200 protein-coding genes, 6 rRNA genes, 1 pseudogene and 1 riboswitch (1 of these 208 only partly in view) are annotated in these 230,686 nt (G+C 40.6%); of the genes and pseudogenes, 121 read left to right on the top strand and 86 right to left on the bottom strand.

What is annotated here, in order from left to right; all coding sequences use genetic code 11:
* The first annotated feature begins 203 nt into the window (after positions 1 to 203).
* Positions 204 to 755, top strand: coding sequence for a gamma carbonic anhydrase family protein (locus FPK91_RS13725; RefSeq protein ID WP_144211777.1), 552 nt, complete (start codon positions 204 to 206; stop codon positions 753 to 755).
* A gap of 110 nt (positions 756 to 865) precedes the next feature.
* Here FPK91_RS13725 and FPK91_RS13720 read toward each other — a convergent pair whose 3' ends face one another.
* The 4 genes from FPK91_RS13720 to FPK91_RS13705 are packed head-to-tail and all read right to left on the bottom strand — an operon-like array spanning position 866 to position 4,698.
* Positions 866 to 1,141 carry a DUF1488 family protein gene (locus FPK91_RS13720; protein ID WP_144211776.1) on the bottom strand — a complete coding sequence of 92 codons (276 nt, stop codon included), beginning with the start codon at positions 1,139 to 1,141 and terminating at the stop codon, positions 866 to 868.
* A gap of 36 nt (positions 1,142 to 1,177) precedes the next feature.
* Positions 1,178 to 1,993: a shikimate dehydrogenase gene (gene aroE / locus FPK91_RS13715; protein ID WP_144211775.1), complete on the bottom strand. Its 816-nt coding sequence runs from the start codon at positions 1,991 to 1,993 to the stop codon at positions 1,178 to 1,180.
* A 51-nt stretch (positions 1,994 to 2,044) separates the two neighbouring features.
* Positions 2,045 to 3,301, bottom strand: a complete 1,257-nt coding sequence (locus FPK91_RS13710) for an amidohydrolase family protein (protein WP_144211774.1) — start codon at positions 3,299 to 3,301, stop codon at positions 2,045 to 2,047.
* A gap of 11 nt (positions 3,302 to 3,312) precedes the next feature.
* Positions 3,313 to 4,698, bottom strand: a complete 1,386-nt coding sequence (locus FPK91_RS13705; protein ID WP_144211773.1) for an amidohydrolase — start codon at positions 4,696 to 4,698, stop codon at positions 3,313 to 3,315.
* Positions 4,699 to 4,906: 208 nt separating this feature from the next.
* Between FPK91_RS13705 and FPK91_RS13700 the strand changes: the two genes are divergently transcribed.
* Complete coding sequence (locus tag FPK91_RS13700; protein WP_144211772.1) at positions 4,907 to 5,344, top strand: group II truncated hemoglobin; 438 nt, start codon at positions 4,907 to 4,909, stop codon at positions 5,342 to 5,344.
* A 37-nt stretch (positions 5,345 to 5,381) separates the two neighbouring features.
* Here the strand turns inward: FPK91_RS13700 and FPK91_RS13695 are convergent.
* From FPK91_RS13695 to FPK91_RS13665, 7 genes and pseudogenes are all read right to left on the bottom strand, one after another.
* A pseudogene (locus FPK91_RS13695) lies at positions 5,382 to 5,552 on the bottom strand (coproporphyrinogen III oxidase); the annotation flags it as partial.
* A 14-nt stretch (positions 5,553 to 5,566) separates the two neighbouring features.
* Positions 5,567 to 6,487 (bottom strand): oxygen-dependent coproporphyrinogen oxidase, encoded by a 921-nt coding sequence (hemF, locus tag FPK91_RS13690; RefSeq protein WP_144211770.1) that lies wholly within the window; start codon positions 6,485 to 6,487, stop codon positions 5,567 to 5,569.
* Positions 6,488 to 6,542: 55 nt separating this feature from the next.
* A complete protein-coding gene (locus FPK91_RS13685) occupies positions 6,543 to 7,109 on the bottom strand; it encodes an L-threonylcarbamoyladenylate synthase (protein ID WP_144211769.1) in 567 nt (188 codons plus the stop codon).
* A gap of 93 nt (positions 7,110 to 7,202) precedes the next feature.
* Positions 7,203 to 7,766, bottom strand: coding sequence for a DNA topoisomerase family protein (locus FPK91_RS13680; protein WP_144211768.1), 564 nt, complete (start codon positions 7,764 to 7,766; stop codon positions 7,203 to 7,205).
* Positions 7,767 to 7,899: 133 nt separating this feature from the next.
* Entirely contained in the window at positions 7,900 to 8,373 is a 474-nt protein-coding gene (locus FPK91_RS13675) for a DUF494 family protein (RefSeq protein ID WP_144211767.1), read from the bottom strand.
* A 2-nt stretch (positions 8,374 to 8,375) separates the two neighbouring features.
* Positions 8,376 to 9,389, bottom strand: a complete 1,014-nt coding sequence (gene dprA / locus FPK91_RS13670; RefSeq protein ID WP_144211766.1) for a DNA-processing protein DprA — start codon at positions 9,387 to 9,389, stop codon at positions 8,376 to 8,378.
* Between the two features lie 83 nt (positions 9,390 to 9,472).
* On the bottom strand, positions 9,473 to 10,567 hold the full coding sequence (locus tag FPK91_RS13665; protein WP_144211765.1) for a LysM peptidoglycan-binding domain-containing protein: 1,095 nt from the start codon (positions 10,565 to 10,567) through the stop codon (positions 9,473 to 9,475).
* 136 nt (positions 10,568 to 10,703) lie between these two features.
* Here FPK91_RS13665 and def point away from each other — a divergent pair, with 136 nt between their 5' ends.
* From def to FPK91_RS13640, 5 genes are read left to right on the top strand one after another with little or no spacing between them, the layout of a single operon-like run.
* The gene (def, locus tag FPK91_RS13660) at positions 10,704 to 11,216 is read left to right on the top strand and encodes a peptide deformylase (RefSeq protein WP_144211764.1); all 513 of its coding nucleotides are present in this window, start codon (positions 10,704 to 10,706) and stop codon (positions 11,214 to 11,216) included.
* A gap of 8 nt (positions 11,217 to 11,224) precedes the next feature.
* A complete protein-coding gene (gene fmt, locus FPK91_RS13655; protein WP_144211763.1) occupies positions 11,225 to 12,223 on the top strand; it encodes a methionyl-tRNA formyltransferase in 999 nt (332 codons plus the stop codon).
* A complete protein-coding gene (gene rsmB / locus FPK91_RS13650) occupies positions 12,223 to 13,506 on the top strand; it encodes a 16S rRNA (cytosine(967)-C(5))-methyltransferase RsmB (RefSeq protein ID WP_144211762.1) in 1,284 nt (427 codons plus the stop codon). The genes fmt and rsmB overlap by 1 nt, the downstream gene beginning before the upstream one ends.
* 30 nt (positions 13,507 to 13,536) lie before the next feature.
* On the top strand, positions 13,537 to 14,946 hold the full coding sequence (gene trkA, locus FPK91_RS13645) for a Trk system potassium transporter TrkA (RefSeq protein ID WP_144211761.1): 1,410 nt from the start codon (positions 13,537 to 13,539) through the stop codon (positions 14,944 to 14,946).
* A 7-nt stretch (positions 14,947 to 14,953) separates the two neighbouring features.
* The gene (locus tag FPK91_RS13640) at positions 14,954 to 16,396 is read left to right on the top strand and encodes a TrkH family potassium uptake protein (protein ID WP_144211760.1); all 1,443 of its coding nucleotides are present in this window, start codon (positions 14,954 to 14,956) and stop codon (positions 16,394 to 16,396) included.
* Positions 16,397 to 16,538: 142 nt separating this feature from the next.
* Here FPK91_RS13640 and hemG (FPK91_RS13635) read toward each other — a convergent pair whose 3' ends face one another.
* Positions 16,539 to 17,093, bottom strand: coding sequence for a menaquinone-dependent protoporphyrinogen IX dehydrogenase (gene hemG, locus FPK91_RS13635; protein WP_144211759.1), 555 nt, complete (start codon positions 17,091 to 17,093; stop codon positions 16,539 to 16,541).
* Between the two features lie 171 nt (positions 17,094 to 17,264).
* On the opposite strand from hemG (FPK91_RS13635), the gene FPK91_RS13630 reads away from it, so the two are divergent.
* Complete coding sequence (locus tag FPK91_RS13630) at positions 17,265 to 17,573, top strand: ArsR/SmtB family transcription factor (protein ID WP_144211758.1); 309 nt, start codon at positions 17,265 to 17,267, stop codon at positions 17,571 to 17,573.
* A 56-nt stretch (positions 17,574 to 17,629) separates the two neighbouring features.
* On the opposite strand, the gene hemG (FPK91_RS13625) is transcribed toward FPK91_RS13630, so the two are convergent.
* The 4 genes from hemG (FPK91_RS13625) to pepQ all read right to left on the bottom strand — a co-directional run bounded on the left by hemG (FPK91_RS13625) (position 17,630) and on the right by pepQ (position 21,771).
* A complete protein-coding gene (hemG, locus tag FPK91_RS13625) occupies positions 17,630 to 18,157 on the bottom strand; it encodes a menaquinone-dependent protoporphyrinogen IX dehydrogenase (protein WP_144211757.1) in 528 nt (175 codons plus the stop codon).
* A 73-nt stretch (positions 18,158 to 18,230) separates the two neighbouring features.
* Complete coding sequence (locus FPK91_RS13620) at positions 18,231 to 19,688, bottom strand: TrkH family potassium uptake protein (RefSeq protein ID WP_144211756.1); 1,458 nt, start codon at positions 19,686 to 19,688, stop codon at positions 18,231 to 18,233.
* A gap of 153 nt (positions 19,689 to 19,841) precedes the next feature.
* Positions 19,842 to 20,456 carry a YigZ family protein gene (locus tag FPK91_RS13615; protein ID WP_144211755.1) on the bottom strand — a complete coding sequence of 205 codons (615 nt, stop codon included), beginning with the start codon at positions 20,454 to 20,456 and terminating at the stop codon, positions 19,842 to 19,844.
* Positions 20,449 to 21,771, bottom strand: a complete 1,323-nt coding sequence (pepQ, locus tag FPK91_RS13610; RefSeq protein ID WP_144211754.1) for a Xaa-Pro dipeptidase — start codon at positions 21,769 to 21,771, stop codon at positions 20,449 to 20,451. The genes FPK91_RS13615 and pepQ overlap by 8 nt, the downstream gene beginning before the upstream one ends.
* Before the next feature lie 245 nt (positions 21,772 to 22,016).
* On the opposite strand from pepQ, the gene fadB reads away from it, so the two are divergent.
* The 5 genes from fadB (at position 22,017) to FPK91_RS13585 (ending at position 29,749) form a co-directional block, all read left to right on the top strand.
* The gene (gene fadB / locus FPK91_RS13605; protein ID WP_144211753.1) at positions 22,017 to 24,167 is read left to right on the top strand and encodes a fatty acid oxidation complex subunit alpha FadB; all 2,151 of its coding nucleotides are present in this window, start codon (positions 22,017 to 22,019) and stop codon (positions 24,165 to 24,167) included.
* Positions 24,168 to 24,189: 22 nt separating this feature from the next.
* Positions 24,190 to 25,359, top strand: coding sequence for an acetyl-CoA C-acyltransferase FadA (gene fadA / locus FPK91_RS13600; RefSeq protein ID WP_144211752.1), 1,170 nt, complete (start codon positions 24,190 to 24,192; stop codon positions 25,357 to 25,359).
* 215 nt (positions 25,360 to 25,574) lie between these two features.
* Positions 25,575 to 25,820, top strand: a complete 246-nt coding sequence (tusA, locus tag FPK91_RS13595; protein ID WP_144211751.1) for a sulfurtransferase TusA — start codon at positions 25,575 to 25,577, stop codon at positions 25,818 to 25,820.
* Between the two features lie 2 nt (positions 25,821 to 25,822).
* Positions 25,823 to 26,269, top strand: a complete 447-nt coding sequence (locus FPK91_RS13590) for an MOSC domain-containing protein (RefSeq protein ID WP_144211750.1) — start codon at positions 25,823 to 25,825, stop codon at positions 26,267 to 26,269.
* Positions 26,270 to 26,548: 279 nt separating this feature from the next.
* A complete protein-coding gene (locus tag FPK91_RS13585) occupies positions 26,549 to 29,749 on the top strand; it encodes an amidohydrolase family protein (protein WP_144211749.1) in 3,201 nt (1,066 codons plus the stop codon).
* A 101-nt stretch (positions 29,750 to 29,850) separates the two neighbouring features.
* Here FPK91_RS13585 and FPK91_RS13580 read toward each other — a convergent pair whose 3' ends face one another.
* Positions 29,851 to 30,411 carry a DNA-3-methyladenine glycosylase I gene (locus FPK91_RS13580; RefSeq protein ID WP_144211748.1) on the bottom strand — a complete coding sequence of 187 codons (561 nt, stop codon included), beginning with the start codon at positions 30,409 to 30,411 and terminating at the stop codon, positions 29,851 to 29,853.
* Positions 30,412 to 30,529: 118 nt separating this feature from the next.
* Between FPK91_RS13580 and glyQ the strand changes: the two genes are divergently transcribed.
* Complete coding sequence (gene glyQ / locus FPK91_RS13575; protein ID WP_144211747.1) at positions 30,530 to 31,435, top strand: glycine--tRNA ligase subunit alpha; 906 nt, start codon at positions 30,530 to 30,532, stop codon at positions 31,433 to 31,435.
* An 11-nt stretch (positions 31,436 to 31,446) separates the two neighbouring features.
* A complete protein-coding gene (glyS, locus tag FPK91_RS13570) occupies positions 31,447 to 33,516 on the top strand; it encodes a glycine--tRNA ligase subunit beta (RefSeq protein WP_144211746.1) in 2,070 nt (689 codons plus the stop codon).
* 114 nt (positions 33,517 to 33,630) lie between these two features.
* Here glyS and FPK91_RS13565 read toward each other — a convergent pair whose 3' ends face one another.
* The 5 genes from FPK91_RS13565 to dnaA form a co-directional block, all read right to left on the bottom strand.
* Entirely contained in the window at positions 33,631 to 34,710 is a 1,080-nt protein-coding gene (locus FPK91_RS13565; protein WP_405127312.1) for an HDOD domain-containing protein, read from the bottom strand.
* A gap of 115 nt (positions 34,711 to 34,825) precedes the next feature.
* Complete coding sequence (gene gyrB / locus FPK91_RS13560) at positions 34,826 to 37,243, bottom strand: DNA topoisomerase (ATP-hydrolyzing) subunit B (protein ID WP_144211745.1); 2,418 nt, start codon at positions 37,241 to 37,243, stop codon at positions 34,826 to 34,828.
* Positions 37,244 to 37,258: 15 nt separating this feature from the next.
* A complete protein-coding gene (gene recF / locus FPK91_RS13555; RefSeq protein WP_144211744.1) occupies positions 37,259 to 38,341 on the bottom strand; it encodes a DNA replication/repair protein RecF in 1,083 nt (360 codons plus the stop codon).
* A 121-nt stretch (positions 38,342 to 38,462) separates the two neighbouring features.
* Positions 38,463 to 39,563: a DNA polymerase III subunit beta gene (gene dnaN / locus FPK91_RS13550; RefSeq protein ID WP_144211743.1), complete on the bottom strand. Its 1,101-nt coding sequence runs from the start codon at positions 39,561 to 39,563 to the stop codon at positions 38,463 to 38,465.
* Between the two features lie 19 nt (positions 39,564 to 39,582).
* A complete protein-coding gene (gene dnaA, locus FPK91_RS13545; protein WP_144211742.1) occupies positions 39,583 to 40,971 on the bottom strand; it encodes a chromosomal replication initiator protein DnaA in 1,389 nt (462 codons plus the stop codon).
* Positions 40,972 to 41,419: 448 nt separating this feature from the next.
* On the opposite strand from dnaA, the gene rpmH reads away from it, so the two are divergent.
* From rpmH to FPK91_RS13515, 6 genes are all read left to right on the top strand, one after another.
* Positions 41,420 to 41,557: a 50S ribosomal protein L34 gene (rpmH, locus tag FPK91_RS13540; RefSeq protein ID WP_101089165.1), complete on the top strand. Its 138-nt coding sequence runs from the start codon at positions 41,420 to 41,422 to the stop codon at positions 41,555 to 41,557.
* Positions 41,558 to 41,570: 13 nt separating this feature from the next.
* Positions 41,571 to 41,927, top strand: a complete 357-nt coding sequence (gene rnpA, locus FPK91_RS13535; RefSeq protein WP_144211741.1) for a ribonuclease P protein component — start codon at positions 41,571 to 41,573, stop codon at positions 41,925 to 41,927.
* Positions 41,894 to 42,148: a membrane protein insertion efficiency factor YidD gene (yidD, locus tag FPK91_RS13530; protein WP_076541774.1), complete on the top strand. Its 255-nt coding sequence runs from the start codon at positions 41,894 to 41,896 to the stop codon at positions 42,146 to 42,148. Before rnpA ends, yidD begins: the two co-directional genes overlap by 34 nt.
* A 3-nt stretch (positions 42,149 to 42,151) precedes the next feature.
* Positions 42,152 to 43,780 (top strand): membrane protein insertase YidC, encoded by a 1,629-nt coding sequence (gene yidC, locus FPK91_RS13525; RefSeq protein WP_144211740.1) that lies wholly within the window; start codon positions 42,152 to 42,154, stop codon positions 43,778 to 43,780.
* Positions 43,781 to 43,861: 81 nt separating this feature from the next.
* The gene (mnmE, locus tag FPK91_RS13520) at positions 43,862 to 45,220 is read left to right on the top strand and encodes a tRNA uridine-5-carboxymethylaminomethyl(34) synthesis GTPase MnmE (protein ID WP_144211739.1); all 1,359 of its coding nucleotides are present in this window, start codon (positions 43,862 to 43,864) and stop codon (positions 45,218 to 45,220) included.
* 8 nt (positions 45,221 to 45,228) lie between these two features.
* The gene (locus FPK91_RS13515) at positions 45,229 to 45,840 is read left to right on the top strand and encodes a 3'-5' exonuclease (protein WP_144211738.1); all 612 of its coding nucleotides are present in this window, start codon (positions 45,229 to 45,231) and stop codon (positions 45,838 to 45,840) included.
* A gap of 36 nt (positions 45,841 to 45,876) precedes the next feature.
* On the opposite strand, the gene FPK91_RS13510 is transcribed toward FPK91_RS13515, so the two are convergent.
* Positions 45,877 to 46,746: a LysR substrate-binding domain-containing protein gene (locus FPK91_RS13510; protein ID WP_144211737.1), complete on the bottom strand. Its 870-nt coding sequence runs from the start codon at positions 46,744 to 46,746 to the stop codon at positions 45,877 to 45,879.
* 144 nt (positions 46,747 to 46,890) lie between these two features.
* Between FPK91_RS13510 and FPK91_RS13505 the strand changes: the two genes are divergently transcribed.
* Positions 46,891 to 48,021, top strand: coding sequence for an S-(hydroxymethyl)glutathione dehydrogenase/class III alcohol dehydrogenase (locus tag FPK91_RS13505; RefSeq protein WP_144211736.1), 1,131 nt, complete (start codon positions 46,891 to 46,893; stop codon positions 48,019 to 48,021).
* A gap of 88 nt (positions 48,022 to 48,109) precedes the next feature.
* Positions 48,110 to 48,952 (top strand): S-formylglutathione hydrolase, encoded by an 843-nt coding sequence (gene fghA, locus FPK91_RS13500; protein ID WP_144211735.1) that lies wholly within the window; start codon positions 48,110 to 48,112, stop codon positions 48,950 to 48,952.
* A gap of 105 nt (positions 48,953 to 49,057) precedes the next feature.
* Here fghA and FPK91_RS13495 read toward each other — a convergent pair whose 3' ends face one another.
* On the bottom strand, positions 49,058 to 50,374 hold the full coding sequence (locus FPK91_RS13495) for an alanine/glycine:cation symporter family protein (protein WP_227006575.1): 1,317 nt from the start codon (positions 50,372 to 50,374) through the stop codon (positions 49,058 to 49,060).
* Between the two features lie 180 nt (positions 50,375 to 50,554).
* Between FPK91_RS13495 and mioC the strand changes: the two genes are divergently transcribed.
* From mioC to glmS, 17 genes are all read left to right on the top strand, one after another.
* Positions 50,555 to 50,995 (top strand): FMN-binding protein MioC, encoded by a 441-nt coding sequence (gene mioC / locus FPK91_RS13490; RefSeq protein WP_144211733.1) that lies wholly within the window; start codon positions 50,555 to 50,557, stop codon positions 50,993 to 50,995.
* Positions 50,996 to 51,484: 489 nt separating this feature from the next.
* Positions 51,485 to 53,374, top strand: coding sequence for a tRNA uridine-5-carboxymethylaminomethyl(34) synthesis enzyme MnmG (mnmG, locus tag FPK91_RS13485; RefSeq protein WP_144211732.1), 1,890 nt, complete (start codon positions 51,485 to 51,487; stop codon positions 53,372 to 53,374).
* Positions 53,375 to 53,495: 121 nt separating this feature from the next.
* A complete protein-coding gene (gene rsmG, locus FPK91_RS13480; protein WP_144211731.1) occupies positions 53,496 to 54,119 on the top strand; it encodes a 16S rRNA (guanine(527)-N(7))-methyltransferase RsmG in 624 nt (207 codons plus the stop codon).
* Positions 54,120 to 54,175: 56 nt separating this feature from the next.
* Positions 54,176 to 54,958 carry a ParA family protein gene (locus FPK91_RS13475; RefSeq protein WP_144211730.1) on the top strand — a complete coding sequence of 261 codons (783 nt, stop codon included), beginning with the start codon at positions 54,176 to 54,178 and terminating at the stop codon, positions 54,956 to 54,958.
* A 22-nt stretch (positions 54,959 to 54,980) separates the two neighbouring features.
* Positions 54,981 to 55,877, top strand: a complete 897-nt coding sequence (locus FPK91_RS13470; protein WP_144211729.1) for a ParB/RepB/Spo0J family partition protein — start codon at positions 54,981 to 54,983, stop codon at positions 55,875 to 55,877.
* Between the two features lie 225 nt (positions 55,878 to 56,102).
* The gene (locus tag FPK91_RS13465; RefSeq protein ID WP_144211728.1) at positions 56,103 to 56,486 is read left to right on the top strand and encodes an ATP synthase subunit I; all 384 of its coding nucleotides are present in this window, start codon (positions 56,103 to 56,105) and stop codon (positions 56,484 to 56,486) included.
* A gap of 12 nt (positions 56,487 to 56,498) precedes the next feature.
* Positions 56,499 to 57,320: a F0F1 ATP synthase subunit A gene (gene atpB, locus FPK91_RS13460; RefSeq protein ID WP_144211727.1), complete on the top strand. Its 822-nt coding sequence runs from the start codon at positions 56,499 to 56,501 to the stop codon at positions 57,318 to 57,320.
* Between the two features lie 33 nt (positions 57,321 to 57,353).
* On the top strand, positions 57,354 to 57,617 hold the full coding sequence (atpE, locus tag FPK91_RS13455; protein ID WP_076541802.1) for a F0F1 ATP synthase subunit C: 264 nt from the start codon (positions 57,354 to 57,356) through the stop codon (positions 57,615 to 57,617).
* A gap of 28 nt (positions 57,618 to 57,645) precedes the next feature.
* Positions 57,646 to 58,116, top strand: coding sequence for a F0F1 ATP synthase subunit B (gene atpF, locus FPK91_RS13450; protein WP_144211726.1), 471 nt, complete (start codon positions 57,646 to 57,648; stop codon positions 58,114 to 58,116).
* 16 nt (positions 58,117 to 58,132) lie between these two features.
* Positions 58,133 to 58,666, top strand: a complete 534-nt coding sequence (gene atpH / locus FPK91_RS13445) for a F0F1 ATP synthase subunit delta (RefSeq protein WP_144211725.1) — start codon at positions 58,133 to 58,135, stop codon at positions 58,664 to 58,666.
* Positions 58,667 to 58,680: 14 nt separating this feature from the next.
* The gene (gene atpA, locus FPK91_RS13440; RefSeq protein ID WP_144211724.1) at positions 58,681 to 60,222 is read left to right on the top strand and encodes a F0F1 ATP synthase subunit alpha; all 1,542 of its coding nucleotides are present in this window, start codon (positions 58,681 to 58,683) and stop codon (positions 60,220 to 60,222) included.
* A gap of 49 nt (positions 60,223 to 60,271) precedes the next feature.
* Positions 60,272 to 61,132, top strand: coding sequence for a F0F1 ATP synthase subunit gamma (gene atpG / locus FPK91_RS13435; protein WP_144211723.1), 861 nt, complete (start codon positions 60,272 to 60,274; stop codon positions 61,130 to 61,132).
* A 34-nt stretch (positions 61,133 to 61,166) separates the two neighbouring features.
* Positions 61,167 to 62,558, top strand: coding sequence for a F0F1 ATP synthase subunit beta (atpD, locus tag FPK91_RS13430; RefSeq protein WP_144211722.1), 1,392 nt, complete (start codon positions 61,167 to 61,169; stop codon positions 62,556 to 62,558).
* A 33-nt stretch (positions 62,559 to 62,591) separates the two neighbouring features.
* On the top strand, positions 62,592 to 63,020 hold the full coding sequence (locus FPK91_RS13425; protein ID WP_144211721.1) for a F0F1 ATP synthase subunit epsilon: 429 nt from the start codon (positions 62,592 to 62,594) through the stop codon (positions 63,018 to 63,020).
* Between the two features lie 195 nt (positions 63,021 to 63,215).
* Complete coding sequence (glmU, locus tag FPK91_RS13420) at positions 63,216 to 64,580, top strand: bifunctional UDP-N-acetylglucosamine diphosphorylase/glucosamine-1-phosphate N-acetyltransferase GlmU (protein ID WP_144211720.1); 1,365 nt, start codon at positions 63,216 to 63,218, stop codon at positions 64,578 to 64,580.
* A gap of 154 nt (positions 64,581 to 64,734) precedes the next feature.
* Positions 64,735 to 65,505 (top strand): DeoR/GlpR family DNA-binding transcription regulator, encoded by a 771-nt coding sequence (locus tag FPK91_RS13415; protein ID WP_144211719.1) that lies wholly within the window; start codon positions 64,735 to 64,737, stop codon positions 65,503 to 65,505.
* Positions 65,506 to 65,544: 39 nt separating this feature from the next.
* The gene (gene glmS, locus FPK91_RS13410; RefSeq protein WP_144211718.1) at positions 65,545 to 67,374 is read left to right on the top strand and encodes a glutamine--fructose-6-phosphate transaminase (isomerizing); all 1,830 of its coding nucleotides are present in this window, start codon (positions 65,545 to 65,547) and stop codon (positions 67,372 to 67,374) included.
* Between the two features lie 49 nt (positions 67,375 to 67,423).
* Here the strand turns inward: glmS and FPK91_RS13405 are convergent, their stop codons facing one another.
* On the bottom strand, positions 67,424 to 68,203 hold the full coding sequence (locus FPK91_RS13405) for a TetR/AcrR family transcriptional regulator (protein WP_144211717.1): 780 nt from the start codon (positions 68,201 to 68,203) through the stop codon (positions 67,424 to 67,426).
* Between the two features lie 417 nt (positions 68,204 to 68,620).
* Between FPK91_RS13405 and FPK91_RS13400 the strand changes: the two genes are divergently transcribed.
* From FPK91_RS13400 to FPK91_RS13385, 4 genes are all read left to right on the top strand, one after another.
* Entirely contained in the window at positions 68,621 to 69,613 is a 993-nt protein-coding gene (locus tag FPK91_RS13400) for a porin (RefSeq protein ID WP_144211716.1), read from the top strand.
* Positions 69,614 to 69,635: 22 nt separating this feature from the next.
* Positions 69,636 to 71,144, top strand: coding sequence for a flavocytochrome c (locus FPK91_RS13395; protein ID WP_144211715.1), 1,509 nt, complete (start codon positions 69,636 to 69,638; stop codon positions 71,142 to 71,144).
* Positions 71,145 to 71,158: 14 nt separating this feature from the next.
* Positions 71,159 to 71,527: a cytochrome c3 family protein gene (locus FPK91_RS13390; RefSeq protein WP_144211714.1), complete on the top strand. Its 369-nt coding sequence runs from the start codon at positions 71,159 to 71,161 to the stop codon at positions 71,525 to 71,527.
* Between the two features lie 232 nt (positions 71,528 to 71,759).
* The gene (locus tag FPK91_RS13385) at positions 71,760 to 73,094 is read left to right on the top strand and encodes an MFS transporter (RefSeq protein ID WP_144211713.1); all 1,335 of its coding nucleotides are present in this window, start codon (positions 71,760 to 71,762) and stop codon (positions 73,092 to 73,094) included.
* A gap of 73 nt (positions 73,095 to 73,167) precedes the next feature.
* Here the strand turns inward: FPK91_RS13385 and FPK91_RS13380 are convergent, their stop codons facing one another.
* Entirely contained in the window at positions 73,168 to 73,821 is a 654-nt protein-coding gene (locus FPK91_RS13380) for a class I SAM-dependent methyltransferase (RefSeq protein WP_144211712.1), read from the bottom strand.
* Between the two features lie 299 nt (positions 73,822 to 74,120).
* Here FPK91_RS13380 and FPK91_RS13375 point away from each other — a divergent pair, with 299 nt between their 5' ends.
* The 6 genes from FPK91_RS13375 to arsJ all read left to right on the top strand — a co-directional run bounded on the left by FPK91_RS13375 (position 74,121) and on the right by arsJ (position 82,116).
* Positions 74,121 to 74,816 (top strand): aspartate/glutamate racemase family protein, encoded by a 696-nt coding sequence (locus FPK91_RS13375; protein ID WP_144211711.1) that lies wholly within the window; start codon positions 74,121 to 74,123, stop codon positions 74,814 to 74,816.
* Positions 74,817 to 75,216: 400 nt separating this feature from the next.
* Positions 75,217 to 76,260, top strand: coding sequence for a polyamine ABC transporter substrate-binding protein (locus FPK91_RS13370; protein WP_144211710.1), 1,044 nt, complete (start codon positions 75,217 to 75,219; stop codon positions 76,258 to 76,260).
* A 3-nt stretch (positions 76,261 to 76,263) separates the two neighbouring features.
* The gene (locus FPK91_RS13365; RefSeq protein WP_144211709.1) at positions 76,264 to 78,678 is read left to right on the top strand and encodes a bifunctional diguanylate cyclase/phosphodiesterase; all 2,415 of its coding nucleotides are present in this window, start codon (positions 76,264 to 76,266) and stop codon (positions 78,676 to 78,678) included.
* A 297-nt stretch (positions 78,679 to 78,975) separates the two neighbouring features.
* A complete protein-coding gene (locus tag FPK91_RS13360; protein ID WP_144211708.1) occupies positions 78,976 to 79,785 on the top strand; it encodes a metalloregulator ArsR/SmtB family transcription factor in 810 nt (269 codons plus the stop codon).
* Positions 79,786 to 79,846: 61 nt separating this feature from the next.
* Positions 79,847 to 80,869, top strand: a complete 1,023-nt coding sequence (locus FPK91_RS13355; protein WP_144211707.1) for an ArsJ-associated glyceraldehyde-3-phosphate dehydrogenase — start codon at positions 79,847 to 79,849, stop codon at positions 80,867 to 80,869.
* Positions 80,870 to 80,886: 17 nt separating this feature from the next.
* Entirely contained in the window at positions 80,887 to 82,116 is a 1,230-nt protein-coding gene (arsJ, locus tag FPK91_RS13350; protein ID WP_144211706.1) for an organoarsenical effux MFS transporter ArsJ, read from the top strand.
* Between the two features lie 112 nt (positions 82,117 to 82,228).
* Here arsJ and FPK91_RS13345 read toward each other — a convergent pair whose 3' ends face one another.
* The 8 genes from FPK91_RS13345 to FPK91_RS13310 form a co-directional block, all read right to left on the bottom strand.
* Positions 82,229 to 83,104 (bottom strand): nuclear transport factor 2 family protein, encoded by an 876-nt coding sequence (locus FPK91_RS13345; protein ID WP_144211705.1) that lies wholly within the window; start codon positions 83,102 to 83,104, stop codon positions 82,229 to 82,231.
* A gap of 112 nt (positions 83,105 to 83,216) precedes the next feature.
* Positions 83,217 to 84,083: an AraC family transcriptional regulator gene (locus FPK91_RS13340; RefSeq protein ID WP_144211704.1), complete on the bottom strand. Its 867-nt coding sequence runs from the start codon at positions 84,081 to 84,083 to the stop codon at positions 83,217 to 83,219.
* Positions 84,084 to 84,227: 144 nt separating this feature from the next.
* Complete coding sequence (locus FPK91_RS13335) at positions 84,228 to 84,479, bottom strand: hypothetical protein (RefSeq protein WP_144214414.1); 252 nt, start codon at positions 84,477 to 84,479, stop codon at positions 84,228 to 84,230.
* Positions 84,480 to 84,550: 71 nt separating this feature from the next.
* Positions 84,551 to 85,105: a porin family protein gene (locus FPK91_RS13330; RefSeq protein WP_158638092.1), complete on the bottom strand. Its 555-nt coding sequence runs from the start codon at positions 85,103 to 85,105 to the stop codon at positions 84,551 to 84,553.
* 72 nt (positions 85,106 to 85,177) lie between these two features.
* On the bottom strand, positions 85,178 to 85,927 hold the full coding sequence (gene pstB, locus FPK91_RS13325; RefSeq protein WP_144211702.1) for a phosphate ABC transporter ATP-binding protein PstB: 750 nt from the start codon (positions 85,925 to 85,927) through the stop codon (positions 85,178 to 85,180).
* Between the two features lie 113 nt (positions 85,928 to 86,040).
* Entirely contained in the window at positions 86,041 to 86,910 is an 870-nt protein-coding gene (gene pstA, locus FPK91_RS13320; protein WP_144211701.1) for a phosphate ABC transporter permease PstA, read from the bottom strand.
* A gap of 2 nt (positions 86,911 to 86,912) precedes the next feature.
* Positions 86,913 to 87,818 carry a phosphate ABC transporter permease subunit PstC gene (gene pstC, locus FPK91_RS13315; RefSeq protein ID WP_144214412.1) on the bottom strand — a complete coding sequence of 302 codons (906 nt, stop codon included), beginning with the start codon at positions 87,816 to 87,818 and terminating at the stop codon, positions 86,913 to 86,915.
* Positions 87,819 to 87,915: 97 nt separating this feature from the next.
* Complete coding sequence (locus tag FPK91_RS13310) at positions 87,916 to 88,725, bottom strand: phosphate ABC transporter substrate-binding protein (RefSeq protein ID WP_144211700.1); 810 nt, start codon at positions 88,723 to 88,725, stop codon at positions 87,916 to 87,918.
* Between the two features lie 623 nt (positions 88,726 to 89,348).
* On the opposite strand from FPK91_RS13310, the gene FPK91_RS13305 reads away from it, so the two are divergent.
* The gene (locus FPK91_RS13305; protein WP_144211699.1) at positions 89,349 to 90,551 is read left to right on the top strand and encodes a potassium/proton antiporter; all 1,203 of its coding nucleotides are present in this window, start codon (positions 89,349 to 89,351) and stop codon (positions 90,549 to 90,551) included.
* 13 nt (positions 90,552 to 90,564) lie between these two features.
* Here FPK91_RS13305 and FPK91_RS13300 read toward each other — a convergent pair whose 3' ends face one another.
* The 3 genes from FPK91_RS13300 to FPK91_RS13290 form a co-directional block, all read right to left on the bottom strand.
* The gene (locus tag FPK91_RS13300; RefSeq protein WP_144211698.1) at positions 90,565 to 90,777 is read right to left on the bottom strand and encodes a DUF2061 domain-containing protein; all 213 of its coding nucleotides are present in this window, start codon (positions 90,775 to 90,777) and stop codon (positions 90,565 to 90,567) included.
* A gap of 421 nt (positions 90,778 to 91,198) precedes the next feature.
* A complete protein-coding gene (locus FPK91_RS13295; protein WP_144211697.1) occupies positions 91,199 to 92,101 on the bottom strand; it encodes a 1,4-dihydroxy-2-naphthoyl-CoA synthase in 903 nt (300 codons plus the stop codon).
* 85 nt (positions 92,102 to 92,186) lie between these two features.
* Positions 92,187 to 92,537 (bottom strand): hypothetical protein, encoded by a 351-nt coding sequence (locus FPK91_RS13290; RefSeq protein ID WP_227006574.1) that lies wholly within the window; start codon positions 92,535 to 92,537, stop codon positions 92,187 to 92,189.
* Positions 92,538 to 92,705: 168 nt separating this feature from the next.
* On the opposite strand from FPK91_RS13290, the gene ccoG (FPK91_RS13285) reads away from it, so the two are divergent.
* The 9 genes from ccoG (FPK91_RS13285) to FPK91_RS13250 all read left to right on the top strand — a co-directional run bounded on the left by ccoG (FPK91_RS13285) (position 92,706) and on the right by FPK91_RS13250 (position 109,443).
* Positions 92,706 to 94,133: a cytochrome c oxidase accessory protein CcoG gene (gene ccoG, locus FPK91_RS13285; protein WP_144211696.1), complete on the top strand. Its 1,428-nt coding sequence runs from the start codon at positions 92,706 to 92,708 to the stop codon at positions 94,131 to 94,133.
* Positions 94,134 to 94,554: 421 nt separating this feature from the next.
* Positions 94,555 to 96,097: ribosomal RNA gene (locus tag FPK91_RS13280) — 16S ribosomal RNA — on the top strand.
* Between the two features lie 379 nt (positions 96,098 to 96,476).
* A 23S ribosomal RNA gene (locus tag FPK91_RS13275) occupies positions 96,477 to 99,370 on the top strand.
* Between the two features lie 181 nt (positions 99,371 to 99,551).
* Positions 99,552 to 99,667: ribosomal RNA gene (rrf, locus tag FPK91_RS13270) — 5S ribosomal RNA — on the top strand.
* Between the two features lie 634 nt (positions 99,668 to 100,301).
* Positions 100,302 to 100,430, top strand: a complete 129-nt coding sequence (locus FPK91_RS21170; RefSeq protein ID WP_264371764.1) for a hypothetical protein — start codon at positions 100,302 to 100,304, stop codon at positions 100,428 to 100,430.
* Positions 100,431 to 101,055: 625 nt separating this feature from the next.
* Positions 101,056 to 102,598, top strand: a 16S ribosomal RNA gene (locus tag FPK91_RS13265).
* A 379-nt stretch (positions 102,599 to 102,977) separates the two neighbouring features.
* Positions 102,978 to 105,871, top strand: a 23S ribosomal RNA gene (locus FPK91_RS13260).
* 181 nt (positions 105,872 to 106,052) lie between these two features.
* Positions 106,053 to 106,168, top strand: a 5S ribosomal RNA gene (rrf, locus tag FPK91_RS13255).
* The 16S, 23S and 5S rRNA genes sit together here, the layout of an rRNA operon.
* Positions 106,169 to 107,103: 935 nt before the next feature.
* On the top strand, positions 107,104 to 109,443 hold the full coding sequence (locus FPK91_RS13250; protein ID WP_227006573.1) for an EAL domain-containing protein: 2,340 nt from the start codon (positions 107,104 to 107,106) through the stop codon (positions 109,441 to 109,443).
* Between the two features lie 21 nt (positions 109,444 to 109,464).
* Here the strand turns inward: FPK91_RS13250 and FPK91_RS13245 are convergent, their stop codons facing one another.
* Together FPK91_RS13245 and FPK91_RS13240 are read right to left on the bottom strand one after the other, a co-directional pair.
* Positions 109,465 to 110,346: an alpha/beta fold hydrolase gene (locus FPK91_RS13245; protein ID WP_144214407.1), complete on the bottom strand. Its 882-nt coding sequence runs from the start codon at positions 110,344 to 110,346 to the stop codon at positions 109,465 to 109,467.
* A gap of 205 nt (positions 110,347 to 110,551) precedes the next feature.
* Positions 110,552 to 112,381, bottom strand: coding sequence for a DUF885 domain-containing protein (locus FPK91_RS13240; RefSeq protein WP_144211694.1), 1,830 nt, complete (start codon positions 112,379 to 112,381; stop codon positions 110,552 to 110,554).
* Positions 112,382 to 112,609: 228 nt separating this feature from the next.
* Between FPK91_RS13240 and add the strand changes: the two genes are divergently transcribed.
* Complete coding sequence (gene add / locus FPK91_RS13235) at positions 112,610 to 113,605, top strand: adenosine deaminase (RefSeq protein ID WP_144211693.1); 996 nt, start codon at positions 112,610 to 112,612, stop codon at positions 113,603 to 113,605.
* A gap of 81 nt (positions 113,606 to 113,686) precedes the next feature.
* On the opposite strand, the gene hemN is transcribed toward add, so the two are convergent.
* The 5 genes from hemN to FPK91_RS13210 all read right to left on the bottom strand — a co-directional run bounded on the left by hemN (position 113,687) and on the right by FPK91_RS13210 (position 118,587).
* Positions 113,687 to 115,027: an oxygen-independent coproporphyrinogen III oxidase gene (gene hemN / locus FPK91_RS13230; protein ID WP_227006571.1), complete on the bottom strand. Its 1,341-nt coding sequence runs from the start codon at positions 115,025 to 115,027 to the stop codon at positions 113,687 to 113,689.
* 261 nt (positions 115,028 to 115,288) lie between these two features.
* Positions 115,289 to 115,750 carry a DUF2489 domain-containing protein gene (locus FPK91_RS13225; RefSeq protein WP_144211691.1) on the bottom strand — a complete coding sequence of 154 codons (462 nt, stop codon included), beginning with the start codon at positions 115,748 to 115,750 and terminating at the stop codon, positions 115,289 to 115,291.
* A gap of 102 nt (positions 115,751 to 115,852) precedes the next feature.
* On the bottom strand, positions 115,853 to 116,419 hold the full coding sequence (yihI, locus tag FPK91_RS13220; RefSeq protein WP_144211690.1) for a Der GTPase-activating protein YihI: 567 nt from the start codon (positions 116,417 to 116,419) through the stop codon (positions 115,853 to 115,855).
* A gap of 55 nt (positions 116,420 to 116,474) precedes the next feature.
* Complete coding sequence (locus FPK91_RS13215) at positions 116,475 to 117,137, bottom strand: methyltransferase domain-containing protein (protein ID WP_144211689.1); 663 nt, start codon at positions 117,135 to 117,137, stop codon at positions 116,475 to 116,477.
* Positions 117,138 to 117,966: 829 nt separating this feature from the next.
* Entirely contained in the window at positions 117,967 to 118,587 is a 621-nt protein-coding gene (locus FPK91_RS13210) for a c-type cytochrome (protein WP_144211688.1), read from the bottom strand.
* A gap of 167 nt (positions 118,588 to 118,754) precedes the next feature.
* On the opposite strand from FPK91_RS13210, the gene yihA reads away from it, so the two are divergent.
* Positions 118,755 to 119,423, top strand: coding sequence for a ribosome biogenesis GTP-binding protein YihA/YsxC (yihA, locus tag FPK91_RS13205; RefSeq protein WP_144211687.1), 669 nt, complete (start codon positions 118,755 to 118,757; stop codon positions 119,421 to 119,423).
* A 603-nt stretch (positions 119,424 to 120,026) separates the two neighbouring features.
* Here the strand turns inward: yihA and polA are convergent.
* Positions 120,027 to 122,789, bottom strand: coding sequence for a DNA polymerase I (polA, locus tag FPK91_RS13200; protein ID WP_144211686.1), 2,763 nt, complete (start codon positions 122,787 to 122,789; stop codon positions 120,027 to 120,029).
* A gap of 385 nt (positions 122,790 to 123,174) precedes the next feature.
* Between polA and elbB the strand changes: the two genes are divergently transcribed.
* Positions 123,175 to 123,828, top strand: coding sequence for an isoprenoid biosynthesis glyoxalase ElbB (elbB, locus tag FPK91_RS13195; protein WP_144211685.1), 654 nt, complete (start codon positions 123,175 to 123,177; stop codon positions 123,826 to 123,828).
* Positions 123,829 to 123,883: 55 nt separating this feature from the next.
* Here the strand turns inward: elbB and glpG are convergent, their stop codons facing one another.
* From glpG to FPK91_RS13170, 5 genes are all read right to left on the bottom strand, one after another.
* Positions 123,884 to 124,723, bottom strand: coding sequence for a rhomboid family intramembrane serine protease GlpG (gene glpG, locus FPK91_RS13190; RefSeq protein ID WP_144211684.1), 840 nt, complete (start codon positions 124,721 to 124,723; stop codon positions 123,884 to 123,886).
* Positions 124,720 to 125,028 (bottom strand): thiosulfate sulfurtransferase GlpE, encoded by a 309-nt coding sequence (gene glpE / locus FPK91_RS13185; RefSeq protein ID WP_144211683.1) that lies wholly within the window; start codon positions 125,026 to 125,028, stop codon positions 124,720 to 124,722. The genes glpG and glpE overlap by 4 nt, the downstream gene beginning before the upstream one ends.
* A gap of 117 nt (positions 125,029 to 125,145) precedes the next feature.
* The gene (tdh, locus tag FPK91_RS13180) at positions 125,146 to 126,171 is read right to left on the bottom strand and encodes an L-threonine 3-dehydrogenase (protein WP_144211682.1); all 1,026 of its coding nucleotides are present in this window, start codon (positions 126,169 to 126,171) and stop codon (positions 125,146 to 125,148) included.
* Positions 126,172 to 126,183: 12 nt separating this feature from the next.
* Positions 126,184 to 127,377 carry a glycine C-acetyltransferase gene (locus tag FPK91_RS13175; RefSeq protein WP_144211681.1) on the bottom strand — a complete coding sequence of 398 codons (1,194 nt, stop codon included), beginning with the start codon at positions 127,375 to 127,377 and terminating at the stop codon, positions 126,184 to 126,186.
* Positions 127,378 to 127,654: 277 nt separating this feature from the next.
* The gene (locus FPK91_RS13170; RefSeq protein WP_144211680.1) at positions 127,655 to 128,311 is read right to left on the bottom strand and encodes a TetR/AcrR family transcriptional regulator; all 657 of its coding nucleotides are present in this window, start codon (positions 128,309 to 128,311) and stop codon (positions 127,655 to 127,657) included.
* Positions 128,312 to 128,443: 132 nt separating this feature from the next.
* On the opposite strand from FPK91_RS13170, the gene waaA reads away from it, so the two are divergent.
* A complete protein-coding gene (gene waaA / locus FPK91_RS13165) occupies positions 128,444 to 129,724 on the top strand; it encodes a lipid IV(A) 3-deoxy-D-manno-octulosonic acid transferase (RefSeq protein WP_144211679.1) in 1,281 nt (426 codons plus the stop codon).
* 188 nt (positions 129,725 to 129,912) lie between these two features.
* On the opposite strand, the gene FPK91_RS13160 is transcribed toward waaA, so the two are convergent.
* Positions 129,913 to 130,626 (bottom strand): 3-deoxy-D-manno-octulosonic acid kinase, encoded by a 714-nt coding sequence (locus tag FPK91_RS13160; RefSeq protein WP_144211678.1) that lies wholly within the window; start codon positions 130,624 to 130,626, stop codon positions 129,913 to 129,915.
* A 103-nt stretch (positions 130,627 to 130,729) separates the two neighbouring features.
* On the opposite strand from FPK91_RS13160, the gene FPK91_RS13155 reads away from it, so the two are divergent.
* Complete coding sequence (locus tag FPK91_RS13155; protein WP_144211677.1) at positions 130,730 to 131,761, top strand: glycosyltransferase family 9 protein; 1,032 nt, start codon at positions 130,730 to 130,732, stop codon at positions 131,759 to 131,761.
* Positions 131,762 to 131,822: 61 nt separating this feature from the next.
* Here FPK91_RS13155 and FPK91_RS13150 read toward each other — a convergent pair whose 3' ends face one another.
* From FPK91_RS13150 to FPK91_RS13135, 4 genes are all read right to left on the bottom strand, one after another.
* Entirely contained in the window at positions 131,823 to 132,671 is an 849-nt protein-coding gene (locus FPK91_RS13150; protein WP_144211676.1) for a glycosyltransferase, read from the bottom strand.
* A 30-nt stretch (positions 132,672 to 132,701) separates the two neighbouring features.
* Positions 132,702 to 133,811, bottom strand: coding sequence for a glycosyltransferase family 9 protein (locus FPK91_RS13145; RefSeq protein WP_144211675.1), 1,110 nt, complete (start codon positions 133,809 to 133,811; stop codon positions 132,702 to 132,704).
* Positions 133,812 to 134,022: 211 nt separating this feature from the next.
* Positions 134,023 to 134,628: an SDR family NAD(P)-dependent oxidoreductase gene (locus FPK91_RS13140; protein ID WP_144211674.1), complete on the bottom strand. Its 606-nt coding sequence runs from the start codon at positions 134,626 to 134,628 to the stop codon at positions 134,023 to 134,025.
* 14 nt (positions 134,629 to 134,642) lie between these two features.
* Positions 134,643 to 135,089, bottom strand: a complete 447-nt coding sequence (locus FPK91_RS13135; protein WP_144211673.1) for an adenylyltransferase/cytidyltransferase family protein — start codon at positions 135,087 to 135,089, stop codon at positions 134,643 to 134,645.
* Between the two features lie 396 nt (positions 135,090 to 135,485).
* On the opposite strand from FPK91_RS13135, the gene FPK91_RS13130 reads away from it, so the two are divergent.
* A complete protein-coding gene (locus FPK91_RS13130; protein WP_144211672.1) occupies positions 135,486 to 136,550 on the top strand; it encodes a CDP-glycerol glycerophosphotransferase family protein in 1,065 nt (354 codons plus the stop codon).
* Positions 136,551 to 136,616: 66 nt separating this feature from the next.
* Here the strand turns inward: FPK91_RS13130 and FPK91_RS13125 are convergent, their stop codons facing one another.
* Positions 136,617 to 137,387, bottom strand: a complete 771-nt coding sequence (locus FPK91_RS13125; protein ID WP_144211671.1) for a glycosyltransferase family 2 protein — start codon at positions 137,385 to 137,387, stop codon at positions 136,617 to 136,619.
* Positions 137,388 to 137,426: 39 nt separating this feature from the next.
* On the opposite strand from FPK91_RS13125, the gene FPK91_RS13120 reads away from it, so the two are divergent.
* From FPK91_RS13120 to FPK91_RS13110, 3 genes are read left to right on the top strand one after another with little or no spacing between them, the layout of a single operon-like run.
* The gene (locus tag FPK91_RS13120) at positions 137,427 to 138,293 is read left to right on the top strand and encodes a glycosyltransferase family 25 protein (protein ID WP_227006570.1); all 867 of its coding nucleotides are present in this window, start codon (positions 137,427 to 137,429) and stop codon (positions 138,291 to 138,293) included.
* A gap of 23 nt (positions 138,294 to 138,316) precedes the next feature.
* Positions 138,317 to 138,820 (top strand): pantetheine-phosphate adenylyltransferase, encoded by a 504-nt coding sequence (coaD, locus tag FPK91_RS13115; RefSeq protein WP_144211670.1) that lies wholly within the window; start codon positions 138,317 to 138,319, stop codon positions 138,818 to 138,820.
* Positions 138,821 to 138,834: 14 nt separating this feature from the next.
* Positions 138,835 to 140,382: a capsule assembly Wzi family protein gene (locus FPK91_RS13110; RefSeq protein WP_227006569.1), complete on the top strand. Its 1,548-nt coding sequence runs from the start codon at positions 138,835 to 138,837 to the stop codon at positions 140,380 to 140,382.
* Positions 140,383 to 140,471: 89 nt separating this feature from the next.
* On the opposite strand, the gene mutM is transcribed toward FPK91_RS13110, so the two are convergent.
* The 8 genes from mutM to FPK91_RS13070 form a co-directional block, all read right to left on the bottom strand.
* Positions 140,472 to 141,284: a bifunctional DNA-formamidopyrimidine glycosylase/DNA-(apurinic or apyrimidinic site) lyase gene (gene mutM, locus FPK91_RS13105; protein ID WP_144211669.1), complete on the bottom strand. Its 813-nt coding sequence runs from the start codon at positions 141,282 to 141,284 to the stop codon at positions 140,472 to 140,474.
* Positions 141,285 to 141,292: 8 nt separating this feature from the next.
* Positions 141,293 to 141,760 carry a hypothetical protein gene (locus tag FPK91_RS13100; protein WP_144211668.1) on the bottom strand — a complete coding sequence of 156 codons (468 nt, stop codon included), beginning with the start codon at positions 141,758 to 141,760 and terminating at the stop codon, positions 141,293 to 141,295.
* Positions 141,761 to 141,898: 138 nt separating this feature from the next.
* Complete coding sequence (gene moaA / locus FPK91_RS13095; RefSeq protein ID WP_144211667.1) at positions 141,899 to 142,885, bottom strand: GTP 3',8-cyclase MoaA; 987 nt, start codon at positions 142,883 to 142,885, stop codon at positions 141,899 to 141,901.
* 39 nt (positions 142,886 to 142,924) lie between these two features.
* On the bottom strand, positions 142,925 to 144,739 hold the full coding sequence (locus FPK91_RS13090; RefSeq protein WP_144211666.1) for a bifunctional molybdopterin-guanine dinucleotide biosynthesis adaptor protein MobB/molybdopterin molybdotransferase MoeA: 1,815 nt from the start codon (positions 144,737 to 144,739) through the stop codon (positions 142,925 to 142,927).
* Positions 144,740 to 144,778: 39 nt separating this feature from the next.
* Entirely contained in the window at positions 144,779 to 145,363 is a 585-nt protein-coding gene (mobA, locus tag FPK91_RS13085) for a molybdenum cofactor guanylyltransferase MobA (protein ID WP_144211665.1), read from the bottom strand.
* On the bottom strand, positions 145,347 to 146,051 hold the full coding sequence (locus FPK91_RS13080; RefSeq protein WP_456320447.1) for an ABC transporter ATP-binding protein: 705 nt from the start codon (positions 146,049 to 146,051) through the stop codon (positions 145,347 to 145,349). Before FPK91_RS13080 ends, mobA begins: the two co-directional genes overlap by 17 nt.
* A gap of 2 nt (positions 146,052 to 146,053) precedes the next feature.
* Positions 146,054 to 146,761 carry an ABC transporter permease gene (locus FPK91_RS13075; RefSeq protein WP_144211663.1) on the bottom strand — a complete coding sequence of 236 codons (708 nt, stop codon included), beginning with the start codon at positions 146,759 to 146,761 and terminating at the stop codon, positions 146,054 to 146,056.
* Positions 146,761 to 147,582 (bottom strand): substrate-binding domain-containing protein, encoded by an 822-nt coding sequence (locus tag FPK91_RS13070; RefSeq protein WP_144211662.1) that lies wholly within the window; start codon positions 147,580 to 147,582, stop codon positions 146,761 to 146,763. Before FPK91_RS13070 ends, FPK91_RS13075 begins: the two co-directional genes overlap by 1 nt.
* Positions 147,583 to 147,882: 300 nt before the next feature.
* Between FPK91_RS13070 and FPK91_RS13065 the strand changes: the two genes are divergently transcribed.
* Positions 147,883 to 149,265, top strand: a complete 1,383-nt coding sequence (locus FPK91_RS13065) for a sigma-54-dependent transcriptional regulator (RefSeq protein ID WP_144211661.1) — start codon at positions 147,883 to 147,885, stop codon at positions 149,263 to 149,265.
* Positions 149,266 to 149,285: 20 nt separating this feature from the next.
* The gene (locus tag FPK91_RS13060; protein ID WP_144214401.1) at positions 149,286 to 151,409 is read left to right on the top strand and encodes a sensor histidine kinase; all 2,124 of its coding nucleotides are present in this window, start codon (positions 149,286 to 149,288) and stop codon (positions 151,407 to 151,409) included.
* Positions 151,410 to 152,429: 1,020 nt separating this feature from the next.
* On the opposite strand, the gene FPK91_RS13055 is transcribed toward FPK91_RS13060, so the two are convergent.
* The 3 genes from FPK91_RS13055 to FPK91_RS13045 form a co-directional block, all read right to left on the bottom strand.
* Entirely contained in the window at positions 152,430 to 152,888 is a 459-nt protein-coding gene (locus tag FPK91_RS13055) for a GNAT family N-acetyltransferase (RefSeq protein WP_144211660.1), read from the bottom strand.
* Positions 152,889 to 153,060: 172 nt separating this feature from the next.
* The gene (locus tag FPK91_RS13050) at positions 153,061 to 153,726 is read right to left on the bottom strand and encodes a 7-cyano-7-deazaguanine/7-aminomethyl-7-deazaguanine transporter (protein ID WP_144211659.1); all 666 of its coding nucleotides are present in this window, start codon (positions 153,724 to 153,726) and stop codon (positions 153,061 to 153,063) included.
* A 314-nt stretch (positions 153,727 to 154,040) separates the two neighbouring features.
* Positions 154,041 to 155,399 carry an isochorismate synthase gene (locus tag FPK91_RS13045; protein ID WP_405127311.1) on the bottom strand — a complete coding sequence of 453 codons (1,359 nt, stop codon included), beginning with the start codon at positions 155,397 to 155,399 and terminating at the stop codon, positions 154,041 to 154,043.
* Between the two features lie 322 nt (positions 155,400 to 155,721).
* Here FPK91_RS13045 and FPK91_RS13040 point away from each other — a divergent pair, with 322 nt between their 5' ends.
* The 3 genes from FPK91_RS13040 (at position 155,722) to FPK91_RS13030 (ending at position 158,037) form a co-directional block, all read left to right on the top strand.
* Positions 155,722 to 156,918, top strand: a complete 1,197-nt coding sequence (locus FPK91_RS13040; protein WP_144211658.1) for an HD-GYP domain-containing protein — start codon at positions 155,722 to 155,724, stop codon at positions 156,916 to 156,918.
* A 148-nt stretch (positions 156,919 to 157,066) separates the two neighbouring features.
* On the top strand, positions 157,067 to 157,711 hold the full coding sequence (locus FPK91_RS13035) for a paraquat-inducible protein A (RefSeq protein ID WP_144211657.1): 645 nt from the start codon (positions 157,067 to 157,069) through the stop codon (positions 157,709 to 157,711).
* Between the two features lie 131 nt (positions 157,712 to 157,842).
* A complete protein-coding gene (locus FPK91_RS13030; RefSeq protein WP_144211656.1) occupies positions 157,843 to 158,037 on the top strand; it encodes a hypothetical protein in 195 nt (64 codons plus the stop codon).
* A 66-nt stretch (positions 158,038 to 158,103) separates the two neighbouring features.
* Here the strand turns inward: FPK91_RS13030 and FPK91_RS13025 are convergent, their stop codons facing one another.
* A complete protein-coding gene (locus tag FPK91_RS13025) occupies positions 158,104 to 159,045 on the bottom strand; it encodes a YeiH family protein (RefSeq protein WP_144211655.1) in 942 nt (313 codons plus the stop codon).
* Positions 159,046 to 159,344: 299 nt separating this feature from the next.
* On the opposite strand from FPK91_RS13025, the gene FPK91_RS13020 reads away from it, so the two are divergent.
* Together FPK91_RS13020 and ccoG (FPK91_RS13015) are read left to right on the top strand one after the other, a co-directional pair.
* Complete coding sequence (locus FPK91_RS13020; RefSeq protein ID WP_144211654.1) at positions 159,345 to 160,895, top strand: sigma-54 interaction domain-containing protein; 1,551 nt, start codon at positions 159,345 to 159,347, stop codon at positions 160,893 to 160,895.
* A gap of 212 nt (positions 160,896 to 161,107) precedes the next feature.
* On the top strand, positions 161,108 to 162,676 hold the full coding sequence (ccoG, locus tag FPK91_RS13015) for a cytochrome c oxidase accessory protein CcoG (protein WP_144211653.1): 1,569 nt from the start codon (positions 161,108 to 161,110) through the stop codon (positions 162,674 to 162,676).
* A gap of 96 nt (positions 162,677 to 162,772) precedes the next feature.
* Here the strand turns inward: ccoG (FPK91_RS13015) and FPK91_RS13010 are convergent, their stop codons facing one another.
* The gene (locus FPK91_RS13010; protein ID WP_144211652.1) at positions 162,773 to 163,327 is read right to left on the bottom strand and encodes a TMEM165/GDT1 family protein; all 555 of its coding nucleotides are present in this window, start codon (positions 163,325 to 163,327) and stop codon (positions 162,773 to 162,775) included.
* Positions 163,328 to 163,753: 426 nt separating this feature from the next.
* Between FPK91_RS13010 and dmeF the strand changes: the two genes are divergently transcribed.
* Positions 163,754 to 164,767, top strand: coding sequence for a CDF family Co(II)/Ni(II) efflux transporter DmeF (gene dmeF / locus FPK91_RS13005; RefSeq protein ID WP_144211651.1), 1,014 nt, complete (start codon positions 163,754 to 163,756; stop codon positions 164,765 to 164,767).
* Positions 164,767 to 165,183 (top strand): MarR family winged helix-turn-helix transcriptional regulator, encoded by a 417-nt coding sequence (locus FPK91_RS13000; RefSeq protein ID WP_144211650.1) that lies wholly within the window; start codon positions 164,767 to 164,769, stop codon positions 165,181 to 165,183. Before dmeF ends, FPK91_RS13000 begins: the two co-directional genes overlap by 1 nt.
* Before the next feature lie 110 nt (positions 165,184 to 165,293).
* On the opposite strand, the gene FPK91_RS12995 is transcribed toward FPK91_RS13000, so the two are convergent.
* Entirely contained in the window at positions 165,294 to 165,812 is a 519-nt protein-coding gene (locus FPK91_RS12995) for an aldolase/citrate lyase/malate synthase family protein (protein ID WP_144211649.1), read from the bottom strand.
* Between the two features lie 195 nt (positions 165,813 to 166,007).
* Here FPK91_RS12995 and FPK91_RS12990 point away from each other — a divergent pair, with 195 nt between their 5' ends.
* From FPK91_RS12990 to FPK91_RS12980, 3 genes are all read left to right on the top strand, one after another.
* On the top strand, positions 166,008 to 167,537 hold the full coding sequence (locus FPK91_RS12990; RefSeq protein WP_144211648.1) for a DUF3612 domain-containing protein: 1,530 nt from the start codon (positions 166,008 to 166,010) through the stop codon (positions 167,535 to 167,537).
* Positions 167,538 to 167,820: 283 nt separating this feature from the next.
* Positions 167,821 to 168,465, top strand: a complete 645-nt coding sequence (locus FPK91_RS12985; RefSeq protein WP_144211647.1) for a YqiJ family protein — start codon at positions 167,821 to 167,823, stop codon at positions 168,463 to 168,465.
* Between the two features lie 87 nt (positions 168,466 to 168,552).
* Entirely contained in the window at positions 168,553 to 170,331 is a 1,779-nt protein-coding gene (locus tag FPK91_RS12980; RefSeq protein ID WP_144211646.1) for a flotillin family protein, read from the top strand.
* 110 nt (positions 170,332 to 170,441) lie between these two features.
* Here FPK91_RS12980 and FPK91_RS12975 read toward each other — a convergent pair whose 3' ends face one another.
* Positions 170,442 to 170,903, bottom strand: a complete 462-nt coding sequence (locus FPK91_RS12975; RefSeq protein ID WP_144211645.1) for a hypothetical protein — start codon at positions 170,901 to 170,903, stop codon at positions 170,442 to 170,444.
* A 417-nt stretch (positions 170,904 to 171,320) separates the two neighbouring features.
* Here FPK91_RS12975 and FPK91_RS12970 point away from each other — a divergent pair, with 417 nt between their 5' ends.
* Positions 171,321 to 173,003 carry a diguanylate cyclase gene (locus tag FPK91_RS12970; RefSeq protein ID WP_227006568.1) on the top strand — a complete coding sequence of 561 codons (1,683 nt, stop codon included), beginning with the start codon at positions 171,321 to 171,323 and terminating at the stop codon, positions 173,001 to 173,003.
* Positions 173,004 to 173,005: 2 nt separating this feature from the next.
* On the opposite strand, the gene FPK91_RS12965 is transcribed toward FPK91_RS12970, so the two are convergent.
* Together FPK91_RS12965 and FPK91_RS12960 are read right to left on the bottom strand one after the other, a co-directional pair.
* Positions 173,006 to 173,719 (bottom strand): type 1 glutamine amidotransferase, encoded by a 714-nt coding sequence (locus FPK91_RS12965; protein WP_144211643.1) that lies wholly within the window; start codon positions 173,717 to 173,719, stop codon positions 173,006 to 173,008.
* The gene (locus FPK91_RS12960) at positions 173,719 to 174,486 is read right to left on the bottom strand and encodes a hypothetical protein (protein WP_144211642.1); all 768 of its coding nucleotides are present in this window, start codon (positions 174,484 to 174,486) and stop codon (positions 173,719 to 173,721) included. Before FPK91_RS12960 ends, FPK91_RS12965 begins: the two co-directional genes overlap by 1 nt.
* Positions 174,487 to 174,942: 456 nt before the next feature.
* Here FPK91_RS12960 and FPK91_RS21120 point away from each other — a divergent pair, with 456 nt between their 5' ends.
* Complete coding sequence (locus FPK91_RS21120) at positions 174,943 to 175,386, top strand: hypothetical protein (RefSeq protein ID WP_227006567.1); 444 nt, start codon at positions 174,943 to 174,945, stop codon at positions 175,384 to 175,386.
* Positions 175,352 to 176,827 carry an alpha/beta hydrolase family protein gene (locus FPK91_RS12955; protein ID WP_227006772.1) on the top strand — a complete coding sequence of 492 codons (1,476 nt, stop codon included), beginning with the start codon at positions 175,352 to 175,354 and terminating at the stop codon, positions 176,825 to 176,827. The genes FPK91_RS21120 and FPK91_RS12955 overlap by 35 nt, the downstream gene beginning before the upstream one ends.
* Before the next feature lie 74 nt (positions 176,828 to 176,901).
* On the opposite strand, the gene FPK91_RS12950 is transcribed toward FPK91_RS12955, so the two are convergent.
* The gene (locus FPK91_RS12950) at positions 176,902 to 177,834 is read right to left on the bottom strand and encodes a helix-turn-helix transcriptional regulator (RefSeq protein ID WP_144211641.1); all 933 of its coding nucleotides are present in this window, start codon (positions 177,832 to 177,834) and stop codon (positions 176,902 to 176,904) included.
* Between the two features lie 477 nt (positions 177,835 to 178,311).
* On the opposite strand from FPK91_RS12950, the gene FPK91_RS12945 reads away from it, so the two are divergent.
* From FPK91_RS12945 to FPK91_RS12900, 10 genes are all read left to right on the top strand, one after another.
* Complete coding sequence (locus tag FPK91_RS12945; protein WP_144211640.1) at positions 178,312 to 180,351, top strand: TonB-dependent receptor plug domain-containing protein; 2,040 nt, start codon at positions 178,312 to 178,314, stop codon at positions 180,349 to 180,351.
* Positions 180,352 to 180,368: 17 nt separating this feature from the next.
* Positions 180,369 to 181,757, top strand: a complete 1,389-nt coding sequence (locus FPK91_RS12940) for an ATP-binding cassette domain-containing protein (RefSeq protein WP_144211639.1) — start codon at positions 180,369 to 180,371, stop codon at positions 181,755 to 181,757.
* Complete coding sequence (locus FPK91_RS12935) at positions 181,747 to 182,433, top strand: energy-coupling factor transporter transmembrane component T (RefSeq protein ID WP_144211638.1); 687 nt, start codon at positions 181,747 to 181,749, stop codon at positions 182,431 to 182,433. Before FPK91_RS12940 ends, FPK91_RS12935 begins: the two co-directional genes overlap by 11 nt.
* The gene (locus FPK91_RS12930; RefSeq protein WP_144211637.1) at positions 182,430 to 182,975 is read left to right on the top strand and encodes a core component of ECF transporter; all 546 of its coding nucleotides are present in this window, start codon (positions 182,430 to 182,432) and stop codon (positions 182,973 to 182,975) included. The genes FPK91_RS12935 and FPK91_RS12930 overlap by 4 nt, the downstream gene beginning before the upstream one ends.
* 45 nt (positions 182,976 to 183,020) lie before the next feature.
* Positions 183,021 to 183,779, top strand: a complete 759-nt coding sequence (locus FPK91_RS12925) for a DNA-binding protein (protein ID WP_144211636.1) — start codon at positions 183,021 to 183,023, stop codon at positions 183,777 to 183,779.
* 49 nt (positions 183,780 to 183,828) lie between these two features.
* The gene (locus tag FPK91_RS12920; protein ID WP_144211635.1) at positions 183,829 to 184,047 is read left to right on the top strand and encodes a hypothetical protein; all 219 of its coding nucleotides are present in this window, start codon (positions 183,829 to 183,831) and stop codon (positions 184,045 to 184,047) included.
* 261 nt (positions 184,048 to 184,308) lie between these two features.
* Positions 184,309 to 185,829 (top strand): flavocytochrome c, encoded by a 1,521-nt coding sequence (locus tag FPK91_RS12915; protein WP_144211634.1) that lies wholly within the window; start codon positions 184,309 to 184,311, stop codon positions 185,827 to 185,829.
* A 28-nt stretch (positions 185,830 to 185,857) separates the two neighbouring features.
* The gene (locus FPK91_RS12910) at positions 185,858 to 186,211 is read left to right on the top strand and encodes a cytochrome c3 family protein (protein WP_144211633.1); all 354 of its coding nucleotides are present in this window, start codon (positions 185,858 to 185,860) and stop codon (positions 186,209 to 186,211) included.
* A gap of 356 nt (positions 186,212 to 186,567) precedes the next feature.
* Positions 186,568 to 187,812, top strand: a complete 1,245-nt coding sequence (locus FPK91_RS12905) for a cupin domain-containing protein (RefSeq protein ID WP_144211632.1) — start codon at positions 186,568 to 186,570, stop codon at positions 187,810 to 187,812.
* 203 nt (positions 187,813 to 188,015) lie between these two features.
* On the top strand, positions 188,016 to 189,125 hold the full coding sequence (locus FPK91_RS12900) for a hypothetical protein (RefSeq protein ID WP_144211631.1): 1,110 nt from the start codon (positions 188,016 to 188,018) through the stop codon (positions 189,123 to 189,125).
* A gap of 249 nt (positions 189,126 to 189,374) precedes the next feature.
* Here the strand turns inward: FPK91_RS12900 and FPK91_RS12895 are convergent, their stop codons facing one another.
* Complete coding sequence (locus FPK91_RS12895) at positions 189,375 to 190,241, bottom strand: LysR family transcriptional regulator (protein ID WP_144211630.1); 867 nt, start codon at positions 190,239 to 190,241, stop codon at positions 189,375 to 189,377.
* Positions 190,242 to 190,362: 121 nt separating this feature from the next.
* On the opposite strand from FPK91_RS12895, the gene FPK91_RS12890 reads away from it, so the two are divergent.
* Positions 190,363 to 191,004, top strand: a complete 642-nt coding sequence (locus FPK91_RS12890; protein WP_144211629.1) for a TetR/AcrR family transcriptional regulator — start codon at positions 190,363 to 190,365, stop codon at positions 191,002 to 191,004.
* 98 nt (positions 191,005 to 191,102) lie between these two features.
* Here the strand turns inward: FPK91_RS12890 and gorA are convergent, their stop codons facing one another.
* The 3 genes from gorA to FPK91_RS12875 all read right to left on the bottom strand — a co-directional run bounded on the left by gorA (position 191,103) and on the right by FPK91_RS12875 (position 193,998).
* Positions 191,103 to 192,458, bottom strand: a complete 1,356-nt coding sequence (gene gorA / locus FPK91_RS12885) for a glutathione-disulfide reductase (protein ID WP_144211628.1) — start codon at positions 192,456 to 192,458, stop codon at positions 191,103 to 191,105.
* Between the two features lie 167 nt (positions 192,459 to 192,625).
* On the bottom strand, positions 192,626 to 193,153 hold the full coding sequence (locus tag FPK91_RS12880) for a hypothetical protein (RefSeq protein ID WP_144211627.1): 528 nt from the start codon (positions 193,151 to 193,153) through the stop codon (positions 192,626 to 192,628).
* A gap of 119 nt (positions 193,154 to 193,272) precedes the next feature.
* A complete protein-coding gene (locus tag FPK91_RS12875; protein ID WP_144211626.1) occupies positions 193,273 to 193,998 on the bottom strand; it encodes a hypothetical protein in 726 nt (241 codons plus the stop codon).
* A 355-nt stretch (positions 193,999 to 194,353) separates the two neighbouring features.
* On the opposite strand from FPK91_RS12875, the gene prlC reads away from it, so the two are divergent.
* The 5 genes from prlC to FPK91_RS12850 all read left to right on the top strand — a co-directional run bounded on the left by prlC (position 194,354) and on the right by FPK91_RS12850 (position 199,074).
* On the top strand, positions 194,354 to 196,393 hold the full coding sequence (gene prlC, locus FPK91_RS12870; RefSeq protein WP_144211625.1) for an oligopeptidase A: 2,040 nt from the start codon (positions 194,354 to 194,356) through the stop codon (positions 196,391 to 196,393).
* A 145-nt stretch (positions 196,394 to 196,538) separates the two neighbouring features.
* Positions 196,539 to 197,219: a PilZ domain-containing protein gene (locus FPK91_RS12865; protein ID WP_227006565.1), complete on the top strand. Its 681-nt coding sequence runs from the start codon at positions 196,539 to 196,541 to the stop codon at positions 197,217 to 197,219.
* A gap of 185 nt (positions 197,220 to 197,404) precedes the next feature.
* A complete protein-coding gene (locus FPK91_RS12860; RefSeq protein WP_144211623.1) occupies positions 197,405 to 197,980 on the top strand; it encodes a DUF2975 domain-containing protein in 576 nt (191 codons plus the stop codon).
* Positions 197,980 to 198,189: a helix-turn-helix domain-containing protein gene (locus tag FPK91_RS12855; protein ID WP_144211622.1), complete on the top strand. Its 210-nt coding sequence runs from the start codon at positions 197,980 to 197,982 to the stop codon at positions 198,187 to 198,189. The genes FPK91_RS12860 and FPK91_RS12855 overlap by 1 nt, the downstream gene beginning before the upstream one ends.
* A 24-nt stretch (positions 198,190 to 198,213) precedes the next feature.
* The gene (locus FPK91_RS12850) at positions 198,214 to 199,074 is read left to right on the top strand and encodes an alpha/beta hydrolase (protein WP_144211621.1); all 861 of its coding nucleotides are present in this window, start codon (positions 198,214 to 198,216) and stop codon (positions 199,072 to 199,074) included.
* Positions 199,075 to 199,149: 75 nt separating this feature from the next.
* On the opposite strand, the gene FPK91_RS12845 is transcribed toward FPK91_RS12850, so the two are convergent.
* On the bottom strand, positions 199,150 to 199,611 hold the full coding sequence (locus FPK91_RS12845) for a GNAT family N-acetyltransferase (RefSeq protein ID WP_144211620.1): 462 nt from the start codon (positions 199,609 to 199,611) through the stop codon (positions 199,150 to 199,152).
* 182 nt (positions 199,612 to 199,793) lie between these two features.
* A complete protein-coding gene (gene ribB, locus FPK91_RS12840; RefSeq protein ID WP_144211619.1) occupies positions 199,794 to 200,450 on the bottom strand; it encodes a 3,4-dihydroxy-2-butanone-4-phosphate synthase in 657 nt (218 codons plus the stop codon).
* A 91-nt stretch (positions 200,451 to 200,541) separates the two neighbouring features.
* Positions 200,542 to 200,731: riboswitch (FMN riboswitch) on the bottom strand.
* A 200-nt stretch (positions 200,732 to 200,931) separates the two neighbouring features.
* On the opposite strand from ribB, the gene FPK91_RS12835 reads away from it, so the two are divergent.
* On the top strand, positions 200,932 to 201,486 hold the full coding sequence (locus tag FPK91_RS12835; RefSeq protein WP_144211618.1) for a thioesterase family protein: 555 nt from the start codon (positions 200,932 to 200,934) through the stop codon (positions 201,484 to 201,486).
* A 74-nt stretch (positions 201,487 to 201,560) separates the two neighbouring features.
* Positions 201,561 to 202,250 carry a DNA-3-methyladenine glycosylase I gene (locus FPK91_RS12830; RefSeq protein WP_144211617.1) on the top strand — a complete coding sequence of 230 codons (690 nt, stop codon included), beginning with the start codon at positions 201,561 to 201,563 and terminating at the stop codon, positions 202,248 to 202,250.
* Here FPK91_RS12830 and FPK91_RS12825 read toward each other — a convergent pair.
* Positions 202,247 to 202,867 (bottom strand): TetR/AcrR family transcriptional regulator, encoded by a 621-nt coding sequence (locus tag FPK91_RS12825; protein WP_144211616.1) that lies wholly within the window; start codon positions 202,865 to 202,867, stop codon positions 202,247 to 202,249. The genes FPK91_RS12830 and FPK91_RS12825 overlap by 4 nt on opposite strands.
* 141 nt (positions 202,868 to 203,008) lie before the next feature.
* On the opposite strand from FPK91_RS12825, the gene FPK91_RS12820 reads away from it, so the two are divergent.
* The 3 genes from FPK91_RS12820 to FPK91_RS12810 all read left to right on the top strand — a co-directional run bounded on the left by FPK91_RS12820 (position 203,009) and on the right by FPK91_RS12810 (position 208,743).
* Positions 203,009 to 204,073, top strand: a complete 1,065-nt coding sequence (locus tag FPK91_RS12820) for an MBL fold metallo-hydrolase (RefSeq protein ID WP_227006564.1) — start codon at positions 203,009 to 203,011, stop codon at positions 204,071 to 204,073.
* A 365-nt stretch (positions 204,074 to 204,438) separates the two neighbouring features.
* The gene (locus FPK91_RS12815; protein WP_144211614.1) at positions 204,439 to 205,584 is read left to right on the top strand and encodes an efflux RND transporter periplasmic adaptor subunit; all 1,146 of its coding nucleotides are present in this window, start codon (positions 204,439 to 204,441) and stop codon (positions 205,582 to 205,584) included.
* Between the two features lie 9 nt (positions 205,585 to 205,593).
* A complete protein-coding gene (locus FPK91_RS12810; RefSeq protein ID WP_144211613.1) occupies positions 205,594 to 208,743 on the top strand; it encodes an efflux RND transporter permease subunit in 3,150 nt (1,049 codons plus the stop codon).
* Positions 208,744 to 209,162: 419 nt separating this feature from the next.
* Here FPK91_RS12810 and FPK91_RS12805 read toward each other — a convergent pair whose 3' ends face one another.
* The gene (locus FPK91_RS12805; RefSeq protein ID WP_144211612.1) at positions 209,163 to 210,773 is read right to left on the bottom strand and encodes an AbgT family transporter; all 1,611 of its coding nucleotides are present in this window, start codon (positions 210,771 to 210,773) and stop codon (positions 209,163 to 209,165) included.
* A 513-nt stretch (positions 210,774 to 211,286) separates the two neighbouring features.
* On the opposite strand from FPK91_RS12805, the gene FPK91_RS21115 reads away from it, so the two are divergent.
* From FPK91_RS21115 to FPK91_RS12780, 5 genes are all read left to right on the top strand, one after another.
* Complete coding sequence (locus FPK91_RS21115) at positions 211,287 to 212,645, top strand: lytic transglycosylase domain-containing protein (RefSeq protein WP_227006563.1); 1,359 nt, start codon at positions 211,287 to 211,289, stop codon at positions 212,643 to 212,645.
* Between the two features lie 235 nt (positions 212,646 to 212,880).
* Positions 212,881 to 214,176, top strand: coding sequence for a M28 family peptidase (locus FPK91_RS12795; RefSeq protein WP_405127365.1), 1,296 nt, complete (start codon positions 212,881 to 212,883; stop codon positions 214,174 to 214,176).
* A gap of 29 nt (positions 214,177 to 214,205) precedes the next feature.
* Positions 214,206 to 214,466, top strand: coding sequence for a hypothetical protein (locus FPK91_RS12790; RefSeq protein WP_144211610.1), 261 nt, complete (start codon positions 214,206 to 214,208; stop codon positions 214,464 to 214,466).
* A gap of 18 nt (positions 214,467 to 214,484) precedes the next feature.
* Positions 214,485 to 214,709, top strand: coding sequence for a hypothetical protein (locus FPK91_RS12785; protein WP_144211609.1), 225 nt, complete (start codon positions 214,485 to 214,487; stop codon positions 214,707 to 214,709).
* Between the two features lie 128 nt (positions 214,710 to 214,837).
* Complete coding sequence (locus FPK91_RS12780) at positions 214,838 to 215,119, top strand: hypothetical protein (protein ID WP_227006562.1); 282 nt, start codon at positions 214,838 to 214,840, stop codon at positions 215,117 to 215,119.
* A gap of 158 nt (positions 215,120 to 215,277) precedes the next feature.
* Here FPK91_RS12780 and FPK91_RS12775 read toward each other — a convergent pair whose 3' ends face one another.
* Positions 215,278 to 216,120, bottom strand: a complete 843-nt coding sequence (locus tag FPK91_RS12775; RefSeq protein WP_144211608.1) for a 23S rRNA (adenine(2030)-N(6))-methyltransferase RlmJ — start codon at positions 216,118 to 216,120, stop codon at positions 215,278 to 215,280.
* Between the two features lie 151 nt (positions 216,121 to 216,271).
* On the opposite strand from FPK91_RS12775, the gene FPK91_RS12770 reads away from it, so the two are divergent.
* From FPK91_RS12770 to FPK91_RS12745, 6 genes are all read left to right on the top strand, one after another.
* Complete coding sequence (locus FPK91_RS12770) at positions 216,272 to 217,021, top strand: class I SAM-dependent methyltransferase (protein WP_168926956.1); 750 nt, start codon at positions 216,272 to 216,274, stop codon at positions 217,019 to 217,021.
* A 143-nt stretch (positions 217,022 to 217,164) separates the two neighbouring features.
* Complete coding sequence (locus FPK91_RS12765) at positions 217,165 to 217,674, top strand: VF530 family protein (RefSeq protein WP_144211606.1); 510 nt, start codon at positions 217,165 to 217,167, stop codon at positions 217,672 to 217,674.
* Positions 217,675 to 217,887: 213 nt separating this feature from the next.
* Positions 217,888 to 219,042 carry a BamA/TamA family outer membrane protein gene (locus tag FPK91_RS12760; RefSeq protein WP_144211605.1) on the top strand — a complete coding sequence of 385 codons (1,155 nt, stop codon included), beginning with the start codon at positions 217,888 to 217,890 and terminating at the stop codon, positions 219,040 to 219,042.
* A 40-nt stretch (positions 219,043 to 219,082) separates the two neighbouring features.
* Positions 219,083 to 219,949 (top strand): hypothetical protein, encoded by an 867-nt coding sequence (locus tag FPK91_RS12755; protein ID WP_227006561.1) that lies wholly within the window; start codon positions 219,083 to 219,085, stop codon positions 219,947 to 219,949.
* 247 nt (positions 219,950 to 220,196) lie between these two features.
* Positions 220,197 to 220,487: an ASPIC/UnbV domain-containing protein gene (locus FPK91_RS12750; RefSeq protein ID WP_144211604.1), complete on the top strand. Its 291-nt coding sequence runs from the start codon at positions 220,197 to 220,199 to the stop codon at positions 220,485 to 220,487.
* 249 nt (positions 220,488 to 220,736) lie between these two features.
* Positions 220,737 to 222,617, top strand: coding sequence for a tetratricopeptide repeat-containing diguanylate cyclase (locus FPK91_RS12745; protein ID WP_144211603.1), 1,881 nt, complete (start codon positions 220,737 to 220,739; stop codon positions 222,615 to 222,617).
* A 7-nt stretch (positions 222,618 to 222,624) separates the two neighbouring features.
* Here FPK91_RS12745 and FPK91_RS12740 read toward each other — a convergent pair whose 3' ends face one another.
* Positions 222,625 to 223,083, bottom strand: a complete 459-nt coding sequence (locus FPK91_RS12740) for a hypothetical protein (RefSeq protein ID WP_144211602.1) — start codon at positions 223,081 to 223,083, stop codon at positions 222,625 to 222,627.
* A gap of 293 nt (positions 223,084 to 223,376) precedes the next feature.
* Here FPK91_RS12740 and FPK91_RS12735 point away from each other — a divergent pair, with 293 nt between their 5' ends.
* From FPK91_RS12735 to FPK91_RS12725, 3 genes are read left to right on the top strand one after another with little or no spacing between them, the layout of a single operon-like run.
* Positions 223,377 to 224,228, top strand: a complete 852-nt coding sequence (locus tag FPK91_RS12735; RefSeq protein ID WP_144211601.1) for an HAD-IIB family hydrolase — start codon at positions 223,377 to 223,379, stop codon at positions 224,226 to 224,228.
* Between the two features lies 1 nt (position 224,229).
* On the top strand, positions 224,230 to 225,450 hold the full coding sequence (locus tag FPK91_RS12730; protein WP_144211600.1) for a glycosyltransferase family protein: 1,221 nt from the start codon (positions 224,230 to 224,232) through the stop codon (positions 225,448 to 225,450).
* 42 nt (positions 225,451 to 225,492) lie between these two features.
* The gene (locus FPK91_RS12725; protein ID WP_144211599.1) at positions 225,493 to 227,235 is read left to right on the top strand and encodes a sugar phosphorylase; all 1,743 of its coding nucleotides are present in this window, start codon (positions 225,493 to 225,495) and stop codon (positions 227,233 to 227,235) included.
* Positions 227,236 to 227,341: 106 nt separating this feature from the next.
* Here FPK91_RS12725 and FPK91_RS12720 read toward each other — a convergent pair whose 3' ends face one another.
* Positions 227,342 to 228,793: a methyl-accepting chemotaxis protein gene (locus FPK91_RS12720; protein ID WP_144211598.1), complete on the bottom strand. Its 1,452-nt coding sequence runs from the start codon at positions 228,791 to 228,793 to the stop codon at positions 227,342 to 227,344.
* A gap of 515 nt (positions 228,794 to 229,308) precedes the next feature.
* Between FPK91_RS12720 and FPK91_RS12715 the strand changes: the two genes are divergently transcribed.
* Positions 229,309 to 229,659 carry a DUF4870 domain-containing protein gene (locus FPK91_RS12715; protein WP_144211597.1) on the top strand — a complete coding sequence of 117 codons (351 nt, stop codon included), beginning with the start codon at positions 229,309 to 229,311 and terminating at the stop codon, positions 229,657 to 229,659.
* 203 nt (positions 229,660 to 229,862) lie between these two features.
* Positions 229,863 to 230,465, top strand: coding sequence for a GNAT family N-acetyltransferase (locus FPK91_RS12710; protein WP_144211596.1), 603 nt, complete (start codon positions 229,863 to 229,865; stop codon positions 230,463 to 230,465).
* On the opposite strand, the gene FPK91_RS12705 is transcribed toward FPK91_RS12710, so the two are convergent.
* Positions 230,466 to 230,686, bottom strand: partial view of an NADPH-dependent FMN reductase gene (locus FPK91_RS12705; protein ID WP_144211595.1) — the final stretch only. The gene runs 307 nt beyond the window's last position; only the last 221 of its 528 coding nucleotides appear in the window; its start codon lies beyond the right edge, outside the window; its stop codon occupies positions 230,466 to 230,468. It lies immediately after the preceding gene.

Below are 230,686 nucleotides of genomic sequence, written 5' to 3'. Positions count from 1 at the left end.
AGCCTATTGGCCTGTCGCCGTGTCAGTGGATGCGCATTATAGGCAAATCAGGATTTCGTGCAAGGGCTTTTTTAAAGAAAAATGCCTTTTATGGTTCGCTTGCTGGGATTTTAAACTAATCAGCTAGTTTTTATGCATTTTTTGCCACAAACCCATGCTTTTTAGCTTTATACTGGGTTAATTAAACAAATTAGGGATTTTATATGTTTAGCTCAATTCGTTCTTATCAAGGTATTCATCCTCAATTGGCTGATAATGTCTATGTAGACAGTGCAGCTGTATTAGTGGGCGACATTGCATTAGACCGCGACGCCAGTATTTGGCCTATGGTTGCAGCTCGTGGTGATGTAAACATTATCCGTATAGGTAAACGCAGCAATGTACAGGATGGGTCAGTACTTCATGTTACCCGTAAGTCTCCTTCAAACCCTGATGGTAATCCACTGATCATTGGTGATGATGTCACTATTGGACATAAAGCCATGCTACACGGTTGCAAAGTAGGTAATCGAGTTTTAGTTGGCATGGGAGCAATCTTATTAGATGGCGCTATTGTTGAAGATGATGTGATTATTGGTGCAGGTTCATTAGTGCCACCAGGGAAAGTATTACAAAGTGGTTTCCTTTATGTCGGTAGTCCTTGCAAACAGGTTCGCCCTTTAACTGATAAAGAAATGGCTTTCTTGCCACAATCGGCTGATAACTATGTCAGATTGAAAAATGAATACTTAGTAGATTTGCAGACTTCTAGCTAATACTAATAACGCCCTACACTAATATAATAGAAAATATTGTAGGGTGATTTTTAGAAAGTTAATCTCGATAGGGCTTTATTCTTTCGGAGAATATCACTGTTAGCACTTTTTTATAGAAGAATGTTTCCCTGCTCATCAAACTCTTCCGCCTCTATCAGTTCTTCAGCTAGATCTTCAAAATCAAAACGCACCCTCTCAAACAAAGCGAGTACGTGTTCTTGCTGCATCTGAACAACATCAGATGCCTTATCTTGAGTTTTCTCCAGCAGTTTAGCGATAGGGATAATGCAATTAACGTTCATACCTTGCACTTGGGCAATGAATATTACTGTTTGCTGTAGCTCATCCCATTCAACTAAGTCGGTAAATATTACACTTTGATTCATCTCATTCACTCAGCTTTTTTAATATTGTTTAGAGCATTACTTCAACTGTGCTCTCAAAGTGTCATGCAATGTTTGCGTGGCTGGCATAACGCCGCGCCAGATATAAAAGCTTTGAGCAGCTTGTCCCACCAACATCCCCAAACCATCAACCACTGACTTAGCGCCATTGTTTACAGCCCATTGATTAAATAAGGTTGTGCTTGCCCCATATGACATGTCATAACAGCAAGTATTAGCGCCAATAATCTGTTTGGGAAGCTTAATCAGCTCACCCGCTAATCCTGCAGACGTTGAGTTGATGACAATATCAAATGCTTCATTTAAGTCATCAATAGATTTAGCATTAACCTTTCCATATCCAGTAGAGATTGCTTGTAAGGTTTGCGCCTTAGCATAAGTCCGATTACATATGGTGACTTCAGCCTGAGATTCTAGCAATGGTTTAAGGCAGCCCCTTGCTGCGCCACCAGCACCTATCAACAGTATTCGCTTATTTTTAATATCGCCAAAATGCTGCATGACATCGTTTACTAAGCCAATACCATCAGTATTGTCACCACGAATACGTCCATCAGATAAATAGATAAGCGTGTTAACGGCACCGGCTAGTTTTGCTAGATCACTCAACTCATCACAAGCAGCAAAAGCTTGTTCTTTAAAAGGTGCGGTGACATTGGCACCTTTACCACCAGCCTTAAAAAAAGCCATTAGGGATTGAGAAAACTGATCCACTGGTGCAAGAATCGCTTCATAACTCACATCTTGCTGGGTTTGACGAGCAAACTCCGTATGAATGAACGGAGATTTACTTTGCGCAATTGGATTACCAAATACAGCATACTTGTCAGTCATTAACTTCTCTTATTCCCTAATGATTAATTTAATACCACCAATGGCATTGGCTTATTTAGTATAAGCCTGTGGCATAGACGATTTCTGCATGTAGCGGTCACGTAATTTATCTTGGCGACTTTCCATGTTTTGCTCTTCACCATTAATCCACATTCTTTGGATTGTACTACTGTACTCAAATGGATCGCCGCTCCACAATACCATGTCTGCAGGCTTACCAACTGCAATGCGACCAGCATCAAGATTGAAAGTATCTGCAACATTAGATGTTATAGCAGCCATTGCTTCAGTATATTCCATTCCATTAGCAACAGCATTGCCTGCTGTATATCTTAAACCATATATAGCATGGGCATCACCTGGCGTAGCTAGCACAACTTTAACGCCTGCCTTAGCTAACTTACCAGCGTTATCCAGAGAATTATGTAAAGAATCAAAACTTTCAGGAAGATTGCGCATGGCATTCATTACCACCGGAATGTTAGCGCCAGCCAATTGCTTTGCTACCACTACTGCGTCAGCGGCACCAAGTAATACCAAATCCAGATTAAAGCGAGATTTTAGCTTTATAAGCTGCAATATATCGCTGGCTCTTTCGGCATAAACCACCATGGTCATATCACCACTAACCACAGCATTAAAGATCTTCTGCTCTTTAGTAGGCGGCTTTGCTTCTTCCTCTTTCTTGGCTGTATCACTCGTTTGAGTAGAATCTAATGCTGTTTGAGTTTCTTCAAGTTTATTGATCAACTGTTGCATCCCAATAATACGAGAGCCCTCATGGACTGCACCTAACTCTACTAGCACCGCTTTTTGAGTGGCAACAATACTATCCCAATCTCCCGTAAGTTCGACCTCGATAGCTTGTCCTGAAAAAATTGATTCCCCGCCTCCTGGCACGACAATATTTCGAGTAATACCGCCTTTGCGTGCAAACGCAATCGCGGTACTTTTGGGATTGAAAGCTAAGCTTGGATCGAAAGTTACATCAGCCTCTTTGGCATTAGTATCACGTGTGATTTTCTCTTGACCAACTTCAACCAAACCCAAGTAATTCATTGAGCCAATAAAACCCGGGGTTAACACACTACCTTGAGCATCAATCGTATTGTCTGCTGTTACTGTGTCAGGGTTTACGGAAATAATTTTGCCATCTTCAATAATGACTGTGGCACCATCAAGTACACCTTGTTCTGTTGATGTATAGACCTTAACGTTGGTTATTGCTGTCGTAGCGGCGAAAGAAAATGCAGGCGTCAAACTCGCAAGCATAGATACAACGACCAGTGATTTTTTAAACTTTTCCATTGTATTGCTCCTTATTGTTGACCTAGCATGAAATCACTTTTAGCGCGGTAAGCATCATCTTGACGATCAAACACTTTTGCACCATCGATAAAGACTTGTTCCGCTTGGGCATAAACACTAAACGGATTGCTGTTCCAAACGACAACATCGGCGTTTTTACCCACTTCAAGAGAACCGGTTTTATCTTCAATACCTAATGATTTAGCGGCGTTTGAGGTAATCCAACCAATCACATGCTCTTCTTTTAAATCAAAGCCATTTTGATTAGCACTGTGCATGATTTTTGCAGTTTCTTGGTTAAGACGTTGAATGGTGACGCTTGAATCAGAATGCACAATCGCACATGACTTCTTCACGGCATCGACCATAGCCACGTTCTCTACTACCATGTCGTAGGCTTCCATTTTAAAGCCCCACCAATCTGGCCACATTGCTGCGCAGTTGCCATTTTCAGCTAACAGATCAGCAATCTTATAGCCTTCAATTGCATGATGGAATGTGCCAGAGTGGTAATTAAACTCTTTGCCTAAATCCACCATCATCGCCATTTCTTCCGCTTTATAACAATGATTATGAATTAAAATATCACCCTCTATCACACCACGAAGCGTGTCTTTAGTGAGATCGCGCTCTGGTGCGGTCGGGTTTAAGCCTGCAGCATAATCTGCATCGTATTTATCCCAAGCTCGTTTATATTCAGTAGCTTCAATAAAGGCTTGTCGATAACCAGCCATATTGCCCATACGGGTCATTGGTGCTTCTTTACGCTTTCTACCATAAGCTCCTTTCGGGTTTTCACCACAGGCCATTTTCAACCCATACGGCGCTTGTGGGAACTTCATCGCTTGCATGGTCGTTGCTGGAGTATTTTTTAAGGTAACCCCGCGCCCACCAATTAAATTGGCAGAGCCAGGTAAGATTTGTAAGGTGGTAATCCCGCCTTCTCGAGCGCGATTAAAGCCGGGATCTTGCGGCCAAACACTATGTTCAGCCCAAACTTCTGCGGTGTTAGGTGACGTGACTTCATTGCCGTCACCATGAGCATCGGCACTGGGACTTGGATATACACCTAAATGAGAGTGAACATCAACAATACCAGGGGTAATCCATTTGCCTTTGGCATCAATGACGGTCACATTGTCTTGGCTTAATTGCGTACCAACCGCTTTAATTTTTCCATCAACCATCAATACATCGGCATTATCGATTCTTTTGCCTGTACCTGTTAACACCGTTGCATTAGTCAGTAGGGTCGATGTTCTTGGTAATGTTTGATAAGTACTTGGGTAGGGGTTTTTATTAATACTTACTTTGGGATCTTGTTGCTCGGATTGATTACATCCAAACAATGCAGTAGATATTGCCACTACCACAAGTGTCGGTGCCAACTTGGTCATGCCCTTTGCTCCTATTATTATTTTTGTTTGACCCGCCTAATTTATACGTGACTTATCTATAGGACAACAAAATCTTGTAGCAAAATATTAACAAATTATGTTTTTACGAACGTTGATGAGTTATACAGAAAATAAAGCCAAGGTACTGTGGGTCATTAATCGTTATAATCAAGAAAGTTATGATGAATAATACTGGTTATAGATAACAATGAATTGGCTAAAGAAACTGTTTAATAAAAGCCCTCAACAAGATGATCGTGATACAGCTCAATCGAATGCCTATGACTTGATTGGGGGAGAGAGAACAATTCGTTTAATCGCTCAGTATTTTTACCAACAAATGCGTAATCGCGAAGATACCCAAGAATTACTCGCCATTCATCGAGCACCACTGGCCGATTCAGAACAAAAACTATTCGAGTTTTTAAGTGGTTGGTTAGGCGGGCCGCAACTGTATCAGCAGAAACATGGCCACCCAGCATTGCGCGCAAGACATATGCCGTTTGATATAGACCAAACCATGGTTGATCAATGGCTAACTTGCATGGAACAAGCCATTGCTAAGGCAATAAAAAAGCCTGAACATCAACAAGTGATATTTCAGGCTGTTTCGCAACTGGCTAATAATATGCGTAATAAAGATTAGCTTTCGATCTGCCACCAATCTGTAGACTCAACAAAAACTAACTTTCTAGCTTTAACCAATCTTGCGGTTTCAGATAACGCTCGTAAAGCTCTGCCTCTTGCGAGCCTTCTTCTGGGGTAAAGCCATACTCCCAACGTACTAAAGGCGGTGATAACATAGGCATCAAAATAGATTCTGTACTGCCACCAATCTGTAGACTAAATTGCGTAGACTCAACAAAAACTAACTTTCTAACTTTAACCAATCTTGTGGTTTCAGATAACGCTCATATAACTCTGCCTCTTGCGAGCCTTCTTCAGGTGTAAAACCATACTCCCAACGTACTAAAGGCGGCATAGACATCAAAATAGACTCGGTACGTCCACCTGTTTGTAAGCCAAATAAAGTGCCACGGTCATAAACAAGATTAAACTCGACATATCGGCCACGACGATATAATTGGAACTGACGTTCGTCATCGTTATATTCAAGATCTTTGTTACGTTCAACAATTGGCGAGTAAGCACTTAAGAAACCGTTACCGACAGCTTGCATAAATTCAAAGCTCTTTTCAAAACCTGGTTCATTCAGATCATCAAAGAATAAGCCGCCAACACCACGAGTTTCATTTCGATGTGGTAAGAAGAAGTAATCATCACACCACTTTTTATATTTTGGGTATACATCATCACCAAATGGGGCGCAAATATCGGCTGAAGTTTGATGCCAAGAGACAACATCCTCTTCAAACGGATAGTAAGGGGTTAAATCAAAGCCGCCACCAAACCACCATACGGGATCAGCGCCATCTTTATGGGCGATAAAAAAGCGCACATTGGCGTGAGTAGTAGGGATAAAAGGATTTTTAGGATGGATGACCAATGATACGCCCATTGCTTCAAAACTGCGTCCGGCTAATTCTGGTCGATGCGCTGTCGCAGATGCTGGCATTGCAGCGCCCATAACATGGGAAAAGTTAACCCCTGCTTGTTCAAAAACATGACCAGCAGTCATGACTTTACTGGTACCGCCACCACCTTCTGCTCGTTCCCATGATTCAGCTTGAAATTCGGCTTTTCCATCTAATGCTTCTAAACCAGCACAAATATTCGCTTGAAGAGATAACAGGTACTGCTTTACCACTGCGGCATCAGGCATTGCCATATCAAATTCCTTATTGTTTATTTAATTACAAACTACTGCATGTTTGTTCATTGGACTAGAGTCCCTTGCGTAATATTTTTCCACTACGGGCATCAATGATTGTTGAAGGCTGACGTTGAGAGCCAAGCTCACCTGAAATAACAGCTGCAACCGTTGTGGAAAATACTTGTTGAATTTGTTCGATGGTCATTGCAGGTTCGTGCCCTGCAAGATTAGCACTACTTGAAACAATCGCTTTATTGGTCGTTTCGCACAGTGTTCTTACCACTGGGTGTGCTGAAACACGGACGGCTATGGAATCAAACTCACCACATAGTAATTGGCTAACACCAGGCTTAATTGGCATAACAAAAGTAAATGGCCCAGGCCACTTACTAAAGGCAAAGTCGAGTTGTTCTTTTGTTAGCTTGGTTTCATCAATATAAGGCCGTAACTGCTTATAATCACTGGCAACGAGGATCACGCCCTTCTGCCAAGGACGTTGTTTTATTTCAAGGAGTTTTTGAATAGCAGAAAGGTTATCAGGATCACAGCCGAGGCCGTAAACGGCTTCTGTCGGATAGGCAATGACTTCGCCTTGTTTAAACATCTCAGTGACATCTTTAGGATGTAACAACTGCATGAATGACCCTTTAATCTTCTAAATTAATGGCAAATTATACAGACAATAAAGATATGAACAAACACTGATATACGCTTGATAGCCGAAACAGACTTAAATTGGACGCTTATATTTACATGATTTTTGCGGACATTCTAAACGACTTCCAGCAGCACCTTTACGTTCAACTAAAATACCAAAATCACACTCGGGACAAGATTCATTATGCGGTGGGAAGTTAACCAAGTACTTACACTTAGGATAACTATTACAAGCGAAAAACGTTTTACCGAAACGACTGGTACGTGACTCTAAGTGACCCTTTTTGCAATGAGGACAGTTAATAATTTCGGCATTATCATCATGGTCATGTTTTTCTATATGCGTACACTCAGGATAGTGAGTACAACCGATAAAAATGCCAAAGCGACCTGACTTAACAGCCAGCTCGTTACCGCATTCAGGGCACTCTGAGCCTTCAATAACTTGAGTTTCAATTGATTCATGTTGAACCAAAGGGCGAGTAAAATCACATTTTGGGTAGTTATTACATCCCACAAATCCACCATGTTTACTATTTTTAACTGATAGCTCACAGCCACACTTAGGACAGAGTTCGAACTCTTTTTCTAAAGCATGTTCATGCACAGTAAACAATTGCGAATCGATTTTAGACATTTTACTCTCAATAAGACATATAAGGTGCCACCTTATTAGGTTGCACAATGACACGCCCAAATAACAACGGTGGCGATCAAAAAAGGAGGCATGGCCTCCTTTTTCGTTTATCTATCACAACAAATAGGCGTTCTTATGAATGCAAATGGCCATCAGGCTGCTCAAAAATAAGATCTTCCATTTGTTCATAAGCAGATTCATTGCCTGGTACATTAAATAACACCATCAATACAACCCACTTCAGATCTTCTAGAATCAAACTGGTTTCATCTAAGGCCATCACCCGTTCGATGACCATTTCACGGGTCTCCACACTGAGCACTTGAATTTGTTCAAGGAACAATATGAAGCCACGACACTCAACATCCAATTTATCCATTTCATCTTTAGTATAAATCCGAAATGAGTGTTGAGCATGATTACACAAGTATGGCTTATCGCCTTCTTGTAAATCCGCTAATCGTTCTAGCCATGATAAGGCTTTTAAAATGTCAGCTTGATGAAAGCCAGCACGGGTTAATTCTTTTGTAAGCTCATCTTCGTCAACTAATAGCTCAACTTCACTGTGAACATAGTTCTCAAAAAGGTACATGAGGATATCAAACATGGTTATCTCCTCTCTAGTCTGACGTAACCACCAGGCACTTGTGCCACCTGGCCCTGTAATTCAAGTTCAAGCATTTCAACTAACACCAGATCTATCGATTTTCCACTATGCTCGACTACGGAATCTACACTCGTAGTCTCATAACCTACACTAGCTAACAGCGCAGAAAATGGCAAACTTGTTGTATTATCTTCTATATGGTGACGATTAGCGACATCTTCAAGGTGATAGCTTGTCATTGTGGACAATTCTTCAACAACATCAGTAGCACATTCCACCAATTTAGCGCCATTTTTTAACAAATCATGACAACCTTGGTTATAACCACCAATAACAGAACCTGGTACAGCAAACACCTCTCGGTTTTGCTCCATAGCTAATCGTGCACTAATGAGCGAACCGCTTTTGCGTGTTGCTTCTACAACGATAGTGCCAAGAGACAAGCCACTTATTATACGATTACGCTTGGGGAAGTTGCCAGAATATGGGCCAATCTGGGGCCAAAACTCGCTAATAACACAACCTTGTTGCTGAATTTGATGATACAAATTGCTATGTCGTTTAGGGTAAATACAATCAACACCTGTGCCTAATACCGCGATTGTGACACCGTTATTCCCCAAGGCAGCCTTATGTGCTGCACCATCAATACCTGCAGCCATTCCACTAGTAATAGAAAATCCAAGTTCAACTAACTCAGCGGCTAAAAGATTCGCCATATTTAAGCCGCCCATAGAAGCATTGCGGCTACCGACCATGCCAATGGAAGGGAGCAATAAGGTTTCAAGTTGCCCTTTGATAAATAATACTGGCGGAGGATCGGATATTTGTTTCAATAAGGTAGGATATTCAGGGTCTGACAAAGTCACAATATGATGTTGCGGGGATTGGTTGAGCCACTCAATGGCCAAATCAACTTTATCAAAATCAATTTGGCATTGAGACAGCAGCTTTGCCGACAAGGGCAAAGACTGCTTTTCAAACTCTAGACGTTGTCGTAACTCCTCAACATCCATGTGAGTTAATAATTGTTGAATCCGAGCGGGTCCTAGCCCGGATACTGCACAAACAACTAGCCAGTCGACCAGTTTGTTACAAATTACTCGCCTCTTAAATCTGTCGTTTTAGGTGTCACTAATTTATCGTCTAGTCTTACCGGACGTTCATTAGCAATAATGATACCCATACTAGTTTTATCGAAAACTTTGAATACCATTAATTTACCTTTATAAATATCAGGCATCTTCAGTGCTTCATCATCTGAAATCGTCGCTTTCAATCTATCATAGGCGTTACGGTCAATGGTCGATACAGGCTTTCCGTCGCTATTAATGACAATGGTTTCACCATCGCGATAAATAGCAAATACATGTCCGGTTTCAATACCGTCTTGAGCACCTTTATCTAGATAAACAATATCCAACTTGCCCACTTCGCGAACATCTTTCTCGATTGCTATAACGTTTGCTATTGTAGTTTCTGGTGATGCTTTAGGGATAAAGTAAGCTGACATCAATGCTTCATCTTCCACTGGCGCAACTCTATAACCCGCTTTTGACTCACGAAGACTACTTAGCAATTCAACTTTAGAAATTTCACCTGACTCAGTAACGCGGCCACTGGCTGTCAAAATAATCTCTTGGCCAAGCACTTCGCTATTTTCTTTATCAATGAACTCACGACCTTCTAAGTACACTGCGAGTTTTTCACCGACGGGTAAATTAGCATTAATGTAAACCACATTACCAACTACATGATGTCGGGATGTACTTTCACCAGCAAGAATCATTGGTAAGCTTTCAACCCATTCAGGATCGACAATTCTATTATGTACCAAATAAGGTTGGATGAGTGAAAGGTCAATGGCCGGGATCGGTCCACCTTTGTCACTAATACGCCCCTCTGGGCCTTTCTTGATATGTTGTTTTAGCACCAAGCGCGGTTGCCCATCGATAAACACCAATGTCAGTCTATCGCCTGGATAAATAAGGTGTGGATTCGCAATCTGAGGATTAGCCCCCCATAATTTAGGCCAACGCCACGGATCCTTTAAGAAGAATGCAGAGATATCCCATAAGGTATCCCCTTTCTTAACAATGTAAGAATCAGGGTGGCCAGACTTTAATGTTAATGTATCAGCATTAATAAAAGTGGTAGTAAGTGTCAAAAACGCGAGTAAAAGTATCCGTTTCATGGTTCATTCCATGTGTTTAGCTCTTTAATTAGAGCTTTTGCTGTTATTGATAGTCAGTAAGGATTAAAATTAACCTATTGAGAATGCCAGTATAGCTAACTGGCTGAAATTTGACAGAGTTGTTAAGAGTTTATATATGCCATTACTAAAAGTTTTACGTTTCCCAGATGAAAGATTACGCACAGTAGCTAAGCCTGTCACCGATTTCGGCGAGGTTTTGCAAAAACAAATTGATAACATGATTGAAACAATGCGCGAAGAAAATGGCATTGGATTGGCTGCTACTCAGGTAGATTTCCACCAGCAGTTAATTGTGTTGGATTTACAAGATGAAGTAGAAAGACCGATTATTTTCATTAACCCTGAGATTGTCACTAAAAGTGGCGAATTCACTAATGAAGAAGGTTGCCTATCAGTTCCGGGCGTTTACGCTAAAGTTGATAGAGCTGAATTTGTTACCCTTAAAGCGCTAGATCGTGATGGTAAAGAGTTCACTGTCGAAGCTGATGAGTTATTCGCTATCTGTCTTCAACACGAAATGGATCATTTACAAGGCAAGCTATTCGTCGATTACTTGTCAAAAATGAAACGTGACCGTATCAAGAAAAAGCTTGAGAAAGAAGCCCGTTTAGAAGCAAAAGAAGCATAGGACTCCATTTGAAACCGTTAAATATTATCTTTGCTGGCACGCCAGACTTTGCCGCTTTGCATCTGCAAGCTCTTATTCACTCAGACCACAACGTGGTTGCTGTTTACTCGCAACCAGACAGACCTGCAGGTCGTGGTAAAAAGCTTCAAGCAAGTCCGGTAAAACAACTCGCTGTTGCTAACGATATTCCTGTATATCAACCACCATCATTGCGTAAAGAAGATGCTCAAGCTGAACTTGCAGCACTAGATGCCGATATTATGGTGGTTGTGGCTTACGGGTTAATCCTGCCAAAGATAGTATTAGACACGCCTAAGCTTGGTTGTATTAATGTCCACGGTTCCATTTTGCCTCGTTGGCGTGGTGCAGCACCAATCCAACGTGCACTTTGGGCTGGTGATTCTGAAACGGGCGTTACCATTATGCAAATGGATATCGGTTTAGATACCGGAGACATGTTGCTTAAAACAGCGCTTAAAATTGAAGATACCGATACTTCAGCGACGCTTTATTCCAAACTAGCCGAACAAGGGCCTCCTGCGTTAATCGAAGCACTAGAAGGGTTAAGTAACGGTACTTTGGCGGCAGAAAAACAAGATGAGTCTTTAGCTAATTATGCTGAGAAGTTATCAAAAGAAGAAGCAAAAATCGATTGGACTAAACCTGCTAAACAATTATGGCAAGAAATTCGTGCTTTTAATCCCTGGCCAGCAAGTCACTTTGAGCTCCAAGGTAATACCATCAAAGTATGGCAAGCCAGCTACAGTGATGATATTGAAGCGAGTGATGTAAATAGCACCAATACAGAACCTGGTACCGTGTTAGAAAGCAATAAGCAGGGCATAACTGTCGCCACTGGAGCTGGTCAATTGCAACTGCAAGCCATGCAACTACCTGGAAAGAAACAAATGCCTGTCGCTGATATTCTCAATTCACGCGCAGACTGGTTTGCCCAAGGGGTGAACTTTAACCCAGTCGCTAAAGAAGATAATGAGGCACAGTCATAATGAATGTTAGAGCCCTAGCAGCAAAAGCGATTTTCAATGTACTTGAAAAAGGCGTGTCGCTTTCAGTTGCCCTACCGGATCAGCAACAACATCTCGAAAATGGTAAAGATAAAGCCCTCTTAGCAGAGCTTTGTTATGGCGTAATGCGCCAACTACCACAATTAGATAAATGTGTCAGCGACTGCCTAAGCAAACCTTTTAAAAGCAAGCAGCGTATATTGCACCAATTATTATTGGTAGGTTGTTACCAACTGTATTTCACTCGAATTCCTGCACATGCAGCCATTTCAGAAACCGCAGAAGCTTGCAGACAAATGAAGTTTGATGGTTTGGTTAAAGTGGTTAATGGTGTATTGCGTACCATTCAACGTAAAGATGCAGCGCTCAATACCGATAGCGACACGCTTAAATACAATACGCCAGCATGGTTTATTAAACGCCTCAAATCGGCCTACCCAGCTCAATGGCAACAGGTTATTGAGCAAAGCCACGAACGCCCTCCTATGTGGCTGCGCAACAATCAAATATCACAAAACCGTGATCAGTACTTAGCACAGCTTGCTGAACAAGACGTTGAAGCCAGTGCCGGCGAGAGTGATGATGCGATTTTACTAGCCAGTCCAACAGATGTGATGCGATTGCCCGGTTTTGCTGAAGGCGCTTCCTCAGTACAAGATGGCGCAGCGCAATGGGCTGCGACACTATTGGCACCTGAAGGTAACGAACTCGTTCTTGATGCGTGTGCGGCTCCCGGCGGAAAGACTTGTCATTTAATTGAAAGTGCGCCGAACATCAATGTAGTAGCGGTTGATTTTGATGAAAAACGCTTAGAGCGTGTGCAACAAAATCTAGACAGATTGCAATTAAAAGCGCAAGTTATTCATGGAGATGCTGCCGATATTGATAGCTGGTGGCAAGGCGAAAAATTTGACCGTATTTTATTAGATGCTCCTTGTTCAGCAACTGGCGTTATTCGTCGTCACCCTGATATTAAATGGTTACGTAAAAATAGCGATATTGATGAACTGGCTTTACTGCAACAACAAATAATTGATCATTGTTGGAAATGGCTAAAACCCGGCGGCACGATACTTTACGCAACCTGTTCTATTTTGCCAGAAGAAAATAGCCAACAAATCGAGCAATTTTTACAAAGAACAAGCGATGCGACATTAGTCCCTATTGCACAGCAATCATCACCCGAGGATATAGGTTGGCAATTGCTACCTGGTCAAAACAATTGTGATGGCTTTTATTACGCTCGTTTAGTTAAAGCGCTTTAAGCGCTTTATAGCAGGGATATCCGCACAGCAATGAAAATTATTATTTTAGGCGCAGGACAAGTTGGTGGCACACTCGCCGAGAACCTCGTCGGTGAAAATAACGATATTACTCTTGTCGATAATGATCGAGCCCGCGTTAAGTACTTACAAGATAAGTTCGATTTACAAACGGTTATCGGCCATGGTGCGCACCCAAGTACCTTGAAAAAGGCGGGTGCCGAAGATGCTGACATGTTGATTGCGGTAACCAATAGTGATGAATGTAATATGGCAGCTTGTCATATTGCGTACAGCTTATTTGGTACCCCGACCAAAATTGCGCGTATCCGCTCTGAAGCTTACCTTGAGCAACAAGACAAATTATTCATCAATACCGAAGTAAAAAACAGTGACACCAAATTACGTGGTGGCTTTGTTATTGATGAATTAATTGCACCAGAACAACTGGTTACAGCTTATATTGAACGCTTAGTACAATATCCTGGCGCACTGCAAGTATTAGAGTTCGCCAAAGGTAAATTAAGCTTAGTAGCCATTAAAGCCTATTATGGCGGTCCATTAGTGGGTAATGCATTAGCAACGCTACGTGAACACATGCCCAATATTGATACCCGGGTCGCTGCAATTTTCCGCAAAGGTAAAGCTATCATGCCTCGCGGTACCACTATTATCGAAGCGGATGACGAAGTCTTTTTCGTCGCCGATACTCGTCACGTTCGCGCTGTTATGAGTGAAATGCAAAAGCTTGATAATTCATACCGTAATATCATGATTGCTGGTGGCGGTAACATTGGTTATGGCTTAGCAAAAAGATTACAAAAAAAGCACTCGGTTAAATTGATTGAACACAATTTAGAGCGAGCAGAAAGCCTTTCTGAAAAACTTGAAAACTGCACCGTCTTTAACGGTGATGCATCAGATCAAGAATTACTCTTAGAAGAACACATCGACCAAACAGATGTGTTTATTGCTGTTACTAATGATGACGAAGCCAACATTATGTCGGCATTGCTTGCAAAAAGAATGGGCGCCAAGAAAGTGATGGTGCTGATTCAACGTGAAGCCTATGTCGATATTGTTCAAGAAGCCAATATTGATATCGCCATTTCGCCACAGCAAACCACCATTTCAGCATTGTTAACCCATATTCGCCAAGGCGATATCTGTAATGTTTATTCATTACGTCGTGGGGCGGCTGAAGCGATTGAAGCGATTGCTCATGGAAGTTCTTCGACCTCGAAAGTGGTTGGCAAGAAAATTAGTGATATCAAGTTACCACCTGGCACAACCATTGGTGCCATTGTCAGAAATGACGAAGTTATTATGGGACACGACAAAACAGTCATCGAAGAAGGAGATCATGTGATTCTATTCTTGGTAAATAAAAAGTTCATTGGCGATGTAGAAAAGTTGTTCCAACCGAGCGCGTTTTTCTTCTAATCCTCATATGCTTAATTTAAAGCAGCTGTTATTTGTCGTTGGCATCTTTTTGTCAATTCTCACAGGCTTCATGCTTGTGCCAATGGCTTTTGCGCTGTTTTATCAAGAAGAAACTATTGGCGACTTTATGATGTCCGGGTTATTTAGTGGCTTAGTCGCCATTCTATGTATCCAAGCCGGCCACAGTAAAAACGTCAGCCTTAATACCCGCGATATGTTCTTTTTAACCAGCATTACTTGGTTAATTGTCAGCTTATTTGCCGCCCTGCCTTTCACCCTTTATCACGGCATCGATTACACTGATGCATTCTTTGAAACCATGTCTGGCATTACGACCACAGGTTCAACTGTCCTTTCTGGTTTAGATGACATGGACCACAGCATATTAATCTGGCGTTCGTTATTACAGTGGTTAGGTGGTATTGGCTTTATTGTTATGGCTGTAGCTATTCTGCCTTTTCTCAATGTCGGTGGTATGAGACTGTTTCGCACCGAGTCATCAGACTGGAGTGATAAAACAACTCCTAGAACTCAACACATGGCCAAATATTTATTTGAGGTCTATGTTGCTCTCACCGTGTTATGTGGCCTTGCCTATCACCTTTCAGGAATGCATTGGTTTGAAGCCATCAACCATGCTATGACCACTATTTCAACGGGCGGTTACTCTACGTCAGACAGTTCTATGTCAGCTTTTACACCTGCTGCCCATTGGGTTGGTATCGTCTTTATGGCAGCTGGTGGATTACCACTATTAATGTTTGTTCAAAGTATTCAACAAAAAAACATACAGGTTTGGAATGATGAGCAAGTAAAAGGCTTTATCAAATTCATTATTTTTGTTTCAGTAAGCCTTGGGATCTGGTTATGGCTCAAGTCAGATATGGCCTTTTTAGATGCGATTCGCCTATCTAGCTTTAATGTCATTTCGGTGGTCACTACCACAGGCTATGGATTAACGGATTATCAAGCTTGGGGCGCTTTCGCGAGTTTGAGCTTCTTATTTTTAATGTTTGTAGGCAGTTGCTCTGGCTCAACTTCTGGCGGGATTAAAATATTTCGATTTCAAATTTCTCTGAAAGTCATGCATCAGCAATTGACTCAGCAAATTCACCCACAGGCTATGGTGAGCAAGCGTTATAATAATCGCATCATTGATGATGGCATTATTCGCTCAATAATGGCCTTCATCATGCTATTTCTTATTGTGATTTTATTACTCGCTGTGACCTTAGTATTAACAGGGCTAGATCCTGTTACCAGTATTACTGGCGCTATCACCGCAGTCACAAATGTAGGGCCAGGACTTGGGCCGATTATTGGTCCAGCAGGAAACTTCTCAAGCTTACCGGATACAGCAAAGTGGGCATTAGCATTTGGGATGCTACTAGGACGATTAGAGATCATAACTGTCGCAGTACTGTTCGCTCCAAGATTCTGGAAGTACTAACTTTGAGATACTCGTTTTGAAGTATTAGCTTTAAAAAGTACTGGGGCGGGGAATATTTAGATAGGCAAGTGTTAGCATTGAAAATGATAGTTCTTCGAAAGCATCATTAATATTTGCTTTCGAAGACACAAGTGATAGCAGATTACTTAGCTACTGGCAGCTCAGTCAGACTCGCAATATGATCAGCATATACTTTCACATCATCCCAATCAGTGTAATCAATAACACTCTTAGGATCTGTTGGACCATCTGTCATTTTCATAATAAAGCGAATGGCTAAGCTGTCATACCAAGTCCAAGAAGGATAATTAACCTTACCAGGAATGATCTTTACATCCTTTGGTTTCCAAGGTGAAAGTTCAAGAAACTTCTGCAAGTATTTATTATTTTCAGGAATGCGTTTTTCAGGCTTACGAGCAACAACGTTGACACAGAAAAAGCTATTTGGCTTACTGCTAAGTTGCTGCTGATAGCGGGTCACAAATTCAAAAACTGACTTATGGTAAGAACCATATAAAACACATGCACCTAATGCGACAGCGTCATAGCTATCCCAGTCAATGTCGGCATGATTATTATCAAGAATATTTACTACATCACATTGATGACCACTGTGAACAATTTGTTCAGCAATAGCACGACTGATCTGCGCGGTATGTCCGCCTCTTGAATAATAAATAACTAATGTTTTGGCCATTTCAATACCGATTGTAGCTCGAATTAACAGTCATTGTGGCAAAAAAACCTACGACAATCGTGTTCTTTGATCACAAATTAGAAATGACTCATATAATTCAATGATAAAATTGAGATCTGAGTAAGCCAGCAGTATGATGAAATAGAGTTTTAAGTCTTAATAGGTAAATAGATGTCTGAAAATATTGATGTAGAATCGATGCTAGGTAATGCTGAAATGGCTGCAAAGTGGCTAAAAGCCATTGCGAATCCATATCGATTAATGATTTTATGTTTGCTACTTGAAAAAGAGCGCAGCGTAACTGAGTTGAATGAAACGGTTCCATTGAGTCAATCCGCATTATCTCAGCACCTTGCTGTGATACGCGCTCAAGACTTGGTAAATACCCGAAAAAGCTCACAAAACGTTTATTACACGTTAAAAAATGCAGAAGTGACCGAGGTAATTTCTATTCTGCATCGTTTGTATTGTGCTGACTAGCATTCTGAAGCTGACTTTATTCGATGTCTATATTCATTAACTCTATTATTGGTTAACTATATTTGACTAAAATCGTTGGCAAATTCATCGACTCTATCCCAGTCGGTAAATTCATAAGTTCCAGTGATATCTGTCGGGCCTTTAGTCATCCACATAATAAAGCGGATCATGACCCGATCTAGGGTACGGTATTTAGGGTAATCAATCTTCCCTGCAAATACGCCTAATAAGTTAGGCTGCCATTGAGATAATTGCAAAAACTTTTGCATATACGGATTGGTTTCTGGGGTATTTTTAAGGGGCTTTCGAGCGACCACATTAACAGTAAAAAATGCACTCTTCATCGAGGATAATACTGTCATATTCTCTTTTATAAATTTATATAACTCAGGGCGGTGTTTGCCATAACGAATGCTGGCACCAATGAGTACTTTATCAAAGTCAGTGAGTGGTAGCGACTTCGCTTCAACTATAGAAACCAAAGTAACAAGTTCCCCAGACTCTTCTAGCGCAAGCTTAAGCTTGTTGCAAATAGACAAAGTTTGGCCATCTACTGTTGAATATATCATGATGCTTTTAAGCATTAATCTTCCTTTGATTTTATTCACTCATCAGCATGCTATGAGAACTCAAGGCTCACTAGAATTAACGAATGAGTTAGTTTTTCCAAAACGTTGGCGTAAATAGAACTAACAAGGTAAACACTTCTAAGCGACCAAATAGCATGGCTAATACCAACACCCATTTAGCACCGTCTGTGATGCTAGCATAATTGCTGGCGACATCACCCAGTCCTGGACCAAGGTTATTAATGCTTGCCGCAGTGGCACTAAAGGCCGTTATCGCATCCATTTCCATCGCCATTAATAACACCATACAAACCACAAACACTAGTGCATAAGCCGAGAAAAACCCCCACACAGCATCAATGACACGGTCAGGTAAAGCAGACTTACCTATTCGAATAGAATACATGGCCTTAGGATGGATCAATCGTTTCATTTCACGTGAGCCCTGCAGCAGTAATAACACAAAACGAATCACTTTCATGCCGCCACCCGTAGAACCTGCGCAGCCACCAATGAAACTTGAAAAAATCAGTAATATAGGTAAAAACAACGGCCATGAATGGAAGCTTTCAGTACCAAAACCTGCTGTTGTTGAAATCGATACCACTTGGAAAAAGGCATAGTCCAAGGTTTGCTCAGGCGAGTCATACAAGCCGGCATTATATAAAGTAGCGAAACAAATAGCCGTTAATGCCACCTGAATACCAATTAAGGCTTTAAATTCAGCATCACGAAAATAGACTTTAAAGTTAATACCACGCCAACTAAACGCCGCGAAATGGAGACTAAAATTAACCGCGGCTATAAGTAAGAATACCGCACAAATAACATTGATTAACGGGCTATCAAAATAACCAATACTGGCATCATGAGTAGAGAAGCCGCCAATGGCAATAGTCGAGAAAGAATGACAAATGGCGTCAAAGGCATTCATCCCTGCGGCATAAAATGCAGTTGCACAGGCCACAGTCAACAATAGATAAATATACCAAAGCGCCTTAGCCGTTTCGGCTATTCGGGGTTTCATCTTACTGTCTTTAACTGGCCCAGGGATTTCAGCCTTATAAAGTTGCATCCCACCAATACCTAGCAAGGGTAAAATGGCTACCGCTAGAACAATGATCCCCATTCCGCCCATCCACTGGAGTAGATGGCGATAAAACAATATTGCTTTGGGTAAATCATCTAGGCCAACAATCACTGTTGCCCCGGTGGTGGTTAATGCTGAAAAGGATTCGAAGAAACTATCAGTCCAACTTAAGTCGGGTGCGGTTGAAAAAATGAATGGCAGCGCACCAATAGAGCCCAGTACAGTCCAAAACATGACAACAATGAGGAAACCTTCGCGGGTACGCAACTCGCCTTTTTGATGACGGTTAGGATACCAAAGCAAAAAGCCTAAAAATAAGCTGACACAAAACGCCTGAATAAATGCCGTACCACCACCATCTTTATAAAAAATGGCAACTAATGCAGGTGGCAACATAGTGATCGAAAATAATCCCATCAGTAGGCCAGTGATTCTAATTATTGTTTTATATTGCACTGTTTATATTTCGCATAGGTTTTAGATTGCACTGACGTTAAATGGCACGAATGCTATAGATCTCATCCAGTAACAACATCATCAAAAATGCGTTATTAACAAATGAGCTTTAAATAGTTATGAGTTTGTATTTTGGCACACTTTGTTAACGCATCAAACGTTAAACTTTGCCTTAAGTTGACCTTGGGTTTGGCTCGCAAGTTCTCGATTAAAATCATCGTGGAAAGCTTTCGCTATTTCAAACTCTATTTGGATAACATCTGTAAATACTTTATTGATGATCACTCCATCAAATTTATTTATCCAATGTTCAATATCATTGAGCTGAGCATAACTGCATTCAAGCTGAGTAGAATAGCGAATATATTTGGTTTTAGTTTCAAGCTCCATTAATCCAGACTTTATACCTGAAGAATAAGCGCGAACTAAACCACCCACTCCTAGCTTAGTGCCGCCGAAATAGCGCACCACAATCGCGGCAATTTCGCCGATATTAGCCCCTTGTAAAGTCGCTAGCATCGGCCGACCAGCACTTCCTGCAGGTTCACCATCATCACTGCTACCAATAGCAATACTATTTTGAGGATCGGACGCCACAAAAGCATAACAATAATGGTTAGCGCCTGGGTATTCTGCCTTTATGTTAGTAAGCGCACACTTCAGCTGTGTTTCACTACTGCAATGAAAAAGCACAGTCGTAAAACGACTATGCTTAATTTCTTCTTCAATCGTTAGTGTTTGATTGGGTATTTCATATTGTTCAGTCAATGAGGCCTAATTCTCGAGTCATGTTTTCATTTCTATCTTGGTGAACAATAACATTATCTTCGATTCGAATACCGCCGAAAGGTCTTAATTCATCTACCTTATCCCAGTTTATTTGTGACTGTCTGTTATCAGCTTTAAGTCCAGCCAATAATGAATCAATAATATAAATACCAGGTTCAATGGTAAAAACTTGATTCGCCGCTATTTCACGGGTGCAACGTAAAAATGGGTGCCCATCAGGTGTTGGGATATGAGTACCACGTTCATCTCGAGAAAAACCGCCCATATCGTGTACTTGTAAACCCAACATGTGACCTAAACCATGAGGGAAGAACACACTGGTAATGCCCTGTTCCACAAGCCCTTGCGCATCACCGGTCACCAAGTTGAAATCCAGCATTAAATTAGCCAATTTGGCATGACAACTTAAATGTAAATCAGTGTATTTAACACCAGGCTTCATCATATCGATGAGTGACAGTTGCAACTTGTTCATTTCAACAATCAGTTCATAGAAGACATTTTTTTCAAATGAATACGTACGCGTAATGTCTGATGCATAACCATTATAGTTTGCCCCAGCATCGATCAAGAAAGATAAACGCGGTGACGGGATTTGATGCTCTAACGCAGTGTAATGCAAAATGGCGGCATTTTGATTAAGCGCAACAATATTGCCATAAGGTACTTCGTTTTCAGTTTGCCCTATCGCGGATAAATATTGCTGCTGGATTTCAAACTCGCTACCACCGTTATAAAAAGCATTTTTAGCCGCTAAATGGCCTTTTACGGCAGTTTGATTAGCGCGGCGTAAACACTCAAGTTCATACAGCGTTTTGTCAGCACGATGATAATGTAGGTAATTCATTACCGACTCTGGATTTCTTCGACTAATACCTAATACTTCGGCAACATCAATATGTTCACCTATATAAGCCCAGTCAGTTAAATTAGAGGGTAATAACTCAGCAACTTGGTCTGCTTTGGTGAGTAATTTAATCTCAAAGTGTTCAGCCCAAAAATCATTCGGCTCATCACTGACTTTGTGCCAGAAATCAACTGGTCGATAAAAAATGAGTTGCGGCTTATCAATACCATTCGCGACAACCCAACAGTTTGGGTTATCAAGTACAGGTAACCAGGCTTTAAACTGCGGGTTTACTTTAAATGGGTAACTTAAATCATCAAGGAATTGACGATGAGCCTGCCCAGAATGAATCACCAGCCCTGCAAGTTGTTCACGCTGAGTAATCTCGGCAACACGACGATTTAATTCTGTAATGTGTGCATGATAAAAATTAGCAAGCTGATCCATTTTCAGTCCCTATGATGATTTTTTTGTTATGAAAGAACCTGTGAAGTGTATCACAAAGGGCAAAATTGACTCTACCAGCTAAATATTTAAACGGACGTTTAAATTGGGTGTTGTAATTTATTTCATTTCGTCGCACACTGTTTGGTAACTGGTCAAATGATGGCCGTCGCTGCTGTGAAACAGAGCTAGATAACAACACAGTAATTGTGATGTAGAAGTCGCTTTTAGCAAAAAGGAAGCAAGCAATGATCTACCAAAGTCCTACGATTCAAGTTGAGTTATTAGAGGATAATATTGCCAAGCTGTGCTTTAACGCACCAGGCTCGGTAAACAAATTCGATAAAGAAACTCTTTCTTCATTAGATGCTGCACTAGAAAGCATTAAACAAAACACCAATATCCAAGGCCTACTTGTTACCTCAGGTAAAAGTACCTTTATTGTTGGCGCTGATATTACAGAATTTTTAGGTTTGTTTGAAAAAGATGATGCCACCTTATTATCTTGGGTCGAAGAAGCCAGCGCAGTATTTGATAAACTTGAAGACCTACCATTCCCTACTGCATCAGCAGTAAACGGGTTTGCATTGGGTGGCGGTTGTGAAGCAATCCTTGCTACTGATTTACGTATAGCAGACACCAATGCACGTATCGGCTTACCAGAAACAAAGCTTGGTTTAATTCCAGGTTTTGGCGGTACTGTTCGTTTACCTCGTATTATTGGTGCAGATAACGCACTTGAGTGGATTACCACAGGTAAAGATCAACGCCCTGAAGCAGCTTTAAAAGTCGGCGCTATTGATGCGGTTGTTGCTCCAGAAAACTTAGAAGCTGCTGCACTGCAAATGCTAAAAGATGCCATTGCAGAAAAGTTAGATTGGCAAGCTCGTCGTGCACGCAAGCTTAATCCGCTTACATTGCCAAAGCTTGAAGCTATGATGTCATTCGCAACAGCGAAAGGCATGGTCTATAAAGTAGCAGGTAAACATTACCCTGCACCGATGATGGCTGTTAGCGTGATCGAACAAGCTGCGACACTTGGTCGAACTGAAGCACTTAAAGTTGAAAACAAAGCTTTCATCAAACTAGCTAAAACTGAAGTTGCCACGGCATTAATTGGCATTTTCTTAAACGACCAGTTTGTTAAAGGAAAAGCTAAGAAAGCCGGTAAATTGGCTAGGAAAGTGGAAACAGCAGCTGTACTCGGCGCTGGCATCATGGGCGGCGGTATCGCTTACCAAAGTGCAAGTAAAGGTACACCGATTGTCATGAAAGACATTGCTCAACCTGCATTAGATTTAGGTCTTGGCGAAGCCGCTAAATTATTGACCGCGCAAGTTAAGCGTGGACGCTCTACTCCAGCTAAAATGGCTGCAGTTTTAAACAACATCACTCCAGCGTTAGATTATGCACCAATTAAAGATGCTGACGTTATCGTTGAAGCTGTAGTTGAGCACCCTAAAGTTAAAGCATCAGTTTTAGCTGAAGTTGAGAATTATGTTGCAGATGATGCCATCATCGCATCAAACACATCGACAATCTCAATCAACTTATTAGCGAAGAGCATGAAGAAACCTGAACGTTTCTGTGGCATGCACTTCTTTAACCCTGTACATAAAATGCCATTAGTTGAAGTCATTCGTGGCGAAAACAGTTCAGAAGAAACCATTGCTTCTGTTGTGGCATATGCCAGCAAAATGGGCAAAACCCCAATCGTTGTTAATGATTGTCCAGGCTTCTTTGTTAACCGCGTATTGTTCCCTTACTTTGCAGGTTTCAGTGGTTTACTTGCTGACGGTGCTGATTTTGCCAAAGTCGATAAGGTAATGGAAAAACAATTCGGTTGGCCAATGGGCCCAGCATACTTACTTGACGTTGTTGGTCTAGATACAGGCCATCACGCACAAGCTGTTATGGCTGAAGGTTTCCCAGACCGCATGGGTAAGAATGGCAAAGATGCTATCGACATCATGTTTGAAAGCGAACGCTTTGGTCAAAAGAATACCAAAGGTTTCTACTCTTACTCTGTTGACCGTCGCGGTAAGCCAAAGAAAGATTTAGATCCAACAAGCTATGAATTGTTAGGTAAAGAATTTGGTGAGCTAAAAGAATTCGAAGCTGATGAAGTTATCGCTCGTTGTATGATCCCGATGATTATTGAAACGGTTCGTTGTTTAGAAGAAGGCATTATTGCTTCTCCTGCTGAAGGCGATATGGGTCTGGTTTACGGTATTGGTTTCCCACCATTTAGAGGCGGCGTATTCCGTTATCTAGATACAATGGGTGTTGCTAACTTTGTTGCACTTGCTGACAAGTTTGCTCACTTAGGTGGTTTATATCAAGTGACTGATGCAATGCGTGAGCTTGCAGCCAATAACGGTACTTACTACCCAGCCTAATTAGCAGTAAAGGAATAACATCATGAAAAACGCTGTAATCGTCGACTGCATTCGTACTCCGATGGGCCGCTCTAAGGCTGGAGTATTTAGAAATGTACGTGCAGAAACTTTATCTGCAGAACTAATGAAATCATTACTATCACGTAACCCAAAGCTAAATCCAAATGACATTGAAGATGTTATCTGGGGTTGTGTGCAACAAACACTTGAGCAAGGTTTCAATATTGCTCGTAATGCTGCACTACTTGCTGGTATTCCAAAATCAGCTGGTGCTGTAACGGTTAACCGCTTATGTGGTTCATCAATGGATGCACTACATCAAGCTACTCGCGCTATTATGACTGGCCAAGGCGATACGTTTATCGTTGGCGGTGTTGAGCACATGGGTCATGTACCAATGAACCACGGTGTAGACTTCCACCCAGGTCTTGCAACAAACGTAGCAAAAGCGTCAGGCATGATGGGCTTAACGGCTGAAATGCTGGGTAAAATGCACGGTATTACTCGTGAACAACAAGATGCTTTCGCTGTACGTTCTCATCAACGTGCCCACGCAGCTACTGTTGAAGGTCGCTTTGATAACGAAATTGTAGCTATCGAAGGCCATGATGCCAATGGCGCACTGATTAAAGTGACTCACGATGAAGTTATCCGTCCAGAAACCTCTTTAGAGTCTTTATCTGGTTTACGTCCAGCATTTGATCCTGCTAACGGAACAGTGACTGCAGGTACCTCTTCAGCACTCTCTGATGGCGCTTCTGCAATGTTAGTCATGGAAGAAGAAAAAGCTAAAGCATTAGGTTTACCTATTCGTGCTCGTATCCGTTCTATGGCGGTTGCTGGTTGTGATGCGGCAATTATGGGTTATGGTCCAGTTCCTGCCACGAAGAAAGCCTTAGCTCGCGCTGGATTAAATATAGATGATATGGACGTGATTGAATTGAATGAAGCATTCGCAGCTCAATCATTACCTTGTGTTAAAGATCTAGGTTTAACCGATGTCGTTGACGAAAAAGTTAACTTGAATGGTGGCGCGATTGCATTAGGTCATCCATTAGGTTGTTCAGGTACCCGTATCTCAACAACACTGATTAACTTGATGGAAGCAAAAGATGCTAAGTATGGCTTAGCCACTATGTGTATTGGTTTAGGCCAAGGCATTGCAACTATCTTTGAGCGCGTTGATAGCTAAATCTAATTTACTATCACAGCTACATTAGTAGAATCTAAATAAAAACCGAGCTATCTAGCTCGGTTTTTTTATCCCTGCTTTAAAGGAATGTTTCACGTGGAACATCTAATATCAATAGCGAATACATCACGCTTTACTAATAAAGCCTACATCAGTATTGCATCAAAGATTAACCAGAGTAAAATTAGCGAAATTGTTGAGTAAGAAGAATTGATATGACTAAAGATTTTACTGCCGCAGACCACCACTTAGATGCGCTTGGTTTACGCTGTCCAGAACCAGTAATGATGATCCGTAAAACCGTGCGTAAAATGGCAGAAGGTGAAAGCCTATTAATTACTGCTGATGACCCGGCAACAACCCGTGATATCCCAAGCTTTTGTGAATTTATGGATCATACTCTTATTGCCAGTGATACCACCAAAACACCCTATCAATATTTGATTAAAAAAGGACTGTAATCATGATTTCGTTACGTGCAATTGCCTATAAGACCGCTAAAAAAGGGCTAATGAAGCCAGTATTCTGTGCCAACGTAACGTTATTAAAAGGTGTTGAAAACGATATTTTTGGTCGTCCAGGTAAACGCCAAGTAACAGTAATGACTGAGCTACAATGGAAATTAGCCTGTAATGAAATCAGCGCTGACTTAGACTGGTTAACTCGAAGAGCGAATATCTTAATTGATGATTATCAATTTAGTGCTGCAGATGTAGGTAAAGTAATTACAATCGGTAATGATGTCAGCTTACTCATTACCGGTGAAACAGACCCTTGCAAGAAAATGGAAATATCACATCCAGGTCTTGAACAGGCATTAACCCCTGATTGGCGCGGCGGCGTCACTTGCAAAGTACTCAGTGAAGGCCTTATCCAAATAGAGGATCTGGTCACTATTTCAAATAAATAGTTATTTTCAAAAATTAAATGTGGCTTACCTTTATTATTAATATGTGAGTCACTATTAATCTCGCTTTCGTACACATTACTCCGAAGTCAGTAAACCTCTCTTTCTACATAGGCACATTCATACATTATCATTCCTCATTGTCATCATTTGAAACAGAATATCTATTTCGTTATTGGCTAAAGTATGCGATAAATATTATCAGTTTTATAACTCGTAAATAACACTGATTAATAAAAAGTGTAACGCGACCAATAACGATAATGACAAAATGGACTGTGCATGTTTACTTCAAAAATAAAACCTCTCTACACCGCTATAGCACTTAGCCTAGCAAGTGTTTCACTTGCAGCTAATGCATCTGATGATGCGTCTAAAGAAACTGAAAAATGGCAAGTTAACGCGCCTGCGAATGCGCCACTAGAAAAACTCTCTATTGATGTCACTGAAGGCACATGGATGAACGTTAGTGTTTCACCAAATGGCGAACATATTATTTTCGATTTACTTGGTGATATATACCAAATACCAATGAAAGGTGGTGATGCCAAAAAACTCGCGTCAGGTATCGCTTGGCAAATGCAGCCGGTCTATAGCCCTGATGGAAAGTATATCGCCTTCACATCAGATGAAGATGGTGGTGATAATATTTGGGTGATGGATGCTGATGGTTCTAACCCTCATCCAGTCACTAGCGAAACCTTCCGTTTGCTCAATAGCCCAGCTTGGAGCCCTGATTCGCAATACCTGGTGGCTCGTAAGCATTTTACTGGTAGCCGTAGTTTAGGCGCTGGTGAAGTTTGGATGTATCACGTTGCAGGTGGTGATGGCGTAAAATTAACAGAGCGACCTAATGAACAAAAAGATCTAGGTGAACCAGCTTATTCACCCGATGGACGCTACATCTATTTCAGTCAAGATTCGACACCGGGTAAGACATTTCATTACTCAAAAGATTCAGTAAAAGGTATTTATAAAATTAAACGCTACGATACACAAACTGGTGATATTGAAGTATTAATTGAAGGTACGGGTGGTGCAATTCGTCCTACGCCTAGCCCTGATGGCACTAAGTTAGCCTATATTAAGCGTGATGGTTTCCAATCTTCATTGTACTTACTGGATTTAAAGTCTGGTTCACAAACGAAACTCTACGGCGATTTAGATCGTGATATGCAAGAAACCTGGGCTATTCATGGTGTATATCCAACCATGTCTTGGACACAAGATAATGAAGAAATCGTTTTTTGGGCCAAAGGTAAAATTAATAAATTAACCCTTGAAGACAAGTCAGTTGAGAATATTCCTTTCAGCGTTAAAACTGAATTGGATGTTCAGCCTTCAGTTAGATTTACACAAAATCTAGATAAAGATATTTTTGATGTAAAAATGCTACGTATGGCTCAGGTTTCACCAAATGGTGAAAAAGTTGTTTTTGAAGCCTTAGGTAAACTTTGGGTTCGAGATATTGAAGATGGCAAACAAAAACGACTAACTCGTCTTGATGATGATATTAATGAGCTATTCCCACAATGGTCTCGGGATGGTAAAAATATCGTCTTTACTACTTGGAATGATCAAGACCAAGGTACTGTAAGTATCGTCAGCGGCAAAGGTGGACGCAGTAAAACATTAACTACTGAACCCGGTAAGTATGTCGAGCCGACCTTCTCTCCTAATGGTAAAACAGTCGTCTACCGTAAAGCAAAAGGCGGTTATGTCACCCCAAGAACTTGGTCACAAGAACCAGGCTTATACAAAGTTGATTTGAAGAGTAAGAGTAACGCCAAGGTTTCTGCTTCTGGTTATCAACCCCAGTTTGGTGCGGACTCATCGCGGGTATTCTTTATGGATCACGGTGAAACTCCAGAGTTATCATCAATAAGCTTGGACGGTTTTGAAAAGCGTACTCATTATACCAGCGAACATGCGACAGAGTTTAGAGTCTCACCTGATGGCGAACAACTGGCTTTTGCAGAAAGATTTAGAGTTTATGTCACCCCTTTTGCTAAACACGGTGAAACAATTAAAATCAGCCCAAAAGCTAAAAACTTACCGGTAACTCAACTAAGTACTCATGCCGGTGAGAGCATTAGCTGGAATAGTAACAATGAAGAACTGTACTGGACTTTAGGTCCTGATCTTTATCAAGCCAAAGTAGACACTAGTTACGGTGAAGCAAATGAAGCAGCTAAACCACAAATAACATCCATTGGTTTCACTAAAAAAGCAGATGTTCCACGTGGAACAGTGGCGTTTGTTGGTGGTAAAATTATTACCATGGAAAATGATAAAGTTATCGATAATGGTGTTGTCATCGTCAAAGATAATAAAATTGTCAGTGTTGGTGATGCAAGCTTAGAAATCCCAAGTGATGCACAAGTTATCGATATTAAAGGTAAAACATTAATGCCTGGCTTATTTGATGCCCATGCTCATGGTAGTCAGGCTGATAGTGAGATAATACCTCAGCAAAACTGGCAGCTATATTCTGGCTTGTCATTAGGTGTTACCGCAATACATGACCCATCAAATGACACCACTGAAATTTTTGCAGCATCAGAACAACAGAAAGCAGGTAATATTGTTGGTCCGCGTATATTCTCAACCGGAACTATTTTATACGGCGCTAATGCACCGGGATATACTTCTCATGTTGATTCACTAGATGATGCAAAGTTTCATTTAGAACGCCTTAAAAAAGTAGGTGCTTTCAGTGTTAAAAGTTATAACCAACCACGTCGTAATCAACGTCAACAAGTGATTCAAGCAGCACGTGAATTGGAAATGATGGTGGTTCCTGAAGGCGGCAGTTTACTGCAACATAACTTGTCGATGATTGCTGATGGACATACAACCATCGAACATTCTTTACCTGCTGGGTCTATCTATAGTGATATCAAACAATTCTGGAGCCAGACCAAAGTTGGTTATACTCCAACACTGGTTGTCGCTTATGGCGGTATCTCGGGTGAGCATTATTGGTACGATAAAACTGACGTATGGGCACATCCTCGTCTATCTATGTACGTCCCTTCAGATATTCTCAATGCGCGCTCAATGAGAAGAACGACTGCACCGGATGAACATTACAATCACTTCAATGTGGCACGGGTTGCCAATGAGCTAAATGATATTGGCATCAAACCCAATATTGGAGCTCATGGTCAACGTGAAGGTTTAGCAGCACATTGGGAAATGTGGATGTTTGCCCAAGGTGGCATGAGTAATATGGATGTGCTTAAAACAGCAACCATAAATCCAGCGACAACTTTTGGCATGGACCATCAACTAGGATCAATTAAAGCCGGCAAATTAGCTGATATTATTGTTATCGATGGTGACCCATTAACTGATATTCGAGTAACTGATAAAATTACTTATACCATGGTCAATGGTAAGTTGTTTAATTCAGAAACCATGAACCAACTTAATAGCGAAGAAATTAAGCGAAAACCATTCTTCTTTGAAAAGATAAAATAACTACAAACTAAGAAAATTTGTTAAGTTTTACTACAAAGTAAGCTAGATAATAAAAAGGGATGTTCCACGTGGAACATCCCTTTTTTAATTTTTGGAATAATTTACTTTCCATAACAAAAACAATCCGTTGTATGGTCATTAATCATCCCAACGGCTTGCATGAATGCATAACAAATTGTCGGGCCAACAAAATTAAACCCAAGCTTTTTAAGTGCTTTAGACATGGCTTCTGATGCTGCTGTTTGTGCTGGTAAATCACCCTTGCTAGAAAAATGATTTACTACAGGCTTACCGCCGACAAAATCCCAAAGAAATACGGAAAAATCATTCCCCTGCTCAACAAAGGCTAGATAGGCTTTGGCATTACGAATGATAGAATTGACCTTCAAACGATTCCTGACTATACCCGGGTTTAATAGTAATTCTTCTACTTTAGCGTCATCGAATGTAGCGATTATCTTAGGATCAAAATCAGCGAACAAAGCTTGGTAATTATGTTGTTTCTTTAAAATGGTAATCCAGGATAAACCTGCCTGTTGGCCATCCAAGCAAAGCTTTTCGAATAACTCTATAGGATCATAAACAGGTCGCCCCCAAACGTTGTCATGATAATCTTGATATATTGGGTCATCACTTACCCAGCCACAGCGTTTATAAACCATTTGATCAGTCCATTAAATTTTTTAATCTCTACGTTAAAAAATAACCTACATAAGCCTTTATCTACAAGGTATAATCAAAACAATTTTCCTATTTAGCCTAACCAGTAGATAAGCGGACATGACGACGAAACACGACGTAAAAACATTCCAGGGCTTTATTATGACCCTACAGGAATTCTGGGCGCAACAAGGTTGCGCAATAGTACAACCATTAGATATGGAAGTGGGTGCTGGTACATTCCACCCGATGACATTCTTGCGCTCATTAGGCCCAGAGCCAATGAGCAGTGCTTATGTTCAGCCATGTCGCCGCCCTACCGATGGCCGTTATGGTGAAAACCCTAACCGTCTTCAACATTACTACCAATTTCAAGTAGTGCTTAAGCCTTCTCCTAGCAACATTCAAGAGCTATACCTTGGTTCTTTAGAAGCACTAGGTGTCGACATGGGTGTTCATGATGTTCGCTTCGTAGAAGATAACTGGGAATCACCAACATTAGGTGCCTGGGGTCTTGGTTGGGAAGTCTGGTTAAACGGCATGGAAGTATCGCAATTTACTTACTTCCAACAAGTCGGTGGTATTGAGTGTAAACCCGTTACTGGTGAAATCACTTACGGCCTAGAACGTCTTGCAATGTACATTCAAGAAGTTGATAGCGTTTATGACCTAGTATGGACAGATGGTCCAATGGGTAAAGTGATGTATGGTGATATTTTTCATCAGAACGAAGTTGAGCAATCAACCTATAACTTTGAACACGCCAATGTAGAAGTACTATTCAAGCAGTTTGATGATTGTGAAGTCGCTTGTCAGCATTTACTTGGCCTTGAAAAGCCACTGCCTCTTCCTGCATACGAGCAAGTAATGAAAGCATCTCATGCCTTTAACTTACTTGATGCTCGCCACGCAATTTCGGTTACTGAACGTCAACGTTATATTTTACGTGTACGTACAATGGCTAAAGGCGTTGCAGAATCTTACTACCAAGCACGTGAAGCGCTTGGTTTCCCAATGTGTAAGTAGAGGTAATTATAATGAATGTTGAAAACTTACTCATTGAAGTGGGTACTGAAGAGTTACCACCAAAAGCATTACGTAAATTAGCTGAATCATTTTTAGCTAACTTCACTGAAGAGTTAACCAAAGCTGAGCTTGCCTTTGAAAAAGCAACTTGGTTTGCCGCGCCTCGTCGTCTTGCGATAAACATTGAGCAATTAGTTGTTGCGCAAGCTGACAAAGTCGTTGAAAAACGTGGCCCTGCTGTTGCACAAGCATTTGATGCTGATGGCAATGCAACGAAAGCAGCAATGGGCTGGGCTCGTGGTAATGGGATTACTGTGGAACAAGCAGAACGCTTGAAAACAGATAAAGGCGAATGGTTATTACATCAGGCTAAAGTGGTTGGTGTAGAAACTAAATCGCTGATTGCTGCCATGGCGCAAAAATCATTAGATAAGTTACCCATTCCAAAGCCAATGCGCTGGGGTAGTAACACCACACAATTTATCCGTCCAGTTCATACCGTCACCATGTTGTTAGGTGATGAGTTGGTTGAGGGTGAATTGTTAGGTATTAAATCTGCACGCACGATTCGTGGTCACCGCTTCATGGGCGTTGATACCTTTGAATTAGATCATGCCGACAATTACTTAACTGCACTTGAACAGCAAGGTAAAGTATTAGCCGATTACGATCGTCGTAAAGCGATTATCAAAACTAATGCTGAAGCTGCAGCAAAAGAAATTGGTGGTATTGCAGAACTTGAAGATGACTTACTTGAAGAAGTGACGTCTTTGGTTGAGTGGCCTGTCGTCTTAACTGCTAGTTTTGAAGAAAAATTTTTAGACGTACCTGCAGAAGCCTTGGTTTACACCATGAAAGGCGATCAAAAATACTTCCCTGTATTTGATAAAGCCGGCCAGTTGCTACCAAACTTTATCTTCGTCACTAATATCGAATCTAAAGATCCACAGCAGATTATTTCAGGTAACGAAAAAGTAGTGCGCCCTCGTTTAGCTGATGCTGAGTTCTTCTTTGAAACAGATAAGAAAGAGTCATTAGAAGCGCGCCTTGCGAGCTTAGAAACTGTTGTATTCCAAAAGCAATTAGGCACGATTAAACAACGTGTTGAACGTATCTCTACAATAGCCGGTTTTATTGCCACCAGCATTAATGCAAACAGTGAAGAAGCGAGCCGTGCAGGTTTACTTTCTAAGTCTGACTTAATGACCAATATGGTGATGGAATTTACAGATCTTCAAGGCACTATGGGTATGCACTATGCACGCTTAAATGGTGAAACTGAAGCGGTTGCCGTGGCCTTAGCTGAGCAATACAAACCTAAGTTCTCTGGCGATACAGTACCGACTGCACCAATATCAATCTGTGTTGCGTTAGCTGAAAAGCTTGATACCTTAGTGGGTATTTTTGGTATTGGCCAAGCACCAAAAGGCGCAGCTGATCCATTTGCACTACGTCGTGCTGCTATTGGTATTATACGTATCTGCTTAGAGAATAACTTACCATTAGACTTAGTTGATTTAATTGCTAAATCAAAAGAATTACACGGTGAAAACCTGACTAATGACAATGTGTCTGAGCAAGTGCTTGAATTCTTCATGGGTCGTTTCCGCTCTTGGTATCAAGATCAAGGCGTAAGCGTTGACGTTATTCTTGCAGTCCTTGCACGTAAGCCTACCGCACCTGCTGACTTTGAAAGCCGAATAAAAGCAGTGGCACACTTCAGAACGTTAGAACAAGCGTCAGCTTTAGCTGCAGCCAACAAGCGTGTATCTAATATTCTAGCGAAAGTTGAAGGCAAGATTGCCACCAGCATTGATGCAAGTTTATTGGTTGAGCCTGCAGAAAAAGATTTAGCTGATAAGTTAGCTGAACTGCAACCGCAACTTGCACCATTATTTGCTGCGGCAAACTACCAAGAAGCGTTAGCATTACTGGCGAATCTGCGTGAAAGCGTTGATGCCTTCTTTGAAGGTGTCATGGTTATGGCAGATGATGAAGCCCTTAAGAATAACCGCTTGGCATTACTAAATAGCCTGCGTGAGCAATTCTTACATGCTGCTGATATCTCACTACTACAATAATCGTTAACGCTATTATTAGTCGTAAAAAAACGCGCCTTAACATCTGTTAGGTGCGTTTTTTATTAGCTCAATTTTACACTGACAATGCTGAGTAACAGTGTTTAACACTAGAAATTAATAATTAATCAGCTGTTGATGGACAATATCAAACTCAGATTGATTAAGACCGACTTGTTGTAATAACTGGTTTAACTCATCATCTTTGAGTTTATTTTTTTGTTTCAACATAGAGCATTCACTAATGATATTTGCCCGCCATACAGCCAATGCCATAGCGTCAGTTGGACGATAATCAGAATTAGCTAATTGTGCTAGCTGAAACTCAAACTGCTCAGGTAATTGCCAATGCTTCGCTAATAGTGCACTGAGTCCCAATGACTTTGTGGTCATCACTTGTTTAAATAACCTTGAGCTTGGTTGCTCACCCGGTTCTGCTTTTTGAAAAGCATCGAGCAACATTTTAAAAATGGCTATTTTTCCAACATCATGAAGTAATCCCAGTAAAAATACCGTATCTACATCTTCTTCAGCTAAATCACTGGCAATAAAAGCGACTTGCATTGAATGACGCCAAATTTCAGCACCAAAACGTCTAAAATAAATAGGTTTGATATTAATCATTTCTTTTACTAAACAACTGCGCACAAATTGACGTAGTTGCCCTCGCCCTAATTGGACGATAGCTTGCTGTAAATTAGTAATATCTTTATCTGAACGTTTAAAAGCACTGGAATTGCAAAGTGTTAATACTTCAACACTCAATACTGGATCTTGTTCAATCAAGGCTAACAATTCTTTAGTATCAAAACTGTCCTGAGCAAGTTTATTATCTAGTTCTGAGATTCTTGTCGGCAGTTTTAATACCTTTTCTGCAATATCTTTTGGTGCACTAAAAGCCACTTCAATGTCAGTGAGTATACTGCGCTCAAGGTTGTTAGCCATTCCACCACTATCATGACTGCTGGCAGGGAAAAGTAAGCTATAAAACAGCGCAGACAAATCAATGCTTTCTGACAATTCAGGTAACTTTTCTGTAGTTTGACTTGGCTGGTTCACCTTTCTATCAGAAAAATTTGAAATACTTTTTGAAGACGATGTAATAAGCATAGATGTATTCGCATCCAGTGCTTTAGCAGCCTGTACTTCTTTAGCGGGTCTTACATTAAATATTTTATTAAATAGTTTCCTGAACACAACAACTTACCTATATTTCAGATAAACAAACATTATTAATCTTTGGCTAATTTAAAAAGCTATAAACAAAAATGGGCACCCTATTAAGGCGCCCATTTCATTGAAAAACGATTAACTATACGTCTAAGTTAGCAACGTTAAGTGCATTCGTTTCAATAAATTCACGACGAGGCTCAACTTGATCACCCATCAAACAAGTAAACAACTGATCAGCACCAACAGCATCATCAATCGTTACCTGTAACATACGACGAGTCTCAGGATCCATTGTAGTTTCCCACAATTGCTCAGGGTTCATTTCACCCAATCCTTTGTAGCGTTGAATGTACAAGCCGCGTTTTGCTTCAGTCATCATCCAATCAAGCGCTTCTAAGAAGGTATCTACTTCTTTCATACGCTCGCCACGTTTAACATAACCGCCTTCTTCAATCATGCCTTCTAACGCTGCGCCTAATTTACCAATACGATGGTAATCATTAGACTGGAAGAAATCATAACTGAATATATAGTTAGTATCGATACCGTGCTTACGAATCGTCAAGCTAGGAAGATATACCTGACGCTCAGGATCTAACATTGGTTCAATCTTATATATCACGCCGTCTTTTTCAATTTCGACAAGATCAGCGACAAATTCATCACACCACTGCTTCATCTGTGATTCATCAGCTAACATGTCATTGTTAACTTCTGGATGATAAAGCATACGATCGCAAATCACGCTTGGATAACGTTTAGTTAAGCGCTCGATAATGGCTTCAACTTCACGATACTGACTCACTAAACGTTCTAGTGGCTCACCTGTCATACCTGGCGCACCAACAGTAGGATAGACATGAGTACCATCGAGTGCTTGGGTGGTTAAATAATCCGTTAACGCAGGCTCATCTTTTAAGTACTGCTCTTGCTTACCTTTTTTAACTTTAAACAAAGGTGGCTGAGCAATATAGATATAACCGCGTTCAATCAACTCTGGCATTTGACGGAAGAAGAAGGTCAACAGCAGCGTACGAATGTGCGAGCCATCGACATCGGCATCGGTCATGATGATGATGTTATGGTAACGGGTTTTCTCAGGATCGTAATCTTCACGGCCAATACCACAACCTAATGCAGTAATCAGGGTGGCAACTTCTTGAGAAGACAACATTTTATCAAAACGTGCTTTTTCAACGTTTAGAATTTTACCTTTAAGCGGAAGAATAGCTTGGTTTTTACGGTTACGTCCCTGCTTGGCTGATCCGCCAGCAGAGTCCCCTTCCACTATGTATATTTCAGAAAGACCAGGGTCTTTCTCTTGGCAATCTGCAAGCTTACCTGGCAAACCACCTAAATCTAATGCGCCTTTACGACGAGTCATTTCACGGGCTTTCCGCGCCGCTTCACGAGCTCGTGCTGCATCTACAATCTTGCCAACAATTAATTTGGCATAAACAGGATTCTCAAGTAAGTAGTCATTTAACTGCTCACCCATTGTTTGTTCAACGGCACTTTTCACTTCACTCGACACTAACTTGTCTTTGGTTTGTGAACTGAACTTTGGATCCGGTACTTTAACAGAAATAACGGCAGTTAACCCTTCACGAGCATCGTCACCCGTAGCATTGGTTTTACCTTTCTTATTGTAGCCTTCGCGTTCCATGTAGTTATTCAGGTTACGCGTTAACGCACCACGGAAACCCGCTAAGTGAGTACCACCATCGCGCTGTGGGATGTTATTGGTAAAACAGAAAATCTTTTCTTGATAACCATCATTCCACTGCATTGCCACTTCAACAGTAATGCCATCTTCACGCTCTTGGGTAAAGTGGAAAACCTCTTTGTTCACAGGGGTTTTATTTAAGTTGAGGTAATCGACAAAAGCGCTGATGCCACCTTCGTATTTAAAGAATTCATCACGACCATCACGCTCATCAACTAAACGGATACCGACACCTGAGTTCAAGAATGATAATTCACGAACACGCTTAGCTAAGATGTCAAAGTGAAACAGCACATCGGTGAATGTTTCTGTACTTGGCCAGAAACGAATTGCTGTACCGGTCTTATCTGAGTCACCGACTGGTATAATAGGAGTATCTGGTACACCCATTGTATAGAACTGTTCATAAACTTTACCATTACGACGAATGGTCATCTGTAGTTTTTGAGATAATGCGTTTACAACAGAAACACCAACACCGTGTAAGCCACCCGATACTTTATAAGAGTTATCATCGAACTTACCACCAGCATGCAGTACCGTCATAATAACTTCAGCAGCTGATACGCCTTCTTCCTCATGCACTTCAACAGGAATACCACGACCATCATCTTGCACTGATACAGAACCATCAGAGTGGATGGTAATAGTAATGTCACTACAGTGGCCTGCTAAGGCTTCATCGATAGAGTTATCGACCACTTCGAATACCATGTGATGAAGACCTGTACCATCGTCTGTGTCACCGATGTACATCCCTGGTCTCTTACGAACAGCATCAAGGCCTTTTAAAACCTTAATACTCGAAGAATCATAACTATTCTCTGACATATTTCTCTCTCGTTTTTATTCAACTACCGTGACTTGTCCGTGTTCCACATGAAACATTTTACTTGGCGGACTAGCCAGCGAATCGACTATTGCAACAGGATCAATCGCTGTGACAAAAATTTGTGCACCGGTTTCGGTTAACTGTTTTAGTAATAGTTGCCTATGTTGAGCATCCAACTCAGATGGAAGATCATCCACAAGGTAAATACTATGCTTGTTTTGTTGTTTTTGAAGCAACTTACCCTGTGCAAGGCGTAGTGCACAGACTAATAATTTTAACTGTCCTCGGGATAAAGCATCTTGTACCGGTAAGCTACCAACCCGTAATCTTAAATCGGCTTTATGCGGTCCGCTACCTGTATTTCCTGATGCTAAATCTCGGTTATATTGAGCTTCTAAAAGCTCGGCAAAATCAGTTTTGCTATCCCAACCACGCGTAAAGGAAATTTTAATATCAACACGTGGTAAAAACTCTTCGATTATACCCTTAAGTAGCTCATTTAACGAGTCTACATATTGATTTCGTATCGAAGTCACTTGCTCAGCATAGCGCACCAATTCTTTATCCCAAAATTGTATATTGGAGTAAGGTGCACCATTTCTAAGAAGTTGATTTCTTTGCTTTAAAATCCTTCGAGTATTCACCCAAGCAGTATGAAATTGACTATCAGCATGAAAAGCGCCCCAGTCGATAAATTGCCTACGTGCTTTGGGTCCTTCAAATAACAAAGAAAAACTCTCAGGAGTGATAACTTGAATCGGTAACGTTTCAGCAAGTACCGATAATCGCTTCACATTATCGCCATCCAATTTAACATCAATGTCGCCATTTCGAAACCGTCTAAGACCTAATTTTGATTCACCTTTGGGGAGATTAAGCAGAGCAAACACAGTTAACTTATCTTGCTCTATATTTATCACTCGCTGAGATAGATGACTTCGAAAAGAGCGTCCCATGCCGAGAAAATAAATCGCTTCCAAAATACTGGTTTTACCGCTGCCATTTTCGCCATAAATCAAATTTAGACCACTACTGGGTTGTAATGTCGCAGACAAAATATTACGGAAATGTTCGATGTTGAGGCGGGTTAAACTCATGGAAGATAAACAGACCCTAATCAGGTAATAGTAAAACGAAAGAAGGTGCCTTAATGTAGCACCTTCTAGGTATAAAACGTCAAAGTTAAACTGAGTTTAATCAGTTTAAACCAATATCAACTTAAAGACGCATTGGCATAACAACGTACATTGAATCTTCTTCTGCATGATTTTCAATAAGTGCACTTGAATTACCATCAATTAAGGTAATTCTAACGTCATCGCTGCCGAGGTTGTTCAAAACATCTAACAGGTAGCTTACGTTAAAGCCAATCTCTAAATTTTCAGAATTATACTCAACATCGATAATCTCTTCCGCTTCTTCTTGTTCAGGGTTATTGGCAGTAATACGCAATAAACCTTGTTCGAGCTGAATACGAACGCCTCTGAATTTCTCGTTTGATAAAATCGAGGCGCGAGTTAACGCTTGCTTTAGTTGATTACGACTAGCAACAACAATTTTGTCACCGCCTTTTGGCAGAACGCGGCGATAATCAGGGAAACGGCCATCAACTAGCTTACTCGTAAATACCGCATTAGCTGTAATTGCACGAATGGCATTATCACCAATCGCAATTGAGATATCGCTATCTTCACTTTCAAGTAAGCGCGCCATTTCAACTACACCCTTACGTGGAACAATAACTTGCTTATCAGGTAATGTAGTTTCGATTTGGCGATGACTTAACGCTAAACGATGTCCATCAGTCGCAATAGCTTTTAACGTGTTACCTGTAGTTTCGAATAACAAACCGTTAAGGTAATAGCGTACGTCTTGGTTAGCCATTGAGAATTGAGTTGAGTCAATAATCGACTTTAAAGTGCCTTGTTTTAAGCTGAATTCAATTTCTGCTTGGAATGCTTCAACATTCGGATAATCAGACGCTGGCAAGGTGGCTAACGAAAAGCGACTACGTCCAGAACGCAGTAGCCACTTGTTATCTTGTTGCTCAATTTTAATTTCAACTTGCTCAGGAAGTGATTTTACAATATCTAATAACTTTTTAGCAGGAACAGTCGTACGACCAACTTCAACCTCACCTTGAATGGGAGCTTGACCAACAAGCTCAACCTCTAAATCCGTACCAGTGAGCTTAAGTGAGTCCTCACTAACTTCAACAAGTAGATTAGATAAAATAGGCAAGTTATGACGTCTTTCTACAGCGCCACACACCAATTGAAGTGGTTTTAATAGGGCATCCCTATCAATTGAAAATTTCATTCGTCTCAATTTCCCGATATTAAGAAGATAAAGTACGTATCAAGTTAGCATAATCTTCTTTAATGTCATGACTTTCTTCACGCAATTGTGCAATTCTTCTGCATGCATGTAATACGGTAGTATGATCACGACCACCAAATGCATCGCCAATTTCAGGCAAGCTATGATTGGTTAATTCTTTTGATAATGCCATTGCAACTTGACGAGGTCTAGCCACACTGCGCGAGCGACGCTTAGACAACATGTCAGCCATTTTTATTTTGTAATATTCAGCCACGGTTTTTTGGATATTATCAACAGTGACTAATTTTTCTTGTAAGGCTAATAAATCTCGTAATGCTTCACGAACAAAATCAATGGTAATTGGACGTCCGGTAAAGTTAGCATTCGCAATAACGCGATTTAATGCCCCTTCTAATTCACGTACATTCGAACGTAAACGTTTAGCAATAAAGAAAGCCACTTCATCAGGTAGGTTGATGCCACTTTCTTGTGCTTTACGCATCAAAATAGCCACACGGGTTTCAAGTTCTGGTGGCTCAATAGCCACTGTCAGACCCCAACCAAAGCGAGATTTCAATCTGTCTTCAACACCATCTATTTCTTTTGGATATTTATCCGACGTTAAGATGACTTGATGATTACCTTCTAATAACGCATTAAAGGTATGGAAGAATTCTTCTTGTGAGCGATCTTTATTGGCAAAGAATTGAATATCATCGATGAATAGAGCGTCAACACTACGGTAGTATCGCTTAAAATCTTCGATAGCATTATTTTGCAGGGCTTTAACCATATCCTGAACAAAGCGCTCAGAATGCATGTAAACCACTTTAGCATTAGGATTATTTTTGATAATCCCATTGCCGACAGCATGCAATAAATGCGTTTTACCTAAACCTGTGCCGCCATATAAAAATAATGGGTTATATGCCCCACCTGGATTTTCAGCCACTTGCAGAGCAGCCGCTTTACCCAATTGGTTTGATTTACCTTCAACAAAGTTATCAAATTGGTAAGTAGGATTAATATTACTGCGGTGATTAGCATGTTCAATTGGCTCAGCTTGAGTATTAAACGAGGTGCTTACACGCGCTTTAGTATGCGTAGCTTGTGGTTTTTTAATTTCAGCAATAATCGGTGCTGCAGGTTTAGGTGCAGACGGACGGCTACCAATATCAAAACGCAGCTTAGGGGCATCACCACCTAACTGTTCAGTAAAAAATTGATTAATGATATTGATGTACTTATCTCGAACCCAATCAAGCACAAAACGATTCGGCGCATAAAGTACCAAAGTATCACCATCCATTTCAGCCTGTAATGGACGGATCCACATACTGAATTGCTGCGCAGATAATTCATCTTGCAGTCTGCCGATACATTGTTGCCAAAGTGAAACCGCCACTTAATAATCCTTAAATATCGTTTGTTGAAGGAGGGGTATTCTATCGTTAGATCACTATGATCGCTATCGATAAAAAAAATTTTATCCCCAGCCTGATCATTCTATGTGGATATCTGTGATCTTTGAAGATCAAAAACGATCCATTAATTGTGAATAGTTCATAGATCCAGCTTTATTAACCGATCAAGATTGATCTATAATAGCCCCGCATTGATCTAGTAAAACAACCTTAGATCCACTACATATTGTGTTGGTACACAGAGTTATCCACATCCTGTTGTAGTTTTTTAAGGTACTAATCAAAGTAAATGTGCTAAAAATTGTGCATATAGTCATTTTCCTAGTTGACGGTAGTGATTAAAGTGATTACAATTCGGCCTCTTTTTTGCCCTTACCTCTAATTTTAGAATGTAAGGTTTATTAACTACTAAATATACGGATTGCCAAAATGAGTAAACGTACTTTTCAACCAAGCAACCTGAAGCGTAAGCGTTCTCACGGCTTCCGCGCACGTATGGCCACTGTAGGCGGCCGTAAAGTGATTGCACGTCGTCGTGCAAAAGGTCGCACTCGTTTATCTGCTTAAGTAGATATTCATAGTGACTAGCTATGCTTTTACGCGGGAGTTACGTTTGTTAACTCCCGCGCAATTTAAATCTGTTTTTTCAAATCCCATCAAAGCATCTTCTGCTGAAATAACTCTGCTTGCTATTCCTAACTCAGAGAAACATCCTCGTATTGGATTAACTGTCGCAAAACGTTTTGTAAAAAATGCTAGTGACCGAAATCGCATCAAGCGAGTGATAAGAACAAATTTTCGTTTACATCAGCATGATATTCCAGACATCGATATTGTTGTCTTGGTAAGAAATGGTGTTGTGGATATGGAAAATGCAGACTTACACAAGTTAATAGAGAAGTTATGGCGCAAACTCAGTCGCCGTTACAATGGTTAGCCACAAAGGCTATTCGTGGCTACCAACTCTTTATCAGCCCTATGCTGGGACCCCGCTGTAGATTCAATCCAACATGCTCATATTATGCAATTGATGCAATTAAAACGCACGGAACTGCGAAAGGTTGTTGGCTTGCAGCGAAACGCATACTAAAATGTCATCCTTTACATCCCGGCGGAAGTGATCCCGTCCCCCCTAAAAACGACAGGTGTAACAAATAGGCTATGGAATCTCAACGCAATTTAATGCTTATCGCTCTACTTTTTGTCAGCTTTTTGATGTGGCAAGCATGGCAAGACGATCAAGCTCCGCAACCAGTAGCGGCACAAACAACATCGCAGACTTCTAACGCTGCATCACCAATCGCAAGTGATGTACCTGATGCAGATGCAGGCATGCCTGTTCAATTACCGGCAACTCAAAATCTAATTTCAGTTAAAACTGATCAGCTAGATATTAAAATCGACCCAGTCGGTGGTGATATTGTTTATGCTGCATTGGTTGAACATAAAGTTGAAATTGACAGTACTGAGTCATTTGTTCTGTTAGAGCAAACGGGTTCATACAACTATATTTCACAAAGTGGCTTAATCGGACGTGATGGTATTGATAGCAGTACTCACGGACGTGCACATTTTTCTAGTGAATCTGAATCTTACGAATTAGCCGCTGGCCAAGATTCTTTATCTGTACCACTAAGCTATGTAGATGCTAATGGCGCAAGCTATACCAAAGTATTTACCTTCACACGTGGTCAATATGACGTAACTGTTGATTATAACGTAAACAACACCACTTCAGCGCCACTGCAAATGCAAATGTACGGACAGATTAAACAATCTGTACAAGAGTCTGAAAGCAGCATGATGATGCCGACTTACCGTGGTGCAGCATTCTCTACTGCTGATGTGCGTTATGAAAAGTATGACTTTGGTGATATTGCTAAAAGTAACCTAAATCAACAAACACTTGGTGGTTGGGCAGCTATGCTTCAACACTACTACGTGTCAGCTTGGGTTCCACCAGCAACAGATTCGAACACTATTTTCAGTAGTATGAGTACTGGTGGCCAAGCAAATATTGGTTTCCGTGGTGCTGTACATGATATTGCTCCAGGTACTCAACAAACCATTAGTGCGCAGTTCTTCGTTGGTCCTAAAGATCAAAAAGCATTATCTAGCATCTCTGAAACCTTAAACCTTGTGGTTGATTATGGTTTCCTTTGGTGGTTGGCAATCCCTATTTACAAGTTACTGATGTTCTTCCAGTCACTCGTCACTAACTGGGGTTTAGCAATTATCCTTATTACGCTAACCGTTCGTGGTATTTTATACCCACTAACTAAAGCGCAATACACTTCAATGGCTAAGATGCGTAACTTGCAGCCTAAACTTGCTGAACTGAAAGAACGTTTTGGTGATGACCGTCAGAAGATGGGTCAAGCAATGATGGAACTGTACAAGAAAGAAAAAGTTAACCCTATGGGTGGCTGTTTACCTATCTTGTTACAAATGCCAATCTTCATCGCATTATATTGGGTACTACTAGAAAGTTATGAATTGCGTCATGCGCCATTCATTTTATGGATTGACGATTTATCGGTTCAAGATCCTTACTACGTATTACCATTATTAATGGGTGTGTCTATGTGGTTAATGCAGAAAATGCAGCCAATGGCGCCAACGATGGATCCTATGCAAGTTAAGATGATGCAGTGGATGCCAGTTATCTTTACCGTGTTCTTCTTATGGTTCCCATCTGGACTGGTTCTTTACTGGTTAGTGGGTAACTTAGTCGCAATCACACAGCAGAAGATTATTTATGCCGGTTTAGAGAAAAAAGGCTTAAAATAAGTCAAAGCTCAAACTGATATAATCTAGAAAGGCGGCTTATTAGCCGCCTTTTCCTTTACTAATTTCAACAAGGTTTCCTCAATGACAGACACTATCGTGGCACAAGCAACCGCTCCGGGACGTGGCGGCGTAGGTATTATTCGTGTATCTGGTGATAAAGCATCTGATGTTGCTCACAGCATTTTAGGGCATTTACCTAAAACACGTTATGCAGACTACTGTGACTTTAAAAGTGAATCTGGTGAGGTTATTGACCAAGGTATTGCACTGTATTTTAAAGGCCCTAATTCTTTTACTGGCGAAGATGTATTAGAGCTTCAAGGCCATGGCGGACAAATCGTTCTTGATATGCTGATTAAGCGTGTAATGGAAGTTGATGGTATTCGCATTGCAAAACCTGGTGAGTTTAGTGAACAAGCCTTTTTAAATGACAAGCTTGATTTAACGCAAGCAGAAGCTATTGCAGACCTTATTGATGCTACCAGTGAACAAGCCGCTAAGAGCGCGCTAAACTCACTCCAAGGCGAGTTTTCTAATGAAGTACATCAGTTAGTAGAGCAAGTCACTAATCTGCGCTTATACGTTGAAGCAGCTATTGATTTCCCTGATGAAGAAGTGGACTTTTTATCCGACGGTAAAATTGCCAATTCACTGTATAAAATAATTGATAAATTAAATGTGGTTCAAGCTAGCGCTAAGCAAGGTTCAATTATTCGTGAAGGTATGAAAGTGGTGATTGCTGGCCGTCCAAATGCCGGTAAATCGAGCTTACTGAATGCGTTAGCAGGTAAAGAATCCGCTATTGTGACTGAAATTGCAGGTACCACACGCGATGTACTACGTGAACATATTCACCTTGATGGTATGCCACTGCATATTATTGATACCGCAGGCCTGCGTGATACCGCCGATACTGTTGAGAAAATAGGTATTGAACGCGCCTGGGAAGAAATAGCCTCTGCCGACAGAGTATTATTTATGGTTGATGGCACCACAACAACCGATGTAAATCCTCACGATATTTGGCCTGATTTCATTGACCGTTTACCGAAAAAACTTGGTGTCACGGTTATTCGTAACAAAGCCGACTTAACCGGTGAGCCAGTAATGACCACCGATGAACATGGATACAGCGTTTATCGCATATCAGCTAAAACCGGATTAGGCATTGAAGAGCTTAAACAGCATCTTAAATCACTTATGGGTTATCAAAGTAATCTTGAAGGTGGATTTATTGCCCGCCGACGTCATTTAGAAGCCTTAGATTTAGCATCAAGTCACCTGCAGTTAGGTAAAGAACAATTAGAAGTTTACTTAGCCGGTGAACTTTTAGCTGAAGAATTACGTATGTGCCAAATGGCGTTATCTGAAATTACCGGTAAGTTCACCTCAGATGATCTACTGGGTAAAATCTTTAGTTCATTCTGTATTGGTAAATAGGATCATTCATGACATTGGCAAATAAAGTCATCGTTCTCGATTTTGAAACCACGGGTTTATCACCTAATAATGCTGATCGCGCCATTGAAATTGGCGCAGTTAAACTGATTGATGGTGAGATCGTCGATAGCTTTCAAGAATTAATGAATCCTGGCCGTTCGGTTAATAGTTTCATTGAAAACTATACCGGTATTACCAATGCGATGCTCAAGGATGCTGATTCTTGTGAATCTGTCATGACCCGCTTTGCCGCGTTCATAGGTGACTTTAATTTAGTCGCCCATAACGCCAGCTTTGATAAAAAGTTTTTAGACGCCGAATTCGATAACTGTCAGCAACAGTATTCAGGTCAATTTGCCTGTTCATTGCTACTGTCGCGCCGCATTAGCCAAGATGCCCCTAATCATAAGCTGGGCACCTTAGTTAATTATCATCAGTTACCTAATGACGGCGTATTTCACCGCGCATTAGCCGATGCGACGATGACAGCACATTTATGGAACTATCAATTGGAATTGTTGCAACAACAATTACCAGATAGAGCGATTACTTTTGAATTGATCAACGAAATATCTAAACGACCAAAAGCACAAGTCAGTCGCTATCTGCAGTCTTTATAACGATAAAAAATCATCATTAAAACGTAAGTAAACCGGCTAAGGTAATTCTGCAGCCAGTTTATCAACCAGTAATCTTACTTTAGGTGATAAATGCCTATTGTGAGGATACAAAGCCCAAATTCCTTCTTGTTGCTGCTTATAAGATTCGAGAATAACCGATAACCTCCCTTCACTAATAGCATCAGCCACGTAATAACCCGGTAGTTGAACAATCCCCAATCCTTTAATCGCGGCATTAAGTAAACTAATGCCGCTACTGCACTGCAAATTTCCCTGCACTTTAATACTTCTTTGCTTACCGCCTTCGTTAAAATGCCAATGAGGTTGTGATCCAACTAAACAATTATGCTGACTTAGCTCTGATAATGAATACGGCGCGCCAAAACGATTAATATAGTCAGGAGCAGCACAAACAAATTGCTCGCGGCTAGTTAAGCGTTTAGCCATCATGCTCGAATCAGGTAAATGGCCTAATCGAATAGCCAAATCATAACCACCATCAACAAGATCTAACTGGCTGTTAGTTAACTCACAAATAACTTCCACATCGGGATATTGCTGCATATAGTCAGTGACAATTGGCATAATAAATGACTCACCATAAGTCACTGGTGTAGTTAATTTGATTAATCCTTGCGGTTTGTTCTGCAAACTACTAATTGCACGTTCAGCTTCTTCAAGACCATCAATTACTTGTCTACAATGACGATAGAATATTTGCCCTTCTTCGGTTAACGAAACTTTTCGAGTGGTGCGATAAAAAAGCTTAGTGGTTAACCTATTTTCTATTTGGCTAATTTGGCGACTCACTTGGGCGGTTGAAATAGATAAACGCTTACCTGCAGCCGTGAAGCTATCGGTTTCAGCCACCGCAACAAACTCATAAACCCCTTCCCACGGTAACATTGTTACTGCCTCGTAAAAGTAAATTGTATTTATAGCCTATTATCAACTGACAGAAAATAAATACAATAGACTTATCATCTACACTGTATGACCTACACTATGTAGATCCAAATATTTATGGTTAACGCTAAAAGGACAAATACGATGTCAGCACAATATATAAAATCTAAAGCCGCTATTGCATGGGGACCAGGACAGCCATTATCTGTTGAAGAAGTTGATGTAATGTACCCGAAAGCGGGTGAAGTAATGGTTAAAATTATTGCTTCTGGTGTTTGTCACACTGATGCGTTTACCTTATCCGGTGATGATCCAGAGGGTCTTTTCCCTGTTATTTTAGGACATGAAGGTGGCGGTATAGTAGAAATGATTGGTGAGGGTGTTACCAGTGTTCAAGTTGGTGACCACGTCATTCCGCTATACACTGCCGAGTGTGGAAAATGTAAGTTCTGTACCTCTGGAAAAACCAATCTATGTAGCGCAGTACGTGAAACCCAAGGTAAAGGTTTAATGCCAGACGGTACTACCCGTTTTTATAAAGATGGCCAACCAATTTTCCACTATATGGGCTGTTCAACATTCTCAGAATATACCGTGCTTCCAGAAATTTCTTTAGCAAAAGTGAACCCTGAAGCCCCACTTGAAGAAGTATGCCTATTAGGTTGTGGTGTTACTACCGGTATGGGCGCCGTATTTAATACTGCTAAAGTTCAAAAAGGCGATACTGTTGCTATTTTCGGACTAGGTGGCATTGGTTTATCAGCCATTATTGGTGCAACCATGGCTGGAGCAAGTCGTATTATTGGTGTTGATTTAAACGAGTCAAAATTTGAATTAGCCACCAAACTGGGTGCGACTGATTGTATCAATCCCAAAAATTATGACAAACCAATTCAAGATGTGATTGTTGAAATGACCGATGGCGGTGTAGATTTCTCGTTTGAATGTATTGGTAATGTCAATGTCATGCGCAGCGCGTTAGAGTGTTGTCATAAAGGTTGGGGCGAATCAGTTGTTATTGGCGTTGCCGGTGCAGGCCAAGAAATTTCAACCCGTCCATTCCAACTGGTTACAGGTCGAGTTTGGAGAGGTAGTGCATTTGGTGGTGTTAAAGGGCGTAGTCAATTACCAGGTATTGTTGAGCAATACTTAAATGGCGAATTTAAACTAGACCATTTCATTACCCACACCATGGGTCTTGAAGGAATCAATGATGCTTTTGACCTAATGCATAGCGGTGAAAGTATCCGTTCTGTCATTCATTTCGATAAGTAACTTTTACTGTAATAACTTCTTGTGATAGTTAGGCTAAATTTAATGCTCTTATCATTGATAAGAGCATTTTTAAATAAGTGATTAAGCAATGACTTTAGAAAATGTTAGTAGTAATAAAGTATTTGGAGGCTGGTTAAAACAATATAGCCATCATTCAGATACGGTAAATTGCCAAATGCGTTTTGCTATTTACCTGCCACCTCAAGCGGCTTTGAAAAAAGTGCCCGTTTTATATTGGTTATCAGGCTTAACTTGTACCGATGAAAACGTCATGCAAAAATCGGGGATTCAGCGAATTGCTGCAGAGTTAGGTATTGCTATTGTCGCCCCGGATACCAGTCCACGTGGTGAGAATGTCGCTGATGATGAATCAGCAGCCTATGATTTTGGATTAGGAGCAGGGTTTTATCTCAATGCTACTCGAGCGCCTTTTAATACTCATTACCAAATGTATGATTATGTGGTGAAAGAACTGCCTGCATTGATAGAACAACACTTTCCTGTCAGCACAATGCGCAGTATTAGTGGTCACTCTATGGGTGGACATGGCGCTATTTCTATTGGCCTTAAAAATCCACAACGTTATCAATCTATATCAGCATTTAGTCCAATTTGTAATCCAATCAATTGTGCATGGGGCCAAAAAGCCTTTAATGGCTATTTAGGGCCAGATCAAAAGACTTGGGCAGAATACGATAGCAGTGAATTAATGAAAAAATCGACGGTTAAGCTCCCTATGCTGGTGGATCAAGGTACTGAAGATAATTTCTTAATTGAACAACTAAAGCCTGATACTTTAGTTGATGCAGCAAAAGCTCAACAGTACCCTCTGACATTGCGAATGCAAGAAGGCTATGATCATAGTTACTTCTTTATTGGTAGCTTTATAGAAGATCATCTTCGTTTTCATGCAAAGTACTTGATAAAGTAACGCATAAAATAAGTAACTTTATATTATGTACGTACATAAAAATGGAGTGAATTATCACTCCATTTTTGATCATTAATAAATAATATATTTAAGAAATAACGAAAATTATGAATGATTTTTCGCCAATTTTGCAAAGTACTTCTTAGAAGCCTCTCTGACTTTAGGGGCTAATAAAATAGCAGAGGTCATGGTTGGAATCGCCATTAAGGCATAAGCAGCATCAATAATATTAACGATTTCTTGAATAGTTGCTGTTGCAGCAAATAATATCGCGAGTAAGAAAAAGAATTGATATAAACGTAATCTTTTACGGCCAAACAAAAATGCAAAACATTGCCCACCATAAAAAGCTTGAGTAAAAATAGTACTAATACTGAAAAACACCACACAAACAATCAGTAAATAAGGACCAACTCCAGGCATAGTCACTTCAAACGCTTGAGCTGATAAGTTCACACCTTGAGCTTCGCCGCCTTGCCAAACACCCGATATTAAAATGATCATAGCTGTTGCGGTGCACACAATTAATGTATCAATAGCAGGCCCGAGCATGGCGACTAATCCTTCTTTTACAGGTTCGTTAGTTTTAGCACTACCGTGAGCCATCACTTCGGTACCAATACCCGCTTCATTCGAAAAAGCCGCCCGCCTGATACCAATCAACATAGTCCCTAATATGCCCCCACCAACAGAATTCAGTGAAAATGCTTCAGTTATGATCAACTTAAAATAGCCTGGTATATCGCCAATATTGGCAGCTATGACATAAAATGCGCAGCTCATATAAATCAAAATCATCAAGGGTACGACTTTAGAAGCAACAGAGGCGATGCGTTTAATGCCCCCTAATATGACACTAGCAACAATCAGCATCACCACAATACCCAATGACAAATCGACCCAAAATGTCGATTGATCACTGGGGAAATAACCCGGTTTTACAATTAACCATTCACGAATAATCTGTACCAATTGATTCGAATTAAATAATGGGAAATTACCAACCAGTCCCACAACACAAAAAAAGACCGCTAGAAAATGCCATTTTTTACTCAACCCTTGGGTAATAATGTACATAGGACCACCCTGTACATCACCATTTTCGTCTTTACCCCTGTACATTATAGCTAATGTACAGGTAAAGAATTTAGTCGCCATACCAACAATAGCACTGATCCACATCCAAAAAATGGCACCTGGACCACCCACCATAATAGCAACAGCAACACTACCTATATTGCCCATTCCCACAGTGCCAGCCATTGCACTGGATAATGCACCAGCATGACTAATATGGCCCTCCGCGCCTTCGTCGGGGTGTTTTCCACGGACAATATTAATGGCATGGCCTATATAACGAAAAGGAATAAAACGAGAGTAAATGAGAAAGAATAAACCGCCACCGACCAGTAAAACCAGCATGTGAGGACCCCATGCTAAATCCGCCATTTGAGCTGTAATTGAAACAAGAGACATAATAAAAGTTAATTTTTTGTTAATTGTTATTACCGAAAATACGGACAAAAACCGCTTTGTGCAATGCTAAATAAGCGTAAACTACACCTATTAGTAGCGATCAATTGCAATAATTTAGGATAAAACATGGCAAAAATAGATATTTTAGTCGGTACAACTCAGGGAGGAACTGAGTATGTGGCAGATGATATGGCAGCCCAGCTCAATGAAATAGGTCACGAATCAGTGGTTCATTTAAGTCCAAACTTAGATGATCTTGACCATAAATCCCTATGGATAATTGTCTGTTCAACACATGGCGCAGGTGATCTCCCAGACAATTTAGCGCCCTTTTATCAGCAATTATTGGCCAAAAGTGAGGATCTAAACGATCTAAAATATGCCTTATGTGCAATTGGTGACTCAAGTTACGATACTTTTTGTCTTGGACCTGAAAAATTAATTTCCAGACTCGATCAACTCAATGCAAAAGCGATTGTGAATAAGATCCAAATTGATGTTCAAAAGGATCCTGTACCAGAAGATCCAGCACTAGCTTGGCTTTCACAATGGCAAATTACGATTTAGATCATAATAAAAGATGATCTTTAGTTAATATCTTCAATTATACTCACAGTAACCACCTATCTTATCCACAATAAGTAAAACACGATCATAACTTTGTGGATAAGCTATTATTTTCACAGATCATAACTTTGTACAGATCATAAGGTGATCTGGTCAAAAATTACCCCTGTGGATAAGTAGCCGATCTATCCCCAAGTTATATTGAGTTTGATCCATAATAGATCACAGGTTAGTTTGTTCGTTAACTACTGAAATAAAACAATTAAATGGGTTACCCACAGAAAAGTGCGATCCTAATAGTAATAGTAATAAAAAGATCTATTTAAAGATCTTAAGATCTATTAAGCGAAGCGCCTCTGATCAAAATGAGAAAATTGATCATTCCCGAAAAGCAAACCAAGTGCTAAAATACTCGGCTCAAGCAAGCCCTAGATTTAAAATCTAGTTTTAATTAGCAAAATCGAATTTACTTTTATCCAAGGTTACAAAATGCATTTTCATGAACGGTTTGATGTAATTGTTGTTGGTGGTGGTCATGCCGGAACTGAAGCCGCCCTCGCAGCGGCAAGAATGGGCTCAAAAACATTATTGTTAACACATAACATTGATACTTTAGGTCAAATGTCATGTAACCCAGCAATTGGTGGTATTGGTAAAGGCCATTTAGTGAAAGAAATTGATGCCCTTGGCGGTGCAATGGCCACAGCCACAGATTTTGCAGGTATTCAATTTAGAACATTAAATTCAAGTAAGGGGCCAGCAGTTCGTGCAACACGAGCACAAGCTGACAGAGCGCTTTATCGACAAAAAATACAACAAATTTTGCAACACCAACCCAATTTACGTATTTTTCAACAAGCCGTAGATGACTTAGTTGTTGAAAATAATAGAGTTCTTGGTGTAGTCACACAAATGGGTCTAGCGTTTGAAGCGCCAAGTGTTGTATTGACAACAGGAACTTTCCTTAGCGGAAAAATTCATATTGGTTTAGAAAATTACAGCGGTGGTCGAGCAGGTGATCCACCAGCAATTGCCCTTGCTAATCGCTTAAAAGAATTGCCTATTCGTGTTGGTCGTTTGAAAACAGGTACCCCACCAAGAATAGATGCTAATACCATTGATTTTTCAAAGATGGTTGAGCAAAAAGGTGACACGCCATTACCAGTTATGTCGTTTATTGGGAATGTAGATCAACACCCTGAGCAGGTTTCTTGTTACATCACTCATACCAATGAACGCACCCACGATATTATTCGTGGAGGACTTGATCGCAGTCCTATGTATTCTGGTGTGATCGAAGGCATCGGACCACGCTATTGTCCATCGATCGAAGATAAAATAAATCGCTTTGCAGATAAAAGTTCTCATCAGATCTTTATTGAACCTGAAGGATTAACAACCAATGAGATCTATCCAAATGGTATTTCAACAAGCTTGCCATTTGATGTGCAGTTAAACTTGGTTCGATCAATCGAAGGCATGGAGAATGCTGAAATAATTCGACCTGGTTATGCCATTGAATATGATTACTTTGATCCAAGAGATCTGAAAAACTCTTTAGAGACCAAGAATATTGATGGTTTGTTCTTTGCTGGACAAATTAACGGTACTACAGGTTATGAAGAAGCAGGTGCTCAAGGTTTACTTGCTGGCATGAATGCTTCATTGCAAGTTCAAGGCAAAGAAACATGGTGCCCACGACGTGATCAAGCATATCTAGGCGTTCTCGTTGATGATTTATCAACATTAGGTACTAAAGAACCATACCGAATGTTCACTAGCCGTGCCGAATATCGTTTACTTTTACGCGAAGATAATGCTGATTTACGTCTTACTGAAAAAGGTCGCGAGCTTGGTTTAGTTGATGACAAACGTTGGGCATTGTTTAGTGAAAAAAGAGAAGCTATCGAAACAGAGCTTCAGCGTTTACGTGGTCAGTGGGTTCATAAAAACTCACCGCTACTTGATGTGCTTAATCCTGAATTAAATAGCCCTATTTCACGTGAAGCTTCATTTGAAGATCTATTACGTCGACCCGAAATGGATTACAAAAAGTTGATGGGCTTAGAAGGTTTTGGACCTGGAATAGAAGATCCACGTGCTGCAGAGCAAGTCCAAATTCAAGTTAAGTATTCTGGTTATATCCAAAGACAGCAAGATGAAATTGATAAAGCGGTTCGTCACGAAACGACGATGTTGCCATTAGATCTTGATTATCAGGAAGTACCAGGCCTTTCAAATGAAGTGATTGCTAAGATGAATGAGCATAAGCCTGAGACCATTGGTCAAGCTTCTAGAATCTCAGGAATGACGCCAGCTGCGATCTCTATTTTACTTGTTCACCTTAAAAAGCGTGGTTTATTGCGTAAAAGCGCATAAATCCCAGTAAAAAGTCTGCTTTTGACCAATAAGGGAAGCCACAAAGCTTCCCTTAGTCATTTTCGCCATTCATAATACCCGATGATTCTATTATTCCCTTTGCTTTTCGAGGTCATTCAGCGTGCTAGCAACTCAACTTAAAACCTATTTAGCTGAAACAAATATTTCAGCCACTGAGACACAGCAAAAACAACTTATTGATTTTGTGGCCATGCTGAATAAATGGAATAAAGCGTATAACCTGACTTCAGTGAGAGATCCTGAACAGATGTTAATCCGTCATGTTATGGACAGTTTGGTGGTTTCTCCTTATCTTAAGGGACAACTATTTATTGATGTTGGCACTGGACCTGGATTACCGGGTATTCCATTAGCTATTTTAAATCCTGATAAAGAATTTGTATTACTTGATAGTTTAGGGAAACGGATCCGTTTTCAAAAACAAGTTCAGTTTGAATTAAAAATTAATAATATAACTTCGATTGAGAGCCGTGTTGAGGCTTATGAACCTGAGCAAAAGTTTGATGGTGTTATAAGCCGTGCTTTTGCTTCAATTGAAGATATGCTCGGTTGGTGTCATCACTTACCGGCAGAAAATGGTGTTTTTTATGCACTTAAAGGTCAACTAGGTGAAAATGAGCTCGCCACGATTCCAACAGGTTTCGAAATAGCAGAAACGATAGTGCTTAATGTGCCAAAGTTAGATGAGCAAAGACATCTATTAAAGCTGGTTAATATTAAATAACCATTGCGATTAATAAATATTATCGGACATCGTAAAACAGTTATTAGGGTGAACTTGTGGGTAAAGTAATTGCCGTTGCCAATCAAAAAGGCGGCGTAGGAAAAACAACAACTTGTGTAAATTTAGCAGCATCACTTGCAGCAACTAAGCGCAAAGTGTTGTTAATCGATCTTGATCCACAAGGTAATGCCACCATGGGTAGTGGTGTCGATAAATATGAAGTTGAAAATACCGCATATGAATTATTGGTTGATGAAAAACCTTTTGAAGAAATTGTCATAAGAGATACCACTGGTAAATATGATCTAATCGCTGGTAATGGTGACGTTACTGCCGCAGAAATCAAACTTATGGAATTTTATGCGCGAGAAATTCGCCTTAAAAATGCCATTGCCGCAGTGAAAGATGATTACGATTATATTTTCATTGATTGTCCACCATCATTAAATATGTTGACGGTTAACGCCATGTCAGCAGCAGATTCGGTGTTAGTACCAATGCAATGTGAGTATTACGCATTGGAAGGACTGACAGCGTTAATTGATACCATTACCAAGCTAGGTGCGATGGTTAACCCTACGCTAAGTATCGAAGGGATCTTACGCACTATGTACGATCCAAGAAATCGATTATCAAATGATGTGTCAGATCAATTAAAACAGCATTTTGGTGAAAAAGTTTACCGTACGGTTATTCCAAGAAATATCCGTCTCGCGGAAGCACCAAGTTTTGGTGCTCCAGCCATGTATTACGATAAATCAAGTGCGGGTGCCAAAGCCTATTTAGCCCTTGCCGGTGAAATAATTCGCCGTGCAGAGCAGCAAACAGAATCTAAGTAAGTTTTAAGTGTAAGGGAATAAAATGACGTTAAAGAAACGCGGTTTAGGTAAAGGCTTGGATGCATTATTAAGTAACAGCAGTGCAGCGAGTCGCAAGGCTGAACTTACACAAGCAGAAACTGAAGTAACACCAAAGCAAACAGCTGAAGATGGCTTATTGATGCTTGATTTAGATTTACTGCAGTCTGGCAAATACCAACCACGTAAAGATATGTCACCTGAAGCACTCGATGAGCTAGCTGAATCAATTCGTTCACAAGGCGTTATTCAGCCAATCGTTGTTCGTAAGGTTGATGATGTTAAGTATGAGATTATTGCCGGTGAGCGTCGTTGGAGAGCTTCTCAAATAGCGCAATTAGACAAAGTCCCTTGTATTGTTAAGCAAGTACCAGATGAAGCCGCTGTCGCCATTGCATTGATTGAGAATATTCAGCGTGAAGACTTAAATGCCATGGAAGAAGCCATTGCATTACAACGTTTATTGGAAGAATTTGAATTAACTCACCAGCAAACCGCAGATGCAGTCGGAAAATCTAGAGCATCTGTGTCTAACTTATTACGATTAAATAGTTTAAATGAACCTGTTAAACGTTTATTAGAGAATGGTGATATCGACATGGGTCATGCCAGAGCCTTGCTTGCAATTGAGGGTGAAGAGCAAACTAATTTGGCTAGATTAGTAGCTTCTAAAGAAATGACAGTTCGTGAAACGGAACGATTAGTAAATAAAGCATTAAATCCAGTTAAAGAGCCTGAAAAACAATATAAAGATCATGATGTTAGTCGTTTAGAACAACAGCTAATTGAAAAGTTAGGGGCTAAAGTTGCTATTAATCATGGTGCTAAAGGTAAAGGTAAGATTGTAATAAACTATCAAGATCTTGCTGAATTAGATGGAATTCTAAGTAAAATACATTAATTTCCTCAACAAACTCATTTCAAAGGTAACTTAGTAACAAGGCGTAATTTTAACTTTTAAATAATTTAACGTTAATTATCGCCTTATATCACTGTTTACCTCCTCTCAAAGTTGCAAACAAGGTGTGAAAAGGTATACTTTGCATGCTTTTTTTTACCAGCTGATTTATTAATGAACAGATTAATATATTAGGTAAAAGTAAAGTGTCAATGCGGAGATAAAAAATTGAGTAAGGTTTTAGCGCGTCGTGGCCGATGGTCAGCCTATAGAATAGTTTTACTGCAGGCGGCGATAGCTGGGGGAACTTCAATTTTCTTTTTCGCTTTTTGGGGAGCTCAGTATGGATTTTCTGCTTTGGTAGGAGGTCTTATTGCTGTACTCCCTAATTTTGTATTCGCAACCCTAGCTTTCTCTCATGCGGGAGCTAAAGCATCAGGAAAAGTCGTTTGGTCGTTTTTCTTGGGGGAAGCGGTAAAGTTGCTGCTAACCATTGTGTTATTCGCTTGTGCATTTGGACTACTGAAAACGCCATTTATGCCGTTATTCAGCAGTTATTTGTTGGCATTATTAATACCTTGGACGGCCCCTTTATACTTCAAGCAAAATTAAGTGAGATTAATCATGGCGACAACTGGTGAAGCATTAAATGCTTCCGAGTATATCCAGCATCACCTGACTAATGCGAAAATGTGTTCTGCTGATGGTGGAATTGCTTTTAATCATGCATGTCAAGATGCCGGGTTTTGGACTTGGCACATTGACTCACTTTTGTTTTCAGTAGGTCTTGGGGTTCTATTTTTGTGGGCATTCCGCAAAGTAGGACAAAAAGCAACAACTGGCGTTCCAGGTAAATTTCAATGTTTCGTTGAAATGTGCGTGGAAGGTGTTGATAAAATCGTTAAAGACTCATTTCAGGGTCGTAACGCAGTTATCGCACCATTAGGTCTGACTATTTTTGTCTGGGTTTTCCTGATGAATTTAATGGACTTAATTCCGGTTGACTTTGTACCTGAAGCCGCAAACAGATTATTAGGTGTTCCTTACCTTAAAATTGTACCAACAACTGATTTGAACGTTACTTTAGGTATGGCCTTAAGTGTGTTTGTATTGATTGTTTTTTACAGTATTAAAGTAAAAGGATTTGGTGGTTTCGCTAAAGAAATGACCTTACAACCTTTCAATCATTGGGCACTAATTCCAGTTAACTTAGTATTGGAAACAGTAACCTTGATTGCGAAACCGATTTCATTATCGCTTCGTCTGTTTGGTAACCTGTATGCAGGTGAGTTGATCTTTATTCTGATAGCACTGATGCCTTGGTGGGCTCAGTTTGCACTATCAGTGCCTTGGGCTATTTTCCATATTTTGGTTATTGTGCTGCAGGCGTTTATCTTCATGATGCTTACGATTGTATATCTAAGCATGGCACATGAAGAACATTAATTTATTTAAAATTAGTTATTTATCGGAGATAAAATGGAAACTGTAATTAGCTTTACAGCAATAGCTGTTGCGATCATGATTGGCTTAGCAGCGCTAGGTACTGGTATTGGTTTTGCGATCTTAGGTGGTAAGTTTTTAGAAGCTTCAGCTCGTCAACCAGAACTAGCTCCAGCATTACAAACTAAAATGTTCATCGTAGCTGGTCTACTTGATGCAATCTCTATGATTGCAGTTGGTGTTGCATTATTCTTCGTATTCGCTAACCCATTCGTAGGTCAGTTACAGGCTGTTGGTTAATCGTCCCTCTTAGTAAGGAGTTGTCGTTATGAGTATTAACGCTACCCTGCTAGGCCAAGCGATTTCTTTTGCTCTCTTCGTGTGGTTTTGCATGAAGTTTGTATGGCCGCCATTGATGAACGCTATCGAAGAACGCCAGAAGAAAATTGCCGATGGACTAGCTGATGCAGGACGTGCTGCAAAAGATCTAGAGTTGGCTCAAGCGAAAGCAAATGAGCAACTAAAAGAAGCGAAGGCGACTGCTAATGAAATTATTGAGCAAGCTAATAAGCGCAAAGCTCAAATAGTTGAAGAAGCAAAAATGGAAGCTGATACAGAGCGTGCGAAAATCATTGCTCAAGGTCAAGCTGAAATTGAAAACGAACGTAATCGCGTTAAAGATGACTTGCGTAAGCAAGTTGCTGCTCTTGCCATAACTGGTGCAGAGAAAATTCTTCAACGTTCGATTGACCCAGAAGCTCACAGTGACATAGTTAATAAACTTGTTGCTGAAATTTAATTAGGGAAGCGGAGTTATGGCTGAAATAAGCACCATTGCTCGTCCTTATGCAAAGGCAGCTTTTGATTTTGCTGTTGAACATAAAGCAATTGAAGCTTGGGCAGAAATGCTTAACTTCGCGGCATTGGTAAGTGAAAACGAATCAATAAAGCCGTTGCTAGGTGGTTCATTGGCTAGTGCAAAACTGGCATCATTATTCATAGAAATATGTGGTGATCAAGTTAATGCGCAAGGTCAAAACCTGATAAAGGTTATGGCCGAAAACGGTCGTTTAGAGATACTACCTTCAGTATCTCTACTTTTTGCAGAGTATCGCAATGAGTGGGCAAAAGAAGTTGAAGCAACAGTTGTTTCAGCTACTGAGCTAAGCTCTGAGCAACAAACGCAAATTAGTGTTTCTCTCGAGAAACGTCTCGCACGCAAAGTAAAGCTGAATTGTAGCGTAGATGCATCACTTATTGGTGGTGTAATTATTAAATCAGGCGACTTGGTCATTGATGGCTCGGTAAGCGGTAATCTATCGCGTTTGTCTGATAAGCTACAATCGTAATTGGGAGTTTGAGCATGCAACTGAATTCCACTGAAATCAGCGATCTGATTAAGCAGCGGATCGAGCAGTTCGACGTCGTCAGTGAAGCTCGCAACGAAGGTACAATCGTTGCAGTAAGTGACGGCATCATTCGTATTCACGGCCTTGCAGATGTAATGCAAGGTGAAATGATCGAATTGCCTGGTGGCCGTTTTGCAATCGCGTTGAACTTAGAACGTGATTCTGTCGGTGCCGTAGTAATGGGCCCTTATGCTAATTTAGCTGAAGGCGCAAAAGTTAAGACAACTGGTCGTATTCTTGAAGTACCAGTTGGTCGTGGTTTATTAGGCCGCGTTGTTAACACTCTTGGTGAGCCAATTGACGGAAAAGGACCTATCGAAAACGATGGTTTCTCTCCTGTTGAAGTAATTGCTCCAGGTGTTATTGAACGTCAGTCAGTAGATCAACCTATTCAAACTGGTTATAAAGCCGTTGATGCCATGATCCCAATCGGTCGTGGACAACGTGAACTAGTTATTGGTGACCGTCAAACTGGTAAAACAGCTTTGGCCATCGATGCTATTATCAACCAGAAAGATTCAGGCATTAAATGTGTATACGTAGCAGTAGGCCAAAAGGCTTCTACAATTGCTAACGTAGTACGCAAGCTTGAAGAGCACGGTGCATTAGCTAACACTATTGTTGTAGTTGCAACAGCTTCTGAAGCTGCAGCATTACAATACTTAGCACCTTACTCTGGTTGTTCTATGGGTGAATACTTCCGTGACCGCGGTGAAGATTCTTTAATCGTATTTGATGATCTGTCTAAGCAAGCAGTTGCTTACCGTCAGATTTCATTACTATTGAAGCGTCCACCAGGACGTGAAGCATACCCAGGTGATGTATTCTATCTACATTCTCGTTTATTAGAACGTGCTTCACGTGTAAACGAAACATATGTAGAAAAATTCACTAACGGTGAAGTAAAAGGTAAGACAGGTTCTTTAACTGCGCTACCTATTATTGAAACCCAAGCGGGTGATGTATCTGCATTCGTACCGACCAACGTAATTTCGATTACAGATGGTCAAATCTTCCTTGAAACTGACTTGTTTAACTCAGGACTACGTCCTGCTGTTAACCCTGGTATTTCAGTTTCTCGTGTTGGTGGTGCGGCTCAGACTAAAATCATCAAGAAACTGTCAGGTGGTATTCGTACCGCACTTGCACAGTATCGAGAGCTTGCAGCGTTCTCACAGTTTGCATCTGATTTAGATGATGCAACTCGTGCTCAACTTGAGCATGGTGAGCGTGTTACCGAACTTATGAAGCAAAAGCAATACGCTCCTATGAGCGTTGCTGATCAAGCTATCTCAATCTTCTCAGCTGAAAAAGGCTATTTGAAGGCTGTAGAATTAAGTAAAATCGGTAGCTTTGAAGCCGCTTTGCTTTCATATATGAACAGCGAACATGCTGAGCTTGTTAAAACTATCAATGCTACTGGCAACTACAATGCAGACATTGAAAGTCAATTAAAAGCTGGCATGGACAAGTTCATTGAAACCCAAACCTGGTAATGAATAGAGGTGTCGTAAGACACCTCCGGTCCAGAATTGGAGAGTAAAGATGGCCAACGCTAAAGAGATTAAAACCAAGATCGCGAGTGTTAAAAACACTCAGAAGATCACTTCTGCTATGGAAATGGTTGCAGCCAGCAAAATGCGTAAAGCGCAGGAACGCATGGCTTCAAGTCGTCCATATGCAGAGCATATGCGTCAGGTGATCGGTCATGTTGCGCAAGGTACTCTCGAGTATAAACACCCCTATTTAGAGGTGAGAGATGCCAAGCGGGTTGGTTACATTGTAGTGTCAACCGACCGTGGCCTTTGTGGTGGTTTGAACGTTAACCTTTTCAAAAAGGTTGTGTCAGACGTGAAGAGCTGGAAAGACCAAGGGGCAGAAGTTCAATTTTGTCCTATTGGTGCACGAAGTGTGCAGTTCTTCAAAAGCTTTGGTGGTGAAATATCTGCCCATGCATCTGGTTTAGGCGATGCGCCTAAATTAGCCGATTTAATCGGTACTGTACGTGTGATGCTAGAAGCTTACAACGAAGGTAAATTGGATCGTTTGTTTATTGTGTTTAACAAATTTGTGAACACAATGACTCAGACTCCAGTGATCGAGCAGCTGCTACCTTTGCCTAAGTCAGAAGAAGAAGTTGCTAAGTATCCTTGGGATTATATTTACGAGCCAGACCCAAAAGAAATTTTGGAAGTATTACTGACTCGCTATGTTGAATCACAAGTTTATCAAGGTGTTGTTGAAAATATTGCCTCTGAACAAGCTGCCCGTATGGTAGCTATGAAAGCGGCAACAGACAACGCTGGCGAACTAATCACTGATCTGCAATTAGTCTACAACAAGGCTCGACAAGCTGCGATTACGCAAGAATTGTCGGAAATTGTTGCAGGTGCTGCAGCGGTTTAGGTTAGGTAACGAAAACAAGTTTAGAGGATTAATCATGAGCACAGGTACTGTTGTCCAAGTAATTGGCGCGGTTGTGGACGTAGAGTTTCCACAAGATTCTGTACCTAAGGTATATGACGCTCTGAAGATCACCGGTGAAGGCGACTGTAATGGTTTGGTGCTGGAAGTTCAGCAACAACTAGGTGGTGGTGTAGTTCGTGCCATCGCTATGGGTTCTTCTGATGGTCTGCGTCGTGGTCTAGAGGTATCAAACTCGGGTTCACCGATTTCTGTTCCGGTAGGGGTTGCAACCCTTGGCCGTATCATGAACGTATTGGGTGAGCCTATTGATGAATGTGGCGAAATTGGTGAAGAAGAGCGTTATGAAATTCACCGTGAAGCCCCTTCATACGAAGATCAATCAAGCTCAACTGAACTTTTAGAGACTGGTATCAAGGTTATTGACCTTGTATGTCCATTCGCTAAGGGTGGTAAAGTTGGTTTATTTGGTGGTGCTGGTGTTGGTAAAACCGTCAACATGATGGAATTAATCAACAATATTGCAAAAGCACACTCAGGTCTTTCTGTATTCGCTGGTGTTGGTGAGCGTACCCGTGAGGGTAACGACTTCTACTACGAAATGAAAGATTCTGGCGTACTCGACAAAGTAGCCATGGTATATGGTCAAATGAACGAGCCTCCAGGTAACCGTTTACGTGTTGCATTGTCTGGTTTGACAATGGCTGAGAAATTCCGTGACGAAGGTCGTGACGTACTGTTATTTGTTGATAACATCTACCGTTACACCTTGGCTGGTACTGAAGTATCTGCATTGTTAGGTCGTATGCCTTCTGCAGTAGGTTACCAACCGACTCTAGCTGAAGAAATGGGCGTTCTACAAGAACGTATTACTTCAACTAAGTCTGGTTCAATTACCTCTGTTCAAGCGGTATATGTACCTGCGGATGATTTGACCGATCCGTCACCAGCAACAACCTTCGCTCACTTAGATGCGACTGTTGTACTGTCTCGTAACATTGCTTCGCTAGGTATTTACCCAGCGGTTGACCCATTGGATTCGACTTCACGTCAATTAGATCCATTAGTAGTTGGTCAAGAGCATTATGATGTTGCGAACGGCGTTCAAACTGTACTTCAGCGTTATAAAGAGCTGAAAGATATTATTGCGATCCTAGGTATGGATGAATTATCTGATGAAGATAAAACAACTGTATTCCGTGCTCGTAAGATTGAAAAATATCTTTCACAGCCTTTCTTCGTTGCTGAAGTATTTACAGGTTCTCCAGGTACGTACGTTTCTCTTAAAGACACAATTCGTGGCTTCAAGGGCATCTTGAATGGTGAGTTCGATCACATTCCTGAGCAAGCGTTCTACATGGTTGGTTCTATCGAAGAAGCAGTCGAGAAAGCTAACAAAGCAAAATAACTGAGCATTAGCTTAGTATTTTAGGAGAACTTGATGGCGGCCATGACAGTCCAACTTGATATAGTAAGTGCTGAAAACAGCATGTTTAGCGGTGCAATTAGCTTCTTAGAAGTGAGTGGCACCGAGGGTGAGTTAGGTATTATGCCTAACCATGCTCCATTACTTACTAGAATCAAACCTGGCATGGCGCGCATGATCAAGCAAGATGGCAGCGAAGAAGTGATGTATCTTTCAGGTGGAATCCTGGAAGTACAACCTACTTCAATCTCTGTACTTGCTGACGTCGCAATGCGTGCCGATGATATTGATGAGCAAGCTGCACTTGAAGCTAAGCAACATGCTGAAGCGAATATCGCTAACGCCGGTGCTGACTTTGATTATGAAGCTGCAACAATTGAATTAGCTAAATCTTTAGCTCAACTTCGTGTTGTTGAAACCATCAAAAAGAACCTTGCCAGATAAAGGTTATTGTTTTGAAAAGGCGACCCTCGGGTCGCCTTTTTTGTCTCTAAAATTTGAATAAAACGCATTATTACTGGCATTTTTAAACCTTACTTTGTGATGCTTAGTGTCATAATTCACAGGCTGATTTCCTGTCATCAATAAACTAGGTTAAAATCAGCCCAATAAATTGAATAGTTGTATAAAGGAATCCTGATGTCATTAAATGTTGTTATTTTAGCTGCTGGTAAAGGAACACGGATGCGTTCAGACTTGCCAAAGGTACTGCACCCTATTGCCCACAAAACCATGGTGCAACATGTTATTGATACAGCAAACTCATTAGGCTCAAAGGCTATTCAATTGGTTTATGGCTATGGCGCAGACAAGCTGCAAGCCTCTTTAGGTGAGCAAGCTGTTAACTGGGTATTGCAAGCTGAGCAATTGGGTACAGGCCACGCAGTCGCGCAAGCTAATCCAAATATTAACGATGATGACACCGTACTTATTTTATATGGTGATGTGCCGTTAATTCAGCAATCAACTTTAGAAAGTTTACTTGCTGCTCGCCCTGAAAATGGTTTAGCGATATTAACCGTTAACTTGGAAAATCCAACAGGTTATGGCCGTATAGTCCGTGAGGATGGCAAGGTTGTTGGTATTATCGAGCAAAAAGATGCTAATGCAGAAGAGCTGCTCATTAATGAAGTGAATACCGGCATTATGGCAGTACCTGGCAAACAGTTAAAAGCATGGCTTAGCCGTCTTTCTAACAGTAATGCCCAAGGTGAGTATTACCTAACAGATATTATTGCTATGGCCCATAAAGATGGGGTAGCAATTGATACCGCACAGCCGCAATCAGCCGTTGAAGTTGAAGGGGCTAATAACCGAGTTCAGTTAGCGCAATTAGAACGTGCTTATCAAGCCCGTGAAGCTGAAGTGTTAATGCTAGCTGGTGCAAACTTGCGTGACCCTAGTCGTATCGATATTCGTGGTGATGTGATTGTGGGTATGGATGTGATGATTGACGTTAATGTTATCTTTAATGGCAAAGTGACTTTGGGTAACAATGTCACCATTGGCGCTGGCGCGATATTAACTGACTGCATTATTGCTGATAACGCTGAAATTAAGCCTTACTCAATCGTTGAAGGGGCAAAATTGGGTGTTGCAGCCAGTGCGGGACCATTTGCTCGTTTACGAACTGGTGCAGTACTTAAAGATAATGCCCATGTTGGTAACTTTGTCGAAATGAAAAAGGCGGTATTAGGCGAAGGCTCTAAAGCGGGTCACTTAAGCTATTTAGGGGATGCCCAAATTGGCGCTGGCGTGAATATTGGCGCTGGCACGATTACCTGCAACTATGATGGGGTTAATAAATTCTTAACCACCATTGAAGACGGTGTCTTTGTGGGTAGCGATACTCAGCTAATTGCGCCCGTGACCATTGGCAAAAATGCTACTTTGGGTGCCGGTTCTACCATAGCTAAAGATGTCGCTGCTGATGAATTAGTTATCACCCGGGTCAAACAGCGTCATATAGCAGGTTGGAAAAGACCGGTTAAAATCGCTAAATAGTATAAACTAACACCACCCAAGCGGCTTACTTTAACGAGTAAGCCGTTTTTGTATCTGCGACATAAAAATTAAATAAACTGTTGATTAGTATTTGGCAAATAAGTTTCGAAAGCTTATAATTATCTTTCGAACCGAAACTTATAAATAAGAATTTATGAACAAACGTAATACTCAACAACGTAGACACAGTATAATTAGCCTATTGAATAGCCAAGGTGAAGTAAGTGTTGATGAGTTATCCTTACGGTTCGAAACTTCTGAAGTCACCATTCGTAAAGACTTAGCCACCTTAGAGAAAACCGGACTATTATTACGCCGCTATGGTGGCGCAGTTGCCATACCTGATGAAGTCACTCAGGCATTTAGCAGCAAAATAGCCCCTAATAAGCTTTCAATAGCCAAAGCCGCCGCTGAATTAATTACCGATCACAACCGCATTATCATTGATAGCGGCAGTACCACCTCAGGGTTAATTCAACAACTCAATCATAAGCGTGGCTTGCTAGTGATGACGAATTCATTGCAACTGGCGAATGCCATTCATGAGTTAGAAAATGAGCCAACATTATTGATGACCGGTGGTACTTGGGATCCGCATTCTGAGTCGTTTCAAGGTCAAATTGCTGAACAGGTACTACGCTCATATAACTTCGACCAGCTGTTTATTGGCGCTGATGGTATTGATTTAGCGAGAGGCACCACCACCTTTAACGAATTAACTGGCTTAAGCAAAGTGATGGCAGAGGTCTCAAGAGACGTCATTGTGATGCTTGAATCGGACAAGTTTGGCCGCCGAATCCCCAATCTAGAATTACCTTGGAGCAATATCAGCGTATTAGTCACTGATGACAAGCTACCAGCAGAGACGGTGGCCACAATTACAGAATATGGTGTGAGAGTCATTTTGGCTCCTCACAAAGAATAGTTTTTCATTTTTACTAAATTAAATAATTGGACATAAATTATGTGTGGAATCGTTGGCGCAGTAGCGCAAAGAGATGTGGCTGAAATTCTAGTCGAAGGCCTTAAGCGCCTTGAATACCGTGGTTATGACTCTGCAGGTGTTGCCATCATCAATAATGATGAACTTGGCCGTACTCGCCGTGTAGGTAAAGTACAAGAGTTATCAGATGCGTTAGCCGCAGCGCCACTGGCTGGCGGTACTGGTATTGCTCACACCCGCTGGGCTACCCATGGTGAGCCAAGTGAGCGTAACGCTCATCCACATGTATCAGAAGGCGATATTGCCGTAGTGCATAACGGTATTATTGAAAACCACAATAAACTACGCGAAATGCTAAAAGGCTTGGGCTATACCTTTGCATCAGATACAGATACTGAAGTGATTTGTCACCTTGTTCATCACGAGTTGAAAACACATGACACCCTAGTAGCCGCAGTACAAACAGCTGTTAAACAACTTGAAGGTGCTTACGGAACTGTAGTTGTCGATCGCCGTGATAATTCTCGCATGGTTGTTGCCCGTAGTGGTAGCCCGTTAGTTGTGGGTTACGGTTTAGGTGAAAACTTTATCGCTTCAGATCAGCTTGCTTTATTACCTGTTACCCGTTCATTCGCCTTTTTAGAAGAAGGTGATGTAGCAGAAGTGACTCGCCGTGAAGTCAACATTTTTGATGTTGATGGTAATGCGGTTGAGCGTGAAATCAAAGAATCAGAAGTGACTCATGACGCAGGTGATAAAGGTGAATATCGTCACTACATGCTTAAAGAAATTTATGAGCAACCAACGGCAATAGCACACACTCTTGAAGGTCGTATTGCTGGTGGTAAAGTATTGGATTCCGCTTTTGGTGACAACGCCGCAGAGTTCTTAAAAGACATCAAACACGTACAAATCATTGCCTGTGGTACCAGTTACCATGCGGGTATGGCGGCGCGTTACTGGTTAGAAGACTGGGCTGGCGTATCATGTAATGTCGAAATAGCATCAGAGTTTCGCTACCGTAAGTCGCACCTGTTTCCGAACAGCTTGCTAGTTACCATCTCTCAATCAGGTGAAACTGCAGATACCTTAGCGGCAATGCGTCTAGCAAAAGAAATGGGCTATAAAGCCACCTTAACCATCTGTAATGCACCTGGTTCATCATTAGTACGTGAATCTGATATGGCTTACATGATGAAAGCCGGTGTTGAAATTGGTGTGGCTTCAACTAAAGCCTTTACCGTGCAATTGGCTGGTTTATTAATGTTAACTACAGCCATAGGTCGTCATAATGGCATGACCGAAGTGAAGGAAGCAGAAATTACACAAAGCTTACAATCTATGCCAGCTAAAGTTGAGCAAGCTCTTAGCTTAGATGATGCCATTGCTGAACTTGCAGAAGATTTTGCTGACAAGCACCATGCATTATTCCTAGGCCGCGGCGATCAATACCCAATCGCAATGGAAGGCGCACTAAAGCTTAAAGAAATCTCTTACATCCATGCTGAAGCTTATGCTTCTGGGGAGCTAAAACATGGCCCATTAGCGTTAATTGATGCTGATATGCCAGTGATTGTAGTCGCACCTAACAACGAACTTCTTGAAAAGCTTAAATCAAACGTTGAAGAAGTCCGTGCTCGTGGCGGGTTAATGTATGTGTTTGCTGATAAAGATGCCGAGTTTGAGTCTGACGACACTATGAAGGTGATTCCTGTACCACATTGTGATGAGTTTATGGCTCCGCTGATTTACACCATTCCATTACAGTTATTGTCATACCATGTGGCACTAATTAAAGGTACAGACGTGGATCAACCACGTAACTTAGCTAAGTCCGTTACCGTAGAGTAGTTGGTATAAATATAAAAAAGCGACTAACTCATTGAGTTGTCGCTTTTTTTTATTTTAAACTGTTTTGAGCCATTTTATCACCTATGTATTTCTGCTGTTGTAGCTGACAGCGCTGGCAGCTATTCCTGTCTGATTGATTTTTATGGTAATAAATGTGTACCTTCATACCTATCCGTTCAAACTGACTGAAAGTAAGAGGGGTTATCCAGTTATAGTGATCAAATAATAACTCTAAATGACGAAACATCGTTAAGCGTGCTTCTTTTAAAAACTCCCCTTGGATCAATTGAGACTGGAAAGCATTAAGCGCCCCTGTAAGGTAAAAGGTGATTCCTTGGGTCATCTCAAATATTTGGCTTTCATTAGCGACCAAATCTTTATTAGCAACCGCGTCTTCAATGAATTTGTGGATCCACTGCCAAAAAAGATTAACTCTGTTCTCGATGAGTTTACCTTTTTCTGGACTTGCCAATGCCCATACTAAACGGTTTACAGCAACTTGCCTGATAATGTTAAACACTGGTGAAAAATAAAGAGTCTCAAAGGTGAACATTATAGGTAATAAGACTTTATCTAGGCTGGAAAGATTAGGATTAGCGACCATAAAATCTTGAAAATGATTACTGGTAGCATTGCGTAAAAAGCAACAAACAATTAAATCTTCTTTGCTTTCAAATAACTTGTAGAAACTGGCATTAGCGCAACCTGACTCATTAATAACTTGAGATACTTTGAAGGAAACAATGCCCTGATCTTCTACTAGGCGTTCAGTAGCATCTAAGATGAGGTTTGTTCGCATTAAAGCGCTATCGTTCTGCGGACACTGCATAAATTTTACCTAGAAATAATATTAAGATAATAAAAACAGAATCTTATTTAACAATTGTACCATTGGAGTCTTTACTGTGTTGTGACCTAGTAGTGAATTTCTACTTATGTGTAACAAGTGAAAAAACTTTCTAGATCTTCGTCTCGTACTTTAGTTCAATAATATTGGTCTAATTGTGAACTTACTCATTAATTATCGCTTTAAGCGCTAAAAAAAATTGGTGTTTATTTTGTGAGTTAATTTAGACGCTCTTTATAAAAAACATTTTCTTTACTCCCTTCAACGTTATAAAAAATCAGGCTTGATAAATTACCAATCACAGGGCGAACCATATTCAAATGGGTGCACAAATCATCGATTGCTCCGCCTTTTTAGTTTTAGTGAACTAATCAAATTTAAGTCTTTAGGGAGTGTGAAATGTTTAAAATTTCTATTATTGCGGCTAGCTTGTCAGTGGCGATGGTTTCAACAGCTTTTGCAGAAGAGTCTCCTGCTACTTGGGATATTTACGGTGATATTCAAGGTCAGGGTATTTGGCAGTCAGGCGAAGGTAGTACCTTTAATGCAGAAGCAAAACAGGTCAATTTAGGGGCTAAAGGTAAGTATGCCGTCGATAAAATTACCACTTATTACAACGTTTCTGCTCAATACAGCGATAATTTCGATGATATAGAAGTACGTAACGCCAGCTTGTATTTTGCCACTGAATACGGTGGATTGTATGTTGGTAAAGGTGCTTCTGGTAGCTATGCAAACGTATATGCTCGTACCGATATTCACGCCAACAATACCAATGACCCATCTGGTAAGAACAAAATGCTGTATGAGCAAGGCCAATACACAGATAACGTGTTGTGCTATGTATCGCCTAAATGGGCGACAGATCTTGGTACTTGGCAGATGAAGACCGCCATCGTGACTTATAACGAAGCTAATGAAGCGAGTGATGATGCGTTAATGGGCCGTTTATTGTATTCAAACGGTAACTTTAATGCCGTCTTTAACTACCTACGTTTTGATGAATATGCTGGCCCTGATGGAACAGTGGATGCCTATGACCGTTTTTCATTCGGTACAGATTACACAGTGGGTAATTTAAAGCTGGCGGCAACCGCAGAAGTTACCGAAAACAGCTTTAACGGCGCTGATAATACTTACGTCGGTGCTGCTTCATATAGCCTAGATAAGATCGACTTTGGTGTGAGTTATCAACATAAAACTTTCGAGAGTGATTTTGAAGATCTTGGGTTAATTATAGCTAGCGTTAAATATCATTACGGTAAGCAACTTACTTTTTATGTTGAAGCTGCAAAATACACTGAAGATACAGCTGATTACGCTGACTTTGCTGGAGACCGTTTTGCAAACAGTGATGACAACTTTTCAATTGGTGGCATTTTCAAATTCTAGTATTAGTTAGGGGAAATAAACGATGTCTGATAGACGCTCATTTTTAAAGAAAACTGCAGGTTTTGCTGCAGCTGCGGCGGGGTTGACTACGTGTTTACCTGCTCAAGCAAATGGCCAGAGTTCCATTAAATGGGATGAAGAAGTGGATTTGCTAGTTATTGGTTCTGGCTTTGCTGGTCAATCAGTGGCTGTAAACTCAATCCGTGCTGGTATTAAAGTTACTGTACTAGAAAAAATGCAGGTTATTGGTGGAAACTCTGCCATTAATGGTGGTTGGTTTGCCGTACCACGTAACCCTGTTCAATTGGCTCAAGGCGTTACAGATGACAGCCCTGCTGAGTTGGTTAAAGATCAGATGATTGCTGCGCGCGGTATGGGTAATGAAGCAATGCTGACTCGCTTGGCTGAGATGGCGCTTCCTGCATATAACATGTGTCTTGATGCAGGAGTCAAGTTTAAGAAAGACTTCAATATACAAGTTGGTGGTCATAATAAAGCCCGTGCAGTTCGATTAGAGTCAGGTACTGGTGGTGGTATTATCACTAAATTGTATGAAGCAGGCCTAAGTGAAGGTGTTGATTATCGTTTACAACATAAAGTTGAAGACTTCATTATGGATGGAGATGAAGTTATAGGCGTGGTAGTACGTAAAGGTTACCGCTTCCCAGATGAAGGTACAGGGCATTTGGTAAAAATCCGCGCACGTAAAGGTGTTGTACTCGCAACGGGTGGTTTTACTCGTAACATGAAGCTACGTTCAATAGTTGATCCATCTTTAGACCCTTCTTTAGATTGTACTAACCACCTTGGTGCAACGGGTGAAGCAACTTTAGCCGCGATGACTCATGGTGCATTACCTGTTCATATGAACATGATCCAAACGGGTCATTGGGGGTCTCCTGATGAAGGTGGTTTTGGTTGGTCTAATGCCTTGCTATCTATTGGTTGGCATAAAGGAATCGCCGTTAATCCAACGACTGGCACACGAATCATGGATGAACGTGCTGATAGGCTGACTTGTTCTACGGCTATTATGGCTTGTCGTCATAAAGATGGTTCTCCTGCTTATCCTCTGGTCTTTTTTAATAAAAATGACCACCTAGGTGATAGCCGCGTTACGCGTGCTGTTCGCGATGAAATGGCTTGGGAATTTGATTCTCTTGAACTAATGGCGAAAAAGTTTGATGTGCCATTAAAGCAATTAGAGGCCACTGTTGAGCAATGGAATAGTTATGTTGCTGATAAAAATGACCCTGATTTTAACCGTAAAATGGATACAGCCGTTAAGTTAGCTGCACCTTTTGTTGTATCAAGAGTTTGGCCTAAAGTTCACTACTGTATGGGTGGTTTAAAAACTGACCTTGATGGTCGAGTAATCAATGCCAAGACGCTAGCACCAATGAAGAAGTTTTATGCTGCAGGTGAAGCTACTGGTGGTGTTCATGGCCATGCTCGTTTGAGTTCGTGTGCATGTCTTGAAGGCTTAGCTATCGGTTTTATCATTCCAAATACCATTAAAGCAGACGCTTAAGAGGAGAATATCCAATGAAAAAGATTATTTTTATCATCAGTATTGCTCTGATTATGGCAGGTAGTGCCACTGCGGGTGATTTGACTGAGATGAACAAAGGCATGAAAGGCCGAGTTAATCACGAAGCTTTATATGACGACAGTTGTAATGCATGTCATACCGGTTCAGCTAAACAATTTGTAGATGATAGTGCCTGTCAGGACTGTCATGGCTCAATTAATGAAATTGAAATTGATGAATCTCAATTGAAAATGGCTGAAGCTAACCCGCATAAGAGTGTTCATTATGATCAAGGTGCGAGTTGTCTAGCATGTCACGCTGAGCATCAAACCAAAAAGCCAGTATGTTCAGAGTGTCATCGTACTTGGTTCGAAGAAATGTAGCCTTTGTTTTAATTGTATTGTCAGTTGTTGAGCCTTTTTAGATGCTGGTGGCTTAAATAAAGTAAATAGGCGTGGCGGTTTACAACCGCTACGCCTTTTTTCGTTTAGCGTTGTAATTATGAGTTGCAATAAAAATCCCCTATTTATGAGAAAGCTGTCATCAATTATCTGGCTTACTCTGCGGTGCTGAATAGTCTTTATTGTGCGCATAGTCTCTATTAACGAGAGCGCTTTGCTATATATTTCTGTTTCATCAATTTTAGCGTTCGGTAAACGTGTCTCGGCTTCAAAAGCTTTGAGAAATATAGGGCTTGCTCTATTCGACAATAGATTTTTTATTGAGGGAAAGACTATGAGTTGTGAGGTCAAAATACCTATTCGTGGTTGGTCTATTTTATTGATCGCTTGGTTAGCATTTATGGTCGCCAATATCACGAATTTTGCATTTGGTATTATCTTGCCTGACATGAGGGCCGATATTGGTTTTGATCTAGAAACGGCTGGATTTCTGAGTTCGATAGCATGGATTGGTCGAGGACTGTTTACCATCCCAATTATCTGCTTAATTAGTAAAGGAAAACCCAAAACGGTTTTATTAAGCATGCTTGTTCTTCTTGCTGTGGGGATGCTTTTACAAGGCTTTGCAACAAATACGTTGATGCTGTTTATAGGTCGCTTGTTTGTTATGGGCGTTGCTGCAGGTATTATTTCAGTATTAGTGGTATTTAAGATTCAATGGGTACCAAGAGAAAAAGTGGGCATGGTGAATGGCATAGAGATGTTTACTGGTCCCGCGGGGCAGCTTTTAGGTACCGCATTTTTCCCTATTTTTTTGGCAATGATGCTTGGTTGGCGTGAAGTTATGATTGTTATGGGCTCTTTTACGCTTCTACTTGCGTTCGTTTGGTTTTTTGTAGCAAAAGATAATAATCATTCCTCGGTATTAATAACGGGTTATGAAAAGGTTGCCGTATTTCAGCCGCTCAAAGAAGCATTAGCTTATAGGAACACCTGGCTACTCGCGCTCGCTTGGCCTGCTACCTCGCTAACTTGGATCGCAATATATACATTTTGGGTTACCTATGCTGTTGAAACACTGATGTTTTCAGTTTATGAGGCGGGTATCGTTCTCGGTTTTTTACCCATTGGCTCAGCGGTAGCTTGTCTTGTGTCACCTTTAATGGCTCAAAATTTAGGTTACGATAAACCCTTTATTGTTGCTTCAGGAGTCGTTTTGCCTTTCGCTTATTATGGTTTGATCTTGTTTGATAACATGCTAATACTCTCCTTCATCTCTTTTATCGCTGGGTATGCAGCGTATAGCTTTGTGCCTCTCGCTTTTACAACTCTCTATAAAACAGGGATGTCTCCTCGTGCTGTATCTATGGCGACAGGCTTTATTCTTTCATTGGTGGGTTTTGGAGGTGCTATTGGTGCAGCTTTAACAGGTTGGTTAGGTTCTCAATATAGTTTAAAAACGGCTTTGTCATTAACCTGTATATCCCCTTTTATTTTTGCAGTTTTAACTCTATTTTTAACAGAAACTGGATGGAAAATAAAAAAGTGATTTTTAGGTCATCTAATAGTGCTATCTAAAAAGGCTTCCTCGGAAGCCTTTTTATTGATTAAATTAAGAAAATCTAACGTTCAAAGCGCAGAATAAAGCCTTTAAAATGTTCTTGTAAATAATCAGTGTTGGCTGGTTTAATATGGTTATTAGTAAAACCATATTCAGTCATTTTGGTAGTCAGTTTATTCTTACGTCCTCTACCAGGATCCACAAGAATGACTTCGCACTTTTCATTAGCATGATTTTGGATAAACGTTGCTAATAAGGCGATATGTTCATCTTCATATAATAAATCACTACCCATTATGATATCAAACTTACCTAGTTCACTCTTATCATCAGCCCAGTCAGCTCGTTCAAATGGGATAGTTCGGCCATGATTAAGTTCGGTATTTCTTATTAAGAAATGCTCAACTTCTGGGTGGTAATCCGTTGCAGTAACATCTGCTTGTCGCTTATTGAGAACATGACTAGATAAAGCCATACCGCAACCCACTTCAAGAATACGCTTACCTGTAATATTAAAATCCAACATATGGTTAGCCATTATGACACTTGAAGGCCAAACTACCCCAAAAATAGGCCAGGATGCAGAAGAAATACCTAAGTTTTCGGCCACGTTTTCAGGATCGCTAAACTGCTGTTTGTCACGCAGAGTACATAAATGAATATCGTGTTGAGCTACATCAATTGTTTGATATCGAACGCGTAGGGAAGGTGTCATTTTTACATCCTAGTGTGGGGTAGCTAAGCTAAGCCACGTATCTAGAGATATAAATGACAAAACACATTAAGAATTAGGGTATAGCAATTTTGGTATAGCGCAACAATTTTGTCAGTATTAACGGCTTTCTGAGAGGTTATTATTTAGCTGTTTTAATGCCGTTGTTATTAGTATTGATATTTATGTCCTATCTTATAAAGTGATCTTTGGGAGTATTGATCTGTAAGTTTATTTAGTTACTGACGACTTAAAATTACAGATTAATTTGTCATTCTAAACATCTAAAAAATGGAGTGTAGATGAAAACGATAGGTTTACTGGGTGGCATGAGCTGGGAGTCTACAGCCAGCTATTACAAAGCGATTAATCTCGGTGTAAAACAAGCCTTGGGTGGATTACACTCTGCCAAAGTGTGTTTATACAGTGTGGATTTTGATGAAATAGAAAAGCTTCAACACCAAAATCGTTGGTCTGATACGGCTGCTATTCTATCTCGCGCCGCCCAAGCAGTAGAAGCGGGTGGGGCAGACTTTATATTGATTTGTACTAATACCATGCATAAGGTTGCTGATGAAATCCAGTCCTCAATTTCTATTCCATTAGTGCATATTGCCGATACAACGGCCCAGCAACTGGTTGCTGACGGTGTTAAGCGTGTGGGGCTATTAGGAACAAAATTCACCATGGAACAAGACTTTTATAAGCGCCGTCTCTCTGATCAATATGGTATTGAAGTACTGGTGCCAAATTCAGCAGAGCAAAATATTATCCATGAGGTTATCTATACTGAACTGTGCCTTGGCAATATCAATGACAACTCTCGTGTTGCGTATTTGGATATTATTAATAAGCTTTACGAACAAGGTGTTGAAGCCGTTATATTAGGCTGCACTGAAATCGCCTTGTTAGTTGAGCCACAACATACTCAGGTACCGTTATATGATTCCACTCAAATTCATGCTGCTAAGGCAGTGGACTTAGCCATTAATAGTTAATCCAATATTGAAATCTAAAGTAGATCAGTAACCTGATGTTAGATCAACCAAAAAACAGCAAAATATGTGACAGTAGAATTATTGCTTTAAAAGGCTTCTTCGGAAGCATTTTTATCGGGAATTAAAGCCGTCATCAATGTTAGATAAAAATATTTCACCCTCGTTAATATTCTAAAAATGTGGGGTGTATTTATTTTTGGTGGTCATTGGGTATGTATACTTATTGCTATAGCTAGCAATCACCTACGACCATTCATTTATCTGTTGCTTTGTAAGTTTTCTACTACAATATTAGAGCGTGTTTTAATCAATTACATTTTGTCGTGATACATGGATGCTATCTTTGATGAATATTAAGTTTCAACAAACAGATTGAAGAGACCTAATTGAAGAGATCAATATGTACAAATCAAGTATAAAAAAAATATCAATCATGCTGTCACTATTGACACTTTTTCCGGCTGTATGTGCCGATGAAATTAATATTTATACTTGGGAAGATTATTTCTCTGAAGATGCTATCGCTAAATTCGAACAACAAAGTGGGCACAAGGTAAATCTGACTTACTATGATAATGAGCCAACTAGAGATGCACTGCTGCTTAGTGAGAAAGCTGCAAACTATAATATTATTCTGATAGATAGCATGATGTTAAATATTTATTCGAATAAACAATCAATGTATATTTTTTCAAAGGAAAATACTCCGTCTATTATTAATCATGATGAAAAATGGCGTGAGGCATGCGGTGATGTTGGCATCCCTTATGCAAAAGGAACTATTGGCATAGCATATCGAGAAAGTGTAAGTCAGACTCCTATAACCTCCTGGACTCAGTTATTTAATCCTCCCATAGAGCATCAAAACCGGGTATCAATGATCAAAGACAATATTGATACCGCCGCAATTGCTCTAATTGTTAATAATCTACTTCCATTTTCGGAAAACCAAGAAGACTTAAAAGTTGCCTTTAACACGTTGAAGCAACAACAGAGCAAGTTATTAACTTATCAGTACTTACTAACTCATACATCCATTAATCAAGATCAAAGCATGCTTAGTTTAGCAATGGCATACAGTGGTGATGTCGCGACCGCAATTCGCAATACTGGTCAACAAGATTGGCGCTACGTGGTACCTGATGAGGGAACACTATTTTGGGTCGATTGCTTAGCGGTTCCTTTCCCAGAAAATGCCACAGCAGCCACTATGTTATTTTTGAGTTATATCAACGACCCTAAGGTTGCGATTACAACAGCAGAAGAGCTCTTATTTTCAACGACTAACAATGAGGCTATTAAACTTGGTAGTGAAAGCTATTTATCGAATTCTGATTTGTTTATCACTCCAGAGATTCAAGCGCGTAGTAGTTACTATGAAGAAATAGATTATAAATCTATTGAGTTGCGCGCCCGTATGAATGCTTTATTGAAAGAAAATTAGATTATGAAATTAAGAAGGCGTATAGATTTAATTCTACTCCCTGCAATAACTGTGGTGTTTTTTACGTTTTCATTTTTATTTTATCAAACAGCAAAAAATTATCATATTGATGCAATTTTGAGTTCTCTTACTTATCAATTTGAACAGGTAGCTAACAGTAATAAGACTAATATCGCAGCAATTGAAAATATGCTTAATTATCAGCTGCAAAGTCAAGAAGCTGTCGATTTGTTCAACGATGCGAAAGATGAAAATATAGATATTAGGATTAGTACTCAGTTTTTAAATCGTTTAACACGATCAACTGAAAATGAGTTTATTCAAGATATAGTTATCTATAACATTAAAAAGCAACCAATAAGTTATATCAATTTTGATGACCCTTTTGTCGATGTTTCAATGACCGCCTCTACTGAATTGTTGATAAATCAAATAAATACTTCTATTCAAAGTAAAAGTCGTAAGCGAATTTTTGCTAATCACATCCAAATATCGACAACAAAAAGCGGTCATTCCCAAATTCAGCTTTACCGTGTATTTTCACCTTTTTTGTTGGTATCAGAACCTCTGTATAGTTACACAGATGATTTAGTTATTATTCAAACTCGATTGAAAGATTATTATTTAACTCATGTGTTCAGGGATATTACCAATAAATATACAGATAATATTACCTTAGATATGTTCCAACTCCCACTCACCGAGAATGGGAATGGGAATGAGAGGGATGTTTCTGTGGATATAACCGAGAAAGATGATTCATATCATTTCGGTGTTTTGTTATTTAATGGGCGAATCAATGCTATTTTGGATAAAGATTTTTTTACTCCAGCCTTAACTGACTTAAAATTCAATATCATCCTAAGTGCGCTTGCATTATCGTTATTTTGCTTCTTAGTTTTACATTTACTCATTTATAAAAACCTTATTCGACCAGTAACTATGTTAGCTAACAGCGTTAATGGAATGCAAAAGGGTGACAATATGGCTTTAAAGCCTTTGAGTCGTAACGATGAAGTCTCCGACTTAAATAATAGCTACATTGCTCTCATTGAACGTATCCAACAGTTAGCCAATAATGATGAGTTAACGGGATTATCAAACCGTGCTTATTTCAATCGAATATTAGAACAAAAAATCGATTCATCATCTGATTGTGATGGCTTGTTAGGGTTATTGTTTATTGATTTAGATAACTTTAAATCGATTAATGATAATTTTGGTCATAAAGCAGGTGATAGCGTATTAGTTAATTTTGCTCAAAGGTTGACTAGCACATTAAGAAAATCTAGCCGTAATAGTGATGAGCAAGAAAACCAGTTTATTGCTCGGTTAGGAGGTGATGAGTTTGTTGTTTTGATTGAAGGGATTTCAGATGTTAAAGAGATAGAAGCAATAGCCCAACGTATTGTAGATATATTTGAATTTGGCCTTAAAGTTAATGATAAAAATTATGATGTTCATGCCAGTATTGGTATCGCCTTTCAATCAGGAACCAAAATACAGGCAGAAGCTTTTTTACAGCAAGCTGACACTGCAATGTATGCAGCAAAGCATGGAGGTAAAAATAACTTCTGTACCTACAATGAGTCTTTAGATAATCAATTAAAAGAATATAAGTATATAGAGTCGGAAGTCATTAAAGCCCTGCGGGATAAGTCGTTATATTTAGTTTTTTTACCTGTTTACAATACCAACTCGATGGAGGTCATTAGTTTCGACGTTTTACTTCGGGCTCCGGAGTTAGACAAAAAAGGCATTGGTCCTGACACGTTTATTTCAATCGCAGAGAAAACAGATTTAATCACCAAAATTGATTTATGGGTAATTGAAGAGTCATTTATAAAGTTGAATAATCTCATCGATTTACATGAATTTGATGGCACTTTATCTATAAATATCTCATCAAGAGAACTCTTCAATGATAATTTTGTGGAAGATGTATCATCATTAATGCAAAAATATCATATTCCTCCCTATAGAGTTATTTTTGAGATAGCAGAAACCCCATTGCTGGCATCAAATGAGAAAGTGTTAGTTAATCTGGCAAAATTAAAAGCTTTAGGGATCAAGCTAGCCATTGACGGTTTTGGAGGAAGCTATACCGCCTTCACTTATTTACGTCATTATCCTATGGACTCATTAAAAATAGACCGCTCATTCCTTGCACAGATGAATGATGTCCAGGCTGGGGATAAGCCACTGATTGATATAATTTATGACTTGGCAAAAATCCACAGTATAGATGTCGTTATCGAAGGCGTTCAAAGTGAACAGGAGCTTAATTACGTCAAAAAACTCGGCTGTAATACAGTACAAGGTTTTTACTTATCAAAGCCATTGGAATGGCATCAAGCTCAAGCCTTGGTTAATAAAACTAATATAAGTTATTTTCCTTCCAACAAAAATAGATCGTAATAAGTCACGATTTCTTGGAACTACTGTCCACCAGGACTTGGTCAACTTATACCAGTGTTTAAATAATCGGTATTTGTAGCGTTAACTCTCAAGAACCTAATTACGTCGATAGTCTTTCTTTCCCTCTATACGCTTCATTATATGAATTTATAACTATTTCTATTTGGCCATAATAGGTGTATTTGCCTTGCTCAGTTGAAATTGCGGCTACTTCATTATTAGATTTAGTATATTCTTAACTTTACATATGGAATTCCATATATATAATATTTTGCATGTTAGTTTTGGGTGTAAGATATGAATATCGAAAAAAAGACCGTGTTATTCCTGTGTACGGGTAACTCAGCGAGATCCCAAATGGCTGAAGCTTTATTAAAGCATCGCGCGGGTGATCGGTTTGATGTTTATAGTGCAGGTACACATCCTGAAAAAGTGGATGATCGTGCTATTGATGCGCTGAGTCGTTTTGGTATTGATAGTCAAAATTTAGTGTCTAATCATATAACTGACTTTAAGCAAAGTTTTGATTACGTCATCACCTTATGTAATCGAGCGAGTAATGAATGCCGAAGTTACCCTGGAGCAAGTAAGCAGTTAGCATGGGATTTTACCGATCCTAAAATGCGTGCAGACAGCAACGCTTTTTCAGCGACACTTACTGAAATCAATAATCGTATATCGATGTTTATTTTAGTTGAAGGTGAGTCTACTCAATCTACTACAGAATCTGCTTTCGTAGAGCCAGTAAGCAGTCTTGATCTTGAACCAACCGCTTTTTATAAGTGCCTTACCGATGACATTCGCATAAAAACCTTAATGATGACGCATTACCATGGAGAATTATGCGTGTGTGAGTTAATGGAAGCATTGGCAGAAGATAGCCAACCTAAGGTTTCTCGCAACTTAGCGGTACTAAAAAAATCCAACATCATCACCGATAGAAAACACGGCCAATGGGTGTTTTACCGTATTAATCCAAACCTACCTATGTGGGCTAAGTTGGTTATTGCACAAACCACTGAGAATAACATTCCGTTGATTGCAGAGCCCTTAAAAAGGTTGGCGTTGATGCAATGTCGTCCAAATAAGGCCAGCTTTTGTAAGTAATATTCACCTATTCCAAAATAACCTTAAAATTAATTGATTAGTAATAGCAGAGGATTTTCACGTGACAATTAGAATTGGTATTAACGGCTTTGGCCGTATGGGACGTTTATCAATGCGTGCAGCATTTGATTGGGACGATATTGAAATCGTTCATATTAACGATCCCGCTGGTGATGCTGCAACATTAGCGCACTTAATGACATTCGATTCAGTACACGGACGTTGGCATCATGAAGCAACGCATACTTCTGAAAATGGCGTTGAGTCTATCGTGGTAAATGGCAAAGCGATTAGCTGTACGCAAAATGTGGCCACCCAAGATACCGATTGGTCACAGTGTGATGTCGTTATTGAAGCTTCGGGTAAAATTAAAACCAAAGCATTGTTACAAGCCTATTTAGATCAAGGCGTTAAACGCGTTGTGGTGACCGCCCCTATAAAAGAAGATGGCGTGTTGAACATCGTTATGGGCGTTAATGAAAGCTTATATGATAAAGCTATTCATCCCATTGTGACCGCAGCATCTTGTACCACGAACTGTTTAGCACCGGTGGTGAAGGTTATTCATGAAAAAATAGGTATCAAACATGGGTCAATGACCACCATTCATGACATTACCAACACTCAAACCATTATTGATGCGCCACACAAAGATTTACGTCGTGCCCGTGCTTGCGGTACCAGTCTAATTCCGACCACAACCGGTTCGGCAACGGCAATCACTCATATTTTTCCAGAGTTAACAGGCAAGCTTAATGGCCATGCTATTCGAGTGCCACTCACTAACGCCTCGTTAACTGATTGCGTATTTGAGCTTGAGCGTAAAACGGATATCGCTGAAGTTAATCAGCTATTAAAGCAAGCCGCAGATAATGAACTTAAAGATATTTTAGGCTATGAAGAACGTCCGCTAGTATCAATTGATTATAAGACCGATCCACGCTCAAGCATTATTGATGCCTTATCAACAATGGTCGTTAATGACACGCAAGTAAAATTGTATGTGTGGTATGACAATGAGTGGGGTTATGCCAACCGCACCGCAGAATTAGCACGTATGGTTGGTTTGGCTGACAAACACTAGATAAAGGTTATGAGCTAATGGGACTTTTATCATTAAACAAATTATCACCGCAGATTAAACAATACCTGGTGATAACGGGTAACTATTGGGCATTTACCTTAACGGATGGTGCCCTGCGGATGCTGGTGGTGCTGTACTTTCATCACCTAGGTTATAGTCCGCTTAATATTGCCATGTTGTTTTTATTTTATGAAATCTTTGGTGTGGTGACTAATTTGGTCGGTGGCTGGTTAGGTGCGCGGCTTGGGTTAAACAAAACCATGAACATTGGTCTAGGGCTGCAAATTGTGGCTTTGGCTATGTTGGCCGTTCCTGCTGAAATGCTAACAGTTTTATATGTCATGTTTGCCCAAGCCCTGTCTGGTATTGCCAAAGATCTGAATAAAATGAGTGCTAAAAGTGCCATTAAGTTATTAGTACCTGCAGGTGCTGAAGGTAAATTATACCAATGGGTAGCGATTCTTACAGGATCTAAAAACACCTTGAAAGGGGTCGGCTTCTTTCTTGGTGGATTACTGCTGACATTATTAGACTTTAAAGGTGCGATTATTCTAATGGCATCGCTATTGGCGATAGTTTGGTTATTTAGTTTATTTACACTTAAAGAAGATTTGGGTAAAACCAAGCATAAACCCAAGTTTAAAGAGGTGTTTTCTAAAAGCTCGGCAATTAACATTCTATCAGCGGCTCGAATGTTCCTATTCGGCGCTCGTGATGTATGGTTTGTTGTTGCGCTGCCTGTATTTTTGGCGGTGACCTTTGACTGGGATCATTGGTGGGTTGGTGGTTTTATGGCTAGCTGGGTGATTGGCTACGGTATTGTTCAATCACTAGCACCTTATTTTACTGGTAAGCAACAGGGGAAAGTACCTACTGGTCGCGCTGCTTTTTTATGGGCGAGTTACTTAACCTTTATTCCTGCCGCGATTGCTTTGGCTTTGCATTTTGATTTCTATGTTCAAACGTCCATTATTGTTGGTTTACTGATATTTGGCGCTGTGTTTGCGATTAATTCATCATTACACAGTTATTTGATCGTCAGTTATGCCGATGGTGAAAGCGTTTCGTTAGATGTCGGTTTTTACTATATGGCCAATGCCATGGGCAGACTAATTGGCACAGTATTGTCTGGTGTTGTGTTCCAATTCTATGGTCTTGAAGCTTGTTTATGGATATCAGCTGCATTTGTCGCTATTGCCGCATTGTTATCGATAAAACTCCCGACAAACACGTCTTATAACGCATAGATTGTTAATGATTAAAAAGACAAATAATGCCGTTTGAGTGTCAAACGGCGTTATTTTTTAATCACTAGATTGGTATAAATACCCCAATTGATGTGAACGATTCTGCAGCGACCTAAAAGCCAAACTTGCCGTTAGTATTTTTCCATTCGCTTTGTGCAGGGATGGCTTCGATGGTATCCCAATGTTCCACAATCTTGCCATTGTCTAAGCGAAACAAGTCATAGAAAGAAACATGCTTATTCATAAAGGTGCCTTCGCTAATGGATAGCACAAAATTACCTTCGCCTAAAATTTTATGGTTCTTACTGACGACCATAGGCACGTTGGCTGCAGCAAGTTCACCTAATGCTTTACCCAATCCACTAAGTCCATCTGCAATTGCTGGGTTGTGCTGTAAATAGGCATAGTCTTCGTTATCAATAAATTGGTTAATCTTAGACATATCGCCGTTCATCAGAATTGTTTGCACAAAATCAGCCACAATCGCTTTATTTGCGTCAGTTTTATCTAAATCTGTTATTTCTGTTGCGCCATCAAGTTGGGTTCTACCGCTTGGGTTTACAGGCGCTATCTCTTGTAAGTTATCCCAATGTTCCACAATTTTCCCTTGTTCAAAGCGGAATACATCAAAGCCAACTTTAGGACCAAAGAAGTTATATTCAGTGTGAGTCACAGTGTAATCACCATCTTGAAATGAACGCTTTACTCTGGCTTTCGCACTACCTTCTGGAAGTTGTTGTAGCACAGCGCTAAAGCCTGCTAAACCATCGGCTACTGCTAAGTTATGTTGGATGTATTTCTCAGGGTTGATGTATCCAATGGCTGATTGGTCGCCTGTTTCAATACTTGAAATGACAGCAATGGCTTTTTCTTTGTTAGAGGCTTCGTTAGACATTGTAGATATCTCCTGGGTAGATGAACATGCAATTAAGCTCAATACGCTTGCAGTGATAAGGGTACGTTTGAATAAGGTTGAAATTGTTTTCATTATTTTGTCCTCTGTTTGCTTGAGAACAATATTAGATAAATGAGGAGACTATTAGCAGAGTGTATTTGAGTGTAAAAATGGTGAATATCGAACCTTGGAAGACTTTTTAAAGTTATGCGCGCTGTTTTAAAAACTGGCTTGGCGTAATACTTGTTTGATTTTTGAAATATTTAACGAAGTTGCTGGCATCTTCAAAACCAAAATCATAAGCGATTTGTTGGGATGGCTTTTGGCTAATGACGATATGGCGTTTGATTTCTATCACGGTAAAAGCATCAATCATTTGCTTCGCTGTTAAGCCCGTTGCGAGTTTGCAGATTTGATTTAGGGTTTTATAAGTGACATTAATTCGGTTTGAATACCAGTTGGCATCACGGGTTTTACGGGCATATTGCTGCATTAGTTCGAAAAAATGCGCCAGTTTTATACTTTGATCTTGGGATAATTTGTCGTGTCTCGCTTCTGGTCTAAGTCGATGAAGTATTAAGGCTAATGCTGAGAATAAATACATCACCACCAGTTGCTCTGTTTGTGGCTGATTCATTTCTGTGATCATTTCATTGATTAAGGTTTCGGTCCTATGACGGGTCTGTGTATCTAATATGAGTTGAGGCGAGTGTTGTTGGTTTAAATGGGTGGGAGTGTATTTAGGTAAGCGCATATTGGCGTGTACATGATCAAGAAAGGCTTGGGTAAAAATGAGTACCTTACCTTGCGGCTCTGATGAAAAATCAAAAGCATGAACTTGCTCGCGCTGGACGAATAACAATGAACCTGCTGCAAATGGGTAGTTTTTGAAATCAACCATATGAGTTCCTTCACCCTGCTCAATATAAATGAGCATAAAAAAATTAACTCGATGGGGATGCTGCGGATTATGATCAATATTGGCTCTTTGGTATATCGAGGTTAAGTCGATAATTTCCAGCTCTTCATCATCAGATTGTTGATGATTAAAACCAATATCGGGAATATTCAAGGGGGTCACTCCACTAACTTTAATCATAAAAGTGTAGTGGGTATTGTCAGTGCATAGCAACTTATTAAATCTTCTTAGTTACTTCTTGGCAAATGTCTCTTGGTAAATGCTTTTTGGTTAATGCCTCTTAAATAAGTAAGCTAATTACTTCATTGTAACTTTGCCGCCAACCATTTTATAAGCTGGAGTACCGCGAACTAAGGTCTCTCTGGCGAAAGTAATTCCGCATTGGGGGCACTCGCAAGGCGTGGTTGTATAATCATCTACAATACGTTCCTTAAAGCATTTTACTAATGCGCCTTTTCCCCCTTTGCGATATTTAAAAAGCTGGGTTTTACATTTAGCGCAAAAAATATCGACAGTTCTTTTCGGGCCTTTGGCGTTGGGTTTTACCACAATTAACTCATTCAAAGTTGGAAGAGTTGCACTAACAACTCTTAGGTTCATTTTTTACTGTTTGATTTGTCTTAAAAACGATAACCTAAACTCGTGGTATAGGAATGTGTTTCAATGATATCTAAATCTTGATACGAGTATATTACAGCAAGCTCAAGTCCCATATTAAAATCAAAACGCCATCCGACAGAGGCTAACAAACCATTTCCATCGACAGTTTCATTAATTCCTGAACTATCTTCTCTATAGTCAGTCGCATCGATTGAGTAATCAGTGACGCCAAGCTTGAGCACTAAGCGATTTCTAAGTGATAGTGGGTAAGAGTAGACTGCAGCAATACGGAAACTTTTAGCATCATTTAAGGAGTATCTATCAAATGCAGAGTCAAACCAATTGGTAAAAGTAACATCCTGGTGTCTATAGCCTACTTCAGCGCCCCAATTATTATTAAACTGATATCGATATGCAAAGTCATAATTAAGCTCAAAATCATTATTATCTTGATCCATTTCTCCACTTAAAAATCCCATACCAGCCCCAGCACTGATGACATGGTGCGCTTCATCTGTAGTTGCTTGAACTAAAGGGGATGTGAGTAAGGCTGCTGTAATAAATATGTACTTCATTTTAAAATCCATTTTAAATTGTCCTTTTATTATCAATATACTAAAACATAATATAGATATAAATGATTAATATTAACCAAACTCACCGCTTACATAACCTTGAGTACGAGGATCTATTGGGTTATTGAATACTTGATGAGTTTCACCATGTTCTACTAATTCACCCATCCAGAAAAAGGCTGTTTTATCAGAAATACGCTTAGCTTGATTCATTGAATGCGTCACAATGACAATGGTGAACTTTTTACGTAGCTCATCCATTAACTCTTCAATTTTGTGGGTCGCGATAGGGTCTAATGCGCTGGTGGGTTCATCCATCAGGATAACTTCAGGTTCCATAGCAATAGCGCGAGCAATACAAAGTCGTTGTTGTTGACCACCTGAAAGACCAAATGCTGGCGTATTAAGGCGTTCTTTCACTTCTTCCCAAAGTGCTGCACTTCTCAGCGAGTCTTCTACAACTTTATCCAGTACTTTTTTGTCTTTCACACCTTGGGCCTTTAAACCAAAAGCGATGTTTTCATAAATGCTCATTGGGAAAGGGTTTGGCTTTTGAAAAACCATACCGACACGCATTCTTAAGTTCTTTACATCAACATCTGCATAGATATCTTCGCCTTCAAAGGCCACTCTTCCTGTGATTTTTACGCCTGCGACTAAATCATTCATTCTATTCAGTGTACGTAATAAGGTTGATTTACCACATCCTGAAGGACCAATAAGCGCGGTAACTTGGCGAGAAGGTATGTTCATTGAAATACCTTTAAGTGCATGGTTTTCGCCGTAATATAAATCTAAGTTGCTTACTTCAAGTTTGTTCATTATCTGGCCTATGTCTAACACGATGTTTTACGTGTTATCTCTAATAATTAAGTGTCTATGCGTTCATTAGCCACTGGTTAACGCGCAGCGCGTTACCAATGATCATCCAAGTTCTACAATGCTTTATTCAGTTTATTAGCAATGATTTTGGTTGCTAAATTTAAAACCAACACCAATACAATCAGCACGGTGGCGGTGGCGTAGGCTTGATCCCATTCATGTTGGGTAAATAATTCTTGGGTTAATTTATAAAGGTGAACTGTCAGTGTTCTGCCTGAATCAAGTACCGACTCAGGTATTTGAGTGACCATACCAGCAGTAAGAAATACAGGTGCTGATTCGCCAATCACACGACCAGTACTTAAAATCACTGAGGTAACAATACCGGGTAATGCACTCGGCAGAATTAATCGCCAGATGGTGTAAATCTTACTGCTACCTAATGCGTAACCGCCTTCACGGTAGCTCATCGGTACTGACATGAGCGCTTCTTCGGTGGTACGAATAATCACTGGCAGAATGAGCATCGCTAAGGTTAATGAGCCCGATAGGATTGAAAAACCTAATCCAAGCGTGGTAACAAAAAAGGTCATGCCAAATAGGCCATAAACAATTGATGGAATACCGGCTAATGATTCAGTACAAAAGCGAATAACCTGCACGAACTTGCTGCCTGGGGCTGCATATTCGGTTAAGTAAATGGCCGTCATTATGCCAATTGGTGCAGCAATGGCTAATGAAAGTAGCACCATATAAACAGTGGAAACAATCATGGCCCAAATGCCCGAAGCTTCACCAATGCGGGTGTAAGAGCCGGTAATGAATTCCCAGCTTACATAGCTAAGACCGTTAGACAGAATGTGCCAAACAACCCAAAGTAAAAAGAAAATGGTGATTGCTGCAGCGCCCCAGATACAAGCATGTAATAGCTTGTCTTGGTTCTCTCTCGAAAGCAGTGATGGTGTAGGAGTAAACTTAGACATAATTAGTATGCTCTCTTACGGTTTAAATAAAGCAGTGAACCATTCAGTAAAACGATAAAACCAAGTAGCACAATGCCTGTTGCATATAGTGCGCTTGAATGAATGCCTGTTGCGTAAGACATTTCCATGGCGATGTTAGCGGTTAATGTTCTGGCGGGTTCAAGTATTGACCCCGGCATGGCTGGTGCGTTACCCATTACCATGATAATGGCCATCGTTTCACCCACTGCGCGAGCAATACCCAGTGCTACACCGGTAAAGATGCCACTTTTTGCTGCTGGGATAAGCACTTTGAAAATACTGTAAATATGCGATGCACCAAGTGCTAATGCACCTTCTTTATAAACTGATGGCAGTGCTCGAAGTGATGTTTCTGAAATAGTAATAACTGTAGGCAATATCATAATTGCCAACACAATTATTCCCGCAAGTATTGTGTTACCTGCAGGAATATTAAAAATGGATTCGATGGCTGGAACAATAATAACCAAGCCGAAAAAGCCATAAACAACTGACGGGATGCCCGCGAGAAGTTCTACAGCAGGTCTGACTATATCTGCTAACCATTTAGGCGCTAACTCAGCAAGAAAAACAGCGGTAAAAATAGCAATTGGCACCCCAATAATAACTGCACCAGCAGTTGATATTAATGAGGCAATAATCATTGGGAAGATGCCGTACAGTGCTGGTGGCAACCATTCTTTCCCAAAAAGAAACTCAGTTACACCTGCTTCTTTAAATGCAGGTAATCCTTCGTTAAATACAAACCATCCAATGGTGGAAACAGATAAAACGCCGACCATAGCGCTACAAAAGAATAGGATATGAAAGAACTTTTCTGTTATATCAATGGCTTTCTTTGGTGCAAGTTGTAGGCCCTGTGTTGGGGCTTTAGTTGCTGTGTTCATCATGGTGCCTCAAGGTGGTGCTGATGATTAATGTTTCTGAGTAAAATGAAAACTGAAAAAGAGAAGCATAGGCTCCTCTCATCCAATTAATTTAGTATTAGTTAATGCGGATATAACCTTCTTCAGCAACAATGTTTTGACCATCATTCGACATGATAAAATCAATAAAGCTTTGTGCATTCGGATGTGGCTTATCATTCATCAATACAATGAAAGGGCGTGCGATTTGGTAATCACCAGCAGCAATATTGCTATCTGTTGCTTCAACGCCGTTGATGCTTAAAGCATTTAAAGACTCATCAACACTACCTAGTGAGATAAAACCAATCGCATATGGGTTATTTGCAACGATGGTTTTGATCATGCCGTTACCATTACCCACTTGTGCAGTAGGGGTAATTGCTGTGACCTTATGGCCATTAACAGTTCGTTGAAGTTTCATTATTTCTTCAAATGCACCGCGAGTACCTGAACCATTTTCACGGGTAACGACAACGATTGGGCGTGACTCACCGCCAACTTCGCTCCAGTTTTTAATTTCGCCACGATAGATTTGAGAGACTTGTTCTTGTGTAAGGTTTTTAACTGAATTTGCATTGTTTACTGCAGCTGCAATACCGTCACGAGCAATGACAATTTCTTGTGTGTCATCATTTAGCTCATTGGGTTTAATGTTACGTGAAGACATACCAATCATACTGGTACCATCTTTTGCTGCACGAATACCTGCAGATGAACCAGTGCTTTGCACTTCGATATTTTTACCAGATGTTTTTTGGTAGTTCTCTGCGAGCACTTCCATAACGTGTGCTACTGAGGTTGAACCAGACACTGTAACTGTACCAGCTTGAACAAGAGGTGCCGTCATTAAACCAACAGCAGTTAGTAAACCAATCACTTTTTTCATCACAAGTTCCACTTATATATTTAGTTCGTTTTATCCATTTGGATATCGACGTTAGGGTGCTTCTTTTCAAATGTGTTTTGGAAGCCCGTGCATTAAGACAGATCAATATGACAGTTAAGTTACAGTCTTAGGACGGCTTAATTAGTAAAGTGGAGATGGCCAAGATAATGTTTTTATAAAGTAAATGGGCTGTTAAATCCTGTGCTGTCGCTGATTTCTAGAACGTTGAGTAGATTATGTTTTCTTAAATAAGCTAGTTCATTGGTATTATTGATGTTGCGATGAGATTTATGACATAGGGAGTACTAGTTATTGACTGTTATTAAGCTTTGTTTAATTTTATTTTAAGGTTTTGTTTCACAATTGGTCTGAAATAATAGCTATTTTTTTAATTATAAGATTTTTATTAAACTTTTATTACACAAAGCAATATGAACTAAATCTGTAAAAGTAAGTTAAAATCATTTAGTGCTTCATTCGGTTAGATTTTTCTATGTATTTCCTGTGTATGTCTTTAAATGCCATTTATATACACATATGAATCCCGAAATGATGCTTTTTAGTTCAGTAGTTAGTTCAACTGACAAAATCCATATTCAAATAACTTCTTTATAGGCGGGTGTATGACAACAGAGATGATCATGATTGGAATTTCAGTATTAATTGTCATTGGCATTTTACTGCATCATCCATCTCGAACATTGGGTATTCCGTCTTTACTGATCTTTATGGGTGTCGGACTCATGTTAGGTAATGGGGAATTCAACTTTGTTTATGACAACCTTAGTCAAACTGCATGGATCGGTGGCTTAGCGTTAAATGTGATTGTTTTTGTTGGTGGTTTAAATACATCAACAGATAAAATTAAGGTGGCATATAAAGAAGGGGGAATACTTGCATCATTTGGGGTGGTCTTCACTACTATTATTTTTGCTGCCATTCTCTACTTTCTGTTAGATTTTGATTTTATTATCTGTCTGCTATTCGCCGCGATTGTGTCATCAACAGACGCTGCAGCCGTGTTTTCTATTTTGGAGTCAAAAAAGCTCAAACTAAAAGAACAAACAGATACCGTCCTCGAATTCGAGTCCGCGACCAATGATCCCGTGGCAATGTTGATGGTTATTGTATTAACTGACATGGCGCTATCTTCTAATCAATCGATTGCAATTTCAACACTAGCAATGAGTTTAGTTACGCAAATTTTGGTGGCTATTGTCGTAGGATTATTAATCGGGAAAATAGCGGTAACATTATTAAACAAGATTAGTTTGTCAGAATTTGGACTGATCCCGGTGTTTGTTCTAGCGACCTTCATTATTGCCACTTATGGCGCAGAAATGCTTGGTGGCAATATTTTACTTGCGTCGTACATTGCAGGTGTGGTGATTGGAAATGGAATTAAGCGTGGTCAATTAGTTAATTTGCACTTTTTTAATAGCGTTTCTTGGCTAGCTCAGGCATTGATGTTTATTGTGCTTGGTTTGCAGATTTTTCCACAAACCTTGATGACGGTATTCTGGATATCTATCATTCCTGGCTTGTTGCTTATTTTTGTTGCAAGGCCATTAGCAGTACAACTGTGTTACTTGCCTTTTGCTAAAGCCACTTGGAAGAAACGTTTGTTTATTTCAATGATCGGATTAAAAGGGGCAACCCCAATTGTATTTGCGCTAATCCCCGCTGCTGCAGGTGTTCCTGGTGCTATTGATATTGTGCATATGGTGTTCTTCTTTGTATTGATGTCGGTATTCATCCAAGGTGGTGCTATAGCGCCACTGGCAAGTAAGCTTGGCTTAGAAAAAGATAAAGTAGATGAGAAGTAACAAAGTCTAAGGTTTAGCTTGCTGTAAGTTGTAGTGTCACGTCAGCAGCAGCCTTTGTTGCTTCAATTTTTTTCCAGACTTTGTCATGAAAATAAAAGACCACGGTATTTACAGCAGGTTCAATTAATGCGATAGCACCACCAATGACAATACTACCTGTTAATAAATAGGTGATAGTGAAAGCTACGCTGAAATGCAGCATTGCGAATGTGATAGTTTTTTTCATTTTTGAACCCTTATTTAAATACTTGCCTTTCAATAGTTAAATGATAACAGTTCTCATTCTCTTTTGTGAGTTTATTTATAAATTAAGCCAAACGACTGACTCGATTAAGCCATAGATTGAAAGTTAAGCCAATGATAGCTATCTACAGCTTTCTACTAGTGAGCTTAATAAGCACGATTTATTGATAAAGTAATTTTGATGTTTGGTGGGCAAAGTTGGCTGCTGGTGAAATAAAAGATGAAGGGTTTAATTTTTGTCGTTTGTTCACCGTGTATAGATAAAGATATGCCCGATGGATTGCCTATTAACGTTAAGTGCCTTTTTTGATGAATAAAAAAACCTACTTATTATGAGTAGGTTTTTATTGGTAAGGCAGCAATACTTCGTTGTAAATATCTAGCTACGCATATTTAGCGGGTTATCAGTAGTGCCAAGGAAACTTAGAAAAGTCTTGGTCACGTTTTTCAAGAAATGCATCACGACCTTCTTGGGCTTCTTCGGTACCATAAGCTAAACGAGTCGCTTCACCAGCAAATAATTGCTGCCCAACTAAGCCATCATCTGGCAAGTTAAAACCATATTTGAGCATACGCATTGCAGTGGGTGATTTACTGTTGATTTCTTTAGCCCAAGATAACGCTTCTGTTTCCAGATCAGCATGAGGAATAGAGCGGTTTACCATACCCATATCAAAGGCTTCATCTGCGGTATAGTTGAATCCGAGGAAGAAAATTTCACGAGCACGCTTTTGGCCTATCATTTTAGCTAAATAAGCACTGCCGTACCCAGAGTCAAAACTGCCTACATCGGGATCCGTTTGTTTGAATACCGCATGTTCTTTAGACGCTAAAGTCAGATCACAGACAACGTGTAAACTATGACCGCCGCCAACAGCCCAGCCAGGTACGACAGCAATAACCACTTTAGGCATAAAACGGATAAGACGTTGTACTTCTAATATATGAAGACGTCCCATGCGTGCGACATCAGGCTTACCTTCTTCAGCACCTTCGTACTTATAGCCATCTTTACCACGAATACGTTGATCGCCGCCCGCGCAGAAGGAGTGTTGTCCTTTAGCTGAGGGGCCGTTACCTGTGATGAGTACACAGCCAACATCAGACCATCTGCGAGCATGATCTAAAGCCGTGTAAAGTTCATCAACTGTTTTTGGGCGGAAGGAATTTAGGCAGTCGGGGCGATTAATCGCTATTCGCACCGTACCTTGATCTTTTGCTCGATGGTAAGTGATATCTTCAAAGTTGAAGTCACTTACCGTGTCCCAAAGTGTTGGGTCGAATATATCGGAAACCTGCTGAGTCATTTTTCTAGCCTTTTTCAATAGATTATCCAAAGGCTAGGCTTAAATAATTCTCAGGTCAATTGGCTGATGGCAGGAAAACAGAAAATTATATTTTATCGCAGATAAATTGTAGGTTTTCTTTACTTATAACGGGGTTAGATAACCCAAAACCACAGTAATCATCTTTAAATTCGGCAAGTGACTCATGCGTTGTGAATGAGCTCTGCAATTCCGACAGTTCACTACTGGTTAATCTTTCAATGACACTGCTCGGTATTTTAGGAACATTATTTTCCTTTCGGGTTATTTTAGTCCCTGTCATTGAGTCTAGTTTTGTTTCAGCCCCATTTATGACAGATTGAATTTCCGCAATAGGCTTATCAAGTTTGTCAGTTTCAGTGGCAAAGTAATAAATACCGCCGCCAATCAGTGCTATAAGGATCCAGCCTCTCATCATTTAGTCCAATTAAAGTGAATAAGTGTAAATATTACGAGTATAATATACACAATTAACTTCTATATGCGAGTGTGAAGCAGTTGTAAGGGATTATTATCTGAAATCGATAAGGTTTTTCTGCAACCATCACTAACTTTTGCCCCGAATTTTAAGTAGTAAGGCATTAAGATGACACAAGAATCACAACCCAAAGATTATTCTAAACAGGCTCGAATCAAGATCCATCAACCTGATGCAAGTAAAGCCGATAGGTTTAATCCAAGTAATAGCATCTACGTTCGAGCTGTAAATGGATTATGGACAACAGTAAGACGCCGTATTGGTTGGGCAACAATGTTGTTCTTTCTTATACTGCCTTGGCTTCCTTGGGGTGATAGACAAGCTGTATGGTTCAATTTGGGTGAACAGAAGTTCCATATCTTTAATCTCACTATTTGGCCTCAAGATTTAACTTTGTTAGCAGCCCTATTTACTATTGCTGCCTTTGGACTCTTTTTTGTGACGACCTATCTCGGACGAGTATGGTGTGGCTACACTTGCCCCCAAACTGTTTGGACTTTTATATTTATATGGTTTGAAGAAAAATTTGAAGGGGCCCGTAATAAAAGAATAAAGCTCGACCAGATGCCGTGGAGCTTTAATAAGTTGTGGCGCAAAACAGCCAAACATACCTCTTGGATTTTAATCTCCTTACTTACCGCAATGACCTTTGTATCGTATTTTGTGCCAAGCCGTGAGGTCTATATTGATGTATTTACCTTAAATGCTGATGTTGGTATTTACTTCTGGGTGGTCTTTTTTACATTAGCAACTTACGGTAATGCAGGTTGGATGCGCGAGATCATGTGTATTCATATGTGCCCCTATGCACGTTTCCAAGCCGCTATGTTTGATAAGAACACCTATATAGTCGGCTATGATACTAAAAGAGGTGAAACCAGAGGCCCACGTTCACGCAAAGCAGACCATAAAGAAATGGGATTGGGTGACTGCATCGATTGTGATCTGTGTGTACAGGTATGTCCAACCGGTATTGATATCCGTAATGGTCTTCAATATGAGTGTATTAACTGTGGTGCTTGTATCGATGCTTGCGATACCACGATGGAACGCATGGGTTATGACAAAGGTTTAATCAGTTATACCACTGAAAACAAATTAGAGGAGGTTAAAGAAAGTATCTTAAGACCGAAATTAGTGGGTTACGGTGTTGCCTTGACTGTGATGATTTTGGTGTTTATATATGCCAGCGCGACAATCGCCCCAGTGAGAATGGATGTAATCCGAGATCGTAATGCTTTATATAGAGTGACTAATGATGGCTTAATTGAGAATACATACACATTAAAGCTATTAAATAAGACAGAGCAAGCGCAAGAATACCATCTTTCTATGGATGGCTTAGAGGGTTACGAGTGGAGTGGACCACAACAAGTCTCGGTTCAGGCTGGTGAAGTATTGACGCTTCCTATTAGTATTGCCGTTGATTCTGATCAAATTGAACGAACAGTCACTAAAATTAACTTAATCGTGTCCGCAAATATCGATGATAAGGAGATTGTCATTAAACAAGAGTCACGCTTCTTTGGTGAATAAAGCTTAATTTGACTGATAAAAAGGGACTGTTAGTCCCTTTTTTGTGCGTTTCGTACAAAATCACACCTGTTAGTCCTATTATTGCAATTTTATTACTAAAACTACTTGCGCAGATTAAGAGTTTGTCTATAATACGGACCTCAAGCCAACGACCTAGCGTCTAACGGCGGTATCTGAAAGATTGATACCAACGCTCTTTAACAATCAAACAAGAAATCTGTGTGGACACTCACAGGTGTTGAGTTAATCGAAATTGCTACTTAGGTAGCAATCAAAATTATTTACTCAATGTAACGATGAGTGTTCATAGCAATATGTAACAAACGTTTTAGAGATTCTTCCGAGTCTTTAAATCGAAATCAGAATTCATTGAGCCGAAGCGACGTTCTTATTTATAAGAATGACTGCTTTAACAAAACTTTAATTGAAGAGTTTGATCATGGCTCAGATTGAACGCTGGCGGCAGGCCTAACACATGCAAGTCGAGCGGTAACACAAGGGAGCTTGCTCCTGAGGTGACGAGCGGCGGACGGGTGAGTAATGCCTAGGGATCTGCCCAGTCGAGGGGGATAACAGTTGGAAACGACTGCTAATACCGCATACGCCCTACGGGGGAAAGGAGGGGACCTTCGGGCCTTTCGCGATTGGATGAACCTAGGTGGGATTAGCTAGTTGGTGAGGTAATGGCTCACCAAGGCGACGATCCCTAGCTGTTCTGAGAGGATGATCAGCCACACTGGGACTGAGACACGGCCCAGACTCCTACGGGAGGCAGCAGTGGGGAATATTGCACAATGGGCGAAAGCCTGATGCAGCCATGCCGCGTGTGTGAAGAAGGCCTTAGGGTTGTAAAGCACTTTCAGTAGGGAGGAAAGGTTAACGGTTAATAACCGTTAGCTGTGACGTTACCTACAGAAGAAGGACCGGCTAACTTCGTGCCAGCAGCCGCGGTAATACGAGGGGTCCAAGCGTTAATCGGAATTACTGGGCGTAAAGCGTACGCAGGCGGTTCATTAAGCTAGATGTGAAATCCCCGGGCTCAACCTGGGAATTGCATTTAGAACTGGTGAACTAGAGTCTTGTAGAGGGGGGTAGAATTTCAGGTGTAGCGGTGAAATGCGTAGAGATCTGAAGGAATACCGGTGGCGAAGGCGGCCCCCTGGACAAAGACTGACGCTCATGTACGAAAGCGTGGGGAGCAAACAGGATTAGATACCCTGGTAGTCCACGCCGTAAACGATGTCTACTCGGAGTTTGGTGCCTTGAGCACTGGGCTCCCAAGCTAACGCATTAAGTAGACCGCCTGGGGAGTACGGCCGCAAGGTTAAAACTCAAATGAATTGACGGGGGCCCGCACAAGCGGTGGAGCATGTGGTTTAATTCGATGCAACGCGAAGAACCTTACCTACTCTTGACATCCACAGAACTTACCAGAGATGGTTTGGTGCCTTCGGGAACTGTGAGACAGGTGCTGCATGGCTGTCGTCAGCTCGTGTTGTGAAATGTTGGGTTAAGTCCCGCAACGAGCGCAACCCCTATCCTTATTTGCCAGCGCGTAATGGCGGGAACTCTAGGGAGACTGCCGGTGATAAACCGGAGGAAGGTGGGGACGACGTCAAGTCATCATGGCCCTTACGAGTAGGGCTACACACGTGCTACAATGGCGTATACAGAGGGTTGCAAAGCCGCAAGGTCTAGCTAATCTCACAAAGTACGTCGTAGTCCGGATCGGAGTCTGCAACTCGACTCCGTGAAGTCGGAATCGCTAGTAATCGTAGATCAGAATGCTACGGTGAATACGTTCCCGGGCCTTGTACACACCGCCCGTCACACCATGGGAGTGGGCTGCACCAGAAGTAGATAGTCTAACCTTCGGGAGGACGTTTACCACGGTGTGGTTCATGACTGGGGTGAAGTCGTAACAAGGTAGCCCTAGGGGAACCTGGGGCTGGATCACCTCCTTACCTATACGACTAACTTAATGTTTGTTGAGTGTTCACACAGATTGCTTGTTAACTTCTTCGGAAGTTGAGCGAAATGCGCCGCGAGCCGGTTAGCATTGTTCTTTAACAATTTGGAAAGCTGATAGTATTTAACATGATGATGTCTGTCGTTGTGTTATTTACAAAATCGTATTATTGGGAAATTAATCCTTTTTCAATAATACATTGAGTTCTCAAAACACTTTATTAAGTGTCTTGAATATTCTAAAAATCTAAGGCGAATTTGTGTACTCGAAAGAGATGCAAATTATGTAATAAACCAGCTAGTTACGATATAACTGTTAAGGCTACCCGCTTTAACAACACTTGTTTTCATTTATGAAACTGATGTGGGTTGTATGGTTAAGTGACTAAGCGTATACGGTGGATGCCTTGGCAGTCAGAGGCGATGAAGGACGTAATAACTTGCGAAAAGCGTTGGCGAGCTAGTAATAAGCACTTGAGCTAACGATATCCGAATGGGGAAACCCGGCCACATAAGTGGTCATCATACAGTGAATACATAGCTGTATGAGGCGAACTCGGGGAACTGAAACATCTAAGTACCCGAAGGAAAAGAAATCAACCGAGATTCCCCTAGTAGCGGCGAGCGAACGGGGATTAGCCCTTAAGTCTATGGGGTGTTAGTGGAATAAGTTGGAAAGCTTAACGGTACAGGGTGATAGTCCCGTACATGAAAACTAACCATAGATGAAAACGAGTAAGGCGGGACACGTGACATCCTGTTTGAATATGGGGGGACCATCCTCCAAGGCTAAATACTCCTGACTGACCGATAGTGAACCAGTACCGTGAGGGAAAGGCGAAAAGAACCCCTGTGAGGGGAGTGAAATAGAACCTGAAACCGTGTACGTACAAGCAGTGGGAGCGGTTCTTGAGACCGTGACTGCGTACCTTTTGTATAATGGGTCAGCGACTTACGTTTTGTAGCGAGGTTAAGCGAATAGCGGAGCCGTAGGGAAACCGAGTGTTAACTGCGCGTTTAGTTGCAAGGCGTAGACCCGAAACCGAGTGATCTAGCCATGGGCAGGTTGAAGGTTGAGTAACATCAACTGGAGGACCGAACCGACTAATGTTGAAAAATTAGCGGATGACTTGTGGCTGGGGGTGAAAGGCCAATCAAACTCGGAGATATCTGGTTCTCCTCGAAAGCTATTTAGGTAGCGCCTCGAGCGAATACCACTGGGGGTAGAGCACTGTTAAGGCTAGGGGGTCATCCCGACTTACCAACCCTTTGCAAACTCCGAATACCAGTGAGTACTACTCGGGAGACAGACGGCGGGTGCTAACGTCCGTCGTCAAAAGGGAAACAACCCAGACCATCAGCTAAGGTCCCAAAGTTATTGCTAAGTGGGAAACGATGTGGGAAGGCTTAGACAGCTAGGATGTTGGCTTAGAAGCAGCCATCATTTAAAGAAAGCGTAATAGCTCACTAGTCGAGTCGGCCTGCGCGGAAGATTTAACGGGGCTAAGCAATACACCGAAGCTATGGGTTTGCTAGTTTACTAGCAAGCGGTAGAGGAGCGTTCTGTAAGCGGTTGAAGGTGAAGGGGTAACCCACACTGGACGTATCAGAAGTGCGAATGCTGACATGAGTAACGATAAAGGGAGTGAAAAACTCCCTCGCCGAAAGACCAAGGGTTCCTGTCCAACGTTAATCGGGGCAGGGTGAGTCGACCCCTAAGGCGAGGCCGAAAGGCGTAGTCGATGGGAAACAGGTCAATATTCCTGTACTTCTGCTAACTGCGATGGAGAGACGGAGAAGGCTAGGCTAGCGCGGCGTTGGTAGTCCGCGTTTAAGGTTGTAGGCTGTAAACTTAGGCAAATCCGGGTTTACTTAAGGCTGAGAACTGATGACGAGTCACTAAGGTGATGAAGTAGTTGATGCCATGCTTCCAGGAAAATCTTCTAAGCTTCAGGTTAGTAGGAATCGTACCCCAAACCGACACAGGTGGTCGGGTAGAGAATACCAAGGCGCTTGAGAGAACTCGGCTGAAGGAACTAGGCAAAATGGTACCGTAACTTCGGGAGAAGGTACGCTCCTGACGGTGATGAGACTTGCTCTCTAAGCTGTTGGGAGTCGCAGATACCAGGTGGCTGCAACTGTTTATCAAAAACACAGTACTGTGCAAAATCGCAAGATGACGTATACGGTATGACGCCTGCCCGGTGCTTGAAGGTTAATTGATTGGGTTATCTTCGGAGAAGCTCATGATCGAAGCCCAAGTAAACGGCGGCCGTAACTATAACGGTCCTAAGGTAGCGAAATTCCTTGTCGGGTAAGTTCCGACCTGCACGAATGGCGTAATGATGGCCACGCTGTCTCCAGCCGAGACTCAGTGAAGTTGAAATTGCGGTGAAGATGCCGTATACCCGCGGCTAGACGGAAAGACCCCGTGAACCTTTACTATAGCTTGGCACTGAACATTGAACCTACATGTGTAGGATAGGTGGGAGACTTTGAAACTTCGTCGCTAGATGGAGTGGAGTCAATCTTGAAATACCACCCTTGTAGTTTTGATGTTCTAACCGCGGCCCCTTATCGGGGTTCGGGACAGTGCCTGGTGGGTAGTTTGACTGGGGCGGTCTCCTCCCAAAGAGTAACGGAGGAGCACGAAGGTTGGCTAAGTACGGTCGGACATCGTACGGTTAGTGCAATGGCATAAGCCAGCTTAACTGCGAGACATACACGTCGAGCAGGTACGAAAGTAGGTCATAGTGATCCGGTGGTTCTGTATGGAAGGGCCATCGCTCAACGGATAAAAGGTACTCCGGGGATAACAGGCTGATACCGCCCAAGAGTTCATATCGACGGCGGTGTTTGGCACCTCGATGTCGGCTCATCACATCCTGGGGCTGAAGTCGGTCCCAAGGGTATGGCTGTTCGCCATTTAAAGTGGTACGCGAGCTGGGTTCAGAACGTCGTGAGACAGTTCGGTCCCTATCTGCCGTGGGCGTTGGATGATTGAAGGAAGCTGCTCCTAGTACGAGAGGACCGGAGTGGACGAACCGCTGGTGTTCGGGTTGTTATGCCAATAGCATTGCCCGGTAGCTACGTTCGGAATCGATAACCGCTGAAAGCATCTAAGCGGGAAGCGAGTCCTAAGATGAGTCATCCCTAGAGATTTAATCTCTCTAAAGAGCCGTTCGAGACTAGGACGTTGATAGGCAGGGTGTGTAAGCGTTGTGAGGCGTTGAGCTAACCTGTACTAATGACTCGTGAGGCTTAACCATACAACCCAGATGAGTTTTATCTGAGTGTGTTGTGGTAACTAGATTTATTACAGACTGAAAAGTCGAACTTAGATACGAATATAAAGCGCTTAATGAAGTGCGAACTCAAAAAATCTCGAAAGAGTTATCAGATTTCCGAATTATTATTTACTGCGTTTGCGGTAAATGAAGCAAGAATTTGCTTGGTGACAATAGCATTGTGGTACCACCTGATCCCATCCCGAACTCAGCAGTGAAACGCAATAGCGCCGATGATAGTGTGGGGTCTCCCCATGTGAAAGTAGGTCATCGCCAAGCGCCTAATAAGTATTAAGCCCGCTACTATGTAGCGGGCTTTTTGCGTTTTACGGCTTTTAACGAATGAACAGGTGAAAGTAGGGTGCAATGTGTGTGTTGATAACGCAACGCTTTATACAGATATGGAACGCGAAGGATGTATCCGCAGCTGAACATCGCCAAGGGCCTAATTTCTCGAGCTGTTAAAGTAAGAACGAGAGCAGATAGCCCGTTACTAACGTAGCGGGCTTTTTTGTGTTTTATCGATATTTTTAATATAAACACACTTAAGCTGATTGATAAATACGCAGTACTTATTCCTTTGTACAGTTGGAGCCTTGAGTGTCACAAATAATTTAAGTTAAGAGCTAAGTTAGGTGTAGAAAAATTGGGAGGGTTTGGTTTTATAGACTGAATGACTCTTCGACTTATTGATTGAATAGCGCTCTATGAGCGTCACTTTATGTTTCTGCTATATTAGGCCTTAAGTAACAACGTCGGTGTTGATTGGCCACAAACTACAACAATGTGTCAATTCTTGAGCCTGGTAAGGAATGTTCTTTCTATATAAGGGCGCTGCACATTAAATAATGTTGTTCTTTTTTTCGATTATTGCTCCATGTTGAACTAAAATTAAAGGCCGCATCTGATAAATGTGTCGTTAGATTACCGCTTTTTAACGCTGAAACAATTTATCAAACCGAAAAATGTGGATAGTTTTATCGCAGTCATCATTGTGCTGCTACGAGTGAATAGCAGAAATGACGGTGATGATGGCCGTTAACCCTTTGTATCATTGACGTTGGGGAATAAAAGGTTGTTACGGCTCTGCGGTAATTAACGGCAACTGCCCCTTAAAATGTGGATAACTTTGGGGGTAACAAGTGGGTATCCTGTACTTAAGCATTTAATGCTAAAAAACTTCATTTTTATGCAAAAAAGCCCTTGCGCGAAATCCTGATTTGCCTATAATGCGCATCCACTGACACGGCGACAGGCCAATAGGCTCAACGTGTTAGCGTTAATTAAGACGGTTTTACATCATCATAATTAACGGGTTGAAAAGCATTTTGAATTAACGTTAAAAATGACTTGACGCCCACAACGGGAAGTGTAGAATACGCATCCCTAAGCCAACGACCTAGCGTCTAACGGCGGTATCTGAAAGATTGATACCAACGCTCTTTAACAATCAAACAAGAAATCTGTGTGGACACTCACAGGTGTTGAGTTAATCGAAATTGCTACTTAGGTAGCAATCAAAATTATTTACTCAATGTAACGATGAGTGTTCATAGCAATATGTAACAAACGTTTTAGAGATTCTTCCGAGTCTTTAAATCGAAATCAGAATTCATTGAGCCGAAGCGATGTTCTTATTTATAAGAATGGCTGCTTTAACAAAACTTTAATTGAAGAGTTTGATCATGGCTCAGATTGAACGCTGGCGGCAGGCCTAACACATGCAAGTCGAGCGGTAACACAAGGGAGCTTGCTCCTGAGGTGACGAGCGGCGGACGGGTGAGTAATGCCTAGGGATCTGCCCAGTCGAGGGGGATAACAGTTGGAAACGACTGCTAATACCGCATACGCCCTACGGGGGAAAGGAGGGGACCTTCGGGCCTTTCGCGATTGGATGAACCTAGGTGGGATTAGCTAGTTGGTGAGGTAATGGCTCACCAAGGCGACGATCCCTAGCTGTTCTGAGAGGATGATCAGCCACACTGGGACTGAGACACGGCCCAGACTCCTACGGGAGGCAGCAGTGGGGAATATTGCACAATGGGCGAAAGCCTGATGCAGCCATGCCGCGTGTGTGAAGAAGGCCTTAGGGTTGTAAAGCACTTTCAGTAGGGAGGAAAGGTTAACGGTTAATAACCGTTAGCTGTGACGTTACCTACAGAAGAAGGACCGGCTAACTTCGTGCCAGCAGCCGCGGTAATACGAGGGGTCCAAGCGTTAATCGGAATTACTGGGCGTAAAGCGTACGCAGGCGGTTCATTAAGCTAGATGTGAAATCCCCGGGCTCAACCTGGGAATTGCATTTAGAACTGGTGAACTAGAGTCTTGTAGAGGGGGGTAGAATTTCAGGTGTAGCGGTGAAATGCGTAGAGATCTGAAGGAATACCGGTGGCGAAGGCGGCCCCCTGGACAAAGACTGACGCTCATGTACGAAAGCGTGGGGAGCAAACAGGATTAGATACCCTGGTAGTCCACGCCGTAAACGATGTCTACTCGGAGTTTGGTGCCTTGAGCACTGGGCTCCCAAGCTAACGCATTAAGTAGACCGCCTGGGGAGTACGGCCGCAAGGTTAAAACTCAAATGAATTGACGGGGGCCCGCACAAGCGGTGGAGCATGTGGTTTAATTCGATGCAACGCGAAGAACCTTACCTACTCTTGACATCCACAGAACTTACCAGAGATGGTTTGGTGCCTTCGGGAACTGTGAGACAGGTGCTGCATGGCTGTCGTCAGCTCGTGTTGTGAAATGTTGGGTTAAGTCCCGCAACGAGCGCAACCCCTATCCTTATTTGCCAGCGCATAATGGCGGGAACTCTAGGGAGACTGCCGGTGATAAACCGGAGGAAGGTGGGGACGACGTCAAGTCATCATGGCCCTTACGAGTAGGGCTACACACGTGCTACAATGGCGTATACAGAGGGTTGCAAAGCCGCAAGGTCTAGCTAATCTCACAAAGTACGTCGTAGTCCGGATCGGAGTCTGCAACTCGACTCCGTGAAGTCGGAATCGCTAGTAATCGTAGATCAGAATGCTACGGTGAATACGTTCCCGGGCCTTGTACACACCGCCCGTCACACCATGGGAGTGGGCTGCACCAGAAGTAGATAGTCTAACCTTCGGGAGGACGTTTACCACGGTGTGGTTCATGACTGGGGTGAAGTCGTAACAAGGTAGCCCTAGGGGAACCTGGGGCTGGATCACCTCCTTACCTATACGACTAACTTAATGTTTGTTGAGTGTTCACACAGATTGCTTGTTAACTTCTTCGGAAGTTGAGCGAAATGCGCCGCGAGCCGGTTAGCATTGTTCTTTAACAATTTGGAAAGCTGATAGTATTTAACATGATGATGTCTGTCGTTGTGTTATTTACAAAATCGTATTATTGGGAAATTAATCCTTTTTCAATAATACATTGAGTTCTCAAAACACTTTATTAAGTGTCTTGAATATTCTAAAAATCTAAGGCGAATTTGTGTACTCGAAAGAGATGCAAATTATGTAATAAACCAGCTAGTTACGATATAACTGTTAAGGCTACCCGCTTTAACAACACTTGTTTTCATTTATGAAACTGATGTGGGTTGTATGGTTAAGTGACTAAGCGTATACGGTGGATGCCTTGGCAGTCAGAGGCGATGAAGGACGTAATAACTTGCGAAAAGCGTTGGCGAGCTAGTAATAAGCACTTGAGCTAACGATATCCGAATGGGGAAACCCGGCCACATAAGTGGTCATCATACAGTGAATACATAGCTGTATGAGGCGAACTCGGGGAACTGAAACATCTAAGTACCCGAAGGAAAAGAAATCAACCGAGATTCCCCTAGTAGCGGCGAGCGAACGGGGATTAGCCCTTAAGTCTATGGGGTGTTAGTGGAATAAGTTGGAAAGCTTAACGGTACAGGGTGATAGTCCCGTACATGAAAACTAACCATAGATGAAAACGAGTAAGGCGGGACACGTGACATCCTGTTTGAATATGGGGGGACCATCCTCCAAGGCTAAATACTCCTGACTGACCGATAGTGAACCAGTACCGTGAGGGAAAGGCGAAAAGAACCCCTGTGAGGGGAGTGAAATAGAACCTGAAACCGTGTACGTACAAGCAGTGGGAGCGGTTCTTGAGACCGTGACTGCGTACCTTTTGTATAATGGGTCAGCGACTTACGTTTTGTAGCGAGGTTAAGCGAATAGCGGAGCCGTAGGGAAACCGAGTGTTAACTGCGCGTTTAGTTGCAAGGCGTAGACCCGAAACCGAGTGATCTAGCCATGGGCAGGTTGAAGGTTGAGTAACATCAACTGGAGGACCGAACCGACTAATGTTGAAAAATTAGCGGATGACTTGTGGCTGGGGGTGAAAGGCCAATCAAACTCGGAGATATCTGGTTCTCCTCGAAAGCTATTTAGGTAGCGCCTCGAGCGAATACCACTGGGGGTAGAGCACTGTTAAGGCTAGGGGGTCATCCCGACTTACCAACCCTTTGCAAACTCCGAATACCAGTGAGTACTACTCGGGAGACAGACGGCGGGTGCTAACGTCCGTCGTCAAAAGGGAAACAACCCAGACCATCAGCTAAGGTCCCAAAGTTATTGCTAAGTGGGAAACGATGTGGGAAGGCTTAGACAGCTAGGATGTTGGCTTAGAAGCAGCCATCATTTAAAGAAAGCGTAATAGCTCACTAGTCGAGTCGGCCTGCGCGGAAGATTTAACGGGGCTAAGCAATACACCGAAGCTATGGGTTTGCTAGTTTACTAGCAAGCGGTAGAGGAGCGTTCTGTAAGCGGTTGAAGGTGAAGGGGTAACCCACACTGGACGTATCAGAAGTGCGAATGCTGACATGAGTAACGATAAAGGGAGTGAAAAACTCCCTCGCCGAAAGACCAAGGGTTCCTGTCCAACGTTAATCGGGGCAGGGTGAGTCGACCCCTAAGGCGAGGCCGAAAGGCGTAGTCGATGGGAAACAGGTCAATATTCCTGTACTTCTGCTAACTGCGATGGAGAGACGGAGAAGGCTAGGCTAGCGCGGCGTTGGTAGTCCGCGTTTAAGGTTGTAGGCTGTAAACTTAGGCAAATCCGGGTTTACTTAAGGCTGAGAACTGATGACGAGTCACTAAGGTGATGAAGTAGTTGATGCCATGCTTCCAGGAAAATCTTCTAAGCTTCAGGTTAGTAGGAATCGTACCCCAAACCGACACAGGTGGTCGGGTAGAGAATACCAAGGCGCTTGAGAGAACTCGGCTGAAGGAACTAGGCAAAATGGTACCGTAACTTCGGGAGAAGGTACGCTCCTGACGGTGATGAGACTTGCTCTCTAAGCTGTTGGGAGTCGCAGATACCAGGTGGCTGCAACTGTTTATCAAAAACACAGTACTGTGCAAAATCGCAAGATGACGTATACGGTATGACGCCTGCCCGGTGCTTGAAGGTTAATTGATTGGGTTATCTTCGGAGAAGCTCATGATCGAAGCCCAAGTAAACGGCGGCCGTAACTATAACGGTCCTAAGGTAGCGAAATTCCTTGTCGGGTAAGTTCCGACCTGCACGAATGGCGTAATGATGGCCACGCTGTCTCCAGCCGAGACTCAGTGAAGTTGAAATTGCGGTGAAGATGCCGTATACCCGCGGCTAGACGGAAAGACCCCGTGAACCTTTACTATAGCTTGGCACTGAACATTGAACCTACATGTGTAGGATAGGTGGGAGACTTTGAAACTTCGTCGCTAGATGGAGTGGAGTCAATCTTGAAATACCACCCTTGTAGTTTTGATGTTCTAACCGCGGCCCCTTATCGGGGTTCGGGACAGTGCCTGGTGGGTAGTTTGACTGGGGCGGTCTCCTCCCAAAGAGTAACGGAGGAGCACGAAGGTTGGCTAAGTACGGTCGGACATCGTACGGTTAGTGCAATGGCATAAGCCAGCTTAACTGCGAGACATACACGTCGAGCAGGTACGAAAGTAGGTCATAGTGATCCGGTGGTTCTGTATGGAAGGGCCATCGCTCAACGGATAAAAGGTACTCCGGGGATAACAGGCTGATACCGCCCAAGAGTTCATATCGACGGCGGTGTTTGGCACCTCGATGTCGGCTCATCACATCCTGGGGCTGAAGTCGGTCCCAAGGGTATGGCTGTTCGCCATTTAAAGTGGTACGCGAGCTGGGTTCAGAACGTCGTGAGACAGTTCGGTCCCTATCTGCCGTGGGCGTTGGATGATTGAAGGAAGCTGCTCCTAGTACGAGAGGACCGGAGTGGACGAACCGCTGGTGTTCGGGTTGTTATGCCAATAGCATTGCCCGGTAGCTACGTTCGGAATCGATAACCGCTGAAAGCATCTAAGCGGGAAGCGAGTCCTAAGATGAGTCATCCCTAGAGATTTAATCTCTCTAAAGAGCCGTTCGAGACTAGGACGTTGATAGGCAGGGTGTGTAAGCGTTGTGAGGCGTTGAGCTAACCTGTACTAATGACTCGTGAGGCTTAACCATACAACCCAGATGAGTTTTATCTGAGTGAGTTGTGGTAACTAGATTTATTACAGACTGAAAAGTCGAACTTAGATACGAATATAAAGCGCTTAATGAAGTGCGAACTCAAAAAATCTCGAAAGAGTTATCAGATTTCCGAATTATTATTTACTGCGTTTGCGGTAAATGAAGCAAGAATTTGCTTGGTGACAATAGCATTGTGGTACCACCTGATCCCATCCCGAACTCAGCAGTGAAACGCAATAGCGCCGATGATAGTGTGGGGTCTCCCCATGTGAAAGTAGGTCATCGCCAAGCGCCTAATAAGTATTAAGCCCGCTACTATGTAGCGGGCTTTTTGCGTTTTACGGCTTTTAACGAATGAACAGGTGAAAGTAGGGTGAAATGTCTGTGTTTATAACGCAACGCTTTATACAGGCATGGAACGCGAAGGATGTATCTGCAGCTGAACATCGCCAAGCGCCCTATATCTTTTAAATTAGAGCATCTTAAATGAGAGCAGATAGCCCGTTACTAACGTAGCGGGCTTTTTTGTGTTTGTAATTTGGGCGTCATATACCATGTGAAAGTAGGGTGTAATGTATCGCTTTATATAGATGGGCTCCGTGAAGAGCTTTTATAAAACAGGATGATTAAAAGAGCCTAATTTATGTTACTTTTAATATTAAAAAATACGAATAATACCTGACTCTACAAGCCAAATATTTTTTATCGATGAACTTTGATAATTGGTGAAGTGATAGCTCATATAGGCCTTATCATTGTTTGGAAGAATTGAAGAGTTCTTCTTACTCCAGTTAGTCAATTTGTGTGTATTTATCACTACAGACGTTACATGAATTTTCGCAGTTTCAATATCGAATACATAATTTGAGTGTTGAAAAATATACTTTTCAGTATGGAACCGTTAAGCTGTAATTCATTGAAATCAATTAATAAGTACAGTTTCGTTTTTTATGATTTTTTAGGTATAAGTCAATTCAATCATTAAACTTACTATTGTTGGAATATACTGTCTCTAGTATGTTATTTACGAGATCCACTATTAATCAATAATCAGCGGTGTAACTTTGTCAAAGCGACCTTTATTTTCACTTTCTTTTTTAGTACCTTTTTTAATAAGTTCATTGTACTTATTATTAATTAGTAGTGAGTTTTATTACGAAAGAGATGAGCTGAGATCGCAATTAGCTACAAATGAATCTAAGCACATTGAACAAGAACTATTCAGAATGACACATATCGTTGAATCAGCATTAGCTATTCAAGATATTACAAGGATTGAGCAAGAAGTATCCCTAACCTCTACAGACAGTAACATGATGGTCTACATAATTTTAGATGCATCAAGTCAAATTAGGTTCGCTAATCATGTTATATGGCGTGAAAGTAATGCTAATAATGTAATTGATGGCTATTCAAACCAAACTCATCAAGAAGTCGTCTCTAGCAAAAAACCAACAATACGCACTAATTTAGACAGAAGATCAATACAAGCCTACTACCCCATAAACACCTCTGATAAATATAGTTATTCTAACGCGGTTGATGTTATCTATATTGAATATAATATTTCGTCACTAATGGCTGAAGCTTCAGAAAGACTTCAAAAACGTTTTATTTTAATTTGGTCGATGGGTGGCCTCATTGTTGTTTTATTCTGTTTAGGTCTGCACTTAGTATTAATCAGACCCATGAAAATGCTAGCGCGACGAACACAGAATGTCATCGATGGGAAAAGTACCAATATTAAAGTGAACGGTTTAGTTGATGAGGTGCATCGCTTAGGTCATTCAGTTTTCCTAGTAGAAAATTTATTAGTCGAAAGTAACCAAAGGCTATATGACGCCGAACAACGTTGGTTATATTCAATTAATGCTGATTTTAAGGGTATTTGGGACTGGAATAGTCAGAATGGCGAGCTTTTTTTATCTGATAATTGGAAAGATATTTTAGGTTATAAAGCTGATGAATTGATCGACTCTTATGATACTTGGGAATCACGCTTACATGCTGATGATAAAAAGGGCGTCTTATCTGCATTAAATAATTATCTTAAAGGAAGGACTCAACATTATGAATGTGTCTATAGGATGCTTCATAAGTCGAGCAATTATGTTTGGGTGCTAGACCGAGGTCAAATTATCCAATGGGATGAGTTTGGTCATCCTATTCGCTTAATCGGCTCAATTTACGATGTATCTTCTGAACTAAAACATCAGCGAATAACAGTAGAAAGGCAAAGCCACGTTGGTGTATCTGACATTATTGATCGTAACGAATTAGCTAACGAACTCTTCGATCTTCAGGCTTACGCAAGAAAAACTAACCAGTACTGCACAATGATGTTGATTAATTTAAGTAATATTAAATTAGTTAATGAGTCATTAGGTGAGCAATTATCCGATCGACTTATGATGCAGATTTCAGCCCGTCTTGCAGGTAGCTTTTCGAGTAGCTGTGTTTTAAGTCGATTAGGTGAAGATGAATTTTTCATAGCAGCGAAAGATTTAGGAAACAATTTAGAACACGCGAATAAGCGTGCACTAGCACTGGCTAGTGAAGTTCGACAAGTGGTTGGTCGAAGTTTCAGTGTCTCTGGTCAGGATCTTTCTGTTTTCACTCAAATAGGAATGGTGGTTTTTGATGGTAATGAATCATTAGAGCCAAGCCAATTATTAGAGCGCGCAGATAAGGCATTAGGTAAAGCGATTGAGAGCAAGGTAAATAGTTGTGTTTTACATAGTTTACAACTTGATGGCAGCCATAATGAGCCCCAAAAGTTGCAACGAGATTTAAAGTTAGCATTAAAGAATCAACAGATTTCATTAGTCTATCAACCTGTTGTGGATATAGATGGTAACACCGAAAGTGTCGAAGTGTTGATGCGTTGGTATCATCCGAAGTTTGGTTTTATTAGCCCAAAGCAGTTTATTCCTGTTGCAGAGCTTTCAAATTCCATATTTGAACTTGAGCTATGGATGTTAGATCAGATTTGTATATTTATAAAAAGCCTGCAGCAATCTAATTTAGACTGTCCTTGTTTTTCACTCAATATTTCATCAAGACACTTTCATCAAGACATATTTACCCAACAACTGCTTGATAAGATAAAACATCGTGGTATTGCCCCCGACTTGATTCAACTTGAGCTATCTGAGGATATTTTTTCGATAAATCCGATAACAGCAAAGAATAAAATTTTGAAGTTACGACGTGCGGGAATACGTGTGGCGTTGGATGATTTTGGTTCAGGACTATGTCCGCTTCACCGATTAAATGGGATACATTTTTCCCAAGTGAAATTTTCAGCGAGTTATATTAAAGATATTACCATTTCTGAAGAATCACGAAATGTATTTACCTCGCTAATACAACTGACAAAGCAGTTAAATTACCCTGTAGTCGTGAAGCAAATAGAAGAACGACAACAACTCACAATTTTGAGTGAACTAAACAGCAATTTATTTCAAGGCTTCGTCATTAGTCGTCCATTATCACAACAGGACATCAAGCAGTTACTTGAATCTGACATTTCATTGAGTGTTGTATGGAAAGTGCCATTTAGTTAATTATAACTAAAACGGTTACTATTAAGCATGTTGCTCAAAGAATCCCGTTAAGCTGGTTAGCGCCTGGTTGCGCACTTCATCAGTTTCCATGAATATTTCATGGCGGCTATTATTGATTCTCTTAAGCTGGCACAGATTATTTTCCGCTCTATCTTGTGCGTTGTTATCAACGATAGTGTCATCGGTGGCCTGTAAAACCAATATGGGTTTGATACTGACCGCAGCTGCTTGTGTGGCTTTGTCTGCAGCATCCAGCGCTTCTAATAGCCAATTGTTGGTTGGTGAACCAAGTTGAATGTCTTTATTCTCTCGATAGATCATCAAGATTTGTTGATAACGCTCTTGGCTATTAGTGAGTTCGTTATCAGCAAAGTCAGTGATATTATAGTCTTTCCCGCCAATAATATAATTAGGTTCTTTTAGAGGACTATAGGTGTTTAGCAAAGATGCCAATGAACGAACTAAAGCTCGATTAAAGGGTAACTGTATTCCATACATAGGGGCTGAAAATACCGCGGCTTTGAAGGTTGTTGGGTTCTGACTCATATACAGTGTCCCGATGGTGCCCCCCATAGAATGACCAACTAGGTATAAGTCTTCATGGTCGTTTGGCTTGACGACTTGTTCTACGAAATTGTTTAAATCATCAATGTACGTCTGGAATGTGTCAATATGACCTTGATGCGGGTTTTTGGTTGTTCTTGATGATAAACCTTGGCCTCGATGGTCAAGAATATAAAGACTATAGCCATGCTGATATAAGTCGAACATTAACTCTTTATATTTAAGGTAGCTTTCAACTCTGCCACTACTAATGACGATAGCTTTATTGCTTCGTGAATTGTGGATGTAGGCATAAGCGAGTTCGATATTATCTTTGCAAAGTTTTGCTTGTGTGACCATTTGCCAAAACTGTTGTTGCTCATCATTATTTAATTGCTTTACAGACGAAAAAGACAAATTGTTCACCTTAAACTTTCTAAAGAAGGGTCATGTATTAGTAGGGTATTAAGTTAGAGAGTGTACCAAACAATGGTTGGAAGTTTTAGCAGAGGAAAGATAATTAGAGAGCTAAGGTACTTTTAGCTCTCTACATTTATGGCTAATGCTATTTACCTTTTTGTTCGGCGATAAACTCATCAACCATTTGTTCCAAAATACTCATCGTAATAGAGCCATTTTGTAACACAGCATCATGGAATAAGCGTATATCAAAATCTTCACCTAAAGCGGTTTCAGCTTTTGTGCGTAGGCGTTTAATTGTTAATTCGCCTATTTTGTATGATAGTGCTTGACCAGGCCATGAGATATAACGGTCTATTTCAGTGGTGACATTGTGTAGAGACAAAGCTGTGTTTCCTGCCATAAACTCAATGGCTTGCTCACGACTCCAACCCTTTGAGTGCATACCTGTATCAACAACGAGTCGTGCAGCACGCCACATTTCATAGGTTAATCGGCCAAAATTGCTATAAGGGTCTTGATAGAAACCCGCTTCGAGACCTAAATACTCTGAATATAATCCCCAACCTTCTCCAAACGCAGAAATATAACTGTAACGTCTAAAGTTGGGCAGGTTTGTTAATTCTTTATTGAGTGAGATCTGAAGGTGATGACCTGGAACCGCTTCGTGCAAGGTCAGTGCTTCCATTTCATATAGTGGACGTTTATCTAAAGCATAGGTATTAACCCAATAATAGCCTGGCTCATCATCTCTGTTTGATCCTGAATATCGCCCCGTTGTGTATTTGGGTGCAATCTCTGCGGGTACAGGTTTAATACCGTAGGGTGTTCTTGGTAGTGTTGCGAAAAACTTTGGCAATACAGCATCCGCTTTTTTAGCGATATACGCAGCTTCCTTTAGTAACTCTTCAGCTGTCTTTGGGTAAAACTGCGGGTCTGTACGTAAAAAATGTAAGAATTCAGCAAAACTTCCTTCAAATTTTACATCCGCAATTACCTGCTCCATCTCAGCTTTAATTCTTGCGACTTCAGATAAACCAAGTTGATGAACTTCATCAGGTGTCATATCCAGAGTTGTGTAGTAATTGACTCTATTTTGGTAAAAGGCATCGCCATTGGGCATTTCTTTTGCTGCAATGGCAATACGCGCATTAGGGATATATTCAGAGGTCATGAAGTCATAAAAATCTTGATATAAAGGCAGTACAGTTTGTTCTACAGTACTCTTACCTTGGGTCATTAACTGTTGTTTTTCTGCTTCAGTAAAATGTTCAGGGAGTTGGGTAAAAGGTTTGTAATAACCACTATCTTCAGTTGGCACAATATAGGCACTAATACTCTGTTCAAACCCTTTAAGTGTTACTTTTGCTGGCGTGATACCACTACTTAAGCCTTGCTTCAGCCAAAATGTTTGTTGTGAAAAATACTTTGGTAATGCATCTAATTTTGCTAAGTAATCTTGGTAGTCCTCAACGGTATTGAAGCGTCCGTTGGCAATTGATGCTATGTAAGCATGAAAACCACTTTCTGCGGTAATAGGTAAATAATGATCCTTGAAGGCATACATATCTACACTGTTTTGCAGTTGATAGCTTAATAGCTGGGCATTGATTTTATCATTGCGAGAGAGTGAATCCATGTCGATTCGATTTAGGGATGCCAGTAACTTTTTCTGTCGAATATTTTTCTCTGCCAAAGATTCTGGCGATAAATCTGTGAGCTTATCGGCTTTTGATTTATCGCCAAGGGTATAGGCTAATTGGGGGGAGTAATCTAAATTTACTTGCCAAGCGCTATCAATAATCGATTTTAAACTCATGTTTTCTACCACTTCAGGTTTGGCAGTTTCTTTAATCTGAATAGGGGTTTCAACTTTTTTTGTGTCGCCTAAATAGTACTGAGATTTAGACCCTGAGGTCATTTTACAGCCAGTCATAGCGAGCATTATCAACGCTGGCAGAATGAGCTTTCGCATGGGAATAGTTCCTTTAATCGATAATAATGTATTATTTAAGATAGCCAGTTACAACATAGCAATTCAATGAGTATCCCGCTAGCAAATACCGTTGTAATTATTGTTACTGAGTATGCATTTAAGACGATAAAATCGTCACCTTTTTGTTGATGCATGGTAAACTTTGCCGTGCTAGGTGTTCATATAATAAAAAACACATTTAGCTCAGAAAATTAATAGGGGTCATAAATGATTAATACATCCATACCATTAGTTGATTTACATCGTCATTTAGATGGCAATGTACGTGTAAATACCATCTGGGAACTAGGGCATCAGCATGGTATACAACTGCCTGCAAACTCAATTGCAGAGTTGGCACCTTTTGTTCAAATCCAAGGTAAAGAAAATAGTTTAGTCGCATTCTTGACTAAGCTGGATTGGATGGTGGGCGTATTAGCTGATTTAGATGCTGTAAAACGCGTAGCATATGAAAATGTTGAAGACGCGGCAGTATCAGGACTTGATTACACTGAACTGCGCTTTAGCCCTTATTACATGGCGATGAATCATAACTTACCGATTGAAGGCGTGGTTGAGGCTGTTATTGATGGCGTCAAAGCTGGCATGAAAGATTATGATGTTAAGGTTAACTTAATCGGTATTATGTCTCGCTCATTTGGGCAAGAAAAATGTCGTTTAGAATTAGAGGGCTTATTAGCTCATCGTGATAGTTTAGTCGGAATGGATCTTGCCGGTGACGAGTTAGGTTTCCCTGGTGAGTTATTCAATGAACACTTTAAACGAGTGAGAGATGCTGGGTTACATGTTACTGCTCATGCTGGTGAAGCGGCTGGTGCAGAAAGTATGTGGCAAGCTATTCAAGACTTAGGCGCGACTCGTATTGGCCATGGCGTAAATGCAATCCACGATCCCAAGTTAATGGAGTATTTAGTTAAGCATTCCATTGGAATCGAGTCGTGTCCTACCAGTAATTTACATACTTCGACAGTGGCTGATTATGATGCTCATCCATTTACTCAATTTCTTGATGCTGGTGTCTTAATTGGTCTTAATACAGATGATCCTGGTGTGAGCGCAATTGATATCAAACATGAATATCGTATTGCTAAGTCAGAACTGGGTTTAACTGATGCTCAGTTGACTCAAGTACAACGTAATGGCGTTGAGATGGCATTTTTATCAGACAGCGAGCGTAAGGCGTTATATGCCTCTAAGCTGTAGTTAGTTTTTATCTGTTAAATTACGAAAAAACATAAAAAAACCGCTGATAATCAGCGGTTTTTTATTGCGTAAGACTAACGCTTAAATCACACGAGAGAACTGTTGCTGACGTGCTTTTTGACGATAGTAAACGTCAAAACACATACAAATATTACGAATTAACAAACGACCTGTTGGGCTAATCGTTAACTTGCGGTCAGTAATATCAACTAACTTGTCATCAATGAAAGTTTGCAGAAGTTTTAAGTCTTCGACAAAGTATTCTTCAAAGTTGATATCAAACTGTTGTTCAATCTTGTTTAAGTCTAAATCGAAATGACAAATCATTTGTTTAATCACTACACGACGAATTTCATCGTCACGATTTAAACTACAGCCTTTCCATAATGCGTGACCGCTTTCGTCAATCGACTCATAGTATGGGCGAATATCTTTTTGGTTTTGGGCATAACAATCGCCAATTTGGCTAATTGAAGACACACCTAAACCTAGTAAGTCACATTCTTCCTGGGTGGTATAACCTTGGAAGTTACGATGAAGCTTACCGGCATTTTGTAGTTTTGATAGCTCATCATCAGGCTTAGCAAAATGATCCATACCAATGAACTGATAACCCGCACTGGTTAATGCTTCAATCGTTTGATGCAGCATATCTAGCTTTTGCTGAGGCGAAGCCATATCTTCATCTTTAATTTTACGTTGTGCTGCAAAGCGAGATGGCAAGTGCGCGTAGTTAAAGATAGATAAGCGATCAGGAGACAGTTCAATGACACGCTGAATAGTTTCTGCAAATGTCTCAGGCGTCTGATGTGGTAGACCATAAATTAAATCGGCATTCGTTGAAACAAATCCCAAGTCTTTCGCTCTAGCCATTAAGTCAAAGATAAACTGTTCATCTTGTTCACGGTTTACGGCAATTTGTACTTTCTTGTTGAAATCTTGAACACCAATAGAAATACGGTTAAAGCCGGCTTCTTTTAACGTGTCAAGCATGCTTAATTCGATTTCACGAGGATCAACCTCAATTGAAAACTCACCAACATCAGCAAAATTAAAATGACTTTTAATCAGCTTTGATAACGTTAAGATTTGTTCTGGATTTAAGAACGTCGGTGTACCGCCACCCCAATGCATTTGGGTAACAGTGTAATTTTTGAATAATGGTGCACGCTTAATAATTTCACTTGCAAGATATTCGATGTACTGGTCAGCCTTATGTGCATGACGAGTAATGACTTTATTACATCCGCAGTAATAGCAAAGCTTGGCACAAAATGGGATGTGAATGTATAAAGACAGTTTGTCACTTTTACTGGTTTCAATCGCTGAAAGTAGGTTTTGCTCAGTAAAAGAATCGTCAAACTCTAAAGCCGTTGGATACGACGTATAGCGTGGACCACTGTAGTTATACTTTTCGATCATTGACTGATCCCAACTTATTTGTGTGGGCTGCTTCAAGGCGTGTCCTCCGGGTAAATTAGCAATAGACGAAGTATGCAAGGATCTTTAACAAATAACCTTGATCTACGTTGTAAATTTGAAATTTGCCGTGGGTATTTGGGCGCTATTTAGCCTAGTAATTAAGCGTATTGTTAGATTTGTGCAGTGGCTCACAGCCTCAAGGTTAAAATTGAGTTGGTTATCTGCTTTATAATTAAGAGGTTTGTTAACTACTGGGCGTGTTTAATGCATGAAATGGAATTGTTTCAATTTCTCTGCGTCTGCAAGCAAGCTTTGTTCTAATTTTGCTTCTGACTTCATTCTGGCTAAGTCTAATCTCATTCGCTGCTGTTTAGGTAACGCGCTGCGTGCATCTTTTATCGGGTGATCTTTGATGCAGCCATAATGTTCAAAAATATGTGGGAACTCTATTACCATGGCTTCAGACATCGATAATGTCTCAAATAACTTAGCGATTCGCATGACCCCTTCAGAGGGCTCACAGCGGTCTTCAAGCATTGCTGTTGCGATATACTTGATATCATCTAACACTTGCTGTTTCTTCGCTCTAGCTTCTACTGTGCGCTGCTTATCCGCTTCTAATGATGCTTTTTGTTGTTTCTTTACTTGTAATAACAAGTAGGCTGCATAACAAGCGAGAAGTAACACAATGATGATAGCGGCAACAATAACAATGCTAGACACAAATTATCCTTAAAGTGACGATAGTTTCAAATAACAATATAGGGTTTAAAAAGCAATAAAAATGGCATACCTAATGAGGTATGCCATTTGTCATAACTGTGATTATGGCTGGTAGTCTTTTAAAAGGTCAGCGCCAGATTCAAAGCGTTCATATAAGTCATCATCAGAAACGGACTTTTTACTCTTACTTGGAGCTGGCGATACAGGTAATTCTTCTGCATCTGAAATTCCAAGTTTTTCCATTAATGATTCAATTTTAGATAATTGAGCATCTAACCATTTTTGATCGTCAGCAGAGAGGTCTTTGCCTTCTTCTAACAAATCAAGCAGGCTATTAAATCTTGGGTCTTCTTCAAGCTTCAATAGTTTTTCTTCGTCGGTTAGCTTTGGTTGTTTAACTTTAGCGACCGCTGCAGCAACTTTTACTTCTTTAGCTGGTGCAATTGATAGAGCAACCGGCTTCTTACTGCCATGACGAGGGTCATTGTTCTTTTGGGTTTTCACATGAGGCGATTCTTTTTCAATTAAGGCCTCGTTGTGGCGACTACCAGATTTACGACCAGAATCCTTTTTCTTACCGCTAACAACACTGCGATCGGCCTTTTTAACTCTTGGTGCTTGTTTAGGGCCTGTTTCGCCGCCCTTGCGCGATTTTTTACTACGAGCCATCGGTGATCTCATTAGGTTGAAAAATTTGGCTAGATAGATTCTCATCCACCTTGCACTAAATAAGGATGCGCTTTATACCAGACTTTGATGATTTTTGCATCAATACGAGCTCTTTTGCTGCAAATAATAGCTTAAATTCGCTGTGTTGTGCCAAATACTCGAAAGTTTGTTGTCGATAAAAGCTCACGTGTGTCGGGTTGTTTTTAAAATGCCATTTAGAAAAGTTATTTAAATCAGTTAATAAGGAGGTGTTTATCGCTAACCAACCATCTGGTTTTAGTAACTTTGATAATAATTGCCATTCTTTAGCGGGTTGCTGGAAATGTTCAAGTACTCGATAGCAACAAATGAAATCATATTGCTGTTTAAATAACTGTTGATCTGTTTTTGCAAATGGGTCGTATTGATATAAATGATGACCAGCAAGCTCGATTTTATCTAAACTTACTCTGTCCATTACTCTGCCGAAATTGAGCCCGACTAATGAACCACTTTGCTGAGCAGATATTTGAGATAGCAAAGGTTCAATGAATTGCACTAACTGTTTTTGCTTTGCTGCTTTATTTGCTCGTCCATATCGCTGAAGTTGAGCCGCTGGCATTAAATGAGATTGAGGATTCGCAAAAACAAGGCTACATTGACTACAGCTATAGAAGGCTCTTTTCTTATCTTGTATAAAAAATTCAGCAGTTTGACTGCACAACGGACATTTTATCATTGAAGTAAGAGGATACCTGAACAAAGATGATGTATATCAATGAATAGCAGAAATTAGTGGAATATGAAAGTGATTAAAAATAGAAATAAAAAAAGGTGGCAGTAAACTGCCACCTTACAAAATAGTGTTTATCACACCAAATTTTTATTCCAAGTATCCGTACTTGCTATGTGACTATCCCGGTCAATATCCATCTTGTTTTTAGAGCTTTCCATGCATTTTTTATTGTTATCGGTCATCAATGACACTTTTTCTTAATCCTGTTGCCGTCCTGACCACAGCTTCCGTAGATGGTCTAATATGACACATCAAAACTTTAGTTTGTCTTCAATGACAATAGTTAACAATCCGTGTTTAAAGTACCTTCCAGTGATAACAAGCCTCCGCAAGTGCATCCTAAGCAATTAGCTTCCTTTGCCGCTACTTTAATCCTTAAAGTAGTTTTCCTTATGGGGTTTTATCTCTGTTGCGTAAGGGAGTGCTATAAAAGCTAATCGACCAATCGGTCTGTTCCTTACAAATTCTTTATGACCTGGACTTCAAGCTGAAATCACGACTCTTATTATTATTAGTGAGTGGTCTTATTTATATTATTGTTATTAAGTAATTTTATTCTTATATCTTAAATGTAAACGTAGCCGAAATCTGTGAGATGGAATTAATATTTTTGTTCTTACAGTTGGGTTCATCTCGGTACGGGGCTATTTAACCCTAAAACCGTGATCTCTGTCAAGCACGATTCTTGGTAAGTTTACGTAAACGTCAAGTTAGGGGCGTAAAAAAGGGTGAATAATCACCCTTTTATAAAAACGTCTTAATGTATAAAAAGTTACTTAAGGCTTGAAATGTATTGAGATAATACTTCAATATCACTGTCAGATAGCTTTTTAGCAACATCTTGCATCATGCCGTTTAAATCGTTGTTACGATTTGTATCGCGGAATTTATTCAGTTGGATTTTCACGTAATCAGCGTGTTGTCCACCAATAGATGGGAAGCCAGCAAGTTCGCCGCCTTTACCATCTGGTCCATGACAAGCCATGCACGAGGTAATGCCACGATCCATGTCGCCACCTTTATAAAGGGCTTCGCCTTCACTAGGAACATTAGCAACATCTGCTACATTTAATGTTTGGCTGGCATAATAAGCAGAAACATCCTTAATATCTTGTTCAGATAAGGATATTGACATACCGATCATGGTAGGATCATTACGACCTTCTTTGCCGCCGCTTTTAGCCGCCGCTTGGAAATCATGTAATTGTTTTTCTAGATAAGATGCGTGCTGTCCGGCCAGTTTAGGCCAAATTGGAGCAATGCTGTTACCGTCAACACCGTGACAGGCAGAACACATAACTGATTTAGTTTTACCCGCTTCCACATCACCTTCAGCGAAGGCAGGTGTTGATATAGCGGCAAATACAGACAGCGCAAGGGCTAACTTTTTCATGGCGTTCCAACTTCTTGTTTAATTTATTGTCCTGAGCTTACTAGGAAGACCCGCAAGCGTGGTAAAATCTACAAACTGTGATCAGGCTTATATTTTACACGAAAATGTGGAAAAGTAAGCAAATCTTACATAATTAAGGTTTTACCTAAAAATTATTGGAGTAAATCGTGTCAGAAACGCGTATAGATTTTCGAAAAACCAAGTTTTTAATTAGTGCACCAGACATTGCGCACTTAAATGAGTATTTACCTGGTGATACCGGAGTAGAAATAGCGTTTGCTGGCCGCTCCAATGCAGGTAAATCAAGTGCACTGAATGCATTAACAGATCAAAAAGGCTTAGCAAGAACCAGTAAAACCCCTGGTCGTACTCAACTTATTAACGTTTTTGAGCTTGAAGAAAACCGTCGTTTAGTTGATTTACCTGGCTACGGTTTTGCGAAAGTGCCATTAGCATTGAAAAACAAATGGCAAAAGGCGTTGGGCGAATACTTGCAAGAACGCGCCTGTTTAAGCGGCGTTGTTGTGTTGATGGATATTCGTCATCCACTTAAAGATCTCGATTTACAAATGATTGAGTGGGCTGTTATGAGTGAAATTCCAGTTTTAGCTTTGCTCACTAAGTCAGATAAACTCGCGCAAAACGTGAAAATGAAGACCGTTAACGCTGTGCGTAAAGAGCTTGCTGAGTATGGTGATTGGGTTAAAGTTGAACCTTTCTCTTCTACCAAAGGCACTGGAAAACCTAAAGTATTGGGTATCTTAAATGAATGGTGTAACCCAAGCTGGTTAGTTGAAGCTGAGAAAGCGGCACTAGAGTCGTCCGAAGAAGAGTAAATTCGGCGATTAAAATCGATCTTTTTAGGGTGTTAAGTTTATAAACTTAATACCCTTTTTTGTCTCTGAAATTCTATTTTATTAATAATAGGCAAAAAAAAACCGATAACTAAAATGTTATCGGTTAAAAAAGTTAGCTCTTTTGGGGAGAAGCTAAATTCAACAAGACTCAAGTGCCATTTACTCATCAATGGCGCTCAATGGAGACATAATACCTGTTTCTTAGATTTAATTAAAGTATTTACTCTAAATTTACTTTTGGGCAAAAAAAAGCTCCAACATATAAATGCTGGAGCGCCATAATTCGGCTTGTCACTATTTCTAGTGAAATAAAAGGTCTGAAAGATGGAACATCTTAACCTCTGTACCCTACGCAGAGAATAATACGCCATTAGCCTTAAAATGAAAAACTGTTTTTTAAATATGTGAGCAATAATGTGAACTTAAACACAATATTTGTGTGTTATTTCATCATTTGTATCAAAAGGGAATGGATACGAGCGCAAAAATATAAATGATGCAGATAAAAAAATACCTATAATGTTGCCATTATAGGTATCTAATCCAGATAAGCCTTTATGCTAAGGCTGTATTGGTACTGTCTTAGTGAGCTTCATCCCAGTTGTCGCCCATACCAGCTTCAGCGAGTAACATGACGTCGATTGAAGCGGCTTCAGCCATGAGTGCACAGACTTTTAATTTCAGTTGTTCTGCTTTATCTGCATCAACTTCGAAAACTAATTCATCGTGTACCTGCATGATCATGGTGATTTCACCTTGAGTGTCAGTACTAATCCAATTTGCTATTTTAATCATCGCTTTTTTGATGATGTCAGCAGCAGTACCTTGCATTGGTGCATTAATCGCTGCTCGTTCAGCTGCTTGACGACGCATAGCGTTTCTATCTTTGATATCAGGTAAATACAGTCTTCTGCCATATAAGGTTTCAACATAACCCACATCAGCGGCTAGCGCTCGGGTGTCTTCCATATACTTCAGCACACCTGGGTAGCGTGCAAAGTAAGTGTCAATATAGGTTTGAGCTTCTTTACGTGGGATATCAAGCTGTTTGGCTAAACCAAATGCTGACATGCCATAAATCAAACCAAAGTTAACGGCTTTAGCCCGGCGTCTTTGCTCGGTAGTGACTTCTTCAAAGTGAACCCCAAAAACTTCAGCTGCTGTGGCTTTATGAATATCTTTATTCTCAGCAAAAGCAGTAAGTAGACCTTTATCTTGTGATAAATGGGCCATGATGCGTAATTCAATTTGCGAATAATCGGCAGCAAGTACCTTTCGGCCTTCTGGGGCTATAAAGGCTTGTCTTATACGGCGACCTTCTTCGGTTCTAATAGGGATATTCTGCAAGTTAGGTTCACTTGAAGATAAACGACCGGTGGCAGCATTCGCTTGATGATAGCTGGTATGAACTCGACCGGTTTCAGCATTAACCATCAGAGGTAACTTATCGGTATAGGTGCTTTTTAATTTTGACAGGCTGCGGTGTTGTAAAATAATTTTTGGTAAAGGGTAGTCTAAAGCAAGTTCGACTAAGACATCTTCAGCTGTTGAAGGTGCACCTTTTGGCGTTTTTTTGATGATCGGGTATCCGAGCTTTTCAAAGAATAGCACTTGTAACTGCTTGGGAGAGCTTAAGTTAAACTTCTCATCAGCGATTTCATAGGCTTTCGTTTCTAGATCATCAATCTTCTTTGCTAACTCGTCACTTTGCTGACTGAGTAGCATACTATCGATTAATACACCTTGGCGTTCGATATCAGATAATACTTGAATCAGTGGTAATTCAAGCTCATTAAAGACAGACTTAAGTCCAGCTTCTTTTTCGACTCTTGGCCATAAATGCTGATGTAAACGTAAGGTTATATCGGCATCTTCAGCCGCATACGGTGAAGCGGTTTCTAAATCGATTTGGTTGAAGGTCAGTTGTTTAGCGCCTTTGCCGGCAATTTCTTCAAAGCTAATATTTTTATGACCAAGATACTTAAGTGCTAAACCATCCATATCATGACGTGATGCTACCGAGTTAAATACGTAAGACTCAAGCATAGTATCAAAGCGCACGCCCTTTAAAGTAATACCGGCGTTGGCAAAGATGCTGATATCGTATTTTAGGTTCTGACCTACTTTCTCAAGTTGGTCATTTTCTAAAATAGGTTTTAATTGCTCAAGCGCATATTCCATTGATAGCTGATCTGGTGCATCTAAATAGTCGTGGGCAAGTGGCAGATAAGCCGCTTTTCCTGATTCAATAGCGAATGAAATGCCAACTAGCTTAGCTTCCATGTAATTTAGGCTGGTGGTTTCAGTATCAACAGCAATCAGCTCTGCTTGTGATAATTTATCAATCCATTGGCTTAACTGCGCTTCTGTTAAGATTGTTTCATATTCAACATCAATTGCAGCAGATGCGATAACTTCTTCAGTTGCTTCTGCTGTTTTACCTGATACCGCAAAGCCTGATTTATTATCCAGCACTTCACCTAACCAGCGTTTGAACTCCATTTCACCGAATAGCTTAACCAGTTCATCATGATTTTGGGGTTTAGTCGCTAAAGACTCAAAGTTATCTTCCCATTCAACATCCGTTTTAATGGTGGCGAGATCATAAGATAACTGGAGCATGTCTTTATTTTCAATGATCTTTTTAGGCATGGTTTTAGAACCACGGAAAGTCACATCTAATACGCTTTCTGGGTTGGCAATAAGCTTATCAACACCGCCCACTCCCGTTAGCATTGCTAAAGCCGTTTTTTCGCCAACACCCGGTAAGCCAGGAATGTTATCGGCTTTATCGCCCATCATGGCCAATAAATCGATAATAAGTTCAGGGCCTACACCAAATTTAGTGGTGACTTCTTCTGGGCCCATAATGGTATCGGTCATGGTATTAATGAGTGTGACATGTTCGTCTACAAGTTGCGCCATATCCTTATCACCAGTGCTAATAAGTGTTGCACGGCCTTCTTTACTTGCTTTAAGTGCAATGGTGCCGATGACATCATCAGCTTCAACACCAGGAATACAAATGAGTGGCAGACCTAAAGCGTGGATAATGGCATGAAGTGGTGCGATTTGTGTGCGTAGGTCATCAGGCATAGCTGGGCGCTGTGCTTTATATTCGCTATACATGTCATTTCGGAAAGTTTTGCCTTTTGCATCGAATACCACGGCAATATGACTTGGGCTATAGCGGCTCATTAAACTACGCAGCATATTCACTACACCGTAAACAGCACCCGTAGCTTCACCTTTAGAATTGGTTAAATGAGGCGGTGAATAATAAGCGCGATAAAGGTAAGAAGAACCATCCACAAGGACGAGTGGGTTATTGGGGATTGTTGGCATAGTTTAGTTTCATATTCAGTAATCTGAGATGGCTCTAGAATGCCACATACGCGGCTTTTCGGCCATGAGAAATTAACTCGCAGCCTGTGGATAAGTCTGTGAGTGAAATAATTGTTCATCTTAAGGAGTTTTAATTACGACTTGAAATAAAACCAGTAAGCTATTGATTATTATTGTTTATTATAATTTTTGTGAGATCAATTGTAGTTTTAAAAAATATTCCTAATTTGTGGACTTTTTTAATATTCTGCTTGAAATAGTTCTTTACTTGGTACAGCTTTTAAACCAAGGGATAAAATTCAGAAACTAAGTTAGCATGTTTTTTAATCAGATCAATAGATTTGTTGAAAAAAAGTTAAATTAATAAGACAACAAGGAATATGTAATGAAAAATATTGCTGTTTTACTTAGCGGTTGTGGTGTTTATGATGGCGCAGAAATTCAGGAGTCAGTATTAACCTTATTAGCACTATCCAAGGCTGACGTAAATTATCATTGTTTTGCACCGAATATTAATCAACTGCATGTGGTGAATCATTTGACCGGTGAAGTGGAGGTGGATGCTAAACGTAATGTGTTAGAGGAATCTGCCCGTATTGCCCGTGGTGACATCAGTGATGTTACTGCTCTCGATATTGAAGAATATGATGGATTGATTGTTCCTGGTGGTTTTGGCGCCGCGAAAAACTTATGTGATTTTGCGATTGCAGGAAGTGATAGCGTGATTCAGGCTGATGTAGCCAGATTTCTTCAAGAATTTGCGCTGACGAACAAACCTGTTGGCTTTATGTGTATAGCGCCGATAATGCTACCGCTTATTTATAAAAATCGACCTAAAGGGACGATGGGTAATGATGTGGGTACGGCTCAGGCTTTTAATGAAATGGGCGGTGAACATATTGAGGCAGCATGCGAAGATATTGTGATTGATATAGGAAATCGAGTTGTTACCACGCCCGCCTATATGTTGGCGACCTCAATAGTTGAGGCTAATATAGGCATTGAAAAGCTTGTTGCTGAAGTTATTGCTATGAGCTAATTACTGTTTAAAGTGAGCACCTCAAACGATATGCCATAACATTTGATGGCGTAGGCTATTTATTAGTTTTGCGGCTATCGAACATGCCTTGCGCTAAGCCAACCAGTAAGCCACCTATATGGGCTCCATTAGCGATAGGCATCCCAAGTATGTCAGTGAAGCCCAACACCAACCAGACCATCATAAAGCCCATGTAACTGTTTGGTAAGCCGATGCCAGCTTGTGGTTGGCGTTGCCCCATAATCCAGGTGTAGCCCACTACGGCATAAACTACGCCAGATAATCCACCAAAGTTAGGTCCTGTCATCATATATTGCACGATGCTGGGTAAACAGCCTGCGACTATCAGTATTATTATTAACGGCTTACTACCAAGCTTAGTTTCTATTTTTCCACCTAAGTACCACCACCACAATAAATTGAAGGCGACATGCATTAATGAAAAATGCATTAAACTGGGGGTGAATACTCGCCAAATTTGGCTTATATCACTTTGTGGCACAGCACCGAAAAAGGATAATTGGCTAAAAATTTCATTGGCAAAACCCAGATTCATCCCTGCATATACGGCAACACAAACGAAAAATGTGATTAGCGTTAGTGGTCCTGCTCCAGTGATAAACTGTTGAATAAGCCCTAGTGAAGATGAACCATAGTCTAACTTCGCTTGAGTGGTACCATTATCCCAAGAGGCTTCTAAATATTTTTTCTGATAAGGGTTTTGTCTAAACTGTTCGAATTCATATTTGGCTTGCTCTGCCTGAGATTGCTGATAAATGACCAAAGATACGCCCGATTCTATAACAACGGGGTAGCATTCAATATCAAGACCTTTTAAATAATCTATGAATGCTTGTGCTGCGCGAGCGTTAGGTAATTGGCCGATTTCTATCATGCGTGAGCAGAACTCCAAGCGGTATAACCACCATCAAGACTATAAACGTCATCAAAACCTTGTTCAATAAGGTAACCAGCAGCACCTTGACTACTCACGCCATGATAGCAAACAACAACCAATGCTTTGTCCATATCGGCATCAGCAATAAAGTGAGAGATATTTTCATTGGTAAGATGCACTGAGCCTTCAATATTACCCGTTGCAAAACTCGCTGCATCACGTATATCGACAATTTGAACATCACTCGTGTCTTCTTGCATGTGAATAAGTTCGTTAATCGATAAGTGCTTAAACGCTGACATGGTTAATCCTTTAAAAAATGACGGTAGTGAACATTGAAATTCGAGGCTTTATTATGTGACAAGGGGTTGTACGTATACAACCCCTTTTTAGGTGAGAATAAATCCGTTCTACGGTGATTAATCCCAATTCAGTATCACTTTACCTGATTGGCCTGAGCGCATGGCATCAAAGCCTTGTTGGAAATCATCAACGCTGAAGTGATGAGTGATAATTGGCGACAAGTCTAATCCAGATTGAATTAAGCTGGCCATTTTATACCAGGTTTCAAACATTTCGCGTCCGTAAATGCCTTTTAAGATAAGGCCTTTAAAGATGACTTTGCTCCAATCAATCGCCATTTCACCGCCAGGAATACCTAGCATGGCAATTTTGCCGCCGTGATTCATGGTATCAAGCATTGAATGGAATGCTGATGGTACGCCTGACATTTCTAATCCAACATCAAAACCTTCAGTCATGCCTAATTCGGTCATCACATCTTGTAAGCTTTCAGTAGCGACGTTTACTGCGCGAGTCGCGCCCATTTTACGGGCTAGATCAAGACGGTATTCATTCACATCAGTGATCACCACATGGCGGGCGCCAACGTGCTTACATACAGCAGCAGCCATAATACCAATAGGGCCTGCGCCTGTAATCAGTACATCTTCACCGACTACATCAAAAGATAATGCCGTGTGCACAGCGTTACCAAATGGATCAAAAATAGACGCTAGGTCATCTGAAATATCGTTAGGAATTTTGAATGCATTAAATGCTGGGATAACTAAGTACTCAGCAAAGGCACCTTCGCGATTTACCCCAACACCTGAGGTATTACGACATAAATGCGTACGACCACCACGACAGTTTCGGCAATGACCACAAGTGATGTGTCCTTCACCTGAAACGCGGTCGCCGATAGTAAAGCCGCGAACTTCTTGACCTATATCGACAACTTCACCGACATATTCATGTCCAACAACCATAGGCACAGGAATGGTATTTTGTGACCATTCATCCCAGTTGTAGATATGCACATCTGTACCGCAAATCGCGGTTTTACGGATTTTAATTAATAGATCGTTATGGCCCATTGTTGGCTTAGGCGCATCAACCATCCAAATGCCTTCTTCAGGCTTTAATTTACTTAGAGCTTTCATGTGTCATGAGTCCTAGATGATGCCCATTTCTTTACCTATACGGGTAAAGGCTTCGATTGCTTTATCAATTTGCGCTTTGGTGTGAGCCGCTGACATCTGGGTACGAATACGGGCTTGCCCTTTTGGCACCACAGGGAATGAGAAACCGACAACATAGATGTTTTCAGCTAATAGACGGTTTGAGAAATCACCTGCTAATTTCGCATCACCAATCATTACTGGGATGATTGCGTGATCCGCTCCACCTAAAGTAAAGCCAGCTTCAGTCATTTTCTCTCGGAAGTAACGGCTATTTTCCCAAACGGCTTCACGCAGTGCTTGACCTGTTTTTAGCATTTCTAATACGTGTATTGATGCACTCACGATTGAAGGTGCTAAAGAGTTTGAAAATAAGTAAGGACGTGAACGCTGACGCAACCAGTCAACAACTTCTTTTTTAGCTGAAGTGAAACCACCTGAAGCGCCGCCTAAGGCTTTGCCTAACGTACCGGTGATAATATCAACGCGATCCATGACTTGGCAGAACTCATGGGTACCGCGGCCATTCTCGCCGACAAAACCCACAGCGTGAGAGTCATCAACCATCACGAGTGCGCCATACTTGTCAGCTAAATCACATACGCCAGCTAAGTTGGCAATAACGCCATCCATTGAGAACACGCCATCTGTGGCGATAAGGATATTACGTGCGCCCGCAGCTTGTGCAGCAATCAGCTGTGTTTCAAGATCGGCCATATCATTGTTGGCATAGCGAAAACGTTTTGCTTTACATAAACGCACACCGTCAATGATTGAGGCATGGTTTAGTGCATCTGACACGATAGCGTCTTCGGCACCTAATAAGGTTTCGAATAAACCTGCATTGGCATCAAAACATGAAGAGTAAAGAATGGTATCTTCCATACCTAAAAATGAACTTAGGCTGTTCTCTAATTGTTTATGAATGTTTTGAGTACCACAGATAAAACGAACTGATGCCATACCAAAACCATGGCTGTTTAAACCATTCTTGGCGGCATTAATTAATTCAGGGTGATTGGCTAAACCTAAATAGTTATTAGCACAGAAGTTAATGACTTCTTCACTATTTACATTGATCGAGGTTTGCTGAGCAGAAGTAATGATACGTTCACTCTTATACAAGCCTTCAGCTTTAACATCGACAAGTTGTTGATTTATGCGGTCGTAAAATGAGGTAGAGGCCACCTGATTTCTCCTAAGTATAGTTTTAATATGGAAACGGCGTTGGCCGCATTCTAACCTTAATTTTAGTGGCTCTACAGTGTTTTTTTTAACCTGAATAGCGACATAAAAAGGATTAGGGCTACGGCTGTTTTCACATTAGATAAACTAATCAACAACAAGTTTTTAGGAAAGACTGTTTTTTGAATGGCTTAGCATGTTAACAGAAGTGGCGTCCGCCTTTTTATGACTCTATTTTAGTCATAAAAAGGCAGTTTGTATGTGTGTGGTGATTGGCTATTTACGCTGCAGCGTCTCGTTCTTGTGAAGCAACATCAAGGTAATGCTGTTCTAAGCGGGTGAACGTGGCTTGTGAGTCTGGAGTTGAGTAGGCTTTAAAAATCATCAACACTCTGAGTAGACCTTCATACAAAGTCGCTTTAGTGATGGTCGACGTGCTTGATTGGGTTAACTGATAGCTAATCCAAAAACTCACCATCATTTTAATGGTATCTGCCAGTGCAGTAACTTTGTCATCATCGATTTCAAGGAAACCGTCGCTCTTCAGTTTTCTTAACACGTTACTTGAGCGTGATAAAACTTGTTCCTGTGCTTTTAAATAACGCGTCTTTAATGCATCGTCGCGGCTGAGAATATCGGCAAGGTTGGCGTACATAAATCGAAATTGCCACAAGGTATAAAACATCGCATCGAAATATCCCATCAACAGTTCAATATCAACGGTAGTATCTTCGTAAGGTTTGAAACCGGATTCTAAATGGCTTTCATACAAAGCAAAGATGGAATTAATAATGTCTTCTTTATTACGGAAATGGTAATAAAGGTTCCCTGGACTAATACTGAGATGAGCCGCTATGTGATTAGTAGTAATACTACGTTCACCGTGTTCGTTAAAAAGTTCAAGGCTGGCAAAAACTATCTTATCGCGGGTTTTCATATTGGTTCCAATTGTCAGATACTCATGAATAAATCATTTCGTAAAAACTTACTGCTTAGCTCATATCCCTATGAATTTAGATTATGTTAGCATTGTGTTTATCCGACAAGCAAAATTGATCAAGTACTTTTCATGACTCGTGGCATATATTCCGTTTTACTCTTGCTATTATTTCCCCTTATCTTAGCCTATTTGGGTTTTCGTACGATCAAAAGTCCGGACTATCGTGGTCGTTGGGGTGAACGATTTGGATTGACGCGATTAAAGCAAACGGATGTACTTTTTCATAGTGTGTCTATGGGGGAAACGCTTGCGGCAATCCCTGTCATTAAAACGCTAATGAGTCGTCATCCACAGCTAACATTTACGGTCACCACTACAAGTCCTACTGGCTCTGCAGAGGTGATAAAAGCTTTTGGTGATAGCGTGCAGCATTGTTATCTCCCCTTTGACATTAACTTTTGTGTTAGTCGCTTCATCAAGCAAGTAAACCCTAAACTTTGTGTCATTATGGAAACAGAACTTTGGCCTAACTTACTTTACTTTGCAAAGAAAAATAACACCCGTTTAGTGCTAGCTAATGCGCGGTTATCGCAAAAGTCCGCAGATAAATACCAAAAGCAAATAACTTTAAGCCGACCTATGCTGGTGGCATTAGATGCTATCGCAGTGCAAACCCAAGCGGAATCAAACCGTTTTGAAGCTTTAGGAGTTATGCCTGACGTATTAAGTGTTTGCGGCAGTTTGAAGTTTGATTTACAGATTGATGACAACAAATATTCACAAGCAAAAACATTAAAAGACTCGTGGGATCGTTCACAAGCGCCTGTGTGGGTGGCTGGCAGTGTTCATCCTGGCGAGTTTGATATTATGCTGCAAGCTCATAAAGAAGTGCTTCAGCAGTATCCTGATGCGTTATTAATTATGGCGCCAAGACACCCCGAGCAATTTAATGTCGCTGCTGTATCAGTAACCCAGCAAGGGTTAACGTTAGCTCGGCGCAGTATGAATGAAGCCGTTAATGAACAGACTCAAGTCATCCTTGGGGATACGATGGGGGAATTGTTGATGCTATATGGTACGGCTAATTTCGCTTTTGTCGGTGGCACCCTTATTGAAAATGGCGGCCACAATCCATTAGAACCCGCTGCAATGGGACTGCCTGTATGTGTGGGGCCTCATCATTGGGACTTTGCTGAAATAACAACATTGCTTGAACAAGCTGGTGGCTTAAGGGTCATTCAAGATAGTGATGAACTTGCTGAACTATTATTGCAGATGTTTAGCCAAGCTGATTTACATGACGCTGCTGCCAAAGCAAGCTTAGAAGTGGTTGCTCAAAATCGCGGCGCGATGCAAAAGCAACTTGAGATTATTGAACAGCAATTACAATTATCTCAACTAATTCAGTAATCGGTCTATTCATTAGAGCTTTTATTAGACTTTTATTAGACTTTTATTAGACCTTGTTATTAGACCTTGTTATTAGACCTTGTTATTAGACCTTGTTATTAGACCTTGTTATTAGACCTTGTTATTAGACCTTGTTATTAGACCTTGTTATTAGACCTTGTTATTAGACCTTGTTATTAGAGCTCTAGTTAGTTAATTGCTTTTTCGTAGCCTTTTAGTAATAGCTGCCAATTTGCATCATTGAAATTCAGGCTCGGCAGTTTAGTTTTTTCTTTGTTAAATGAGCGTAATAACCGACTCAAGTTCGCTTGCTGCCATTGCTTAGCAGGTGTTTTTATTGCGCCACGGTCAAAGTCGATAAGATAAAACTGTTCTGTGGCCAATAAGATGTTTTTAGCATTAAGATCAGCGTGATAAACACCGCGGTTATGAAATGTGGCAATGACAGCGCCAAGTTGTTGCCATTGTTGGTCATTCATCGCGACCTTTGATAGATAAGCGACTAAATCTTTAGCGCCATCAATAAGCTCAATGATAAGATCTGCACGGTACCAAATACCAAAGCGTTCGACATTTGCAGCAATAGGCCTCGGGACAGGGAGCCCTTCATCATATAGCTTTTCCAATAATGCCAGTTCAGCAACGGCTCTAGTACGTGCCATGCCGGTAAACACATAGGCATCACGACTGAACTTTTCGATAAGCCCACCACGCCAATAGTGACGCAATACCCAGCGCTGTTGACTATGTTCAACAAACCACGTGGTATAGCGGCCTTTAGATTGCCCTATAATTGCATTGAGTTGCTGCCAATACTCAGCTTGGAACTGTGCGGGTGCTAATTGCTGTGCGAGTGGCTCACACCAAGCAATGATCCCTTTGTCTGTTAATTCAATATGCATAGGTCAATGATAAAAAGCGTTGATTGTCAGTGGCTAAAAACAATATTCTACATTAAGATCGAATACTTGTACTTATTTCCCTTTGCATCGTCAGTGGTAATCCATGAAAGCAGATTTTTCATCCATGAAATCCCTATGTTTACTTCGTTTATCCGCTATCGGTGATGTTTGCCATGCGGTTGCTATGGTGCAAGCTATTCAGCGTCAATATCCTGATTTAGCGATCACCTGGGTTATTGGGAAAATTGAATATCAACTGGTGAAGCATATGCCTGGGGTTGAGTTTGTCATTTTTGATAAATCACAAGGCTGGCGCAGTTATGGCCAATTAAAAACCGCATTATCAGGGCAACGCTTTGATGTATTACTGCATATGCAAGTAGCGCTTCGAGCAACCATCGCTTCAATGATGATATCGGCGAAAGTCCGTGTTGGTTTTGATAAAGCACGTGCTAAAGAAGGTCAGTGGTTAGTCACCAATCATGCCGTTGAACCATTAGCAACACCGCATGTTTTAGAGGGTTTTATGGGCTTTGCTAAAGCGATTGGGGTTAATGATTTAACGCCTCGCTGGAATATTCCTGTGCCTGCAGTGGATACCGAGTTTGCCAATAGGCTTATCTCAGGTGATGACAAAGTGTTAGTGATTTGCCCTGCAGCCAGCAAAGCGGAACGTAACTGGTTACCTGAGCGATATGCTGCGGTTGCTGATTATGCTGTCAATCAGGGTTATCGCGTGATGCTTTGTGGTGGCCCTAGTCAGCTTGAAGCGGATTTGGCTCAAAACATTGTGCAGCTGTGTAAAACCACTATTGAAAACCAGATTGGTAAAACCACGCTAACCCAACTGTTGGCTTTACTTAAAAACGCCAGCATGGTGATCGCCCCTGATACCGGGCCTGCACATATGGCGGTGACACAAGGTACCCCAGTGATTGGTCTGTATGCCCATTCAAATCCAGGGCGCACTGGTCCATATTTATCGCTGCAACATGTGGTGAGTGTGTATGAGGAAGTTATTAAACTTCAATTCCCCGATGCTGCAATTGCTTGGGGGAAAAGGGCTAAGGGAGATGATTTGATGGAGAAAATTACTGTTGAAAGTGTGATAGCGCAGTTTGTTAAAATAGCTTGAGGTACTTTATTCTCCTTAGTTATCATTATCACAATAGCTAAGGAGATCGTGGGCTTAAAACTTAGTATTTATGTTGTGGGTGAAAGAGACCAAATACAGCGCTTAATAACGCAATGGGTAACTTTGTTTTTCTTTGTTGTTTTAGCATATACCAGTGCCATGACTGCTGCTTATATTTAAGAATCTCTTCTTCAGATAGCGTTTCAGCAAAAAAATCACAATAATCAATGATATATTTTAGCTCTCGCATCGGAATTTTTTCTCGATATCCACGTCCTGCATAGTGGATAAAGCTAGCATCTTTGTAACCATCTAAGCCCAGTAAGGGCATTCTATTGAATTTTTTATCGATACAAACGTAGTCTATTTTATCTCTAAATATCAGGTAGTTGATATAGGTTTGGTCATAGAACTTCACTTCATTGCAGACTTTTTGCATTTCTTCTGCGCTGGCATTTTTAAAAAGATTGGCTTCTTTAGACACTAATATCATGCCTGAATTGAAGTAAACCATCTCGTTACTTTCAATAGGCCAGTCAACTTCACCTAATATGCTATTAATTTTTTTAGCGTGTTCCGTACGATTTTTATAGCATCCTTCGTTAAACATATAGACAGTATTCAATGAACTATATTCTTCAAAAATATTCTCAGCCCATGGCGCAATTATCATGTCGGCATCAATATAAAGTATCCTGTCGTACTTTTTTAATAATTCTGCCATATACAATTTTTCAGACCAAGCAGGGCTAGCATCATACTTTTTATTATTAACTTTTAATTTGTAATGGAGTTCATCTGAAACAATGACATCAGCACCGACCTTTTCTCCATATGCTTCAAAACTCTCTACCGCAGCTTTATACATAGGATTATCGCCAATGGCGAGAGTGAATATTGCTTTTTTCATGTAAACATTTCCAAATTGTGTGCTGTAAGTTTAGTTTGTCATTGTTAGGTATTGAGCATATACCTTATCGACACTGATATCTGAGACATATCCCTTACCTTCTGTCGCATATAGTACATGAGACTGTTTACTTGCTGGTGGAGCCCAATAAGGTTTCTTTGATCTCATCATCGAAATAAGCGGCCTTTTTGCGGCAAAGGCAAAATGTAAAATTGCAGTATCAACAGTGATAACAAAATCTGACTTAGCAATAAGTGACGGTAATTCAAAAAAGTGATCTTCAACGGTAAAGACTGCAATTTGAAGTGAATTGTTAGCGGTAAATTTCTCTGTCGCTAAACTGACTTCATCAAAACTCTCTCTAGTGACGTTAATGATAAATCGATTATCCAATGCTGTGGCGCTAATTCTTAAAATTAAGTCGAATAACTGTTCTATATCCCAATCTTTCTTGGTATTGGTCGATAGATGATTTAAAAATATTAACGGTCCTTGGCGAGATTCGTCATTAAAACGGTTTTTAATCCATGCATCAGTAATTGGCTGCATGGATTGAGGTATAACCATGGAAGGCATGAGCTCATTTTTAGCTACCACGAGACCAGTAACCTTTTCAAAAATATTCGCGTAGCGATCAGTAATATGATGATTGGAAGGTAACTCGTTAGGATTGATCCTGAAACGCGCATCAGAGTGCTTAAATTGTAAAGAGTCGAGTAAGCCCCAATACTTAACCTTGGGTAGGCTAGATACGATAAACGCATTTGAACTAATCGCTCTGGCAATTTTAGAGTACTGCTTACTTTTGCTGACTGAATGGCAGAAAATAAGGTCATAATTACGCAGTTTGGCTTGCTTAATATTGTCCTGAACAGCACTGTCTGAATCGGTACATCCATAAGTTAGCCCAAAAGCAGGCTCTGCAGCCATCCATTGTTGTAATATTTTACTGCGAGACAAGCGCCAGCTATCTGTATTGCGCCTATTGTCATCAAGCCAAATATCTAACTCTATGTGCGGGTATTTGTTTTTTAATGCGATTAAAAATGTTTTTAGGTATAAAAAATCACCTAAAGCAACAGGGGATACAAATAGCATTCGCTTGCAGTTGGCGAATTGTTCTGCAGATATTAATGACATAAAAATGAGATTCTATGGTTAAACAATGATAATGCCTAAAGCATACCTTGAAATGACTGTAGATAAAAATTATCCCCATTGGTTCAATGAGGACGATTAGAGGCTATGGCAATGAGATTAGGCTGTTGTGGCTCTCATTATGGTCAAAACTGTTTTAAATATAGGCTATTAAGGCGACTTTTAATGTCAGTATTTATTATGGTTAATTAGATTAGTAAGTCTGTCTCACTTCTAAGTCACCTTTTCGATAGAAAATGATCTCACCACTTTTATACTGACCATTAACGGCATCTAAAATTGGGGCAATACCTTCTGTTATATCCATGACATTATTATTGGGGATACTAAGTCCATTTCTGAGCTTAGTATCGATAGCTCCAGGGCACATAACTATAATATCTAGACCTTCATCAAAAAGACCTAATGATAATTTCATCACACCAGCTTTAGAGGCACAGTATGAAGTCCAATCTTTATAATTGGCATATGCTGCGGTAGATGAAATATTAATGATTTTTGTTTTTCTATTTGAAACCAAAGCAAATTTACAGACTAAATAGGTCCCAATTAAATTAACATTAATATCTTCAATCCATTGTAGTGGATCAGAATCTGTCACTAATGATGAATACAGTTTTCCTGCACAGTTGATCACAATGTCAAAATTATGAGTTGAAAAATAACGTTTTACTGAGTCAATACTAGTAACATCTAGCTCTTGTCTAGAGGGAGATAAAACCTCAAACTCAGATTCTAAAGCAAGTTTTAAGCCTTGAGAAAGGTCACCACTGCCGCCTGTTATGAGTATTTTTTTCATCTTCATCTTCATCTTCAGGTTCTTGGCTCTGGAATTGGGTGCTTATCACTTGTTTCGATAAGTTTTGAATACTCATCATGTATTTTCTTTTTCAAATTTGTAGAGCTCACGCCTTTTCCGTAAGGCAAATAGAAAACTTTTACCCCTTGCTCTTCCAAGTAGTCATATTTACCTGCCCAATCATCGCCAATTACAAAGACATCCATATTTAAATTTTTAACTGTTTGGGTGTGTTCTAAAGTATGTTGCGGGATAACAATATCTGGGGCTCTAAGCCCTTGAACAATGGCTATTCTTTCTTCAAACGGTACGGCTGGTGGGTTTTTATAGCTGCATACAAGTTCATCAGTACTTACGCCAACTATTAACGTGTCACCCAAACCTCGGCCATATTCGATCATCTTTAAATGATTACTATGGAACAAATCGAATGTTCCAGAAACATAAACTATTGTATTCAAGTTGGATCCTTAAGTATTGTTATACTGTCTTATATTACGCTAGCTTGTCATAGCTTCATATTATGAGTGTATATGGCACTACAGAGTTCAAAGAAAGACATTTGTTATAATGAATTGCTTATAATACATGAGATTCATTATTGGTGTTGTGCAAAACCTTCCTTGTGGAACACCTTAATATTAAATCTTTGAGGCTTAAATCACAAAAAACATCTTATTAGCTCAACTTCGCGATAAAGGCTGTATGAGATTGATTTTTACATACCGTATTGTTTCAAAGTTAGAGATAGTAGCCTATGTGCTAAGCGTCAATACATACGCTAAGTATGATACAATTAACTTGTTTTAAGTTTATGTTTCACACCAATTAATATATTTAATCGGGAAAAGTTATCAGTGATTTATTTTGATGTTTTACACCCTTATTATTTACCACAATACTTGCCAGTGGCTAAAGAACTGCAGCAAAGGTCAGAGTCGGTAAAGTTTGTTATTTATAACAATAAAGAGCAGCAATCCGTGCTTCGTACTCTTGTTGAACTGCATCAATTAGACGCGGTTTGGGTTGATAATGAGGCTCAGGCGTTAGCGCTTTATATTTCTACCAAGGCTAGTTGGGTTATTTTTGGCAATGCTTTTTCTCGTGCATCTCAATTGAAAGGGGTGTCAAAAACTGCGCTTATGGAACATGGTATAGGGCCAAAATCTGTCTACTATACAGTTTCCCAATCTGATATCGATGTCCGTTTTGTCGAGGGACAATATCGCTTAAATCGCTTGCAGGTAATGTTCCCGGATAAAGTTTTTATTGATACAGGTTACGCAAAATTAGATCCGGTTATTCAAGGAGTTGAAAAGGGTCTTGATATCGCCAAACTCGGTTTGGACCCTAATAAACCGACATTATTATATGCACCTACTTTTTACCCTAGTAGCATTCAGAATATGGCAAAAAGGTGGCCGGAGCAGTTTTCTGAATATAATATTTTGTTAAAACCACATTATTTCTCATTAACTAAGCCAAGTTATCAGAAGCAGAAAGAATTGTTAGAGCACTGGTCTACATACGAGAATGTATACCTAGCGGGGGCTGAAGAAGCCAATTTATTACCTTTCATGGTCTCAGCTGATATTTTAATTAGCGATGCATCTTCTGCTTTATTTGAGTTTGCAGCCCTTGGTAAGCCTGTTGTTTGGTGTGATTTTTACTATTTACGCTGGTCATACCGTGGCATTTTAAAGTTCAGGTTTAAAAATCGAGTTGATCAAGATTTGTATAAATATGCAGATGTTGCTGCTCATGCTAAAACCTACCCCAAATTAAAAGAGGTGGTTGACCATCAGCTTGCATTCCCTCAGTCATATAAACCAATGCGAGAAAAGTATACCGAAGAGTTGGCTGGCATCGTTGACGGAAAATGTAGCCACAGAATTGTGGATTATTTATTAAATGACGCTTAATAAGTAACGGTAATCACCTATTTTATCGTATTTTATTAGCAGTACCTATATGCCTCACAGGTTTCTTCAATTGACATTCTTTGAATTTTGGGAACATTCGCTATTTTCATAAAGCTTGGCTTCCTTTATGAACGAATAATAGGCTTCCATAATTGAAAGAATTAAGCCTCTTTTTCCTGAAAATATTTTTCTTTGTAAAAGATACTCTTTAAAAAAGGTGAATGGAAAAATAGTGATCAGTTTAAAGGTTGAAAATGATTTCCCATTAGAAAATTTTTCATCAGCTTTTAGGCTCGAATATTTATTATTTTTAGAGGTGATAGCTTCGATTGAATCATAGCCATAATGATCAAAGGTTTCATTGATAAAAATTTCTTTGCCAGTGATAGTCGCACTTTCGTGAACAAGCTTTTCTGAATTAAAAAATGCTTTTGATTTTTTATAAAAACGGTGATTATTGGGCTTTTTACTTAGGTGAGAAAGAGATTTCCCGATAAAAATATCATTACGCCACATTCTGACACAATCGGCATTATCACTTTCAATTGTTAATTGCAGTGCATTTAATAACTGTGGGTTAACTGTTTCATCACCGTCTAGACTAAGTACCCATTCATTTTTACACAGAGACATCGCGTACTGTTTTTGTATTGCATAGCCTTCCCATGCTTTATGGAAAACTTTCGCGCCATATTGCTCTGCGATAGCAAGAGTATTGTCTGTGCTACCAGAATCCACAATAATGACTTCAGCAACAGTTTTTACACTCTCTAATGTTTTCGCCAAATGACGTTGTTCATTTTTGGTGATAATGAAAACACTGATCGGTAATGTCATAGAAATCAATTCGCTTTTAGGAAATGTGATGATAGTTTGTTGATTATTGCATATTATGGACGATTCCCGATTAAATTGGTAAAAAAACTAGCGCTTCTCGCTCGTTTCTTTGTGATAAAATTGATTTTATTTATTGAGGTATGTTTAGTTAAGATGCAATGTAAAATTTTTGTCATCAATTTAGATGAGAGTGTTGAGCGTCTTGAAAACATAAAGCTTCAGTTTGCTGCATTAGGGTTAGAGTTTGAAAGAGTTTCTGCTGTTAAAGGAAAAGAATTATCTGATGGTAAGCGTAAGCAGGTTTTTGATTTAAAATCGAATTTAAGTAAATATTATAAAAAATTAAACGATGGTGAAATCGGCTGCTATTTGAGTCATATTCTCTGTTGGGAAAAAATACAACAACAACAGTTAGATTATGCCCTTATCATTGAAGATGATGCGGTTATATCTGAAAGCATTATCGATTTTATGACATTTGCTAATAATACTCATCACGAATGGGACTACATTGCGTTATCACACGGGCGTAAATTAAAGAAAATAATTAATCCTTTTAAAATCAATCAGGAACTTGTTGTTGGCCAAACTCTAAAGTTACCTTCGACGACCACTGGGCAGTTTATTTCGTTTTCAGGTGCTGAAAAATTATTGGAAAATGCTTACCCGATTTCTAGACCTGTTGATATGGATATTCAGTATTGGTTTGAGAAGTCACTGCGCTGTTTCGTGGTAAGACCATTCCCTGTACAACATGGAGATTTTGGTAGTGATATTAATGAAATTGTGGATAGAAGAACTGTTGAAAAGAAAAGATTAAAACGTATTTGGTTGAAATTACACTTTGAGATTAAGTTGTTATTGAACCGTTGGAACCTGCCAAAGGTACCAAAGTTTAAGCTTTAAAATTATTGGAAGAATTATAAATAATGCATAGACGCGCGATATACCCAGGCACTTTTGATCCCGTAACTAATGGCCATGCAGATTTAATCGAGCGTGCAGCAAGATTGTTCCGCCATGTGATTATCGGTATAGCTTCAAACCCTTCTAAAAAGCCGATGTTCACACTTGAAGAACGTGTAGAGCAAGTTAACTTAGTGACGGCACATTTAGATAATGTTGAAGTTGTAGGCTTTACTGGGCTGTTAGTCGACTTTGCTAAAGAGCAGCAAGCTAGTGTGCTGGTACGTGGGCTTCGAGCTGTATCTGATTTTGAGTACGAATTTCAATTAGCGAATATGAACCGCCGCTTAAATCCAGATTTGGAAAGTGTTTTTTTGACTCCCGCGGAAGAAAACTCGTTTATTTCTTCAACGTTAGTGAAAGAAGTCGCTTTACACGGCGGTGATGTCAGTCAATTTGTCCATCAAGATGTCGCAGCATCTCTGAAGCAGAAAATTGCTTTAATTAAGTCGAACAAGAATAGTTAAAGATGATTTTACCCATGATGTTATCAACGCAATCAAATCATAAGCCAAAAATGAAAATATCCCAGTCTATATTTAAAAAATACGCATTTTCAAAGCTTGTTATTGGGCTTGGTTTAGGTGGCTTATGTTTGAGCTCTTCTCTATCGGCTGCACCTTGGGTTGATACCTCAGATATTTACTTGCGAGCAGATATTCAAGCATTGGCTGATGCCGGTGTTATAACGGTACCTATCAATACGTTCCCGTTAATGTGGTCAGGTATTGGTAATGATTTAAAAAAAGCAGAACCGTCCTTAATGACGCCTGCACAAGTGGATGCCTTTGCGCGAGTAAATTTCTATTATCAAAATGCGGTTGATAATAGAGGGAGCACCAGTGTGACTGCGACAGCTGCCACTGACGAAGCCAGATTTCAGCATTTTGGTTCTGATTACCGTGAAAAAGGTGAGTTAACAGCATCTCATGAATATACGGGTGAACGTTTTGCTTATAAAGTTTCAGCATCAGCCAATTATGATCCACAAGATGATAAAGAATTTCGTTTTGATGACTCCTATATGGCAATGGTGCTAGGAAACTGGATTATTACTGCTGGTACTTTTGAGCAGTGGTGGGGGCCTGGATTTGATTCGTCATTACATAAATCCAATAATGCCAGACCTATGCCTTCATTGATGGTGAGCCGTAATAATGCTGAAGCATTTGAAACACCTTGGCTTTCCTGGTTAGGGGCGTGGAACTTAACCGGTGGTGTTAGCATGATGGATGAGGACCGCTATGCGCCTCATGCGTTATTGTGGAATTTACGTGGTTCGATTAAGCCTATAAGACAATTAGAAATAGGACTATCGTGGACGGTTCAATTCTGTGGTGAAGGTCAAGAATGTGATTTAGATAGTGCTTGGAAATCGATAACTGGGCAACGCGACTGTCGTAACGATATCGGAGGCGGCTGCACTAATTATGGTAACCAAATGGCCGGCTTTGATGTTCGCTATTCTGAGACGTTTTGGGATGTTCCGGTCGGACTTTTCCTTGAACGTACCTGTGAAGACTCTAAAGGCCAACCTTGGGAAATCGTCGATTGCGGCAAAATGTATGGGGTAGATACTCGATTTAGTTTTGCTTCACAGCAATACAAGCTGTTTTTTGAATACACTGATACCATGGTTTACTGCGGTGAAGACCCAACCAAATTCAACTGTTTTTATGAGCACAGTACCTATAAAAGTGGTTCACGTAACTATGGCCGCGCATTAGGCAGTACCTATGACAGTGATGCACAGGTTTATGCATTAGGGTTAGTGGGGCAGTTCTCAAATAGTCATGCATTTACCTCTATTTTACGGTATGCACAGCTAAATAAAGATGGCGAAAGCCCAGGTCATGGCTGGGCTCCACAACCGCCTAAAGAAGATTTATTAATGCTGGAGTTGTCATACAGAATGCCGTTATTAAGTGGCATGATGACCTTTGGTGGCAGTGTGTCGCAATCAGAATTTGAAGTTGAAGACAGTGATGTTGATGGCACTTTATATACTCGATATGAGTATAAGTTTTAATCAACTAACGCTTAATGAAAAGATTTAAACCAAAAGCCTCGATAGTCATTATCGAGGCTTTTTCTTTTTGAATCAGTTAGGTTTCAATTTTACGTCTGGCATAAGCCACAAAATACCGTGGTGCGCTGGCCTAAACGTATTTCACTTAACAGATTACCGCATTCAGTACAGTTTTCGCCGCCGCGGCCATAAACATGCAGCTTCTGGGCGAAGTAACCGGGTTTGCCATCAGCATTGGTAAAATCTTTTAAAGTTGTGCCGCCTTGCTTGATGGCTTGAGCTAAAATTTGTTTCACTTCTGAGACTAGAATCGTCAAACGCTCAATATCAATTTTTCCCGCCGCTGCCTGTGGGTGAATACCTGCTGCAAACAAGGCTTCATTGGCATAAATATTCCCAACACCCACCACAATATGATTATCCATTAAACACAGTTTGATGGCTTTTTTCTTATTGGCTAGGGCATTGTGTAGTTGCACTGGATTAAAGTCTTCACACAGTGGCTCAGGGCCCAGTTTTGATAGTAATGGGTGTGCTTCTTCGGGTAATTCATACCATAACCATGCACCAAAGCGTCTAGGGTCATTGAATCTAAGGATTCGGCCACTCTCTAGCGCTAAATCAATGTGGTCATGCTTCTCTACCGGAGTATTGGCAGGTAAAATGCGTAAGCTACCTGACATGCCCAAATGGACAATGGTGATACCTGCATCGGTATCAATCAGTAAGTATTTTGCACGGCGACGGACGTTTCGAATGGTTTGGCCGATGATATTGCGGCAAACATCAGGCACTGGCCAACGTAACGAGCCATTTCGAATCACGAGATCGCTGACGGTTTGATCGACTAAAAACGGTGATATTCCTTGGCGAGTCACTTCAACTTCAGGTAATTCAGGCATAAGATTCTCTACTCTTTAAGTGTTTGGCTCGCCACAATAGGTTTGAGTTCGGCGCGTAGGCTGGGTGGGATTTGATACCAGTTTTTTGATGCTGATAGTAGTAAACCTGATTCAGGATAGTACTGCCATTGCTGGCCATCAACGGCGTTATTGATGGCAATAATTAACGTTTGTGGCGTGGGCAGTTGCTGTTGCTCTGCATCATTAACGCTGGTAGGAGATATTGATAGCTGCTCCCAAGCTTTTGCTAATTCAATGCAATTTAATACCTGATCAGAGCAAACCCAACCGCTATTGCCCTTATTGAGCCAGATATTATCAAGTTGTAATTGGGTCAGTTGATTAGCTTGGTCAAATAATGCTTGCGCATCATCGGGCATTTTATTGGTTTTGGAATCGATAAAAGTCAGCACTGCCACCATGAAAACACAGGCAATGATAAGGATGTTATTCCATTTTTTTCGAGATAAGGCCATAAACTAACGCAATAGTGACTGTTAGTCTTAGTGTATATCAAAGCTAGCCTTAGATGTTAACGCTTGATGGTTATCAACTAAAGCTAGTCATGAAGAGGATGTACTTGAAAGGAGCGCTTGAAATAAGTGATAGAGTGTTTAACCACCCGTTGAGTTCATAAACCGTAGTATCTGTACGTCATCATCAGTACCAAAGTAATGCTCTTTAGGTTTATGTTGAATGCCGTCAAGAATCGCTTCTTTTAACTTATCAATATTGCCAGGATGTGCTCTCACAATCGCTTTTAGATCGATAGAATTTTCATTGCCTAAACACAGTAATAATCGACCTTCAACAGTCACTCTGACGCGGTTACATTCATGGCAGAAGTTATTACTGTGAGGCGAGATAAAACCAATATGGATGTCACTATCGGCCATTTTGAAATATCGAGCTGGGCCACCAGTACGTTTACTTGATGGCAGTAAAGGGTAGCGGGCTTCAATAAGACCTCTTACTTCTTCACTAGAGCAATGACGACTGCGTTTACGCTCATCGATAACCCCTAAAGGCATTTCTTCAATAAAGGCGATATCCAGTTCACGCTCACGACAAAAATCAATTAAATCGATAATTTCATGATCGTTTTTACCACGTAAAATCACCGCATTGATTTTTATATGCTTAAAACCAGCCGCTTTAGCGGCATCGATACCTGCAATAACACGCTCTACTTTACCGTTGCGGGTCATTTCGGTGAATAATTCAGGGTTTAGCGTATCTAAACTGATGTTCAGTCGTTTTAACCCTGCGTCATGCATAGGCTGAGCAAGTTTACTTAAACGTGAGCCGTTAGTGGTCATCGACAAGTCATCTAAACCTGGCAGTTTACCTAAAAGCTCAATTAACTTTTCACAATCGGTTCTAACTAAGGGTTCACCGCCTGTTAAGCGAATTTTCTTTACCCCTAGTTCAGTAAAGGCCTGTGCTATCCATGCCAATTCTTCTAGGGTTAACACTTGTTGTCTCGGTAAAAAGCTTGGATCTTCGCTCATGCAATAAACACAGCGAAAATCACAACGGTCAGTGACCGATAAACGTAAGTATTCTACTTTTCGATTAAAACTGTCGACGATTAAACTCATGAATTAGCACATCTTATGGTTAGTTATACTGATTAATAGTTATAACAGTTCAGCAAAAGGCTGAATGTAGACTTGCTGGCCAGGCATGACTGCGTCTTCGGCTTCACCGATAACGATCAGACAATTTGCCTTAACCATGGAGTTCAACATCCCTGAACCCTGTGCCCCAGTTGAGGTCACATGTAACCGTCCATCATTGCTTAACTGGTAAACACCACGTACAAACTCGGTACGGCCTGTGCGGCTTTTTAGGGTGCTATCAGTTATTGCAGGTAAATATCGTGGCTGCCAATTATTCTCGCCCGCCAGTTTTCTAATTGCAGGTTGTACAAATTGTAAAAATGACACCATTACTGCCACAGGATTACCCGGTAACCCGAAAAATAAACTGTCGTTTACTTGGCCAAATGCTAATGGTCTGCCTGGACGCATATTGATGCGCCAGAAGTTTATTTTACCTATTTTAGCTAAAACTGTTTTGATGTAGTCAGCATTTCCGACCGAAACTCCACCAGAACTAATAACAATATCAGCATCGACACTGGCTTGTTGCAAGGCTGCAGTTAATGAAGCTTCGCTGTCTTCAATAATGCCTAGATCAATAACCTTACAACCTAACTTTTGCGCCATTGACTTAATGGTGTAGCGGTTTGAGTCATAAATGCAGTTAGCTTTTAATGGCTCACCGGGTTGGCTAACTTCATCGCCTGTTGAGAACACTGCGATAACGGGTTGTTTAACCACGTCTGCAGATGCTAATCCTAATGAGGCTAATAAGCCTTGCTCTGCTGCTTGTAAGCGGTGGCCTTTTGCTAATGCTAAAGCATCCTTAGCAATATCTTCACCCGCCAATCTCACATGCTGACCTGCATCGACTTTACCTTGCAATTGAACCTGGCCATCTTGCTCAATCACTAATTCACGTGCTTCTACAGTGTCAGCACCCGTTGGCACTGTTGCGCCTGTCATAATACGAACTGCTTCGCCAGGGTTTAATGTCTCTGGATATTCATGTCCCGCGAGGACTTCACCCATTAACTTTAATGGCGCAGCTGGGTTACCAGGACTGTTATCGGTGCTATAAGCAAAAGCATAACCATCCATTGCTGAATTGGTTTGTTGTGGCACGTTCACTGGCGAAATCGCATTACTTGCGAGTACGCGATTAGCAGCTTCATCTATCGTGATATTTTCATGGTCAGTAATTGGATTAACGATTTCCATGAGTTGCTCTAAACCTTGGGCAACAGATAAGAATTTCTGCTCATCGCTTACTGGTGTCGCAACGGTTGGGATCGGTAATACAACTTCCGGCGCTTGCCATTTTTGACTGTATTCAATAACAAAATCGGCAATTTGAGCCACGTTATTTAAGTCTAAACGGGTCAATTCTGCTGGAGTTTGAGTATCGTCACAACAAGCTATAGCGACAATGTTCTCATCGTGGGTATGGATCAGTGGTTTACCATGAGCTGCGCGGTGAAGTTCGATTTTAGGAAGCTGTAGTTTTTTAAAGCCTTCCACTAATACGATATCAACTTTGTCCGTTTCAATCTGTTGTAGTAAATGTGGTAATTGAGGATCGCCTTCGACAGCATCCTCAGTCATTAATGCCCAGCGAACATGAGAGGCAACCAGCATTTGCTTAGCACCTGCTTTGCGCATTTCGTAGCTGTCTTTACCTGGAATATCGACATCAAAATTGTGGTGCGCGTGTTTGATCACCGCTAAACGTAATCCACGACGATTTAATTCGGGAATAAGTTGTTTTAACAAGGTGGTTTTACCGGTGCCGCTATAGGCACAGAATCCAAGAACAGGAATACTCAGCGGATTGGAAAACGGTATACTCATAAAGACCTCATTGTTGGCTTGTTACTGTGTTGCCACAGCTTACTTGGCATTTTCGATGACAAGTTTTTGTTCAAGTGTATTCACATTAACGAATGCATTAGGTTGATCAGCAAAACTGGTGATGACGTGTTCATGCTGCGCGTACCACAAGAAGATCTTGCGATCACCAGCGTCTAAAAATTCTTGCATCGATTGTTTTAATTTAGGTTTTAATAGCATCACCACAGGTTGATCGTATTCACCATCACTGGCGACAGCAACATCAGCATTGGCTTCTTTCAACGAAGCATATAAACGCTCACACAAATCCATCGGTAACATTGGGCTATCACAAGGCACAACGAGCAAAAAATCAGCTTCAGTGTTTGCCATAGCGGTGACCATGCCAGCTAATGGGCCTAAATAACCAGTTTCCTGGTCACTAATGACTTCATAGCCTAGGTCGGCATATTGCTGCTGGTTTCTGTTGGCGTTAATAATAATGCGATTAACTTGTGGTTTCACACGTTCAATGGTGTGGCTGATCATCGGTTTGTTGTTTAATTCAACAAGCCCTTTATCAATCCCGCCCATTCTTCTTGCCATACCGCCGGCGAGAATCACGGCATCAATTTGCACTGACATACTGAAGCTCCTGTGCTTGTTCAAACTTGGGAATATGGTTGCTAGCAACGACTTTTTGTTCCGCTATATGCCAATGTTTTTGGCATAAAGCCGTTAAGCCGCATGTTTGGTGGCTACTGATAATCAGTCCGGCGCCTTCTTGCTTAAGCTGGTTTATCATGGCTAGAACAAGCTTTTGTGATTGTTTATCCATATTAGATATGGGTTCATCTAACATCAATAGCTTAGGTTGGGTGATCCATGCTCTTGCTAATGCCAATCGTTGGCGTTCACCACCCGATAAGTCTGTAGCATTACTTTTTAGTAATGAACCTAGTTGAGCCATTTCTATTGCTTGCTGAATGCGAGCCCGCTGTTCTGCGGCGCTATATTTACCTTTAGGCAGAGCATAACGTAAATTGTAATCCACATTACCATCAAAAAGGTAAGCATGTTGATGAAGGTAGATGGCTTTGCCAAATAAGGTGCTAGGTTGCCACCACTTAGCCGGCTCAAACCCGCTGAAGTCAACCTTACCTGAACTTGGCTTTACAATGCCTGCGAGTAGCTTCATTAGAGTTGATTTACCGCTACCGTTATCGCCTTGCAGATAAATGATATCGCCTTCTGAAAATACCAGTTCATCAAAATGGAATAATTCACGTTGTTTAAATTTTATTTGGATATTGTTCGCAGTGATTTTTACCATGGCTATTGGCTCCTTGGCATCGCTTTGCCACGCAGTGAGCCAACGGCAAAGTTAATCACAATGGCTAAAATCAGCAGAACCAGCCCTAAGGCAATCGCCTGGGCAAAGTCACCTTTACTGGTTTCTAATGCAATAGCGGTAGGAATATTTCGAGTGTGGTGAAGAATGTTGCCACCGACCATCATTGAACAACCCACTTCAGTCAATATTCGGCTAAATGAGGCAATAATGGCTAATAAAAGCGGCACTCGAAGTTCACGGCAAACAGTCCAAATAGCACGTTGCCATGATGCACCTAATGTTCGTGCGGTTTCCCAAGCGCGGCGGTCAATACTGCTAAAAGCGGCTTGAGATAATGCGATGAGTACGGGGGCGCAAATCATCATCTGACCCAATATCATTCCCTGTTGGGTAAATAACCAACGTAAATCACCCATAGGACCATTTCGAGTTAATAATAAATAAGCGAGTAAGCCAATAACGACGGTAGGAATAGATTGCAATGTTTGTACGATATTAGTGACAAACCAGCGTCCAGGGAATTGATAAGAGGCCAGCAAAAAGCCCAACACGATTGAAGGGATCAATGTGATGAGCAATGCCGCAAAAGAAACGGAAAAAGATACACTTATGATAGACCACACATCTGGGTCTAAAGAAAGCAGCAAGCTAAATGCTTGCTGCAGTAGGGCTAACCAGCCTTCATTCATTAATTATATGTTGCCTTAAACAATTGCTCTCCCTGCACTTTGAAGTCATTAATCATCTGTTGAGCTTTAGGGCTAATAAACCAATCGCTCAATGCTTTTGCGCCTTGATGATTTAAATCAGGGTATTTTTCTGCGTTAATTAACATGATTTGATAAGGGTTTGCTAATTGCTCGCCACCTTCAAACGTAATGGTTAAATCTAATTTAGCTTTATAAGCAACAAACGTACCACGATCGGTAAGAGTGTAAGCTTGTTTCTCATTTGCCATCAGTAAAGTCTTACCCATACCTTGACCAATTGAAGTATAGCCTGAAAAATCTGGCGTTACAGAAGCTTGTTTCCAAATTGCGAGCTCTTTCATGTTGGTGCCAGAATTATCACCACGAGAGATGAAAGTGTTCTCTGTTGTTGCTATTTTTTTGAACGCTTCGACGACATCTTTACTACCTGACATTTTAGCCGGATCAGCTTTAGGGCCTAAAACGACAAAGTCATTTTCCATAATGCCGCGTGGTGTTGTGCCATAACCTTCGTTAACGAATTTGGCTTCAGCTGCAGGAGCGTGAGTCATGACTACATCTACATCTCCTTGACGAGCAAGCTTTAATGCTTTGCCTGTTCCAGTAGCGATAACTTGTACTTGATAACCAGACTCTGCTTCAAATGTCGGTAATATAGCGCGCAGAAGACCTGAGTTATCAGTACTTGTTGTGGTGGCTAATTTGATAACTTCTGCGGCATTGACAGTGGCACTCATCATTGTGCTACTTAATAAAGCGACACTTAAGACTGTAGTCAGGCCTGATTTTAAATTAAACATTCTTACTCCTTGAAATGGAAAATAGCCAAAAATACAGTTGTGATTTTTTGGCTTAAAAAAATATCTCTCGAACCTTGTTGTGTTCGTTACATTTAGTAAAAGCAAGTAGTGTGCCAAAGGCTCTTTTTAAATGTTGTTCACGGCAAAAATTAAAACTGTGATCTACATCTCATGCCAAATTATGGTTTTTAAGACATATTGTCCCAGAGCGCTAAATCTGTAGGGCAAACTGACCCTTCTATCAGTTTTTAGTGATACGATAACCTTAAATGTAGTCAAAATGTCCAAAGTGGAAGCCTTATGAACGCTAATGAACCCAACACTAAACCGTTACCTACTGCTGTTTCGGTATTGATTGTGGACGATGAACCCGGAATGCGTAGTTTCCTTCGGAAAGCTTTGTCCAAGAAGTTCGCTTTAGTGGAAACCGCTTCAACTATTGCAGAGGCTGAAAAACTTCGTAGCCGAGGTCATTTTGATTTACTTATTGTCGATATTCGCCTACCTGATCGCTCTGGTATCGAATGGCATGAAGCACTTAATGAGCAGGAGCGTCGTTCAGATATTATCTTTATGACGGGTTATGCCGATATGGATGTCGCCATTAAAGCGCTCAGAGCAGGGGCTTCGGATTTCATTATGAAGCCGTTTCATTTAGAGCAAATGATGACATCGGTTGATCGCTGCATCGAAAGACGTTTATTAAAGCGTGAAAACTTTATGCTGCGCCGTGAGCTTTCAAGTGGTCACTCAACCACTATGATTGGCAACAGTGATTCGATGTTGGAAGTTAAACAAGTTATTGAACGTGTTGCCCCAACAAACGCAGTGGTATTGATTGAAGGTGAATCAGGCACAGGTAAAGAGCTGGTGGCCAGGCAACTTCACCAACTTAGTGGCCGAACTGGGCCGTTTGTTCCGGTTAACTGTGGCGCCATTGCTCCAGAGTTATTAGGCAGTGAGCTATTTGGACACACAGCAGGGGCATTTACGGGCGCAAAGGGCGCACGTGAAGGTTTATTTCACTTTGCTACTGGCGGAACCATCTTCTTAGATGAAATTGGTGAAATGCCAATGAAAATGCAAACTGCACTATTGCGGGTGCTCGAGCAAAAATCGATTAGACCTGTAGGCAGTGAAAAAGAGGTCGCCATTGATGTCCGCGTGGTTGCAGCGACAAACCGTTTATTATCAGATGAAGTGGCCTCGGGGAATTTCAGAAGTGACTTATATTATCGCCTAAATGTGCTTAATATTTTAATCCCACCATTACGAACTCGCCCTGAAGATGTGATTGAACTCACCCATCACTTTACTTGGCAATTGGCTCGTGAGCTAGGAGTTAAGGAAGTGGTTTGGAGCCATGAAGACTTACAAGTGCTGCAACAACATGAATGGCCGGGGAATATTCGTGAACTACGTAATATGATTGAACGCTGTATTTTACTCGGCAAGCCTCCGGCGGAATATTGGAAAAAATCTATAGTACCAGAGGTTATTACTCAGTCAGGTTATCCATTAAGCTGGCCATTGAAAGAAGTAGAAAAGCAGCATGTAATGAGTGTTGTGGATGCTAACAGTGGTAATAAATCTGCAGCAGCTAGGGACTTAGGTGTGTCGCGTAAGACCTTAGATCGTAAATATAAAGAATGGTTTGATTCTGAACCGAATAAGGAAGATTAATTGTGTCAGTCTTTCGACAAATGTTTGGAGTAAGTTGGCAGCAGATGCAGGCCAAGGTGCGTTATCGCATTTTAATTTTGACCTTGCTGCCCATTTTACTGACCCTAATCAGTTTAGTTTTTATTACGATTTACTGGAATATCAGTTATACCGGTAAGCAATTGTTCATGAAAGTGAAAGCGGATTTAACTGTAGCAACCAATACTCTTGAACAAGTGCAAAAGCAACAAGAAATCCAGTTGTTAAATGTGAGTCAATCATGGGGTTTTCAAAATGCGTTTAAGGAAATAAAACAAGGCAATAAAGCGCAGTTAGCAGATATTAATGCCTATCTTGAGCAACAAAAACAAATCCTCCAGCTTGATATTCTTAGACTGATAAAAGTTGAACAAGCTGCTGCAGATCCTGACTTGCGGCTGATGTTGCCTAAAATACAAAACCAGGAAGCATTATCAGGATTAATGGTGCTGTCAGCAAAACGCCTAGACAGACTAGATCCTAGTTTAGCTGGCGTGGCTCGAATCCCAATTTCGGCGACATTGAGGGCACAGGAGCCTAAAAAGCTCGAAGAAACTCGGGGTATGTTAAGCCGCAGTTTATTACCAATTTTGGATGAAAATGGTCATGCTAGTTGGTATCTTGATGGCGCCATTTTATTTAATCGCGATACCGTTATAGTCGATCATATTCGTGATTTGGTATATGACAAAGGCACTTTACCTGAACGGTCTATTGGTACAGTCACCATTTTTTTAGATAATGCCCGTATTAGCACCAATGTACCGATGAACTTGTTTTCCAACTACATTGGCACAGAACCTAGAGCATTAGGGACGCTAGTGTCTGAAGATGTACGACAGAAAGTATTGGTTGAAGGGATCCCTTGGGTTGACCGTGCTTTTGTATTAAATGATTGGTTTATCTCGGGATACTCTCCACTCGAAGACATCAGAGGTAAGCGTATAGGGATGATTTACGCAGGCTTTTCTGAAGCCCCCTTTATTCATACTTACATTCTAAACATTCTCGAACTCGGTACTATCTTAATGTTAGTGCTGTTGGTGTCAGGTTTCTTAGTTTATCGCGGCGCTAACAGCTTACTTGAACCCATTGAACGTATTCATCATGTGGTTAAAGCTGTGCAGTCAGGACGTGACTTACGTATTGGCGAGCTGGGTTTAGATCGTGATAACGAGCTGTCTAACCTGGCTGAACAATTTGATCACATGCTCGATTTACTCCAGCGACGTAATAATCAAATTCAAATAGCGGCCGAACAACTTGAGGTAAAAGTAGAGCAACGTACACGAAGCTTGCAAGACAAAACCGAAGAGTTACAGCGAAATGTTGCGCTATTAAATGAAACTCGTCAGCAATTAGTCACCAATGAAAAGCTCACTGCATTGGGGGAATTAACTGCGGGTATCGCCCATGAGATTAATAACCCAACAGCGGTTATTCTTGGCAATATGGAATTAATGAAGTACGAGTTGGGCAACAATGCATCAGTGGTTGAAGAAGAGATTGAGCTAGTTATTCAGCAAGTAGGTCGTATCAGTACCATTATTCGTAGTCTGTTACAGTACAGTCGCCCAGGCGAGTTTAATGCGCCGCTTGAGATGCACCAGATACAGTCGATTATTGAGGAAGTGCTGGTGCTGGTGAGGCATTCGATTCAAAAGCAAGAAGTTGAACTCATTAAAGAGATCAATACCGAATGCGCTGTGCAAGTTAATCGACCACAAATCTTACAGGTTTTAATTAATTTAGTTGTCAATGCGGCGCACGCAATTGAAAGCAAAGGTCGGATTTGGATAAGAGCCAATGACTGGATTGAAAATGGCGAAGTCATCGGCGTTAAATTGGAAGTTGAAGATGAAGGTATTGGGATTAAGCCTGAGCGTCTAAGCCGTATTTTCGATCCTTTTTATACCACCCGTAAAGACGGTACCGGTTTAGGCTTATCGCTCAGTTACGGCATTATCAAGCGTATTGGTGGCACCATTGAAGTGAAGTCTACATTAGGTAAGGGAACAGTATTTACTATTGGCGTTTATCATAAGGCGAAAGAAGAGCAAGAAAACAACCCTTATGATGGTCTGCATTTTGGGGCTGTGGAGGATGAGGTTAATCATCAAAGCTGAGTTTTAGACAGAAAGTCAGGTGATGAGGCTGGTTACTAAATCATTAGAAGTGTATGAACAATGTCGTGCTTGAATTGAGTTATGGAGCGCATGAATATTTGGGTAAAAAAAGTCAGGTGATGAGCCTGGACACTAGATGACTACTAGAAGAGTGTGAACAATGTCGTGCTTGAATTGAGTTATGGAGCGCATGAATATTTGGGTAAAAAAAGTCAGGTGATGAGTCTGGACACTAGATGACTACTAGGAGAGTATGAACAATGTCGTGCTTGAATTGAGTTATAGAGTGATGAAAATTCGGGCAAAAAAAAGCCAGGTGATGAGCCTGGCCACTAGATGACTACTAGGAGTGTGTGAGCAATGTCGTGCTTGCATACTCAGAGGGGATTAATAGGAGATGAAGCTATTAATGATTACTGAGTTTTGGAACGCACATAAATAGTAATCATTCTCATTATCGTTTGCAAGTTTAATATTCCTTTTCTGTTACTGTTTACAAACCATTTACAACGCCACATTGCTTAACATCTCGTTTGGGACTCCTTATGTGGTCGTGTCTTTTTAAACATAATCATTAGGTTCTATCAAGACTGAATGCAAGCTCATCAGAAAATTCTTCATAAAGAGTTATCCTTCACTTTTGCTATCAACAATACATATTACAGATCAAAAGTGAGCCTTTTAAAGTAATGTTACCGCTTTTAGTTGCAGTAGTTGTTTCAATGATAAATTGAAGAAGAGTGATGGATAGTGGGAAGGTAAATGATAAATTTAAGGCAAAAAAAAGCCAGGTGATGAGCCTGGCCACTAAGAGTGTGTGAGCAATGTCGTGCTTGCATACTCAGAGGGGATTAATAGGAGATGAAGCTATTAATGATTACTGAGCTTTGGAACGCAAACGAATAATAATCATTATCATTTCTATTTGCAAGTTGATTGCAAAATTATTTATAAATTTACAGAGGCTTTACGGTTTTAACCTTGTCATTACACTGATGTTGTATAGAGCAAGGTCAAATTTTAATTTATAATTTTTTGTAAAAACAGCTTGTTGCGAGAAATTATAGCAGCTGTTTCAATTTTTGTGATTTGATAATGGTTTGCTACAAGCATATTTAGCATTGCTTTAAATTCATTGCGCGTTTTAACTTCAAGACGCAGATATCCTTGACCTGTGGCCCACTTCTCTTGATGCTCTAGCATTGATTGAGCTAATCCTAATTTTCTAAAGTCAGCATCCACACCACCAAGCCAGCTGTAAAAACAGTCATCGTTCAGTTGATAACCTATTTTAAATCCAGCTAATTCACCTTCAACGTATGCGATAAGCAGTAAACAAGGGTTATTGCCTATTCTATCTTGCAATGATTCGATTGTTTGTGCGCGATCGAGTTCATGGATGCGTGAGCTTATTAAGGCAATTTTATTTGCGACATCAGAGGTGAGTTCTGTGTGAGCGACAATTTGGATATTTAGCATGATAGCAATTACTTTTGGTCTGGCCGTATCACTTTGAATAACAGGCCTTCCTGAAATAAAGATAGATACAGTAAAAATACCGCAGCATTATAACTCATCGTACCAGTTGTTGTGCGGCGTTGTTTCAACATTATGACAAAGATCGGCAGGGATTATGATGATATCGCTACTATCAAACTGCTTCAGAGGTCTTTTGCGATTCAGTACTGACTAATCTATCAGTCAATATTTTCAGCAGTACACCGTAAGCAGGAAGAAACAGACCTAAACTCACAATGAGTTTAAAGGCATAATCTACTGTAGCAATTTCAGGCCAGTGAGCTGCCATAAATTCGTCTGAAGATGCATAAAAGGCCACACTGAAGAACACGATCGTATCGACTAAATTACCAAATAAAGTAGAAGCTGCAGGTGCTATCCACCACGCCTTAGCCTTTCGCATTTTTGCAAAAACAGTAATATCCATTAATTGGCCGATCAAATAAGCCACAAAGCTGGCAAATGCAATACGGAACACAAACTGATTCCATTCGGTAAGTGATTCAGCTCCTTGGAAAAGTCCTTGGTGAAAGACAACTCCCATGACATAAGAGATGACAAGAGCAGGTAGCATAGCTTTAAAAATGATACTACGGGCAGCTTGTTGGCCAAATATTCTAACGGTGAGATCGGTAGCTAGATACACAAATGGAAAGCTAAAAGCACCCCAAGTGGTGTGATAACCAAAAATTTGGAAAGGGAGTTGCACTAAGTAATTACTCGCGCAAATAATAATGATGTGAAAACTGACTAAAAACATCAGCGCTCGGCGACATTGCGCCTGAGATAGCATTAACATATTGTGGCCTTTTTTATTGGGTTAGACGGGGTGAGGGAACCCGTATATGAATGTACTTGGCGTGTTCGGTTATATTATTCTAGCTGACTTATATTGTAGCCATTGCTGGTTCAATCTATTTATTGAACTGCGTCAGTTACGCCAAGGAGGACGCATTATAGTGAGCAAAAAATAAGATGCAACTAGCAAGAGTGTTCAATTAAGATAAATGTGACTAAAAATGGATTGTGCTTGGGTGATTAATTGATGTTATTTTATTTTTCAAGCAGGAAACATCGAGGATGTAGAAGTCAGCGTTAGACTTAAACTTAAACTTAGAGTTCAACCAGAATAGATAAAATAGTGGTGAGTTTATTTTCTAATTCTTGCCATTCTTCAAGAGGATCTGAACCAGCAACAATGCCCGCTCCAGCAAAGAGGTTAATACGCCCAGGTTCAATGAGTGCACTTCGAATAGCCACCGAAAACTCACTCTCATACTTATTTAAGTAGCCACAGGCTCCAGCATACCAACCACGATTATAGCCTTCACGTTGACGAATAAAATTCAGAGCCGACTCTCTAGGTAACCCACCTACCGCTGGCGTTGGGTGTAAACCTTGTAGTAATTGAAAGTCATTGACCCCGGCTTTTAGCTCCGCCCGAATCGAGCGATGTAAATGTTGTATATGGGTTAATTTAAAAATCTTAGCGGACTCATCAGCACCGACGTAATGACTTAGTGGCGTTAACACATCGACAATTTGCTGTCTAACTAATTGGTTTTCATTACTGTTTTTAGCATCTTCAAGTAATTGATTTGCTAAAAAGTCATCTTCTTCCTGATTTAAACCACGGACAGTTGTCCCTGCGAGCGCTTCTGTAAATAGCTCTTTTTGACGGCGCAAATACAATCGCTCAGGAGAACAGGAAATAAAGGTGCGTTCAGGACTAAATTGAAACCCAAATTGAAAACTATTGGGGTTACGTCCTTGCCAGCAGGCTAATACTGTCCAAGGGTCAACGACATCATTTATTTCTAATTGAGTTTGACGAGACAACACCACTTTCGGAGTGGCAGCATTAAATTTAGGGTGAGTAACTTGTTCAACGAGTTCTTTCCAGCGCTGATAAGTGGGTAAATCACTGCGTCCCATTAGCGGTAGTTTATTGGGTGGAGATAATGGTTTAGCTGGTTTTAACTGATTGATTGCCTCAATCGCAGCATCGCATTCCTCAACCACAGATGTATTCTCAAAACTGAGATTAACCAATATTCTGACAATATTGCCATGACGACGTAGTTCTATTCTTGGCAGTACAAAGCGTGTGCGTCCAAAATCAGGCCAGCACTCAACAGTTCGATCAAATGCGACTCCGCCGTAATAACGAATATCTTGATTGCTGCTTTTTCCGCGTTGGGATTGATAAATAGATGATAGCAATTCGTCATCGATTTCCTGTTCTTGTTTAAAGTCTTTACAAGCACCTACTGCTGCTACTTCTTCTTGTTTATCACGACCATGCCAATATATACGAGGGTATTGAGTTTGCGCACCTAGCCAAGAAAGTAATGGAATTGATTTGGCTTCCACAGAAATTTGTACCACAGGCTCATTGGCGTGTGCCAATTTCATCGCATGTAGCTTTTTGATTAACTCGTTAAAGTGCTCAAAAAAAATGTGGCCAGACAAGGTCAACTCCAAGGTTATGATCTTAAATAGTGAGAATTAAGAAGTGCATAGTGAGATTATTAATTATGCCTTAAGTTAGTTAAGGGTTCAAAAACTGTCAATCTTAAGCCGTTAATGCTGTGATCTGAATTGCTAATATAATCAAATTTAGTCATTTTATACACTGTTTTGCTGTAGGTTATCCTTGCTTTACTTGGAGTTAGAACAGGTTATATTTATTTAGGTAATTTTTATAAAAAAGTATAAAATAATGCCTGTTAATTTACATGTCATTTAGCATGATAACAAATGTAGCCCTGTTTATTAGGAGAGCCCCTCATTAATGACTGCATTACCTGAGTCAAAAGATATTATTCGCATACCTGTGAGCCGATTAGGTTTAGGTATGTTTGTGGTGGCTATCGATCGTAAGGATAGCAAAGTTGCTATCAGTAATGCTGGTCAAATTAAACATAAAGACTCTATCCTCAAAATAGCCAATGCTGGAATTAAAGCTGTGTGGGTAGATGTTGAGCGCTCTTCTGATGGTTGCGGTTTAAAGAAGAAAGTTAATCCAGATATCGATGCCAGTAAGCCGCTGGTAAGAAAAGCCACCAATAATCGCGAGAACAAGCAAGCTCAAGCAAAAAAAATTCTTAGTGAAGCGAAATCATTAGTTAGAAAGGTATTGTCTGAAACTTATGAAGGCAAGGCTGTTGAAGTCGCTCCGTTTGAAGACATTGCTGATAAAATGATTGAGTCGGTTATGGGTGATGCAGATGCGCTTAAATGTGTTTCAGCTCTGAGAACTAAAGATGCCTACTTACTGGAACACTCAGTAAACGTTGCTTTTTTATTGGTGACTTTTGGCAAACATTTAGATTTAGATAAAGCACTGTTAAAAGAAATGGCAGTGGGCGGTATTTTACATGATATTGGTAAGATTCAGATTGATAATAAAATCTTACACAAGCCTGGCAGGTTAACTCCTGAAGAGTTTGAAGAAATCAAAATGCATCAAGTTCATGCTAAAGCAATTATGAACGAAACTGAGGGACTATCTCAGATCAGTAAAGATGTGTGTTTAATGCACCATGAGAAACTTGATGGTAATGGCTACCCTAATGGTTTAAAAGGCGATGAAATACCTTTGCATGGTCGTATGAGCTGTATCGTTGATATTTTCGATGCGCTCACTGCTACACGTTGCTATAAAGAAGCTATGAGCCCAGCTGCGGCCTTTAAAATCCTAATGAGTTTAACCCCATTTCACCTCGACCAAACACTGGTATACGAATTTATACGTTGTGTTGGTATATATCCGGTTGGTTCATTGGTGCAACTATCTGATGAGCGTGTAGGTATTGTGTGGGAATCCAAAGGAAGAGATGCGTTAAACCCAGTGGTTAAATGTTTCTATTCGCAAAAGCATAAACGTTATACAGAAATTACTTTCGTCGACTTGCGTAAATCAGATCTTAATATTGATCGTGGTATTTCTCCCCGCTCATTAGCAGTAGATCCAAGCCCTTTTTATTAATTACTTACCTACTTATTACTTAATAATAGCTAGGCATAAGTCGTTATGGCTTTTTAATGAAGTTTCAAATCAACTTATTGAAAAACCATAATAATTGTTAATATATTCTTTATTGCCTACCTTAACTATTTTTATCTCGGAGTTTTAGATGAAGTCACTTCTTAGCATTATGGTGATTCTTATTTCACTTGCGCTATTAATCCCTGGTGTGACTCAGCCCATTTTGACGATTGAAGGCTCGATTGAAAAATCAGAGCTGGTTGAAGCGGGTGTAACCATGTTCACTGAAAGCCTCTCAGAAAGTTCGCGAGACAATGCGCGCAGTATGCTGGATATGGCAGTAAGTATGTTTGGCTTTGATAGCATTGAGGGTGAAGTCGAAGTCTTTTATAAAACCCGCAGTATTGTTGATACCGTCAATGAGCTATACCAATCTAATAATATCTTGGTGGCCGCATTAGTGGGTTTATTCAGTATCGTTTTCCCAGCGATTAAGTTACTTACAATGTTGATGGTCAATCTGCCAATATTTAAGCCTTTTCAACGTGGGTTAATGACATTTATAGGTGCTATAGGTAAGTGGTCGATGGCAGATGTATTTGTGGTGGCGTTAATCATTGTTTATATGGCAGGTAATGCGTCTGCTGGTATGGGCGAACTACTGACGACCACAGCAAAGTTTGAAATGGGCTTTTATTACTTTAGCGCTTATTGCGTATTTTCAATTGCTAGTCACTGGATAATGGCTTCGAGTGTGAAAAAAGACAATCAATCAGCGCAGAATAACCTTTAATTAAATAACTTAATCTGAATAACATAGTAAAAATTGATATTGGCGGCTTAAGCTAACAATTCCGATAATGATCTTGGTAGAAATTAAAAGGTCGTTATCTCATTATTATGTTGGCGTTGTTAAGCTCAAAAATGTTTAAAGCAAGCGCGATTGTTTGCTTATGTATTATTGCTATTGTTGCCTCTGTGCAGACAATTGGCTTAACGCGCGCGGTTATTGAGCTGTTTGCCTTTGGTGGTTTAATTGCTTTAGCGCTCGCTAAGCCTGATATCCAACAAGAGCAGCATCAGAAAAAACATGCAGACTTCAATCAACAAGACTTTTAACGAGAGTTTTTCCTGTTACAGATAGTTCGTTCTGCCATGTACTCAAAAGCCTTTCAGAAATTCAACTTAACTTCCTGTTAGTAAGATATACCCCAGTGAAGTACTCCCAATCGCCAGCCATAATAGAATACCTAACAATAATGGTTTTGGGCCATTAGCACGCATTTTACTGACCGTGATACCAGCGCCAATTAAAAATAAACACACGATAAGCAACTGCTTAGATACGCTAAACAGCACCTCATAAACGGCTTGTCCTTGTGGAATGAAGTAGGCGATTAATATGGCGATACAATAAAAGCCAATAAAATACGGGATAGATATTTTTGATTTATCACCGCCAAAAGCGACCGCACTCAATAACGCGATAGGAATTATCCAAAGTGCTCTGGCGAGTTTAATGGTGGTCGCGGTTTTAAGAGCTTCATCACCATAAGCTGATGCGGCGCCAACCACAGATGAAGTATCGTGAATAGCAATTGCACTCCAAACACCAAAATCATATTGGCTAAGTGATAACGCATGCCCAATGGTGGGAAATAAAAATAATGCCGCTGAATTGAGTAAAAATATACATGCCAATGACACCGCAATTTGATCGTTCTTAGCATTAATCGCAGGCGCTACTGCCGCGATAGCGCTACCTCCGCAGATAGCAGTACCACAACTGATCAAGTGACCGGTCTTTTGTTCTAGTTTCAATAATCGCGTTAAGCCATAACCCAGAATCAGCGTGAAAAAGATAGAGCCAACGATTAACCCTAGGTTATTGCTACTGGCCGCAATCGCTTCAGGTAAGTTAATCCCAAAGCCTAGGCCGACGATTGAATAGGCCAGCAATTGTTTGGTGAGCTTATTTAAATCAATGTTATTTGGCACCATGCCAAGGCTGGCAAGTGTGAACCCCATGAGCAAAGCGATAGGAGAAGAGATAAAAGGCGTTAAGCAGATTAAACCGATAGCGATGAATAACCCTAGTTTGAATCGTGCTGAAATAGCTGCTGTCATTGAAAGTAACTCACAATACTGATGACTTATTGTAGCAAGAACAGTGCTTATGGACGATAAAACTCAGCTAAAAAATGGTGAACCTGAGACGTTTGCGCATTTAAGCTCATTTCACAGTGCGATATCTCCAGTGTTTAATAGATATAAATCGACATTAATGAGAAATTGACTGATAAATTCTTTGTTATGAATCGTCTGTTATAACAAAACTTCGCGAATGATAAGTAGTGGTCGCGAAATGTCGTGACTTGGTTATAATTACTACTACTCTTTACGATATTGTTGGTATCGCGCTTATTATGAATAAACCCCACTCCGTTAATGTCAGTGCTCATGCTCATGTAAGTGTTAGCCCTAGCTCCAGTACCAGCTCAAATATTAGCTCTAGTGCCAGATCGAGTATTAGCCCGAATGTAAGTTCTGATATAAAAAGCAGTCATTTTTTACCAGAAAACACCTTATTACTTTCGGCTATAACTGAGGGAGTGTATGGCTTTGACCTCGATGGTAATGCCGTTTTTATCAATCCTGCAGCCGAGAAAATGACCGGCTGGAAAAGTGAAGAATTGATTGGTAATAATATTCATGATTGTCATCACCATAGTCATGCAGATGGTCGCCATTATCCTCGAGAAGATTGCCCGATATATCGTACTTTGCACGATGGGGTAGCAAGACAAGTCAGTGAAGACGTGTTTTGGCGCAAAGACGGTAGCTGCTTTCCGGTTTATTACAGCTCGACTCCGGTATATGACCATGGAGTGTTGATTGGGGTTATCGCGATATTTCGTGATGTCAGTATTCAAAAGCATACCGAAAGTTCATTACGAGAGGCTTTGGCACAAGTGCAGGCGCTTTCTGAGCGCTTAGCATCAGAGAATCAATATTTACTCACTGAACTTCAAGGTAAGCAGGGGGCTACTGGTTTATCAGGAAGTAGTCAGGCTATTAAGCACCTGACACAACAAATTAGTTTGGTGGCCAATACTGATAGTACGGTGCTAATTTGTGGTGAAAATGGCACAGGTAAAGAGCTGGTGGCACGTAGTCTTCATCAATTAAGTCATCGTAAAGACCAGCCTATGGTCAGCGTTAATTGTGCTGCATTTTCGGCCTCTATTTTGGAAAGTGAACTGTTTGGTCATGAAAAAGGCGCCTTTACTGGCGCCACAAGTCGCCGCAAAGGCCGTTTTGAGCTGGCACATAACGGCACTTTATTTCTGGATGAAATAGCTGAGTTAAGTCTTGCAGCTCAATCAAAACTATTACGCGTGATTCAAGAGCAAACCTTTGAGCGTGTAGGCAGCAGTGAATCCATTAAGGTCAATATTCGGCTAATCGCAGCAACTCATCATGATCTGCAAGCTAGAGTGGAGCTGGGTTTGTTTCGAATGGATCTCTATTACCGCTTGAATGTATTTCCTATTTTAGTACCGCCACTGCGTGATCGCAGTGAAGATTTAGCTGAATTGGTTAGCGATCTGGTTGGCTCATTAAGCCAAAAGCTGGGTAAGAAAATCACTAAAGTGAGTGCTAAAGGATTCAAAAAATTACAGCATTATGCTTGGCCGGGTAATGTCAGGGAATTGCAGAACTTAATTGAGCGCGAGATTATTCTTACACAAAACAACACCTTGGATTTTAATAGTCTTACTCTACAAAATGCACATACTGCTAACGTACAGCCGAAACATGTTATGACGCTAGCACAGGCGGAGGCGGCGCATATTCGCGAAGTATTAGTAAAAACTCAATGGCGGATATCTGGTGCTAATGGAGCTGCAACTTTACTAGGTTTGCCACCTAGTACACTTAGATCGAGAATGAAGAAACTGCTTATTTCCAGATGAGTGCTAAGAACATAATCACAGTTTCTTGTGTTTCAAAAGCCGAGATCATTCATATCATCATAAGTCACGATATATCGCTAAAAAGTGATATATCGTGACTTTATTTATTGTTATTGTGAATTTTAGTATTATTAATCAGTAGGTTAACCACAATTCAGTGTTGGCGTATGTCTTGCTATTCCTAAGGGTATTTTGAATTTAGGAATAAGCATATGTCTGAGCCTGTATCTCGTGCTGTCACTACCGCAAGTCAATCAATCCCCATTGTTAATATTTATGGTAATAAAAGCCACTTAGATAAAATACATGTGCGAGAACAAAAAGGTCTATTTCAACGTATTCGGAAAAGCAGCAATAGCTTGCTTATTTTGATGTTCTTTTTACTGCCATTCATGAATTATCAAGGGCGTCAGGCAATACTGTTTGATGTCACCAAGCAGCAATTCTTCTTTTTTGATGTCACCTTATGGCCACAAGATTTTACCGTTTTGGCATGGTTTTTCATGGCAGCGGCCTTTGCATTATTTTTCATTACCGTTTATTGGGGGCGAGTCTGGTGTGGATTTCTTTGTCCGCAAACCGCATGGACTGCGATGTTTATGTGGATAGAGGCTAAAATTGAAGGCAGCCATCATCATCGGTCAGCTTTAGATAAAGCGCCCTTATCTATTGTTAAAGTGCGCAAAAGATTCACCAAGCACAGTCTGTGGATGTTAACGGCATTGGTAACAGGTTGTGGTTTCATGGGCTACTTTATGCCTGCAAGAGAGCTGTATTTAGACATCTTCACTTTGAGTAGTGGCTTTTGGACCGGAGTGTGGGTGTGGTTTTTCGCCATATGTACCTATATTAATGCGGGCTGGATGCGCGAAATGATGTGCTTACATTGCTGCCCATATTCACGCTTTCAAGCCGTGATGTTTGATTCTAATACTAAAACAGTAAGCTACGATGCTGCTCGCGGTGAAAATCGCGGCCCACGCAAACGTTTAAAGAAGACTGATAAACCACCTGTAAGCAATATTGTTGATATTAAAACTGATGCAACTTTAGATGTCTTAAGTTTCGGTGGCTCAAGTTTAGGTGATTGTGTTGATTGCCACCTTTGTGTTGATGTTTGCCCTACAGGGATAGATATCCGTAATGGTTTGCAATATGAGTGTATCAATTGCGGTGCCTGTGTTGATGCGTGTAATCAAACGATGGATAAGTTTGGTTACCAACAAAACCTTATTAGCTTTACCAGTGAAAATGCGTTGAAAGGTGAAGCTAAGCCTTCTATATGGTCTGTTAAAGCGGTGGGTTACGCCAGTGCGTTAATCATTATGTTGTTACTGATTGTGATGGACTTAAATCAACGCAGTGATATTCAACTGAATGTGATTCGCGATCGTCAAAGTCTGTACCGTGAAGTCAGCGACACGGTGACTGAGAATAGCTATCTATTAAAAATTAGGAATAAAACCCAGCAAGCAGCTTTCTATCGGATTAATGTTAAGGCCACTGATGATTTACAGTCTCAATTTGAGATCCCTAATGACACTTTAGTGATGATTAGTGCTGCCGAGCAGTTAGAGTATCCGCTAACGGTGAGACGCACCGTTATCATTAATCCAAATACAATCGTTAGCCAGAGTTCAGCGCTTATGGATGAAGCGAACAATGCTTCAAAGTCCTTTGATAATCTCGAGTTTTCTATTACTGAAGTTACTCCTAAAGGCATGGTGGTTTCAGCTAAATTAAATCAAGTATCCCAAGAATCACGTTTTTTTAGGCCCTAGCTAGCACTTAGGAATAAAGCGCTTGAGGATAGATGAAAAGAGTCATGGGTAACCGAGTATTTGGTTACCCATTTTTGTGCCATATCATTTAGCGGATTAGATCATTACCGCGCCAATAGCGAGCAGTACGAATAACACTGCAGTCACTTTACGGATCAAATCCAGCGGTAGTTTATCCGCTGAAAGTTTGCCAATGATAACCACAGGCACATTGGCCAACATCATGCCGATAGTTGTACCTAGAACCACCATGAATAAGGCATCGGCATATTGAGCCCCTAAAATTGAAGTGGCAATTTGGGTTTTATCACCGATTTCGGCAATAAAAAATGCAATAAAGCTGGCAATAAAAGGGCCACGATTGGAGATTTTTTCGTTCTCGTCTAGTTTATCTGGGATAAGGATCCAGCCAGCCATAGCCAAAAAGCTGATAGCAACAACCCAAGTGAGGATTTCAGGGCTTAGATAATCAGCCACAACAACGCCGAGCCAGGCTGCAAGAGCATGATTTAATATCGTCGCTAAAAAGATAGCAGCAATAATGGGGATAGGTTTACGGTATCGACTGGCTAATAGCAGGGATAATAATTGGGTTTTGTCACCGATTTCTGCCAGTGCAACAGTGGTAATCGATATAGCTAGAACGCTCACAATATTCTCTTGGAGGCGGGGATTATTGATAACCAAGACAACTCTCACTCCCCACCTCGGGTTGTGATCGTTGTCTATGGTCTCACTAAATCTGTACTTGCATGCAGCAAGCATAAGATCTTGAACGCCATGATGATTTTGCATCAATTATGTTGACGGACAAACCAATTACACATTGTAAGTTGGCAAGTTACTCCCCAAAGACGCGGCGATACTAAAGTTTTTTGCTGCTGTTTTCAACAAATAATACAAAATAAAGCTTAAACATTGAGCGAGCTCACTGATTGCTAAAGTGGCATAAAAGGCTATTGACTTAGTTTGATAGTCAAAATACTATCTGAGTATATAGTTTGACTATCAAACTATGATTGAAAAACCCAAAAATAATTAAAAAATAAGCAAACAATAACTAAGTAAAGGTGCCTTGTGACATTTTTAAACGAACATACTCATCAGTTTAGCTCTCAGCATAGTTCTGGAGAGAGGCGAACACTCTATGTATTAATGTTAACCGTCACCGCCATGGTGGTTGAAATTGTCTCCGGTACGATATTTGGTTCAATGGCATTACTGGCCGATGGCTGGCATATGGGAACTCATGCGGCGGCTTTTTGCATTACTTTATTTACTTACCGCTATGCTAGAAAACATGCTGGTAGTGACAAGTTTTCCTTTGGAACGGGTAAAGTGAGTGTCTTAGGCGGTTATACCAGTGCAATCGTATTGGGCGTGGTCGCATTATTAATGATGGTCGAGTCCATCAACCGCTTATTCAACCCACAGAACATCCAGTTTAATGAAGCCATAATAGTGGCCTTTATTGGCTTAGCAGTGAATGTCGTGAGTATGTTTTTACTGGGTGATCATCATCATGACCATTCACATGGGCATTCACATGGGCATTCAGATGGACATTCTCATAGCCACGCTAATAGTCATTCGCACCAAGATTCAGAAAAGCACTCCCATGAGCATTCTCAAGAGCACTCTCATGACGATGAAAAAGTCGCTCAACCCAAACATCATGATCATAATTTACGTGCCGCATACTTACATGTACTCGCGGATGCATTGACCTCAGTATTAGCGATAGTGGCGCTTATTTTTGGTAAGTTCTATGGTTGGAATTGGCTTGATGCCGTCATGGGTATGGTCGGCGCTGTGGTGATCTGTAAGTGGACATACGGGCTACTAAAACAGACGAGTCCGGTATTATTAGATGAGAATATTGATCAGCAATATCGCCAATCGATTGTAGAATTATTGCAGCCTTTCGCCGTGGTAAAAGACATGCATATTTGGAAAATTAGCGGCGATCATTACTCTGCAGCAATCATACTTGAGTCGCAAGTTGATAAAACTGTGGCCGAATATAAACAATTAATGACGAAATTTGATAAAATAGTGCATCTGACACTCGAGGTTCATCCCGCTAAATAATGAAAAACTTAGAAAATCTGAATCAATTATTAACCGAGTTTTACGACAAGATGGCTTCTTGGGAGCAATCTGTCGTAAAAGAGACTGGTTATTCTTTGGCGCAAACACATACTATTGAAGTATTGGGTAATCATGGCCCGTTGCGGATGAAAGAATTAGCACAGAAATTGGCTATTACTACCGGGACGTTAACCGTTCAGGTGGATAAATTAGTCCAGGCTCAGCTCATTGAGCGCTGTGCGCACCCTGATGATAGACGTTCGATAGTGGTGGTGTTAACAGAAGCTGGGCAGAAAATTCATCGTCAGCATAATCAATTACATTTAGATTTAGTGACTGACTTGAGTCGTAACATTGATCCTGAACATCAGCAGATTTTACAAAGCTGTTTGGAAAAGATGAACCAAGAGTTTTAGCTCAAATGCCAGAAATAATAAAGTCCAAGCTGTATTAATACAGATTGGACTTTTTAATGGACTATTTAATGAGCTGTTTTTACCATCTTAAGCGATATAGAGAGTAATCATTAACGCTGATGCATAGCGTAATCACTGCCATCTTTGGCGGTAAATACTTTGCAGTTACCTTCTGTTGGTAAGCAACGTGAATGCAGCATGCTTACCCATTGCTTATAAGGTGTTGGCAAATTCTTGATTGGCAGTGCCACTTGAATATCTTCAATATGCGCAGGGTCGTTAGCACCCAGTTCACCATTTCGGTCAAAGCTCACTTCAACATGAGTATCGTTATTCTTTAATACGATAGAGGTTGGGTCGCTTTTATGACCAGTTAACGCAACAAACTGACAAGGATTTTGCAATCCACATTGGCTACCATCTTCCATAAAGGCAAGCAGATGAGTGTAGTAAATCACGTAACTACTTACTTCGGCATGTGAACCGCTAGCAAGTGGAAAGTTATTGTCTAAAAATACTTTCGCGTTAGCGATTTTATCTGCATCGGTGCTGGTGGCCACAATTTGTTCTTCAATGAAGCTGTTAAGGTTGTGAGCGGCTGTGCTGTTGTTCATAGTAGTCATATTCATAACCTTATCCTCTTCGTTTGATGTTGGCATTAGTTGCTAAATGATTGCGGTTAATGCCTGCGTACTGGTCGAACTGTTATTTGTCATAAATCGTTCTGTAAAAGCAAAAACTGTTTCCTGATTGCTTGATTTGTAGTCTAGTGCATTTTTCACTACAATTTCACAATAGAAATTTTACAGTGTGAATTTTACAAAATGAGAAATGATCAAAGCTTAATGAGAAAGTCGCATTTCCTCGGTACTAAGATTCGTAATTTACGTAAACGCAATCATCTGACCATGGAAGATTTATCTGCTCGATGTATTCGAGTGGATTCGAGTTCGGCCCCTTCTGTGTCATACTTGTCGATGATTGAGCGCGGTAAACGTGTCCCCAGTGCTGGGATGCTGGCCGTGATTGCCACTGTATTTCAAAAACAAGTAGATTGGTTTTTAGATGACACACCTGAAGAGCAATCTATTACCCCAGAAAAAGGGCGTCGTGGCGGTGTTAGCGGCATGCCACTCGAACCAAGCTTCTTGTTTTCAAATGATATTTTACAAATTGCTATCCCCGAAATGTTGTCACAAACCGGCACATCAGGCAGGCAGTTTGCCCAGTTACTTATTCGTGCTCACCAAGAACATCATCAAAATCACTTCCCCGACTTAGAGCGCGCAGCTGAAGATATCGGTAAAAAACAACTGCCTCTATCGGCTGATGAAATGCTTAATATTGCCAAAAGCATGGGGCTAAAAATTAAATGGATAGATGAGATCCCCACTGAAGTTATCGATGAAACTGGTGCCAGTTCAGCGCGATTAACCACGTCATTTTTTGAGCCGCCAGCAACGATTTATATCAATAAAGCCCTTAAAGGCAATGCGCCAAGATTAAAATATGACTTGGCTGTACACATTGGCCATTGTGTATTACACAACAAAGATGGCCTCAAAAGCGTGATGACCTCAGGTCGTCGAGTGGAATCAGACGATGATGCATCGATGCAATCTAATACCCTTAATGCACAAGATATTTTGCATGCATGGCGCGATTTTGAATCGAGTTTTTTTGCTGGAGCCTTGTTATGTCCTAAAGTGCCATTCAGGCAATTGCTTGACCGCCATGGTTATGAAATTTCGGTACATAAACAACTGCAGGTGTCTGCATCAGTGGCAATGCGCCGCATGACTGTCGTCTCACCTTATCCACATTGGCATTACTTCGATGCCTATGCGCCAGGAAAGCTAAAAGCGGTTTATCGCGGTAATGGTATTCCACTGCCTTGGGGCAATATGCGTATCGTTGAAGATCCTTGTCATCACTGGGCAGTGTTCAGAAAAATTAATGAACCGGCAACGGCGGGCACTTCAGCACAAATTTCAATATTGAATGTGGGTAATGAACCTCGAATTTATTGTTGTGAATCGATAAAAGTGGATGACTCAGCGGGTAACCCCCATGTGTTATGTGCCGGTATTGATCTTAATCCAGCCATTGAAGCCCAAGGTAAAGATGCCCAATCTATTACCGAAGATTTGAAAAAAGCTTGTGTTGATAATGGTGGATTAGTGACGATTCCAAAGCACATCAAAGCTGACTTAACCAGTGTGGCTAAAATCCTTAATATCAATTGGATAGAACGCGGAATTGAAAATGATGCTCGAGTGATTTGTTCCCGCGGCGCCGTGTGCCCACGCCAACCAAGCTGTTATGCCGCAGGAAAAGCACAATGTGATAGTTAATTACTCGCTCTAAACTGGCTGATCGTCCGATTATCAATATAGTAATAATCGGGCTCATAGATACACGGTGGCAAGTAAAATATCCAGCATTTCATCAATTCGTTTGAGTTACTGCTTCACAAATGACGCTGTTCTGATATTGTTGTTCTCCATCGTTTTTTACAGGGTAGCCTTGAGTTAAAACGCTATTCTTGATGCTTTATGATTAAGCGTCCTAAGCCATAATTCCCTACCACTGATTATCGTGAATGACAGTCAGTGTTTGCTGTAAAGGAATACAGTTATGTTCGAATTTTTATTAATAAATGCTAATACGCCTTATGCAATAGCATTAACGTTAGTGCTGACCCTCGCTATTTTAGAGGGAGTTGGCTTAGTTATTGGTTTTAGTATTTCCAGCCTGTTAGATCATATATCCCCTGTTGATTTTGACCTTGATGCTGACTTAACCGTTGCTAACACCGGGCTCACCCCGCTGTTAGGTTGGCTTTGTCTCAATAAGCTACCAATGTTAATTTGGTTAGTGTTATTTTTGACCTGTTTTGCCTTGCTGGGCTACAGCGTTAATTATTTAAGTTACGTTTACGCCAACAGCTTAATTACGCCATTTATTACTGCGCCCATTGTATTTATATTCAGCCTTTTATGTACGTCACTGGTGGGTCATCCTTTAGCAAAAATCCTCCCTAAAAATGAGTCTTTAGCGGTATCTAATGACAGTTTTAGTGGTCTATCAGCCAAAATTACCGTTGGTACTGCCAAATTAAATAGTCCTGCAGAAGCGGTACTGGTGGATCAGCACTCGCAAAAGCATTATGTGATGGTGGCGCCAGAATTCGCAGAAGAAAGCTTTAGTCAAAATGAACAGGTCGTATTGCTACGTAAGTCTGGCAGTATTTGGTTAGTCGCCAAACTTGAGCCGTTTTAAACAATAAGTTTCAACACTGAAATATCAATAAGCTTCAAAAATTAAATCATGGATAGAACCATAAATTGTCGTTAAAAAGGAATAGAAATGGACGTACTAGATATATCTTCAAACACCAATACCATGTTTATCTTAATCGTAGCGGGTGTGGTCATACTTGCTTTTTTTACCATCGGATTAATGTTTGCCAAACTATACATTCGCGCTTCTAAAGAGATTGCCTTTGTACGTACCGGTTTTGGTGGAGAAAAGGTCGTAAAAGACGGCGGTACTATTTGCCTACCTGTGTTGCATGAAACCATTCCAGTCAATATGAATACCTTACGTATTGAAGTCGAAAAAACCCAGAAAGATGCGTTGATCACCAAAGACAGAATGCGTGTGGATGTAAAAGCAGACTTTTATTTGCGAGTAGCTCCGAGCAAGGAAGGTATTTCCATGGCTGCGCAAACGCTGGGTACAAGAACCATGCGTGTGGAAGAGCTTAAGAAGCTAATGGAGTCCAAATTCGTTGATGTATTACGCGCAGTTGCTGCTGAAATGACCATGACCGAAATGCATGAACAACGAACTGATTTTGTACAAAAAGTACAACAAAGTGTTGCCAATGATCTAGAGAAAAATGGTCTAGAACTCGAATCAGTATCGTTAACTGGTTTTGATCAAACTGACCTACAGTTCTTTAATGAAAATAATGCCTTTGATGCTGAGGGTCGTGCAAGACTGGCTAAAATCATTGAAGAAAAACGTAAAGAAACCAATGATATTGAACAAGAGAATCGCGTAAAAATTGAGCGTAGAAACTTAGAAGCTGAGCGTCAATCTCTAGAAATTAAGCAAGAAGAAGAGGAAGCTCGTCTAAACCAGGAGCAAATAATTGCCTTTAAACGTGCGGATCAAAAAGCCGAAATTGCTAAAACTCGTGAGAGTAATGAGCGTGAAGAACGAGAAGCTGAAATAGCGAAAGAGCACGCCATTGAAACCGCAGAAATTGAGAAATCAAAAGATATTGAAACCCGTCAGATTGATAAGAAAAAGACGCTTGCTCAGGCACAAATTCAACAACAACGCGATATTGAAGTGTCTGAACAAGAAAAACAAATTGCAGTCGCAGTGAAGTCAGAAGAAGAGTCGGCAGCAAGAGCCAAAGCAGCAGGTGCAGAAAAAGACAAAGTTGAAAAAGAAGAAGCGGTTATTACTGCAAGACAAGTTGCTGAAGCAAACCGTCGTAAAGAAATTGAAGTGATTGACGCTAAGAAAGAAGCTGAGCGAGAAGCTGTTGGGGTGACTGTACATGCAGCTGCTGAGAAACAAGCTGCTGAAGATAGAGCCATTGCGATATTAACTGAAGCAAGAGCAGATTCAGATTCGAAGAAACTGCGAGCAGAAGCAGATGAAAAAGTGTTTGCGGTTGAAGCTGCCGGTAAACAAGCGTTGTATGAAGCTGAAAACACTTTGAAAGATGAGCAAATAGAGCTACAAAAAGCCATAGCGATATTAAAAGTACTGCCTGAAATCGTGGCTAATGCCGTTAAACCTTTAGAAAATATAGATGGTATTAAGATTCTTCAAGGCTACCATGGTGCTGGATCTGGTAACGATGCTAGCGTAGCAACAGGAACGTCAGGTATGGCGGAGCAAATTACCTCAGCGGCGCTTAATTATCGTGCCAATGCGCCACTGGTTGATTCTATGCTGCAAGAGCTTGGTTTAGTCGATTCAAAATCTGGCACGTTAAACGATTTAGTGAGTGGTAATAACTTCTTAACTGATGCAACTCGCAGCGCAATTAAGCAAAGTAATATGCCGCCAGTCATGCCAAATGGTAGCAAGGTTGAAGAGGCTTTAGCACCAAAAGCTAATTAACTGTACTAGCTCAGACTTGGGCTAGCATCTAAACCTAAAAAAGAGGATTAATAATCCTCTTTTTTGTTTTCTCTTGAGTATATTGAACGTTGAAAATTACGGAAAACTATTTATTTCCCTGCTTCTAAAATTGGCATACCCGCTTCGGTAGGAATATAAATTCGTTCGCCATTACCGTCTTGTAAGCCTTTTATCCAGATATAACGTAAGTAAGCTTCATTACCTTTTAATGATTCACCAATGATCTTGTTGGCTTCTGCTGCAGCCTTGGCAAGTTCGATATCAGCAGCGCCCTCAGATTTTGCCCGCACAATTAGTGCCTTACCTTCTGCCTCGGCAAGTGTGACCCTCGCTTTAGCTTGCATTAAAGCGGCTTGTTCTCTGGCTTTGGCTTCTTCAATAAGGATCTGTTTTGACCATTGGGCTTCTTTTAACGCTGCCTGTCCATTGAGTTCCATTTTGTAGACGTTGTATTTTGGCCAAGCCCATAAGGCCAGTATTAACAATATGATGCCCGTGAAGGTCAGTAAGGCTACTGAGCCCAATGCGAGTGCTTGTTTATTTTGGTACATGCTTTACGTGTCCTTACTTTTATTATTGTTATGAAGATCAATCAACTGGCAACTGGGCCGTACTCAACTAAAATAGCTTTTTATATTATTCCATTAGAATTCAGTATTTTGTTGGTAGTTAGCTTAGCGTAATAGATAATAGAAAGTGAAGATCTACCGCAAATTTTGTTGGGGATGAGCTTGTTGTAAAAGTCTGGTTTGTGAGCGTTTTATTTAACTGTTAATTTTTGAGCTGGCTAACGTTTCATGGTTGTATAGAGCGTAGAGTTAACTGATTAGGAATAAAGCCTTTATTAGGCCTTAACAAAGTAAAAAATTTCCGCTACAAAATATAATTAGCAGCTACAATTAAATTTAATAACACGTATGTTATGCGGAATAAAATACAAATTTAAAGGACTAAATTTTATCAATAATATGGCAAGAATTACCGCACTTTTTGTTTATTTTCTTTTCTCACTTGCCGTTGGTACGGTAAGTGCTAGCCCTTATGTTACGTTAGATGAACGCGATAAAATTGAAATTGTTGAGGAAAATCTCTGGTATAAAACTTCGCCCCTGATTTCCGATCCTCGTTTTACCGATCTCGTGCTCTTATATGCCGATGCCAAACAAGTGACTTCAACCTTGGGAGGAAACGGGGCTTTTGTGGCAAGGATACCACTAGCCAATAGCCGTGATATTCAGCACACTCGGTTTGTGAATTTATATACAAATTACTTAGACATAGGGACTGCATATTGGCAGTCAGAGCAAGGTGAAGTTGTTGATTTAGAGAGCTTTGGGCAATTAACTGGTACAAATCCTAAATTAGCTCATTCACAAACCTTCTCGCTGGTGTTGAATCATCATGAGCGTGGTGTGCTGTGGATTTTTATACAAGCCAAGAAATTTGCCACTCCAGTAGACGTTAATATTTATAGTAAAACAGCTTTTTATAATAAACAGTTTATTGCTAATAGTATCAATACTATGGCTTTTTCGGTGATGATTACGCTCGCCTTAATTGCCTGTTTTATCTATTTGAGAACGCGTTATTTAGTGACTTTAGCCTGTGCAGGATATGTCGGTTTTCATGGTTTAGGTTGGCTTGTTGCCTCGGGAAGTTTTGGGCAGCTGTTTAGTATCAGCGCTTTTAACCCCGTTTATCTTGGCATCATGATATTTCCATTTGCGATAGCCTCAGCAAGTCAGTTTACTAAGCTACTGTTTAATTGCTCCCATGAGCATAGTAAATTCGCAAAGCTATTTAATTTACTATCAATAGTTAGCGTCATTTTGGGCTTGTTAATGCCCTTTTTATCTTTTAATACCAGTTTCTTAATATCCCATGTTATTGCCGCTGTATGGATCCCAATCAGTATCGGGACGGGTATATTTATGCTCACCACACGGAATTTTAAAGCCAAATATTATTTAATGGGCAATCTATTATATGGGCTGTCTCTATTTGTTTATGTTTTATCTCATGCCCTAAAACTTGATTGGAATATATCTACTGAATTGATTGTGCAAATTGCATTAACCATTGATTGTATATGCATTTTGCTTTCTTTGACTGAGTGGCTGCAAATAAAACAGAAGGATTATCATCGTAGTTATACTATTTCTCGGATAGACCCATTAACAAAAATAGGCAATCGCTTTGCTCAAAATGAAAAACTCGCCAAGCTAACGGGAGACTACTGTCTAACATTTATCGATCTTGATGGCTTTAAAGACATCAACGATACATTGGGACATGATGAGGGCGATAAACTATTAATTGCCACAGTCGATCATATTCAACAAAAGCTACAAGGCTTAGGAACTATTTTCAGATCTGGAGGTGATGAGTTTATTTTGGTGGCTGAAATTACAGACCTTGAACACACCGCTTCAGTACTTGCACAATTGTCAGCCGTACTAATCAAAACAGAGCAGGAATTGCAGCGAACTAGATGGAAAGATATTGGCCTAAGCTTTGGCATCGCTACAAGTTTTGAAACTGCAAATCAATCAGAGTGCTTATCTCTAGCGGATAGACGTATGTATAAACAAAAACAGGAGAAGAAAAAAATTCCCAGTGAGACCAAAGTGAGTATTGAATCTAGTTTCTAATCTTAGCTGTAATTAGGCTTAAAAATTGAGTCTAATAATGGCATAAACCACATTGCTAATAGCTGTTGCTGTAATTGCAATTTAGACATTTCTCCACAGGGTTTCGCTTGAACAATCTCAGTGGTGAATGGACATTCATCATTAAAGGATTCAATTAATTGTAATATTTGCGTGTCGTCCCATTCAGGGTGAAACTGGAGCCCCAGTTGGCGTTGATGACGAAATATTTGTTGTTCACATAGCGCTGACCTCGCCTCAATGCTGACGGGGTCTATCATCCGTTTTTCTTGTTCTGGCTGACTAAAATCAAATCCATAGAAGTGCCATTGTGGTACCACTAATTTATTGGCCGTTACAGCCTCTTTCGTCAGTTCAATCTCAAGCCAACCTAACTCGGGTTTCTCTAATGGGTAAACCCTTGCACCCAATGCGGTTGCTAATAATTGTGCGCCTAAGCAAATGGCCAATATAGGCATATTTATATTGATAGCATCGGTTATTAAATTGAGTTCAGCTTGCATCCAAGGGGGATTTTCTACGACATCGGTTGGACCACCAAGAATAATTAGACCATCAAAGTCAGTGAGTTTAGGTAGAACATCGGCAGGCGCCATGAAACAAGTTAACGTGTGGCCATGGTTTTTACACCAGTCTTGTATTCGTCCAGGACCTTCGGCAGGGTGATGCTGGATCACTGCCAGTGATAATGTAGCCATTATTGTAATTCTCTGGTTTCTAGATAAATTTCAATGACACTTGCTGCGGATAAGTCATGATTATGGTTTTGCTTTCTTAATGCTTCAGTTATTGCTGTCGTTGAAGGGTGAATTGATTCGGTTAGTTCTGATCCAGTTAGTTCTGATTCAATTGGCACTGATAACTGTGGCATTTTAGATAAATCGTAGTTAAGCACTCTTAATAAATGATCTGCTTCCGGTCTATTACCTAGTCGTTTAATCAAAAATTGATTGGGACTGTTGGGTGATACTGCAATTTTCTGATATTGCGCCGAGGCTGCTTTTGGCAGTTCTTTTTCCATGTTTAAGGTAGAGAATAATAGTACTTTATCAATGATAATTTTTTGGGCGGTGAACTGACGGTTACCACCTCGTTCAAAATGCCCTTTAACGACCTCAATGTGTAATTGCGGTAATTCATCTGACAGTTTAGGGTTTAAGGTCATTAAATCAAAAGGCTTAGGGACGATAGTCCAGAGTTGTTGTGGGCTCGATGATTGTTGTTGAAGTTGTTGTCTAACTGAGTTTTCAACTTTCTCATTGGCAAAGTGAAACTGCATGACCATTTGTACATTGTGGGGTTGATGGTACATCGGTAAATGTGAGGCAAATAAACCGTCTTCACCACCAAATAGTGTCATGCCATGCACACCATAATGGTTTGATTGTTTCTCAACGGCTTGAACGGAGGTAAATATATTGAAAAAGAGGGTAAATATTATCAAAGTATAAGCGGGATTGAACATGGTGGCTCCTATCTGTTTTTATCAGATGGGGCCGTCCCCGAAAAGTGTTCACATATTTTTTTAGCTATGTTCAGTGCCGATAACGTTTGAATCATCGCAGTTTTTTTGCTTATCAATATATGAATCGAGGTCGTCCTCGACACGTCACTCTACTACAAGTTTAAGGACATGCGAACCTTTGACTGTTTTTTGTTCTCACAATAGTGAGAGATTCTGTTATCTCTTTAATTAGTTATATTTTATTTTTAAGCGGTTGATTTATAATAGGGCAGGCTTGAAATTCGAGTGTATGTATCAACATATTTCCTGAACTCATTGCTAATAAAATTGGTTTAAATGCTGATTAACCTGTGTGCATACAGGTGAATTTCTCCTTACTGGGTAAGCGGCGTACCAATAGAATATAAAATTAAAGGAATAAAGCTACCTCACTTAGGTAGAATTCAAGGAGTCACCATGAAGTACATCCAAACGATGGTATGGGTATTATCTCTATGCATCTCAAATTTCGTGTTTTCTATGTCTGTCGAAGATTTTTCACGCCATAGTGAATATTACAATGTCAAAATATCACCTGACGGAAAGCACCTTGCCGTATTAATGAATCAGGAAGGAATGAAAAAGTTATCATTCCTTGAAACTGACACTTTCAATGTGACTTTTGCGTTAGGTTCAACCAGTAAAGATCAACCTGCAGATTATTATTGGGTCAACAATGAACGTGTCATAGTACAAGTTGAACAGGTTCGTGGGTTTCTAGAAAAACCAGAAAATTACGGGGAAATTTTTGCCTTAAATTATGATGGTAGTAAACGAAAAATGATTTTCGGATACCGTGCCCAAGAGGGCGTTGCCTTTGCTGGTTATGCGGGATTCTTATTGGACAAAATTAGAAGGTGACCGTAAGCATGTATTGATCACTAAGCGGTTGATGAAGCGTGGTGGCGACGTATTACCTGAAGTGATTAAACTTAATGTTTATACAAGTAAAGAGCGTCGTATTAAACGCGCACCAATCTCTGATAGTCAGTTCCTTGTTGATAATGACGGTGTACCGCGCTTTGCTGTAGGGACAGACAAAAACAATGATACTAAAATATATTATTCAAAAGGAAAGGGCGAAGATTGGCAACCGTTTGAAAAAAGTGTTGAGAATGAGTTTACTCCACTGTCCTTTAGTGATGATAACAAGTCCGTCTATGCGTTAAAAGGTGATGCCAAAAAGCCTCAAGGGTTATACCGTTACGATCTAGAGTCATCGAAAGAAACCTTACTCTATCGTAGTGAAATTGCCGATCCTAGTTATGCAATTTCATCTGATTTAAACGAAGTTTATGGTTTACGTATTGATGAAGACTATCCCACCTATATTTTCATTAAACTAGATACTCAAGAAGCAAAGCTGCATAAAGCATTAATTACTGCTTTTAATGGTGATAGTGTCCAAATTACCAGTAAGACAGAAGATGGAAAATTAATGGTAGTGCATGTTTCAGGCGATAAGAATCCTGGTTCATTTTATTTATTTAATACCGAAACGATGAGTGCTAGGTTTTTGTTAGCGAGTAACAAGCGAATTGATAGTAAAGCACTCGGTAATAGTGAGCCTTTTCGTGTAAAGACAAAAGATGGTTTAGTGTTGAATGGTTATATTACTTTACCTAAAGGTAAAACGAATAACTTACCTACAGTTGTGCTGCCACATGGTGGACCTCATCACCGCGATTATTGGTCGTATGATCCTTTAGTGCAAATGTTAGCGAACGAGGGTTATGCCATCGTACAGGTAAACTTTAGGGGGTCAACAGGTTATGGAAAGTGGGGAACCGCCATTCAAGATGATATTAACCTCGCACTGCAATATGCGATTCAAACGGGTGTAACGAACAAAGATAAAGTGTGTATTTTTGGCGCTAGTTTTGGCGGTTATAGTGCTTTGCAAAGCGCTATTCGATACCCAAATACTTATCAATGTGCCATTGGCTATGTGGGGGTTTATGATCTACCCATGATGTATAACGAAGGTGATATCAAATCGACAAAATGGGGTGATGCTTACTTAAACAAAACCCTAGGATTAAGTGAAGAGGAACAAAAAGCGCAGTCTCCAGTTTATAATCTCGATAAACTTATTGCCCCCGTATTGATCATTCATGGTGAAGAAGATCAACGAGCGCATTTTGAACATGCTTTAGCGCTTAAAGAAGGGCTCGATAAAAAAGGCCACAGCTATGAATGGCTAGTAAAAGAGAAAGAAGGCCATGGTTTTTATAATGAAGACAATATTTTAGAAGCGAATAAAAAGATTTTATCGTTTTTAGATAAATATATTGGGCAGTAGTTTAAATTAATTCGTCACACTGGCGTTCGTGTCAGCGTGACTTATTTAGGTTTTCTTAGCACAGATAACAGTGCTTAAATTCCTTTTTCAGATTTACCATCCCACATTAACTTACCGCAATCAGTGAGGTCATAGCCGCCAAGCGTAGCGGCGAGTTGAATTGACTTTGGCTCTTGAAACATACTTAAAAGTTGTTGTAATTGACGTCTAAAATAGATGCCTTGTGGCATAACAAAGTCAAAAGATTCAGTTAGAACAGGAACAAAGCTTAAACCACTTTCAAAGGCCACAGACTGACAGCCAAAGCCAATATCACCATTATGACGAGCGATATAACCTGCCAATTCCCGTTCACTTTGGGCTACGATGGTCGAATTAACCTCTTCAAAGTTGATGTCTTTTTTGGCAAGCCATTGTTCAAGGTGCTGCTGACTGCCGGAGCCCGATTGACGAGCTATCCAGCGCCAAGATTGTAAAGATGAACTTGTCGAATCATCAGCTAGCATTTCGTATTTAAGGTGCGTTTCTGGACGCATCATTAAACCTTGTTTACGGTTAAAGCCATGGACCATCAACCATTGTTGATGGTTTGGGTATTTTTTTAATAGCTCAAGGTGGGATTCATTACTGTCTTCTAATTTGCCCCAATGCAGAGCACACACATCGGCATAGCCGCGGGATAATATATCTAAACCTAAGCTCGACCCAGTCGAGCTATAGCTAACAAGTTCACTGGTGCCAACTTGTGACATCACTTTTGCGACCAACATCGATAATAAAGGGTCGTCACTACCGGTTATATGCATTCGATCCGAAAGCATTCCGCTATGACAAGACTCCATAATCCATCTATCGATCAGTATTTTGGGGAATAACCATTTCCCGGTGACTTTTGTCGCCGGTAAAATACGGTCGTTGGCCATGGAGTAAACTTTCTTTTCGTTGAGAGAAAGGTATTCAGAAACTTGCTTTACACTCATGTAGGTCAGTTCGGCCGACTCTGTCATTGTTCATCCTTGTGGAGCTTCATTTACTTATTATCTGATTAAGGGACACACTAATTCTGGTGAGTGCTCACGTTAAAAAATCCCATATAGTGAATCATTGCATAGCAATATGGATCGCTGGCACTGTCTAAACTGAAAATGAGCCATTGGTCACATTCTAGATAAGATTGTACGTGTCTTATGCGTTCCAGGAGTTTCTACGACTCTGATAAATTACTTTTAACGCAGAAAAAATCAATATCGGTGTTTCCACTATATTGAATTTGATGCTTTATTAGCAATAAAATCTGCCCCTTTTTGTCCCACTGCTTTTTTGATTAAATTTTTACGGTGAGACAAATTGTCCTTTATTAGTAAAACCTTTTACTCATTAGTTCCAATAGTTGATCTAGCTTCATTTTGTGATTTTATTGTCTTGAGTGATCTTCGATGCTTTTTGACAATAGTGTTAATTATGGCGTTAGGATGATGGATTAAATGAACAAATCACAGCAAGTGCTTCGAGTTTCAACGCTAGTATTGGCGATGAGTGTCGTTTATCAGGCTCAAGCAGATGACATAGAAAGAGACGCTATTTTTAATGTGTCAGAGGTCATAGTGGTACATGGTGAACGCAGCTCAGTCACTGAATCAGCGACGACGCACTGGAGCTTAGATGAAGCAGAAATAAAAGCTTCAGGTGCACAAAGTCTTGATCAAGTTTTGAAAAATGTGCCTGGTATTTATGTTCGCACAGGCGGTCAAGGTACCCCAAGAGTCGATATTCGTGGCTTTAAAGCACGTCATGTTATTTATCTGATTAACGGCGTTCCAGCCAATGATGCAGAAGATGGTCAATTCGATCCTAGTCTCATCCCTACTTCCCAAATAGCCTCCGTTGAAGTGTCAGTGGGTCCATCATCCGTTTTATATGGTCCAGGTGGTGCTGGAGGCGTGATTAATATCATCACTAAGCAAGGTGAAAGTGCTCCGGCGATAGCAGGTCGATTAGAGCTTGGACAAGACAGTACCTTTAACGGTGACATCAGTGCAGCAGGCAGTGGTGATAATTGGCAAGGTCTAGTGAATTATTCCCACCAAACAACAGATGGCTGGTCAATGTCGGATGATTACCAAGACACTGAATACCAGCAAGGTGACATTCGTGAAAACACCGATAAAACCTTAGATAATTTCTATGCTCAAGGTAGCTACTTCATTAGTGACCAAACCCAATTGATGGGTAACTTGGCCTATCGTGAAGGTGAGTGGGGCAAGCCTAGCCGTGATGGCACAGGCACAAGTAGTGTCAAGTTTGAACGTGTTGATGATTATCAGGCAAAAACTATTCAACTAGGTGTGGCGCATAAATTCAATGATATGTTTACGCTTCGTGGTTTTGGTTATCACAATCAAAGTGATGTACTTGAAATTCAATATGATGACAAAACCTATCAAACCATTAAAGCGAAACAGGATGGTCGCTCAACGGTTCAAGGCGGTAACGTACAGTTCATCTCAAATTTTGACCAAGCAGGCATAATGACTACAGCATTGATCGCCGAGAAGCAAAGCTGGGAATCTTATGATGTCACTGAAGAGCTCATTAGCACCAGTGGAGATGGCAGTGGCGGCGGTAGCGGAAACGGTGGTGGTAGTGGCGGTGGAAGCGGCGGTGGTAGTGGTAGCAGTGATGATGATTTTAACGACTCATCTTGGTTGTATACCGCTGCAGTGGAGTATCAATATCAAGCTGACAATTATGGCATGACTGTCGGTGGTTCATTCCATGATCAAGATAGAGTAACTGAGTCTGAAAATGATTATTCAGGTCAATTGTCTGGTTACTGGCAATTACATGAAAATACCAGAGTTAATATGGGGATTGCGCGGAAAGTTCGTTTTCCTTCAATGCGAAATCTTTATGCCCAATCTTCGGGTAACGAAGATTTACAGGCTGAAACGTCCCAGCATTATGAGATTGGTCTGTTGCAGCAACTTGGTCATGCTACAGAGCTTAATCTGGCTGGTTATTACACCGATGCAAAAGACTATATCGCTAAAGATTTAGACAGCGTATATCAAAATATGGGTCGTTATGGTTTTAAAGGGGTCGATGTTCAACTTCTGAACAACAGCTTTGACGACTTATCGATGAATTTGTCATATAGCTTTTTAGATACCGATGATAAAGAGGCTGATGAAGGAATGCAGACCTTAGAATATCGTCCAAAGCATCAAGTACGCTTTCAAGCAGACTATGTGTTGCCATTCGCGATGCGAATTAACTTCAACATAGAGCGAATTATGGATCAGGTTTACTACAGCAAGCAGAAAGTATCGGGTCAAAATGTGATGGTCGAGCAAGCTTTAGAAGACTACACCCTAGTCGATCTCAACCTTGTTCAGCCGTTTTTAGATGACAAGCTAGAGGTTTATCTGCGTGCAACAAACTTACTCGATGAAAATTACTACCAGAGTGAAGCATTGCCGCAAGCAGGACGTCAAGTGTTCGTCGGCATTAACTGGCAGCTTTAGCCACTGTGGGTAATGACATGAAAATCATAGCATTAGAAGGAGTAAGTTTTAGCTATGGATTAAACCAAAGTGAGATCTTGGACGATCTCAATTTGGTTATCAACAGTGGAGAATGTCACTGCATCAGCGGGCCTACGGGTTGTGGTAAATCGAGTTTGTTGCATTTAATGGCGGGTGAATTATCGCGACCTTATCATGGCAATATTTATCGCGATAATGCACTGATGGTAGGGGTGGTGATGCAAGACCCCAATGTGCAATTTTTGCGTCAAACCCTAGGGGCTGAAATCGCTTTTGGGCTTGAAAATTTGGGCTTTGACTCAAACTCGATGATTGAAACTGTTCAGGCATCACTGCGCCGCGTCGGGCTATATGCCAGCTTAAATACGCCGATAGAGGCGCTTTCATTAGGGCAAAAATATCGCTTAATGATTGCTGCGCAACTGGCTTTTAAACCTAACTTATTGTTATTAGATGAGCCATGGACTCAGCTTGATGAACATGGCGTACAAGAGTTACTTACTGTCTTAAAAACATTACTAGCGGACGGTGTGGCAATTATGATTGCAGAACATAATCCCAGCGCTTTCTCTGATGTCGTTGACAGTTTTTGGCAACTGGATAACGGTCTGTTAACTGAGCAAACTGCTAGCTATTCAACAGGTAGCTATGCAGTAAATAACTTAGTCGCAGCAAAGGTGAGTAATATTAAGCGAATAAAAAGGCATCGCTGTCACGAACCCCTTCTCACTATTGCGCCACATCAGTTTCGATTTTCAGGCCACGAAGGCTTATTTGATTGCGAAAGCCCCTTGTCTTTATATCGGGGTGAAATAGTTGCTTTAGTCGGTGATAACGGCGTGGGTAAAAGTAGCTTGATCAAAGCGCTCGCAGGTATTCAATCCAATATACCAAAATTACCGATACAGCTACTAGGCAGGCAACCCAAGCTTGGTGTTTATGGTGCTCAGCTAGGCTTGTTGTTGCAGCGACCTAATCGTCAACTGTTTGAGCAAACCGTTTTGGAGGAACTGCAATTTAGTTTGAAGCGTTTTACATTGCCATTAATGAGAGCAGAGAAAATTTTGCAACAACTGGGCTTAACGCATCTTTCTCAATGCTCACCGCATAAATTGTCATACGGACAGCAGCACATTATCGCGTTAGCGTCTTTGATGTGTTTACAGCCCAAAGTGTTACTACTTGATGATCCTTTTGCTGGCTTAGATGACATACACATCGAAAGAGTTGTATGTATATTGCATCAACTTAGTGACCTGGGTTGCGGCATTTTATTGAGTGGCCATCGGGATATTCCTAGCCTTGATGTTGATCATTACTGGTCAATTGAAACAAAAAAATTAAAGGGCAAAAGTAGCTTTCTAGAGCAATCTTATGTGGGCTAGACGCAATATGAGAGCAGAGAATCAAGCGAATCATCAATGCCGCTTTATGCCCAGCGCGACTCAATATTGTGCTTTAGCCTTGCTGTTGAGTGTCGTGCTATCCAGTAGCGCCTTTTTTTTACCCGATAGTGGCTTGGTGTGGTTACTGCTGGTGGACTTCTTGTTGGTACTTAATGGGCTGTATTTAAAAAAGAGCCTCACATCGCTGCTTAAATTAGCCATGGTGCAGCTCGCTGTGACCTTGCCTCTTTATTATGTTTTACATGGTCAGGATCAATTATTTGAAGGGGTCATCGTGGTGCTTCGAGTCTTTCTGGCGATGTTACCTGGTTGGTGGTTGTCGAGTACTCAGCGTCCAGAAAGACTTGGTGAAGTATTGTGTTGGGGTTTACCTACCAAGTGGGCCTTTGTTATTTCCGCGTCCATTGGTTTGATGCCCTTTATGTTGCGAGAAACGAAAGAAATATATGCCATTCAATGCTTACGAGGGGCAAATATTTCTCCAAAAGCGTTGAGACATCCTAAAAACTGGCTTGAGTTGATTAACTGCGTACTTTTACCTGTGTTGATCCAGTTGCTCAAATTATCTAAACAGATGGCGACAGCAGCCAAGCTTCGTCATTTTGGCACAATGACGAAAACAACTCATTGGCCTTCAACAGGAGAGGATAAATGAAAACCTCATTTGAATTACAAGACGCCTTATTTATTGGCTTTTGTGCCACGTTACTGGTGGTGTTAAAAAGCATGCTGCGCCTAAAGCTAGGGCTAAGTGGTCACTCAATGTTTTTGATGACATTTTTTTATCTTATTTGTTATGGCGCAGTGGGCCGAGTGGGCTGTATTACAGTGTGCGGGCTATTGGCTGGCATGGTTGCCATGCTACTCAGTGTCGGTAAAGGCGGCCCATTAATTATGATTAAATTTGGCTTACCCGCGATGGCAATGGACTTAGGGTTATTGTTTATAGCTGGTGTGTTTAGCATACGTTGGCAGAGCATCATACTCGCGCTGGTGGGCTGTATTGCTTGGGCTAGCAAAGGCTGGGTTGGTAATTTACTTGTCGGTATGAGCGGGCAAGTTGCACTGGCAAAGTTTGGTTTGAATTTTATACAAGGTAGTGTTTTTGCCATCACGGCAGCGCTAATTGTTCCAGCCGTTTTAAAACAACTCTATGCGCATGATTTATTGCACAGAAGCCACCTTAACAATAAATAATTTTGCTGTTGATGGTGTATTGGCATTGTAAAATAAGGAGTTACCATGAAAACTTGGTTGATATGCATTGATGATACCGATGACATTTGTACCAAAGGCACTGGTGAAATTGCAGAGGAAATAGCAACAAAACTTGCTGCTGCATCTGCGGAAAACACCGGTTTGAGATCCACTCGATATGTGACCCGGCATCAATTATTGGTGCATCCGGATATTCCCTATACGTCGCACAATAGTGCAATGTGTTTTCAAATTGATTCGTCATTAGATTTTTTTCAAATAAAAGATATTTGTGTTACTCACCTCAAGCAAGAATCTGCAACTATCGCAGATCCGGGATTGGCTATTCTCGATTTAGAAGCTGAATTTGATATCAGAAAGCTGATTGAATTTGGTCAACAAACCAAAATAGAAGTCAAAACCAAACAACAAGCCTATGAACTAGCTAAGGCGCAAGGAGTCGACCTGACTGAGCATGGCGGAACTGGTCAAGGCGTGATTGGTGCGATAGCGGGCATAGGCTTACGACTCAGTGGCCAAGATGGACGCGTTAAAGGGCATATTAAACTTGGCCAGAAAACAGATGGTTCAGATGAATTGCTGATGTCAGTGGAACAATTTATTGCACAGACAGGCTTACAGGCCGTAATAACCACAGAAGGCGAGATATTGGCGCCTCATGATCAGTTAACTCTTAAGGGCAAAATAAAAGCGGTTTATATCCAGTTTCAATTTGCCTTATTAGTCAGTAATGAAAGTGGTTGTTGGTGTAATGCCACGAAACAGCAACTGAAGTCTTATTAGTTGGCATCAGTGAATTGAATTTGAATACATCAATGCGTGAGGAGGAAGTATGCAACAGTGGTTTACTCAACAAAGTCATTTATGGTTGTTTAAATTTGGTGTCGAGGACTATTTGCAAGCTCGAACAGCGGCCATAGATTGCCAGGATTTTTTGGTGGATGATGAAGATGAACATACAGATAATACGCTGAAATCTTGCTACAACTGCATGTATCGACGTTGGCAGCCAGAAAGCTTTCATTGTCATAAAAATCATGCCAGTAAATAAGCACGCCAGCCCTTCAAGTATAAACCTCAAACCGAAGTTGTGGATTACTAAGAATATTAGACATATTACTTCGGTTTTAACCTCAATTTGGAAACCATTCCAAAATCCATTATTGATTGCATTTATACCTAAAACCCTACCTATAATTGATTAGTGACATAAAAGTAACCACTTTTAACATATTCTAACATTAGTTCCCATTTTGGAATCGATTCCATCTTTATGATGTAGGAGTCAATCAAAACAAAAGGGTGATGACCGATGACTAAAGTAGACTTATTGGGACGCCGTAAATTTATCACGGGTTTAGGCGTAGCAGCTGGTGCTGCAATGGTTGCTCCTGCGATGGCAGTATCAGAAAAAGCTGCAGGTGTTACGTGGGATGAAGAATTTGAAATTGTTATTATTGGTTCGGGTTTTGCCGGATTAGCAGCAGCAATTGAAGCGAAAAAGCTTGGCGCAAAAGATGTGCATATTTTTGAAAAGATGTCCTACTTTGGTGGTAACTCCGCCATTAATGGTGGTCTTTTTGCTGCACCGCAAACGCCAATGCAGAAAAAAGAAGGTGTTAAAGATTCTGTCGATCGCATGGTAGGCGATCAAATGAAAGCAGGTCGCGGTATTGCAGATGAAGCATTACTCCGCCATGTAGCTGAACATGCAGTTGAAGCACTGCAAATGACTTTAGATGCAGGCTCAGAATACCATCCGTATTTACAGCAGCTTGGTGGTCATTCTGTGGCTCGTACTTATCAAACAACAGTAAGTTGTGGCGCAGGGATTACCCAGCCATTACTTAAAAAGTGTCGTGATTTAGGCGTTGAAACTCATAATCGCGCTAAGTTTGAAGGTTTCTTAGTCGGTGAAAAAGGTGAAGTATTAGGCGTTAAAATGCGTCAAAACTATCACTTTGAAGAAGACCAACCAGGCAAAGTGATTAATGTGAGAGCTAAGCGTGGCGTGATCATGGCCACTGGTGGTTTTGCGCAAAATGTTAATTTACGTATGGCGCAAGATCCAACACTTACTGCTGAAGTGGGTTGTACTAATGCTCCTGGCGCAACAGGTGAAGGAATGTACGAAATGTTCCGCTTAGGTGCGGTACCAGTACATTTAGCTCACATTCAATCTGGCCCATGGGCTTCGCCTGATGAAGGTGGATTTGGCTATGTGTCTAACTACTCAATTTATAATTTCCCACATTCAATGGCGGTAAACCGCTTAACCGGTAAGCGTTTCATGAATGAAATTGCTGACCGTAAAACTCGCGCCGATGCTGAATTAAGCTGTCGTGACGAGAAAGGAAATGCTTATCCTCCATTGCTTATTACCAGCTACAAGGATTCTAAAAAGCATCCAAATACCAAGAAAGTGATTAAGTATAACGTCGGTTGGAAGTTTGAGTCAGTTGATGAATTAGCAACACATTTCAGTGTGCCTGTTAAAGCACTTAAAGCTCAGATTGAAGAATATAATCAGTATGTTAAATCTGGCGATGATAAGCAGTTTGGTAAAAATATGACCAAGGCTGCAGGTAAGTACATTGAAGCGCCGTTTACTGTGGTGCGTTTATGGCCAAAAGTACATTACTGCCAAGGTGGCGTGCAAATTACCACTAAAGCTGAAGTAAAAGACAGTTTCACAGGCCAAGCGATAACAGGTTTATTTGCTGCAGGTGAAGTATGTGGTGGTATCCATGGCGTGAGCCGTTTAGGAAGTTGTTCTATTCCTGAATGTATGGTGATGGGTATGACAGCTGCTCGTAGCATGATGAATGCTTAACATAGCAAGTAAACAAGAGGAATTATTGATGAAAACATTAAAGATTATGCTTGCACTGGCTATGTTTGGTTTTGCCAGCTTATCAGCCCAAGCAGTAGAAATTCGTGACTACCATAAAGACGTTATTGGTAAGGATTGTAAAGCATGCCATGACCAAGGCATGAAGCAATATCCATCTGATGAATCGTGTTTATCCTGTCACAATGTAGATGACTTAGCAGAGCAAACTGCCCGCAGTGAAGAAGATAAGTGGCAAAACCCACACAATAATCTTCATTATGGCAAAGAGCTACCTTGCCAAGAATGTCATAGTGAGCATAAAGCGAAAAAGCCTATGTGCAGTAATTGTCACACTTTTGAGTACGACAAGCATAAAGAATAAGCTTACTGCTAACAACTTAGTGTTACCCCCAAATAGAAAAGGAGCGTTTATCGCTCCTTTTTTATATTTATACTAATTTTAATTAAATTGATTAATATATTTTAATTGAAAATGGTTATTTGTTTTTGTAATAAATAAACTTCAGTATGCGATTTTTATTATTTAAGTATAACTAATTTAAGTTTTATTAATGCTCTATCTTCTTTGTTGTTTTATTTATTTTAAAGCTTTTTTATTTATTGATTGTTTATTGTTATTTATTTTAATAGTTATGTTGCAGTTAAATTTTTGGAATCAATTCCATAATTATAATGCTTTCGAATTTATGGAATATTATAATTATATAGGGTGGTTGTATGAAATTGGGTTTACTAATAAGTAGCTTACTGATATCAAGTTCAAGCTTAGCAGCAGATATTCCAGATTTTTTGGATAAAAAAGATATTAATAATGCTGTGTTTAACTGTTTAGGTGATGCACCTAAATATGAAAAAGAAGATCAAAAATTTATTGATATCCTTTGGGATGAAACATTAACTTACTTAAGTGCATATGCGACAGCGCTAACCAATGACACTACATCAGGTTGTTTAAATTCTGATGAGGCCATCTTTGATAGTACTGAAGGTGGCCAGAAAATGTGTATTATGGATCGCCGTGATATGAAGTTGATGGTTAAAAATATTCATCAAGTCCTCAATAATTCAGATAAAGCAAAAAAGTGCTTTGGTGCTAGAGAGGATGTGAGTTGGATTTATAATCCGGGTGGAGAGCTAACCAAGAATTCCCCAGTTGCTCAACATTTTGTAAGAACGACATTTGATGAGTTTTTTGAGCAAAAAGTTACGAATAAAACTGTTAGAAAATTGGGGAAAAATTTCACCCAAAATTTCTACAAAATGGTGACGGGTGATGAAGTGAAAATGCCAGCTTCATTCCCTTATGATATTAGTGCTAATGCTTTACCAAATCTATGGGCTGCAGCGGGTTGGTTCCCTATGTACGCTGAAGAAAGTAAGCGCAATGACAAAAACTTTGACAATATTCGAGGCGGTTATGCCTATGCTGAAATATTTGGTCATTGGGGCTTGTTACGCATAGCGGAAATCAATGGTGAAAAAGTTGGAGCTGAAGTCGGCATGACAGTGCAAGCTGTTGATACATTATACCCATTTCATAATCATGCAATCTCAGAAATCTACTACAACATGAGACAACCTGCGTGTAAAAATCAATTTAAAACTATGGCAATACGGGAAGACTCACCGCTAATTACTACAGTAAAAGAAACAGATTCTATGCGTCGAGTGCAGTTTGATGAAGGCCAGCATAATTCTCAAACCATGTGGTTATCAGGGAGTGCTGAGCAAGACTCATTGTTGTATTTTCATCAAAATACCATTCATGGATTTGATATCGATGGCAACTGCGAAGCCAAGCCTGAAGAGAGGGCTATCGTTTCAGTATGGGCTAGAAGTAATGCTCAAGATACTCGAAATGATTATGGAACAACCTTACTTTGTGAGTCAGCCAATCAACCAGGTACACCTGCAAAACGTGGTGAGATTATTCAGTGTGACTTAACTAAATTTAAATGGTAACTAGGTTTTACTTAATCAGAAGTGATTTTAAGAACACTTGTTAAGTAACCATTAGTAATAATTTCTAAAGTTATAAATATTAGTTTTTGTGATTTTAATTTAAATCTTACTTTAATGTTTAATAAGTTTTTTAGTTAAATGATTTTAATTTTTACGACTTGTTACTTTAGATTTTAATTATATTAAAACAAATTGAGAATGACATGAAAAAAACAAATATATCTTTGTCTGTTGCTATTGCTATGTGCTTATTAACATCGTCACCCGCTTTTTCTGAAGATTCACCTTTTGGTGGTTCACTAAGAGCTAATTATAGTTATAAAGATTATTCAGAAGCATCAAAAGAAAAATTAGGCGATTTTGAATTTAATTTATTTGCATTGCAAATAAATCATAAGTGGGATGATTACGGTGTGGCAATGGATTACCGTTTTAATAATGGTTATCAAGCACTACGATACGGTTACGCATTTTGGGACGTAAATGAAGATTTAACATTTAATGCAGGTGCGATTAGGAAACCATTCGGTAATATCAATTTTAGCTCTCACAGCTGGTGGTACAGCCTGAATTACTACCTTGGTTTTGAAGATGATAATGGATTGGGTTTAGGGGTTAAATATCAAAATGGCGCCTCCACCACAGAGTTAGCATTTTTGAAAAATGCGGTATATGGGACTACAGATCATCGTGATTTCTCGGGGACCGTCGCATCAGGCACGGTGGGTGACATCACTTACGATAACGAAGAAACGAATACGATATCCGGCCGCCAAAGTTATACCATCAGTAATGGTGAGCTGACGACAATATTAGGCGTATCAGTAGAATATGGCCAACTGTATAACGGCCAATTTAATGAAAATGGTGACACCTTTAACTACGCTGCGCATATGGATATGAACTATGATGGCTGGGGATTACAGGCACAATATTTAGCATTCGACTTTGATCAATATGACGATGGTGCCATTGATCCGAATAAGATAGGCATGGGACTTTTAGACGGATTCTTTGAAGTGGCAAGTAAAGGTAATATTTTTACTGCAAACTTATCTAAATCAATTCCAACATCATGGGGAAATTATACGATTTATAATGATTTCAGCATGGTACAGCCAGATTTTGCCGAATTCGATGATTCAATCTTGAACACCACAGGAGTATCGGTAGGTTACGGCAATTTCTTTGTATACGTTGATCTATATAACGCTAAGAATGTGTTATGGCTTGGCGGTAATAGTCTAGGCTTAGCCCAAGGGAATGATGATTGGGATCATAGATTTAATATTAACTTTTCTTATAATTTATAGTCGTGTCGTTTTAGCTGCATTCAGTTGAATAAGGTGTGGTTATCGCTATGGAATCATCACGTTAAGCAATTTATAGCGCTGAAGTACGTTGCAGATATTATATTGCAGTTAAAACGTGAGCGATTGATGGTTTAAAACTATATACAATGAAGTGAGTTCATTCAAAAAAGGAGCGATTATCGCTCCTTTTTTATGTTTAAATTTCGATAGCAGTCGTGAAATCACTTAAAAACGATTTAAAATAAGGGGTTAGATCGTAGCAGAAGACAATGATTGGACGTTGGCTTTGATCAAGTTAACGAGTTGCTGAGTGACAGGACTTTGGGTTTCAGGATTAACGTATACCGACTCATTAAATACAGGCAATGGCGGTAAACCGTGTTCAATGGGATCCAATATTTGCATCTTATCGTTAATACGAAATGCAGCAATAGGCGCAATGGATAAGTCATTTTCAACTGCCATACACAAAGCTTGTGGTGACGGTGTTGAAAGTAAAACATTAATGGGTCGCATTGATAACTGATGGTTAGCAAAAACCTGTGCTCTTATCGGGCAGTTTTCTGGGTACAGTGCCATTGGAATGGTATCGCGCAAATGGGCGTTACCATTTTTAGCTGCAGCCCAGTGAAAATGGCGTTCAAACAACAATTCACCATTTACAGGTGCTTGCCAATGAGTCGCAACAATAACGTCAAATTCACCCTGTTGCAGTCGCTTATATAAGTTGCCGCTGACATCGGTATCGATAGCCAATTCAATGCGGGTAAATTCACGGATAAACTCTAATAAACAGCTATTTAAATAACGTTTGATGTAATCAGTCGGCACGCCTAAACGAATAACTTGTTTATTGGGGTTATCTTTGAGCTCATCCAATATTTGTGAATTGAGTTGGAGCATTTTATAGGCGTAGTTAAGTAGGGTTTCACCGGATTCAGTCAGTGACACACCTTTGTTATCTCTAAGTAGCAAAGTTTGACCAACACTCTCTTCAAGCTTTTTGATTTGTAAGCTCAAAGCTGACTGGGTTCGGCAAATTTTTTCTGCAGCTTTAGATACATTGCCGCATTCGGCAACCGCAATAAAACTCTCTAATAATTCAATTTTTAACATTGGCTATTACAATTGTTCATAGTGGTATCAGTATTACTCAATATAGTCTTGCTCTAAAGCTTGTTATTGTTTGAATGTGAAGTTGAAACAATAAATTTACATGAAGTGTGAAGAGGTCAGGATGAGTAGTTGGGATCAACGCGGGGATTACTTAGTACAAGTATCACAACGCTGCTTAAAAGGAAGTAAAACTTTTGATTTATGCCGTTCTCACTTAGTGAAAGCGAGCCAAATTTCAAAAGGGACTATCTACAATCATTTTACCACTGAAGCTGACTTAATTGTTGCAGTTGGCTGCGCTCAGTACGAACAATGGTTATCCCAAGCCAAGCGTGATACTGAGAAATATCCCAACCCATACGAACGTTATATTTTTCACCATTGTCAGCGTCTTTATTGCATGTTGTCAGAGCAGCATTTTGTCATTGATCGCGTGCTACCAAATGAAACGGTACTCAATAATTGCAGCGATTATTATCGTCAGCGCTATGAAAAATTAACTGCAGAATCCTATCGTTGGAATGAAGATGCCATACGCGATATTGGTGAGGTTTCTGGCTTTGATCGAGTTGAATTAGTGACTAATTATATTCGAGGCGCATTGATTAATATTGATGATAGCCATAAACAATATGATGACCCTAAGCTATATCATCAGTTTAGTTATGCGTTGACGCAATTGATGGGACATTCAGCTAAGCGTATTCCTACCGAGAAAGACTTTGAAAATTGGATCGCGGCTCAATCTCAACTTACACATTAGCGAGATACAAAAAGAGCGAGAAAATAAATTCCTCGCTCTTTCTATCTAGATGCTTTAGCTAGGCTAAAATATCTCACTAGTGATTAGTGAATTAACGACTAGCGCATAGTAACAAATTCTTCAGCGCCAGTAGGGTGTATTGCTACTACTGAATCAAAGTCAGCTTTGGTTGCGCCCATTTTCATTGCCACGCCGAAGCCTTGTAGAATTTCATCCATACCGAAACCGATACCATGAATCCCCACAACCACTTCATTGTCACCAGCACAAATGAGCTTCATTTTACAAGCTTGACGATGTGCGGTAACCGCAGTGTACATTGAGGTAAAACCTGAGCTGTAAACGCTAATGTTAGCTTCACCATATTGCTCAATCGCTTCTGGCTCTGTTAAGCCCATAGTGCCAATTGGCGGATGGCTAAATACGACCGTAGGGATCACTGAGTAATCCATTTTGGCATCAGCCATACCGTTAAATAAACGCTCTGATAATAAGCGACCCGCTTTAACTGCAACAGGCGTTAGTTCAACACCGCCTTCCATGATGTCACCCACACAATAAATACCTTTTGCTGTGGTATTTTGTTGTGCGTCAGTCACAACGTAACCCTTAGGGTTTAGCGTTACATCAGTATTTTCTAAGCCGATAGTGCCTGTTGACGGTGTACGACCAATGGCCCAGATTAAGCAATCAATCTCTAATGATTTACCATTTTCAAGCTCAAGTGTTAGGCTACCATCAGCATTTTTAATCACTGATTTTGGAATGCTGTGAGTATGTAGTTTAGGGCCATCAGTCGCCATAATTTCAACTAATGCGTCAGTCAAAATCGGATCGAAATTACGTAAAGGGGCATGTTTACGCACTAACAGATGTGTTTCACTGCCAAGCGCATGTAATACACCAGCAACTTCAACGGCAATGTAACCTGCACCGACAACAGCAACGCGCTTAGGTTGTTCACGTAAAGCGAAGAAACCGTCAGAATCGATACCGTACTCAGCGCCAGGAATGTTAGGGATAGTTGGCGCGCCACCAGTGGCAATCGTAATATGGTCCGCAGTGTATTGCTCGCCATTCACTTCAATGGTGTTGCCATTAAGGAAACGTCCGTAACCGTTAACTAGCGTCACTTTATTGCTGGCAAAACCACGTCCGTAAGCATCGTGAATACGGCCGATATAGGCTTCACGGCTATCAACAAGCTTACTCCAGTCAAATTTATGGACTGTGACATCAAAGCCATAATCTTTAGCATACAGGTTCATGGCTTCGGCTACGTGAGCGCCATACCACATGACTTTTTTAGGTACACAACCTACATTTACACAAGTACCGCCGACATGTTTTGCTTCAATAATTAATACTTTAGCACCGCGCTGCGCTGCACGGTTAGCTGAAGCGATACCACCACTACCTGCGCCTAGGCAGATATAGTCAAAATGTTGAGCCATGTTAATCCTCTCTAATCTTGTGTTAATAAACGTCTTATTACGAATAAGCGCCTTTTAGGATTTGGATATTTCTTTTGCTGCCATTGTAGGGGGGATTTCAATGACGGTCTAGTTTCCTAGACCGTTGAAGTGGGGAAATAGTTTTATAGATTTAAACAAATTATCAGTTAGCGTCGATACTGGCATTGGGAGTATTGTGCTTGGCTTGGCCCTGTTGTTGAACAGTCTAAACAGTCCCATTCTTTTTGGCGGTGAGACAGCTCGGTTTCGATAGGCTCAGATTTATTGCGCTTAAGTTGGCTGTTAAGTTGTTTCATTCTTTGATTTAACCAGTGGCAAGTTGGATCATTAATGGTCTTTTTCGCTAGCTTTTTGCTAGTCGTTTTAGTGCTGGTTCTGGTATTAGTTTTGGTATTAGTATTAGTTGTTGATCTTGATTGTGGGAGCGGCTTATCTAGGCGCATTTCATCGGCTGAATAATCTAATGCCGATTGTTGTGCTGGTAGAGTAATCGGCTGGCCTTGATGATCAAGTACCACGTTCATAGGCAGTTGATCTGGCGCTGTTTGTTTTTTAGGGGCTGCAGACTTACTCACAAGTTGCGAAAACTCAGTGGCTTGCAGTACATCAGTGGTAATCGAACATGATATAGCGATGAAAAAAATAACGAGGGAAATCCCTTTTTGATGATTCATAAGCATTCCTTTGCTTTAAGTGAGTCATTGAAATGACTCACTTAGCTTAGGATATGCCACAGCCATATGCCATTTTTACTAGCATTTTACATGTGAAAGCTGAACGAAAAAGCTAATGATTAAAATCCCCAACTTAAATGAATACCGCCATAGGTTTCATCTAAACTGCCTTGAATACCGTCTCTTAGTGCTTCTTCTTTGATGTCATCCATAGCAATTGAATGACTCAAGTGGGCATTAATGGCAAAATTACTGCTGACTTCATAACTCGCTTCAATTCCGAATTGAAAGTGGTTAGCACCATTATGCTCTTCGGTTGCATATTGAAAATCAAATCCTTGAGTTACATAAGGCGTGATTAAGAAGCGTTCACTGATATGCCATGGACTGTGTAAGCTTACTTCAACAAAGTAGCCACCTGCTTCTGTCGCATAAGTGTAAGCCACCGATGGAATTAACCAATGCACGCCTGTGTATGCCATTTCAGCAAATAACTCGTTATCGTGAGCTCGTTCATCACCATAAAATTCAAGGCGTTGATAACCTATCGACGTTTCTAAATCATCGTGAAGGTGCAAGCTATACTCAAGACCAAAATTCCACTCTATGTAATGGGTGCTATCACCGCGACCAACAACGGCATAAGTTGTTAAATCGCCAGTTTCTAGTGCGGCACCGCCCCAATAAATCCCGCCTTTATCAAGATTATTTCGACCTTCTGAGATGTATTTTGAATCCCAGCCTAAATCAAGCGCCACTGCCATATCATTGGCATTCGCATAACTAGAAATAAAAGGGGAAATACTTAACAGTGATAGTGCTAAAAGTGAAAATTTTGCTTTCATATCAGTATCTGTTCTCAAAATATTGTTAATTTCTTGCTATAGAATACATGAAATAATGTAACTGGAAATGATAATGAGTTCTATTTGGGATCTAGTTGTCAATATATTGAACGTAAAGATTCAGTAAATAGTTTTGTGGCCAACCTCACGTTTTTTAAGGTTATTTTAAGGTAGGGGTATAAGATTTAATCAATGATGTATATTACGGTTAGGTTCTAGCGAGGTATTTGTAAAGATTGCAGCTTAGATATCGGTTACTAAACGGGGTTATATTCAGCGCTACACTTGAAATTCGTCACTTTAACCCCTATTAACAACACAGGTGATATTGAATCGACTTCCCGAGGAACCAAAAATGACCAACCCATTGTTAAATGGCACAGAATTGCCGCAGTTTTCTAAAATTAAAGCGGAACATATACAGCCAGCGGTTGAACAAGCTATTGCAACTTGCCGCAGCAAGATTGACGAAGTCTTAAAAAATAACTCGGTTTACACTTGGGATAACTTAATTGAACCACTTGAAGAAGTGGATGATCAATTAGGTAAAATCTGGTCGCCAGTATCACACATGAACTCAGTGACTAGCACTGACGAATGGCGCGAAGCGCATGATGCATGCTTACCGTTATTATCAGAATATGGCACTTTTGTTGGTCAGCATGATGGGCTTTACCAAGCTTATAAGTCATTGCAAGAATCAGCAGATTTTGCAAAATTATCTACTCCGCAACAAACGCTACTGACGCAAAGCTTACGTGACTTTGAATTATCAGGCATCGGCCTAGATGATGCTCAAAAAGTACGTTATGGCGAAATTGTTATGCGTTTATCTGAATTAACCAGTAATTACTCAAATCAGTTACTTGACGCCACGCAAGCTTGGACCAAGTTAATTACTGACGAAACTGAATTAGCGGGTTTACCTGATTCAGCAATCGCAGCCGCTAAAGCGATGGCAGAAGCCAAAGAGCAAGAGGGCTGGTTATTTACCTTAGATTTCCCGTCTTACTTACCAGTAATGATGTATAGCGAAAACCGTTTACTGCGTGAAGAATGTTACCGTGCCTTTGTGACTCGCGCTTCAGACCAAGGCCCAAATGCGGGCGAGTTTGATAACAGCGATAATATGGATGAGATTTTGGCATTGCGTCATGAACTTGCACAGTTACTCGGTTTTGCAAGTTATGCCGATAAATCATTAGCCACTAAAATGGCCAATGACCCTAAGCAAGTGTTGTCTTTCTTAGATGAGTTAGCGCTACGTTCTAAAGATCAAGCGAAGGCTGAATTAGCCGAGCTAAAAGCGTTTGCTAAAGAACATTTTGATGTGACTGAAATGGCATCGTGGGATTTAAGCTTTTATGCTGAAAAATTACAGCAGCATAAATATGAAGTGTCAGATGAATTGTTACGTCCTTACTTTCCTGAAAACAAAGTGCTGTCAGGATTGTTTTATACCGTATCACGCCTGTTTGGTTTAACCATTGAAGAGCAACATGACTTTGATAAATGGCATGATGATGTGCGATTCTTTAAGATTTATGATGCTGATAAAGTCCACCGTGGTAGCTTCTATCTCGACTTATATGCTCGCACAGGAAAACGTGGCGGTGCATGGATGGATGACTGTCGTGGAAGACGTATTACTAGCACAGGCATTCAAAAACCTGTTGCTTACTTAACATGTAACTTCAACGGTCCTGTTGATGGCAAACCTGCATTATTTACCCATGATGAAGTCACTACGCTTTTCCATGAATTTGGCCATGGTATTCACCATATGCTGACTCAAATAGAAGTGGGCGGTGTGTCTGGTATCAATGGTGTACCTTGGGATGCCGTAGAGCTACCAAGTCAGTTTATGGAAAACTGGTGCTGGCAAGAAGAGGCATTAGCCGAAATTTCTGGTCATTATGAAACGGGTGAGCCATTACCAAAAGTATTGCTGGATAAAATGCTGGCGGCGAAGAACTTCCAATCAGGCATGATGATGTTACGTCAGCTTGAGTTTTCATTGTTTGATTTTAGAATGCACCATGAATTTGATGCTGCTAAAGGCGCTGATATTCAGGGTATTTTAGATGAAGTTCGTAGTCAGGTGGCTGTGAATGTTCCGCCTGCATTTAATCGTTTTCAACATGGATTCGCCCACATTTTTGCTGGTGGTTATGCTGCGGGTTATTACAGCTACAAATGGGCTGAGGTTCTATCTGCAGATGCTTTCTCACGCTTTGAAGATGAAGGAATATTTAATCCTGAAACAGGTAAAAGTTTCTTAAATAACATTTTAGAAATGGGCGGTAGTGAAGAGCCTATGACGTTATTTGTACGTTTTATGGGTAGAGAGCCAAATACCGATGCATTACTACGTCACTCTGGTATAAATGCTTAAATTAATTAAGTAATTCATGATGTTGTAAACGTTAAAAGGTGCCTTAGTGCACCTTTTTTTCGTTTATTTCATCTTTATTACAGCAAATGAGTCAGTGAACTTAATTTATGTTCTAGTTTAGATTAGTATGTCTGTGGTGAACTTTTTGGAATGGAATCGTATTTTGACCCCACAAGATGAGCAAATATTTTTTAGTTTGATGCCTGGCAGCATGGTCGATCTTCAAATCGATTTCCCTGTGAAATTTAGAACTAAAGCCACGTTAGTGGGTTTTGAAATTGGAAAATACATTATCCTCAAACATCCTGCACCTTTACAAATGAACAACTACAAAGATGTGTTTGTTGACGGCAATGGTGTGGTGGTGCGTTATTTGCTGGAAGGACAACAAGGCGAATGCTTTGCTTTTAAAACCACCATTAGAAATGTCACTAAATTCCCTGAAAAGTTTATATTCCTGACTTACCCCAAAGAAATTGAAAATCGCCAATTACGGACTCATCAACGCTTTGTGACACACCTTCCTTCATCTATTCAAGCAAGAGAAGACGGCAAAGCTAAACAGGGAACAGAGCTTAAAGGCATCATTTCTGATATCTCTTCGAAAGGGTGTGGTTTTCTATTTAAAACCGATAATGAAAACCTAAAAGTAAATGAGAAGGATATTTTCGTAAATATTCGCAACCCAAACGACGAAACCACCACGATACCAGCCAAAGTATGTAATAGCCGTTTTGAAAATGGCAAAGTCAATGTCGGTATTAAGTTTGAAGATAATGACCCGCAAATAAAAAAGCTTTTAAACCAGTTGTTTATCGACTTGTAAGCATTATTCAGAGTTCATCTAATTGGCCGACATATTACTGTCGGTTTTTTTGTGACTGTAATCTATCAATCAATTTTTTATCATTATCTAGTTAACAGAGGTGATTATCGTTTAACGATAATTAGTTGCTGTTAATTATTAAGTCTGTTAACGTTTAATTAACTTTAGCCAACCCTAAATTAATCATGGATAGAATAGTTTCTCTTAGTAAATGGATTAAATTACTTATTATATTTTTAGCCTTGCTACAGATCAGTAGTTATGGCGCCACTATGGTATTTGGTGAGTTTCGAGAAGGCGAATACGTAATGACAATCGACTGGTGGGGCTGGTTTACCAGTTACTTGGCTGTCGACTTTGGTGCCCCGTGGCAAATGCTTGCCGAGACACTTTATGCAGAAGGTTTTCATGCTGGGGTGATACTGGGTAGCGTCGAAATTTTACCCTATCTACTTATTTATACTTTTCTGTATCAGCTATTTGAACTTTATCGGCAAGGCTTAGTGTTCACAAAAAACAACTTCCGTTGCTTACGTAATATCGCGCTGGTATTTGTTTGGTGGATTGTATTGAGCCTATTTTACCCGATGATAGTGGCTTCTGTACTGCATTTTAGTGGACTCAGTAGTGCTGTGCCGATTTACTTTAGCCTTGGTAGTTATGAACTTAAGTTTGCCCTGTTTGGGCTAGTTTTTTATTGCATCGCATGGGTGATGAAGCATGCGACTGAATTACAACAAGAGGCAGATCTGACAATTTAATGGCCATAATTATTGAACTCGATGTGATGTTGGCAAAACGCAAAATGAAGTCAACTGAACTGGCTGAACTCGTTGGGATTACCCCACAAAATCTATCGGTGCTAAGAAGCGGCCGCGCTAAAGCTATCCGGTTTTCGACGTTAGATGCGATTTGCCAGCATTTAGCGTGTTCACCGGGCGATATTTTAGTGTATCAGGACGAAACCTAGACCGTTTTTATTAAGGAAGATGACATGAAAAGTTTGATTAAAAATATACTCTCTGGGGTCGTTGTTGGTAGCATGATACTGATGACATCTGCCTGTACCATTCGTATAAGCGAAGATACTTTTATAGCCAGTGATCAACAAGCGGTTGCTTTTACAAACGAGTTTACCGAGCAGTTACAGCAAGCTATGCCAAATCATTCGATTACAGCAGTGAACCTGAATACCAGTGATCAAGTCAGGCTCAATGGTTTCTATATCGATAACCCCCACAGTGAAACAACCTTGATTTTCTTTCAAGGAAACGGCATGAAAGTTGAGCCCCATAGTTTAGCTGCACTCACCACGTTATCGACGCTTAATACCGATATATTTGTCATGGATCGACGTGGATTAGGGGCAAGTGAAGGCCAGCCTAGCATTCGAAATATACAGGTAGATGCAAAGCAACAATTAGACTATTTATATCAGCAATATCAACCTCAGAAAGTGATTTTACATGGCTATTCACTGGGCAGTTTTATTGCAGCTGATTTAGCCAAGGACAATAAAGTTGATGCCTTGGTATTACATGGTTCGGCCACTAATGCCGATGACTGGGTTGATGAGAAAACACCTTGGTACCTGTTATTTACCAGTATAGAAATGCCAGAAGATTTCCGGAGAGTTGATAATGAGCAAGTGGTAGCACAATACTACAAAGGCCCATTACTGGTTATTGGCGCGGAGAATGATGATGAGGTGCCAGCGTCACTGTCTGAAAAGCTATATGCAGCGAGCCAATCAGAAGTTAAAGAGCTAATCATGGTGCCAAATGTTGGTCATCAAGGAATGTTAGATAACGCCAATGCCATGAGCCGCTATCAAGCGTTTGTGCAGGCATTGTAAAACGGTTAACGCGATACATCCTCAGTGGAAAGCTGAGGTTTTATCCAATGGCATGAGGGTTAATACGGTTCGGTACTATTTGGTCTGGTATAGCATTGACACTCTATCTATACCTTTGCCATAAAAGTCTTTCATTGTATTAGTTGTTTCAAAGCCGTATTTATTAAAGAAGCCTTCAGTATGCTGAGAAGTATCTATTCCTATGGGGTTATCAGGGTATTCTTCAATTGATTTTTGTAGTCTGAATTCAAGTAACAACTTACCTAAGCCTGTTTTATGGCAGGTTTTATCGACCATTCCTTCAATTAATCGCACCACGCCATTGTTGAAGTAGTAACCGCCACAACCCATTACATTCCCTTTGATGGTAACAACAAAGTATTGAGTGGTAAAAACATGATTATCGAGAAATTCTTCGAAACCTGCTAACTCGCTTTGATCAAAATATTGACCAATATTACTTTTGAACACACTGATACAAGCGGCTCTGTGCTCGTCTTTGTAGGGAATTATGTAAGGGGTAATCTCTGCGTCCATAACTTGCCTTAATACCTCAATAATGAGTTTAAAAATAAAGTATCAAATCACATCAGTGAGGAGTTATTTTACATGTTATAGACGATGAATGCTTCTGGAGACGAATTAATTGAGAAGGAAAATAAAAGAGGCGCAATGCGCCCCTCATGTTGTCATACCGGAAGTGATGACTTAAACAAGCTTTACGCTAATTTCAAATCGTGTTGTAAGCGATACATCACCATATCTTCAATGGTCAGTACTGGCATGTTGTGCTTTAAACCAAATGCGACAATTTCAGGTGCTTTAGCCATAGTGCCATCCTCGTTAGTGACTTCACAAAGTACACCCGCAGAAGCCAGACCGGCCATTTGCATTAAATCGACTGTACCTTCAGTGTGACCACGACGAGTCATTACGCCACCTGCACGAGCGCGCAGTGGGAATACATGTCCAGGACGCGCGAGGTCGCTTGCTTTAGCATTCGCTGCAGTTGCTGTTTTAACTGTCGTCACGCGGTCTTGAGCTGAAACGCCAGTGGTAACGCCTTCTTTGGCTTCAATCGAAACGGTAAAGGCAGTTTGATTGGCACTATTGTTGTCTAACACCATCGGTGGCAACTCAAGCTTGTTAGCTTGGTCATCGGTCAAACATAAACAAACAATGCCGCTGCATTCGCGGATCATTAAGGCCATTTGTTTTGCGGTTAGGTGCTCGGCTGAATAAATGATATCGCCTTCATTTTCACGATCTTCATCATCGAGTAATAAAACACCGTTACCTTGTTGTAAGGCAAGTAGAGCTTTTTCAACGCGCTCGATAGGACCGCCAAATGGCGAAAGTAGTGTTAGCTGATTCATGGTTTACTCCTAAAAAAATACCAGAATCAGGGCTTTGAAGAGTGGTTTTTACGCCAAACGAAATGCACCAGCGCTGAGTTATGCTGGTGTTTTCTATTCTCTTTCATCCGGACTATAACCGTCGGCTCTGGAATGTTAGCCAGTACTTAATATGTAAAGTACGACTTAAGTCACCAGATCTGCTGACCTCGATAAATCGAGCGCTCGCGGGCTCATCTTGTCTAATTTAGTAGAGTCGACATACCGCCGGTGGGGAATTGCGCCCCGCCCTGAGAATTATTGTTACTGTGCTTAATCAAGTTAAGCGCGGCTATTTTATGCCAAAAGTGGTCATTAAAAAAGTGCTTATGTTCACAGTGTTAGATAAACATTTTTTATGTTCGAGATCATTTTCTCTTCTGAATTGATAAATGAGTAAACAAACTTGCTCGCTGGTATGACCTCTGATAGCCTTTGCCGCTGACAAAGGAGTTGTAACCCCATGAATTTATATTTTCGTCTGTTTTGGTTGTTTGTCTGGCGTATCCGCCACTGTAATCGAATTAATTTTTTAGACACCAGTAAAATTAGCTATCGTGCATTGCCGCTTGATTGCGATATCAATTTGCATCTAACAAACTCTCGTTATCCTGCCTTTATGGATTTAGCTCGTACTCATATGATTGCTGAAATGGGTGTGATGAAGAAGTTTCTCAAACTTAAATGGCTACCCATTGTTAATGCCTCTGAATTGACCTTTTTCCGTGATATTAAACCTTTCGAAAAATTTGAAATAGAAACAAAAATAGTGGGTTGGGACGAAAAGTACTTTTATATTGAACACCGCTTTATTACCGCTCGTGGCTTACATTGTATTGCTCATGTGCGTGGTGTATTTATTTGTAAAGGCAAGCAAGTACCTATTCAAGAGCTAGTCAACGCTGCGGGTCATTTTGATGCTGCACCAGAAATGCCACCAGAAGTGGCCAAGTGGATTGCGTTCTTACAAGTCAAAAAACAGCAAAATCTTGCACCTAAACTTCGTAATGTTGCATAGTGACTGTTATTAAACGCTTTCAAAAGAACTTATACTTATTAAAGCATCATTAACAGATTTAAACGGGTTAGCTTGTGGCGACATTAGAAAAATTTAGCGATATTTTCGACAGAGCATGTGAACGTAAAGGTGGCAGTAAGGCTTTAGCTCATCTGTTACCTATGACGCTGGAAGCTGATGAGATTGGTCAGCTAACTGATGCGCAATTGTTGTCAGCCATGAGCAAGCAAGTTTTTCAAAGTGGCTTTGTATGGCGAGTGGTTGAGCATAAATGGCCAGCATATCAGCAAGCTTTTTTCGATTTTGATCCGTTTAAAGTCTTAATGCTGTCACCGGATCAAATTCAGCAGCGTGCTACTGATGCAACGCTTATTCGTCATCAAAAGAAAACCCAAGCGATTGTTGATAATGCATATATGATCCAGCAAATCGCTGCAGAACATGGCAGTTTTGCTGAGTTTATTGCCAACTGGCCATCTGAGAATATTACCGGGCTTTGGCTGGCGCTGAAGAAAAAAGGTAATCGTTTAGGTGGGAATACCGGGCCCTATTTCTTACGAAATATTGGTAAGGATACGTTTTTATTAACGGGTGACGTTCAGTCATATCTCAAAGCCACTAATGTCGTTGATGCAGGTTTTACATCGCAAACGGCATTGCGCCAATCCCAAGCTGCGTTTAATCAGTGGCAGCAAGAATCAGGGTTAACCCTTGCCGAAATTAGTCGTATCATTTCATTGAGTGTAGGCGATAACCGGGTTTAAGCAGGGGTGACTTGGTAGCGACTTAAAAACATTTTTGCCACTTCGTTGGCGATTTTTTGTTGCTCAGCCTTAGTCAGTAGTCCAGAAAACAGCATGACTTGTGGCCAGAAACAACTGCCTTTGACTAGGCTTTGTATTTGTTGCTGTGCCAATGCTTCATCTTCTATCGCTAATTTCTTATCCGCCATTGCAGCTCTTATCCAACGTAGTGTGGCATTTTCTTGGGCATGCACTCGTTGTAATTCTTTGTGTAATTCTTCTGGATTATAAAAAAAGTGTCCCATCGCCATGCGAGTCAGCTCGACATATTCTTTACTACTAATAAAGCTAATTTCAGTAAACATTAGCTCTGATAGTTGTGCTAATAACGGTATACCTTGCTGATATTCAGCTAAATTATGCTTTAAAGAGCGCTCCCATAAATCAGCCATTAACGTCATGACAATCGCTTCTTTAGTTTCAAAGTGATTATAAACCGTTCGCTTAGACACTTTTGCTACTTCAGCTAATTTATCCATGCTTGTCGCTGCAACCCCAAATTGAGTAAAGGTCACTTTAGCGGCGTTGATAATCGCGACACGCTTCATTTGGCTTAGGGTCATTTTTTCTTTAGGCATTAGCATGGCTCAGTAAATAAAACTGCTGATATTCTACACTGAGCAGTTTACTTTTCAATCTTCTTTTAATAAACTGCACCGTGTAGTTTACTTTTGGTGTCTAAAATGAAATTTGGTTTGCTTTTTGTTGGAGTATTAATAATGGCATTTACATTAAAATCCTGGTTGTTTGACGATAAAAATGAGCCAACATCAAAAAATAAGTTTCAAAATTCAGATATCAATTATCAGTCAGGGTTAAGTGATATTTGGCATATAGCAAAGAGTTATATGACCACTAAACGCTTACATCCTGCGCCAGTGACAGCAGTGCCAGTGACACCGTTAACTCAATTGAGTTTAAGTTTAGAGACACAAGATCAAATTTTTCGTTTAGGTCATTCAACATTACTTATACGTTTAGATGGTGAATATATTCTTCTAGATCCAGTATTTAGCGAGCGAGCATCGCCGGTACAATGGGCTGGTCCAAAAAGATTTCATCAATCTCCAATAAATATTGAACAATTACCTGCCATTAAGACGGTCATTATTAGTCACGACCATTACGATCATCTTGATAAAGCGGCGATTGTAGCTTTGAAAGATAAGGTTGAGCATTTCGTTACCCCGTCTAAAGTAGGTGACCACCTTATTGAGTGGGGCGTTAATCCAAACAAAGTCACGCAATTAGCTTGGTGGCAAGAATTAAATTTGGGCGAACTCACGCTAGTCGCAACGCCAGCACAGCATTTTTCTGGGCGCGGGCTATTAGATCGTGATGAAACTCTATGGGCAAGTTGGGTGATTAAAGGGCAACACAATAAATTATTCTTTAGTGGTGATGGTGGCTACTTTTCTGGATTTAAAGAAATTGGTGAGCGTTATGGGCCATTTGATATCACCATGATCGAAACTGGTGCCTATAATGAATTATGGCATGAAATTCATATGATGCCTGAACAGAGTTTACAGGCGCATATTGATCTAAATGGTGTCGACTTTCATCAAAAGGCCATGTTACCGATTCATAATGGCACTTTTGATTTGTCATTACACGACTGGTTCGAACCATTAGAGCGCATTGTTACTTTGGCGGAAAAGGCGAAAGTAAAAGTGTTAACACCTGAATTTGGTGAGGCTGTATCAGTTGATTCACCTAAACAGACTGAATTTTGGTGGCGAGATATGCTAGAGAAGCCTGAGTTAGTATTGCAATCGCAATAATTAATTCGGTTGAGTTGTTTATTTGTAGTATTTAATACTGACAATGCAGGTTTTTTTACCAATATGTTGTATATTGTTGCTTTTATAAGCTGCAACAATTTAACGCAAAAGTAACAATTTGTAGGTAGTTTTTGTTATCAACTCCAGTTGATTAACAAAGGTGAAACAAAACGTCTAAGCTTATTATTTGTTTACAATTTATAATATTTGAAATGGTTGTTGCGTAGACAAGTGTGTGCGATAACAGTGCCCATTAAAATATCACGTACTAAACGTTTGAATAACGTTGAAAAATAGCGTCAGAAAAAAGTCCGCTCTTCAAGGAGTAACGTTTACTGATGATGTCATTAGGAGTAGGAGCAGTCATGCGCAAAGCACTGAAAATAGCCTCAGTTATCACTGCGGCTTTATGGATTACAGCTTGTGGTCAAGCCGAACAGGCCCAAACCCAACAAAAAGCACCACCCGTTCCAGTAGGGGTGCTAAGTGTGACTGAGCAATCCCAAGCCATTTATGTTGAATTACCAGGTCGAAGTCGTGCTTATTTAGAAGCAGAAGTTCGTCCACAGGTATCAGGCATCATCACTAACCGTGGTTTTACTGAAGGTAAAGATGTCAAAGCGGGTCAATCTCTCTATCAAATTGATTCAGCGACTTACAATGCGGCTTTAGCCAGTGCAGAAGCTGATTTAGCCAGTGCAAATGCATCATTGGTATCAGCGAAAGCAACAGCTGACCGTTATGCTACGCTGGTAAAAACCAACGCAGTAAGTGAACAAGATTTTGATGAAGCTGATGCGGCTTACAAAGAAGCTATCGCAAACGTGACAGTGGCTAAAGCTGCAATCAATACTGCTGAAATCAACTTAGAATATACCGAAGTACGTGCACCGATTTCTGGTCGTATTGGTACTTCAAGCGTCACACCTGGTGCGTTAGTTACTGCAAACCAATCTAATTCGCTGGCTAAAATTCAGCAACTTGACCCTATCAATATTGATATTGCTCAATCAAGCGCGCAATTATTGCGTCTTAAATCAAAATTAAGAGATGGTCAGTTACAACAAAGCACGAATACTGAAGTGACACTGATTCTTGAAGATGGCACGACTTACGGCAACATTGGTACGCTTCAATTTTCTGAAGTGAGTGTCAATGAAGCAACGGGTTCTGTGATTATTCGTGCTGAATTCCCTAACCCTGATGGTGTATTACTGCCTGGTATGTATGTTCGTGCGATTCTAAATGCTGGACAAGATCCAAAAGCAATTTTAGTCCCTCAAAAAGCCATTACTCGTAACACTAAAGGTCAAGCCGTAGCGATGATTGTTACTGCTGACAATAAAGTGGAATCTCGCATTGTAACGACAGCTGAGGTGATTGATCACCAGTGGCGTATTATCGATGGATTGAAAGCTGGCGAGAAATTAGTGGTTGAAGGGTTACAAAAAATTCGCCCAGGTGCGGAAGTCACTCCACAAGTTCTATCAGCAAACACTCCAACTAAATAGGGTAACGTTATGGCTCGTTTCTTTATCGATCGCCCTATTTTTGCATGGGTGATCTCAATATTAATCATGTTAGCAGGGGTCTTAGCAATTAAGGGCCTCCCTGTTTCGCAATACCCGAGTATTGCGCCGCCAACAATTGAAATTACTGCGTTTTATCCAGGTGCTTCAGCTAAGACCATGGAAGATACAGTAACTCAGGTTATTGAGCAGCGTATGACGGGCTTGGATCACTTGCGCTATATCGCATCTAGCAGTGATAGTTTTGGTAATGCGACTATTACCTTAACCTTCAATGCTGAAGCTGATCCGGATATTGCCCAAGTTCAGGTGCAAAACAAACTGCAGACAGCAATGACCTTGCTACCTTCTGAAGTGCAATCACAGGGTGTGAATGTTGTTAAATCAAGTGCGGGTTTCTTGATGGTTGCAGCGTTTGTATCTGAAACTGATTCGCTCAATAAGAATGATATTGCAGATTACATCGCATCTAACGTCCAAGATCCTTTGAGTCGTGTTGCTGGTGTGGGTGAAATCCAATTGTTTGGTGCTCAATATGCAATGCGCATTTGGTTAGACCCACTTAAATTAACACAATTCAACTTGACCAGTATTGATGTCATGGCGGCTGTTCGTGAGCAAAACGCTCAAATTTCAGCGGGTCAATTAGGTGGTGCGCCATCTGTACCTGGCCAAGAGTTGAATGCGACAGTGACGGCACAAAGCCGCTTACAAACACCTGAACAATTCAGAGAAATCATTCTTAAGTCAGATTCATCAGGTGCAAACGTTTATCTAAACGACGTTGCTCGTGTTGAATTAGGCGCTGAAAGTTATGCAGTTGAATCATTTTATAATGGTAAGCCTGCTGCTGGTGTTGGTGTTCAATTAGCAACGGGTGCTAACGCACTTGATACTGCGGAAAAAATTCGTGAAAAGCTTGATGAACTAGAAGCTTACTTCCCTGACGGTCTTCAAATTTACTATCCGTATGACACGACGCCTTTCGTTGAAAAATCGATTGAAGGGGTAGTACATACCTTAATCGAAGCGATTGTTTTAGTATTCTTGATCATGTTCTTGTTCTTACAGAACTTCCGCGCAACCTTGATTCCGACTATTGCCGTACCTGTGGTACTGCTAGGTACTTTTGCGGTTTTATCAGCGCTTGGTTTCTCAATTAACACCTTAACCATGTTCGCCATGGTGTTGGCTATTGGTTTACTGGTCGATGATGCCATCGTGGTTGTGGAGAACGTCGAACGGGTCATGTCTGAAGAGGGCTTAAGTCCGCTTGAAGCAACGCGAAAGTCGATGGATCAAATTACTGGTGCATTGGTCGGTATTGGTTTAACTCTGTCTGCGGTATTTGTACCAATGGCATTTATGTCCGGTTCAACGGGTGTAATTTACCGACAATTCTCGGTGACGATTGTAACGGCAATGACACTATCGGTATTAGTGGCAATGATTTTAACACCGGCATTATGTGCCACGATGTTAAAGCCGATCCCGAAAGGCCATACTCATATTAAAACTGGGTTCTTTGGTTGGTTTAACCGTACTTTTGACAAACTGACTTCACGTTATGAAGCTAGCGTAGCTAAAATCCTTAAACGTAGTTTCCGCATGATGGGTGTTTACCTGTTACTTGTGATTGCAACGGCTTGGATGTTCATGCGCATGCCTACTGCTTTCTTACCTGATGAAGACCAAGGTATTTTGTTCACACAAACTATTTTGCCGACTAACTCATCTCAAGAAAGTACCATTAAAGTACTTGAAGAAGTCAGTGACTATTACTTGGAAGAAGAAGGCGATATTGTTAAATCTGTATTTAGTGTTGCAGGTTTCAGTTTCGCAGGTTCTGGCCAAAATATGGGTATTGCTTTCGTAGGGCTTGAAGATTGGGCTGAGCGTGGTGCTGAAGGACAAGATGTTCAATCACTGGCTAATCGCGCAATGGGCAAATTCATGCAAATGAAAGAAGCCTTTGTGTTTGCCTTTGTTCCTCCCGCGGTAATCGAATTAGGTACATCGAATGGTTTCGATATGTACTTACAAGATAGAAGTGGTAAAGGGCACGATGCACTGATCCAAGCGCGTAACCAATTGCTTGGTATGGCGGCTCAAAACCCTAATCTAGTGGGTGTTCGTCCAAATGGACAAGAAGATGCGCCGATGTACGAAGTGCAAGTTGATCAAGCTAAGATCCGTGCATTAAGTGTAGATATTGATGACGTTAACAGCGTATTAGCCACTGCTTACGGTGGGTCGTATGTGAATGACTTTATCGACCGCGGTCGTGTGAAAAAAGTATACGTTCAGGGTGAAGCTGAATATCGTATGCAACCAGAAGATTTAGACACCTGGTTTGTACGTAACTCAAATGGTGAAATGGTGCCATTCTCTGCGTTCTCTACGGGTGCTTGGAACTTTGGTTCGCCTCAATTACAACGCTTTAATGGTCTGCCTGCAGTCAATATTCAAGGCGCAACAGTACAAGGGTTTAGTACTGGTGATGCGATGCTCGAGTTTGAAAGAATGGCAGCGCAACTACCGCCTGGTTTTGGTATTGAGTGGAATGGTCTTTCGTATGAAGAAAGATTATCTGGCAACCAAGCGCCTGCGTTATATGCTTTGTCTATCTTAGTGGTGTTCCTTGTTTTGGCCGCTCTTTATGAGAGTTGGACTGTGCCGTTTGCTGTGGTACTGGTTGTCCCACTAGGGGTTATTGGTGCGTTAATCGCAATGAATGGTCGCGGCTTACCAAATGATGTATTTTTCCAGGTTGGTTTGCTTACCACAGTAGGGCTGGCAACCAAGAATGCCATCTTGATTGTAGAATTCGCCAAAGAGTTCTATGACAAAGGGGCTGGATTGATTGACGCGACTCTACATGCAGTTAGAGTGCGTTTACGTCCAATTCTGATGACATCATTAGCATTTGGTTTAGGTGTTGTTCCGCTAGCGATTAGTACCGGTGTTGGTTCTGGTAGTAAGAATGCACTGGGTACGGGTGTACTTGGTGGCATGATGAGCTCAACCTTTATTGGTATCTTCTTAATCCCACTATTCTTTGTTGTGGTTGAGAAAATCTTCAATAAGAAAGAGCGTAAAGGCTATGTACCGCCAGAAACTAAAAGTGATAAAGCTGAATAAGCGTTAATCACCGTTAGTTGAAATAAAAAAGCCCAGCAGATGCTGGGCTTTTTGTTGCTGTGAATTTATGTAATATGAAATAAGGTTGCTGACTTTACATTATAGGGCGTCTTTTGAAGAGCTAACCCATCCGATGTCAAGCTATCGGGCTTACCCTTACAGGGCTGCCAGCTTTACGAAAGCGACTCTAATTAAACTCGATATGATTATTATTCAACGCGCAATGACTCTGGATAGCTGAAGGTCTACCTAGGAATGTTTATTGATTAACACGGCAGCATTGATCTTAAATAAGTGTGTTCTAGTTAGAGCATCGTCAGGCTGAGCAGCCTTGGACTTAGAATTTGAATATGATTGGCGTAACAGACAACAAAAAGCCCTGCATTTGCAGGGCTCTAATAAGGTAATTAAACTCTCACTTAAGGAGTGTAATAAGTCGCAGCACCAGGGCCGACAGGGAAACCTAATACAAATACCCAAAGGAAGAAGAATAAGGTCCAACCGATGAAGAAGACTATTGAGTAAGGCAACATGGTGGCGATAAGCGTACCAATGCCTAAGTCTTTCTTATATCGACAAGCCACCGCTAGAATCAATCCGAAATAGCTCATCATCGGGGTAATCAAGTTAGTCACAGAGTCACCGATTCGATATGCCGCTTGAATCGTTTCAGGTGCGTAACCGACCAGCATCAGCATCGGCACAAATATAGGTGCAGTAACCGCCCATTGCGCAGAGGCACTGCCTAGCATGAGATTGATAAAGCCACACAGCATAATAAAGAGTACGAACACCACTGGGCCCGTTAAGCCAATGCTGCTAAGGGTATCAGCCCCCGCTACTGCTAAAACAGCGCCTAGGTTAGTCCACTTAAAGAAAGCCACAAACTGCGATGCAAAAAACACTAGTACGATATACATGCCCATGGTGCTCATACTATGGGACATGGCATTAATCACATCAGTGTCTTTTTTCATGGTGCCGACAACTTTACCGTAAACCAATCCGGGAATGGCAAAGCCAATGAAAATAAACGCCACAATGCCTTTTAGAAATGGCGAACCTGAAACTAAACCGGTTTCTGGGTTACGCAGTGGTGCACCTTCAGGGATAATTGTCAGCGCTAATAAAGAGGACAGCACTAATACCGAAAAACCTGCGATTTTCAGAGCGTGTTTTTCTGCTTGAGTGACATATTCCATAGTTTGTTCAGATAAGTCATCAGCCGCTTCAGAGACATCATATTTCCCCAGTTTTGGCTCAACAATCTTCTCAGTAACTAATGCACCTAATATGGTAATTAAGAAGGTAGAAACAAACATGAAGTACCAGTTAACTTCAGGCCCGACGATATAATCTGGGTCAATCATTTGTGCCGCAGCTTCGGTAATGCCTGATAGTAACGGATCGACAGTGCCTAATAGTAAGTTAGCACTGTAACCACCAGAGACCCCAGCAAATGCAGCCGCTAAACCCGCAAGAGGGTGGCGACCTAATGAATGGAATATCATGGCTGCCATAGGTATTAATACCACGTAGCCAAGCTCTGAGGCGGTATTAGAGACGATACCTGCAAATACAATCGTTAAGGTGACGAGGCGTTTAGATGTGCCCATGACCAATAACCGCATTGCGGCAGAGAGTAAGCCTGAGCGTTCAGCAATACCGACACCGAGTAATGCCACTAATACTGTCCCCAACGGGGTAAAGCCAGTGAAGTTGGTCACTAAGTTAGAGACAATCATCCTGAGGCCTTCAGCATTCATTAAGCTGACCACATGAATTAAGCCATCTTCAGAGCGTCCGGAACTGCCAATAGGTCTTGGGTCGATCACTGTCAATTCGAAATAACCTGCAATGCCACTGATCGCAATTACCGCGAGACAGAACATGGCAAATAAGGTTATCGGGTGAGGCAATAAATTACCCAAGCGTTCAACGATATTGAGAAAACGAACAAATGCACCACTTGAAGCGATGTCTTGAGGCGCGCCCTTGTTAGGCGAAGTTGGTGGTGAATCAAGGTTCATGTGTATCCCTTTAATTGGCTTAATTATTATGAGTTTGAGATATTGCCAATCTACAGACTATATCAACAATTTTAAATTAAGCTTAAATTCATCCAAAAAAAGCTGATAAATATCGATTAACAAGCTTTATTCATTGAATCTACCTTAGTAACAACTCATTATAAGTATTAATTGCACTATTTGGGTAATTTTATTGTAAGAGGGTATAAAAAACACCCATTATTATATTTCTTTAAGAGTCTGTTTATAAAGCTTTAAAAAAATAATTGTAATGATTTCGTTTTATTTGGTGAACATTTTAGCCGCTAAAAGCGAACCAGCTATGCAAGTTAATTTTTTTAACAGTTTCAACCCTGTTTTTTGTCAGGTTTATTGTGCAGTTGTAAAAAAACGCGCAATAAATAACACCTATATTTGCTGTTTAGTTAGTGACCAATGAATTGCTTATTCGCTATGATGAGTCAGAGTAGTCTATTGAGCCAAGCTTGAATTCAAAGTGAAAATAATAAAAATATGATAAGAAATCCGTTTTGCCTTTCTCGTTCAATGGCCAGATTAGCCCCTGTAACAAGCTATAAAGCTGTTGTTACCAATACCATTATTTTTTTGATGCTGATAATCGCTTCAAAAAATATGGCTTGGGCGCAAGAAAATAAAGATAAGCTAATAATGCAAGCGCCGGTTAAAACACAAAAAAGTGCCTCGCCTAAAGCTGAAGTCACGGTGAGTAAGTCTTATCAAAAGCTTACTCCTTCAAATGAAGACTTCGTTATATCTGCTTCATCGCAAAATATGACCGGGCAAGATAACCAGCAAGCCATTATTAAGCCCACAAAACATTTTAATAGGATAAATGTCGAGTCAGCCAAACCGATAAAAGTTGCCAGCGTGCAGCCTGCCGTTAAAAAAGCGCCTAAATCGCAGCAAGTACTACACGCACCGATTGTAGTTTTGCCTTTGGTAAGTGAATCGAACGACGTTGAATCTAGATTGCACTTAAAACCTAAGAAGCAGCAAGTTTTACACCCGCCAATTATTGCCCTCGCTGATACCCCTGCCAAACCCGCCATGGTGCTAAAGCCAAAGGTGGTTGTGGAACAAACGGCGATTAAACCGGCTAATACCTCTTGGGTACAAAAAACGGTTACGAAAAAGAAGTCATCTTTTACCTATAAGCCTGTTGCTTCAACTGTTACTGCAAAACCGACCAGAACCGCGACTTTTTCTAGCAATGTTGTTTCTAACAGCTCTTTTTCTAATAAGAGTCTTTCTAGCAGTACTCTTTCCAGCAACACGTTAACTGCGGGCAGTAAAACCAAAAAGCCGAAACGAAAAATTTATCAATATGAGACAAACGGTATCACTACGTTTTCAAATGTGGTGCCTCATTCAGCAGATTTTGATGTATTGCTCTACGACTGTTTTGCTTGTCAGGTCGACTCACAAGTCGACTGGAGTCGTATTCCCATCTTTGCTTTTAAACATAAACTGATGGTGAATAATGCTGCCGAACAGTTTAATTTAGACCCTGCATTAATCCGCGCAGTCATTCATGCCGAATCGGCGTTTAACCCTAAAGCTCGTTCAAAGGTGGGTGCAATAGGCTTAATGCAATTAATGCCAGCGACCGCGAAAGAGTTAGGGGTGAAGGATGCCTATAACGTGGAGCAAAATATCTTAGGTGGCAGCCAATATTTAGCTTACCTATTAGATCGGTTCGACAATGATATTGAGCTGGCATGTGCAGCTTATAACGCAGGGCCAACAACGGTGACCAAATACCAAGGTATTCCGCCATACCCCGAAACTCAGGCTTATGTTGAACGAGTTAAAATTCTATTAAAACGTTATCAAGCGGCATTAGCGAGTTAGTGCTAGTTAAATAAATTCAAATAAACTCAGAGAACAAAAATAATATTTGAGGGCGCGACTAACTCTTAAATATCGCACTTAAATATTGTACTTAAATAAAGCACCTAAACAAGAGGATGATATGAACAGCAATAAACAAAAAATGATAAAAAAATGCTATCAGTTCATTGGAGTACTGTCGGTATTAAGCGTTAACTTAATCGGTTTCAATGCGATTGCGGCGCAGAAAAGTCATATGGCGCCGTCAGAAGAAGATATGCGTTTATATGATATTGCCACAGCCCCAAAGGCCGACAGGTTACGTAGCGATGTGGAGAAATTAGTGAGCTTTGGCACTCGTCATACTTTATCTGAAACACAATCTGATACCCAAGGTATTGGCGCAGCAAGGCGATGGATTAAAACTGAATTCGAACGCATATCAGCTGATTGCGGCGGCTGTTTAGAAGTGGTTATGGTGGGGGAGAAGGTCAGTGGCAAGCGCATCCCAGATCCTACTGAAGTGGTTAACGTATTTGCGATTCAACGAGGCACAACAGATCCTAATCGTGTGGTGATGATGAGTGGTGATATTGATTCTCGAGTAACCGATCCAATGGATTTTACTTCAGTGTCACCAGGGGCAAATGATAATGCATCAGGGGTAGCCGGCGCACTGGAAGCCGCGCGAGTGCTGTCGAAATATCAGTTCAATGGCACCATTGTTTACGTAGCCCTATCAGGTGAAGAGCAAGGTCTATATGGCGGTGATGTGCTAATTAATTACGCTAAAAAGCATAACTGGCAAGTCCAAGCGGTGTTGAATAATGACATGATTGGTAATATTGCTGGGATTAATGGTGTTATCAACAATTCTACTGTTCGAGTCTTTTCTGAAGGTGTAAGAATTGCAGAAACTAAAGAAGAGGCCAAAGAGCGCTATTTTAGCGGCGGCGAAAATGATTCTGCTTCACGTAACCTTGCACGAAAAATTAAAACCTTAGTGGATCAATACATGACCAATCTTGATGTCATGTTGGTTTATCGTTTAGATCGTTTTGGCCGTGGCGGACATCATCTACCCTTTAATAAAGCAGGCATGCCAGCAGTCAGAGTGATGGAAGCTAATGAGCATTATGATCGTCAGCATCAAGATATTCGCACTGAAAATGGTATTGAATATGGTGATGTGATTGAGGGTGTTGATTTTGATTTTAATGCCAAACTCACAGCATTAAATGCCATTAGTTTGGCTTCAATGGCGTGGGCGCCTGAACCACCAAAAGGGTTGAAAATCGAAGGCATTATGCAGCCCGACACCAAGCTTCAATGGCAGCCGCAACCAAACAAGAACATATTAGGTTATCGGGTTTATTGGCGCTCAACGACTGAATCAGAATGGAGTCATAGTCGTTACGTGGGTAATGTGAATGAATTTATTATGAAAAACATGGTCATAGATAATTATGTCTATGGCGTTGCCAGTGTGGGCGACAACGGTAATACCAGTCCTGTGGTATTCCCAGGAGCGGCTGGTGCATTTTTTAAATAGATTTATATGATGTAAAAATAAGGAGTAGGATGAAGAAAAGGATTTTACTGGCAAGTTTATTACTGCCAATGTTATTGAACACGGCTTGCTCATCATCAAGCGCCACCAATGCAGGCTGTGATTTTGTTCGCGGCACGGCAGAAAGTAATTCAGATAGACGCGAACGTGACTCAGGCCCGGGAGCAACTACCAGCGATTCACATGATGGTGATATTATTGTTGGTATTTTTACCGCCCTAATCGGACTAGTAGTACGACCTTTCAACGACAACGGTGATGAATGCATATAGCTTATATCGCATCAGTAATTGTTTAAAAAAAAAGCCCGTGTAATTAGTTTGGCTTCAATGGAGTGGACTCCTGAACCGACTAAAGGATTGAAAATCGGTGGCATTATGCAGCAAGATACCAAGCTTCAATGTCTGCCTCAACCGAGTAAGAACATATCAGGTTATCGGTCTATTGGCGCTCAACGACTGCATCTGAATGGAGTCATAGCCGTTACGTCGGTAATGCGAATGAATTTATACTAAAATGTATGGTCATAGATAATAATGCCTTCGGCGTTGCCAGTGGTGGTGACAGCGTTAATGCAAGTTCTGTGGTATTTCTGGGTACGTTCTTTTAAGAAAATTTACAAAGTGTGAAAATAAGGATTAATATGAATAAATGGATATTATTAACAAGCTTATTGGTACCAATAGTATTAATGAGCGCATGTTCATCTCAAACCGCAGCCAATGCGGCTTGTGACTTTGTCACGGGTGCACACGGTAATGCTAAAGAAAGGGAAATTGCAGAGTCTCGTCCTGAAAATACTTCGTCAGTTGGGTCAACTCGCGACGATGTAAAGGAAGGTTTTTTTAGTGCGATATTTGGTTCGCTTGATCGCAAACTTAACGATGATGATGAATGTGTTCAGCGTCAGTATTTTGAAACATGATCCGCTGACACTTGCCATTAGCTTAAGTTCGCTCAAATATACTGATAAATAGGCGTATACTCCCTTTATTGCATTTTTTTAAGCCCATGTAATTTGCATTACACGGGCTTTTTTGTGACTGTTTTTTACTAACGTGTTACTAATATTTAGCTAAAAGATTATTCAGGTACTTCTAACTTAACCACTGTTTTTCCGCCGCTTTGACCAAGACAGCGCTCTAGGTAATCTAATGTCTCTTTCGCAGTAGTATCTAACTTCCATGGCGGGTTAATCACCCATAAACCTGCTGCAGTCATACCAAAGACATTATTATCAGGCGTGATTGACTGCTCAATTCTCAGTTGATTTTTAATACCGCTATCAGCCAATATTTTCAACATCGCTTCGGTTTGGGCTCTATCAACCACTGGATACCAAAGCATATAAACACCAGTAGAAAAACGTTTATGCGCCTTGATGATGGCATGGGCAACATCTTGGTAATCGGTCTTCATTTCGTAACTTGGATCAATCAAAGCTACAGCGCGGCGTTCAAGTGGTGGTACTGCACCAATTAAGCCTTTCAAGCCATCACCTTTAACGACACGAACATGTCTGTCATCAGCAAACTGCTCATCAAGTGAAGCAAAGTCAGTACCGTGTAATTCATGTAATACCATGCGATCTTTTTCACGCATGTTCATATCAACAAAAGCAGGAGAACCAGGGTAAAAAGACAATTCTTCCTCACCTTGGTTGAAGTGTTTTACGTCTTCAATATACAGCTGCAATGATTCTGGTAAATCATCTTTACCCCAAAGCTTGGCTACGCCATCTAAGTATTCGCCGGTTTTCTTTGAAAACTCATCAGTTAGCGAATAACCGCCAGCACCCGCATGACTATCAATATAGGCCATAGGCTTATCTTTTTTGTGCATGAGTTTAAGCACTTGCAGCAACATAGTGTGCTTAAGTACATCGGCATAATTGCCGGCATGATAACCGTGGCGGTAACTTAACATGTGAGTGTCCGAATATTAGTAAGCAGTGGAAACTGCAAGATGCACACATTATAGGGGCTAACTAGTAACAGGTATAGGTATTCACTGTTGCAGGCTTTTGGCATAATAGCTTTGAGTCTATTAAATACTGGAATTACTTTTGCAAATACCGATGTTTTTTAATCAGCAATATCCGTCACTGGTTGATATTAGTGAGCGTTGGGGTTTTGAGTGGGATAAAGAGGCGCAATTTGAATTGCGCTTTGAACATAATACTCTGAGCTTACATAAGCGAGATGAACCAAAACTTGACGGAATTAGTGTCGATTTTATTTCAGGTGCTGTTGCTCACCGCCGTAAATTTGGTGGTGGTCGAGGTCAATCAATTGCAAAAGCGGTGGGACTTAAACAAGGTGTTACTCCTACGGTCGTCGATGGTACAGCAGGTTTAGGCCGTGATGCCTTTGTGTTAGCTAGCCTTGGTTGTAATGTCATTATGGTAGAGCGTCATCCCGTCGTGGCAGCGTTACTTGAAGATGGGCTTCGCCGTGCTTATGAAGACGCAGAAATTGGTGAGTGGATGCAAGAGCGCATGAGTTTGTTCCATGGCTCGAGCATTAATGCCTTAGCCGATGCCGCGAAAACGTCAGGCACCGAGATTGATGTGGTGTATTTAGATCCAATGTACCCACATCGTGAAAAGTCTGCGCTAGTAAAAAAAGAGATGCGGGTCTTCCAAACATTAGTGGGCGCCGATCTTGATGCCGATGGACTGCTAAAACCTGCGCAAGCGTTGGCTACAAAACGTGTGGTAGTGAAACGTCCTGATTATGCTGAAGATTTGGATGGAGTAAAACCTAGTATGGTTATTGCGACCAAGAAAAATCGCTTTGATGTGTATGTGAAAGCGGCAATGAAGTAGTGATTAATAGAAGTGGTACAAAATAGAGTGCCACTAACAATCATGAAAAATATCTCAATATAAACAGTGAAAAACGCTATAATGTGCACAGCAGCTTAAATATAGCTGTATTCCTTTAATCACTATTTTTTACAGAGCCTTACATGACTGAAAAGCAACAGAATAATCCACTTCACGGCCTGAGTTTAGACATCATGATGACTGAGCTTGTTGATTTTTATGATTGGAAAGTGCTTTATGCTGCAATGAGGTTGGAGTGTTTTAACCTTAATCCAAGTATGGAAGCGAGTATCAAGTTTCTTAAAAAAACTGAGTGGGCTAGAGAGCGAGTTGAGTCTTTCTATCTTTATCGTTTCAAGCAAATGCCAAAAGGTACTGCTGAACAGTTTGAACTAAAACCAAGAGCTCGCGGTTTTGCTGATGGTATCGTGCCACGTAAACCGCAAGAGTTAACGGTTGAATTGTTGGATGAACAGCGCGCTAAAGCGACTGAAAATTACGAAGAAATGAAATCGAAAAAAGAGCGTCCACGTTTTGGCAGCGACAAGCCAAGACAACAAGATGCCTATGCTCAAAATCGTGATTCAGGTTCTAAGTCTGGCACCAAAAGAGCCGCGCCTTCGCAAGACCCTAGTAACCCTTGGGGCAAATAACCTTCCGCGATTATTGTTTTGTGAACCATTAGAATCCCTATGAAAAATGCTGTTACTTTTGTAACAGCATTTTTTATTTTTTCAGTTCTGTTAAAATGCGCTCGGCAAATCATATGACTGCTAGAAAGTGAGTATTATGTTCCAAAATTACAGCTTGATTTTGTTTATCAATAATCAGCACCTTCTTATTCCTCATCATTTATTAGAGTTGTTATGAAACGGATTTTACTTCTAAGCCTGCTTGCTTTATCTCACTCGACCTTCGCTGTTGAGCCTTTATTTGAAACACCTGAAGATATGGAGCCGACATGGGTTGATGATATTTTTTCAGTCTTTGGCGCCGATGGTGAATTTGATGACAGTAAAGATATTGATATGAGTTATTTACCAACGGCTTATTACACTCCAGAGAAAAAGTTTGGTGTGGGTTTGTTGATGGTGGGGCTATATAAAACCGATGGTGCAGCGAGTGAAGAACAACCTTCATCTCTAGTGCTTAACTCATTCGTGTCGATGAATAAGTCTTACGGTGTTGAAATCGAGAACATGACTTTTTTCAACCAAGGTAAGCAACGTTTATTACTTGAAGTCGACCTGCACAACGAAGCCGCCGTTTACTACGGTCAAGGTATTGAAGATGGCAACCTAGATATAAATGAGCATGAGTTTGAAGAGCAAGTTTACCGCTTCAAACCGCGTTGGATGACAGAAGTAACAGATAATTACTTTATTGGTGTCGGTGCTGATTTTTTATATGCCAGCGCAGATAACCTTGAACGGGTCGATACTGAAATGCCAGTCGATGCCAAAGGGACGTTACCGAGCAACTTCAGTTCAGGCGTGGTGGTAACCAGTGTGTATGATTCGCGCGATTACCGATTAAATGCGACCAAAGGTTGGTTATTTCAGATTGATGCCGGCTTATACCAAAATGATGAGTACTCTTCATTTTCAACTTACGATATTGAGATAGCCAATTATATTGATTTAAGCTCTATGTCTGCGCCAGGGTTAATCGCTTGGCAAGTGCAAGGTCATTTTACTGATGGCGATGTGCCTTGGAACTTATTACCTGATCTCGGCGGTTCTAGTGGGATGCGCGGCTATATTAAAGGGCGTTACCGTGATGAACAAATGATGATGGGACAAGTTGAATATCGCTTACCTATATTCCAACGTTATGGCATGGTTTTTTGGGGAGCGGTGGGTAGTGTGGCTCCTAAAGTCAGCGATTTAACTGAAGAGCTGTTAACGTCTTATGGCACAGGTTTTCGTTTTAAACTTAAAGACAATATTAATTTACGCTTTGATATAGGTGTTGGTGAAAATGAAACTAACTTCTACCTTAATGTGAATGAAGTTTTTTAATCATTTTTACCCTTACCATACCCTGACAGAGCCCAATTAGATGAAGACATTGATCACCTCAAGTAAACATAAGTCGGCTTTACTCGGCCGATTTGGATTGGCGGCGATGTCTTTTTTATCTATTTTCAGGGCTGTAGTCCTATTGATGGGCGTGGCGACGAATACCGCCATTGCCAATACCGATAAAGATAAAGATAACATCAGTAACCAATCGCCGGCTATAACAGTAAACTTACCTATTGTTCAGGTTGAAGAGTGTCATCGTAAGGCAAATTATTCTATTTATTTAAGTGGTTTACATACTGGGACTATGGATAGAACCGAGATTTGGCAAGGTCAAAGTGCCGTAATTACTTCTATAAGTAAGGCCAGTATTTTAGGAATAGGAACACAATATCATCAACGTGCAGAGTTATCATGGTCTGAACAAACCAACCAATGGCTAACGATTAATTTTCATCAAAAAGTATCAGGTTTTCGCTCTAGAGATATGCAGGTGACGTTTAATTCTAATGGCCTCGAGTCGCGAGTTAATCTTGATGGCGATATTGATAGCTACGCATCAACAAATATTCCTTTGCGGGATGTGGATACCCTGGCTATTCAAATGCGCGAGCATTTACTCCAAGGCCGTCAGCAATTTGCATTAATCAGGCAAGCTTCAGATGCGATGGAATCATATCAGTACTATGTGAAACCACCTCAGACCCAAACAATAGAACCGTGGGGTGAATTATCATTGATCCCCGTAGAGCAAACCGGTGCAGAAGATATTACTTACTATTTTGCTCCTTCTTTAGATTATCAATTAGTTAAAGCGCGTTATCATGGCATTATCCTACAAGGTGTCGTAGAGCTTGATAGCTATAGCTCTACTTGTGGACCTATCTCCGTACAGTCTCGTTAATATTACTTTAAGCTATTGTAAATAAGTGCTTTTGTTTAAATCCTTCTTAATCATATGAATTAATCTTGCTTGTATATACAAGCTTGAGATGGTTAATGATTTCAACTGTAATTGAACATTTTTCAGCAGGCTTTTCAATGGACTTCCTCTTGTTGCTTTAGACTAAATTTTTAATGTGTGGGTTGTTCTGTTTAGTTGCTGAACCATTAAATCTAAATAAACATATGGTGTTTGTTGGTGTTTATTGATGTTGTCAAAGATTGATATCGATTTAATAGAGAATGTTAAGACGAAGCTATGTTGTGCTAGAAAGGTGATACAAAATGCCATTGTTGAGCTCAATGCTTGTGGTCAGCAATATATCAGGATGGTGGGTGCGAGTTTTGCGGTATGTTCACACAGCATGGATACGCAAGTGCATATCGGGCTGGGTTTATGTGAAACCATTGAGTCTGCAAAAGTGACATGGTCAAACTTAAATGTATCGATATTTAAAATTACACAATTGAATACGCAAATTGATACCGAGAGTAAGTGATTTCTAGAGAGTATTTACCACTTACTGACGATTATTAGTATCGATATTAGCGTGATTATAAGCTAACTATATGGCTGAAAACCTTGATGACTACTCACTATTAGTCATTATTATATTACAGGGAATAAGTGTTATAGATGTAACTTAACGTAACAATTATACGATAAATCAATATTTTATAAATAAAGACATATCATGTTCTTATTATCTCGATATACTACAAAAGTGTTATTGGGAGTAGAGGTGAATATGGAGAGGTTCAGTACGAGAAGATTTACAGCATGGCTGTGTAGTTTTCTTTTCGTGGTCAGCGTTAATGGATTTGCAAATGAAGCCTTAATTCAGTTAGAAAAATCAGCTGAGGCACTTTCTCCTGCAGAAGGTATCGAGTTATTAGATCAATTTGATCTCGATAACAGTGAATTTGATGCTGAATCCCAAGCAAAATTTTATTTTCTTTATGGTCAACTTTATGAAAAAACTCGCCAACTAGATTTGTCGATTGCCAGTTACGGTAAAGGCATTGCGTTCGTTAAAGACCTCCCCGTCACTGATGTTTTAGTCGATAGTTACTTAGAACGATCTTTTGCGCATTACCTGCAAACTAATGATCCCAGCGTTTATTGTATCGACAGAAAACAGGCCTTAATTTATGCCCGCCAAAATGATAACTCCCAATTACTGACCAAGGCCTTAACCCAAAACGCTTTTTGTTATACAGAGCCTGCAACGGTGCAAATCGGTATTGATTTACTGGAAGAGGCCATGACGATTGTTGATAAAAGTGACAAGATCAATACACATCGTAAGGCAATGATTTATAACGCGACAGGAAACCTATACCGACAAGTTGGCTTGCATCAGCGTGGTTATGAAAACTTTGAAAAAGCCTACCTAGCCTGGCAAATTATTGATGACAAAGAAGACATGTTTAATATGCAGCACAACATGTTAAGTGAGGCATTAAAGTTAGGTGATTGGAGCAAAGCACAACAAAGTATTCAAGTGCAATTTGCCTTAGCTAAAATGACCAAAGGTTATAAGGATTTACTCTTTTTTGCTAATTTAAACGCAGGTCGTGTGGCGCTTAGAATGAATGAATTTTCTGAGGCGATAACGCATTTAGAAAAGGCTGTCTCTTTACATTACACCACCAAAGAACGTTATTTTAAAACCAGTAATTACCTCTTTTTGGCATTAGCCTATTTAAGAAATGGTGATGCAGATAAAGCCACTGAGATGGCACGAAAGTTTACTCAAGACGAGAGTTTCAGTAAGAATCAACAAAGTATGATCCTTAAAGGAAAAGCGATTGTTGCTTTAGGTGATAACCGACCAGTTGATGCGATGAACATGCTACTGAAAGTCATCGACTCCGAACGGGAAGTTAACCAAAATATTATTAATAAGAAAGTCATCAATTCAGCCCTTGAGCATAATGCGAAACTAGCAGTGTTTGAAAATCAGTTACTGGCCAATAAGCTGGCTATTAATGAATTAAATTGGGAGGCGGCAGAGGATAAAGAGCACATTAATGAGCTTAAATTAAGCTTGTTTTTAGTCTTAGTATTGGTGCTTTTTGCCATGGTGATGGTCTTACTATACTCCCAGCGTTCATTGAGAGCCCGTGCACAAACAGACTTTTTAACCGGTCTTTATAATCGTGGCTATACCTTCACCCGAGGGCAGTATTTAGTTGAAAAAGCGAATAGAAAACAACAGTCAGTTGCGGTGATTATTTTTGATATTGATAATTTTAAACTGATAAATGATACCCATGGTCATCATATTGGTGATCTTGCATTGCAGGCGTTGTCCAAGCGTGCTCAAGCATTGTTAAAAAAACAAGATTTGATTGGTCGTATTGGTGGGGAAGAGTTCCTTATCGTGCTGCCAAACGTTAATTTAAAGCAAGCACTGGTTATTTCTGAGCGTTTAAGAGCCGGTATAGCTGAACAATCTTTCAGTTTTGATGATATCAATCTCGAATTCACCATTAGCTTAGGTGTCGCTGATAATCTTAGCGAGGGCAAAAGCCTAAACGATTTAGCAAAGTATGCTGATGAAGCACTTTACCGAGCAAAGTTTGCCGGCAAGAATAAAGTGTACATTGCTGCAGAGTGCGCATAATTGGTCACTACATATCATCCATGCGATTCACTGCCTGTACTAATTGCTTATATCGTTGATTTAGTGACTCACTGATATTTTGTAATTGGTTATGCATTTCATTATTGGGTATGACACTGACGGTAACATTAAGCCAATTGATAGTTTGACTGTGTAAGTCATGCACATGCTCCATTAAGTCGTCAGTAGTAATATCCGCATTAACATAAAGCTGTTTAGATGAATTGATGATGGACTTTTCAATGTCCTCATCAATCCACGTTTGCAGCAAGGCTTCTGGCATTCTGAGTTTTACGTCTTTCAAGAACTGGGTATTTTCTTGTTGTTTATCGTATAGGTAATGCAGCAACATTCTCGTGCGTTCCACCTTCACCTCATTGATTAAGCGCTCATAGGTGCTGCCGATAGCGACATATACTTCAATTAGATGATCGAGCACTTCAAAAGCTTGATTAAATCGCATCATCTTTCCTTAATAAATAAAACCTGACTGAGCTGTATTTATAAAGTTTAGTTGAATAAGTTTCTTTGTAAAATTGCACTATATTGGTGCGCTTTTTGAATTAAAACCCAGCATTCCTCATTAATATATCCCACGTTATGAACAATGTAATTCTTTTGCGATAAATAAATAGCTAATAAATTCAATGTTTAATATATGGTTTCTCACCAAATTAGTGCGGTCGTTAATAAGCTGGCATGTAACCTGAAACGTTTTTAGCAGTTGAAGAATTGTTTGCGTAACGAAAGGGAATACAGATGACCACACGACCGCTGATATTTACAGATATGGATGGTACTTTGCTTGATCACTTTGATTACAGCTTTTCTAGCGCAATTGATGTGATTGAAGGATTGAATGAAAAGAAAATCCCAATAATCCCCAACACCAGTAAAACCTTCGCTGAAATGGAAAAATTTCAGCAAACAATCGGTTTTAACTCACCGTTTATTTCGGAAAATGGTGCAGTGATATATATCCCCATTGGTTATTTCGATAATCAACCCATAGATACGATTACTCAGGGATATTACTGGGTTAAAGAATTTTGCCAACAAAGAAGCCATTGGCTGTCGTTATTAACGCTCGAAGCAATAGAGTTCGCTGGAGACTATATTGGTTTTTCTTCACTCAGCGCTGAAGAGTTATGTGAATTAACCGACCTAGCACCTGATAAAGCCGCTTTAGCCTTAGTAAGGCATTATTCCGAACCACTGCTGTGGACGAGCGATGAACCGCGTAAACAAGCGTTTATTGAGCACATGAAAAGTCTTGGCGCTAATATGCTACAAGGCGGACGTTTTTTACATGTGGGTGGTCATACAGATAAAGGCCTCGCCATGGATTGGTTAGCACAAGTGTATGCCAACCAATATCAAACCTGCGTACAAACTATTGCCTTAGGTGATAGTGGTAACGATAGTGCCATGCTAGAGGCCGCAGATATCGCCATTCAAATAAAATCGCCAACACATACTTTTCCGCAGATTCACACATCTTCCCAACCTATTCAAAGTAGCCATTATGGCCCTAAGGGCTGGGCCGAGTGCTTACAAGCATTGTTTTTAAACTGTAATTCTTCAACGTCATTGACGCATAAGGAGGCTTAACATGGCTGATTTTTACCAGAATGGGATAGTGACTACGCTACATAACCTTACCCAGCGAACGCATGAAGAAATGGAGCAAGAGTTACTTAAATTTTCTAAGACTCGACCACTAGGGTTGATTTTACCTTCACTATTTTCAGAATTAGAAGGCGAGGCACTCCCGGCAATTATTAATAAGTTGAAACAAGTGCCTTATCTCAATGAAATTGTGATTGGCTTAGATAGAGCCGATAAAGAACAATATCAACAAGCCCTAGGATTTTTTAATCAGCTGCCACAACACCATCGAGTGTTATGGAACGATGGACCAAGACTGCAAGCACTCGATGCCAAGTTAAGTAAGCTTGGTCTTGCCCCTAAAGAACTGGGTAAAGGCCGCAATGTTTGGTATTGCATGGGCTATATTTTGGCATCAGGAAAGACTGAATCGGTGGCATTACATGACTGCGACATTGTGACTTATGAGAAATCCTTACTGGCAAGGTTGCTTTATCCGGTTGCCAATCCACAGTTTAACTACGAGTTTAGTAAGGGGTTTTATGCACGTGTATCCGACGGAAAAATTAATGGCCGTGTGTCACGTTTATTAGTCACACCATTGATTAAAGCCCTGCAAAGAGTGGTTGGTCATAATGAATACTTAGAATTTATGGACAGCTTTCGCTATCCATTAGCGGGTGAGTTTTCATTTCGCCGTGATGTATTAAATGACTTACGTATACCCAGCGATTGGGGTTTAGAAATTGGTGTTCTCAGTGAAATGCATCGCAACTATGCCCACAATCGTATTTGTCAGGTGGATATTGCTGATAACTATGACCATAAGCATCAAGAGTTATCGTTAAATAATGCTGAAGCGGGCTTATCAAAAATGTCGATTGATATCACCAAGGCGTTTTATCGAAAGTTAGCCACTCAAGGTGAAACATTCAGCACAGAAGCCTTTAGAACCTTAAAAGCGACTTACTATCGTATCGCTTTGGATTATGTCGAAACTTATCACAATGATGCTTTGATGAACGGGCTGACAACTGATATTCATATGGAAGAAAAAGCGGTGGAAATGTTTGCTCAAAATATCGTAACTGCGGGTCAGCGTTTTCTTGATAACCCAATGGAAACCCCATTTATGCCGACATGGAGCCGAGTTATTAGCGCCATGCCTGATGTGCTTGAGCAACTAAAAGACGCCGTGGAAGCTGATAATGCCGAGTTTATGTAATCGCGACTCTTGTGTGGTTAAAAAGCATCTTAAGGGGGAAGCATGACAGACATTAAGTCATTAAAGCTTAAGCTGGTTCAGCAGTTAGCTTGTATTTATCAAAATATAAATTTGAGTTGCTCGCTTGATGATATTGCCTCTGAGTTGATCGAGACAATGGTGATAACCAGTAACAGCCTTGAACCGCATCCATATGCTAATCATTGGTCGCAACAAGATGTCATCATGATCACCTATGGCGATAGCATCATCAAACAAGGTCAAGCGCCATTAAAAACCTTGGCTGAATTTATGGATGATTATCTTGAATGCATCAATGGAGTGCATATCTTACCTTTTTTCCCCTACAGCTCTGATGATGGCTTTTCTGTTATTGATTATTCTAGTGTGAATGATGGTCTTGGTGATTGGGCAGACATTAAGGCTATTGCCAGTAAACGGCGCTTGATGTCAGATTTGGTGATTAATCATTGTTCTAGCCGTAGTGCCTGGTTTCAAAACTTCATTAAAGGTGAAGGTATAGGCCATGATTACTTTTTTACCGCTGAAATTGATGATGATCTTTCAGCTGTTGTAAGACCAAGAACATCCGACTTACTAAGGCCAACGCCAACCGCTAAAGGCTTGAAAAATGTGTGGTGTACCTTTAGCCATGATCAAGTGGATTTTAATTTCAGGAACCCACAAGTATTATTAGAGTTTGTGAGAATCATTCGCCAGTACCTTGATGCTGGAGTGAATATCTTCCGTTTAGATGCGGTGGCATTCTTATGGAAAATAGTTGGCTCTAAATCTATCAACCTCGCGCAAACCCATGAAGTGATTCGGTTACTGCGAACGCTGATTGAACACGCTCAGAATAATGCTGTGGTCATTACTGAAACCAATATCCCTAACTCACAAAACCTGACTTACTTTGGTAATGCCAATGAAGCGCATTGTATATACAACTTCTCCTTGCCGCCGTTACTGATAAATACCTTAATTACTGGCAGCTGTTTATACCTCAAACGTTGGCAAATGAGCATGCCGCCGGCCCAAGATGGCACCACTTATTTTAATTTTATTGCGTCACATGATGGTGTCGGACTTAGACCGGTAGAAGGGCTATTGGAACAAAGCGAAATTAACACCCTCGTAGAAACCATGGCGATGTTTGGTGGAAAGATATCCAGCAGGACATCTGAAGATGGACAGCAACAGCCTTATGAGATAAATATCGCCTTAATCGATGCCTTAAAAGGTACGGTAAAAGGTCAAGACCAATTGGGGTTAGCAAGGTTTACTTGTGCTCATGCCATTATGTTCGGATTAGAGGGTATTCCAGGGGTGTATATTCACAGTTTACTTGGCACTCAAAATGACTATGAAAAACTCGAAAATACGGCCCAGAATCGTTCGATAAATCGTCATCGCTGGGATAGTGAGGTCTTAAATCAATTACTGGCAGATGATCACAATCAACATGCCAAAGTACTGGCATCGCTGACGAAATTAATCTGCATACGCACTAAGCAACGCGCCTTTAATCCAAATGCGACTCAGTTTACCTTACACTTGGGGCTGCAGTTATTCGGTTTTTGGCGCCAAAGCCGTGATAGAAGGCAAAGCATTTTTTGTATTAGTAATATTACAGATCAAGCGATGGATTTACCGCTGGGAGAACTTAATTTGATTGGCACTGAAACCTGGTTTGATCTTATTGATGGCGAGGTCATTGCTGATATTACTGCGGTGAAATTATTAGAGCCTTATCAAACGGTGTGGATAAGCAATGTCGCTTAACAGGGCAACCAATAAGGTAATTAACAGGGTGATTAATCGGTTTTTTATTAAGAAAAATGACAAAAAAAAGCAAGGGATTAACCTTGCTATTTTTGTCGATGACTAGTTACTTAGCCAATGTATATAGTTTTAAAATATCATCTAATCCGCTCGATGAGTCATTCAAATTCACCGCGAGTTCCACTGAACGTTGCGCTGTTTCTCGAATAGTTTCAGCTTGATTTCGAATATCGCTTAGCTGAGTGGTAATGTCCCGTGATGCAGCGCTTTGCTCTTCTGATGACGTTGCAATCTGGCTGCTCATATCAAAAACATGGCTTATAGAAGAGACCATCTGATCGACTTCTTGTCCGACAGATTCGATAGCGCCACGACCTTTATCCGCTTGACCAACTATATCAGTGGTGATGTGTGACAAGGTCGTCGTATCTTTCTGCAAGCCTTCAATCATGGTTTGGATTTCTACTGTTGCTTGCTGTGTTCGACTTGCAAGAGTACGGACCTCATCAGCGACAACAGCAAACCCGCGGCCTTGTTCACCTGCTCGAGCCGCTTCAATTGCAGCATTGAGTGCCAGTAAGTTTGTTTGCTCAGAAATACTGTTAATGGTGGTCACTACAGCACCAATATTGGCTGCAGCTGTCGATAATTCCGTTACCGAGTTAGAAGCTTCTGAAATCCGGCTAGTTAAAGTACCAATGCGCCCAACGGCTTCAGTGATTTGGGTTTGGCTATTATGGGCTTGGGTCGAATTCAGCTGAGTCTGTTCAGAGGTATTTGAGGCATTATGAGAAACCTCTTCAATTGCCGCGGTCATTTGAGACATGGCCACAGAAACGGTATCTAAAAACTCATGCTGGTTTTGGGTGAGTTGCTCACTTTGTTGTGCTTGCTGATTAAACTCTGATGCAGCAGCTGCCAGTGTTTCGGCATTATGTGCAATAGCTGTGACCATTTCACTCATGTTGTCTGCACTACGGTCAATTTCTCGGGCGATTAAACTAAAATCATCAGTGCCGAAAAAGTTGAGTCTGCAAGTTAAGTCACCACTGGCTAGTCGCTTAATTGCGATGTACATATCCCATAAACCACCACCTAATGAAGTCGAAGTCCAATAACACACTAGGTATAACGGGAATAAGGCCAATAAAGCGAGTATGAGCATGAAATTAGCATCTGATATAACATCACTTTCTAGTTGAGCGACATTGATGGTGACAATTAATGCTTGGTTGCCAACGGGTGAGCTGACGGTAATATTATCACCAGATCGCTTTGCCTCAGCCGGATATCCGACGGAGGCATTAATTTGTTGAGCAAATTCAACAAGAGACTGCTCTGATAAGTTTTGTGCATTGGCACTTTGTGCAAAAGCATCCACTTTTGTTTGAGCGAGTGTTTGTGAAGCCCCATTTATATGGGCTTTAACATTAATATAATTGGTAATGGCAATCGTGGCGGTAAACAAAGTAGCAATGGCGCAAATAACCCAAAACTTGCCATTTAAGCTGAGTTTAATCATGATGGCATCGACTTTGCGAAAATTAATTTGTTTCATTCATACATCCTTGGCTGAAAGCCCAACCGATAATTCTTTGCAGAAAAATTAGATAGTAACGTCATTTGTTGGATAAAAATTCGAGAATGATCGCAATCCTAGATTGTTTCAATCTTTATTATTTTTAATGCTGCACGTTACAGTTATAAACTTATCGGCAAGGGTAACTAAAAGTTGATTTTTGTTTCAGGTAGTTTAAAACATAGCTTAGGTGCCTTGTTGCTGTGTACACTATCTATAGCACTGTTTTAAAAGGGCAATTTGACTTGATGGGTTAAGTTGTGTTTAGATTTTAAATCTAGATTGTTAATTTGGGGTTTAATTCAAATTTGCAGCTAGGGGAAAATGAGCAATATTGGTAGTGAAGGAGAACTATCATAAGTCCTAATGTGGATAGTAAATATCTCCTCCTGAACACCACTGTTGTACTTTCATTTTACTCACAAATTCAATAGCACTAAGAGGTTGCACCCAATCTTAGTGTATTTATTGGGGTGCGGACAAAGGAACTGATAATGAGCGAAGATACATCTGTAGTCGTAACTGAAATTTCACAAGATTCTAAAAATATGGCGCTATTGTGCTGGATAGGCACCATTTTCTTTGGTTTTATTCCGAGTTTAATTTTGTACTTGGTAAAAGAAGATGACGAATATGTCAGAGAGCAGTCTAAAGAAGCGCTTAATTGGTCGATTACTGCAGCAATTGGGTATTTTATCTCGTTTATTCTCACCTTCGTGTTAATTGGAGTTTTGACAACTTTTGTTCTGGGGATCTGTCATCTGATTTTTTGTATTATGGGCGCTATCGCAACGTCAAAAGGCGATTCATTTCGAGTTCCTTACACGCTACGTTTAATTAAGTAATGCTTATTTAAATTAACGTAATGATGTGGCTGAGTCATTCGCTTCAGTCACATCAATTTGTTGGTTTAGTCTTTTGCAAAAAATCTAATGTTATTGGCTAAAATCAATGTCTTGTCTGTTTGAGACAAGTTCTGCAATTGGTGTAATCTATAGTTATAGTTGTAGTTGTAGTTGTAGTTGTTTTTTGGTTGGAACAGAAATAAATGACAATGAAAATGGTGTTACCCAGTGCTAAATACCAACGCAGTTATCATCAATATATTGATGAATTAGCTGACGAAGAGCGCTATCCCTTTCCGCTAGATTTTGATCATCAAGATTTTGAATTACTCTTAAAAAAACTCGCAGACTTTGCCAACGGTATTAATATTCCAGCAGGTTATGTTGCCAGTGAAACTTACTGGCTGGTGGACGGTGCTGAATTGGTGGGTGTTGCCAATTTAAGGCTAAGTTTGAATGAGGTGATTACTTATTGTGGTGGTCATATCGGCATTGGTATTAAACCGAGCTATCGCGGTAAAGGCATTGGCAATTTGTTGATGAAAAAGGTTATCGAAGCAGCCAATAGCAGAGGCATTAAGCCGTTGCATATTCATTGTTATAAACACAATATCGCCTCTGCGAAGATGATCATGGCCAATGGTGGAGTGCTTGATTCTGAAATTATCGCTCCCACTTCCAATAGCGAGTCGGCTTCTAATGATGCAGATAGCATCACAGATAAAAATACTGACGAGGCACAAGTTAGGGCATTAACTCATACCATCGTCAGTCAGGAACGTATTCAGCGTTATATCGTTAGCTAATTAACGTGCTAGCTGCGCCATCGTTTGTTGTAGCTGCTCAAGTAGTTCAGCATTAACTATGCTAGCCGACTCAAGGTTATAATTATCGTAGAAACTCGGTACTGAAAGAGAGCCTTTAACATCAGCAGCAAAGTAAGGCGCTGAGTTTGTTGCTGCGGTTAATACAGATTTTGCACCGCCGGGTCCCGGTGAGGTTGCTAACAATACTGTTGGCTTGTTTT

This window comes from Shewanella donghaensis, assembly GCF_007567505.1.
Classification (GTDB): domain Bacteria; phylum Pseudomonadota; class Gammaproteobacteria; order Enterobacterales; family Shewanellaceae; genus Shewanella; species Shewanella donghaensis.
Note: the sequence above shows the minus strand (reverse complement) of the source record. Positions and strands in the feature narration are given on the sequence as shown.

Coding starts and splice junctions, on each gene's coding strand:
- FPK91_RS13725 (WP_144211777.1), top strand. CDS start 204: ATGTTTAGCTCAATTCGTTCTTATCAAGGTATTCATCCTCAATTGGCT.
- FPK91_RS13720 (WP_144211776.1), bottom strand. CDS start 1,141: ATGAATCAAAGTGTAATATTTACCGACTTAGTTGAATGGGATGAGCTA.
- aroE (WP_144211775.1), bottom strand. CDS start 1,993: ATGACTGACAAGTATGCTGTATTTGGTAATCCAATTGCGCAAAGTAAA.
- FPK91_RS13710 (WP_144211774.1), bottom strand. CDS start 3,301: ATGGAAAAGTTTAAAAAATCACTGGTCGTTGTATCTATGCTTGCGAGT.
- FPK91_RS13705 (WP_144211773.1), bottom strand. CDS start 4,698: ATGACCAAGTTGGCACCGACACTTGTGGTAGTGGCAATATCTACTGCA.
- FPK91_RS13700 (WP_144211772.1), top strand. CDS start 4,907: ATGAATTGGCTAAAGAAACTGTTTAATAAAAGCCCTCAACAAGATGAT.
- hemF (WP_144211770.1), bottom strand. CDS start 6,487: ATGGCAATGCCTGATGCCGCAGTGGTAAAGCAGTACCTGTTATCTCTT.
- FPK91_RS13685 (WP_144211769.1), bottom strand. CDS start 7,109: ATGCAGTTGTTACATCCTAAAGATGTCACTGAGATGTTTAAACAAGGC.
- FPK91_RS13680 (WP_144211768.1), bottom strand. CDS start 7,766: ATGTCTAAAATCGATTCGCAATTGTTTACTGTGCATGAACATGCTTTA.
- FPK91_RS13675 (WP_144211767.1), bottom strand. CDS start 8,373: ATGTTTGATATCCTCATGTACCTTTTTGAGAACTATGTTCACAGTGAA.
- dprA (WP_144211766.1), bottom strand. CDS start 9,389: ATGGATGTTGAGGAGTTACGACAACGTCTAGAGTTTGAAAAGCAGTCT.
- FPK91_RS13665 (WP_144211765.1), bottom strand. CDS start 10,567: ATGAAACGGATACTTTTACTCGCGTTTTTGACACTTACTACCACTTTT.
- def (WP_144211764.1), top strand. CDS start 10,704: ATGCCATTACTAAAAGTTTTACGTTTCCCAGATGAAAGATTACGCACA.
- rsmB (WP_144211762.1), top strand. CDS start 12,223: ATGAATGTTAGAGCCCTAGCAGCAAAAGCGATTTTCAATGTACTTGAA.
- trkA (WP_144211761.1), top strand. CDS start 13,537: ATGAAAATTATTATTTTAGGCGCAGGACAAGTTGGTGGCACACTCGCC.
- FPK91_RS13640 (WP_144211760.1), top strand. CDS start 14,954: ATGCTTAATTTAAAGCAGCTGTTATTTGTCGTTGGCATCTTTTTGTCA.
- hemG (WP_144211759.1), bottom strand. CDS start 17,093: ATGGCCAAAACATTAGTTATTTATTATTCAAGAGGCGGACATACCGCG.
- FPK91_RS13630 (WP_144211758.1), top strand. CDS start 17,265: ATGTCTGAAAATATTGATGTAGAATCGATGCTAGGTAATGCTGAAATG.
- hemG (WP_144211757.1), bottom strand. CDS start 18,157: ATGCTTAAAAGCATCATGATATATTCAACAGTAGATGGCCAAACTTTG.
- pepQ (WP_144211754.1), bottom strand. CDS start 21,771: ATGGATCAGCTTGCTAATTTTTATCATGCACACATTACAGAATTAAAT.
- fadB (WP_144211753.1), top strand. CDS start 22,017: ATGATCTACCAAAGTCCTACGATTCAAGTTGAGTTATTAGAGGATAAT.
- fadA (WP_144211752.1), top strand. CDS start 24,190: ATGAAAAACGCTGTAATCGTCGACTGCATTCGTACTCCGATGGGCCGC.
- tusA (WP_144211751.1), top strand. CDS start 25,575: ATGACTAAAGATTTTACTGCCGCAGACCACCACTTAGATGCGCTTGGT.
- FPK91_RS13590 (WP_144211750.1), top strand. CDS start 25,823: ATGATTTCGTTACGTGCAATTGCCTATAAGACCGCTAAAAAAGGGCTA.
- FPK91_RS13585 (WP_144211749.1), top strand. CDS start 26,549: ATGTTTACTTCAAAAATAAAACCTCTCTACACCGCTATAGCACTTAGC.
- FPK91_RS13580 (WP_144211748.1), bottom strand. CDS start 30,411: ATGGTTTATAAACGCTGTGGCTGGGTAAGTGATGACCCAATATATCAA.
- glyQ (WP_144211747.1), top strand. CDS start 30,530: ATGACGACGAAACACGACGTAAAAACATTCCAGGGCTTTATTATGACC.
- glyS (WP_144211746.1), top strand. CDS start 31,447: ATGAATGTTGAAAACTTACTCATTGAAGTGGGTACTGAAGAGTTACCA.
- gyrB (WP_144211745.1), bottom strand. CDS start 37,243: ATGTCAGAGAATAGTTATGATTCTTCGAGTATTAAGGTTTTAAAAGGC.
- recF (WP_144211744.1), bottom strand. CDS start 38,341: ATGAGTTTAACCCGCCTCAACATCGAACATTTCCGTAATATTTTGTCT.
- dnaN (WP_144211743.1), bottom strand. CDS start 39,563: ATGAAATTTTCAATTGATAGGGATGCCCTATTAAAACCACTTCAATTG.
- rpmH (WP_101089165.1), top strand. CDS start 41,420: ATGAGTAAACGTACTTTTCAACCAAGCAACCTGAAGCGTAAGCGTTCT.
- yidD (WP_076541774.1), top strand. CDS start 41,894: ATGGCGCAAACTCAGTCGCCGTTACAATGGTTAGCCACAAAGGCTATT.
- yidC (WP_144211740.1), top strand. CDS start 42,152: ATGGAATCTCAACGCAATTTAATGCTTATCGCTCTACTTTTTGTCAGC.
- mnmE (WP_144211739.1), top strand. CDS start 43,862: ATGACAGACACTATCGTGGCACAAGCAACCGCTCCGGGACGTGGCGGC.
- FPK91_RS13515 (WP_144211738.1), top strand. CDS start 45,229: ATGACATTGGCAAATAAAGTCATCGTTCTCGATTTTGAAACCACGGGT.
- FPK91_RS13510 (WP_144211737.1), bottom strand. CDS start 46,746: ATGTTACCGTGGGAAGGGGTTTATGAGTTTGTTGCGGTGGCTGAAACC.
- FPK91_RS13505 (WP_144211736.1), top strand. CDS start 46,891: ATGTCAGCACAATATATAAAATCTAAAGCCGCTATTGCATGGGGACCA.
- fghA (WP_144211735.1), top strand. CDS start 48,110: ATGACTTTAGAAAATGTTAGTAGTAATAAAGTATTTGGAGGCTGGTTA.
- FPK91_RS13495 (WP_227006575.1), bottom strand. CDS start 50,374: ATGCTGGTTTTACTGGTCGGTGGCGGTTTATTCTTTCTCATTTACTCT.
- mioC (WP_144211733.1), top strand. CDS start 50,555: ATGGCAAAAATAGATATTTTAGTCGGTACAACTCAGGGAGGAACTGAG.
- mnmG (WP_144211732.1), top strand. CDS start 51,485: ATGCATTTTCATGAACGGTTTGATGTAATTGTTGTTGGTGGTGGTCAT.
- FPK91_RS13470 (WP_144211729.1), top strand. CDS start 54,981: ATGACGTTAAAGAAACGCGGTTTAGGTAAAGGCTTGGATGCATTATTA.
- atpB (WP_144211727.1), top strand. CDS start 56,499: ATGGCGACAACTGGTGAAGCATTAAATGCTTCCGAGTATATCCAGCAT.
- atpE (WP_076541802.1), top strand. CDS start 57,354: ATGGAAACTGTAATTAGCTTTACAGCAATAGCTGTTGCGATCATGATT.
- atpF (WP_144211726.1), top strand. CDS start 57,646: ATGAGTATTAACGCTACCCTGCTAGGCCAAGCGATTTCTTTTGCTCTC.
- atpH (WP_144211725.1), top strand. CDS start 58,133: ATGGCTGAAATAAGCACCATTGCTCGTCCTTATGCAAAGGCAGCTTTT.
- atpA (WP_144211724.1), top strand. CDS start 58,681: ATGCAACTGAATTCCACTGAAATCAGCGATCTGATTAAGCAGCGGATC.
- atpG (WP_144211723.1), top strand. CDS start 60,272: ATGGCCAACGCTAAAGAGATTAAAACCAAGATCGCGAGTGTTAAAAAC.
- atpD (WP_144211722.1), top strand. CDS start 61,167: ATGAGCACAGGTACTGTTGTCCAAGTAATTGGCGCGGTTGTGGACGTA.
- FPK91_RS13425 (WP_144211721.1), top strand. CDS start 62,592: ATGGCGGCCATGACAGTCCAACTTGATATAGTAAGTGCTGAAAACAGC.
- glmU (WP_144211720.1), top strand. CDS start 63,216: ATGTCATTAAATGTTGTTATTTTAGCTGCTGGTAAAGGAACACGGATG.
- FPK91_RS13415 (WP_144211719.1), top strand. CDS start 64,735: ATGAACAAACGTAATACTCAACAACGTAGACACAGTATAATTAGCCTA.
- glmS (WP_144211718.1), top strand. CDS start 65,545: ATGTGTGGAATCGTTGGCGCAGTAGCGCAAAGAGATGTGGCTGAAATT.
- FPK91_RS13405 (WP_144211717.1), bottom strand. CDS start 68,203: ATGCAGTGTCCGCAGAACGATAGCGCTTTAATGCGAACAAACCTCATC.
- FPK91_RS13400 (WP_144211716.1), top strand. CDS start 68,621: ATGTTTAAAATTTCTATTATTGCGGCTAGCTTGTCAGTGGCGATGGTT.
- FPK91_RS13395 (WP_144211715.1), top strand. CDS start 69,636: ATGTCTGATAGACGCTCATTTTTAAAGAAAACTGCAGGTTTTGCTGCA.
- FPK91_RS13390 (WP_144211714.1), top strand. CDS start 71,159: ATGAAAAAGATTATTTTTATCATCAGTATTGCTCTGATTATGGCAGGT.
- FPK91_RS13380 (WP_144211712.1), bottom strand. CDS start 73,821: ATGACACCTTCCCTACGCGTTCGATATCAAACAATTGATGTAGCTCAA.
- FPK91_RS13375 (WP_144211711.1), top strand. CDS start 74,121: ATGAAAACGATAGGTTTACTGGGTGGCATGAGCTGGGAGTCTACAGCC.
- FPK91_RS13370 (WP_144211710.1), top strand. CDS start 75,217: ATGTACAAATCAAGTATAAAAAAAATATCAATCATGCTGTCACTATTG.
- FPK91_RS13365 (WP_144211709.1), top strand. CDS start 76,264: ATGAAATTAAGAAGGCGTATAGATTTAATTCTACTCCCTGCAATAACT.
- FPK91_RS13360 (WP_144211708.1), top strand. CDS start 78,976: ATGAATATCGAAAAAAAGACCGTGTTATTCCTGTGTACGGGTAACTCA.
- arsJ (WP_144211706.1), top strand. CDS start 80,887: ATGGGACTTTTATCATTAAACAAATTATCACCGCAGATTAAACAATAC.
- FPK91_RS13345 (WP_144211705.1), bottom strand. CDS start 83,104: ATGAAAACAATTTCAACCTTATTCAAACGTACCCTTATCACTGCAAGC.
- FPK91_RS13330 (WP_158638092.1), bottom strand. CDS start 85,105: ATGAAGTACATATTTATTACAGCAGCCTTACTCACATCCCCTTTAGTT.
- pstB (WP_144211702.1), bottom strand. CDS start 85,927: ATGAACAAACTTGAAGTAAGCAACTTAGATTTATATTACGGCGAAAAC.
- pstA (WP_144211701.1), bottom strand. CDS start 86,910: ATGTCTAAGTTTACTCCTACACCATCACTGCTTTCGAGAGAGAACCAA.
- pstC (WP_144214412.1), bottom strand. CDS start 87,818: ATGAACACAGCAACTAAAGCCCCAACACAGGGCCTACAACTTGCACCA.
- FPK91_RS13310 (WP_144211700.1), bottom strand. CDS start 88,725: ATGAAAAAAGTGATTGGTTTACTAACTGCTGTTGGTTTAATGACGGCA.
- FPK91_RS13305 (WP_144211699.1), top strand. CDS start 89,349: ATGACAACAGAGATGATCATGATTGGAATTTCAGTATTAATTGTCATT.
- FPK91_RS13300 (WP_144211698.1), bottom strand. CDS start 90,777: ATGAAAAAAACTATCACATTCGCAATGCTGCATTTCAGCGTAGCTTTC.
- FPK91_RS13295 (WP_144211697.1), bottom strand. CDS start 92,101: ATGACTCAGCAGGTTTCCGATATATTCGACCCAACACTTTGGGACACG.
- FPK91_RS13290 (WP_227006574.1), bottom strand. CDS start 92,537: ATGATGAGAGGCTGGATCCTTATAGCACTGATTGGCGGCGGTATTTAT.
- ccoG (WP_144211696.1), top strand. CDS start 92,706: ATGACACAAGAATCACAACCCAAAGATTATTCTAAACAGGCTCGAATC.
- FPK91_RS13250 (WP_227006573.1), top strand. CDS start 107,104: ATGACACATATCGTTGAATCAGCATTAGCTATTCAAGATATTACAAGG.
- FPK91_RS13245 (WP_144214407.1), bottom strand. CDS start 110,346: ATGGTCACACAAGCAAAACTTTGCAAAGATAATATCGAACTCGCTTAT.
- FPK91_RS13240 (WP_144211694.1), bottom strand. CDS start 112,381: ATGCGAAAGCTCATTCTGCCAGCGTTGATAATGCTCGCTATGACTGGC.
- add (WP_144211693.1), top strand. CDS start 112,610: ATGATTAATACATCCATACCATTAGTTGATTTACATCGTCATTTAGAT.
- hemN (WP_227006571.1), bottom strand. CDS start 115,027: ATGATCGAAAAGTATAACTACAGTGGTCCACGCTATACGTCGTATCCA.
- yihI (WP_144211690.1), bottom strand. CDS start 116,419: ATGGCTCGTAGTAAAAAATCGCGCAAGGGCGGCGAAACAGGCCCTAAA.
- FPK91_RS13215 (WP_144211689.1), bottom strand. CDS start 117,137: ATGATAAAATGTCCGTTGTGCAGTCAAACTGCTGAATTTTTTATACAA.
- FPK91_RS13210 (WP_144211688.1), bottom strand. CDS start 118,587: ATGAAAAAGTTAGCCCTTGCGCTGTCTGTATTTGCCGCTATATCAACA.
- polA (WP_144211686.1), bottom strand. CDS start 122,789: ATGCCAACAATCCCCAATAACCCACTCGTCCTTGTGGATGGTTCTTCT.
- elbB (WP_144211685.1), top strand. CDS start 123,175: ATGAAAAATATTGCTGTTTTACTTAGCGGTTGTGGTGTTTATGATGGC.
- glpG (WP_144211684.1), bottom strand. CDS start 124,723: ATGATAGAAATCGGCCAATTACCTAACGCTCGCGCAGCACAAGCATTC.
- glpE (WP_144211683.1), bottom strand. CDS start 125,028: ATGTCAGCGTTTAAGCACTTATCGATTAACGAACTTATTCACATGCAA.
- tdh (WP_144211682.1), bottom strand. CDS start 126,171: ATGAAAGCTCTAAGTAAATTAAAGCCTGAAGAAGGCATTTGGATGGTT.
- FPK91_RS13170 (WP_144211680.1), bottom strand. CDS start 128,311: ATGAAAACCCGCGATAAGATAGTTTTTGCCAGCCTTGAACTTTTTAAC.
- waaA (WP_144211679.1), top strand. CDS start 128,444: ATGACTCGTGGCATATATTCCGTTTTACTCTTGCTATTATTTCCCCTT.
- FPK91_RS13160 (WP_144211678.1), bottom strand. CDS start 130,626: ATGCATATTGAATTAACAGACAAAGGGATCATTGCTTGGTGTGAGCCA.
- FPK91_RS13155 (WP_144211677.1), top strand. CDS start 130,730: ATGAAAGCAGATTTTTCATCCATGAAATCCCTATGTTTACTTCGTTTA.
- FPK91_RS13150 (WP_144211676.1), bottom strand. CDS start 132,671: ATGAAAAAAGCAATATTCACTCTCGCCATTGGCGATAATCCTATGTAT.
- FPK91_RS13145 (WP_144211675.1), bottom strand. CDS start 133,811: ATGTCATTAATATCTGCAGAACAATTCGCCAACTGCAAGCGAATGCTA.
- FPK91_RS13140 (WP_144211674.1), bottom strand. CDS start 134,628: ATGAAAAAAATACTCATAACAGGCGGCAGTGGTGACCTTTCTCAAGGC.
- FPK91_RS13125 (WP_144211671.1), bottom strand. CDS start 137,387: ATGACATTACCGATCAGTGTTTTCATTATCACCAAAAATGAACAACGT.
- coaD (WP_144211670.1), top strand. CDS start 138,317: ATGCATAGACGCGCGATATACCCAGGCACTTTTGATCCCGTAACTAAT.
- FPK91_RS13110 (WP_227006569.1), top strand. CDS start 138,835: ATGATGTTATCAACGCAATCAAATCATAAGCCAAAAATGAAAATATCC.
- mutM (WP_144211669.1), bottom strand. CDS start 141,284: ATGCCTGAATTACCTGAAGTTGAAGTGACTCGCCAAGGAATATCACCG.
- FPK91_RS13100 (WP_144211668.1), bottom strand. CDS start 141,760: ATGGCCTTATCTCGAAAAAAATGGAATAACATCCTTATCATTGCCTGT.
- moaA (WP_144211667.1), bottom strand. CDS start 142,885: ATGAGTTTAATCGTCGACAGTTTTAATCGAAAAGTAGAATACTTACGT.
- FPK91_RS13090 (WP_144211666.1), bottom strand. CDS start 144,739: ATGAGTATACCGTTTTCCAATCCGCTGAGTATTCCTGTTCTTGGATTC.
- mobA (WP_144211665.1), bottom strand. CDS start 145,363: ATGTCAGTGCAAATTGATGCCGTGATTCTCGCCGGCGGTATGGCAAGA.
- FPK91_RS13080 (WP_456320447.1), bottom strand. CDS start 146,051: ATGGTAAAAATCACTGCGAACAATATCCAAATAAAATTTAAACAACGT.
- FPK91_RS13075 (WP_144211663.1), bottom strand. CDS start 146,761: ATGAATGAAGGCTGGTTAGCCCTACTGCAGCAAGCATTTAGCTTGCTG.
- FPK91_RS13070 (WP_144211662.1), bottom strand. CDS start 147,582: ATGTTTAATTTAAAATCAGGCCTGACTACAGTCTTAAGTGTCGCTTTA.
- FPK91_RS13065 (WP_144211661.1), top strand. CDS start 147,883: ATGAACGCTAATGAACCCAACACTAAACCGTTACCTACTGCTGTTTCG.
- FPK91_RS13060 (WP_144214401.1), top strand. CDS start 149,286: ATGTTTGGAGTAAGTTGGCAGCAGATGCAGGCCAAGGTGCGTTATCGC.
- FPK91_RS13055 (WP_144211660.1), bottom strand. CDS start 152,888: ATGCTAAATATCCAAATTGTCGCTCACACAGAACTCACCTCTGATGTC.
- FPK91_RS13050 (WP_144211659.1), bottom strand. CDS start 153,726: ATGTTAATGCTATCTCAGGCGCAATGTCGCCGAGCGCTGATGTTTTTA.
- FPK91_RS13040 (WP_144211658.1), top strand. CDS start 155,722: ATGACTGCATTACCTGAGTCAAAAGATATTATTCGCATACCTGTGAGC.
- FPK91_RS13035 (WP_144211657.1), top strand. CDS start 157,067: ATGAAGTCACTTCTTAGCATTATGGTGATTCTTATTTCACTTGCGCTA.
- FPK91_RS13030 (WP_144211656.1), top strand. CDS start 157,843: ATGTTTAAAGCAAGCGCGATTGTTTGCTTATGTATTATTGCTATTGTT.
- FPK91_RS13025 (WP_144211655.1), bottom strand. CDS start 159,045: ATGACAGCAGCTATTTCAGCACGATTCAAACTAGGGTTATTCATCGCT.
- FPK91_RS13020 (WP_144211654.1), top strand. CDS start 159,345: ATGAATAAACCCCACTCCGTTAATGTCAGTGCTCATGCTCATGTAAGT.
- ccoG (WP_144211653.1), top strand. CDS start 161,108: ATGTCTGAGCCTGTATCTCGTGCTGTCACTACCGCAAGTCAATCAATC.
- FPK91_RS13000 (WP_144211650.1), top strand. CDS start 164,767: ATGAAAAACTTAGAAAATCTGAATCAATTATTAACCGAGTTTTACGAC.
- FPK91_RS12995 (WP_144211649.1), bottom strand. CDS start 165,812: ATGAATATGACTACTATGAACAACAGCACAGCCGCTCACAACCTTAAC.
- FPK91_RS12990 (WP_144211648.1), top strand. CDS start 166,008: ATGAGAAATGATCAAAGCTTAATGAGAAAGTCGCATTTCCTCGGTACT.
- FPK91_RS12985 (WP_144211647.1), top strand. CDS start 167,821: ATGTTCGAATTTTTATTAATAAATGCTAATACGCCTTATGCAATAGCA.
- FPK91_RS12980 (WP_144211646.1), top strand. CDS start 168,553: ATGGACGTACTAGATATATCTTCAAACACCAATACCATGTTTATCTTA.
- FPK91_RS12975 (WP_144211645.1), bottom strand. CDS start 170,903: ATGTACCAAAATAAACAAGCACTCGCATTGGGCTCAGTAGCCTTACTG.
- FPK91_RS12970 (WP_227006568.1), top strand. CDS start 171,321: ATGGCAAGAATTACCGCACTTTTTGTTTATTTTCTTTTCTCACTTGCC.
- FPK91_RS12965 (WP_144211643.1), bottom strand. CDS start 173,719: ATGGCTACATTATCACTGGCAGTGATCCAGCATCACCCTGCCGAAGGT.
- FPK91_RS12960 (WP_144211642.1), bottom strand. CDS start 174,486: ATGTTCAATCCCGCTTATACTTTGATAATATTTACCCTCTTTTTCAAT.
- FPK91_RS21120 (WP_227006567.1), top strand. CDS start 174,943: ATGAAGTACATCCAAACGATGGTATGGGTATTATCTCTATGCATCTCA.
- FPK91_RS12955 (WP_227006772.1), top strand. CDS start 175,352: ATGCGGGATTCTTATTGGACAAAATTAGAAGGTGACCGTAAGCATGTA.
- FPK91_RS12950 (WP_144211641.1), bottom strand. CDS start 177,834: ATGACAGAGTCGGCCGAACTGACCTACATGAGTGTAAAGCAAGTTTCT.
- FPK91_RS12945 (WP_144211640.1), top strand. CDS start 178,312: ATGAACAAATCACAGCAAGTGCTTCGAGTTTCAACGCTAGTATTGGCG.
- FPK91_RS12940 (WP_144211639.1), top strand. CDS start 180,369: ATGAAAATCATAGCATTAGAAGGAGTAAGTTTTAGCTATGGATTAAAC.
- FPK91_RS12935 (WP_144211638.1), top strand. CDS start 181,747: ATGTGGGCTAGACGCAATATGAGAGCAGAGAATCAAGCGAATCATCAA.
- FPK91_RS12930 (WP_144211637.1), top strand. CDS start 182,430: ATGAAAACCTCATTTGAATTACAAGACGCCTTATTTATTGGCTTTTGT.
- FPK91_RS12925 (WP_144211636.1), top strand. CDS start 183,021: ATGAAAACTTGGTTGATATGCATTGATGATACCGATGACATTTGTACC.
- FPK91_RS12920 (WP_144211635.1), top strand. CDS start 183,829: ATGCAACAGTGGTTTACTCAACAAAGTCATTTATGGTTGTTTAAATTT.
- FPK91_RS12915 (WP_144211634.1), top strand. CDS start 184,309: ATGACTAAAGTAGACTTATTGGGACGCCGTAAATTTATCACGGGTTTA.
- FPK91_RS12910 (WP_144211633.1), top strand. CDS start 185,858: ATGAAAACATTAAAGATTATGCTTGCACTGGCTATGTTTGGTTTTGCC.
- FPK91_RS12905 (WP_144211632.1), top strand. CDS start 186,568: ATGAAATTGGGTTTACTAATAAGTAGCTTACTGATATCAAGTTCAAGC.
- FPK91_RS12900 (WP_144211631.1), top strand. CDS start 188,016: ATGAAAAAAACAAATATATCTTTGTCTGTTGCTATTGCTATGTGCTTA.
- FPK91_RS12895 (WP_144211630.1), bottom strand. CDS start 190,241: ATGTTAAAAATTGAATTATTAGAGAGTTTTATTGCGGTTGCCGAATGC.
- FPK91_RS12890 (WP_144211629.1), top strand. CDS start 190,363: ATGAGTAGTTGGGATCAACGCGGGGATTACTTAGTACAAGTATCACAA.
- gorA (WP_144211628.1), bottom strand. CDS start 192,458: ATGGCTCAACATTTTGACTATATCTGCCTAGGCGCAGGTAGTGGTGGT.
- FPK91_RS12880 (WP_144211627.1), bottom strand. CDS start 193,153: ATGAATCATCAAAAAGGGATTTCCCTCGTTATTTTTTTCATCGCTATA.
- FPK91_RS12875 (WP_144211626.1), bottom strand. CDS start 193,998: ATGAAAGCAAAATTTTCACTTTTAGCACTATCACTGTTAAGTATTTCC.
- prlC (WP_144211625.1), top strand. CDS start 194,354: ATGACCAACCCATTGTTAAATGGCACAGAATTGCCGCAGTTTTCTAAA.
- FPK91_RS12860 (WP_144211623.1), top strand. CDS start 197,405: ATGGATAGAATAGTTTCTCTTAGTAAATGGATTAAATTACTTATTATA.
- FPK91_RS12855 (WP_144211622.1), top strand. CDS start 197,980: ATGGCCATAATTATTGAACTCGATGTGATGTTGGCAAAACGCAAAATG.
- FPK91_RS12850 (WP_144211621.1), top strand. CDS start 198,214: ATGAAAAGTTTGATTAAAAATATACTCTCTGGGGTCGTTGTTGGTAGC.
- FPK91_RS12845 (WP_144211620.1), bottom strand. CDS start 199,611: ATGGACGCAGAGATTACCCCTTACATAATTCCCTACAAAGACGAGCAC.
- ribB (WP_144211619.1), bottom strand. CDS start 200,450: ATGAATCAGCTAACACTACTTTCGCCATTTGGCGGTCCTATCGAGCGC.
- FPK91_RS12835 (WP_144211618.1), top strand. CDS start 200,932: ATGAATTTATATTTTCGTCTGTTTTGGTTGTTTGTCTGGCGTATCCGC.
- FPK91_RS12825 (WP_144211616.1), bottom strand. CDS start 202,867: ATGCCTAAAGAAAAAATGACCCTAAGCCAAATGAAGCGTGTCGCGATT.
- FPK91_RS12820 (WP_227006564.1), top strand. CDS start 203,009: ATGGCATTTACATTAAAATCCTGGTTGTTTGACGATAAAAATGAGCCA.
- FPK91_RS12815 (WP_144211614.1), top strand. CDS start 204,439: ATGCGCAAAGCACTGAAAATAGCCTCAGTTATCACTGCGGCTTTATGG.
- FPK91_RS12810 (WP_144211613.1), top strand. CDS start 205,594: ATGGCTCGTTTCTTTATCGATCGCCCTATTTTTGCATGGGTGATCTCA.
- FPK91_RS12805 (WP_144211612.1), bottom strand. CDS start 210,773: ATGAACCTTGATTCACCACCAACTTCGCCTAACAAGGGCGCGCCTCAA.
- FPK91_RS21115 (WP_227006563.1), top strand. CDS start 211,287: ATGATAAGAAATCCGTTTTGCCTTTCTCGTTCAATGGCCAGATTAGCC.
- FPK91_RS12795 (WP_405127365.1), top strand. CDS start 212,881: ATGGCGCCGTCAGAAGAAGATATGCGTTTATATGATATTGCCACAGCC.
- FPK91_RS12790 (WP_144211610.1), top strand. CDS start 214,206: ATGAAGAAAAGGATTTTACTGGCAAGTTTATTACTGCCAATGTTATTG.
- FPK91_RS12780 (WP_227006562.1), top strand. CDS start 214,838: ATGAATAAATGGATATTATTAACAAGCTTATTGGTACCAATAGTATTA.
- FPK91_RS12775 (WP_144211608.1), bottom strand. CDS start 216,120: ATGTTAAGTTACCGCCACGGTTATCATGCCGGCAATTATGCCGATGTA.
- FPK91_RS12770 (WP_168926956.1), top strand. CDS start 216,272: ATGTTTTTTAATCAGCAATATCCGTCACTGGTTGATATTAGTGAGCGT.
- FPK91_RS12765 (WP_144211606.1), top strand. CDS start 217,165: ATGACTGAAAAGCAACAGAATAATCCACTTCACGGCCTGAGTTTAGAC.
- FPK91_RS12760 (WP_144211605.1), top strand. CDS start 217,888: ATGAAACGGATTTTACTTCTAAGCCTGCTTGCTTTATCTCACTCGACC.
- FPK91_RS12755 (WP_227006561.1), top strand. CDS start 219,083: ATGAAGACATTGATCACCTCAAGTAAACATAAGTCGGCTTTACTCGGC.
- FPK91_RS12750 (WP_144211604.1), top strand. CDS start 220,197: ATGTTGTCAAAGATTGATATCGATTTAATAGAGAATGTTAAGACGAAG.
- FPK91_RS12745 (WP_144211603.1), top strand. CDS start 220,737: ATGGAGAGGTTCAGTACGAGAAGATTTACAGCATGGCTGTGTAGTTTT.
- FPK91_RS12740 (WP_144211602.1), bottom strand. CDS start 223,083: ATGATGCGATTTAATCAAGCTTTTGAAGTGCTCGATCATCTAATTGAA.
- FPK91_RS12735 (WP_144211601.1), top strand. CDS start 223,377: ATGACCACACGACCGCTGATATTTACAGATATGGATGGTACTTTGCTT.
- FPK91_RS12730 (WP_144211600.1), top strand. CDS start 224,230: ATGGCTGATTTTTACCAGAATGGGATAGTGACTACGCTACATAACCTT.
- FPK91_RS12725 (WP_144211599.1), top strand. CDS start 225,493: ATGACAGACATTAAGTCATTAAAGCTTAAGCTGGTTCAGCAGTTAGCT.
- FPK91_RS12720 (WP_144211598.1), bottom strand. CDS start 228,793: ATGAAACAAATTAATTTTCGCAAAGTCGATGCCATCATGATTAAACTC.
- FPK91_RS12715 (WP_144211597.1), top strand. CDS start 229,309: ATGAGCGAAGATACATCTGTAGTCGTAACTGAAATTTCACAAGATTCT.
- FPK91_RS12710 (WP_144211596.1), top strand. CDS start 229,863: ATGACAATGAAAATGGTGTTACCCAGTGCTAAATACCAACGCAGTTAT.